This window comes from Pseudomonas sp. MF6396 (assembly GCF_002018915.1).
Taxonomy (GTDB): domain Bacteria; phylum Pseudomonadota; class Gammaproteobacteria; order Pseudomonadales; family Pseudomonadaceae; genus Aquipseudomonas; species Aquipseudomonas palmensis.
In genome coordinates this window covers 57,672-288,357 of the sequence record NZ_MVOK01000005.1, presented here as the reverse complement: position 1 = coordinate 288,357, position 230,686 = coordinate 57,672, and the positions used below count along the sequence as shown (strand labels likewise).

Genomic DNA, 230,686 nt, shown 5'->3' with positions numbered 1-230,686 from the left:
GCCACCAGGCCGGCATTGCTGTCGGCATGTTCCACCGGCACCCAGCGCTCGTCCGCCAGGCTGACCACCACCCTGGACCAGTCCAGCGGCTGCCTGGCCAGGCGCTGGAAGAACGCCACCGGGCTGCGCCCGCCCGACACCACCAGGGTGGCCTGGCCGTTTTCGTCCATCGCCGTGCGCAACCGCTGCGCCACATCCACAGCCAGGCCCTCGGCCAGGCGCGCCGCATCGGCAAACTCATGTGCCGTCACGCTCGCCGGCAGTTGCAGTTCAGATATCGCCATACCATGCCCTCCCATCGCGGGTAATCAGTGCTATCGAGCTCATCGGCCCCCAGGTGCCCGCCGCATACGGCTTGGGCGCATCACCGGCGTGTTTCCAGCCGGCGATCAACTGGTCGCACCATTTCCACGCATATTCGATTTCATCCTTGCGTACAAACAGGTTCTGGTTGCCGCGCATCACTTCCAGCAGCAGGCGCTCGTAGGCATCCGGAATGCGTGCGCTGTGCCAGGTATCGGAAAAATTCAGCTGCAACGGGCCGCTGCGCAGTTGCATGCCCTTGTCCAGGCCCTGCTCCTTGGTCATTACCCGCAACGAAATGCCTTCGTCCGGCTGCAGGCGGATGATCAGCTTGTTGCCGATCTGCAAACGTTGTTCCGCCGCGAAGATGTAGTGCTGCGGCTCCTTGAAATGGATGACGATCTGCGACAGTTTCTGCGGCATGCGCTTGCCGGTGCGCAGGTAGAACGGCACCCCGGCCCAGCGCCAGTTGCGGATATCGGCCCGCAGCGCGACGAAGGTTTCGGTGTCGCTCTGGGTATTGGAGTTGTCTTCCTCGAGGTAGCCGGGCACAGCCCGCCCCTCGCTGTAGCCCGCTATGTACTGGCCACGCACCACCTGGGTGCTCAGGCCCTCGCCGCTGATCGGTGCCAGTGCCTTGAGCACCTTGACCTTCTCGTCGCGAATGCTGTCGGCCGAGAGGTCGCTGGGCGGGTCCATGGCGATCAGGCACAGCAACTGCAGCAGGTGGTTCTGGATCATGTCGCGCAGTTGCCCGGCCTTGTCGAAGTAGCCCCAGCGGCCCTCGATGCCGACCTTCTCGGCCACGGTGATTTCCACGTGGGAGATGGAGTTCTGGTTCCACTGGGTTTCGAACAGGCTGTTGGCAAAGCGCAGGGCAATGAGGTTCTGCACCGTCTCCTTGCCCAGGTAATGGTCGATGCGATACACGCGGTTTTCGGGGAAGTACTGCGCCACCGCGTCATTGACCCTGCGCGACGACTCCAGGTCATGGCCGATGGGCTTTTCCAGCACCACGCGGGTGCGCTCGCTCAGGCCGACCTTGTCGAGGTTCTCGCAGATGCCGCCGTACACCGCCGCGGCGGTGGCGAAATAGGCGATCAGTGGCGCGTCGGGTTGTACCTGTTCGAGCAGCGCCGGGTAGTCCTGAGCCTGAAGAAAATCCACATGCAGGTAGCTCAGGCGCGCCATGAAGCGCTGCAGGGCCAGGGCCTCGATATCGCTGCCCACGTGCTTGTGCAGGTGCGCCTCGATCGTCGCCAGGTGCTCCTGCGGGCTGCCGGCTTCGCGGGCCAGTGCCAGCACGCGGGTCTGCTCATTCAGCAGGCCCGCGCGATCGAGCTGGTAAAGCGCCGGGAACAGCTTGCGCAACGCCAGGTCGCCCAGGGCGCCGAACAGGGCAAAGGTGCAGGGTTCAACGGTGATCGAAGCCATGATGTTGGTTCTTTTATCAAGTTGACGTAGAAATACCGGTTTCAATCGCAGTTTTCAAGGACTAATGTAGTAAAACTAACAACATATTGTCGTGTATACAGAATCAAGTGGTGCGCCAACCGTGCCATCAGTACGATAGGCCACCGCGTAAAAAGCCGTCTGCCCGTGGCAGCCGGCGGCCTCCCCGACCCAAGGACATACCCCCATGGACCGCGTGCGAAACCTCCTGGAGCAGATCCAGGGCCGCCTCGACGAGCTGAACAAGGCTGAGCGCAAAGTCGCCGAAGTCATCCTGGCCAACCCGCAGCAAGCCACGCGCTTCAGCATCGCGGCGCTGGCCCAGGCAGCCAAGGTCAGCGAACCCACCGTCAACCGCTTCTGCCGTTCGTTCGGCGTCAGCGGCTACCCCGAGCTCAAGCTGCAACTGGCGCAGAGCCTGGCCAGCGGCGCCGCCTATGTCAGCCGTGCGGTAGAAGCCGACGACGACCCTGCATCCTATACCCAGAAGATCTTCGGCAGCGCCATCGCCTCGCTCGACAGTGCCTGCCAGCAGCTCGACCCGCAACTGGTCAGCCGCGCCGTCGACATGCTGATCCAGGCGCGCCAGATCCACTTCTTCGGCCTGGGCGCCTCGGCCCCGGTGGCACTGGACGCACAGCACAAGTTCTTCCGCTTCAACCTCGCCGTGTCGGCGCATGCCGACGTGCTGATGCAGCGCATGCTGGCCTCGGTGGCCCATACCGGCGAGCTGTTCGTGATCATCTCCTACACCGGGCGCACCCGCGAACTGGTCGAAGTGGCGCGCCTGGCGCGGGAAAACGGCGCCTCGGTGCTCGGCCTCACCGCTGCCGACTCGCCACTGGCCAAGGCCAGCAGCCTGAGCCTGAATATCCCGCTGCCTGAAGACACCGACATCTACATGCCGATGACCTCGCGCATCATCCAGCTGACCGTGCTCGACGTGCTGGCCACCGGCATGACCCTGCGCCGTGGCGTGGACTTCCAGCCTCACCTGCGCAAGATCAAGGAAAGCCTCAACGCCAGCCGCTACCCGATCGACGACGAACTCAATTGAGCGAATGCGCCTGCAACTGCAGGTGCGCCCGCTCCCCCGGCGCCAGGCTGAGGCTGTCGCTGCTGCCACTGGCGGCCTCGACGCAGATGAAGCCCTGGGTCTCGCTGCCGCTCACGCCCATCAGCGGCCGGCTGCCCGGATGCCACACCACGGTGTCGTCGCTGTCGCCGGTATCGATGCACAGCTGACGCTGCCAGGCCGGGTCGTTGACCTGCAGGGTCGCAGCATTCTGGAACACCCGCTGACAGCCGCCCTGCACTTTCAAGGCGCCCTTCTGCTGGCATGCCTGACGCCTCAGATGATCGTACCCCCTCGCATTCTCTAGCCCAGATAGCGCTATCTCGGAAACGTCACTAATACGCCAGTAGGCCAGCAGAGCATGACTCAACTGGCACGGCAGGCTGTCCTGGTGCTCGGTGCTCAGTTGCAACTGCATGCGCTGGCCCAGCGTGGCCACCAGGTCGACCTGCCAGTCGCACAGTTGCAGGCGCCACGTGAGGGTCACACCCTCGTCGCTTTCGCTGCTGTCGATCAGTTTCCAGTCGAGCAGGCGCGCCCAGCCGTGGGCCGGCCACATGTCTTCACTGGGGTGACGGCCGTACCAGGGCCAGCACACCGGCACACCGCCACGAATGGCGCCGACCTGCGGCCACTGCGCCGCGCACCACAGCCACGGGCGTTCGCCACGGGGCTGGAAGTGCAGCAGTTGCGCGCCCTGGCGACTGAACACCGCCTGGCACTGGGGGTGATCGATGATCAGCACGTCGCGCTGCTGGTAACGCTCCCACTCGAAGGTCGGTCGCGGCCGCTGCGAGGTGAAGAAGCGTTGAAGCGGGTGCTCGGACATGTTTCGGGACTCTTGTTGTTAGGGGGGCCTGTTCGCCGGCAACGCCGGCTCCTACAGAAGTCGACCTTGCCGGCAAAACGCCGAATTGGCGTAAATTTACAACATATCCCCTCAGAACGACGACTGAATCTTCAGCCCGGCGACGACCGCGTTGTCCACCTCGCTCACCCCGCCCGGGTGACGGATGTACTGAAGGTTGGGGCGCACGGTCAGCCAGTTGGTCACGTGCACGCCGTAGTACAGCTCGGCGTTGTACTCGGTACGCTGGATCGGCACGAAGCCCATGTCGTTGTAGTCATCGATACCGCTGACCCCATTGAGCTGCTGCGCACGCTTCTTCACGTCATCGTTGACATGAATGCGCGCCACGCCGAAGCCGATGTCGTCCTTGGGCCGCGAATCGAAGGCGCCCTTGTACACCATGCCCACCTGCTGGTAGTTGTCGACCACGTTGGTGGCCTTGTCGTGCACGGTAAAGTTGGCGAACAGGCTCAGGCCGCGATTGGCATCGCCGTTGTGCGCAGTAACCTGCTGCTGCGCCACCACCCACCAGCCATGCTTGCTCGAATGCGACTTGGGGTCTGCGCCAGTCAGGCCCTGGGGTTGGCCATTGACGTCCTCGTAGATGTCATCGGCCTTGGCAGTGCTGTAGTAGTAACCCAGGCGGTACTCGCCGGGCAGGCCGTTGACCCTGGGGGCCCACACCAGCTCCACCGGCAGGATCATGCCCTTGGTGCCGCTGCCGCTGAGCTTGAAGCCATTGCCCGTCTCAAGGTTCGAAGGGTTCTGCTCGAACACCCCGACCTGGGCGAAGAACTCCGGCGTGAGGTTGTATTTGGCGCGCAACGCCCACTGGCTGACCGGCCAGTTGTACCAGATGCTGCCCACCCAGTTGCCCACCTGCGAGCCGCAGAAAGCCAGGTTCTGGAAATCGCAGGGGAAGCTGTTGAACTCCTCGCCCGGGCCGAAGCGCCCCGCCTTGAGGTCGAGCTTGCCGTCGAAGTAGGTCTGCTTGACCCACATCTGGGTCAGGCGCCAGGTCTGCCCGCGGCCCCACACCTCCTGCACCGAGCTGAACTGCCCGGCCCGAGGGTCGCTGATGCGGTCGTTGGACAGGTTGCGCCCGCTGCGCTCGGTGATCGCCAGCTTGAGCTCGGCGTCGTGCCAACCCAGGATCTTCTCCAGGTCCATCTTCACGCCCAGGGCGAACTGGTCGCTGTAGCGCGCCGTCTTGTCGTTGTTGTAGCCACCCTTCAGGTTGCCGGCAACCTCGCCCACGTAATCCAGCGAAAAATCGTAGCCCTTGTCCAGCAACTCGGTGCGTGTGCCGCCCCAGTCGCCGCTCATCCACTTCGACTCCGGGTCGAAGGCGCCGGCAGCGTGCGCCCCGCAACTGACCCCGAAGGCCGCCAGCAGGGTCATGCAGCCCCGCGGCAAAACACGTTTGAAATGATCCATCCCCTGTGTCCTCGTCTTATTGTTTTCGATGGTGTCCATGCTTTACAACGAATTCAGCGGCCCCTGAATTGGGCAATGTTGTCGGTGCCGACCGTATCGAGCGGTGCACGCCCGCGCCCCAGCCGTTCGCCCGTTTCTGCATCGAACAGCAGCACCCGCGCAGGATCGAACTGCAAGCTCAGGCTTTCACCGACCTGCGGCGCGAACTCCGGTGCCAGTCGGCAGCACACCTTGGTCTGGTTGAGGGTCACGAACACCAGGGTGTCCGGCCCGGTCGGCTCGGTGACCTGCACCTGGGCGCGAATGCTCGGCAGGCCATTGCCTTCGACCGCCGCCAGGCTGATCTGCTCCGGGCGAATGCCCAGGATCACCTCGCGCGCCTCCAGCCCCGCCTCGCCGATGCCCAGCGGCAGCTCGCAGCGCCCCTGGCCGCTGTCGAGCAGGGCCAGCAGGCGACCCTCCTGGCGTTGCAGGCGCAAGGGTATGAAGTTCATCGGCGGCGAGCCGATGAAGCTCGCCACGAACAGGTTGGCCGGGTCGTTGTAGATCTGCTGCGGGGTGCCGAACTGCTGGATCAGCCCATCCTTCATCACCGCCACCTTGTCGCCCAGGGTCATGGCCTCGATCTGGTCGTGGGTCACGTACACCGTGGTGGTCTTCAGGCGCTGGTGCATCAGCTTGATCTCGGTGCGCATCTCCACCCGCAGCTTGGCGTCGAGGTTGGACAGCGGTTCGTCGAACAGGTAGATCCTGGGCCGACGCGCCAGCGCCCGGCCCATGGCCACGCGCTGCTGCTGCCCACCGGACAGCTGGCCGGGCTTGCGCCCCAGCAGGTGCTCGATCTGCAGCAGCTTGGCCACCCGCGCCACCTCCTCGTCGATGGCCGCCGGGGTCATCTTGCGAATCTTCAGGCCGAAGGCGATGTTGTCGCGCACGTTCATGGTCGGGTACAGCGCATACGACTGGAACACCATGGCGATGTCGCGATCCTTGGGGCTCATGCCACTGATGTCGGCGTCGTCCACCAGAATCGCCCCGCCGCTGATCTGCTCCAGCCCCGCGATGCAGTTCATGAGGGTGGATTTGCCGCAGCCCGAAGGGCCCACCAGGATCAGGAACTCGCCCGAGCCGATCTTCAGCTCGATGTTCTTCAGCGTGTCCGGCAGGCCGCTGCCGTAGGTCTTGTTGACGTTGCGCAATTCAAGCGTTGCCATGTTCTACCCCTTGACCGCGCCGGCGGTGAGCCCACGCAGGAAATACTTGCCAGCCAGCACATAGACCAACAGGGTCGGTAACCCGGCGATCATCGCCGCCGCCATGTCGACGTTGTATTCCTTGGCCCCGGTGCTGGTGTTGACCAGGTTGTTGAGGGCCACGGTGATCGGTTGCGCGTCGCCACTGGCGAACACCACGCCGAACAGAAAGTCGTTCCAGATCTGGGTGAACTGCCAGATCAGGCACACCATGATGATCGGGATCGACATGGGCAGCAGGATGCGCCCGAAGATGGTGAAGAACCCCGCGCCATCCAGCCGCGCCGCCTGCACCAGGGCCTGGGGCACGCTGGTGTAGTAGTTGCGGAAAAACAGCGTGGTGAAGGCCAGGCCGTACACGATGTGCACCAGCACCAGGCCGGTGGTGGTACTGGCCAGGCCCAGCTTGCCGAGGGTGAACGAGGCCGGCAGCAGCACCGTCTGGAACGGCAGGAAGCAGCCGAACAGCAGCAGCCCGAAGAACAGCTGCGAGCCGCGAAAGCGCCACATCGACAGCACGTAGCCGTTGAGCGCTCCCACCAGGGTGGAGATCAGCACCGCCGGCACGGTGATCTTCATCGAGTTCCAGAAATAACCGCCCACCGCGTCCCAGGCCTTGACCCAGCCGATGCCGGTGATCACCTCGGGCCAGCTCAGCAGGTTGCCGGTGCGGATGTCGTCGGGGCTCTTGAAGCTGGTCAGCAGCATCACGATCAGCGGCACCAGGTACACCAGGCAGGCCGCGATCAGGGTGGCGTAGACCGCCAGGCGGCTCAGGCTCGGTCGACGAGCAGCAAGTGAATTACTCATGGCGCTTGCTCCTGAGTTCCGAATACAGGTACGGCACCAGGATCGCCAGGATCGCACCCAGCATCAGGATCGCGCTGGCCGAGCCCATGCCCATCTGGCCGCGGCTGAAGGTGAACGAATACATGAACATCGCCGGCAGGTCCGAAGCGTAGCCCGGGCCACCGGCGGTCATTGCCGCCACCAGGTCGAAGCTCTTGATCGCGATGTGCGCCAGGATCATCAATGCACTGAAGAACACCGGGCGCAGGCTGGGCAGCACGATGCGCAGGTAGATGGTCGGCAGGCTCGCGCCATCGACCTGGGCGGCGCGGATGATCGACGGGTCGACCCCGCGCAGCCCGGCCAGAAACAGCGCCATGACGAACCCCGAGGCCTGCCACACGGCAGCAATCACCAGGCAGTACACCACGCGATCGGGGTCGACCAGCCAGTCCAGGCGAAAGCCTTCCCAGCCCCAGTCGCGCAGCATCTTGTCCAGGCCAAGGCCGGGGTTGAGCAGCCATTTCCAGGCGGTGCCGGTGACGATCATCGACAGCGCCATGGGGTACAGGTAGACGGTGCGGATAAAGCCTTCGCGGCGGATACGCTGGTCGAGCAGCACCGCCAGCAGCACGCCGACCACCAGGCTGATGCCGATGAACATGCCGCCGAACAACAGCAGGTTCTTGCTGGCGACCCACCAGCGGTCGTTGTCCATCAGGCGGGCGTACTGGGCCAGGCCCACCCACTTGTAGCTGGGCATGAAGCTTGAATTGGTGAACGACAGGACGAAGGTCCACAGGATATAGCCGTAGAAGCCCACCAGCACGATCAGCATGCTCGGCGCCAGTACCAGTCGGGGCAGCCAGCGTTGCAATGCATCGAGGGGTGAGGCCTGGTTGAGGACGGCGATAGTGCTCATCGGAAGGTTCTCGGTTGGAAAGGCGGCGCGTTGCGCCGCATCGCGGGTCAAGCCCGCTCCCACAAAGTCATCGCAGTACCTGTGGGAGCGGGCTTGACCCGAGATGAGGCCCGAAAGATTCAGCGGATCATTTAGCCGACTTGATCGCCGAATCCAGCTGCTTGACCGCCTTGGCCGGGTCGGCCTTCGGGTCGTTGAGGAAGTTGGTCACCACATCGAAGATGGCGCCCTGCACCGCCAGGCTGGTGGCCATGTTGTGCGCCATGCTCGGTTGCAGGCCATCGCCCTGCTCGGCCGCCTTGAAGTCCGCGGCGGACTTTTGCGTGCAGGCATCGAACGGGCCCATGTCCATGTCCTGGCGTACCGGCAGCGACCCCTTGTTCTGGTTGAACACGGTCTGGAACGCCGGCTCCAGCGCCACCTTGGCCAGGTCGTTCTGGGCCTTGATGTCGTTCTCGTCCTTGAGCCTGAACATCACCAGCGAGTCGATGTTGTAGGCAAAGCTGCCCTGGGTACCGGGGAACGCTACGCACTCGTAGTCCTTGCCGGCGATCTTGCCCGCAGCGGTCCATTCGCTCTTGGCCCAGTCGCCCATGATCTGCATGCCGGCCTTGCCGTTGATGACCTCGGCGGCCGCAACGTTCCAGTCACGCCCGGCACGGTTGGGGTCCATGTAGGTGCCCAGGCGCTGCAAGGTGCTGAACGCCTCGATCATCTGCGCACCGGTCAGGGTCTTTTCATCCAGTTCGACAAAGGCGGCGTGGTAGCCCTTGGGCCCGAGAATGCTCAGCACCACGTCCTCGAACACGGTACTGTCCTGCCACGGCTGGCCGCCGTGGGCCAGGGGCACGAAGCCGGCAGCCTTGAGCTTGTCGGCGGCGGCGAACAGTTCGTCCAGGGTGGTGGGCACCTTGGCCCCGGCCTTGGCGAACACCTGCGGGTTGATCCACAGCCAGTTGACCCGGTGGATGTTCACCGGCACGGCCACGTAATGACCGTCGTACTTCATGATGTCGGCAACCTTTCTGGGCAGCAGCGCGTCCCAGTCGTTGGCCTTGGCCACATCGTCCAGGTTGGTCAGCAGGCCCAGCGCGCCCCAGTCCTGGATGTCCGGGCCCTTGACCTGGGCAGCGGCTGGCGGGTTGCCGGCCACCGCGCGGCTCTTGAGCACGGTCATGGCGGCCGCGCCGCCGCCCCCGGCCACGGCGTTGTCCTTCCACACAAAGCCGTCCTGTTCGATCTGCTTGCGCAGCGTGTCCACGGCCGCCTTCTCGCCACCGGACGTCCACCAGTGGGTCACCTCGACCGTGCCGGGTTCGGCAGCCAGGGCGCTCAATGGCAACAGGGAAGCAAGGGAAACAACGGCGGCGAGGCGATTGATCGCATTCATCAAGGGAAACCTTTCTTGTTGTTATGCCGGTGCAAGTCATGCTGCTTGCGCGTGAATCGAAGTCTAGCCACCCCCTGGGGCGGCAGAAGTAACGAAGGGATGCGCGAATGTCACCGACCTGTGACATTCACCCGCTGGCCCGCACTGCGCGGCAGGCTCAGGGTGACCCGCAGGCCGCCTTCGCGCAGGTTGCGCAGGCTCACCTCGCCGCCGTGGCTGTGGGCGATGTTGCGCGCGATGCCCAGCCCCAGCCCGTAGCCCTGCTGCTGGCCGGCCAGGCGCACATGTGGCTCGAACACCTGTTCCTGGCGCTGCTCCGGAACGCCGGGGCCCTCGTCGTCCACCTGCAGCACGAAACCGGTGGCACTGTCGATGATGCGCAGGTGCGCACGCTCGCCGTACTTGAGCGCGTTGTCGATCAGGTTGCCGATGCAGCGCTTGAGCGCCAGCGGCTTGCCCGGATACGCCGCCAGCGCCCTGCCCTGCACGGTGACGCGCGCACTGGCCAGGTAGGGCTCCACCAGGCAGTCGAGCACCTGGTTGAGGTCGATGGGTTCGATGTTCTCGTGGATGTCGGTGTCCTTCACGCACTGCAGGGCGCCCTTGACCAGCAGCTCCAGCTCGTCCAGGTCACGGCCGAACTTGTGTTGCAGCTGTTCATCCTCCAGCAGCTCGACGCGCAGGCGCAGGCGCGTGATGGGCGTGCGCAGGTCGTGGGAGATCGCGCTGAACAGTTGGCTGCGCTCGGTCAGGTAGCGGCTGATGCGTTCGCGCATGGCATTGAAGGCGCGCCCCACCTCCACCACTTCGCTGCCGCCGCCCTCCACCTCCGGCGGCGCGTCGGCGCCCAGCGACAGCTCCCGCGCCGCGCGTGCCAGGCGCTTGAGCGGACGGGTCTGCCAATGCACCAGCAGGCCGATGAACAGCAGCAGAAAGAAACTGGTCAGTGCGATGAACCCCACCTGCTGGCGCGGCAGGCCCTCGGCCTCGAGACTGGTGTAGGGCTCGGGCAGCAGCGAGGCGATGTACAGCCACTCGCCCTCGCCCAGGCGGATCTGGGTCACCAGCACCGGCGGGTTGACCGGCTCCAGGGTCAGCGAGTAGTGCGCCCAGGAGCGCGGCAGTTCATCGAGCTTGAGCCCGCTGTTGAACAGACGCAGTTGCTCGGGGCCGACGAACTCCACCGAGATTTCCATCTGCTCGCCCAGGCGCTCGTGCAGTACCTGCTCGAACGCCTCGATCACCGCCTGCTTGCGCGGGGTCACCGGCAGCACCTGCATGTCCAGCGGCCGGTCGTTGAGCGACACCACGAAGCGCGTGCCCCCCATGCTGCGCAGCTGGTCCAGCACCAGCGGCCGGTAGGCCAGCGGCAGCGAACGAAAGTAACTGACGCTGGCGGTCATCGAATGCGCCAGGCTGCGCGCGCTGGCCAGCAGCCCTTCGAGCTGGCTGGCGCGCAACTGCGACACCCAGATCACGCTGGACAACCCCTGGGCCGCCGTCACCACCAGCAGGGTCAGCAGCAGCATGCGCCCCAGCAGCGAGCGTGGCAGCGGCAGGCGCCAGCGCCGCTCAGTGCGCGGGCGCAACACTGGCCGCCAGCAGGTAGCCGCTGCCGCGCACGGTGCGGATCAGTCGCGGAGGTTTTTCGGTATCGCGCAGGCGCTGGCGCAGGCGGCTGACCGCCATGTCGACGATACGGTCCAGCGGCATCGGCTCGCGACCACGGGTGGCATTGCCGATGGTGTCGCGGTCGAGGATCTGTTGCGGGTGGTCGAGGAACAGCTTGAGCAGGGCGAAATCGGCGCCAGACAGGATCACCTCTTCGCCGTCGCGGTGGAACAGGCGGTGGCTGACCGTATCCAGGCGCCACTCGTCGAAGGTCAGCACGTCACCGCCGGGGCGTTCATGCATGAAGCCGGCGCGGCGCAGCAGGGCCTTGATGCGGGCTTGCAGCTCGCGGGGGCTGAAGGGTTTGCCCAGGTAATCGTCGGCGCCCAGTTCCAGGCCGATGACGCGATCGGTTTCGTCGGAACTGGCGGTGAGCATGATGATCGGCACACGGGCCTGACGCGGGTGCTGTCGCACCCAGCGGCACAGGCTGAAACCGTCTTCGTCGGGCAGCATCACATCGAGGATCACCAGGTCGGCGCCGTGTGTGTCCAGGGCCTGGCGAAAACCCTGGCCATCGGCCTGGGCCTGCACCTGGAAGCCGCATTTGCTCAGGTAGGCCTGCAGCAGTTCACGGATGTCCTGGTCGTCATCGACCAGCAGAATCGACTTGGTCACGGTTGTTGTCCTTGTCAGTGCATTCCTTGGCGGCCCCATTGCGGGTCAAGCCCGCTCCCACAGGTACGGCATCGAACCTGGCGGGAGCGGGCTTGACCCGCGACAGGGCCCGGCCAGTCACTCCAACTCAGGCGTGCTGGGCCAGTGCCTGCTGCAACGCCACTCCCGCCCCTTCCAACCCGGAATACTCCGCCGTCACCAGCCACACCGGCACCCCTTCAAGGTAGGCGCTCATGCAGCCCTTGTCGGCAAAACTCGCGGCAAAGCCGCTGCGCAGGAACAGCTCGGCAAAGCGCGGAATCACTCCGCCCACGATGAACACCCCGCCACGCCCGCCCAGGGTCAGCACATTGTTGCCGGCCACCCGCCCCAGAAAACGGCAGAACTGCTCGATCACCTCCAGCGCCACCGGGTCGTCGTGCAACGCCGCGTCGGTGATCTGGGCCGGCGTGCCCAGCGTGGGGGCATGCCCGTCCAGTGCACAGATGGCGTGGTACAGGCGCAGCAGCCCGCCGCCACTGAGCACGGTTTCGGCGCTGACGTGGCCGGTGTCCAGCGCGATCGCCTGGCGAATCGCCGCCTCGCGCGCACTGCCCACCGGCAGGTCGACATGCCCGCCCTCACCCGGCAGCGCCAGCCAGCGCTGCTCGCCCAGGCCAAGCAAGGTCCCGACACCCAGGCCGGTACCCGGCCCGATCACCACCGCCGGACGGGTAGTGTCCGGGGTGCCGGCGCACACATTGCGCACTTCATCCGGCTGCAGGCGGGTCATGCCCAGCGCCATGGCGGTGAAGTCGTTGATCAGCAGCAGGTGCTCGACCTGCAGGTTGGCGCAGAATGCCTTGCGGCCCAGACGCCAATGGCTGTTGGTGAAACGAAACTCATCGCCGCTGACCGGCCCGGCCACCGCCAGGCACACCGCCGCCACCTCGCCCTTGGCCAGGCCCTGCGCGGCCAGGTACACGCCGATGGCCTGCTCGGGGCTGGTGTAGTCAGCCGTGGGGAACACCTGCACCGCGTGCAGCGCGTTGTCGCGCCACAACGCGAAGCGGGCATTGGTGCCGCCTATGTCACCGACCAGTGCGACCTTCATTTGAAGTTCTCCAGGGCCGAGGTGAAGGCGCTGGCGCCCTGCTCGGCCGAGCTCAGCGCCACGCGCAGGAAGCCGAACAGCTCGCGCCCGCAGCCCAGGTCATTGCCCAGCGGCGCTGCCGGCAGCTCGCGAGCGGCCAGTTCGGCCGGCTCGACGCGCACCTGCAAGGTGCCGGCCACGCCGTCCACGCGCACGATGTCGCCATCGCGCACCCGCGCCAGCGGGCCGCCATCGAACGCTTCCGGGCACACATGAATGGCCGCCGGAATCTTGCCCGAAGCTCCCGACATGCGCCCGTCGGTCACCAACGCGACCTTGAAGCCGCGGTCCTGCAGCACACCCAGGAACGGGGTCATCTTGTGCAGTTCGGGCATGCCGTTGCAGCGCGGGCCCTGGAAGCGCACCACGGCGACGAAATCGCGCTCCAGCTCGCCGGCCTTGAACGCATCGGCCAGTTCCTGCTGATCGTGGAACACCCGCGCCGGGGCTTCGACCACCTGGTGCTCGGCCGCCACCGCAGACACCTTCATCACCCCACGGCCAAGGTTGCCTTGCATCACCCGCAGGCCGCCCTCGGCGGAGAACGGTTTGGCCACCGGACGCAGGATGCTTTCGTCAAGGCTGGCCTCGGGGCCTTCGCGCCACACCAGCCTGCCGTTGTCCAGGAACGGCTCCTGGGTATAACGGCGCAGGCCGGGGCCGGCCACGGTGTTCACGTCCTCGTGCAGCAACCCGGCATCGAGCAGCTCGCGGATCAGGAAGGCCATGCCGCCCGCCGCCTGGAAGTGGTTGATGTCGGCCTTGCCGTTGGGGTACACGTGCGACAGCGTTGGCACCACCTCGGACAGGTCGGCCATGTCCTGCCAGGTCAGCTGGATGCCGGCCGCCTGGGCAATCGCCGGCATGTGCAGGGTATGGTTGGTGGAGCCGCCGGTGGCGTGCAGCGCAACGATGGAGTTGACCAGCGACTTCTCGTCGACGATCTCGCCTAGCGGCATGAAGTTGCCACTGGCCCTGGTCAGGCGCGTGACCTGCTGCGCGGCCTCGACGGTGAGCGCATCGCGCAGCGGCGTGTACGGGTTGACGAACGAGGCACCGGGCAGGTGCAGGCCCATCACTTCCATCAGCAACTGGTTGGTATTGGCCGTGCCGTAGAAGGTGCAGGTGCCGGGGCTGTGGTAGGACTTCATTTCCGACTCCAGCAGCTCTTCGCGACTGGCCTTGCCCTCGGCGTAGCGCTGGCGCACGTCGGCCTTTTCCTTGTTGGAGATACCCGAGGGCATCGGCCCGCCCGGCACGAACAGCTGGGGTAGATGGCCAAAGCGCAGCGCCCCCATCAACAGGCCCGGCACGATCTTGTCGCAGATACCCAGCAGCAGCGCCGCGTCGAACATGTTGTGCGACAGCGCAATCGCGGTGGACATGGCGATCACTTCACGGCTGGCGATGCCCAGCTCCATGCCCGGTTCACCCTGGGTGACGCCGTCGCACATGGCCGGCACCCCGCCGGCAAACTGGCCCACCGAGCCGATTTCGCGCAGCGCCTGCTTGATCTGCTGGGGGAAGTGCTCGTAGGGCTGGTGCGCCGAGAGCATGTCGTTGTAGGCCGAGACGATGGCGACGTTGGCCGCGTTCATCATGCGCAGGCTGTGCTTGTCGTCGCTGCCGCAGCCGGCCACGCCATGGGCGAAGTTGGCGCATTGCAGCTTGGCGCGCATCGGGCCGTCGCTGGCCGCCCCGCGAATCAACTGAAGGTAGCGCTCGCGGGTAGGACGGCTACGGGCGATCAGCCGTTCGGTGACCTCAAGAATGCGCGGATGCATGTACTGGACTCCAGGCTAAGGGGCAGCAACCTCTGCGGCGGTTTCCCTTACAAACGATTGCGACCTAGGCTCAAGGCAGGGGCGCGAATGTCGGTGGGTAACGGCTTGGCCGGTCACTCGTTGTAGATTGAACAAAATACTGCCAGCAAAAAGGCTTGTTTTCTATTTTTTTACGAATAATCTTGTAATTCCAACAACAAAATCAGATTCAGGCTCTTTCCGGGGCTCAGACAGTCTGCCAGAGGTAGCTCCATGACATTACGTATCGCAATCAATGGTTTTGGCCGCATCGGCCGCAACATTCTTCGCGCACTGTATACCCAAGGCTACCGTCAGGACCTGCAGGTCGTCGCCATCAACGACCTGGGCGACAGCTCGATCAATGCGCACCTGCTCAAGTACGACAGCGTGCACGGGGCATTCGATGCACAGGTTCACAGCGATGGCGAGAGCATCACGGTCAACGGCGACCGAATTGCCGTCAGCGCGATTCGCAACCCCGCCGAGCTGCCGTGGCAGGCGCTGGGTGTGGACGTGGTGTTCGAATGCACGGGCCTGTTCACCGAGCGCACCCGGGCCGCGGCCCATCTTACTGCCGGGGCACGCAAAGTCATCATCTCGGCCCCCGGCAAGGGCGTGGACGCAACGGTGGTGTACGGGGTCAACCACGACATCCTGCGCCCCTCGCACCAGATCATCTCCAGTGCTTCGTGCACCACCAACTGCCTGGCGCCGGTGGCGCAGGTACTGCACCGCGAACTGGGCATCGAACAGGGCCTGATGACCACCATCCATGCCTACACCAACGACCAGAGCCTGACCGACGTGTACCACAGCGACCCGTACCGGGCGCGGGCGGCCACCCAGTCGATGATCCCGAGCAAGACCGGCGCAGCCGAGGCCGTGGGCCTGGTGTTGCCGGAACTGGCCGGCAAGCTGACCGGCATGGCCGTGCGGGTGCCGGTGATCAACGTGTCGCTGGTGGACCTGACCCTGAACGTGACACGCGAGGCCAGCGTGGAAGAGGTCAATGCGCTGATGAAAGAGGCCAGCCAGCACTCGAAGATCCTCGGTTACAACACCCTGCCGCTGGTGTCGTGCGACTTCAACCACAACCCGCTTTCGTCGATCTTCGACGCCAATCACACCAAGGTGGCCGGCAAGATGCTCAAGGTGATGGCCTGGTACGACAACGAATGGGGCTTTTCCAACCGCATGCTGGACAACTGCCTGGCGCTATGGGAGGCGCGATAGTCTCAAGCCGCAAGCTTCAGGCGGCAGGCAAGCCGGGGGGTAAGCCTGCTTTTCCTCCTGCCGCCTGGCGCTGAAAGCTTGCCGCTGCTTTTCCCCCTTGACCAACAGCATTGATGATAAGCATTATCATTCGCTGAAATCCCGGTCAGGTATCGCTGTGAGTCAGTCCCACTTCAACGCCGTCTTCCTCGCCCAGCGGGTCACCCTGCTACGCACCCTGCAGCGCATGGTCGACAACCCCAGCACCGCCGAAGACCTGCTTCAGGAAACCTACCTGCGCGTCACCCGCGCCCTGGGCGAACGCCCCATCGAGCACCTCGAACCCTTCGTGTTCCAGACCGCCCGCAACCTCGCCCTGGACCACCTGCGCGCCCGCCGCGTGCAAGCCCGCACCCTGCTCGACGATGTGCCCGAGGCGGTGCTGCACAACGTGGCCGCCAGCCACGGCAGCGCCGAGGACGCCACCCACGCGGAGCAGTTGCTGCGCCGCCTGAGCACCTCGCTGGGCGAGCTCAGCGCCCGCCAGCAGCGCATCTTCATCCTCAGCCGATTGCACGGCGCCAGCTATCTGGAAATCGCCGAACAACTGAAGGTGTCCGCCAGCACGGTTCAGAAGGAACTGAAACTGATCATGGCCATCTGTGTAGGCGTAGCCGATCGTCTCAATCGCGATTGAGCCTGCTTGCCTCACATGCCGATACACTTGATCATTACCTGATACACAAGCATGCCAAGGACCCTCCGTGACCGACAGTGCCCCTGACCGCCCTGCGCCGCCAGACCCGGCTGCCTGCGACAGCGCCATGGACCAGGCGCTGGACTGGCTGATACGCCTGCAATGCGCCACGCCCGAAGACACCCGGGCCTTCGAGGCCTGGCTCGAGGCCGACCCGGCCAATGCCCCGGCCTACGTGCAGGCCGAAGCCCTGTGGCACGGCGACAGCGTGCGCGCCGCCGCGCTGCAGCTGCAGCAACGTCAGCGCCCCTCACGCCTGGCCCGCCTGCGCCCGCACTGGAAGCCGCTGGCCACCGCCGCGGTGCTGCTGGTGGGTGTGTTCACGGTCGGCAACCTGCCCATGCGCCTGCAGGCCGATCACCTGACCGTGGTCGGCGAGCGCCAGCGCCTGGAACTGCAGGACGGCTCCAAGGTACTGCTCAATACCAATTCGGCGTTCTCCAGCAACATCAACGACCGCCAGCGCATCGCCCGGCTGTACCAGGGCGAAGCTTACTTCCAGGTCCCCGGCGGGCAGCAGCCCTTCGAGCTGCGCGCCGGGCCGTTGCGCGCCAGCGTGCGCGACACCGATTTCGCCGTGCGCTACCTCGACGGCCAGGCACAGGTGCGGGTGCAGCGCGGCGACGTCGACCTGCTGGGCAACAGCGACCAGCGCATCCGCCTGTCGGCCGGCGACAGCATCAGCCTCGGCCCCAACGGTTTCAGCCAGCGCGAGCGCCTGGACGGGCAAAAGGACCTGGCCTGGATCGAGGGCCGGCTGGTGTTCGAGAACTGCCCCCTGAGCCAGGTGCTGGCCGAGTTGGGGCGCTACTACCCGGGCTGGATCATCAACACCAGCGAGCGCCTGCAGAACGTCGCCGTCACCGGCAACTACCGCCTCGACCAACCCCTCGAAGCGGTGCGCTCGCTGGCCCACATCACCTCCGCACGCCTGCAGGAGTACCCGGCGCTGGTGATTCTGAACTGAATCGGAATCTTTTTTTACGCGATGCCCCGTGGTCACACGTCTCGTTATAGCCAATGCAACTGATTCTTATTTTTGAATCGGCCGCACCTATAACATTCGCGCGACAGGGAGCGCTTTCGATGTCCAGAGGTTTCACTCGCCGGTCTACCGTCTCCACCCGCACAGCGGGCCTGCAACGTTGCACGCTGTCGCTGCTGACCCTGGCCATGCTGGCCGGCGGCGTCTGCAGCCTGCCGGCGCTGGCCGCCGAGCCCGCCCAGGCAGCCAACCCGCGCATGGGTGACTACCGCTTCGCCATTGCCCAGCAGCCGCTGGTGTCGGCGCTCAACGCGTTTACCGCCGTCACCGGCTGGCAGGTGGGGTTGTCCGCCGAGCTGGCCGAAGGTGTCGCCTCGCCAGGCGTGCGCGGCTCGATGCCGCCCGAGCAGGCCCTGCGCCAGATGCTCGCCGGCACCCAGCTGAACTACCGCAAGCTCAGTGCCGGCAATGTGGTGATCGAGCGCGCCGCCTCCAACGCCATCACCCTGCAGCAGGTGACCGTCAGCGCCACCCGTACCGCGCAGGACGTGAACCAGGTGCCAAGCACGGTGAGCGTGCAGACCCGCGAGCAGCTGGACCGCAGCAACGTCAACACCATCAAGGACCTGGTGCGCTACGAGCCAGGTGTCTCGGTCAGCGGCGTCGGCCAGCGCAGCGGCCTCAACGGCTACAACATCCGCGGCATCGATGGCGAGCGCGTACTGACCCAGATCGATGGCGTGTCGATCCCCGACAGCTACTTCTACGGCCCCTACGCCCAGACCCAGCGCAACTACGTCGACCCCGAGATCGTCAAGCGCGTGGAGATCCTGCGCGGCCCGGCCTCGGTGCTGTACGGCAGCAACGCCATCGGCGGCGCGGTCAGCTACTTCACCCTCGACCCGGACGACATCATCAAGCCGGGCAAGGACGTGGGTGCACGCCTCAAGGCCGGCTACAGCTCGGCCGACGAGAGCTGGCTGACCTCGGCCACCGTGGCCGGGCGCGAGGGCGATTTCGACGGCCTGCTGCACCTGAGCCAGCGCAACGGCCACGAGACCGAGTCCTACGGCAGCCACAGCGGCGATGGCCTGGCGCGCACCGAGGCCAACCCGCAGGATGCGCGCACCACAAACGTGCTGGCCAAGCTGGGCTGGAACTACGCCGACGACGCGCGGCTGGGCCTGACCTACGAGCGCTACAAGGATGATCGCGATACCAACCAACTGAGCGCAGTGGGTGGGCCGTTCATTCCCGGCTTTGGTGCCTCCAACTCCTACCGCGTACGTACCGGCAACGACACCGTCACCCGCGAGCGATTTGCCATCAACCACGAATTTGCCCTGGGCAGCCTACTGGCCGACAACATGAAGTGGAGCCTGAACTACCAGATCGGCAAGACCGACCAGCGCACCGAAGAGGTGTATGCGGCCAGAGGGCGCGAGGTGTTCCGTGATCGCCAGACCCTCTACCAGGACCGTCAGTGGGTACTCGACGCCCAGCTCGACAAAGCCTTCAGCCTTGGCGATACCGAACACCTGCTGACCTACGGCACCACGCTCAAGCAGCAGAAGGTCACCGGTTCGCGCAGCGGCACGGCAACCTCTCTGAATGTGGGCGGTACCTGCCGCGCCGTTGGCGATGCCAGCCCTGGGGACGCCCAGGTCAAGGTCAGCGACTTCCCGGACCCGACCATCAACACATACAGCCTGTTCGCCCAGGACGAGATCCGCTGGAACGACTGGACTTTCCTGCCGGGTGCACGCTATGACTACACCCGCCTCAAGCCCGACATGACCGACGAGTACCTCGGTGCACTGGGCAGCGCCAACAGCGTCAATGACGCCGAGAAGAAATGGCACCGCGTCTCGCCCAAGCTGGGTGTGACCTACGCCTTCAACGACAACTACACCTGGTACGGGCAATACGCTGAAGGCTTCCGCACGCCGACGGCCAAGTCGCTGTATGGTCGCTTCGTGAACCTGGCAGGCGGGTATACCGTGGAGCCGAACCCGAACCTGGAGCCGGAAAAGAGCAAAAGCTACGAAACCGGCCTGCGCGGCAACTTCGATGCGGGGCACTTCGATGTGGCGGTGTTCTATAACAAGTACCGCGACTTCATCAACGAAGACGCCGTGCAGTCGTCCGACCTGGGCAACACCTTCGCCGCCAACAACATCAAGCACGCGACCATCAAGGGCGTCGAGTTCAAGGGCCGCCTGAGCCTGGCGCCTTTTGGCGCGCCAGAGGGCCTGTATGCTCAGACCTCCCTGGCCTATGCCAATGGCCGCAACGACGACACCGGCCAACCGCTCAACAGCGTCAACCCGCTGACCGGGGTGTTCGGCCTGGGCTACGAACAACGCGACTACGGCACCCTGCTCAGTTGGACCGTGGTCAAGCGCAAGAACCGCGTCGATGACACCAACTTCTTCGCCCCCGACGGCAGCAGCGGCCGCTTCCGCACCCCGGGCTACGGCACGCTGGATCTGAGCGGGTTCTACAAGGTTACAGACGACATCACCATCAATGCCGGGGTGTACAACCTTGCCGACAAGAAGTACTGGCAATGGGATGACGTGCGCAGCTACGCCACCGTGGGCAAGGATGGCCTGGGTGAAGCGGCGGTTACCCAGCCGGCCAATCTGGACCGCCTGACCGCACCGGGGCGCAACTTCGCCATCAACCTGGTGTGGGATATCTAGACGCTACGCCGGCAAGGCCGGCTCCCACAGGGAGCTGGCCTGCCGGCGAATGGCGCGCAACCTTTTTTACTATTTCCACGCCCCTCATTCGTCTAGTTACTAACGTCTAGTCACCCGCTCACCATTTCCCAAGGATGCCCCATGACCGCAACCGCCGAACGCCCTGCCCTGCGCTCGCAGCGCCTCAACCAGCTCACCCATGCGCCGCACAGCGAGCTCGATGCGCTGGTCAAGTCCCATGCCCCCTTCGACACCCGCGAAAGCTTCGCCCGTTTCGTGGTCGCCCAGTACCTGTTCCAGTCCGAACTCCAGGCGCTGTACAACGACCCGCAACTGATCGCCATCGTGCCCGACCTGGCCGAGCGCTGCCGCGCCGAACAGGCCCGCCTCGACCTCGCCGACCTCGACACCGCAGTACCGGCCGCCTTCCCCGGCGCCGTGCATAACCCAAGCCTGGGCGCCGCCATGGGCTGGATATTCGTCTCCGAAGGCTCCAAACTCGGCGCCGCGTTCCTGATCAAGCGCGCCGTCGGCCTGGGCCTGTCGGACAGCTTCGGTGCCCGTCACCTGGGCGAGCCGGCCGGTGGTCGCGCCGAGGGCTGGAAGCAGTTCACCCGCATCCTCGACGGTCTGGAGCTCAGCGCCGAAGAAGAAGCGGCCGCTGAACAAGGCGCCGTGGCTGCGTTCGAACGTTTTACCGAGTTGCTCAAACACGCCTACGCCACCGCGCCCAAGGCCGAGCTGGCCTGATGCGTGCCGGGCCGGCCAGCCGCGCTGGCAGCCGGCCCTCACCTGTGCAGTCAATGGACCCCATGACCCGCCCATCCACCTCCAAGCTGTCCCGCGTGCTGTTCGGCCTGCTTGCCTATGTAAGCCTGGGCATCGGCCTGGTGGCCATCGTGATCCCCGGCCTGCCGACCACCGAGTTCATCCTGCTCGCGGCCTGGGCTGCCACGCGCAGCTCGCCGCGCCTGAGCGCCTGGTTGGAAAACCACCGGTTGTTCGGGCCGATCCTGCACAACTGGCGCAACGGCAAGGTGATTCAGCGCCGGGCCAAGGTCAGCGCCACGCTCAGCATGCTGCTGTGCGCCGGCCTGATGCTGGTGTTCATCGGCCTGCGCTGGCCGGTAGGGCTCGCCATCGGCGGCATGGCCCTGGGCAACCTGTGGATCTGGTCGCGCCCCGAGCGCGTGCCTGCCGCCCCGCATTTGACCAATCAGCCCTGATGGTCTGCAATGGCCCACCAACGGGAGGGCCAACCATGAGTCATGTTCTCAACAGCATCGTCAGCGCCCTGGGGTTAGCCCAGGATGCGCTTGAGCACCTGCACCTGCACACTGCAGGAGCCCTGCCATCGACCTTCGAAGTCACCGAACTGGCCAGTGCCAGCATTGCCGCCACGGGCCTGGCCATCGCCGACCTGCTCGCCGGCCAGACCGGCACGCGCCCCGGGGTGCAGGTGGACCGACGTCTGAGCTCCCTGTGGTTCGCCACCAGCATTCGCCCCCAGGGCTGGAGCCTGCCGCCGCTGTGGGACGCCGTGGCAGGCGATTACCCGACCCGCGATGGCTGGATCCGCCTGCACACCAATGCCGCGCATCACCGCGCCGCTGCCGAACGGGTGCTGGGAGCGGTACACGACCGCGATCAGATGGCCCGGCGGGTTGTCGAGTGGGAGGCAGAGGCGCTGGAAACTGCCGTGGTGGCTGCGGGCGGATGTGCCGCGCAGATGCGCAGCTGGCAGCAATGGTCGGCGCACCCGCAGGGCATGGCGGTCAATGCCGAGCCGCTGATCGATCGCAAGGCTGGGCCGGCTGGCGTACTCAAGGGCTGGACCGGCACCGCGGCGCAGCCGCTCAAGGGCGTACGCGTGCTGGACCTGACGCGCATTCTTGCCGGGCCCGTTGCCAGCCGCCTGCTGGCGGGGTTCGGTGCCGACGTGTTGCGCATCGATCCGCCGGGCTGGGAGGAGCCCTCGGTGGTGGCCGAGGTGACCTTGGGCAAGCGCTGCGCGCGCCTGGACCTGCATGCTGCAGAGGACCGCGCGGTGTTCGAAGGCCTGCTGGCAGGTGCCGATATCCTCCTGCACGGCTACCGCGCCGACGCGCTGGAGCGCCTCGGCTATGGCGCCGAACAACGGCGCAGGCTCAACCCCGGGCTGATCGATGTCAGCCTCAATGCCTATGGCTGGAGCGGCCCGTGGCAGCATCGTCGCGGTTTCGACAGCCTGGTGCAGATGAGCAGCGGGATCGCTCGCGAGGGCATGCGCTGGCGTCAGGGCGAGCGGCCGGTGCCGTTGCCGGTGCAGGCCCTGGACCATGCCACCGGCTACCTGATGGCGGCTGCCGCGATCCGTGCACTGGATGAGCGGCTGCGCAGCGGCTGTGGCGGCTCGGCGCGTCTGTCGCTGGCGCGCACGGCCAAGCTGCTGGTGGACCAGGGCACGGTGATCGAGGACTTGCCGTTGGCCGGCGAAACCGAGGCAGACCTGGCCCCGGCCGTGGAGCAGACGCCGTGGGGGCCGGCCAGGCGCCTGCAGGCGCCGTTGCAGGTGCAAGGCGCGCCGCTGGTATGGGCGCGGCGGGCTTGCGAGCTGGGGTCGGCCGAGCCTCGCTGGTGACCGCCAGAGGCTCTTCGCCGGCAAGGCCGGCTCCTACAGAAGGTCGCACCAACCTGTAGGAGCCGGCCTTGCCGGCGAACACCTCGACACCGCTCTAAAGCGTCAACCACCCCGCATACAACGCATACGCCGCCACCCCCGCCCCCACCAGCACCGCCGCGAAAATCAGCTTCTCCCACCCGGTGAACAGCGGCTGCCCCTGCTCGTGCTTGGCGCGGTAGAACAGGATCACCCCCGGCGCGTACAGCAGCGCCGACAGCAGCAGGTACTTCAGCCCCCCGGCGTAAAGCAGCCAGATCGCATACACCAGCGCCACCCCGGCCACCAGCAGGTCCTTGCGCCGCGCCCCGGGGTGGCGCTCATAGGTTTCCCCGCGCAGTGCCAGCAGAAACGCATAGGCCGCCGACCACAGGTACGGCACCAGGATCATCGATGACGCCAGGTAGATCAGGCTGGTGTAGGTGCCCGCAGAGAACAGCGTGATCAGCAGGAACAGCTGGATCATGCAGTTGGTCATCCACAGCGCATTGACCGGCACATGGTTGGCATTCTCACGGGTCAGAAACCGCGGCATGGTCTTGTCGCGGGCGGTGGCGAACAGGATCTCGGCACACAGCAACGCCCACGACAGCAGCGCCCCCAGCAGCGACACCGCCAGCCCCAGGCTGATCAGCAGCCCGCCCCAGGGCCCGACGATATGCTCCATCACCGAGGCCAGTGACGGGTTCTGCAAGCCGGCAAGCTCCGGCTGGGTCATCACCCCCAGCGACAGCACGTTGACCAGCACCAGCAGCGCCAGCACCCCGAGAAAGCCGATCACCGTGGCCTTGCCCACGTCCGAACGCCTTTCGGCACGGGCCGAATACACGCTGGCGCCCTCGATGCCGATGAACACGAACACGGTCACCAGCATCATGTTGCGCACCTGGTCCAGCACCCCGCCGAACTTGGGGTTGCTCAGCCCCCAGATGTCGCGGGTGAAGATATCGGCACGAAACGCCACCGCCGCGATCACGATGAACATCACCAGCGGCACCACCTTGGCCACGGTGGTCACCAGGTTGATGAACGCCGCCTCCTTGATGCCGCGCAGTACCAGAAAGTGCACCGCCCACAGCAATAGCGAAGCGCAGGCGATGGCGATCGGCGTGTTGCCCTCCCCGAACACCGGAAAGTAGAAGCCCAGGGTGCTGAACAGCAGCACGAAGTAGCCCACGTTGCCCAGCCAGGCGCTGATCCAGTAGCCCCAGGCCGACGAAAAGCCCATGTACTCGCCAAACCCGGCCTTGGCATAGGCATATACACCCGAATCGAGCTCGGGCTTGCGGTTGGCCAGGGTCTGGAACACGAACGCCAGCGCCAGCATGCCCACGGCGGTGATGCCCCAGCCGATCAGCACGGCGCCGACATCGGCCCGGGCGGCCATGTTCTGCGGCAGCGAGAAGATACCGCCACCGATCATCGAGCCCACCACCAGCGCGACGAGCGCACCCAAGCGCAGTTTCTGTCCTGGTTCGGACATGCAGTTCCCCTTTTCGTCCCGCGTTGTCATGGTGCTGTTACACACTAGGCCTAAATATAAGCACAGCCCTGACGTTTATAGTGGATTGTCTTCAAAACTATAACCTTCATAACTAGTACGTCTATGCCGAGGCGAACTAAACAGTGAGTTTTGCGTACCCCATCTACTTCATCAAGCAAACAAGATCTTTTCTCGTCAAAAATTTGCTAAACCCGTAAAAGCGACTAGCTTCAAATCTCGCAGCCATTCAGAGCGAATGCTCTAGAAAAAGGCTGGAGGTGCCATTGCACAAGGCTTGCGGGGTGTCGGCGAGGCGCCGGCTGCAGCGCTTCAAGTCCTTCAACAACAATGGAATGTATCAATGAACTGACCTGAATCAGCTCTCGTCACGCTTGCTGGATTTATTCTGGCATCTCTCTTCTCCTGGAATGGAGTTATCCAATGTCAGACACTCCCGGAAAACTACGACTGGGTGCGTTAGTCGCACTTGTAGTGGGTTCCATGATCGGCGGCGGCATCTTCTCGCTGCCGCAGAACATGGCCGCCAGCGCCGATGTCGGCGCCGTGCTGATCGGCTGGGGCATCACCGCCATCGGCATGCTGACCCTGGCCTTCGTGTTCCAGACCCTGGCCAATCGCAAACCTGACCTGGACGGCGGCGTATACGCCTACGCCAAGGCCGGTTTTGGCGACTACATGGGCTTTTCGTCCGCCTGGGGCTACTGGATCAGTGCCTGGCTGGGCAACGTGGGCTACTTCGTACTGCTGTTCAGCACCCTGGGCTACTTCTTCCCGATCTTCGGCGAAGGCAACACCCCGGCGGCGATCATCGGTGCCTCGATCCTGCTGTGGGCAGTGCACTTTCTGGTGCTGCGCGGCATCAAGGAAGCGGCGTTCATCAACCTGGTCACCACCGTGGCCAAGGTCGTGCCACTGGCGCTGTTCATCCTGATTGCCCTGTTCGCGTTCAAGCTGGACATCTTCACCGCCGACATCTGGGGCACGATGAACCCGGACCTGGGCAGCGTGATGAACCAGGTGCGCAACATGATGCTGGTCACCGTGTGGGTGTTCATCGGCATCGAGGGCGCCAGCATCTTCTCGGCCCGCGCCGAAAAACGCTCCGACGTGGGCAAGGCCACCGTGATCGGCTTCATCACCGTGCTGCTGTTCCTGGTACTGGTGAACGTGCTGTCGCTGGGCATCATGACCCAACCGGAACTGGCCAAGCTGCAGAACCCGTCGATGGCCGCCGTGCTCGAGCACGTGGTCGGTCACTGGGGCGCGGTGCTGATCAGCGTCGGCCTGATCGTCTCGCTGCTGGGGGCCCTGCTCTCGTGGGTACTGCTGTGCGCCGAGATCATGTTCGCCGCAGCCAAGGACCACACGATGCCGGAGTTCCTGCGCCGCGAGAACGCCAACCACGTGCCGGCCAACGCCCTGTGGCTGACCAACGCCATGGTGCAGATCTTCCTGGTCATCACGCTGTTCTCGGCCAGTACCTACCTGTCGCTGATCTACCTCGCCACCTCGATGATCCTGGTGCCCTACCTGTGGTCGGCGGCCTATGCGTTCCTGCTGGCACTGCGCAGCGAAACCTATGAACAGGCCCTGGCCGAACGCAAGAAAGACCTGATCATCGGCGGTATCGCACTGCTCTATGCCATCTGGCTGCTGTACGCCGGTGGCGTCAAGTACCTGCTGCTCTCGGCCCTGCTGTATGCCCCTGGCGTGGTGCTGTTCGCCAAGGCCAAGCGCGAGGTGGGCCAACCGATCTTTACCAACGTGGAGAAGCTGATCTTCGCCGCCGTAGTCATTGGCGCCCTGGTGGCGGCCTATGGCCTGTACGACGGCTTCCTGACTCTGTAACCCCCCGTATTCGCAACTTGGAGGAAATGAACCATGTCCACGGAAAAAGCTAAGTACGGCGTACATTCCGAAGCCGGCAAACTGCGCAAAGTGATGGTTTGCTCCCCAGGCCTGGCTCACCAGCGCCTGACGCCGAACAACTGCGACGAACTGCTGTTCGACGACGTACTCTGGGTCGCCCAGGCCAAGCGCGACCACTTCGACTTCGTGACCAAGATGCGCGAGCGCGGCATCGAAGTGCTGGAAATGCACAACCTGCTGACCGACATCGTCGCCATGCCCGAAGCACTGGACTGGATTCTGGAGCGCAAGGTCACCGCCGACTCGGTGGGCCTGGGCCTGATCAACGAAGTGAAATCCTGGCTGCGCAGCCTGGAGCCGCGACACATCGCCGAGTACCTGATCGGCGGCGTCTCGGCCGATGACCTGCCCGACAGCTTCGGTGGCAAGACCATCCAGATGTTCCGCGACTTCCTGGGCCACTCCAGCTTCATCCTGCCGCCGCTGCCCAACACCCAGTTCACCCGCGACACCACCTGCTGGATCTACGGCGGCGTGACGCTGAACCCGATGTACTGGCCGGCGCGTCGCCAGGAGACCCTGCTGACCACCGCCATCTACAAGTTCCACCCGCAGTTCACCAACGCCGATTTCGAGATCTGGTACGGCGACCCGGACAAGGACCACGGCAACTCCACCCTCGAAGGCGGCGACGTGATGCCTATCGGCAACGGCGTGGTACTGATCGGCATGGGCGAACGCACGTCGCGTCAGGCCATCGGCCAACTGGCGCTGAACCTGTTCAAGAACAAGGCCGTGGAACGCGTGATCGTGGCCGGGCTGCCGAAGTCCCGCGCTGCGATGCACCTGGACACCGTGTTCAGCTTCTGCGACCGCGACCTGGTCACGATCTTCCCCGAAGTGGTGAACCAGATCGTCGCCTTCACCCTGCAACCCGACGAAAGCAAGCAGGGCGGCATCGACATCCGCCGCGAAGAAGCCAGCTTCCTCGATGTGGTGGCCAAGGCCCTCAAGCTGCCCAAGCTGCGCGTGGTTGAAACCGGTGGCAACAGCTTCGCCGCCGAACGCGAGCAGTGGGACGACGGCAACAACGTGGTGGCCGTGGAGCCGGGCGTGGTCATCGGCTACGACCGCAACACCTACACCAACACCCTGCTGCGCAAGGCCGGTGTCGAGGTCATCACCATCAGTGCCGGCGAACTGGGCCGCGGACGTGGGGGCGGCCACTGCATGACCTGCCCGATCGTGCGCGACCCAATCGACTACTAAAACGACCATCGTCCGGCCGCGCCCACAAGGCGCCGGCCGGGCCGATCAGCCCTTTGCGTTCTAAAAGAACAGGAGCAACATCATGGCGTTCAACATCCACAACCGCAGCCTGCTGAGCCTGGAACACCACACCCCGCGCGAGCTGCGCTACCTGCTGGACCTGTCCCGTGACCTCAAGCGTGCCAAGTACACCGGCACCGAGCAGCAGCACCTCAAGGGCAACAACATTGCGCTGATTTTCGAGAAGACCTCGACCCGCACCCGTTGCGCCTTCGAAGTGGCCGCCTATGACCAGGGCGCCAACGTCACCTACATCGACCCCAACTCCTCGCAGATCGGCCACAAGGAGAGCATGAAGGACACCGCCCGCGTGCTCGGGCGCATGTACGATGCCATCGAGTACCGTGGCTTCAAGCAGGAAGTGGTCGAGGAACTGGCCAAGTTCGCCGGCGTACCGGTGTTCAACGGCCTCACCGACGAATACCACCCCACCCAGATGATCGCCGACGTGCTGACCATGCGCGAGCATGCCGACAAGCCGATCCACGACATCAGCTACGCCTACCTGGGCGATGCGCGCAACAACATGGGCAACTCGCTGCTGCTGGTCGGCTCCAAGCTGGGCATGGACGTGCGTATCTGTGCGCCCAAGGCCCTGTGGCCGCATGACGACCTGGTGGCACGCTGCAAACAGTACGCAGAGGAAAGCGGTGCCCGCATCACCCTCACCGAAGACCCGAAAGCTGCGGTCAAGGGCGTGGACTTCATCCACACCGACGTGTGGGTATCGATGGGCGAGCCGGTCGAAGCCTGGGGCGAACGCATCAAGCAACTGCTGCCATACCAGGTCAACGCCGAGCTGATGAAGGCCACCGGCAACCCACGCACCAAGTTCATGCACTGCCTGCCGGCGTTCCACAACTCCGACACCAAGGTCGGCAAGCAGATCGCCGAGCAGTACCCGCACCTGGCCAACGGCATCGAAGTGACCGATGACGTGTTCGAGTCGCCGGCCTGCATCGCCTTCGAGCAGGCGGAAAACCGCATGCACACGATCAAGGCGATCCTGGTGTCGACCCTGGCCGACCTGTAACCCCGCCGGGAGCCGGCGCTGCCGGCTCCTGCACCCTAGAAAGGACATCATCATGCGTATCGTTGTTGCATTAGGCGGCAACGCCCTGCTGCGCCGCGGCGAGCCCCTTACCGCCGACAATCAGCGCGCCAACATCCGTATCGCCGCCGAACAGATCGCCAAGATCCACCCCGGCAACGAACTGGTCATCGCCCACGGCAACGGCCCGCAGGTCGGCCTGCTGTCGCTGCAGGCGCAATCCTACAAACCCGACGAAGCCTACCCGCTGGACGTGCTCGGTGCCGAAACCGAAGGCATGATCGGCTACATCATCGAACAGGAGCTGGGCAACCTGCTGGATTTCGAGGTGCCCTTCGCCACCCTGCTGACCCAGGTGGAAGTGGACGCAAACGACCCTGCCTTCAAGGACCCGACCAAGTTCATCGGCCCGGTCTACGGCAAGGAAGAAGCCGAGCGCCTGGCCAAGGAAAAAGGCTGGGTGGTCAAGGCCGACGGCGACAAGTTCCGCCGCGTGGTGGCCAGCCCCAAACCCAAGCGCATCTTCGAGATCCGCCCGATCAAGTGGCTGCTGGAAAAGAGCAGTATCGTGATCTGTGCCGGGGGTGGCGGCATCCCCACCATGTATGGTGAGAACGGCAAGCTGCAGGGCATCGAGGCGGTGATCGACAAGGACCTGTGCTCGTCGCTGCTGGCCGAACAGCTGGACGCCGACCTGCTGGTGATTGCCACGGACGTGAACGCGGCGTATGTCGACTTCAACAAGCCGACCCAGAAAGCCATCGCCCAGGCCCACCCGGACGAACTGGAGCGCCTGGGCTTTGCCGCAGGCTCCATGGGGCCGAAGGTGCAGGCCGCTTGCGACTTTGCCCGGCACACCGGCAAAGTAGCGGTTATCGGCTCGCTGGCCGATATCGAAGACATCGTCAAGGGCACTGCCGGCACTCGGGTGAGTACGTCCAAGCCGGGTATCGACTACCGTTGATGCAGTTGGGCGGATCTGCAGGTCCGCCCGTTTCAACCTTCCAGAGGAGCCGCCATGGCCATATTCGAACCCGGTCATCTGCACATCGAGCGCCATGCGCTGAACAAGGCCGATTACAGCTACAACCTGTGCATCGACTACAAGGTTGAGCAGGATCCCAAGGAAGGCAAAGGCATGAGTTTTCGCATGCATGGCACCATCGAGGACAAGCCGATGGACGAAACCTTCTTCATGCCCAAGGACCAGGCCTTCGACTTCGCGCGGCAGGCCTCGATCATCGCGCAGAAGTACGGCATGCCCAAAACCGCCAGCATCAGCTCGCTGCACAAGATCTACGACATGATGTTCGAGGATGTGCGCGCACAGCTCGATGTGAAATCGGGCGACCCGGTCAAGCCCGAGCACCTGGGCTAGCTCACCACGACCTCATCGAGGGTCAAGCCCGCTCCCACAAAAATCACCTGCGCCTGTGGGAGCGGGCTTGACCCGCGATTCGACCGCACCACGCCCGCCAAGGCATACTTGCCATCCCGGCAAGCCAGAACATCCCCCCATGCGTATCCACGTCAGCTTCATCGACCGCGTCGGCATCACCCAGGAAGTGCTGGCCCTGCTCGGTGCCCGCCACCTCAACCTGGACGCCGTGGAGATGGTGCCGCCCAACGTCTACATCGACGCCCCGACCCTGAGCCCCGACGTGCTCGAAGAGCTGCATGACGCGCTGTTCAACGTGCACGGCGTGCAAAGCGTGAAAGTGGTCGACATCCTCCCCGGACAGCGCCGCCACCTGCAGCTCGATGCCCTGCTCGCCGCCATGAGCGACCCGGTCCTGGCCCTGGACAGCGCCGGCCATGTGCTGCTGGCCAACCCCGCATTGATCGCCCTGTGCGGCCAGGACCCGGAGGGCCGCTCGGTGGGTGAGCTGTTCGGCGACCCGCAACTGCTCGATGCGCTGATCGAACAGGGTTTCCACCTGCCCCTGCGCGAAGTCACCCTCAACGGCCAGACCCTGCTGCTCGACGCCACCCCGATCACCAACGCCGGCGCCCTGCTGACGCTGTACCAGGCCAACCGCATCGGCGAACGCCTGTCGGCCCTGCACCACGACCATGCCGAAGGCTTCGACGCGCTGCTCGGCGACTCGCCGCCCATCCGTACCCTCAAGGCCCGCGCCCTGCGTGTGGCGGCGCTGGATGCGCCGCTGCTGATCCACGGCGAGACCGGCACCGGCAAGGAACTTGTAGCCCGTGCCTGCCACGCCATCAGCAGCCGCCACAGCGCACCCTTCCTGGCACTGAACTGTGCGGCGCTGCCGGAGAACCTGGCCGAGAGCGAGCTGTTCGGCTACGCCCCCGGTGCCTTCACCGGCGCGCAACGCGGCGGCAAGCCGGGGCTGATGGAGCTGGCCAACCAGGGCACGGTGTTTCTCGATGAAATCGGCGAGATGTCGCCTTACCTTCAGGCCAAGCTGCTGCGGTTTCTGAGCGATGGCAGCTTTCGCCGCGTGGGCGGTGATCGCGAGGTCAAGGTCAACGTGCGCATCCTCAGCGCCACCCACCGCGACCTGGAAAAGATGGTTGCCGAAGGCAGTTTTCGCGAAGACCTGTTCTACCGCCTGAACGTGCTCAACCTGGAAGTGCCGCCGCTGCGCGAGCGTGGCCAGGACATCCTGATGCTGGCCCGTGCCTTCATGCGCCAGGCCTGCACGCAGATCCAGCGTCCGCTGTGCCGGCTGGCGCCGGGCACCTACCCGGCGTTGCTGGGCAACCGCTGGCCGGGCAACGTGCGCCAGTTGCAGAACGTGATCTTTCGCGCTGCGGCCATCTGCGAGAGCAGCCTGGTGGATATTGGTGACCTGGACATTGCCGGCACCTCGGTGGCGCGCCAAAGCGATGGTGAAGTGGCCAGCCTGGAGCAGGCCGTGGAGAACTTCGAGCGTGGCCTGCTGGAAAAGCTCTACGCCACCTACCCCTCCACCCGCCAGTTGGCCGGTCGCTTGCAGACTTCGCACACGGCTATTGCGCATCGGCTGCGCAAGTATGGCATTCCCGGAAAGGAAACCCTTCCGTAGCGAATTCGATACACCGTATCGATTTCGCTACATCGCCCGTTTGCCACTGTAATGCAAGGTTTTGATCCCTCTGCGCTTTTTCAATACTCGAAAGGTGTAGCGATTTCGCTACGACCTGCATAACGAGCACCGCTGACAAATACATAACCAATTGATTTGTAAGCATTTTTTATAAATGGCCACGAACTTGCTAAGGAGATGTCAGTTCCGGGCTGGCCTGATGGTGAGCCCTACCGCACCCCTGAGGAGTTCCCATGAGCGAGTTGCGTTTTACCGAAGATCACGAATGGCTGCGCGCCGAAGCCGACGGCAGCGTCACGGTCGGGATCACCGCCTTTGCCCAGAACGCATTGGGTGACGTGGTCTATGTGCAACTGCCGGAACTGCAAACCTACGAAGCCGGGGCCGAAGCCTCCACCGTCGAATCGGTCAAAGCCGCCAGCGGCGTGTACATGCCGCTGACCGGTGAAGTGGTGGCAGTCAACGAACAGCTGCAGGACAGCCCCGAGCTGGTCAACGAAGATCCGCTGGGCGAAGGCTGGTTCTTCCGCTTCATCCCGGCCGATGCCGGCGCCGTCGCGCAACTGCTCGACCAGGACGCCTACGACCGTCTGATCAAAGCCAACGCCGACGCCTGAGGAAATCACCATGACCATCAACCTCGGCACCGCCAATCAGTTCATCGCCCGTCATATCGGCCCGCGCGACACCGACGAGCAGGCCATGCTCGCCACCCTGGGCTTCGACTCGCTGGAGGCCATGAGCGCCGCCGTGATCCCCGACAGCATCAAGGGCACCAGCGTGCTCGAGCTCGGTGACGGGCAGAGCGAAGCCGATGCCCTGGCCTCGCTCAAGGCCATCGCCGGCAAGAACCAGCTGTTCAAGAGCTTCATCGGCCAGGGCTACTACAACACCCACACCCCGGCACCGATCCTGCGCAACCTGCTGGAAAACCCGGCCTGGTACACCGCCTATACCCCCTATCAGCCCGAGATTTCCCAGGGCCGCCTGGAAGCGCTGCTGAACTTCCAGACCCTGATCAGCGACCTCACCGGCTTGCCGATCGCCAACGCCTCCCTGCTCGACGAAGCCACGGCCGCCGCCGAAGCCATGACGTTCTGCAAGCGCCTGAGCAAGAACAAGGGCAGCCACGCCTTCTTCGCCTCGGTGCATTGCCACCCGCAGACCCTCGACGTGCTGCGCACCCGTGCCGAGCCGCTGGGCATCGAGGTGGTGGTGGGCGACGAGCGCGAGCTGGGCGACGTGAGCGCCTTCTTCGGCGCCCTGCTGCAGTACCCGGCCAGCAACGGCGAGGTGTTCGACTACCGCGAACTGGTGGAGCGCCTGCATGCCGCCAACGCGCTGGTGGCGGTAGCCGCCGACCTGCTGGCGCTGACCCTGCTGACCCCGCCGGGTGAGTTCGGCGCCGACGTGGCCATCGGCAGCGCCCAGCGCTTCGGCGTGCCGCTGGGCTTCGGCGGCCCGCATGCGGCGTACTTCTCCACCCGCGATGCGTTCAAGCGCGACATGCCCGGGCGCCTGGTCGGCGTGTCCATCGACCGCTTCGGCAAGACCGCCCTGCGCCTGGCCATGCAGACCCGCGAGCAGCACATCCGCCGCGAGAAGGCCACCAGCAACATCTGCACCGCCCAGGTACTGCTGGCCAACATCGCCAGCATGTACGCCGTGTACCACGGCCCGCAGGGCCTCAAGCAGATCGCCCAGCGCACCCACCAGCTGACCGCGATCCTGGCCAGCGGCCTCAAGGCACTGGGCGTGAACGTTCAGAACGCCGCGTTCTTCGACACCCTGACCCTGGCCACCGGCGGCGCGACTGCCGCGCTGCATGAACAGGCGCGCGCTCGCCAGCTCAACCTGCGCCAGATCGATGCCGAGCACCTGGGCCTGTCGCTGGATGAAACCAGCACCCAGGCCGATGTCGAGGCCCTGTGGCAGCTGTTCGCCAATGGCCAGGCCGTACCGGACTTCGCCGCGCTGGCCGCTGCCACGCCAGCACGACTGCCGGCCGCCCTGCTGCGCCAGTCGGCCATCCTCGAACACCCGGTGTTCAACCGCTACCACAGCGAAACCGAACTGATGCGCTACCTGCGCAAGCTGGCCGACAAGGACCTGGCGCTGGACCGCACCATGATCCCGCTGGGCTCGTGCACCATGAAGCTCAACGCCGCCAGCGAAATGATCCCGGTGACCTGGGCCGAGTTCGGCAACCTGCACCCCTTTGCCCCCGCCGAGCAGAGCCAGGGCTACCAGCAACTGACCGACGAGCTGGAGGCCATGCTGTGCGCCGCCACTGGCTATGACGCCGTGTCGTTGCAGCCCAACGCCGGTTCGCAGGGCGAGTACGCCGGCCTGCTGGCGATCCGCGCCTACCACCAGAGCCGGGGCGATGCCCGCCGCGATATCTGCCTGATTCCCTCGTCGGCCCACGGCACCAACCCGGCCACCGCACACATGGCCGGCATGCGCGTGGTGGTCACTGCGTGCGATGCCCGTGGCAACGTCGACATCGACGACCTGCGCGCCAAGGCCATCGAGCACCGCGACCAGTTGGCCGCGCTGATGATCACCTACCCGTCCACCCACGGTGTGTTCGAGGAGGCCATCGGCGAGATCTGCGCGATCATCCACGACAACGGCGGCCAGGTGTACATCGACGGCGCCAACATGAACGCGATGGTCGGCCTGTGCGCCCCGGGCAAGTTCGGCGGCGACGTGTCCCACCTGAACCTGCACAAGACCTTCTGCATCCCCCACGGCGGTGGCGGCCCGGGCGTCGGCCCGATCGGCGTCAAGGCGCACCTGGCGCCGTTCCTGCCGGGCCATGCGCACCTGCACAACCCCCAGGGCGCGGTATGCGCGGCGCCGTTCGGCAGTGCCAGCATCCTGCCGATCACCTGGATGTACATCCGCATGATGGGCGGCGCCGGGCTCAAGCGTGCGTCGCAGATGGCGATCCTGAATGCCAACTACATCGCCCGCCGCCTGGAAGAGCACTATCCTGTGTTGTACACCGGCGGCAATGGCCTGGTGGCGCACGAGTGCATCCTGGACCTGCGCCCGCTCAAGGACAGCAGCGGCATCAGCGTCGACGACGTGGCCAAGCGCCTGATCGACTTCGGCTTCCATGCCCCGACCATGTCGTTCCCGGTGGCCGGCACGTTGATGATCGAGCCGACCGAGAGCGAGGCCAAGGAGGAACTGGACCGTTTCTGCAACGCCATGATCTGTATTCGCGAAGAGATTCGCGCAGTGGAGAACGGCAGCCTGGACAAGGACGACAACCCGCTGAAGAACGCCCCGCACACCGCGGCCGAGCTGGCCGGCGAATGGCCCCACGGCTATAGCCGCCAGCAGGCGGTGTACCCGCTGCCATCGCTGGTGGAGGCCAAGTACTGGCCACCCGTGGGGCGTGTCGACAACGTGTTCGGCGACCGCAACCTGATCTGCGCCTGCCCGTCGATCGAAAGCTATCAGGACGCCTGAGGGCCTCTTCGCCGGCAAGGCCGGCTCCTGCAGAGCCCGCGCGCATCTGTAGGGGCCGGCCTTGCCGGCGAAGCTTTTCAACCTGCACGAGGGTACGACCATGTCACTCAGCGTCTTCGACCTGTTCAAGATCGGCATCGGCCCCTCCAGCTCCCATACCGTCGGGCCGATGCGCGCAGCCGCGCGTTTTGCCGAGGGCCTGCGCCGCGACGACCTGCTGGCCAGTACCGCCAGCGTCAAGGTCGAGCTGTACGGCTCGCTCGGCGCCACCGGCAAGGGCCACGGCAGCGACAAGGCGGTGCTGCTGGGGCTTGAGGGCGAACACCCCGACAGCGTCGACACCGACACCATCGCAGCGCGCCTGCAGGCGATCCGCAGCAGCGGGCAGCTCTACCTGCTGGGCGAGCACGCCATCGAATTCAACGAAAAACAGCACCTGGCGATGATCCGCAAGCCGCTGGCCTTTCACCCCAACGGCATGATCTTTCGTGCCTTCGACGCCGCCGGCCTGCAGGTACGCAGCCGCGAGTACTACTCGGTGGGCGGCGGTTTCGTGGTCGACGAAGGCGCCGCCGGGGCCGATCGTATCGTCGAGGACAGCACCACACTGCCCTACCCGTTCAAGACTGCCCGGGAACTGCTTGGCCACTGCACCACGCATCACCTGAGCATCAGCCAGGTGATGCTGGCCAATGAATCGGCCTGGCGCCCCGAGGCCGAGACCCGCAGCGGCCTGCTGCACATCTGGCAAGTGATGCAGGACTGCGTGGCTGCCGGCTGTCGCAACGAGGGCATTCTGCCCGGCGGGCTCAAGGTCAAGCGCCGCGCTGCGGCCCTGCACCGCCAGCTGTGCGCCAACCCCGAGGCGAGCCTGCGCGATGCGCTGTCGGTACTCGACTGGGTCAACCTCTATGCCCTGGCGGTCAACGAAGAGAATGCCTCCGGCGGTCGCGTGGTCACCGCCCCCACCAATGGCGCTGCCGGCATCGTGCCGGCGGTGCTGCACTACTACATGCGCTTCATCGGGGGTGCCAGCGAAGACGGCGTGGTGCGCTTTCTGCTCACCGCCGCTGCCATCGGCATCCTGTACAAGGAAAACGCCTCGATCTCGGGGGCCGAGGTGGGCTGCCAGGGCGAGGTCGGGGTGGCCTGTTCGATGGCAGCCGGGGCCCTGTGCGAGGTGCTGGGCGGCAGCGTGCAACAGGTCGAGAACGCCGCCGAAATCGGCATGGAACACAACCTGGGCCTGACCTGCGACCCGATTGGCGGGCTGGTCCAGGTGCCCTGCATCGAACGCAATGCCATGGGCTCGGTCAAGGCGATCAACGCGGTGCGCATGGCCTTGCGCGGCGACGGGCAGCACTTCGTCTCGCTCGACAAGGTGATCCGCACCATGCGCCAGACCGGCGCCGACATGAAAAGCAAATACAAGGAGACCGCCCGCGGCGGTCTGGCCGTCAACATCATCGAGTGCTGACAACCTCAAGCCTCTAGAAGGAGTCATCAATGTCCACCGACACACTGCTGCAAACACCGCTTCATGCCCTGCATCTGGAACTGGGCGCGCGCATGGTGCCGTTCGCCGGCTACGACATGCCCGTGCAGTACCCGCTGGGGGTGCTCAAGGAGCACCTGCACACCCGCGAACAGGCCGGCCTGTTCGACGTGTCGCACATGGGCCAGATCCGCCTGGTGGGCGCCGATGCCGCCAAGGCCCTGGAAACCCTGGTGCCGGTCGACATCATCGATTTGCCGGTGGGCATGCAACGTTACGCGATGTTCACCAACGAACAGGGCGGCATCCTCGACGACCTGATGGTTGCCAACCTGGGCAACGACGAACTGTTCCTGGTGGTCAACGCCGCCTGCAAGGACCAGGACCTGGCCCACCTGCGCCAGCACATCGGCACGCTGTGCCAGGTGCAGCCGCTGTTCGAAGAGCGTGCCCTGCTGGCCCTGCAGGGCCCGGCGGCGGTCAAGGTGCTGCAGCGCCTGGCCCCCGAGGTGGCGGACATGACCTTCATGCAGTTCAAGCCCGTGGTGTTGCTGGGCGTGGACTGCTACGTGAGCCGTTCGGGCTACACCGGCGAAGACGGCTTCGAGATCAGTGTGCCCAGCGCCAGCGCCGAGGCCCTGGCCCGCCACCTGCTGGCCGAGCCGGAAGTGGCCGCCATCGGCCTGGGCGCGCGCGACTCGCTGCGCCTGGAAGCCGGCCTGTGCCTGTACGGGCATGACATGAATGCCGACACCACGCCGATCGAGGCAAGCCTGCTGTGGGCCATCTCCAAGGTACGCCGCGCCGATGGCTCGCGGGCGGGAGGCTTCCCCGGCGCTGCTGCGATCTTCGCCCAGCAGCACAGCGGCGTGGCGCGCAAGCGCGTCGGCCTGCTGCCGCAGGAGCGTACCCCGGTGCGCGAAGGGGCCGAGATCGTCGATGAGGCCGGCACGGTGGTCGGCAGCATCTGCAGCGGAGGCTTCGGGCCCACGCTGGGCGCGCCAGTGGCGATGGGATATGTGGACCAGGCCCATGCAGCGCTCGATACACCGCTGTGGGCCATCGTGCGCGGCAAACGGGTGGCGATGAAAGTCAGCAAGATGCCGTTCGTTGCCCAGCGCTACTATCGCGGCTGAAACAGCGCAATTGAAACAAGGTGTCATGGCGCGTTCGGGATATTCGTTTTCGAACGCGTTTTACAACTTTCGAACACGCCCGACAGCGGCCCGCAAACAGCCCCGGCAATTTCCCGCCAGGCCCCGTGGTGCGGCGCTCTGCGGGACTTGTTTTTGCAATCGAAATGAGTGTAGATTCACTGCACTGTGTTTGCATGGGTCGCTATGGTTCGTGACCTGGGCAGTAGCGCCGAGTTTTGCTACAACCCGTTCGACGTCTCTTACTTTCCTGCAACCCAGCCCAGTACTCTTTCAATGAAAGAAACTGTTACTAATTCTAAGTTTCAAAGGAAATAAGACAATGTCCCAACGTCAGAGCGGTACCGTCAAGTGGTTTAACGACGAGAAAGGTTTTGGTTTCATCACTCCAGAAAGCGGTCCGGATCTGTTCGTACACTTCCGCGCTATTCAGGGCAACGGCTTCAAGAGCCTGAAAGAAGGCCAGAAAGTGACCTTCGTTGCTGTGCAGGGCCAAAAAGGCATGCAAGCCGACGAAGTTCAAGCCGAAGCCTGATCTTCATCAACGAAAGAGCCCCTGCTGGCAACAGCAGGGGCTTTTTTGTGCGCGCAATTCCGTAGAATGGGCGCTTTGTCACCCGGAGCCTGAGCGCATGCCCAAGCAACTTCTTCAACCACAGGGCGAGTTCCCCGTGGTCGGCCTGGGCCGTCGCCTGGCCGCGATGTTCTATGACTTCCTGTTGTGCACCGCCCTGCTGATGGTGACCACGCTGGTGTACAAGATGGTGCAGATGGCGATCATCGGCGAGACGCGCATGCGTGCCCTGACCGAGGCGGGGGCGCTGGATGGCGATCCATTGCTGTCGACCGTTCTGCTGTTCATGCTGTTCGGCTTCTTCGCCAAGTTCTGGACCCACGGCGGCCAGACCCTTGGCATGCAGGTATGGGGCATCCGCGTGCAGAATGCCGACGGCAGTGCCATCAGCCTGTGGCAGGCACTGCTGCGCTTTGTGGTGTCGATTGCGTCGTGGCTGTGCCTGGGCCTGGGGTTTCTGTGGTCGCTGGTGGACAAGAAAAAACGCGCCTGGCATGACATGTACTCGGAAACCCAGCTGGTGCGGATTCCCAAGCGCAAGAAGTAGAACCGCAGCGCACCGTTCGCCGGCATAGGCAACCAATGAAAAAGCCGACCCTGAGGTCGGCTTTTTGTTGGCCAGGGTAATCGCTACCCCGCCCTGCGTAGCAACCACACCCCCGCCAGCGCACAGATTGCCGCCGGGATCACCACCGCCAGCAGCGGCGGGAAGCCGAACACCTGGCTCGAAGGGCCCAGCAGGTCCTGGGCGATGCGGAACACGAAGCCCACCAGCACCCCGGTGAACACCCGCTGGCCCAGCGTCACCGAACGCAGCGGGCCGAAGATGAACGACACCGCCATCAGTACCAGCGCCGCCGTGACCACCGGTTGCAGCACCTTGGTCCAGAACGCCAGCCAGTAGCGCGCGTTGTTCAGGCCCTGGTCGGAGAGGTAATGAATGTAGTCCCACAGCCCGCTGATCGACAGCGACTCGGGCGCCAGTACCACGGTGCTGAGCAGCTCGGGGGTCAGCGCGACGTCCCAGCGCTCCTCGGCATTGTGGATGACTTCGGTGTGGTCCCCACGGAAGTGCGTGGTGGTCACGTCGGTCAGTTCCCAGTGGCCCTGGGTGTATTGCGCCCTGCGCGCAAAGCTGGAGGTCTGCATGTGACGCTCGTTGTCGAAGCGATAACGCGTCACGCCCAGCAACAGCCCATTGGGCTGCACGGTGTTGATGTGCACGAACTCCTCGCCCTGGCGGTGCCACAGGCCGCGCTTGGAGCTTTGCGCCTCACCGCCACCCTGCGCCAGCGAACGGTCGGCCTGGGCCTTGTTCTCGGTCACGGGTGCCAGGTACTCGCCCATCAGCACGCCGATCAGCATCAGTACCAGCATCGGCTTCATGACCGCCCATACGATGCGCCCGATGGACACGCCGGCAGCGCGCATGATGGTCAGTTCGCTGCTGCTGGCCAGGCTGCCAAGGCCGATCAGGCAGCCGATCAGCGCGGCCATCGGCAGCATGTCGTACAGGCGCCGTGGCGCGGTCAGCAGCACGTAGTTGCCCGCGTCCCACAAGGTGTAGGTATCGCTGATGTCGCCCATCTCGTCGATGAAGGCGAACAGCGACGCCAGGCCGAGGATGATCCCCAGCACGGCGAGGATGGCCATGAACACGCTCTGGCCGATGTAGCGATCGAGTTTAGCCACGGGCCACCTCCGCACGACGGCTGGCGCGCTTGAGGCGCAGCGGTTCCCAGAACATCAGGCCCAGGCCGATCAGCAGGAACAGCCCATGCACCGGCCACAGGCCCAGGCCGATAGGCAACTTGCCTTTCTCCAGGGCGCCGCGGGCGGCAATCAGAATCGTCAGGTAAGCCATATACAGAAGGATCGCCGGCAGCAGCTTGAGGAAACGGCCCTGGCGCGGGTTGACCCGCGACAGCGGCACCGCCATCAGGGTCACGATGAACACCAGCAGCGGCAGCGACAGGCGCCACTGCAGTTCGGCACGCTCGCGCAGCCCGGTACTGCCGATCAGTTCGGACGTCGGGATGGCCTCGCGCTCGGTGACTTCCTGGCTGACCTCCGGCTTGGGCAGCAGCACACCGTAGGTGTCGTACTTGATGGCGCGGTAATCGGCCTGGCCCGGGTTGCCGTCGTAGCGGTAGCCGTTTTCAAGGATCAGGTAGCGGTTGCCGTCGGCCTGCACTTCCTGACGGCCCTTTTCGGCCACCAGCACGGAGATACCACGGTCCTTGCTCTTGTCCTGGGACAGTCGCTTCTCGGAAATGAACACGCCGGCCAGCTTTGAACGGTCATCCGACAGCTGCTCGGTGTAGGTGACCCGCGAACCGTCGCGCAGGTTCTGGAAGCGGCCCGGCACCAGGGTGTCGAACTCGGTCAGCGCATCCTGCTGGTTGATGATCTGCGATACCTGGGTCACGCCCTGGGGCGCCAGGCTCAGGCTCAGCCAGGCTACCAGCACCGCGACCAGTGCCGCCGGCATCAGGGTCATGCCCAGCAGGCGCTGCTGGCTCATGCCGGTTGCCGAGAGCACGGTCATCTCGCTTTCCAGGTACAGCCGGCCGTAGGCCAGCAGGATGCCCAGAAACAGGCCCAGCGGCAGGATCAGTTGCAGAAAGCCCGGCAGGCGGTAGCCCATGATCAGGAACAGTACGCCCGGATCGAGCATGCCCTGGGCCGCCTGGGCCAGGTATTTGATGAAGCGCCCGCTCATGATGATGACCAGCAGCACAGCGCTGACGGCACTCAAGGTCACCAGGACCTCGCGGGACAGATAACGGAAGACGATCAAACCAGACACTCCTGGGTTGTCAGGCTCGGACAGCCGAACAAGGGAAAACGTTGCAACCAAGATAGTCGCCCGCCCGCCAAAGGCGAACCCGGACAAAAGTGCGCGCATTATCCTGTGAATGGCCGTGCCTGTCACTTGGCGCCGTGCAAAGCTTCATCTCGGGGTTGTCAGCGCGCCCGCCGCAGGCTCAAACTGGGCGCTTTCTGACTGGCCCGCCACGGCGCGCCAGGCCGCTTCGAGCGCCTGCACCGCCAGCGCGCACTGACAGTTCATTCGGGGACCCTGACATGGAATTGGTTGTAAAAAGCGTAGCCGCAGCATCCTTGAAAACCGCCACCCTGGTACTGAGCGTGGGTGAAGGCCGCACACTGGGCGCTACCGCCAAGGCCGTGGACGACGCCAGCAACGGCGCCCTGAGCGCAGTGCTCAAGCGCGGCGACCTGGCCGGCAAGGTCGGCCAGACCCTGCTGCTGCAAGGCCTGGCCGGGGTCAAGGCCGAGCGCGTATTGCTGGTGGGGACCGGCAAGGACGCCCTTGCCGACCGCGCCTGGCGCAAGCTGGCGGGCAGCGTGCTCAATGTGCTCAAGGGCCTGGCTGGCAGCGATGCGGTGCTGGCACTGGACGACGTTGCCGTGACCGGCCGCGATGCCAACTACGGCAAGGTACGCCTGCTGGCCGAGAGCCTGCTCGATGGTCAATATGTATTCGATCATTACAAGAGCAAGAAGGCCGAGCCGATCGCCCTGAAGAAGATCACCCTGCTCAGCGACAAGGCCGGCCTGGCCGAGGTGGAGCGCGCCGTCAAGCACGCCACCGCGATCGCCAACGGCATGGGCTTCACCCGCGACCTGGGCAACCTGCCGCCGAACATCTGCCACCCAAGCTATCTGGCCGAACAGGCCAAGGCGCTGGGCAAGGAGTTCAAGGGCCTCAAGGTCGAGGTGCTGGACGAGAAGAAGATCAAGGACCTGGGCATGGGCGCGTTCTACGCCGTGGGCCAGGGCAGCGATCAGCCGCCACGCCTGATCGTGCTCAGCTACCAGGGCGCCGCCAAGAAGAGCGAGAAGCCTTACGTACTGGTGGGCAAGGGCATCACCTTCGACACCGGCGGCATCAGCCTCAAGCCCGGTGCCGGCATGGATGAAATGAAGTACGACATGGGCGGTGCAGCCAGCGTGTTCGGCACCCTGCGTGCCGTGCTCGAACTCAAGCTGCCGATCAACCTGGTGTGTGTACTGGCCTGTGCCGAGAACATGCCCAGCGGTGGCGCCAGCCGTCCGGGCGACATCGTCACCACCATGAGCGGGCAGACCGTCGAAATCCTCACCACCGACGCCGAAGGCCGCCTGGTGCTGTGCGACGCACTGACCTACGTGGAGCGCTTCAAGCCGCAGGCGGTGATCGACATCGCCACCCTGACCGGCGCCTGCATCGTCGCCCTGGGCAGCCATACCTCGGGCCTGATGGGCAACGACGACGAACTGATCGGCCAACTGCTGGACGCCGGCAAGCGTGCCGACGACCGCGCCTGGCAACTGCCGCTGTTCGACGAATACCAGGAGCAGCTCGACAGCCCGTTCGCCGACATCGCCAACATCGGCGGCCCGAAGGCGGGCAGCATCACCGCCGGCTGCTTCCTGTCGCGCTTTGCCAAGGCCTACCACTGGGCCCACCTGGACATCGCCGGCACGGCCTGGACCAGCGGCGGCAAGGACAAGGGCGCCACTGGCCGCCCGGTACCGCTGCTGACCCAGTACCTGCTCGACCGCGCCAACGCCTGAGGCGCCGTCCACCGGCCGCGCTGCAAGGCGTAGCCGGTGGGCCACCCCACCATGAGCAAAGTCGACTTCTATATCCTGCCCAGCCCCGCGCCTGCCGCGCGGCTGGATTTCGCCTGCAAGCTGTGCGAAAAGGCCTGGCGCCTTGGGCACCGCGTGTACCTCAACTGCAGCGATGCGGCCCAGCGCGACGAGCTGGATGCGCGGCTGTGGGCGTTCAAGGGCGAGGCCTTCGTGCCCCACAGCGCGCTCGAGGACGACCCGCACGGCGCGGTGGCGCTGGGGGTCGGTGACGACCCGGGCGATCATCAGGACCTGCTGGTCAATCTCGACCTGAAGGTACCCGGTTTTGCCGCACGCTTTGCCCGCATTGCCGAGATCGTGGTGGAGGAGCCGGCCATTCGTGCGGCGGCGCGGGAGAGTTTCCGTTTCTACCGTGAACAGGGCTATGCTCTGCAAGACCACCGTTTACAGCGACTCTGATGATGGACAAACCTGCCCCCATGCCAAAACCTGCGCATTTGCTGGACGATCTGGAGTCGATTCGCCAGTTGCTGGGTGACGATGCCCTGGAACCGCCACTGCTGACCGAGACCGTCGAGGAGCAGATACCGTTGCTGCTCGAGCCGGCCGAACCGGCAGCGCGGGCCCCGGTGGCTGCCGAGCCGGCTGCCGAGCCCGACCCGCAGGCGCGCCGCCAGGACACCCTGCTGCACCTGGACAGCGAACTGCGCGCGGCGGCGCAGTTGATCATGCAGGATGTGATCAAGGACTTTACCCCGCATATCGAGAACGAGATCAAGCGGCGCCTGGATGCCCGCCTGGAGCGGTTGTTGAACTCACGCTCGTAATCAAAAACGGGGGGCGAGCCTTTGGCTCGCTTCGCCGGCAAGGCCGGCTCCTACGCGAAGAATTCCCCACAGTTTTTTGCCCCACTCCAGCACCTCACGCTACGCCCCGGCCCTTATCCCCGCTATACTTCTCGGCTTTCCTGAATAAATGCCATAGGGTCCCGCCGCGCATGGATAAGACCTACCAGCCGCACGCCATTGAAACTTCCTGGTACAACACCTGGGAGTCAGAGAATTATTTCGCCCCGCAAGGCGCGGGCGATTCGTACACCATCATGATCCCGCCGCCGAACGTGACCGGCAGCCTGCACATGGGTCACGGCTTCAACAACGCGATCATGGACGCCCTGATCCGTTTTCGCCGCATGCAGGGTCGCAACACCCTGTGGCAACCAGGCACCGACCACGCCGGCATCGCCACGCAGATGCTGGTGGAGCGTCAACTGGAGGCCAAGGGCCAGAACCGTCACGACCTGGGCCGCGACAAATTCCTCGAGAAAGTCTGGGAATGGAAGGATCAGTCCGGTGGCAACATCAGCCGCCAGATCCGCCGCCTGGGCTCGTCGGTAGACTGGAGCCGCGAGCGCTTCACCATGGACGACGGCCTGTCCGAAGCGGTCAAGGAAGCCTTCGTGCGCCTGCATGAAGACGGCCTGATCTACCGCGGCAAGCGCCTGGTCAACTGGGACACCAAGCTGCACACGGCAATCTCCGACCTCGAAGTGGAAAGCCACGACGAGAAAGGCCATCTGTGGAACCTGCGCTACCCGCTGGCCGACGGTGCCACCACGGCCGACGGCAAGGACCACCTGGTGGTCGCCACCACCCGTCCGGAAACCCTGCTCGGCGACGCCGCCGTGGCCGTCAACCCGAACGACGAGCGCTACCAGGCGCTGATAGGCAAGTTCGTCAAGCTGCCGCTGGTCGGTCGCCTGATCCCGATCATCGCCGATGACTACTGCGACCCCGAATTCGGCACCGGCTGCGTGAAGATCACCCCGGCCCACGACTTCAACGACTACGAAGTCGGCAAGCGCCACAACCTGCCGCTGCTCAACAGCTTCGACAAGAACGCTGCGGTGCTGCCGGCAGCCCAGGTGTTCAACCTCGACGGCAGCCTGAACGAAAGCCTGGACGCCAGCCTGCCTGCCGCCTACGCCGGCCTCGACCGCTTCGTGGCGCGCAAGCAGATCGTTGCCGACCTGGATGCCGCAGGCCTGCTGGTCAGCGTCGACGACCACGCCTTGAAAGTGCCCAAGGGCGACCGCTCCGGCACCATCATCGAGCCATGGCTGACCGACCAGTGGTACGTGTCGACCAAGCCGCTGGCCGAGCCTGCGATCGCCGCTGTCGAAGACGGCCGCATCCAGTTCGTGCCCAAGCAGTACGAGAACATGGACTTCTCCTGGATGCGCGACATCCAGGACTGGTGCATCAGCCGCCAGCTGTGGTGGGGCCACCGCATTCCGGCCTGGTACGACGTGTCGGGCAAGGTCTATGTGGGGCGTAGCGAAGAAGAAGTGCGCGCCAAGCACCAGCTGGGCGACGACGTGGTCCTGAACCAGGACAACGACGTGCTCGACACCTGGTTCAGCTCGGGCCTGTGGACCTTCTCCACCCTGGGCTGGCCGCAGCAGACCGAATTCCTCAAGACCTTCCACTCCACCGACGTGCTGGTGACCGGTTTCGACATCATCTTCTTCTGGGTTGCCCGGATGATCATGTTGACCATGCACCTGGTGAAGAACGAGGACGGTACCCCGCAGGTGCCGTTCAAGACCGTGTACGTGCATGGTCTGGTTCGTGATGGCCAGGGCCAGAAGATGTCCAAGTCCAAGGGCAACGTGCTCGACCCGCTGGACATCGTCGACGGCATCACCCTGGACGCGCTGCTGGAGAAACGCACCAGCGGTCTGATGCAGCCCAAGCTGGCCGACAAGATCGCCAAGCAGACCAAGGCCGAGTTCCCCGAAGGCATCGCCAGCTACGGCACCGATGCCCTGCGCTTCACCTTCTGCTCGCTGGCGTCCACCGGTCGCGACATCAAGTTCGACATGGGCCGCGTCGAAGGCTATCGCAACTTCTGCAACAAGATCTGGAACGCCGCGCGCTACGTGCTGGACAAGGGCGAGGACTGCGGCCAGAACGGCGAGGCCTACGAGCTGTCGCTGGCCGACCGCTGGATCATCTCGCAGCTGCAGCGCACCGAAGCCGAAGTGACCCGCCAGCTGGACCAGTTCCGCTTCGACCTGGCCGCCCAGGCGCTGTACGAGTTCATCTGGAACCAGTACTGCGACTGGTACCTGGAGCTGTCCAAGCCGGTACTGTGGGACGAGAACGCACCGGTCGAACGCCAGCGCGGCACCCGCCGCACCCTGGTCCGCGTGCTGGAAGTGGCGCTGCGCCTGGCGCATCCGTTCATGCCGTTCATCACCGAGGAAATCTGGCAGCGCCTGGCGCCACTGGCCGGTATCGAAGGCAAGACCATCATGCTGCAGCCGTGGCCGGTGGCCAACGAAAGCCGCATCGATGAAGCGGCCGAAGGCGATATCGAGTGGCTCAAGGAACTGATGCTGGGCGTGCGCAACATCCGTGGCGAAATGAACATCGGCCCGGGCAAGCCATTGCAGCTGTTCCTCAAGAACGCCAGTGCCGAAGACGTGCGTCGCCTGCAGGAAAACGAGGCACTGCTCAAAAAGCTGGCCAAGATCGAATCCTTCACCGTGCTGGGCGAGCAGGACGAGGCGCCGCTGAGCGCCACCGCCCTGGTCGGTGACCTGCAGGTGCTGGTGCCGATGGCCGGGCTGATCGACAAGGATGCCGAGCTGGCGCGTCTGAACAAGGAAATCCAGCGCCTGCAAGGCGAAGTGCAGCGGGTGGGCGGCAAGCTGTCCAACCCGGCGTTCGTCGACAAGGCGCCGCCTGCGGTGATCGACAAGGAGCGCGCCAAGCTGGCCGAGGCCGAACAGGCCCTGGCCAACTTCACCGAGCAGCATGCGCGGATTGCCGCCTTGTAATACTCACTGACTGTAGGAGCCGGCCTTGCCGGCGAAGCAGGCGACACTGCCCTGCTACCTGCACTGGCAAGGCTGCGCCTTGCATCGCCGGCAAGGCCGGCTCCTACAGGGGGCCCGTCTTGCCGGCGTTTTTTATGGGACTTTCATGACCACACCCAACAAACCCACCCTGCACCCGCGCAACCGCCACCAGGGTCGCTACGACTTCCCGCAACTGATCAAGAGCAGCCCGGAGCTGGGCCGCTTCATGATCACCAACCCCCACGGCAAGCCGAGCATCGATTTCGCCGACCCCGAGGCAGTGCGCGTGTTCAACCGCGCCCTGCTCAAGGCCCAGTACGGCATCCAGCACTGGGACATCCCGGCCGACTACCTGTGCCCGCCCATACCCGGCCGCGCCGACTACCTGCATGGCCTGGCCGACCTGCTGGCCACCGACAACGGTGGCGAGATTCCGCGGGGTGCGATGATCCAGGCACTGGATGTGGGGGTCGGGGCCAACTGCATCTATCCGCTGCTGGGTCACGTCGACTACCGCTGGCGCTTCCTGGGCTCGGACATCGACCCGGTGGCCCTGGGCGCCGCCAAGGCCATCGTGCAGGCCAACGGGCTGGGCAAGGTCATCAGCCTGCGCCAGCAGGGCAATGCGCGGCAGATCCTCGCCGGCCTGCTCAAGAGCGACGAACGCTTCGACGTCACCCTGTGCAACCCGCCCTTCCACGCCTCGCGTGACGAAGCCACCCGTGGCAGCCAGCGCAAATGGCGGGCGCTGGGCAAGGCCGACCCCAAGCGCAAGCTGCCGGTACTGAACTTTGGGGGGCAGAACAACGAGCTGTGGTGCGAGGGCGGTGAAATCCGCTTTGTCAGCCAGCTGGTGAATGAAAGCGTGGCCCTGGGCCAACAGGTGCTGTGGTTTAGCAGCCTGGTGTCGAAGGCATCGAACCTGCCGGGTATCGAGGCGGCCCTGAACAAGGCCGGCGCAGTAGAGCACCGCGTGCTGGAGATGGGCCAGGGGCAGAAACAGAGCCGCCTGGTGGCCTGGACCTTCCAGACACCTCAGGCGCGCGCAGCGTGGCGCCAGCTGCGCTGGACGAAACCCGCCCCCTAGGGGCATGCGCAGCACCCACAAAAAAACCGCGCCTGGCTCGCACCGGACGCGGTTTTCAGAAGCTGTTTACAATTACTTGTTTACAGCGTCGGTCAGCACTTTGGCTGGAACGAACTTGACGACTTTCTTGGCAGCGATTTCGATGGCAGCGCCAGTCGAAGGGTTACGACCGGTACGGGCAGGACGCTCGGTGATCTTCAGCTTGCCGATACCCGGCAGGGTGATTTCGCTGCCATTTTCCAGTTGATCAGCAACGATCTGGCCCAGTTGCTCCAGAGCGTTACGCGCGGTGGTTTTCGGCGCGTCGATAGCTTCGGCGATATCGGCGATCAGTTGGTCTTTGGTCAATGCCATGGTGGTGTTCCTTCCCTATCAAATTCAGTTGGTTTGCAGAGTGCAGCGTCAGCCATCGGCCCAGACCCGCGAGTCTTCGGCGGTCCGGGGTATATCCATTGCCAATCGCGTATGTAGATACACAAAAATGCGTTTGGTTCGACGTGACATCAGCGGTCTGCCAGCAATGCGCCACACGCGGTGCGCAAGACCGGGCAAAACTACCACACGAAGCGATAAATATCCGCCTCCCACAGGCCAAATGTTCTGGTTTTTCGGGGGTTTGCAGCAAATTTCGCAAAAAATCGCACAAAAAATGAACAACCCTTGCGTCGACACACATCCATACCCTGCTCAAGCCCCCGGCTGGGTTACACTTGGCCGCTTTGCAGCGCCGTATGTCGCGCCCTATTTTCAGCCGAGAATCCCATGCCGATCCGTCATTGCATCGTCCACCTGATCGACAAGAAACCCGATGGCAGCCCTGCCGTGCTGCACGCACGCGACTCGGAACTGGCCGAGTCGACCGCCATCGAGAACCTGCTGGCCGACCTCAACGACAGCTACAACGCCAAACAGGGCAAAGCCTGGGGCCTGTTCCACGCCGAGTCCGGCGCCCATCCGTTCAGCGGCTGGCTGAAGGAATACCTGGATGAAGGCAAGACCTTCACCGCCTTCAGCCGCGTGGCCGTCGAGCACCTGCAGAAACTGATGGAAGAGTCGAACCTGTCCACCGGTGGCCACGTACTGTTCGCCCACTACCAGCAAGGCATGACCGACTACCTGGCCATCGCCCTGCTGCACCACAGCGAAGGTGTGGCGGTGAACGCCGACCTGGACGTGACCCCCTCGCGCCACCTGGACCTGGGCCAGCTGCACCTGGCTGCTCGCATCAACATCTCCGAGTGGCAGAACAACAAGCAGTCCAAGCAGTACATCTCGTTCATCAAGGGCAAGAACGGCAAGAAGGTCTCGGAGTACTTCCGCGACTTCATCGGCTGCCAGGAAGGCGTCGACGGCCCGGGAGAGACCCGCACCCTGCTCAAGGCCTTCAGCGACTTCGTCGAGAGCGAGGACCTGCCCGAGGAAGCCGCCCGCGAAAAGACCCAGACCCTGGTCGAGTACGCCACCAGCCAGACCAAGGCAGGCGAGCCGGTGACCCTGAGCGAGCTGTCGGAACTGATCGACGAGGACCGCCCGCGGGCCTTCTATGACCATATCCGCAACAAGGACTACGGCCTGTCGCCGGAGATCCCGGCCGACAAGCGCACCCTGAACCAGTTCCGCCGCTTCACCGGCCGCGCCGAGGGCCTGTCGATCAGCTTCGAGGCACACCTGCTGGGCTCGAAGATCGAGTACGACGAAGAGGCCGGCACCCTGATCATCAAGGGCCTGCCCACCCAGCTCACCGATCAGCTCAAGCGTCGCAAGGACTGAGCCCCGTCCAGGAGGCCACCAGTGCCTCCTTGGCCGACTTGCGCAGCTTCTTCACCAGGCGTTCCTGGCGCAGCGCCTCGGCCTTGTCCGGCCAGGCTTCCACATACACCAGCGCCACTGCCGGGCTGGTGCTGAAGTAACGCGCACCGCGGCCGCTCTGATGCGCATTGAAACGGCGCTCGGGGTTGTCGCTGATGCCGCAGTACAACGAACCGTTGGCGGTGCGTACCAGATAGACATACCAGGGTTTGCGAGAGGTGGGGGTTTCGGTCACGGGCATCTGCGTACAGGGGTGAAGGCGACAGCTTACCCCGTCAACGCCCGGCCTGAAATGCGCGCAGGCCTTTTGCCGCCTGTTGGCGAATCTTGCCCTGTACCAGCGGTGTCCAGCCCAGCAGCAGGCCCTTGGTACCCAGCGCCTGGCGGGCCCAGCGCCACAGGTCGAAATGATCGTGATGCTCGACGATCAACCCGTCGCGGATCACGAAACGTGCCTGAATGTCGTTGACCACCACGCGACCGGTCTGGCTGAACAGGTAGGTGGCCACCCAGTGCGCAGTGGCGCTGCGCTCGTCGGCGCGCACGCTGTCGAAGGTCAGGGAGAAATCCTTGGCGCGACTGGCGAGCATGCGCCACATGTCGGCGGCGTCCTTGCCACGCAGGGTACCGAAGGCCGGGTCGCTGAACACCACCTCGGGGCTGTAGCAGGCGACCATGGCCTCGGCGTCGAGGCGCTGGAAGGCCTGGTAGAAACGTGTGATCAGCGCGATGTTGGCGTCGCTCATGGGCGCGGTCCATTACAGGGGAACGGACGTGAACGATAGGCCGAGTGATGGCTGAAAGCTACGGGTATATACGGTGCGAATGATGTGCCCCATGGCAGGTCAGGCCCGCTCCCACAGGTGCAGTGCAGACCCGCGATGGCAGCCACGCGAAGTCAGACCCGTTCGCTGACCACACCCACCTGCAACGCCCGCCCGGCCTTGAGCCCGAAACCGATCGCACCCACGCCCAGCACCGCGAAGATCCAGCCCACTGCGTCCCAGCCACCGGTCACGTCATGCACCAGGCCCACCGCGAACGGCCCCATCGAGGCCAGGGTATAGCCGATGCCTTGGGCCATGCTCGACAGGTTGGCCGCCACATGCGAGTCCTTCGACCGCAACACGATCAGGGTCAGCGCCAGGGCAAAGGTGCCGCCCTGCCCGATACCCAGTACCACCGCCCAGCCCCACAGCCCGCCTAACGGGGCATACAGGCAGCCGAACAGGCCGGCCAGGGTCAGCAGCATCACCAGCACGATGGCCAGGCGCTGGTCCTTGCCACGGGTGGCCAGCCACGGCGCGGTCAGGGCACTGGCCAGTTGCACGATCACCGAACCGGACAGCACCAGCCCGGCCTCGGTCGGGCTCAGGCCACGGCCGATCAGAATCGAGGGCAGCCAGCCGAACACGATGTACGCCAGCGACGACTGCAGGCCCATGTACAGGGTCACCTGCCAGGCCAGCGGATCGCGCAGCAGCCCCCTCACCCGATAAGCCACCGCATGCTTGCCATGCCCGTGGCGCGCCTGGGGCAGCCAGAACAGCGCCGCCACCACCGCCGGAATCAGCCAGACACCCAGGCCCAGCGCCCAGCTGTCGTCGAAGTGCTGGCTCAACGGCACGGTGGCGCCGGCCGCCAGGGCCGCGCCCAGGCACAGGGCCATGGTGTACACGCCGGTCAGGGCGCCGGCATGCTTGGGGAAGTCGCGCTTGACGATGCCCGGCAGCAGCACGCCAATCACGCCGATGCTGGCCCCGGCCAGGATGCTGCCGGCAAACAGCCCCACACTGCCCAGCGAGCTGCGCAGCAAGATGCCGCACGCCAGCGTGAGCAGAATGCCCAGCACCACCCGCTCGCTGCCGAAGCGACGCGCCAGGATCGGTGCCAGCGGCGCGAACAGGCCCAGGCACAGTACCGGCAGCGTGGTCAGCAGGCCGGCCTGCGAAGCACTCAGCCCCAGGCTGTCGGACACCTGCCCGAGCAACGGCGCCATGCTCGACAGCGCCGGGCGCAGGTTCAGTGCCACCAGTACCAGCCCCAGCAGCAACAGCCACGGGCGCTGCAGCACGGCGGGCGGTTGCAGCTGGGCGTCGTCGGCTTCGGCGTCGATCAGGAGTTCTTCGAGCGGCGGGTTGGGTTTGGGCATGGCTGTCTCTGCGTCAGGCTTCATTGATAAGGGTTCTGCTCAGGGCCTTGGCCCGTTCCGGGTCGCGTTGCTCGACCGCCTGCAGGATGTCGCGGTGCAGGTCGAACACGCCCTGGCAACGCGATTCGCGCATGTTGTGGTGCACGGCGCACGCCACCACGGCGGAGAAGTAGCGGTACAGCTCGCTCAATGCCGGGTTGTGTGCGGCGTCCACCAGGCGCTGGTGAAACACCAGGTCGCAGGCCACGTAGCTGTCGAGGTCGTCGTGAAAGTGCTCGGCGCTGTGCTGCAGGGCTTCATGCAGCCCCTTGAGGTCGTCGTCGGTGCGGCGCAGCGCCGCCAGCCCGATGGCCTCGGCTTCGAGGATGTGCCGGGTTTCGCGGGCCTGCTCGAGGCTGCAACGCGACAGCACCTGCACGGTGGCCAGCGGGTCGACATTGGCGCGCAGGTAGGTACCGTCGCCCTGGCGCACTTCGACCAGGCCGCTGAAGGCGAGCACGCGCATCGCTTCACGCACGGTATTGCGGCTGATGCCCAGTTCCAGGGCCAGTTCGGGCTCGGTGGGCAGGCGCTGGCCGACGGTCCAGGCGCCATCGGCGACGCGCTGGCGCAGTTGTTCGACGGCCTGCTCGACAAGGGAGCGTTTGATGAGTTGAGTCATTGACGTGCTTACATCCAATCATCGGACGAATCTGAGGGGCGGAGAATAGCCTGTCGGGCCACGTCGATGCAATCGCCAGCTAGGCCGGCTCCCGCAGGAGCCCGCCTAGCTGGCGAAAGACAAGGCGCGATCAGTTCAAGGCGTCAAGCAGCGCCTGGTTCTGCTCGGGCGTACCGATGCTGATACGCAGGAACTGCGCGATGCGCTGCTGCTTGAAGTGGCGCACGATCACGCCCTGCTCGCGCAACTTGGCCGCCAGCGCAGCGGCATCCTGCTCGGGGTGACGGGCAAAGATGAAGTTGGCCGCCGACGGCAGCACCTGGAAACCGCGGTCGGTCAACTGCGCCACCAACTGCTCCCGGCTGTCGATCACCTGACGGCAGGTCTGTTCGAAATACGCCTGGTCCTCGAACGCCGCCGCCGCGCCGACGATGGCCAGGCGATCCAGCGGATAGGAGTTGAAGCTGTTCTTGATGCGCTCCAGCGCCTCGATCAGGTCCGGGTGGCCGACCGCCAGCCCGACCCGCAGGCCGGCCAGGGAACGCGACTTGGACAAGGTCTGGGTCACCAGCAGGTTCGGGTAGCGGTCCACCAGGCTGATGGCGGTCTGGCCGCCGAAGTCGATGTAGGCTTCGTCGACCACCACCACCGAATCCGGGTTGGCCTGCAGCATCTGCTCGACTGCCTCCAGCGCCAGCAGGCAGCCAGTGGGTGCGTTCGGGTTGGGGAAGATGATGCCGCCGTTGGCGCGCTGGTAATCCTCGACACGAATCTGGAACTGCTCGTCCAGCGTTACCGCCTCATACGGGATGCCGTACAGGCCGCAGTACACCGGGTAGAAGCTGTAGCTGATGTCGGGGAACAGCAGCGGCGCATCGTGCTGGAACAGGCCGTGGAAAATGTGCGCGAGCACTTCGTCCGAACCGTTGCCCAGGAACACCTGGCTGGCCTGCACGCCGTAGTAGCTGGCCACCGCCTGCTTGAGCCGGTCGCCATTGGGGTCCGGGTACAGGCGCAGGTTGTCGTTGAGCTCGCCGCGCATGGCCTCCAGCGCCTTTGGCGAAGGGCCATAGGGGTTTTCGTTGGTGTTGAGCTTGACCAGCTTGCTCAGCTTGGGCTGCTCGCCCGGCACGTAAGGCACCAGGTCCTTGACGAAGGGGCTCCAGAATTTGCTCATGCTCAGTTGCCCTCTTTATCGACAGGGGTGTGATCGCCAAGGATGCGGTATTCGGCGCTGCGTGCGTGCGCGCTCAGGGATTCGCCACGGGCCAGCACCGACGCGGTGCGACCCAGGTCCGAAGCGCCCTGCTCGGAACAGAAGATGATCGAGGAACGCTTCTGGAAGTCGTACACCCCCAGCGGCGAGGAGAACCGTGCGGTGCCGGAGGTAGGCAGCACGTGGTTGGGGCCAGCGCAGTAGTCGCCCAGCGCTTCGCTGGTGTGGCGGCCCATGAAGATCGCACCGGCATGGCGGATCTGCGGCAACCAGGCCTGCGGGTCGGCCACCGACAACTCCAGGTGCTCGGGGGCGATGCGGTTGGCCACCTCGATGGCCTGCTGCATGTCGCGCACGTGGATCAGTGCGCCACGGCCATTGATGGAGGTCTGGATGATCTCGGCGCGGTCCATGCCCGGCAGCAGCTTGTCGATGCTTGCGGCCACGCGGTCGAGGAACTCGGCATCGGGGCTGACCAGAATCGCCTGGGCGTCTTCGTCATGCTCGGCCTGGGAGAACAGGTCCATGGCGATCCAGTCCGGGTCGGTCTGGCCGTCGCACACCACGAGGATCTCCGACGGGCCGGCAATCATGTCGATGCCCACCTGGCCGAACACATGGCGCTTGGCGGTGGCCACGTAGATGTTGCCCGGGCCGACCACCTTGTCTACCTGCGGCACGCTCTCGGTGCCGTAGGCCAGTGCGGCAACCGCCTGGGCGCCACCGATGGTGAACACCCGGTCGACCCCGGCGATGCACGCCGCAGCCAGCACCAGCTCGTTGATTTCACCACGCGGGGTGGGTACCACCATGACCACTTCGGACACCCCGGCAACCTTGGCCGGAATCGCGTTCATCAGTACCGACGAGGGGTACGACGCCTTGCCACCCGGTACGTACAGCCCGGCGCGGTCCAGCGGCGTGACCTTCTGGCCCAGCACGGTGCCGTCGGCCTCGGTGTAGGTCCAGGAGTCCTGCTTCTGCCTTTCGTGGTAGCTGCGCACCCGGCGGGCGGCGGTTTCCAGCGCCTCGCGCTGCGCCGGGGTAATGCGGCTCAGGGCCAGCTCCAGGCGCTCGCGCCCCAGGATCAGGTCATCGATGGAGGTGGCCTGGACGCCGTCGAAACGCTGGGTGAATTCCACCAGCGCCGCGTCGCCGCGCTCGCGCACGGCCTTGATGATGTCCAGCACCCGCTGGTTGACCGCATCGTCAGACACGCTTTCCCAGCTCAGCAGATGATCCAGATGTCGGGCGAAATCCGGGTCAGCAGCGTTGAGTCGGCGAATTGCAGTGGACGTGGTCATGGCTAAGGCCTCGGTAAATGGCGGATGCTCAGGCGCCCTAAGCTACCAGTCCATCCGCGCGGGCACCCGAGCAAATTGGCTATGACGCGGATAGACGGGCGCGACAGCGAAGGTCGCGCGCAGGGGTCAGCCGCGGTGTCGCGATTCCACGGCCAGACGCAAGGCGTCGATCAGGCTCTGGATGCGTGCGTGCTGCATCTTCATCGAGGCCTTGTTGACCACCAGCCGGGAGCTGATGGTGGCGATCAGTTCCTGGGGTTCCAGGCCGTTGGCACGCAGGGTGTTGCCGGTGTCGACCACGTCGATGATCTTGTCGGCCAGGTTGATCAGCGGTGCCAGCTCCATCGAGCCGTACAGCTTGATGATGTCGACCTGACGGCCCTGCTCGGCGTAGTAGCGCTTGGCGACGTTGACGAACTTGGTGGCCACGCGCAGGCGCCCCTTGGGTTCGGCAGCGCCGATGGCACCGGCGGTCATCAGCTTGCATTGGGCAATCTGCAGGTCCAGCGGCTCGTACAGGCCCTGGCCGCCGTACTCCATCAGCACGTCCTTGCCGGCCACGCCCAGGTCGGCGGCGCCATGCTCGACGTAGGTCGGCACGTCGGTGGCACGCACGATCAGCAGGCGCACATCGTCCTGGGTGGTCGGGATGATCAGCTTGCGGCTTTTGTCCGGATTCTCGGTAGGCACGATGCCCGCCTCTGCCAGCAATGGCAGGGTGTCGTCGAGAATGCGGCCCTTGGACAGCGCGATGGTCAACATGGGAAACGTCAATCCTTAAGCGGCTTTAGCCGCCGGACCCGTGCAGGCGCCCGACGGCAATCGATTCTTGTGGCGCGTCCCTGCGCCGAGTGCAGGGCTAGCCCGGTACGCGACGGATCTTCGCGCCCAGCATCTGCAGTTTCTCTTCGATGCACTCGTAGCCACGGTCTATGTGGTAGATGCGATCGATCAGGGTGTCGCCCTCGGCGACCAGCGCCGAAATGACCAGGCTGGCCGAAGCCCGCAGGTCGGTGGCCATGACCGGAGCACCCTTGAGGGTCTTGGTGCCGGTGACGATGGCAGTGTTGCCTTCGACCTGGATCTGTGCGCCCATGCGGTGCATCTCGTACACGTGCATGAAGCGGTTTTCGAAGATCGTCTCGATCACCGCGCCGGTGCCTTCGGCAATGGCGTTGAGGGAGATGAACTGAGCCTGCATGTCGGTAGGGAACGCCGGGTACGGGGCGGTGCGCAGGTTCACGGCTTTCGGCCGCTTGCCGTGCATGTCCAGCTCGATCCAGTCTTCACCGGTGGTGATTTCGGCACCGGCTTCCTTGAGCTTCTCCAGTACCGCCTCGAGGATGGTCGGATCGGTGTCCTTGACCTTGACGCGACCGCCGGTCACGGCAGCGGCTACCAGGTAGGTGCCGGTCTCGATACGGTCGGGCATCACGCGGTATACCGCCGAACCCAGGCGCTCGACGCCGTCGATGGTGATGGTGTCGGTACCGGCACCCTGCACCTTGGCGCCCATGGCGTTGAGGAAGTTGGCCAGGTCGACCACTTCCGGCTCGCGCGCGGCGTTCTGCAGCACGCTGCGGCCCTTGGCCAGGGCAGCGGCCATCATGATGTTCTCGGTACCGGTCACGCTGACGGTGTCGAAGAAGAAGTGCGCACCGCGCAGGCCGCCTTCAGGCGCCTTGGCCTTGATGTAGCCGCCTTCGACTTCGATCTTCGCGCCCATCGCCTCGAGGCCGCGGATGTGCAGGTCGACCGGGCGCGAGCCAATGGCGCAGCCGCCAGGCAGGGCCACTTCGGCCTCGCCGAAACGGGCGACCATCGGGCCCAGCACCAGGATCGAGGCGCGCATGGTCTTCACCAGCTCATACGGCGCGACCAGGGTCTTGATGGTGCGTGGGTCGATCTCCACCGCGAGCTTCTCGTCGATCACAGGCTCGATGCCCATGCGACCGAACAGCTCGATCATGGTGGTGATGTCGTGCAGGTGCGGCAGGTTGCCGACGGTGACCGGGCCGTCGCACAGCAGGGTGGCCGCCAGAATCGGCAGCGCTGCGTTCTTTGCGCCGGAAATGCGGATTTCGCCATCGAGACGAACGCCGCCAGTGATAATCAGTTTGTCCATTGGAATCTCGCCGCCAAGTTGGCTCAGGTGCGCTCAGCCCAGGCTGCGCTGCTGAAAAATTTCATGGTTACCGCATGGATGCTGCCATCGGTGATCCACGGGTTCAGGTGAGCATAGATCTGCTGCTGACGCTTGACCGGGCTCAGGGCCGCCAATTCGTCACTGATTACGTTCAGCTGGAAGTTGCAGCCTTCGCCTTCAACTTCGACCCGGGTTCCCGGCAACTTTTCTTCAAGGAAGTTCTTAACTTCTACGGCCTGCATGCTCAACCTCAATCGGCGCCCTGTGCGCGCGGGTCGGCCATCATACAAAAAAGCCCCTCGCCTGCGAACCCCGTAAACGAGGACTCTGACAGAGGGGCCCGTCGCGCACCCGTATTTATTGACCGGCCAGCAGCTCGCCGAGCCCGTACACCTGAGCGATTTCGTGCATGCCATGGGGCATGCCGCGCACCTCGATGGTCTTGCCCGCCGCCTGCCCGTCACGGGTGAAGGCCAGCAGCAGGGACAGACCCACGCTGCTGGAAAGCTCCACCGCCGAACAGTCCAGCACCAGCGAAGGCTCGCGACTGGCAGCAATCAGGGCCCTGCCCTGCTTGCGCAGCACCGGGCCGGTGCGGTAATCCAGCACACCGGACAGGCTCAGCACGCCGGGTGCGGCAAGGGTGACTGCCGCACTCATTGGGCCTGCTTCTCGGCCGCTTGCTCGGTGGTTTCCTTGGCCTTGGCCACTTCGCCGGCCCAGCCGTCGATGGTCTTGTCCAGGTCGTTGCCGTTGCGCTGCATGGCGTCGGCGAACTGGTCACGGAACAACTTGCCGATGTTGATGCCGTTGACGATAACGTTACGCACCTTCCACTCGCCATTGAGCTTGGTCAGGGTGTAGGAAACCGGGTAGACGGCGCCGTTGTTGCCCTTGACCGTCATGTCGACGCTGGCACGGTCGTCGCCGTCCTTCTTCTCGGCGCCCACGGTGATGCCCTGGTTGTTGTATTCCAGCAGGGCGTTGCCATAGAACTGCATCAGGCTGCGCTTGAAGTTTTCCTGGAAGCGCTGCATCTGGGCCGGGGTAGCCTTGCGCGAGTACTTGACCGTCATGATGCTGCGGGAGATGCCATCGGCATCCACCACCGGTCCCAGGTTGGCGTTGAGCGCATCGTAGAACGCGCTGGGGTTGGCCTTGTACTGCTCCTTGTTCGCCTTGAGGTCGGACAGCAGTTGCGTGGTGGTGGTCTGGATCACTTCTTTGGGCGATTGCGTGGCCGCAACGGCCATCAACGGCAGGCTCGCCAGCAATACCAACAGGCCGCGTCGCAGGATGGAAATCATGGAAACTCCTTATTTAGCTTCTTTGCCAACGGTATTGAGCAAAAACTTGCCAATCAGATCTTCCAGTACCAGCGCCGACTGGGTGTCATGGATGGTTCCACCTTCCTTGAGCACCGCTTCCTCACCGCCCACGCTGATGCCGATGTACTTCTCGCCGAGCAACCCGGCGGTCAGGATCGAGGCGGTGGAATCGGTCGGCAGGTTGTCGACGCGTTTTTCCAGCTGCAACGTCACCCGACCGGTATAGGTATCGCGGTCCAGATCGATGGCCGTGACCTTGCCGATGGTTACACCGGCCATGGTCACTTTAGCTCTGACAGTCAAACCGGCGATATTGTCGAAGTAGGCGTAAAGTTTATAGGTATCGCTGCTCGGGCTGGCGGACAGGCCGCTGACGCGCAGGGCCAGCAGAAGCAGTGCCAGGATCCCGGCCAGGAGGAACAGGCCGACACCGATTTCCAGGGTGCGGTTTTGCATCAGAAATCTCCAAACATCAAGGCGGTCAGAATAAAGTCCAGACCCAGGACTGCCAGCGAGGCATAGACCACGGTCTTGGTAGTGGCACGGCTGATCCCCTCTGAAGTGGGCTCACAGTCATAGCCTTGGAATACGGCAATCCAGGTGACGACGAAGGCAAACACGAGGCTCTTGAGCACCCCGTTGAGTACATCGTCGACGAACGAAACGCTGTTCTGCATGTTCGACCAGAAGGAACCTTCATAGACTCCCAGCCAGTCCACCGCCACCCAGGACCCGCCCCAGATGCCGACCACGCTGAAGATCATCGCCAGCAGCGGCAGCGAGATGAAGCCGGCCCACAGGCGCGGTGCAACGATGTACTTGAGCGGGTCGACGCCGATCATCTCCAGGCTCGACAGCTGCTCGGTGGATTTCATGTTGCCGATTTCGGCCGTCAGCGCCGACCCGGCCCGCCCGGCGAACAGCAGCGCGGTCACCACCGGGCCCAGTTCACGCAGCAGGGTCAGGGCAACCATCTGCCCCACCGCCTGTTCCGAACCGTACTTGGTGAGGATGCTGAAGCCCTGCAGGGCCAGCACCATGCCGATGAACACGCCGGACACGACGATGATGGCCAGCGACATCACGCCGACCGAGTACAGCTGCTTGACCAGCAACTGGAACCCGCCGCCAATCCCGCCGCGCCCCACCAGGGCATGCAGCAGGAACAGGCAGGAGCGCCCCAGCACGGCCACCACGTCGATCGCGGAGCGACCAAACAGACGAATACGTTCGAGCAATGACTTTCTGCGCATCAACGCTTCCCCAACAGATCGGCGCGGTAATCAGGCGCAGGAAAATGAAAGGGCACCGGGCCATCCGGATCGCCTTTCATGAATTGGCGGATACGCGGGTTGTCCGACTCCATCAGCTCCTGCGGCGTACCCTGGCCCAGTACCTGGCCGTCCCCCACCACATACAGGTAGTCGGCAATGCTCGCGGTTTCTGCAAGATCGTGCGAAACCACGATGCTGGTGATGCCCAGCGCATCGTTGAGCAGGCGGATCAGGCGTACCAGCACGCCCATGGCGATCGGGTCCTGGCCGACGAAAGGTTCGTCGTACATGAGGATCTGCGGGTCCAGGGCAATCGCCCGGGCCAGCGCCACACGGCGCTTCATGCCGCCGGACAGTTCGTCGGGCATCAGTTCGATGGCACCGCGCAAGCCCACGGCCTGCAGCTTCATCAGCACGATGTCGCGGATCATTTCCTCGGGCAGCTGGGTATGCACCCGCAGCGGGAAGGCGACGTTCTCGAACACGTCGAGGTCGGTGAACAGTGCACCGCTCTGGAACAGCACGCCCATGTGCTTGCGCGCGTCGAACAGGTCGCTGCGCGACAGGGTCGGCAGGTTTTGCCCGGCCACCCACACCTCACCGCTGGCAGGGCGCAGTTGCGCGCCCATCAGACGCAGCAGCGTGGTCTTGCCGCACCCGGAAGGCCCCATGATGCCGGTAACCTTGCCGCGGGGAATGCGTATGTCGACATTATTGAAGATGCTGCGCGCGCCGCGCTTGAAGGTCACGCCCTTCAATTCGACCGCGTAGGCGTTATCAACGCTCATCTAAACTCCTTGCGATGCAGCCTTTTCACTCAGACGCCAACCTCCTTCATGGAGGCACGCACGCTCCGAGCGGGCCGAACAGGCGGCGAACTATAGCACCGCTGATAGAGCCACCCCAAGGCCATCACCGAGGCTGTTCAGCTCAAGTTAAGGCTCACTTAAGGTTTCTGGCAGAGCATCCTTGCAATCACAGGTGAGGCTTTGGCGCATTACCGCTATAATCCCCGCCTTTTCATCAGGCAATCCGATCTACGACATGAGCCAATCCACCGACCTGATCCAATCCGCACAGCGCACCATCCGTCTCGAGATCGAAGCGGTAGAGGGCCTGCTGGCCCATATCGACGCCGATTTCGTCAAGGCCTGCGAGCTGATCCTGGCCAGCAAGGGCCGGGTCGTGGTGGTGGGCATGGGCAAATCCGGGCACATCGGCAACAAGATTGCCGCCACCCTGGCCAGCACCGGCACCACGTCGTTCTTCGTTCACCCCGCCGAGGCCAGCCACGGCGACATGGGCATGATCACCCGGGACGACATCATCCTGGCACTGTCCAACTCGGGCACCACCAACGAAATCGTGACCCTGCTGCCACTGATCAAGCGCCTGGGCATCAAGCTCATCAGCCTCACCGGCAACCCCGACTCGCCGCTGGCCAAGGCCGCCGAGGTCAACCTGGACGCCCGCGTGGGCCAGGAGGCCTGCCCGCTGAACCTGGCCCCGACGTCCTCCACCACCGCTGCGCTGGTACTCGGCGACGCCCTGGCCATCGCCCTGCTCGAGGCGCGCGGCTTCACCGCCGAAGACTTCGCCTTCTCGCACCCGGGCGGCGCCTTGGGCCGACGCCTGCTGCTCAAGGTCGAGAACGTGATGCACGGCGGTGACGAACTGCCCCAGGTTCAGCGCGGCACGCTGCTCAAGGACGCCCTGCTTGAAATGTCTCGCAAAGGTTTGGGCATGACCGTGGTGCGCGAAAGCGACGGCCGCCTGGCCGGGGTGTTCACCGACGGCGACCTGCGCCGCAGCCTGGATCGCAACATCGACGTGCACACCACGCTGATCGACGAAGTGATGACCGTACACGGCAAGACCGCCCGCGCCGAGATGCTCGCGGCCGAGGCCTTGAAGATCATGGAAGACCACAAGATCAGCGCGCTGGTGGTGGTTGACACGCTCGACCAGCCGGTCGGCGCCCTGAACATGCACGACCTGCTGCGCGCCGGAGTGATGTAAATGAACGACGATCTGCTGCAACGCGGCAAGGCCATCAAGCTGGCGGTATTCGATGTGGACGGCGTGCTGACCGACGGTCGCCTGTACTTTCTCGAGGACGGCAGCGAATTCAAGACCTTCAACACCCTCGACGGCCAGGGCATCAAGATGCTCATGAACTCGGGCGTGACCACCGCGATCATCAGCGGGCGCAAGACGCCGGTGGTCGAACGTCGTGCGAAAAACCTCGGCATCCCGCACCTGTACCAGGGCCGCGAAGATAAACTGGTGGTGCTCGACGACCTTCTTGGTCAACTGGGCCTAAGCTATGAACAGGTTGCCTACCTGGGCGACGACCTGCCAGACCTGCCGGTGATTCGCCGGGTCGGCCTGGGCATGGCCGTAGCCAGTGCCGCTCCGTTCGTGCGCCAGCACGCCCATGGCGTGACCCTTGCGCGCGGTGGCGAAGGCGCAGCCCGCGAGTTCTGCGAACTGATCCTGCAAGCCCAGGGCAACCTGGACGCGGCGAATGCCAACTACCTGTAGAGCGATCCATGTTCAGTAAAAAGATCCGCAATATCGCGCTGTTCAGTGTGATCGCTGCCTTGTTTGCAGCGGTCGGCTACTGGAACATCAGCCCCGAGACGTTCCTCGACGAGCCCGCAGCGCAGGTCGACGAAAGCGCCATCGACTACTACGCCATCAATGCCCACAGCGTGCAGTTTCTGCCCGATGGCAAGCTGCAGTACGAGATGACCGCCGACAAGGTCGAACACCTCAAGGCCAGCGAAGTGACGCTGCTGACCACGCCGGACCTCAACATGTACCGCGGTACCGCCTACCCGTGGCACGTGCAGAGCACCCGCGGCGAGGTCAACCCGGACGGCACCGAAGTGGAACTGATCGACAACGTGCGGGTTGCCCGCACCGACGACCAGAACCGCGAAACCATCATTACCACCACCCGCATGACAGTCTTCCCGCAGAAGCAATATGCGCAGACCGAGCAAGCCGTTAGAATCGACGGCGCCGGTGGCACAACTACGGGCAAGGGAATGAAAGCGTATCTGAAAGACGGCAGGATGAACCTGCTGTCCAACGTAAGAGGACAGTATGAGGCTCGTTAAAACCCTCCCCTTTTTGCTCAGCCTGAGCGCAGCACTGGGAAGCGCGAGCGCCTGGGCCCTGCCGAACGACCGTGATCAGCCTATCCGTATCCAGGCTGACCAGGCTCAACTGGATGACAAGAAAGGCGTTGCCACCTATACCGGTGACGTGATCATCACCCAGGGCTCGATGATGATCAAAGGCAACACCGTGACCATCACCCGCACTGCCTCCGGCGATATCGACGTCGTGACCTCGGTGGGCAACCTGGCCTACTTCGAGCAGCAGCAGAGCGCAGCCAAGCCGGACAAGATGCAGGGCTACGGCAAGACCATTCAGTACAATGCGCCACAGAACCGCATCGTGCTGATCGACCGCGCCAAGGTCATCAATGAAGGCAACACCACCGAAGGCGAGAAAATCGTCTACGACACGGTGAAGCAGATCGCTACCGCTGGTCGCGGTGGCAAAGTCACCGAGTCGCGTCCGCGCATCGACATGGTGATCCAGCCGAAGAAGAAGGCCGAGTAGATGGCAACCCTCAAAGCCCAGCACCTGGCCAAGGCCTACAAAAGCCGGCAAGTCGTGCGTGATGTCAGCCTGTCCATCGACAGCGGCCAGATCGTCGGCCTGCTCGGCCCCAACGGCGCCGGCAAGACCACCTGCTTCTACATGATCGTCGGCCTGGTACAGGCCGACCAGGGCCGCGTGCTGATCGACGACCTGGACGTCAGCCACCAGCCCATGCATGGTCGCGCACGTGCCGGCATCGGCTACCTGCCGCAGGAAGCCTCGATCTTTCGCAAGCTGTCGGTGGCCGACAACATCATGGCGATCCTCGAGACCCGCAAGGAGCTCGACCGCGATGGTCGCCGCAAGGAGCTTGAAAGCCTGCTGCAGGAATTTCACATCAGCCACATCCGCGACAACCTGGGCATGAGCCTGTCCGGTGGTGAGCGGCGCAGGGTGGAGATTGCCCGGGCACTGGCCACCGCGCCCAAGTTCATCCTGCTCGACGAACCTTTCGCCGGTGTCGACCCGATCTCCGTGGGCGACATCAAGCAGATCATCCACCACCTCAAGGCCAAGGGCATCGGCGTGCTGATCACCGACCACAACGTCCGTGAAACCCTGGATATCTGCGAAACCGCCTACATCGTCAACGATGGCCAGTTGATCGCCGAAGGCGATGCACAGACCATCCTGGCCAACGACCTGGTGAAAGAGGTGTACCTCGGCCACGAGTTCCGCCTGTAAGCTGCGGCACATGGCTGAACATGGCGCTGCCTGGGCGCTGGCAAATGACTCCACCCGGGGTTAATTGTTCCAGCGCTCTAGGCAAACGCTTTGATTTCAGGCATATAATTTGCTTAAAGTTGGCGCCTCTCGCGCCCTTGTAGTAGATGGCGCCTGTGCGCCGGCGAATAAGGTGTTAAGCCCCAGCCATGAAACCATCGCTCGTCCTAAGAATGGGCCAGCAACTGACGATGACTCCTCAGTTGCAACAGGCTATCCGACTGCTCCAGCTCTCCACCCTGGACCTGCAACAGGAAATCCAGGAGGCGCTGGAGTCCAACCCGATGCTCGAACGCCAGGAAGAAGGCGAGGATTTCGACAACAGCGACCCGATGGCCGACAACGCCGAGACCAAGCCGGTTGCCGAACCTCAGGAGAGCAGCTTCCAGGAGTCCGCCCCCACGGTGGACAACCTCGAAGAAGGCGAATGGAACGAGCGCATCCCCAACGAACTGCCGGTCGACACGGCCTGGGAAGACATCTACCAGACCAGCGCCAGCAGCCTGCCCAGCAATGACGATGACGAGTGGGACTTCACCACCCGCACCTCCGCCGGCGAGAGCCTGCAGAGCCACCTGCTGTGGCAGCTCAACCTGGCACCGATGTCCGACACCGACCGGCTGATTGCCGTGACGCTGATCGACTGCATCAACAACCAGGGGTATCTCGAGGAAACCCTCGAAGAGGTGTGCGAGTCGTTCGACCCGGAACTGGACATCGAACTCGACGAAGTCGAGGCCGTGCTGCACCGCATCCAGCAGTTCGAGCCCGCCGGCATCGGTGCCCGCAACCTCAGCGAATGCCTGCTGCTGCAACTGCGCCAGCTGCCGCCGCGTACGCCGTGGATGGCCGAGGCGCAGCGCCTGGTCAGCGACTACATCGACCTGCTCGGCAGCCGCGACTACAGCCAGCTGATGCGTCGCATGAAGCTCAAGGAAGACGAACTGCGCCAGGTCATCGAACTGGTACAGAGCCTCAACCCGCGCCCCGGCTCGCAGATCGAGTCCAGCGAAGCCGAATACGTGGTGCCCGATGTCATCGTGCGCAAGGATTCCGACCGCTGGCTGGTCGAGCTGAACCAGGAAGCCGTGCCGCGCCTGCGGGTCAACCCGCAATACGCCGGTTTCGTGCGTCGCGCCGACACCAGCGCCGACAACACCTTCATGCGCAACCAGTTGCAGGAGGCGCGCTGGTTCATCAAGAGCCTGCAGAGCCGCAACGAGACGCTGATGAAGGTGGCCACGCAGATCGTCGAGCACCAGCGCGGCTTTCTCGACCACGGCGACGAGGCGATGAAACCGCTGGTACTGCACGATATCGCCGAGGCGGTGGGCATGCACGAGTCGACCATTTCGCGGGTGACCACGCAGAAATACATGCACACCCCGCGCGGCATCTACGAACTGAAATACTTTTTCTCGAGCCACGTGAGCACCTCCGAGGGCGGCGAATGCTCGTCCACGGCGATCCGCGCGATCATCAAGAAACTGGTCGCGGCTGAAAATCAGAAAAAGCCATTGAGTGACAGCAAGATCGCTGGTTTACTGGAGGCACAAGGCATCCAGGTAGCCCGTCGCACCGTCGCCAAGTACCGCGAGTCCCTTGGCATTGCACCGTCGAGCGAACGCAAGCGATTGATGTGACATCCCCTGAGATGTGCCACCGCAATTCAGTGGCAGGCGCAACACCTGCCTCTTATGCACCGGCAACAAAAGGAGAAGCTGTATGCAAGTCAATATCAGTGGACAGCATGTAGAAGTCACTCCGCCACTGCGCGAGTATGTCGAGCAGAAGCTGAAACGACTGGAGGGTCACTTCGACAAGATCACCAACGTGACGGTGATCATGAAGGTCGAAAAGCTTCAGCAGAAAATTGAGGCTACCTTGCAGATCCCGGGCGGCGAAGTGGTTGCCAACGCCGAACATCAAGACATGTATGCAGCGATCGACGCCCTTACCGACAAGCTCGACCGTCAACTGAAAAAACACAAGGAAAAACAGCAAAGCCTCCTGCAAGGTGCAGCGGCCCGCTGATCCCCCCCACCCATGATCCGACTAGAAGATATCCTGACCCCCGGCCGTTCCCTCGTGAACGTGCCGGGCGGCAGTAAAAAGCGTGCGCTCGAACAGATTGCCAATCTGATCGGCAAGGAAGTACCCGAGCTGGACACCCAAACCGTGTTCGAGAGCCTGATCGCCCGTGAAAAACTGGGCTCGACCGGCTTCGGCAATGGTATCGCCATCCCGCACTGCCGCTTGAAAGGTTGTGAAAAACCGGTAAGCGCCCTGCTGCACCTGGACGCTCCCATCGACTTCGACGCCATCGATGGCGCTCCCGTCGACCTGCTGTTTCTGCTGCTGGTCCCGGAAGCCGCCACCGATGCGCACCTTGAGCTGCTTCGCCAGATCGCCAGCATGCTCGACCGCAAGGACGTGCGCGACAAACTGCGCGCGGCCACCGATAGCCAATCCCTGTACCAGGTCGTACTGGACGTGCAAAACGGGCACTGAACATGCGCTTGATCATCGTCAGCGGTCGCTCCGGCTCCGGCAAGAGCACCGCGCTCGCGGTACTTGAGGACAACGGCTACTACTGCATCGACAACCTGCCTGCCGGGCTGTTGCCGCAACTGGCCGAAAACGCACTGATCAATACCGAGCTGCTGCAGCCGCTGGTGGCCGTTTCCATCGACGCGCGCAACCTGCCCAGCCACCTGAGCCGCTTCCCCGAGCTGCTGGAGGATGCCCGCAGCAAGCACATCCATTGCGATGTGGTGTACCTGGACGCCGACGAGGAAACCCTGCTCAAGCGCTTCTCGGAGACGCGCCGACGCCACCCGCTGACCAACACGCAACGCTCCCTGGCCGAAGCCATCCGGGTAGAGAGCGACCTGCTGGGGCCGATCGCCGACCTGGCCGACCTCAAGATCGACACCACCAACCTCAACCTGTACCAGCTGCGCGACTCGATCAAGCTGCGCCTGCTCAACCAGCCCGAGCCGGGCACGGCGTTTCTGGTGGAGTCGTTCGGCTTCAAGCGTGGCATGCCGGTCGACGCCGATCTGGTGTTCGATGTGCGCTGCCTGCCCAACCCCTATTGGAAGCCCGAGCTGCGGGATCATTCGGGGTTGGAGCAACCGGTCATCGACTACCTGGCCGCGCAACCGGACGTCGAGGAGATGTTCCAGGACATTTCGTCGTACCTGCTCAAGTGGCTGCCACGGTTCGCCGCCAGCAACCGGGCCTATGTCACCATCGCCATCGGCTGCACCGGCGGTCATCATCGCTCGGTGTACATCACCGAACGCCTGGGCCAGGTGCTGCAACAAACATTGAAGAACGTCCAGGTTCGCCACCGCGACCTCTAGCCCTCAGGATCCCGCCCGCGATGCCCGCAATTGAAATCGAGATTATCAACAAGCTGGGGCTGCACGCCCGGGCAGCGGCCAAGTTCGTTGGCGTGGCGGGCAAGTACCCGTGTTCGGTGCGTGTAGGCCGTACCCCGGAGTCGATGGTCGATGGCAAGAGCATCATGGCCGTGATGATGCTCGCCGCCGGCAAGGGCACGAGCATCCACCTCAAGACCGAAGGCGAACAGGAAGCCGAAGCGCTGCAAGGCCTGGTCGAACTGATCAACAACTATTTCGACGAAGGCGAGTAACCTCGCCTTCTCGCTTCAGGACAACGCGGTATCCATCACCATCATCAGGCAGAACCCGATGCACAGCCCCAGGCTGGCCAGGCGATGATTGCCGTTGCTGCGTGACTCGGGAATGATCTCCTGGGTCACCACCAGCAACATGGCCCCGGCAGCGAAAGCCAGGCCCAGCGGCAGCATCAGTTCGGCGACGCTCACCACCCACGCGCACAGCACCGCCGCTAGTGGCTCCACCAGCCCGGATGCCGCGCCGATCACAAACGCCTTGAAACGGCCCATCCCCGCTCCAGCCAGCACCAACGCGATCACCAACCCCTCTGGCACGTCCTGCAGGGCGATACCCATGGCCAGGCTGTCGGCATCCGGCATGCCGCCACCGGCCGACACCCCGATGGCCATGCCTTCGGGGATGTTGTGGGCAATGATGGCAATCACGAACACCCAGATGCGCGCCGGAATCACCGGCCTGCCGGGCACGGCGACCAGGTCGTCCGGTGTTGCGCCCGAGACCCTGCGGTCCACCAGGTAGATGCAGAACGCACCGAACAGCAGGCCGAAGCTGATCAGGCCACCTGCCCCCCATTTGCCGAAGCCGACCGCCTGTGCGGCGTCCAGCCCCGGGATGATCAACGAGAACGCCGTGGCGGCCAGCATCACGCCTGCACCGAACCCCATCAGGGTATCGGCCACGGCCACCGGCATGCTGCGAATCACCAACACCGGCACTGCGCCCAGGGCAGTGCCCAGCGCACACATGGCCCCACCCTCAAGCGCACGCAACATCCGCGGTTCCAGGTCCAGCCAGGCGAAGCCCTGTACCAGCAGCAACGCCGTCCCCACCAACAGCAGCAGTGTGCCCAGCGCCAACCTGAACAGGCGCACACCGCCAATGGCCATCACCTCCGAGCGCATGCCGCTAGGACTCACACCAGGGCAGCAACGTAGCGACGCTCTACTTCGGACCAGTTGATCACGTTGTAGAAGGCGCCGATGTATTCGGGGCGACGGTTCTGGTACAGCAGGTAGTAGGCATGCTCCCACACGTCCAGGCCAAGAATGGGCGTATTGCCATTCATCAGCGGGCTGTCCTGGTTGCCGCTGCTCTCTACCACCAGGGTTTTCTGCGGCGTTACGCTCAGCCACGCCCAGCCACTGCCGAAGCGGGTCAGCGCAGCCTTGGTGAACGCATCCTTGAATGCCTCGAAACCGCCCAGCTGGTCATCGATCGCCTCGCCCACCGCGCCGTGGGGCTGACCGCCGCCGCCGGGCGCCATCACCGTCCAGAACAGACTGTGGTTGGCGTGCCCGCCACCCTGGTTGATCACTGCGGCCTGCAGATTCTGCGGCAGGCTCTTGACGCTGGCGACCAGCTGCTCGATCGGCCACTCGGCGTATTCGGTGCCCTCGATGGCGGCATTGAGGTTGTTGATGTAGGTCTGGTGGTGCTTGCTGTGGTGAATCTGCATGGTCTGGGTGTCGATGTGCGGTTCCAGCGCATCGTAGGCGTACGGCAATGCAGGCAAGGTATGCGGCATATCAGTGGGTTCCATAATGAAGGGCTGGGGGCTGTAGTTGTTCCTGACCGGCAAACAGTGTCGGCTGCGCCCCCTGGCGGTAGAGCAGGCGTTCGGTACGGGGGTACTGGCCATACTCGCTGATGAAATTGAGCAGTTCGGTGTAGGTCTTGCTGCTCTGGCGCAGCGCCGCATCGCGCAGCAACGGCGAAAGGCGCTGATCCTGGCTGGCCTGCAACAGGCGCTGGTGGATGGCGCACAGGTACTCGGCGCTCTCCTGCGGCTGCTTGAGGCGCAAATGCAGGTCGGCCAGGTTGTGGTGCGAAATCACACAGGCGGCCACCGCCTCGTCGGCGTCCTGCCAGCGCTCGAACAACACCTGGGCCAAGGCCAGGGCCTGCAAGTACAACTCGCGGGCATCCACCAGATCGCCCTGTTGGAACAGGCGGTTGGCTATTTCAGTGGTGCGTTTCCAATGCTGCATGACAGAAACCTCCGAAGCGGTGGGCGGTGTCAGATACCGCCGGCCGTGAGTTTTTCAGGGTCGAGCAGGACTTCCAGCTGGCTGCGCGGCAGGTCGGTGTGTTCCAGCGCAACCTCGATGATCGGGCGCCCCTGCTTGTAGGCGGTCTTGGCGATTTCGGCAGCCTTCTGGTAGCCGATGATCGGGTTCAGCGCGGTCACCAGGATCGGGTTGCGCGCCAGGGCTTCCTTGAGCTTGGGTTCGTTGACCTTGAAGGTGGCGATAGCCTTGTCGGCCAGCAGACGGCTCACATTGGCCATCAGCTCGATGCTGCCCAGCAGGTTCTGCGCAATGATCGGCAGCATCACGTTCAGTTCGAAGTTGCCCGACTGGCCCGCCACGGCGATGGCCGCGTCGTTGCCGATGACCTGCGCGGCCACCATGGCGGTGGCTTCCGGAATCACCGGGTTGACCTTGCCCGGCATGATCGAGGAGCCGGGCTGCAGCCCTTCAAGCTCGATCTCGCCCAGCCCGGCAAGCGGGCCGGAGTTCATCCAGCGCAGGTCGTTGGCGATCTTCATCAGGGCCACGGCGGTGGCCTTGAGCTGGCCGGAAACAGCCACGGCGGTGTCTTGCGAGCCGATCAGGGCAAACAGGTTTTCCCCCGGCACGAACTGCACCCCGGTCAGGCCGCTCAGTTGCTGGCTGAAGCGCGCGGCGAACGCGGGGTGGGCGTTGATCCCGGTGCCCACCGCAGTGCCGCCCTGGGCCAGGGCCTGCAGGCTTGGCAGGGTGTCGTTCAGGTGACCGATGCCCGCCTTGACCTGTGCCGCCCAGCCGCCCAGCACCTGGCTCATGCGCACGGGCATGGCGTCCATCAGGTGGGTGCGACCGGTCTTGATGAACGGGTGCACTTGCTCGGCCTTGTGCTCGATCACCTGCACCAGGTGCTTGAGCGCTGGCAGCAGTTGTTCGTGCAGGGCCAGCGCGGCGCTCACGTGGATGGTGGTGGGGATGATGTCGTTGCTGCTCTGGCCGCAGTTGACATGGTCATTGGGGTTTACCGTGTCGCCCAGCACACGGCTGGCCAGGGTCGCGATCACCTCGTTGGCATTCATGTTGGAGCTGGTGCCGGAGCCGGTCTGGTACACGTCGACCGGGAAGTGCTGCATGAAATCGCCAGCCAGCAACTGTTCCACGGCGCTGACGATGGCAGCGCCCTGTGCCTGGCTGATCTGCTCCAGCTCGACGTTGGCCTTGGCGGCGGCGGCCTTGGCCAGCAGCAGGGCCCGGATGAACTGGGTCGGCATGCGCTGCTGGCTGATCGGGAAGTTGTTCACCGCGCGCTGGGTCTGGGCGCCATACAGGGCCTCGGCCGGCACCTGCAGCTCACCCATGCTGTCACGCTCGATACGGGTATTACTCATCATCAAGTCCTTGCATCAGTTCAGCGAAAGAAATCGAAGGCAGCAGCGTGCAGTTCGCCAGTTGCAGGGCGAAGGGCTGCCAGCGCTGGCCGTGCTCGCCGCCGTCGAGCTTGCGCAGCTGCAGCAGCGGCTTCCAGGCCTGGTCCAGGCACAAGCAGCGCCAATGCCACGGCAGCATGCGGTCGCACGCGGTGTCGAGCAGCAGGCGGAAGGAAGTCAAGGCGACGGTCCAGGCCGAGGTCTCGGTGCAGCAGACCAGGTAGCGACCTTCGGCCAGGTAGTGTTCGATCAGGCGCGGCTCGTCGGGCTCGAGGGCACAGCGAATTCGCCGGCTCAGCCAGCGCCAGTTTTCGAGGTAGGGCAATTCGTGAAGGACAGGTCTCATGAACATCATCGCCTAGATAATGATAGTCATTATTAAGTGATAATCAGAATCAGTTCAAGTGCGACCAAAGGCGAAAAGCAAAAAGCCCGGCACGGGGCCGGGCTTCGATGTGTAACCTGAGGTGGCCCCCTCGCCGGCAACGCCGGCGCCTACGGGGACCGCGCACAGGCCGGCGGTGTCAGCTGCCGGCGACCGTCATGCGCTCGATCAGCACCGAGCCTGTGTGAATATTGCTACGGGTTTCAAGATCGTTGCCGATAGCGACAATCTGCTGGAACATGTCCTTCATGTTGCCGGCAATCGTGACTTCCTGAACCGCAAACTGGATCTCGCCGTTCTCCACCCAGTACCCCGCTGCCCCGCGCGAATAGTCACCGGTCACCATGTTCAAGCCATGCCCCATCAGCTCGGTCACCAGTAACCCGCGCCCCATGCGGCGCAGCAATGCAGCCTGATCTTCGACCCCATGCGTCACGAACAGGTTGTGCACGCCACCGGCGTTGGCGGTGCTTGGCAGCCCCAGCTTGCGTCCGGAATAGGTGCTCAGCACATACGACACCAGCTCGCCATTTTCGACGAACGGCTTGGCATAGGTCGCCAGGCCGTCCCCATCGAACGAGGCACTGCCCAGGGCACGCTGCAGGTGCGGCCGCTCGTCCAGGGTCAGCCAGCTGGGGAACAGGCGCTGGCCCATGCAGCCTTCCAGAAACGACGACTTGCGGTACAGGTTGCCGCCGGAAATCGCCGACAGGAAACTGCCGAACAACCCGCCGGCAAGCTCCGCCGAGAACAGCACCGGTACCTCGCAGGTCGGCACCGGACGTGCGCCCAGGCGCGCCGCCGCACGCTGCGCAGCGCGACGTCCGATACTCTGCGGATCGGCCAGCAGCTCGCCCTGGCGGTTCACGTCATACCAGTAGTCACGCTGCATCTGCCCATCACCTTCGGCGATCATCACGCAGCTCAGGCTGTGGCGGGTGGAGGCGTAGCCACCGATGAAGCCGTGGCTGTTGCCGTACACCCGGCATCCCTGGTGGGTGCTGAGTGTGGTGCCATCGGCGTTCTTGATGCGGGCATCGGTGTCGAACGCCGCGGCTTCGCAGGCCAGGGCCTTTTCGATGGCCTGCTCGGGGGTGATGTCCCAGGCGTGATAGAGGTCGAAGTCCTGCAGGTCACGGGCCATCAGGGCCGGGTCGGCCAGGCCCGAGCATTCGTCCTCGGAGGTGTGCTTGGCAATGGCCAGGGCCGCCGCCACGGTTTCGCGGATGGCATCGCTGCCACTGGCCGAGGTGCTTGCCGAGCCCTTGCGCTGGCCCACATACAGGGTGATGCCGAAGCCCTGGTCGCGGTTGAACTCCACCGTCTCCACCTCGCGCTGGCGCACCGAGGTCGACAGCCCCTGCTCCAGCGATACGGCCACTTCGCAGGCGCTGGCGCCCTGGCGCCGGGCTTCGGCGATGATCTGTTCGACCTGTTCCTGCAACGCCGGCAGGGCCTGCGGACCTACGCTCTGGACTGCACTCATGGTTTTCTCCACTCAAATTCTGCGTTCGGCTCGGGTCAATCTACGACCGGACCGGACAAGCGGCCCCCGACTGGTTATCATGGCGGCGATTCTCAGCGGACTGCCCCCATGGTTGATTCTTACGACACCGCCTTCGACGGCGAAAAAAGCAAAACCCAAATCAAGCGCGAGATGCAGGCGCTGGTTGATATGGGCGAGCGCCTTACTACGCTCAAGCCCGATATCCTGGCCAAACTGCCCTTGACCGACGAACTGCGCGCGGCCCTGGAAGAGCACAAGCGGCACACCGCGAACGAAGCCAAGCGCCGTCACAAGTCGTTCATCGGCAAGCTGATGCGCGACCAGGACATCGACGCGATCCTCGCGCTGCTCGACCAGCTCGACGCCTCTTCGCGCCAGTACAACGAACGCTTCCACAACCTCGAACGCTGGCGCGACCGGCTGATCGGCGGCACCGACGACGTACTGGAGAAGTTCGTCCAGGAATACCCGGACGCCGATCGCCAGCAGCTGCGCTCGCTGATCCGCCAGGCCCAGCACGAGCTGGCGCGCAACAAGGCGCCCACCGCCAGCCGCAAGATCTTCAAGTACATCCGCGACCTCGACGAAATCCAGCGCGGCCTGCGCTGATTCTCGCCACCGGGCAGGCACCCTGCCCGCCCGGTTTCATGCTCATGCGCCCGTGCCACCCACGGTGATCGCATCGATCTTCAGGGTCGGCTGGCCAACGCCCACCGGCACCGACTGCCCATCCTTGCCACAGGTGCCCACACCACTGTCCAGCGACAGGTCGTTGCCGACCATCGACACCCGGCTCATGGCCTCGGGGCCGTTGCCGATCAGCGTCGCACCCTTGACCGGCGCGGTGATCTTGCCGTCTTCGATCAGGTACGCCTCGCTGGTGGAGAACACGAACTTGCCGCTGGTGATGTCCACCTGGCCACCGCCGAGGTTGGCGCAGTAGATGCCACGCTTGACCGAGGCGATGATCTCCGCCGGGTCGCTTTCGCCGGCGCGCATGTAGGTGTTGGTCATGCGTGGCATCGGCAGGTGCGCATACGACTCGCGCCGCCCGTTGCCGGTGACTGCCATGCCCATCAGGCGGGCATTGAGCTTGTCCTGCATGTAGCCCTTGAGAATGCCGTTCTCGATCAGTGTGGTGCATTCGGTCGGGGTGCCTTCGTCATCCACGCTCAACGAACCGCGGCGCCCTTCGAGGGTGCCGTCGTCGACGATGGTGCACAGGCTGGACGCGACCTTCTCGCCCAGGTGGCCACTGTAGGCCGAGCTGCCCTTGCGGTTGAAATCGCCCTCCAGGCCATGCCCGACCGCCTCGTGCAGCAGCACACCGGACCACCCGGCGCCCATCACCACCGGCAAGGTGCCGGCCGGTGCCGGAATGGCCTCGAGGTTGACCAGTGCCTGGCGCAGCGCCTCGCGGGCAAAACCCATCACCCGCTCGTCGGTGAAGTAGCGGTAGTCGGTGCGCCCGCCGCCGCCATGCCCGCCACGTTCGCGACGGCCATTCTGCTCGACGATCACACTGACGTTGAAGCGCACCAGCGGCCGCACGTCGGCCGCCAGGCTGCCATCGGCAGCGGCCACCAGAATGCGCTCCCACACCCCGGCCATGCTAACGCTGACCTGCTGGATACGCGGGTCCAGGGCACGCGTGGCCACGTCGACACGCTTGAGCAGCTCGACCTTCTCGGCGCGGCTGAGCACATCCAGCGGGTTGCCCGGCGCATACAGCGCGGTCACGTCCTGGCTCTTGAAGGCCTGCACGCTGCCATTCTGACCGGCGCGGGAAATGGAGCGCGCGGCGCGTGCAGCGGAAGTCAGGGCTTCGAGGTTGATCGCGTTGCTGTAGGCAAAGCCGGTCTTTTCACCAGACTGGGCGCGTACCCCGACCCCCTGGTCGAGGTTGAAGCTGCCTTCCTTGACGATGCCGTCTTCAAGCGCCCAGGACTCTGAAATCTGGCCCTGGAAGTACAGGTCGGCGGCGTCGATTCCCGGCCCGGCCAACTCGCCCAGCACCGATTGCAGGCTGTCGAGGGTCAGGCCGCCCGGCGCCAGCAGGTGATCGCTGACAGTGGATAACAACTCGCTCATAGTCACTCCGAGGTGTGCGCAGGCCGCAATGCGTCCTGCGAAAAAAAGCGCCGGTGCGAGGCCACCGGCATCCGCGCCCGAATGGACGCCTGTTCGCTGCTATCGCGGGGCGCCAGCAGCACCGCTTCACCGCTGGCCTGCTGGGCAACGATACGCCCCCAGGGGTCGACGATGGCGGCATGGCCATGGGTTTCCCGTGGCCCCGGATGCGTGCCGCCCTGGGCGGCCGCCAATACGTAACACTGTGTCTCTATGGCCCTGGCGCGAATCAGCACGTCCCAATGGGCCGCACCGGTTACTGCAGTAAAGGCTGCCGGTGCACTGATCAGTTCGGCTCCGGCCGCACGCAGCGCGCTGTACAGCTCGGGAAAGCGCAGGTCGTAGCACACGCTCAGGCCCAGGCGCCCCACCGGGGTATCGGCCACCACCACCCGCGCGCCGTGGGCATAATCGTCCGACTCGCGGTAGCGCCCACGGTTGTCGGCCACATCCACATCGAACAGATGCAATTTGTCGTAGCGGGCCACCTGCTCGCCGTGCTCGTCGACCAGCAGGGAGCAGGCATGGGCTTTGGCCTCGGGCCGGTCGAGCGGCGGCAGCGGCAAGGTGCCCGCTACAATCCATAACCTGAGGTCGCGGGCCGCCTGTTTCAACCATGGCAGGATCGGCCCCTCCCCCAGCGCCTCGGCCCGGCCGATGGCGGCACTGTCGCGCCGGCCCATGGCAGCGAAGTTTTCCGGCAGCACCGCCAGCCGCGCGCCCCCTTCGGCAGCCCGCTCCAGCAGGGCACGGGCCCGCGCCAGGTTGCCCGGCACATCGTCCTGGCTGACCATCTGAATAACCGCTGACGTCATGTCCATGTTCTAGCGCGACTTCTCGAAAGGTTTGATAAAGCTAATCTTAGGCTCTTTCCACGGGCCCTCGACGCGGTAATGCACACTGGCATAGCCCGCCACCCGATCCCCCAGCAGCCGGTCCACCAGGAACAGCGCCCCGCCCACCGCTGGCGCGCCCACGATCAGCGCCGCCAAGGGCAGGTTGTTGGTCACCGGCAAGGTCACCTGCAAGGTCGCATCGACCCGGTCCCGAACCATGTCCAGGGTACCATCGAGCTCGAGGTTGCTGGACGGGCCGGTCAGGGTGATCGGCTCGCGCGTCACATACACCCCCTCGCTTGCCACCAGCAGGCCCTTGACCCGGTCGTAGCTCAGGCCCTTGTCGAGCAGGTCGGAGAAGTCCAGGCGCAGGCGCCGGCCGATCGAGTTGAAATTGAGCAGACCGAACACGCGCAACGCCTGCGCCCCGCCTTCCACTTCGACGAACTGCCCCTTGCGCAGCAAGGCATCGAGGTTGCCGGAGAAGTGCTTGAGGCTGACCCAGGCCGGCGACCCCTGCCAGCGTCCGTCCACGTCCAGGCGGAAGTCGCGGCTGGTCACCGTCGGCGCGAAGCCCCAGGCGGTCAGCACATCGGCCAGGTTCTTGCCTTCCAGGCGCCCCTTGTACCAGCTGTCGCTGCGCCCCGGCGTGCCTTCCCAGGTGGCGGTGCCATCGATCGCCAGGCCCTTGAGGTTCAGGTCCAGGTCGTTCAGGGCCACGCCCTTGGAGGTGGGACGGGTTTTCAGCGCGACGCTGCCGAGCAGATCATCGCCAAGGAACAGCCTGCCGATGCTCAGGTCGATCGCCGGGATCTTGCGCGGGTCGACATCGGCCAGCGGGTCCGGTCCGTCCACTGCGCTGGCGTCGGCCGGGTCGGACGGCGGCAGGTGGAGGGTCGGCAGGTTGATCACGATCGGGGCGCCCTTGGCATCGGGCAGGCGGGCCGTGCCGATGACCTCCTTGCTGTCCAGGCGCAGGTTCCAGAAGTTGCTCCCGCGGTCCAGGCGTACCACTGCCTGGTTGAGGGTCTGGCCAAAGCCCTTGAGCTGGCCGATGCTCACGTCCACGCTGTTGAGCACCTGCCGGGCATTGCCGCCCGGATCGTCACCGGCCATCTGCTCGAACTGCTTCTGCCAGGGCTCAATGTCCAGCTGGGCGAGTCGGCCACGCACCCGCAGGCCCTGACCGGCCGGCAGTTGCGCCGTGCCGTTGCCCAGCAGCAGCTCACCGCGCCCCTGGCCGAGCTTGCCGGCAGGCGCGGCATAGGCCAGCCTGGCGACGTCGGCGTAGGCCACATCGAAGCGCTGTTGCGGCCCTTGCAGGTTCATCTTGAACTGCGTGGCCCGGGTTTCGCTGACCGCCTTGCCGAACGGCGCCGGCAGGTCCACTTTCAGGCCCTTGAGGGTAGAGTCGATGCTCAGCTGGTTTTCGCGGCTACCGACACTGACCTGCAACTGGTAGGGGATTTCTCCGGAGGCTGGCAAGGGCTGGGTGAATTTCAGCCAGTCGGTCAGCGCCTTCAAGGCGATCTGGCCCTTGGCGGCGATACGGGTCTGCAATTGCCCAGGCTGCCCCTCGGCAAAGATCTGTGCGCTGATGGGCTTGTCGAAGGCGCGCGCGGTGATGTTCTGGCCGCTGAGCCCCTTGTCGAAGTCGAAGCGGAAAGTGCCGTTCAACTGGCTCAGCTCCAGCGGCGGTTCACTCAGCTTCAGGCGCGCCTGTTCGGTGCTGAAATCCACCAGCACCTTGGGCTGCTGGCCGTGCTCCAGGGGGATATCGAGCTTGAGCTTGCCCTGCAGCGGGCCCTCGCCTTCCCAGCCGGCGAAGGTCGGGCCGGTACCGATCGGCGCGTCCTGCAGGATCTTCACCCCGTCGGCCAGGCGCCCGTCGAACTCTCCGTCCAGGTACAGGTGGGTATGCTCGCCTTCGTTCACATGGGGAATGTTCACGTCCACATTGCGCACCCGGGTGCCGAGCAACTGGCCGCTGCGCGCCTTGACCCGCACACCGGTGTCCTCGATGAACACGTCGCCATCGACCTTGCTCACGTGGGGCCAGCCGGGCTGGAAGTCCAGCTCGGCGTCATGCACCTTGAAGAACAGGCTGATGCTGCGCGACTCGGGGGTCGCGCCGTGGTGCAGCGAGCCCTGGTACTGGAAATAGCCTTCATCCACCGCGCCCTTGAGGATTGCGGTGCGCAACCAGTGATCCAGCGCAGGGCTGAGCACTTCGGGCAGGTACTTGGCGGTGTAGCGGCCATCGCCGTCGACCAGGCCCACACGCAGGTCCATGTAGTCTTCGCGTGCATCGTCGAACAGCAGCCGGATCAGGAAGTCGCCGGCAATCCTGCCCTCGTCACCCAGCACCTTCAGGTACGGCGCAACCAGGGTGAAACCCTCGGAGTCCAGTCGCCAGGTCAGGCGTGCATTGGCCTTCAGGTAATGCCAGGGGTCGGCGAAGATCGGCGTCAGGTGCAGCATGAACTTGTCGGTGTCCAGGCGCAGCTCGCCCTGGCCCAGGTCGCCGCTGATGCTGCCGCTGACATTCCCGGCAGCCGGGGCGCCGTGGTAGGCATTGAAGCCGACGCGGTCCAGGTTGGCTGCAAAGCTCAGGCGCTGATCGCCTTCGGCCCTGGGCCGCACGTCCAGGCGCACATTGCGCAGGCCGCCGGTGACCTTGAGGCCCTCGACCACGGCCATGCCCGCCTCCGGCAGCGGCGCGAGCGCCTGAATCAGCGGGGTCAGCGGGGTCAAATCGAGGCGGTCGGCCTGGATTGCCCACACTTCATCGGCCGGCTCGGTGGCGGCGCTCTGCCTGAGTTGAACGTGGGATTCCCAGCGGGTGTCGCCCAGGCTCATGGCCAGGGAATCGAGCACCACGTCAAAGCCCTTGTCGCTGCGCCTGAACCAGGCATTGAGCGCCAGGTTCTCGACCTTTACCGCCTTGCGACCGGCATGCGCACCCTTGAGCTGGGGCGCGTTGAGGCGCAGCGTCGCGGTCTGCAACTGGCCTTTGCCCCACCCTACCCAGGCCTCGCCACCGGCACGCAGTTCGCTGGCCGTGTACGGGCCCAGCAGCCGCGCCGGCACCCATTTGGCCCAGTCGCTCTGTGGCAGGCTGAGGTAGGCATCCACCGCACCGTCGCGCCACTGGTCGGCGCGCACGCGGCTGCGCAGGCTCAGGCTCATCGGCTGGCCGTCGGGCAGGGTCAGGCGCGCATCCAGGCGCTGGCGCACGCTGCCGGTCTGCAGCCCGAGGCTCACATAGGTCAGGGTCATCGGCTCATGCGCGAACGGCTCCAGAGTCACCTGGCTGTCGAGCACCGACACCTTCGCCACCACCTGGCTGCGTTCGAGCAACTGCTGTACATCCAGTGGCTGATCGTCCTGCACCGGCAGACCCTTGAGGCTCCAGTGACCGTTTTCATCTTCGTGCAGGTTCAGTTGCAGGCCGCCCAGTTCGACCTGGGCCAGGCGGACCTGGCGCTGCATCAGGCTGGCCCACAGGTCGGGCACCACCTTGACCTCGTCCAGGCGCAAGGCGCCGGCGCCTTCGCCCAGCTGCACGTCGCGCACGCGCAACACCGGCGCAAGGCCGCTCCAGCGGCCTTCCAGGGCACCGATATGCACCGGCATGCCCAGTGCGGCCTCGGCCTTCTGCTCCACCTCTGCGCGGTACTCGGCAACCAGTGGCACCAGCTCGCGGCCAAGGCTGACGTACAACGCCACCAGCACGGCAAGCAAGGCGCACAGGCCAAGCCCCCAACGGGTCAAGATGCCCAGAACGCGGATCAGACGCTCCATGGCAAGGGCTCCCCGTGTGGTCCGTTAACTATGGCCCGGTACGCGCAGTTTTCCAGCGCAGGGTAGGTTTCAACGCGAGTCAGAGCAGCACCACATCGTATTGTTCCTGGGAATACATGGACTCCACCTGGAAGCGGATGGTTCGCCCGATGAATGCCTCCAGCTCCGCCACGTTGCCCGATTCCTCGTCGAGCAGGCGGTCCACCACCTTCTGGTTGGCCAGCACCCGGTAGCCTTCGGCCTGGTAGGCGCGGGCCTCGCGCAGGATCTCGCGGAAAATTTCGTAACAGATGGTCTCAGGGGTCTTCAGCTTGCCGCGGCCCTGGCAACTGGCGCATGGTTCGCATAGCACCTGTTCAAGGCTTTCGCGGGTGCGCTTGCGGGTCATCTGCACCAGCCCAAGCTCGGTGATGCCGATGATGTTGGTCTTGGCGTGATCACGTTCCAGCTGTTTTTCCAGGGTACGCAGCACCTGGCGCTGGTGTTCTTCGTCTTCCATATCGATGAAGTCGATGATGATGATGCCGCCGATGTTGCGCAGGCGCAGCTGGCGGGCAATCGCCGTGGCAGCCTCCAGGTTGGTCTTGAAGATGGTCTCTTCGAGGTTGCGGTGGCCGACGAAGGCCCCGGTGTTGACGTCGATGGTGGTCATCGCCTCGGCCGGGTCGACCACCAGGTAGCCGCCGGACTTGAGCGGCACCTTGCGCTCCAGGGCGCGCTGGATCTCGTCCTCGACGCCATACAGGTCGAAGATCGGCCGCTCCCCCGGGTAATGCTCCAGGCGGTCGGCGATTTCCGGCATCAGCTCGGCGACGAACTGCGTGGTCTTCTGGAAGGTTTCCCGTGAATCGATGCGGATCTTCTCGATCTTGGGGTTGACCAGGTCGCGCAGGGTACGCAGGGCCAGGCCCAGGTCTTCGTAGATTTCGGTGGGTGCGCCAACGGTCTTGATCTGGGCCCCGATCTGGTCCCACAAGCGACGCAGGTAGCGGATGTCCATGACGATCTCGTCGGCGCCGGCGCCCTCGGCCGCGGTGCGCAGGATGAACCCGCCGGCGTCCTGGATGTTTTCCTGGGCGATGCAGTCGGTGACCACCTGCTTGAGCCGCTCGCGTTCGCCTTCGTCCTCGATCTTCAGCGAGATGCCCACATGGCTGGTACGCGGCATGTACACCAGATAGCGCGACGGGATCGACAGCTGGGTAGTCAGGCGTGCGCCCTTGGAGCCGATCGGGTCCTTGGTCACCTGCACCACCAGGCTCTGGCCTTCGTGCACCAGGGCACTGATGGTCTCGACACTGGCGCCTTCGCGCTGGGAGATTTCCGAGGCGTGGATGAACGCCGCGCGCTCCAGGCCGATGTCGACGAACGCCGCCTGCATGCCGGGCAGCACCCGCACCACCTTGCCCTTGTAGATGTTGCCGACGATGCCCCGCCGCTGGGTGCGCTCGACGTGCACCTCCTGAAGAACACCGTTCTCCACCACCGCCACGCGTGATTCCATCGGCGTGATATTGATCAGAATCTCTTCACTCATGGCAGGCTCTCGTCAAAGGTCTTCAGCTAATGATGGATTGCCCGGCGGTCGCTGGCGAGCAATTAAAGGGGTACGGGCAGTTCCTCGCTCAACGGGGCGGCAGGCCTTGCCAGCAGGGAATGGCAAATTGCTCCAGCAGCTCGGCGGTTTCGCTCAGCGGCAAGCCGACCACCGCCGAGTAGCTGCCCTGCAGCGCCTTGACGAAAATTGCCGCCAGGCCCTGGATCGCGTAGCTGCCGGCCTTGTCCTGCGGCTCGCCGCTGGCCCAGTAGGCCAGGGCCTGTTCGGGGCTGATGGGGCGCAGGCTGACGCGGCTGGCAACGTTCACGCTCAGGCAGCGCTCGCCATCGGTCACCGCCACTGCCGTCAGCACGTCGTGCTCGCGTCCGGACAATGCGGCCAGCATGGCCAGGGCGTCGGCCTGCCCCTGCGGCTTGCCGAGGATCTGCCCGTCGAGCACCACCGCAGTGTCGGCGCCCAGTACCGCCAGGTGCCCTTCCACGCCGCTGGCGCGCAACACCGCCAGGCCGGCAGCCGCCTTCTCGCGCGCCAGGCGCTCGACATAGGCGTCAGCCGGTTCGGCATCCAGAGGGGTTTCATCGATGCTGGCGGCCACCGGGGTGAACGGCACGCCGATCTGGGAGAGCAGCTCACGTCGGCGTGGCGAACCAGAGGCCAGGTACAGCGGGGTCATGTGACGTCTCCGTGTCAGCGTCGGTGGGCAACGCGAATCAGTTGATACTCAGGCGTCGGCGCAGGCCGCGCAAGGCGAAGCTGATCCAGGGCCACAGCAGCGCACTGATCACCGCCGGCCACACCAGCGCCAGGGTCGGCTGGCGGTTGCCGGTCAGGGCGCTGAGCCACAGCTGAACCAGCTGGGCCAGGCCGAAGATCACCAGAATCACCAGGCTCTGCTGCCACATGGGGAACATGCGCAGGCGCTGCTGCAGCGACAGCACCAGGAAGGTGATAAGCACCAGCACCAGGGCGTTCTGCCCCAGCAGCGTGCCGTACAGCACGTCCTCGGCAAGCCCCAGCACGAATGCGGTGGTCATGCCGACCTTGTGCGGCAGGTGCAGCGTCCAGAAGGCCAGCAGCAGGGCCAGCCACAGCGGACGGAAAATCTCCATGAACGGCAGCGTGGGCCACACGCTCAGCAGCAGGCCGATCAGGAAGGTCAACCAGACCACCCAACCGTTGCGGCTACGGGTACTGCTCATCAGTGTCTCTCCCGAGAAGTGGCCGGGGCGGCTGCAGGGGCAGCGGGCGCGGCGGCAGGAGCAGGTGCAGGGGTTGGCGCAGGCGTGCCCGGCGCAGCGGGTGTGGCAGGTGTGCCCGGCGCGGCAGCCGGCATGCTGCCATCGATCGGGCTCTGCGCCTGGCGATCAGCCGCTTCCTGAGCCTGCGCGGCATCGGCGGCGCGCTGTTCGGGGGTACGGCTGTCGGAAAACACCAGCAGCATGTAGCGGCTGCGGTTGAGCGCCGCGGTCGGCACCGCCCGCACGATGGCGAACGGCTGCCCGGAGTCGTGGATCACCTCGCGCACCGTGGCCACCGGGTAGCCGGCCGGGAAGCGCTGGCCCAGGCCGGAACTGACCAGCAGGTCGCCTTCCTTGATGTCGGCGGTGTCGGCCACGTGGCGCAGTTCCAGGCGTTCGGGATTGCCGGTGCCACTGGCAATCGCGCGCAGGCCGTTGCGGTTGACCTGCACCGGAATGCTGTGGGTGGTGTCGGTGAGCAGCAGCACCCGCGAGGTGTACGGCATCAGCTCGACCACCTGGCCCATCAGGCCACGGGCGTCGAGCACCGGCTGGCCCAGCACCACGCCGTCGCGTTCGCCCTTGTTGATCAGGATGCGGTGGGTAAATGGGTTGGGGTCGACGCCGATCAGCTCGGCCACCTCGACCTTCTCGTTGACCAGTGCCGAGGAGTTGAGCAACTCGCGCAGGCGCACGTTCTGCTCGGTCAGGGCCGCCAGCTTCTGCAGGCGACCTTGCAGCAGCAAGGCTTCGGTCTTGAGTTTCTCGTTCTCGGCGATCAGCTCGGTGCGGCTGCCGAACTGGCTGGCCACGCCCTGCCACATGCGTTGCGGGAAGTCGCTGATGGTATAGGAAGGCATCAGCACCAGCGCCATCTGGCTGCGCAGCGGCTTGAGCAAGGTAAAGCGGGCGTCCACCACCATCAGGGCGATAGACAGCACAACCAGCACAAGCAGGTGCACGCCCAGCGAAGGGCCTTTGGCGAAAAGCGGTTTAATAGGCCGCTCCTCGAAGATTCAGGGGGTCATTCATACGGCAACGCACCGGCCTGCTTGCAGGATGGATGGAAACGACGCCCACACGCGCCACCAGCACATACAGGTAGCACTGTGGGCGCTACCTGTAAACCGGGGGACGGGGTGGGCGGTCAGCAAATCACTCGCTGGAGAGCAGGTCCATGGTGTGTTTGTCCATCATCTCCAGCGCGCGACCGCCGCCACGGGCGACACAGGTCAGCGGGTCTTCGGCGACGATCACCGGCAGGCCGGTTTCCTGGGCCAGCAGCTTGTCCAGGTCGCGCAGTAGCGCACCACCACCGGTCAGCACCAGGCCGCGCTCGGCGATGTCCGAAGCCAGCTCCGGTGGCGATTGCTCCAGGGCGCTCTTGACCGCCTGCACGATGGTCGCCAGCGATTCCTGAAGGGCTTCGAGCACTTCGTTGGAGTTCAGGGTGAAGGCACGTGGCACGCCTTCGGCCAGGTTGCGGCCGCGTACGTCGACTTCACGCACTTCGCCGCCCGGGTAGGCAGTACCGATTTCCTGCTTGATACGCTCGGCAGTGGACTCGCCGATCAGGCTGCCGTAGTTGCGGCGCACGTAGGTGACGATGGCCTCGTCGAAACGGTCGCCACCCACACGCACGGATTCGGCGTACACCACACCATTGAGGGAGATCAGTGCGATTTCGGTGGTACCACCACCAATATCGACGACCATCGAACCACGGGCTTCCTCGACCGGCAGGCCGGCACCGATGGCGGCGGCCATTGGCTCTTCGATCAGGAACACTTCACGGGCACCGGCACCGAGGGCCGACTCGCGAATGGCGCGGCGCTCTACCTGGGTCGACTTGCACGGAACGCAGATCAGCACGCGAGGGCTGGGCTGCAGAAAACTGTTTTCGTGAACCTTGTTGATGAAGTACTGCAGCATTTTTTCGCAGACGCTGAAATCGGCGATCACGCCGTCCTTCATCGGACGAATGGCAGCGATATTGCCGGGCGTACGGCCGAGCATGCGCTTGGCCTCGGTGCCGACAGCGACGACACTTTTCTGGTTGCCGTGAGTACGAATGGCCACAACCGAAGGCTCATTCAGGACGATACCGCGCTCACGCACGTAAATAAGGGTGTTGGCAGTGCCCAGGTCGATGGAAAGATCGCTGGAAAACATGCCACGCAGTTTCTTGAACATGGGAAAGTGACCCTAGGCAACGCGTGGGTAAAAAAGTGCGGCAAACTCTAACAACGGCGGGGATTTTGGGCAAGGCGCCAATATGTTAAATTGGCAGTTTTTCCGAGCAAGCCAGCACACAATCGCGGCCTTATGACCGTAAATCTGCCAGCATGTTCCTCATTCGCGGACCAATTCCGTTTTTTGTTTTCCCCTGGAGATCCCCATGGCGCTTGAACGCTGCGACGTGGAAAAGATCGCTCACCTGGCCCGCCTGGGCCTCAATGAAGCCGATCTTCCGCGCACTACCGATGCCTTGAACAGTATTCTGGGTTTGGTCGACCAGATGCAAGCGGTCGACACCACTGGCATCGAGCCACTGGCCCACCCCCTTGAAGCCCGTCAGCGCCTGCGTGCCGACGTGGTAACAGAAAGTAACCAGAGAGACAGCTACCAGGCCATCGCCCCGGCGACCGAAAGCGGCCTGTACCTGGTTCCTAAAGTCATCGAGTAAGGGAATAGAGCCTGCCATGCATCAACTGACCCTGGCCGAGATCGCCCGCGGACTCGCCGACAAAGCCTTTTCTGCCGAAGAGCTGACCCGCACGCTGCTGGCGCGCATCCAGCAGCTCGACCCGCAAATCAACAGTTTCATCAGCGTCACCGAAGACCTGGCCCTGGACCAGGCGCGTGCCGCCGACGCCCGCCGTGCTGGCGGTGAAACCGGCGCCCTGCTGGGCGCCCCCATCGCCCACAAGGACCTGTTCTGCACCCAGGGCGTGCGCACCAGCTGCGGCTCGAAGATGCTCGACAACTTCGTCTCGCCGTATGACGCCACCGTGGTCAGCAAGCTGGCCGAGGCCGGCATGGTCACCCTGGGCAAGACCAACATGGACGAGTTCGCCATGGGTTCGGCCAACGAATCCAGCCACTACGGCGCGGTGAAGAACCCGTGGAACCTCGAACACGTGCCGGGCGGTTCGTCCGGCGGTTCGGCCGCTGCCGTGGCCGCGCGCCTGCTGCCGGCCACCACCGGCACCGACACCGGCGGTTCGATCCGCCAGCCGGCGGCGCTGACCAACCTCACCGGCCTCAAGCCGACCTACGGTCGCGTGTCGCGCTGGGGCATGATTGCCTACGCCTCCAGCCTCGACCAGGGTGGCCCGCTGGCGCGTACCGCCGAAGACTGCGCGCTGCTGCTGCAGGCCATGGCCGGTTTCGACGCCAAGGACTCCACCAGCATCGACGAACCGGTGCCCGATTACAGCGCCCCGCTCAACGCCTCGCTGCAGGGCCTGCGCATCGGCCTGCCGAAGGAATACTTCGGTGCCGGCCTGGACCCGCGCATCGCCGACCTGATCCAGGCCAGCGTCAAGGAGCTGGAAAAGCTCGGCGCGGTGGTCAAGCAGATCAGCCTGCCGAACATGCAGCACGCGATCCCTGCGTACTACGTCATCGCCCCGGCCGAAGCTTCGTCCAACCTCTCGCGTTTCGACGGCGTGCGCTTCGGCTACCGCTGCGAAGACCCCAAGGACCTCACCGACCTGTACAAGCGTTCGCGCGGTGAAGGCTTCGGCCCCGAGGTGCAGCGGCGCATCATGGTCGGCGCCTACGCGCTGTCGGCCGGCTACTACGATGCCTACTACCTGCAGGCGCAGAAGATTCGCCGCCTGATCAAGAACGACTTCATGGCCGCCTTCGAAGAGGTCGACGTGATTCTCGGCCCGACCACGCCCAACCCGGCCTGGAAGCTTGGCGCCAAGAACAGCGACCCGGTCGCCGCCTACCTGGAAGACGTCTACACCATCACCGCCAACCTCGCCGGCCTGCCAGGCCTGTCGATGCCGGCCGGTTTTGTCGACGGCCTGCCGGTCGGCGTGCAACTGCTGGCCCCGTATTTCCAGGAAGGCCGCCTGCTCAACGTCGCGCACCGCTATCAGCAAGTGACTGATTGGCACACCCGCGCACCTACCGGCTTCTGAGGGACAGACACATGCAATGGGAAGTTGTGATCGGGCTGGAAATTCATACCCAGCTCGCCACCCAGTCGAAGATTTTCTCCGGCAGCGCCACCACGTTCGGCTCCGAGCCGAACACCCAGGCCAGCCTGATCGACCTGGGCATGCCCGGCGTGCTGCCGGTGCTCAACGAAGAAGCCGTGCGCATGGCCTGCATGTTCGGCCTGGCGATCGACGCCGAAATCGGCGAGCACAACGTGTTCGCGCGCAAGAACTACTTCTACCCCGACCTGCCCAAGGGCTACCAGATCAGCCAGATGGAGCTGCCGATCGTCGGCAAGGGCTACCTGGACATCGCCCTTGAAGACGGCACCGTCAAGCGCATCGGCATCACCCGCGCACACTTGGAGGAAGACGCCGGCAAGAGCCTGCACGAAGACTTCAGCGGCGCCACCGGCATCGACCTGAACCGCGCCGGCACGCCGCTGCTGGAAATCGTCTCCGAGCCGGAAATGCGCAGCGCCAAGGAAGCCGTGGCCTACGTCAAGGCGATCCACGCACTGGTGCGCTACCTGGGCATCTGCGACGGCAACATGGCCGAGGGCTCGCTGCGCTGCGACTGCAACGTGTCGATCCGGCCCAAGGGCCAGGTCGAGTTCGGCACCCGCTGCGAGATCAAGAACGTCAACTCGTTCCGCTTCATCGAGAAGGCGATCAACACCGAGGTGCAGCGCCAGATCGAACTGATCGAGGATGGCGGCCGGGTGATCCAGGAAACCCGCCTGTACGACCCGAACAAGGACGAGACCCGCTCCATGCGCAGCAAGGAGGAGGCCAACGACTACCGTTACTTCCCCGACCCGGACCTGCTGCCGGTGGTCATCGAGCCGGCGTTCCTCGACGCCATCCGCGCCACCCTGCCCGAACTGCCGCCGCAGAAGCGCGAGCGCTTCCAGAGCCAGTTCGGCCTGTCGGCCTACGACGCCAACGTGCTGGCCTCCAGCCGCGAGCAGGCCGACTACTTCGAGCAGGTGGTCGGTGTGTGTGGCGATGCCAAGCTGGCGGCCAACTGGGTCATGGTCGAGCTGGGCAGCCTGCTGAACAAGCTGGGCCTGGAAATCGACCAGGCGCCGGTCAGCGCCGCGCAACTGGGCGGCATGCTGCAGCGCATTCTGGACAACACCATCAGCGGCAAGATCGCCAAGGTGGTGTTCGAGAAGATGGCCGCCGGTGAAGGCGATGCCGACCAGATCATCGAGGCAGAAGGCCTGAAACAGGTGACCGACACCGGCGCGATCGAGAAGGTGCTGGACGAAGTGCTGGCGGCCAACGCCGAGCAGGTCGAGCAGTACCGCGCGGCGGACGAGGCCAAGCGCGGCAAGATGTTCGGCTTCTTCGTCGGCCAGGCGATGAAGGCGTCCAAGGGCAAGGCCAACCCGCAACAGGTGAACCAATTGCTCAAGAGCAAGCTCGAAGGCTGAACCGCGTCGCCTGCATTCGCCGGCAACGCCGGCTCCTACAAGGACGCACCAATCCCTGCAGGAGCCGGCGCTGCCGACGAAGACCACACCACGGAGTAACCGGATACATGTGGCGTCCCCTCAGCGCACTGCTCGCGCTTTTCACCCTGCTCGCCGGCTGTGCCAGCCACACCCTCGACCCCCGCGGTTACGACCAGACCGGCACCGCCTCCTATTACGGTTCCCGCCATCACGGCAAACGCACCGCCAGTGGCGAACCCTTCGACCAGCACGGCCTGACCGCCGCCCATCGCAGCCTGCCCTTCGGCACCCGCGTGCAGGTCACCAACCTCGCCAACGACCGCCGCGTCGTGGTACGCATCAACGACCGCGGCCCGCATACCCGGGGTCGACTCATCGACCTGTCACGCGCCGCCGCCGACCAACTGGGCATGCTCCGTAGCGGAACCGCGCGGGTACGGGTACAAAGTCTCAGCAACTGACCCTGCTTCGGAGCACGACCATTTTCGACCTGGCCGCTTTACCCACCTTCAGCCTGCTGCAACTGGCCCTGGGCCTGCTGCTGCTGATCACCGGCGCCGAACTGCTGGTGCGCGCCGCCCTGCGCCTGGCCGCCAGCCTGCAGGTGCGTCCTCTCATCATCGGCCTGAGCCTGGTGGCCTTCGGCAGCAGCGCCCCGCAACTGACCGTGAGCCTGCAGGCGGCCTACACCGGCGCACCCGACGTGGCGGTGGGCAGCGTGATCGGCAGCAACATCTTCAACGTGCTGGTCACCCTGGGCCTGGCCGCTCTGATCATCCCCCTGCGCGTTTCGCGGCAACTGGTACGCCTGGACATCCCACTGATGATCGGCGCCAGCCTGCTGGTGTACCTGCTGGCCCTGGACGAACGCATCGGCCGCCTCGAAGGCGCCCTGCTGCTGCTCGGGCTGGTTGCCTACCTGGCCATCCTGTGGCACCAGTCACGCCACCACGCACGCACCTACCCCGCCCCCGGCCCGCGGCCGCAGCGTGGCGTCGGCTTCTGGTTCGGCACCCTGGCACTGATGCTCACCGGCCTGGGCCTGCTGAGCCTGGCCGGGCACCTGTTGCTGGAGGCAGCAGTGGAAGTGGCCGTCGACCTGGGCCTGTCGGAGCGGGTGATCGGCCTGACCGTGGTGGCGGTATGCACCTCGCTGCCGGAGCTGGCCACCTCGCTGATTGCCGCCTTGCGCGGCGAGCGTGAAATCGCCGTGGGCAACGTGATCGGCAGTAACCTGTTCAACCTGCTGGCGGTGCTCGGGCTGACCGCGCTGGTGGCCCCGGTGCCGCTGTCGATCTCGCCCAACGCGCTGGCCTTCGACCTGCCGGTGATGCTCGGCGTGGCCGTGCTGACCCTGCCGGTGTTCTATTCCGGCTACCGCGTCACCCGCGCCGAAGGTCTGGTGTTCCTGTGTCTTTACCTGGCCTATGGTTTGCACGTGGTGGCCTTCACCACCGGCATGCCGCTGGCCAACCGTCTGGAGCAGCTGATGCTGCTTTATGTCCTGCCGACGCTGGCGGTGGTGCTGATGTACACCACCGTGCGCGCCTGGCGCCGCCAACACTAAGGAAAACAACATGGGCGAGAGCAACAAAACCGGCGAACAGGTTCGCCGCCAGGTCATGGGCGATGCATTCGTGGACCGTGCACTGGGCAATGCCACCGAGTTCACCGAGCCGCTGCAGGCGTTCGTCAACGAGCACGCCTGGGGCAGCGTGTGGAGCCGCGAGGGCCTGCCGCTGAAAACCCGCAGCCTGATCACCCTGGCGGCGCTGACCGCGCTCAAGTGCCCGCAGGAGCTCAAGGGCCACGTGCGTGGCGCCCTGAACAACGGCTGTACGGTGGAAGAGATTCGCGAGGCGTTGCTGCATTGCGCCGTGTACGCGGGCGTACCGGCGGCGATCGATGCGTTTCGCGCCGCCCAGGAAGTGATCGACAGCTACCAGCAGGGCTGACCGATCACCCCGCAGGGTCGTCAGCCGGCGACGGCGGCGGCCTTCTGCCCCTTCTTCTTGAGCCAGAACGCCACGCCCAGGGTGGCGATCCAGGCCGGAATCAGCAGTACCGAGATGCGGATCGGCGGGGTCAGGTACATCACCACCAGAATCAGCACGATGAACGCCAGGCACAGGTAATTGGTCACCGGGTGCCCCCAGCTCTTGTAGAAGGTCGACTCGCCGGCAGCGATCTTGGCCTTGCGAAACTTCAGGTGGGTGATGCTGATGCTCGCCCAGTTGATCACCAGTGCCGACACCGCCAGCGCCATCAGCAGGCCGAAGGCTTCGCCCGGCATCAGATAGTTGATCAGCACGCACAGGCCGGTGGCCACCGCCGATACGCCCAGCGCCGCCAGCGGCACGCCACGACGGTTGATCTTGAGCAGTGCGCGCGGCGCATCACCCTGGCTGGCCAGGCCGAACAGCATGCGGCTGTTGCAGTACACGCAGCTGTTGTACACCGACAGCGCGGCAGTCAGCACCACCACGTTGAGAATGGTGGCCACCAGGTTGCTGTCCAGGTTGTGGAAGATCATCACGAACGGGCTGCCGCCCTGCACCACCTTCTGCCAGGGGTACAGCGACAGCAGCACCGCCAGTGCGCCGATGTAGAAGATCAGGATGCGGTACACCACCTGGTTGGTCGCGCGTGGAATGCTGTAGCGCGGGTTGTCCGCCTCGGCCGCGGTGATGCCGACCAGCTCCAGCCCGCCGAAGGAGAACATGATCACCGCCATCGCCATCACCAGCCCGGTGATGCCATTGGGGAAGAACCCGCCGTACTGCCACAGGTTGGCCACGCTGGCATCCGGCCCGCCGCTGCCGCTGGCCAGCAGCCAGGCGCCGAAACCGATCATGCTGACGATGGCGATCACCTTGACCAGCGCGAACCAGAATTCCAGCTCGCCGTACACCTTGACCTGGGTGAGGTTGATCAGGTTGATCGCCACGAAGAAGATCGCTGCAGTGGCCCAGGTGGGGAAGTCCGGCCACCAGTACTGCACGTAGATACCCACCGCCGTCAGCTCGGCCATGCCCACCAGCACATAGACCACCCAGTAGTTCCAGCCCGAGACGAAGCCGGCGAACTCGTTCCAGTAGCGGTGCGCAAAGTGGCTGAAGCTGCCCGCCACCGGTTCCTCGACCACCATCTCACCCAGCTGACGCATGATGAAAAAGGCCATCAGGCCGGCGATGGCGTAGCCCAGCAGCACGGCAGGGCCTGCCATCTGGATGGTCTGGGCGATGCCCAGGAACAACCCGGTGCCGATGGCGCCGCCCAGCGCGATCAACTGGATGTGACGGTTCTTCAGGCCGCGATGCAAACGCTCGGGCGTGATCTGGTCTTGCATGAAGTGTCCTCAGGCAGGGAGGCCGTTATTTTGAGTGTGGGCGACAGGATCTAGATCCAGCCGCCCCACTGCAAGATAAATATGCCGATATTCGTCGTAACTGCGGCCATCAGCGTGGTAATCACGATGATCGAGGCGGCCAGCTGGTGATTGCCGTTGGCCGCGCGCGCCATCACGTAGCTGGACGCGGCGGTGGGGCTGGCGATGTACAGGAACAGCACCCCCAGCTCCGCGCCGCGAAAGCCGCACAACCAGGCACCGAAGGTGGCCAGCAGCGGCAGCCACACCATCTTTACCAGGCTGGCACTCAGCGCCATGCGCCCGCTGGCGTGCAACGAGGCCATCGACAGCGTGCCGCCGATGCAGATCAGCGCCAGCGGCAGGGTCATCTGCGCCAGGTAGTCACCGGAGGTCAGCAGCCAGTTGGGCAGCCCCACCTTGGCATACGCCAGCACGCCGGCCACCAGCACACTGATGATCAGCGGGTTGCGCAGGATGCTCTTGAGGATGCTCCAGGGGTCGGACTTGATGGTCGGGCTGTACACCGCCAGCACCACGGCCGACAGCGAGTTGTAGAGCAGGATCACCAGCCCGGCCAGCACCGCGCCGATGGAGATGCCGTGATCGCCGTACATGCTCCCGGCCAGCGCCAGGCCGATGACCGCATTGTTGCCGCGAAAGCCGCCCTGGGCGTAGATGCCGCGATCTTCACGGGGGCAGCGCCAGATCGCGATCAGCCAGGCCAGGCCGAAACTGCCCAGGGTGGCGACGGTGAAGTACAGCAGCAGCGAGGGCTGGACCGCCGCCTCGAGATCGGCGTGGTAGATGCCCAGAAACAGCAGCGCCGGCATGCTCACGTTGAACACCAGGGCCGAGGCGGTCTGGATGAAGCTGTCGTTGATGGCGTTGATGCGGCGCAGCAGCACGCCCATGAACATCATCGCGAACACCGGCGCGGTGATGTTCAGGGTCTGGAGAAAAAGGGCGAGCATGCAGGTGGTCCCGTCGGCGTCGTTAGGGAGCTAATCATACGTCAACCTTGGGGCTGCCATGCAGCCTCTTCGCCGGCCTTGCCGGCGAAGAGGCCCTGAGGTTCAGCGCCGAACCGGGCGCTTCTGCAATTTGCGCTGCAGGGTACGCCGGTGCATGCCCAGCGCCCGCGCCGTGGCCGAGATATTGCCCTCATGCTCGGTCAGCACACGCTGGATGTGCTCCCACTGCAGGCGGTCCACCGACATCGGGTTTTCCGGTACCAGCGTGTCCAGGTCGGCGTGCTCGGACGCCAGCGCCGCCAGCACGTCGTCGGCATCGGCCGGCTTGCACAGGTAATTGCAGGCGCCGCGCTTGATCGCCTCCACCGCGGTGGCAATGCTCGAATAGCCGGTGAGGATCACCACGCGCATCTCCGGGTCCAGTTCCAGCAGCTTGGGCAGCAGCACCAGCCCGGAGTCGCCCTCCATCTTCAGGTCCAGCGTGGCGTAGTCCGGCACGTCCTGCTGGGCAATCTGCAGGCCCTCTTCGGCAGAACCCGCCGTGCTCACGCGAAACCCGCGCCGGCTCATGGCCCGGGCCATCACCCGGGTAAACGTGGCGTCGTCATCCACCAGCAGCAGGTGCGGCAGCTCTTCGCCTTCAGCCTGAATTTCATCACTCATCACACGTCTCCTCGCGCGTCACGCGGCAGGCGCAGCTCGGTGAGCGTACCGCCTTCCTCATGACTATAGAGTTTTACCGAGCCGCCAGCACGGGTCACGCTGGCCTTGCTCAAGAACAGGCCAAGGCCGAAGCCCTTGCCCTTGGTGGTAAAGAAGGGTTTGCCGATCTGCTCGGCGATCGCCACCGGCACGCCGGGGCCATGGTCGCGAATGCTGATCACGATGTCCTCGGCGTCCCAGTCCAGGTACACCTCCAGGTCATTGGGGCAGGCATCGGCTGCATTGTTCAACAGGTTCAGCAGGGCCTGGGTCAGGTCCGGCGGCGGCGCCAGGCGCGGCACCGTACCCTGGCCCAGGCGCTGGAAGCGATAGCTGGCCTCGGGGCGCATCAGGTGCCAGCGGTTGAGCGCCTCGTCCAGCCAGAAGCTCGCCTCCTGCTCTTGCACCGCCATGCGCCGGTTGGCCTCGGCGGCGCGCACCAGGTTCTGCAAGGTGTGCTTGCACTGCTTGACCTGCTCCTGCAGCGTCTCCAGGTCTTCCTGCAGCAGCGGGTCGGTGTGGTCCTGGCGCATCTCGTTGATCAGCACGCTCATGGTCGCCAGCGGCGTGCCCAGCTCATGGGCGGCACCGGCGGCCTGGGTGGCCACGGCCAGCAGTTGCTGGTCGCGCAGGCCTTCCTCGCGGCGCTGGGCCTGGAACTGCTGCTGGCGACGCAGCTCTTCGGCCATCTTGGCGGCAAAGAAGGTGATCACCCCGGCGGCCAGGGCAAAACTCAGCCACATGCCGTAGATCTGCATCTTCTCGCGGGCCATGGGGAAGGTTTCGAGCGGGAAGTACTGCACCAGCAGCAGGGTGTAGGCCACCAGCGCAATGCCCGACAGAATCAGCGAATACAGCCATGGCAGCGTCACCGCGGCAATCGCCAGGGGCACCAGGTAATAGGACACGAAGGGGTTGGTCGAGCCCCCGGAAAAATACAGCAGCGCACTGTGGATCAGCAGGTCGCAGGCCAGCTGAACCGCATACTCCAGCTCGGTGACCGGCAGCGAGGTGCGCAGCCGGATGGCCGTGAGCACGCACAGCACCATGGAGAACCCCAGGGTGATGCTCAGCGCCAGCCACGGCAGTGGCAGCAGTTCGGTCCAGTAGGCGACCGCCACCGAACCGGCCTGGGCGGCCAGCACCAGGGTGCGGATGAAGGTCAGGCGCCAGAGGTTCTGACGTGTGGCAGACAGCATGAGTACGGGGGCGAGCATGAGCTCTCCTGATGAGTGCTCCAGGTGAATCGTGGCGAGTATACCCAAGCTGCACCCCGCGCTGCAGCAATGCGGCAAAGCGCCACAGGCACACCGGCATCGATGATGGCTTTTTGAACCTCGTCGGTTTGTGCGAGTCTGATGGGGTCTGCGTGGTCGGGATCGACCGCCGCCACGCCTCAATTTCAAGGAGTTGCCCATGCACACTGTGTCTCGCGCCAGTACCACCCTCGTCCTCGCGACCGGCCTGTTTGCCAGCTTTGCGGCACTGGCCGACGAGCCTCGCTACAACCAGGTTTCACTGCGCGCCGAAGCCAGCAAGGAAGTCGCCCGCGACCTGATGGTCGTGACCCTGTATACCGAGGCGCAGAACTCCGACCCGGCCAAGCTGGCCAACGAGATCACCACCAGCATGAACAAGGCGCTGGAAAAGGCCCGTGCGGTCAAGGACGTCAAGCTCAGCCAGGACAGCCGCAACAGCTACCCGATCTACGACAACAAGAACCAGAAGATCACCGGCTGGCGCGAACGTGCCGAGCTGCGCCTGGAAAGCGCGAACTTCCCGGCGCTGTCCAAGCTCACCGGCGAGCTGCTGCAGGACCTGAAGATGGGCGGGATGGATTTCGCCATCGCCCCGGCCACCCGCAAGAGCAGCGAAGACGCCCTGCTCAAGGATGCCATCGACGCCTTCAAGGCCCGCGCCCAGCTGACCACCGAAGCCCTCGGCGGCAAGGGCTACAAGGTGGTCAACCTGAACCTCAACAGCAGCGGCTACCCGCACCCCTACGCCCGCGGCGCCATGATGATGAAGGCCAGCATGGACGCCGAAGCCGCGCCAAGCCCGGAAATCGAAGCCGGTACCAGCCAGGTCAGCCTCAGCGCCGACGGCACCATCGAAGTGCTGATGCCCTGATTCACCCGCGGGCAACGCCTGCATCGCTGTCAGCTATGGTTTGAGGGTCGCGCTGGTCAACAGGCCAGCCTCCCTGCCCGCCGAGCGGCCCCACTGGCCGCCCGGCGCACCAATGACATCGATGAGGCCAACAATGCTCAAACACGCGGTCCTTCCCTACCTGCTCGGCGCAGGCCTGCTGGCCGGCGCACCGCTGGCCCATGCGGCCAGCAACCTGGTGTTCTGCTCCGAGGGCAGCCCGGCGGGCTTCGACCCGGGCCAGTACACCACCAGCACCGACTTCGACGCCTCGGCCGAGACCGTCTTCAACCGCCTCAGCCAGTTCGAACGCGGCGGTACGGCGGTGATCCCCGGGCTTGCCACACGCTGGGACATCAGCGACGACGGCCTGAGTTACACCTTCCACCTGCGCGAAGGCGTGCAGTTCCACAGCACCGACTACTTCAAGCCCAGCCGCCCCTTCAACGCCGATGACGTGCTGTTCACCTTCAACCGCATGCTCGACAGGAACCTGCCGTTTCGCAAGGCCTACCCCACCGAGTTCCCCTACTTCACCGACATGGGCATGGACAAGAACATCGTCAAGCTCGAAAAACTCGACGAACACACGGTCAGGTTCACCCTGGCCAGCGTGGACGCCGCGTTCATCCAGAACATGGCCATGAGCTTCGCCTCGATCCAGTCCGCCGAATACGCCGAGCAACTGCTCAAGCAGGGCAAGCCGGCCGACATCAACCAGAAGCCGATCGGCACCGGCCCCTTCGTGTTCGCCAAGTACCAGAAAGACGCGCAGATCCGCTTCAAGGGCAACAAGACCTACTGGCAACCGCAGGACGTGAAGATCGACAACCTGATCTTCGCCATCACCACCGACCCGTCGGTGCGCATGCAGAAACTCAAGAAGAACGAATGCCAGATCACCCTGTTCCCGCGCCCGGCCGACCTCAAGTCGCTGGAAGCGGACCCCAACCTGAACCTGCCGCACCAGGCCGGCTTCAACCTGGGCTACATCGCCTACAACGTGACCGACCCGATCAAGGGCACCACCGCGCCCAACCCCATGGCCCAGCTCAAGGTGCGCCAGGCCCTGGACATGGCGGTGAACAAGCAGCAGATCATCGACGCGGTGTACCAGGGCGCGGGGCAACTGGCGGTCAATGCCATGCCGCCCACCCAGTGGAGCTACGACGACACCATCAAGGACGTGCCCTACGACCCGGCCAAAGCCAAGGCGCTGGTGCAGGAGGCCGGGGTCAGGGAGGGCACCGAGATCACCCTGTGGGCCATGCCGGTGCAACGCCCCTACAACCCCAACGCCCGGCTCATGGCCGAGATGATCCAGGCCGACTGGGCGAAGATCGGCATCAAGGCCAGCATCGTCAGCTACGAGTGGGGCGAATACATGAAGCGCGCCAAGGCCGGTGAGAACGGCGCCATGCTGATCGGCTGGAGCGGCGACAACGGCGACCCGGACAACTGGCTGGGCACCCTCTACGGCTGCGACGCGGTGAACGGCAACAACTTCTCCAAATGGTGCGACCCCGCCTACGACGCGCTGATCAAGCAGGCCAAGGCCACCCCCGACCAGGCCCGACGCACCGAGCTGTACAAGCAGGCGCAGCACATCATCAAGGCGCAGGTGCCGATCACCCCGATCGCCCATTCCACGGTGTACCAGCCGATGCGCAAGACCGTGCAGGACTTCAAGATCAGCCCCTTCGGCCTGAATGCCTTCTACGGCGTAAGCGTCAGCCAATAGACACGCAACGCGATGTTTAGCCTGTCCCTGCGGGCGCCGAGCTCATCGGTGCACGCGGGGCACTGATACCTGCTTGAAAATTACGACACCACACCAAGATTTTTCCCACGCCTCACACCCACTTCCTTACCTGCACGCCCGCCGCCTGCGTCCCTACCGTGGAGCGCGTGGTGGTGCTGGCACCCTGCTGTCGCCGCGCCCCCCACGCCTCGTACAACAACAAAGGAATGGGACCGCATGCGTATTTCTCCGGTTTTCGCCGCACTGCTGGGCCTGGGGGCACTGGCCTATGGCCCGACAGCCCTGGCCAAGGGCAACCTGGTGTTCTGCTCCGAGGGCAGCCCGGGCGGCTTCGATATCGCCCAGTACACCACCTCCATCGAAAACGACGCCGCCGAGCCGCTGTACAACGGCCTGGTGGAATTCGAACGCGGCGCCACCCGCGTCATCCCCTCGCTGGCGACCGGCTGGGACGTTTCCGATGACGGCCTGACCTATACCTTCCGCCTGCGCCAGGGCGTGAAGTTCCACGCCAACAAGGACTTCACCCCCACCCGCGACTTCAACGCCGACGACGTGTTGCTCACCTTCCAGCGCATGCTCGACCCGCAGCACCCGTTTCGCGTGGCCTACCCGGCCGAGTTCCCCTACTTCGTCAGCATGGACCTGGACAAGAACATCGCCCGGGTCGAAAAGCGCGACCCCTACACGGTGGTCTTCACCCTCAACAGCGTCGATGCCGCCTTCATCCAGAACCTGGCCATGGGCTTTGCCTCGATCGTCTCGGCCGAATACGCCACCCAGCTGATGGCCAGCGGGCGGCTCAGCGACTTCGACCAGAAGCCGATCGGCACCGGCCCCTTCGTGTTCCAGCGCTACCAGAAGGATGCGCAGATCCGCTACCGGGCCAACCCCGACTACTGGGACCCGCAACAGGTCAGGCTCGACCAGCTGATCTTCTCGATCAACACCGACGCCTCGGTGCGGGTGCAGAAGCTGCGCAAGGGGGAATGCCAGGTCACCGTCAACCCGCGCCCCGCCGACCTCAAGGCCCTGGCCGCCGACCCGAAGATCAACATGCTCGACCAGCCCGGCTTCAACCTGGGCTACATCGCCTACAACGTGCAGCACCCGCCGTTCGACCAGTTGCAGGTGCGCCAGGCCATGGACATGGCGGTGAACAAGGCGGCCATCGTCAAAGCGGTGTACCAGGATGCCGGCCAACTGGCCGTGAACTTCATGCCGCCCACCCAGTGGTCCTACGACCCGAGCATCCGCGATGCCGGCTACGACCCCGACAAGGCCCGCGCCCTGCTGGCGGCCGCCGGGGTCAAGCCCGGCACGCCCATCACCCTGTGGGCCATGCCGGTGCAACGCCCCTACAACCCCAACGCCAAGCTGATGGCCGAGATGCTCCAGGCCGACTGGGGCAAGGTCGGCCTGGACGTGAAGATCGTCAGCTACGAATGGGGCGAGTACATCAAGCGCACCAAGAACGGCGAGCACGACGTGATGCTGCTGGGCTGGACCGGTGACAACGGCGACCCCGACAACTGGATGGGCACCCTCTACAGCTGCGGTGCCATCGGCAGCAACAACGTGTCGATGTGGTGCGACCCCGAATACGACGCCCTGGTGCAGCAGGCCAAGCGCATCACCGACCCCGCCGCGCGCACCGCGCTTTACCAGCAGGCCCAGCAGCGCATGAAGCAGCAGGTGCCGATCACACCGGTCGCCCACTCCACCGTGCACCAACCGCTGAGCGTCCGGGTACAGGACTTCAAGGTCAGCCCGTTCGGGCGCAACAGTTTTTCGGGCGTCAGCGTCGACTGACCTCTGCCCGCCCCCTCCCAAGGTTCACCGCCGCACCCGCCGGGCTCACGAGGCCCGGCGGCTAATAAAAACATGCAAAGGAGCATCACCTTGAGACCTACCCGACACGCAGCACTTGCCCTGGCCCTTGGCGGCCTGAGCGCGCTGGCCCAGGCCGAGCCCGTCAGCCAGGATTTCGTTGCGCTTACCCTGCGCACCACCTCCGACCAGGCCCAGGCCAGCGGCTTTCTCGACGGCCAGCGCCTGTCCGGCTCGACCCGCAACTGGTACGCCCACGAGCACGCCACCCGCGGGCCACTGTGGTCGTACAGCAAGCGCGACGGCAGCCGCCACCCCACCAGCAGCCGCGACAACTGGGTCCAGGGCACCCTCCTCAACTACACCTCCGGCTTCACCGAGGGCACCGTGGGCCTGAGCACCGAAGTGGCGCTGTACAACGCGGTAGCCCTGCAGCGCGGTCGCGCCAGCGTGGCCGGGCCGAACAACCGCACCCTCACCCACCGCGACGGCGAGGTGCTCGACCAGTGGAGCAAGGTCGGCCTGGCCAACCTCAAGGCCCGGGTGTCAAACACCACCCTCACCGCCGGCCGCCAGTCCATCGACACCCCGGTGATCGCCTACATCGGCAACCGCGCACTGCCCTCCAGCTTCCAGGGCGTGAGCCTGCACAGCGCCGAGTTCGACAACCTGAGCTTCGACCTGGGCACCTTCGACCGCGTGTCGATGCGTACCGAGCAGGGCCAGAGCAAGTTTCGCTCCGAGTATGGCGATTCCCGCCAGTTCACCGACCGGGTCAGCATGGCCGGGGTCAACTACCAGCCGCTGCAGAGCCTGAGCACCAGCCTCTACGTATCCAAGGTCGAGGACCTCTGGAACCAGTACTACTTCGGCGCCAACCACCTGCTGGGCGACAACGCGGTGCTGGGCCTGAACACCGGGCTCAACTACTACAAGACCCGCGACGCCGGCCAGAGCAAGCTGGGCGCCATCGACAACGACACCTTCAGCCTGTCGCTGGCCCTGACCCACCAGGCGCACACCGTGTCGGTCGCCTACCAGCAGGTCAACGGCAACGAGTACTTCGACTACCTGCACGACACCAACGCGATCTTCCTGGCCAACTCGCTGTTGTCGGATTTCAACGGCCCCAACGAGAAATCACTACAGATCGGCTACGTGCTGAACATGGCCCCCTTCGGCGTGCCCGGCCTCAAGTTCAACCTGTACAACGCCCGCGGCTGGGGCATCGACGGCACCCACTACAAGGGCGGTGGCTACGACGTGAAGAACCTCGACGGCGAGCACCACGACGAATGGGGCATCGGCACCAGCTATGCCGTACAAGGCGGCGCGTTCAAGGACACCACCGTGCGCGCCACCTACACCACCCACCGCGCCAGCAAATTGCAGGGTGACGGGAGCCTGAACGAGGTGCGCGTGGTCACAACCATTCCGTTCAACATCCTCTAGGGCGGCAGGTCGCGGCCGATTCGCCGAATCGGCCGCGATGGCTACGCTGGTTTAATCGAATGCAGGGAAGTGTCATGAAACAGTCAACCCTACAGGCTGCCCTTGCAGCCATCCTGTTGAGCGCCGCAGCCCCGCTGATGGCCAAGCCGCTGGTGGTGTGCACCGAGGCCAGCCCCGAGGGCTTCGACATCGTGCAGTACACCACGGCCGTCACCGCCGATGCCGCCGCAGAAACCCTGTTCAACCGCCTGGTGGACTTCAAGCCCGGCACCACCGAGGTGCAGCCGGCCCTGGCCGAACGCTGGGAGGTCAGCCCCGACGGCCTGACCTACACCTTTCACCTGCGCAGCGGGGTCAGATTCCACACCACCGACTACTTCACCCCCACCCGCGACCTGAACGCCGACGACGTGCTGTGGAGCTTCCAGCGCCAGCTCGACCCCGCCCACCCCTGGCACGACAAGACCAGCATCGGCTTCCCCTATTTCGAGAGCATGGGTTTCCAGCACCTGCTCAAGTCGGTGGAAAAGCTCGACCCGCACACCGTGGCGTTTCACCTGACCCGCCCCGAGGCACCGTTTCTGCGCGACCTGGCCATGGCCTTCACCTCGATCTATTCCGCCGAATACGCCGACCAGTTGCTCAAGGCCGGCACCACCGCCGAACTCAACAGCAAGCCGGTCGGCACCGGACCGTTCATCTTCCAGCGCTACAACAAGGACGCGCAGGTGCGCTACAGGCCCAACCCGGACTACTTTCGCGGCAAGCCGCCGAGCGATGCGCTGATCTTCGCCATCACCCCCGACAACAACGTGCGCCTGCAGAAGCTGCGCGCCAACGAATGCCAGGTGGCGCTGTACCCCAAGCCCGACGACATACCCGGCATCAAGGCCGACGCGCGCCTGAAGGTGGCCGAAATGGAGGCCCTGACCACCGGCTACATCTCGCTCAACACCGAGCACAGGTACCTGAGCGACGTGCGCGTACGGCGCGCCATCAACCTGGCCTTCGATCGCGAACACCATGTCGAGCAACTGTTCGGCAAGGGCAACGCCCTGCTGGCGGTGAACCCCTACCCGCCGACCCTGATGGGCTACAACAGCCAGAACCGCAACCCGCCCCGCGACCTGGACCAGGCCCGCGCGCTGCTCAAGGAGGCCGGCGTACCCGAAGGCACCGTGCTCACCCTGTTCACCCGCAACGGCGGCGGGCCCACCAACCCCAACCCGCGCCTGAGCGCCGAGATGCTTCAGGCCGACCTCGCCCAGGTCGGCCTGAAGGTCGACATCCGCGTGATGGAATGGGCCGAGATGCTTCGCCGCGCCAAGGCCGGCGAAGCCGACATGGTGTCGGCCGGCTGGGCGGGCGACAACGGCGACCCGGACAACTTCCTGACCCCGCTGCTCAGCTGCGCCGCAGCGAAGAATGGGGAAAACTACGCACGCTGGTGCAACCCGCGATTCCAGGTGCTGATCGACCACGCCCGCGAAACCGCCGACCCCGATCAACGCGCCGCACTCTATGTCCAGGCACTGGCGGTGTACGATGAGGCCAAACCGTGGATCAACATGGCCCACCCGAAGGTGTTCACCGCCCTGCGCGAGAACGTCGAGGGCTACGTCATCAACCCGATGACCAACAACAACTTCGCCACCACGCGGGTGAAGTAGAACGATAACGCTTGCAGCGCCCGCCCCCGGGCGCTCGCAGGCATGCCTTAGGCTGATGAGGTACACCACACGATGTTTAGTTTTATTGCACGGCGTCTAGGCCTATTGATCCCGTCGTTCTTCGGCATCACCCTGCTCACGTTCGCGCTCATACGCCTGATCCCCGGTGACCCGGTGGAGGTGATGATGGGCGAACGCAGGGTCGACCCCGAGATGCACGCCCAGGCCATGGAACGGCTCGGCCTGAACAAGCCGCTGGCGCAGCAGTACCTGGACTACGTCGGCAAGCTGGCCCAGGGCGACCTGGGCGAGTCGCTGCGTACCCGCGAAAGCGTGTGGCACGAGTTTCTCGCGCTGTTCCCCGCCACCCTCGAACTGGCCATGGCCGCGCTGCTGTTCGCCGGCATCGTCGGGCTGCTGGCCGGGGTGATCGCCGCGCTCAAGCGCGGCTCGCTGTTCGATCACGGGGTCATGGGCATTTCCCTGGCCGGCTACTCGATGCCGATCTTCTGGTGGGGCCTGATCCTGATCATGTTCTTCTCGGTCGGGTTGGGCTGGACGCCGGTGTCCGGGCGCATCGACCTGCTCTACGACATCGAGCCGACCACCGGCTTCATGCTCATCGACACCCTGCTCAGCGACGAGGAAGGCGCATTCAAGGACGCGTTGATGCACCTGATCCTGCCGGCCATCGTGCTCGGCACCATCCCACTGGCGGTGATCGCACGCATGACCCGCTCCTCGATGCTCGAAGTGCTGCGCGAGGACTACATCCGCACCGCGCGGGCCAAGGGCCTGTCGCCGGCACGGGTGGTGTTCGTGCACGGCCTGCGCAACGCGCTGATCCCGGTGCTTACGGTGGTCGGCCTGCAGGTCGGCACGTTGCTCGGTGGCGCGGTGCTTACCGAAACCATCTTTTCCTGGCCGGGCATCGGCAAATGGCTGATCGAAGCCATCGGCGCCCGTGACTACCCCGTGGTACAGAACGGCATCCTGTTGATTGCCTGCCTGGTGATCCTGGTCAACTTCGTCGTGGACATCCTCTACGGCCTGGCCAACCCACGCATCCGACATCAGCGCTGAGGCCTTCGCTCATGACCAATCCGCTTGCAAAAACCGCTGCCGTCGACGCCGCGCCGCTCGACCAGAGCCTGCTCTACCCCTCCCCCTACAAGGAATTCTGGCACGCCTTCTCGCGCAACAAGGGCGCGGTGGCCGGCCTGCTGTTCATGTGCCTGATCGTGTTCTGCGCGCTGTTCGCCCCGTGGGTGGCGCCGCACAACCCCAGCGAGCAGTACCGCGACTTCCTGCTGACCCCGCCGGTATGGCTCGAAGGCGGCCAGTGGCAGTTTCTGCTGGGTACCGACGAGCTGGGCCGCGACCTGCTCTCGCGGCTGATCCAGGGTTCGCGCCTGTCGCTGCTGATCGGCCTGTCGTCGGTACTGATCTCGCTGATCCCCGGCGTGCTGCTGGGCCTGCTGGCCGGGTTTTTCCCACGCCTGCTTGGCCCGTCCATCATGCGCCTGATGGACGTGATGCTGGCGCTGCCCTCGCTGCTGCTGGCGGTGGCCATCGTGGCGATCCTGGGCCCTGGCCTGATCAACACCGTGATCGCCATCGCCATCGTCTCGCTGCCGGCCTACGTGCGCCTGACCCGCGCCGCGGTAATGGGCGAACTGAACCGCGACTACGTCACCGCCGCGCGCCTGGCCGGGGCACGCCTGCCGCGCCTGATGTTCGTGACCGTGCTGCCCAACTGCATGGCGCCGCTGATCGTGCAGGCCACCCTGAGTTTCAGTTCGGCGATTCTCGATGCCGCCGCGCTGGGCTTCCTGGGCCTGGGCGTGCAACCGCCGACCCCGGAGTGGGGCACCATGCTGGCCTCGGCCCGCGACTACATCGAACGCGCCTGGTGGGTGGTCAGCCTGCCGGGCCTGACCATCCTGCTCAGCGTGCTGGCAATCAACCTGATGGGCGACGGGCTGCGCGATGCGCTGGACCCGAAACTCAAGAATGCCGCCTGAGGAGAAGCCCATGTCACTTCTACACATCAAGAACCTGAGCGTGCGCTTCGGCGACGCCTCGGCGGTACCGGTGGTCGACGGCCTCGACCTGAGCGTGGAAAAGGGCGAGGTGCTGGCGATTGTCGGCGAGTCCGGCTCGGGCAAGTCGGTGACCATGATGGCGCTGATGGGCCTGATCGACGCCCCCGGGCGCATCACCGCTGACGCCTTGACCTTCAACGGCAGCGACATGCTCACCCTGAGCGGCCGGCAGCGGCGCAAGGTGGTCGGCAAGGACATGGCGATGGTCTTCCAGGACCCCATGACCGCACTCAACCCCAGCTACACCGTGGGTTTCCAGATCGAGGAGGTGCTGCGCCAGCACCTGGGGCTGCGCGGCAAGGCGGCGCGCCAGCGTGCGCTGGATCTGCTGAAGAAGGTCGAGATCCCGGCCCCGGAAAGCCGCCTGGATGCCTACCCCCACCAACTCTCCGGCGGCATGAGCCAGCGCGTGGCAATCGCCATGGCGATTGCCGGCGAACCCAAGCTGCTGATCGCCGACGAGCCCACCACGGCGCTGGACGTGACCATTCAGGCGCAGATCATGGAGCTGCTGCTCAACCTGCAGAAAGAGCAGGACATGGCGCTGATCCTGATTACCCACGACCTTGCCGTGGTGGCCGAAACCGCCCGCCGCGTGTGCGTGATGTATGCCGGCCAGGCAGTGGAAGTCGGCCAGGTGCCCGAGCTGTTCGAGGTGCCTGCGCACCCCTACAGCGAAGCCCTGCTGGCAGCGATCCCCGAGCACAGCGAAGGCGCCGAGCGCCTGGCGACCCTGCCCGGCATCGTGCCCGGACGCTACGACCGGCCCCACGGCTGCCTGCTGTCGCCGCGCTGCCCCTACGTGCAGGACCACTGCCGCCAGCAGCGTCCGAGCCTGGACCCCAAGGCCCACAGCCTGGCCCGCTGCTTCTACCCGCTCAACCAGGAGGTGGCGTGATGAGCGTCGTACTGACCGCCCGTGACCTCACCCGTCATTACGAAGTGTCCCTGGGCCTGTTCAAGGGCCATGCCCTGGTACGCGCCCTCAATGGGGTGTCGTTCGAACTGGAGGCCGGCAAGACCCTGGCCGTGGTCGGCGAATCCGGCTGCGGCAAGTCGACCCTGGCCCGCGCCCTGACCCTGATCGAGGAACCGTCGTCGGGCTCGTTGCAGATCGCCGGGCAGGAGGTGGCCGGTGCCAGCAAGCAGCAGCGCCGGCAACTGCGCCGCGATGTGCAGATGGTGTTCCAGAGCCCCTATGCCTCGCTCAACCCGCGCCAGAAGGTCGGTGACCAACTGGCCGAGCCGCTGCTGATCAACACCCGGCTGTCCAGGGCCGAACGCCGCGAAAAGGTGCAGGCGATGATGCAGCAGGTGGGCCTGCGGCCCGAGCACTACCAGCGCTACCCGCACATGTTCTCCGGTGGCCAGCGCCAGCGCATCGCCCTGGCGCGGGCCATGATGCTGCAACCCAAGGTGCTGGTGGCGGACGAGCCGACCTCGGCGCTGGACGTGTCGATCCAGGCGCAGGTGCTGAACCTGTTCATGGACCTGCAGAAGGAGTTCAACACCGCCTACGTGTTCATCTCGCATAACCTGGCGGTGGTGCGGCATGTGGCCGACCAGGTACTGGTGATGTACCTGGGGCGCCCGGCGGAAATGGGGCCCAAGGAGGATATCTATGCCAGGCCTTTGCACCCTTACACCCAGGCCCTGCTGTCGGCGACCCCGACCATTCACCCCGACCCGCTCAAGCCAAAGATCAGGATCGTGGGCGAGCTGCCCAACCCGTTGAACCCACCGCCGGGGTGCGCGTTCCACAAGCGTTGCCCGTATGCCACCGAGCGCTGTGCCAGTGAAGAGCCGGCGTTCCGGCCAGTGGATACACGGCAGGTGGCGTGCCACTATGCGGAGCAGTTTCTCTAGAACCGCTGCGCCAGCAATCGCGGGTCAAGCCCGCTCCCACACGGATCATTGCTGTCCTTGTGGGAGCGGGCTTGACCCGCGATAGGGCCCTGCAGGTATTCTGCTTTCCTACCTCCAATGAGCCAGCCCCATGGCCGCACACCCGATCCCCGACGGCCCCGAACACACCGCCGAAACCGCCGCCACCGTGCTGCGCTACCACCTGTGCTGGAAACACCGCGACCTCGACGGCGTGATGGCGCTCTATCACCCCGACATCCAGTACAACGACTTCTTCCAGAACCGCGTACTGCACCTGGCCGAGCTGCGCGAATACGTGGCCGCCAGCATGCCGCGCCAGGACGGCGAGGACATCGTGCACAGCGACCGCATCCGCACCGACGGCTGCACCGCCTTCATCCAGTACCAGGTAACGCTGCGCGGCGGCGACGGCATCACCGCGTTTCGTGCCAGCGAGGCCATCACCGTGCGCGACGGCCTGATCTGGCAGGTCAACGAATACGCCTCGCTGGTGCGCGAGCCTTCACGCCACACCGGCCACCCCAGCCTGCGCCCGGCCGCCAGCCGCCTGGGCCTGTCACCGCGCCAGCTGAGCTTCATGGCCCAGGACCTGCAGCACTACTTCACCCGTCGCCAACCCTATCTGGACCCGCAACTGGACCTGCAACAGGTCGCCCGCGAGTGCGGCTACAGCCGCAACCAGATCTCCTACCTGCTCAACCAGGTGCTGGGCCAGAGCTTCTACCGCTACGTCAACCAGGCCCGCCTGCAGCATCTGCTGGCTGAACTGGAGCGCGCAGGGCCGGCGCCCAAGGTCGATGACCTGGCCTTCGCCGCCGGCTTCAATTCACTGTCGGCGTTCTACAAGTGCTTTCGCCAGCACACCGGCCTGTCGCCCAAAGCCTACGTGCAACAGATTTCTCTGCGGACACGCACGCAAGACAATCCGCCCGCCCAGCCCTAGCATCGGCCCACACCGTTACGGATGTGGAGCCGAACACAATGCAGGCATGGCGCAGTATCAGCCTTTGGATGGACCAGCTTGACGAGCCGCTGATCGCGCGCCCGGCGTTGCGCCAGGACCTGGACGTGGATGTATGCATCATCGGCGCCGGCTACACGGGCCTGTGGAGCGCCTACTACCTCAAGCGCCAGGCACCGCACCTGAACATCGCCATCGTCGAGGCCAACATCGCAGGCTTCGGCGCCTCGGGGCGTAACGGCGGCTGGCTGATGGGCAACCTGCTGGGCGAAGACCGCCTGCTGGCCGATTGCTCCCCCGAACAGCGCCGCGACGCCTATGACCTGCTGCACGGCATCCCCGACGAAGTGGAAACGGTGCTCGAGCGCGATGGCATCCACTGCGACTACCGCAAGGGCGGCGCCCTTTATTGCGCGGCGCGCTACCCCGAGCAGGAAGCGAGCCTGCGCAGTTACCTGCAAAAGCTCTACCGGCAGGGCCTGAACGAGGCCGAGTATCGCTGGCTGAGCCCGGTCGAGCTGGCCGCGCAGCTGCGCATCGCCAAGCCCTATGGGGCGATCTACACGCCGAACGTGGCCACCGTGCACCCGGCCAAACTGGTGCGCGGCCTGGCCCGGGCCGTCGAGCGTCTGGGGGTGAAGCTCTACGAGAACAGCCCGGTCATCGACTGGCACAAGGGTCAGGTACGCACCGCCCAGGCACAGGTGCGCTGCCAGTGGGTGGTGCCGGCGGTGGAAGGCTATGCCGTCGGGCTGCCGCCGCTGGGTCGCTATCAGTTGCCGGTACAGAGCCTGCTGGTGGCCACCGAGCCGCTGCCTGAGCAGGTGTGGGAGCAGATCGGGCTGAACGCCGGTCAGGCCTTCAGCGAAAACAGCCGCCAGGTCACCTACGGCCAGCGCAGCGCCGACAACCGCCTGGTGTTCGGCGCCCGCGGCGGCTATCGCTTCGCCGGGCGCCTGCGCGAAGACTTCACCCTCAGCGACAGCGAAATCGGCCTGCGCCGCTACCTGTTCGGCGAGCTGTTTCCGCAGCTCAAGAACGTCGACATCACCCACGCCTGGGGCGGCAACCTGGGCATGGCGCGGCGCTTTCGCCCGCACATGCTGTGCGATGCCGAGCAGGGAATCGCCCTGGCCGGTGGCTATGGCGGCGAAGGCGTGGGCGCCAGCAACCTGGGCGGGCGCACCGTGGCGGCGCTGATCCTGGGCCAACGCAACGCACTCACCGCCCAGCCCTGGGTACACCCCGCGGCGCGCCTGAACAGCCTGGCGCGCTGGGAGCCCGAGCCGTGCCGCTGGCTCGGCTACAACGCGATCATCAAGAGCTTCGTCCACGAAGACCAGACCCTTGCCAACCCGGCCAGCGCCCCCTGGCGCCGGCGCCTGGCCAGCGGTGTGGCGGACTTCATGGAAAGCCTGATGCACTGACTTCCCCCTGCACAGGACCACCGGCATGCGCATTACCCAGTTCAAGCACACCCATAGCGTCGCTCTCGAACAGTCAAACCCGGTGGCCGTGCCCCTGGGCGAGCCGGTGGCGGTCACCTCGGTGACCTGCGTGGAGCGCAACGACGGCGTCGAAACCGGCATCTGGGAATGTACCCCGGGCCGCTGGCGGCGCCAGATCGAGCAGCAGGAGTTCTGCCACTTCATCAAGGGCCGCTGCACCTTCACCCCCGATGGCGGCGAGCCGCTGACCATAGAAGCCGGCGACGCACTGATGTTGCCGGCCAACAGCACCGGTATCTGGGATATCCACGAGACCGTGCGCAAGACCTACGTATTGATTTTCTGATCCTTTGATCGCCTGCCTCCTTCGACAAAAACAGACCAAGCAAGGAATCCGGACATGCGCCCATTGCTCTTCGCCCCGCTGTTGCTGGCCGCCTCCATCGCCCAGGCGGCCGACTCGGTAAAAATCTACAACTGGTCCAGCTACATCGCCCCCGACACCCTGAAGAACTTCCAGGCCGCCAGCGGCATCGTGCCCACCTATGACGTGTTCGACAGCAACGAGACCCTCGACGGCAAGCTGATGACCGGCAATTCGGGCTACGACGTGGTGTTCCCCTCCAACCACTTCATGGCCCGGCAGATCCAGGGCAAGGCGCTAAAGGCGCTGGACAAGCGCCAGTTGCCCAACTGGAAGAACCTCAACCCGGTGCTGCTCAAGGCGCTGGAAGTCAACGACCCGGGCAACCGCTACGGCTTCCCCTACCTGTGGGGCAGCACCGGCATCGGCTACAACATCGACAAGGTCAAGGCGGCGCTGGGCGAGAATGCCCCGGTGGACTCCTGGGACCTGATCTTCAAGCCCGAGAACATCAGCAAGCTCAAGAGCTGCGGCGTGGCGATCCTCGACAACGGCCCCGAACTGCTGCCGATCGCGCTCAACTACCTGGGCCTGCCGCACCACAGCCAGGACCCGGCCGACTACGAGAAGGCCAAGGCCCTGCTGATGAAGGTGCGCCCGTACATCAGCTACTTCCACTCCTCCAAGTACACCGGCGACCTGGCCAACGGCGATATCTGCGTGGTGGTGGGCTTCTCCGGCGACGTGCTGCAGGCCAGAAACCGTGCAGAAGAGGCCAGAAACGGGGTGAAGGTGGGCTATGAGATCCCCAGGGAAGGCGCGCCGATGTGGTTCGACATGGTCGCCATGCCCGCCGATGCCCCGGACGAAAAGGCCGGCTATGCCTACATGAACTACCTGTTGCAACCCGAGGTGATGGCCGACATCAGCAACCATGTGCAGTACGCCAACGGCAACCAGGCAGCCGACCGCCTGGTGGACCCGGCGCTCAAGGCCAACAGCATGATCTACCCGACCGATCCCATGCTCGGCAAGCTGTTCGCCCTGCAGGCCATGCCGGCCAAGATCGACCGCCTGCGCACCCGCATCTGGACCAGCATCAAGGCCGGCAACTGAGCCACCCTGCAATAGATACCACCCTCGGCCTGTGTGCCCCGGCAGCCTGAAGCCCTTGCCGGGGCAACAGCGCAGCCCGCCCGTTGCCCGGCGTCCATCCACTGCCGAGCACACACCATGCCCTTGAAGACCCTGCCGTACTTTCACCGCATTGCGCTGCGCCAGCGCTTTGCCGATCACCTGGCACAGGCCCGAGACAGCCTCGATGACGAGGAGCATCGCTGGCTGCAAGGCTGGCTGCAGGCGCCAGGGCCCGACGCGCCGCGAATCGACCGCCTGAGCGCGATCACCGCCAGCGCCCACGCCAGCGAACTGACCGCCAGCCTGCTGCTGAGCCGCAGCACGCACCCCCGTGTTTTTTTCTACCACCCGTTGCTGGGGCTGCTGCGCTTCGAAGACCGTACCCAGCTCAAGCACCACCTCGTTGAACTGCTGAGCAGCGGCCACCCGCACGTACTGCTGCACTACATCGCCCCCAGGGATCGCCTGCTGGCAGGCCAGGGCGGCATCGTGGATGTTCAGGTCGAACGGCTGGAGGACGAGGTGTTCGAGTACCTGATGCTGGTCATCGCCGCTCGCCAGGGCCAGGCGCTGGGCGAGCTGCAGCAGCAGGTACTGGGCCAGCCGCCAGCAGACTCGTTATGGGAGCAGGCCCTGGCCACCACCACCGCTACCGCTGCAGCGGCGCCGCAGCGCCTGGCGGCGGCACGCGACTGCCAACGGCAACTGCACCGGTACTGGCATACCGCCAAGGCCGGCAGCGACACGCCGGCCCGGCAACTGGCCCGCCTGATGGGCGCGCGCGTGCGCGAGGCGATCACGCGCCAGGCCTGGGCCAGCGCCCTTGCCGAAACCGACCACGCAGCGCTGCTGCAATGGCTGGACACCGAGGCCCTCTCGCCCCTGCAGGCGTTCAGCCTCAACGTCACCACCGCGCAAGGCCACAGCCAACTGCTCGAGGGCGTGCTCGCGCTCGGCACCCGTGCCGGCCCGGTGTTCACCTGGTGTGCTGCACGCGGGCTGGAGCGCCATGCCAGCAAGCGGGCGTTGTTATCGTCGCTGACCGACCCCCGGTTACGCGACAGCTGGCGCCCGGTGGTCAGCCCATCGCGGCAGAGCCAGCTGGGCGCCTTGCGCATCAGCGCCCTGCACCTGCAACCGCTGACCGCCCCTGCACTGGACAGCTGGGTTGGCCAGGTGCTGAGCGCCCAGCAACAGGACATCGAAACACAACTGCGCCATGACAGCGGCCAGGACGGTTATCAGGCATGCCGCCAGGCGCTGGACCTCGACAGTCGACTGGCCGGCGAACTCGCGCGTCTGGGCACCTCGCCCCACGCCCACGACAGCCCGGCCACCCTGGCCCGGCTGCAAGCGTCGGCACAGGCAGCCGGCGCTGACCTGGAGGAACTGAACCGGCTGGTGAGCGCACTGACCGGCCACGCGCAGGCACTGTTCGAAGAGGTACCAGGCCTGGAGGCGGTGACTGCGGCAGGGCTCGACCAGGCCCTTGCCGCAGTGCTGGACAAGGGCCCGCCAGTGACCCAGGTACGCCTGGGTCAGCCCGGCGCCGGGCGCACCTGGCTGAGCCTGGCCGAGCTGGTGTGGCAGCGGCTCGGCGGTATCGGTACCTCGCTGGATGAACGCTGGCTGGTCAGCGGCCCGGTGGTGGCCGAACAGCCTGTGGCCTTGCCTGCGCTCGACCTGGCGCTGGCCCGACAGGCTGTCGCACAGGTCGCCGATGCCACCGCCAGCCAACTGACGAGCGCCCTGACGCAGTATCAAGCGCAGCGACGCACGTACCTCAAGCACCTGTGGCAACTGGCCCTGACCCTCGAATACCGCCTGCTCGACCACGACAGCCTGCTGCCAGCCTCGGCACGCGCGCTGATTCACGCCGCCCTGTTTCCGGCGCCCTCGCCGGCAGCGCCGGCCTGGGCCTGGCAACTGGCCCTGGACCAGGCGCCCAGCAGCGAGGCCCTGCTGCTGACCCGCCAGCCGCTCGAGGCACAGCCCGATCTGTGGCTGCTGTGGACCCTCGACCAGGGCTTTGCCGCATTCACCTCGCGCCTTGCGCTGGAGCAGGCCGTCGCAGCGCGCTACCCCGCCGCGCAACGCTTTCAATGGCTGGCGCTGGCAGGCGCGCCTGCGCACCACCTGCAGAGCTGGCAGGCCGAACACGACGTGGCCGCAACGCGGCGCGCCTTCGACCGGCTCACCCGGCGCGGCCTGCCTGCCGCACACCTGCCCGACCTGCTGCGCAGCACGCTCGACCCGCCTGGCACGCTGCGCTACCTGCAGCGTCTGCAGCGCCTGGCCAGTGCCCGGCGCCTGCGTGGCCATCTGCCTGACTGGCTGGCGCAGGCCGCCCCCACCGAACAGTACGGCTACCTGCAGGTTCTGGGGCGCAACCTGCTGCAAAGCCCGTCACCACAGGACTACCTGTTCGACATCCCGGCGGTGACCGACTATGCCCGCCAACGGGTTCAGGCCCGCCTGGACCAGGACTTCGCGGCCGGCCGCTACCCTGCCGACCAGCTGTTGATCACCACCACGCGCTGGGTCACCGCGTTGCCGCCCACCGGTGAGGTCCCCACAGGCGAAGCGGCCGCCAGCATCCAGCATCGCCAGACGCTGGTCGACTACGCGCTCAACCATTACCGCGACTGGGACCACGCCATCACCGCAATCACGCTCGAGGGCGACATGACCGTGCCTGCGCGCATCGATGCCGCCTACCTGCGGGCGCTGGTGCGCGAACTGGACCTGGGTCAAGGCTATCGCCAGCTGCTGGCCGAGCAACTGGACCGCGACCATGCGAGCTACCCCAGGCGCCTGCGGCTGTTCTGCCGGCAATTGCCGGGGCAACTGCTGGAAGCGGCGTGGCGCGCCCGGCTCCAGGGGCAACTGGGCGCAGCCGACGTCGAGTGCATCCGCGCCGTCGTCGAGCAGCCCGACGCCACCGCCCGTGACCAGCTGCCAGCCCCCGCCGCACAACTGGTGCCCCTGGAACTGATCGCCGACAGCGGCCTGCCCCCCGATACCGTGCCCGGGGTGTACCTGTTCATGTACGCCAGCCCCGCGCCCGGCCCCGTGGTGATGTACACGCCGTACCAGGCCGGCGGTCTGTTCCAGGCCTTCAGCAGTTCGGCCGACCTGCTGCAGCAGCTTCGCAGCGTGCCGGCCCTGCAGGCCCGGATACTGGCCTGCATGCCCGACACGATGCGCCCGCGCTACGACCACGGTGGGTTCACCGAGGCCCACCTGCCCTACAGCGCCGAATTCGATTTCGAGCTGCCCCTGTATGCCCAGCAGCCGGTGACCCTGGCCTGGCGCCCGGTGCATGGCAACGCCCTGCAGTACCTGTTCGAGACCAATGCAGCTTTGCTGCAGGGCATGGCCCGTACCCAACTGGTGAGTACCGCCGAAGCCCGCTGGGCCACCCTGAAAGAGGTACTCGGGCTGCTCTGGAGCCAGCTGACCCTGTTCATCCCCGGCCGCATCGGCCTGCTGCTGGCCGCGTGGCAGGGCGAACTGTCGCTGCTGCAATTGGCCGAGCGCCCCTCGGGCGACTGGGCGCAGGCCTTGTCGGAACTGACCTGCACCCTGGTGCAGGGCCTGCTGGCCGGGCATGGCGTGCGCGAACAGGGCCCTGGCGCGCTGCCGGCCGACGAAGGCGAATTCTGGCGGCGCCTGGGGCAGGCGTCGCACCAGCGGCTGTCCGCCTACGAAGTACCGCAGCAGTCCCTCGATGGCCTGGCCAGCCGCGAGCAGATCTATACCGATGTCGATGGCCAGACGCAGTTCGCCTGCCTGGAGGGCAAGGTGTACGGCGTTCGCCAGCTGGACCAGCGCTGGCACCTGAGTGCGCCGGACATCGACGAACCAGGGCCACGCCTGCTCAGCGAAGGCAACGGCCGCTGGCAGATCGACCCGCAGCAGGCCATACCCGTGCTAAGTGGTGGCATCATCGGCAGGCTGGGCGGGTGGGCCTCGCGTCAGGTGATGGCCGGCAACGATATCGTCATCCGGGCCGTGGGCATGCGCCAGATCCAGCGACTCATGCCGGCCCGTGCGCGCATGCTGCGCCAGGCACACCGCACGGCGCTCGACTACCTGGGCATCTGCCTGGACAACCTGCAGCAGGCCAGCCCGGTGCAACGCATGCCGGCACAGACCCGCACGATCCTCAGCGGTTTCTTCGGCGTCGAACCCGACGAAGCGCTGCTGCAGCGCGTACGTGAACCGGTGGAAAAACTCTTCGAACTGATGACCTCGCAGGACTACTCGGTCGCCACGTCCAGGCGCTACATCCTGGCCAGCAATATCGGCAACTACACCGGCATTGCCTTCACCTCGCCCCATGACCCGCTCCGGCAACTGTTTCTGCTGGACGCTTATTTCGACGTCAGCTACCTGGGCAGGCTCCAGCTCAGGCCCGAGCTGTCCTGGCAGGAAGCCGATGCCATTGCGCGTGCCAACTGCCTGCTGCACGAGTTCTCGCATATCGCCTATGACACACGCGACATGCGCTACCTGGATGCCTCGCTGGCGTTTGCCGACCTGCTCATGCCCGGCGAGCAGCAGGATTGGCTCAGGCGCCAGCACGACGAGGCGTTCTCTCACCGTTCACCGGCCCGGCGCCTGTTCGTGGTGCGCTCACGCGACGGTACCCGACGCGACATCACCCGTGACGACAACAAGGGCCTGAGCCTGATCCTCAAGATCGCCGACACCCATGACCTGGCGGTCGCGCGCCAGCGCTTTCTGGACGATGCGGTGGTGCGCTCGCGAATCATGCTCAAGAACGCCGACTCGCTGACCCTGCTGGTCTACCGCCTGGGCCAGGCAAGCCATCGCCCACCGGCGGCGGGGGGCTGAAACGAAAACGCCCGCGCAGCCAGGGGGCTGCGCGGGCGTGGGGTGTGCGAAAACTCAGTGGTGTTCGCGGGTGGCGCGGAATTTCACGTCCGGCCAGCGTTCTTCCATCAGCGCCAGGTTGACCCGGGTCGGCGCCAGGTAGGTCAGGTGACCGCCACCGTCGATGGCCAGGTTTTCCACGGCCTTGTTGCTGAATTCCTCGAGTTTCTTCTTGTCGTCGCAGCTGATCCAGCGCGCCGACCACACGGTGATCGGCTCGTAGCCGCACTCGACCTTGTACTCTTCCTTCAGGCGGCTGGCGACCACGTCGAACTGCAGCACACCCACGGCGCCGAGGATGATGTCGTTGCTGCGCTCGGGGAAGAACACCTGGGTGGCGCCCTCTTCGGCCAGTTGCTGCAGGCCCTGGCGCAGCTGCTTGGACTTGAGCGGGTCCTTCAGGCGCACGCGGCGGAACAGCTCAGGGGCGAAGTGCGGGATACCGGTGAAGCCCAGGCTCTCGCCCTCGGTGAAGGTGTCGCCGATCTGGATGGTGCCGTGGTTGTGCAGGCCGATGATGTCGCCGGCGAACGCCTCTTCGAGCTGCTCGCGCTCGGACGAGAAGAACGTCAGGGCGTCGCCGATGCGCAGGTCCTTGCCGGTGCGCACGTGGCGCATCTTCATGCCCTTCTCGTACTTGCCCGAGCAGATGCGCATGAACGCGATGCGGTCGCGGTGCTTGGGGTCCATGTTCGCCTGGATCTTGAACACGAAGCCGCTGAACTTCTCTTCGGTCGGCTCCACGGTGCGCTCATGGGCCACACGTGGCAGCGGACGTGGCGCCCAGTCGACCACCGCGTCGAGCACATGGTCGACACCGAAGTTGCCCAGCGCGGTACCGAAGAACACCGGGGTCAGCTGGCCGTTGATGAACTCGTCCTGGTCGAACTCATGGCAGGCGCCCTGCACCAGTTCCAGTTGCTCGATGAAGCGCTCGTACTCGTCACCCAGGTGGGCGCGGGCTTCATCCGAGTCGAGCTTCTCGATGATCTTCACCTCGGTACGCTCGTGGCCGTGGCCCGGGGTGTACACGATGATGTAGTCACCGGCCAGGTGGTACACGCCCTTGAAGTCGCGGTAGCAGCCGATCGGCCAGGTGATCGGCGCGGCCTTGATCTTGAGAACCGCCTCGATCTCGTCGAGCAGCTCGATCGGGTCGCGGATATCGCGGTCGAGTTTGTTGATGAAGCTGACGATGGGCGTGTCACGCAGACGGCACACGTCCATCAGGGCGATGGTACGTGGCTCTACGCCCTTGCCGCCGTCGAGCACCATCAGCGCCGAGTCCACTGCGGTCAGGGTGCGGTAGGTGTCTTCGGAGAAGTCTTCGTGGCCGGGGGTATCGAGCAGGTTGACCATATGGTCGCGATACGGGAACTGCATCACCGAGGTGGTGATGGAGATGCCGCGCTGCTTTTCCATTTCCATCCAGTCGGAGGTGGCATGGCGGTCGGACTTTCGCGATTTCACCGTACCGGCGACGGCAATCGCCTTGCCCATCAGCAGCAGCTTCTCGGTGATGGTGGTCTTACCCGCATCGGGGTGGGAAATGATGGCGAAGGTGCGGCGTTTCGCGACTTCGGCGGCCTGGTTGGTCATGGGAAATCGCCTGACTGGAGATTCAAAAAAGGGCGGCGATTATAGCCCAAACTCACCCCCTAACTGAACCACTGGGTCGATCTGCGCTGGCCAAATGCCGCTTCGGATGGGAACCTTTGCGACTGCGGAGACGTCCACTGCCCTGTTACGAGATGTTACGTATACGGTTTTCAACAGTTCGTCAGGGTGGGTTTCATCGGCAACATGCGCCTGACGAGGCTGCGCTCATGGCGTGTTCCGCTCTACCGGAGCGACCCGCTGCTTATCGCGATCACACTGCCTGCTGCCTGGACCGGCAGCCGCCACGGGAGTGTGCCCGCCGACAAAAAAAGGAGTCCGCCTGTGGCTAAACGCTATGGCAAGGGGCTGATGGGATGGGCCGCCGCGCTCGTCATCCTGGCCCTGCTGATCCACTGGATCGGCATCGATACGATCGCGCACTACCGCGCCGATCTGTGGTTCTACCTGCAAGCGCACCTGATGCTGGTGGCGTGCTCGATGGTGGCGGCGCTGGCCGTGGGTATCCCCGCCGGCATTGCCTTGAGTCGACCGCACCGGGTCGACCGCGCCGAACGCTTCATGCAGATCTTCAACATTGGCAACACCGTTCCCCCCCTGGCCGTTCTGGCCATCGCCCTGAGCTTTCTGGGCATCGGCGCAGGCCCGGCAATCTTCGCGCTGTTCCTCGCCTCCCTGCTGCCCATCGTGCGCAACACCTACGAAGGCCTGAAAAACGTCCCCGCCTCGCTCAAGGAAGCCGCCACCGGCATCGGCATGACCCCGCGCCAGACGCTGTGGCGTGTCGAGCTGCCCAATGCGGTACCGATCATCGTCGGCGGCGTTCGAGTGGCACTGGCAATCAACGTGGGTACCGCGCCGCTGTCGTTCCTGATCGGCGCCAACAGCCTGGGCAGCCTGATCTTCCCCGGCATCGCCCTTAACAACCAGCCGCAACTGTTGCTGGGCGCCGCCACCACGGCCTTGCTCGCCCTGCTGCTCGATGCGCTGGTCAGCCAATGCAGTCGCCGCTGGCTCGAACGCGGCCTGGCCAACTAAGCGAAGGAACCCCCATGAAAAGAATCGCCTTGTTGCTGGGCGCGGCCCTGCTGTTCGCAGGATTCGCCCAGGCCGCCGACAAACCCCTGATCCGCCTCGGCGCGCGGGTGTTCACCGAACAGACGGTGCTGGCCGAAATCACCGCGCAGTACCTGCGCAGCCACGGCTTCGACGTGCGCATCACCGGCGGCCTGGGCAGCACCCTGGCGCGCAGCGCGCAGGAAAGCGGCCAACTGGACATGGTGTGGGAATACACCGGCGTGTCGCTGGTGTCCTACAACCATATCGACGAACGCATGGACAGCGCCGAGGCCACCTACGCCCGGGTCAAGCAGTTGGACGCGAAGAAGGGCCTGGTGTGGCTGGCACCCTCGAAGTTCAGCAACACCTATGCCCTGGCGCTGCCGCGCAACATCGCCGAGCAGTACCCGCAGGTCAACAGCATCAGCCAGCTCAATCAGGTGCTGCGCGACGAGCCCGACCGCAGCCATGTACTGGCGCTGGACACCGAGTTCGCCAACCGCCCCGACGGCCTGGTGGGCCTGACCCAGACCTACGACCTGCAGTTCACCCGCCGCGACATCCGCCAGATGGATGCCGGGCTGGTGTACACCGCGCTGCGCAACGGCCAGGTGTTCAGCGGGCTGGTGTACACCACCGACGGGCGCCTGAGCGCCTTCGACCTCAAGCTGCTGGACGACGACCTGCACTACTTCCCCGACTACACCGCCGCCCCGGTGGTGCGCCAGGCCGTGCTCGACGCTCATCCGCAACTGGCCGGGCTGCTCAAGCCGCTGGCCGAGCAACTGGATGACGAGACCATGCGCCAGCTCAATGCCAAGGTGGACGTCGAGCACCAGAGCCCGAGCAAAGTCGCCGCCACCTACCTGCGCCAGCATCCACCTGCCGAGGAGCAACCATGAGTCTGCTTGATACCTTCGCCCACCTGGACTGGGCCCAGGTGCTGCAACTGACCTGGGAGCACATCACCCTGGTCGGCATCGCGGTCACCCTGGCCATTCTGATCGGCGTACCGCTGGGCATCCTGATGACCCGCTTTCCGGTGCTTGCCGGGCCTCTGCAGGCCAGCGCCACGGTGCTGCTGACCGTGCCGTCGATCGCCCTGTTCGGCCTGCTGCTGCCGTTCTATTCCAAGTTCGGCCAGGGCCTGGGCCCGCTGCCGGCGATCACCGCGGTGTTTCTGTATTCACTGCTGCCGATCCTGCGCAACACCTACCTGGCGCTGACCAACGTCGAGCCCGGCATACGCGAAGCCGCCCGCGGCATCGGCATGACCTTCGGCCAGCGCCTGCGCATGGTCGAGCTGCCGATTGCGGTGCCGGTGATTCTGGCCGGTGTACGCACCGCCGTGGTGATGAACATCGGCGTGATGACCATTGCCGCGACCATCGGTGCCGGTGGCCTTGGCGTACTTATCCTGACCTCCATCAGCCGCAGCGACATGTCGATGCTGCTGGTCGGCGCCGTGCTGGTGAGCCTGCTGGCCATCTTCGCCGACCTGCTGCTGCAAGCCCTGCAACGCTCGCTGACTCCAAAAGGACTGCTCAAATGATCGAACTTCAGAACCTGTGCAAGACCTTCCACAGCAACGGCAAGGACGTAAAGGCCGTCGACTCGGTAAGCCTGACGGTCAACGAAGGCGAGATCTGCGTGTTCCTCGGCCCGTCCGGGTGCGGCAAGAGCACCACCCTCAAGATGATCAACCGCCTGATCGCGCCCACCTCGGGCAAGGTGCTGATCAATGGCGAAGACACCACCGACCTGGACGCGGTGACGCTGCGTCGCACCATCGGCTATGTGATCCAGCAGATCGGCCTGTTCCCCAACATGACCATCGAGGAGAACATCACCGTGGTGCCGCGCCTGCTCGGTTGGGACAAGCACAAGTGCCACGAGCGGGCCCGCGAGCTGATGAGCATGATCAAGCTCGAGCCCAAGCAGTACCTGCACCGCTACCCGCGTGAACTGTCCGGTGGCCAGCAGCAGCGTATCGGCGTGATCCGCGCGCTGGCGGCGGATGCGCCGCTGCTGCTGATGGACGAGCCGTTCGGTGCGGTCGACCCGATCAACCGCGAGATGATCCAGAACGAGTTCTTCGAGATGCAGCGTGCATTGAACAAGACCGTGATCATGGTCAGCCACGACATCGACGAGGCGATCAAGCTGGGCGACAAGATCGCCATCTTCCGCGCCGGCAAGCTGATCCAGATCGACCACCCCGACACCTTGCTGGCGCACCCGGCAGATGACTTCGTGAGCAACTTCGTGGGCCAGGACAGCACCCTCAAGCGCCTGCTGCTGGTGCGTGCCGAGGATGCGGCGGACAACGCGCCATCGGTGAGCCCCGAGACGTCGGTGGCCGATGCGCTGGAGCTGATGGACGAACATGACCGTCGCTACGTGGTGGTCACCGATGGCCAGAACAAGGCGATGGGCTATGTGCGCCGGCGCGACCTGCACCGTCAGCAGGGCACCTGCGCGGACTTCCTGCGCACGTTCAACGCCACCGCCGCGCATGACGAGCACCTGCGCATCCTGCTGTCGCGCATGTACGAGTTCAACCGTTCGTGGTTGCCGGTACTGGACGCCGAGAACGTGTTCCTGGGCGAGGTCACCCAGGAATCGATTGCCGCGTACCTGAGTTCGGGGCGTTCGCGGGGCATGAAGACCAGCATCGTGTCGCCGGCCGAAACGGTGGCCTGAATAGCTCCACCGCGATCTACTGCCGAACAGACAAGGCTGACAACGCCGGTCCGGCAGGCCATGGCCTGAGTGATCGGCGTAGCGAAGGCGTTGTCAGAACCCTACACTGGCCTGCACATAGAACGTGCGCGGCTCGCCCAGGTAGATCCCCGAATTGTTGTCGCTGGAACGGGTGAAGAACTGCTTGTCGAAGATGTTCTTCACCCCCGCCGCCAGCTTCAGGTTCGACAGCTGGGCACCAAAGTCATACCCGCCCCGCGCACTCCAGGTCACATACCCCGGAATGTCGCCATACTGCCCATCAGCCGTCGGTTCGGTGATGTAGTCGCCGGTGAAGGCACCTTTGCTGGTCATGCCGGTACCCGGAGCACGCTGTTTGGATTGCGCATAGGCGTCCACATTCCAGGTCCAGCGGTCCACCTGGTAACGCAGCCCGGCATTGGCGATCTGGCGTGAGTAGAACGGCAGGTCACGCCCTTCGAAGCCCGGGATCGCCCCTTCATAGGTGGCGCGGGTGTAGGTGAAGCCGGCGTTCGCACTCAAGCCCTGCAGACGCGGGTCCAGCCCTGCCAGGTCGTAGTGCATCGAGGCCTCGATGCCCTGGTGCTTGGTCGCGCCCAGGTTGGTCCAGCCCACGTCGTTGCTGATGTACTGCAGCTCGTCATCGAAGTCGATGTAGAACGCGGTCAGCTCGCCGCCCCAGTTGCCGTTGTCATAGCGCGTGCCGATCTCGTAGGTCTTGGCCTTCTCGGCCTGCAGGCCGTTGGCGGTCTGGTCGCCCTGCCCGCCCTGGCCCAGCTGGAAGTACTGCAGGCTGCCGAACGAGGTCTCGTAGTTGGCGAACAGCTTCCACGCATCGGACAGGTGATACATCACGCTCAATGCCGGCAGCGGTTCGTTGCTGGTCACGCTGCGGCTCTTGGCCACCACCGGCTTGTTGCCCAGGCCCATGACCGGGCGATCGTTCCAGTCGGTGTTGATGTGCTCGAAACGCACGCCCGGGGTGATGGTCCAGTTGCCCACGTCGATCTTGTTGTCGATGTAGTAGGCGCTGGCCTCTGTGCCGCCGGTACGGTCCTGGTACACGTGGCCGTCGGATTCCGGGGTTACGGTGGGCACGTTGTCGATCAGCGCCAGGCGCGTGGCCTGCTCGTGCATGGCTTCCTTGAGGTAGCGATAACCGACGCTGACCTCCTGGGTGGCCGGGCCGGTGACGAACACCCGCGACAGGCGCGGCTCGACGGCAAAGGTGTGGTAGCTGCGCGGGTACGACGACAGCGTCTGCTGGTCGCGCGCGGCAATGCTGCTGCCACGGAAGCTGTCGGTGTAGTAGGTCTGCACCTCGAACTGGGTCACGTCGTCGATCTGGCGCAGGTACTTGAGCGAGACATCCTTGCGCCGACCGGTGAAGTTGTCGTGGTCGCGGTCGGACTGGTAGGGGTTCTTGTCGAACTGGGCCTGGGTCAGGCCGCCGGGCATGTCGGCCTTGCCATCGTAGTAATGGAAGTTCAGCGACAGCTCGTCACGGTCGGTCAGCGCCCAGTGGGTCTTGAACAGCACGTCGTCGATGTCGTTGCTGTTGTTGCTGCTGCGGTAGCCATTGCCCTTGACCCCGGAGTACAGCAACGCCGCACCCAGGCCATTGTCGGCGGTGCCGCCAAGGAAGGCCGACTCGATGTGCTTCCAGCCGCCATGACGCGAGGTCTGGATCGTGGTGCCCAGCTCGCCGGTGGCCTTCTCGGGGATGGCTCGGGTGACGAAGTTGATCACCCCGCCGACGTTCTGCGGCCCATAGCGCACCGAGCCTGCGCCGCGCACCACGTCGATGCTGTCCAGGTTGCCCGAGGACCACGGTAAGCTATTTTCTAATAAAATGAGCTAGAACCTACCCGGAGCCGATTCAATGCCCAAGGCATACGCATACGTCAGATGGTCAACCGCCTCGCAAGGCGAAGAAGGCCGAGACAGCCACGACCGTCAGACCACCCCACTCCAAGCATTTACAGAGGTCACAGGCGTTCCCGTGGTTGAAACAGTCATCGACAAGGGGATCAGTGCGTTTCGTGGTGCAAACGCCCGTATCGGACAACTCAAAGGATTGTTGGACAGGATAGAGAGTGGAGAAATTGAGCATGGCGACTACATCATTGTCGAATCAATCGACCGTCTAACCCGCCAGAAACTCACCGACTCCGTTGATCTAATCCAGTCAATTCTCAAAAAAGGCGTGCGACTACACACCGTTTTCGACAACAAGACATATTCCTACGACGATCCAAGCCGCGACCTCGAAACGCTGATCCTTGTGGGCGTCATCGCCAAACGAGCACATGAAGAAAGCGACACCAAGAGCAAACGCTTGAAATCCGTGTGGGTAAAAAAGCGAGACACAGCAGAAACCAACGTTATAGGTAAGCGATGCCCCTACGGCTTTCGTTTCGATGAACAAAGCCAATCCTTTGTCATCGTAGAAGAAGAAGCCCAAGAAATTCGCCAGATTTTCGAACTACTCAAACACGTAGGAGTATTGGAGAGCGTTAAGCAAGTAAACAAAAATTCAAAACGCCGTTGGACGAGAACATCAGTTCTACATCTTATCAACAGTAAAAGCCCAATTGGCGTTCTACGCTTGCAACGACGAAACGAGAACGGCACCAAAGCGTTTGACCGTTATGTTCCCGATTATTTTCCAAAAATCATTGATGAAATAGAATTCAGTGCAGCCGTTGCAGCGATGAAAACCCGATTAAATGGACGAAAATACGGACGTAGGACACCCCACCACTACAATATTTTTCGGCACTGCATCCAATGTGAGGAACATAAATGCGGAATGATTTTCAACCTACAAATATTAGGAACCGAGAAAAAACGCTACGCCTACCTTGTTTGCTCTAACAGAGCCGAACGAGTATGCGAATGTAATAACAGAATTAGATTTGAGCTTGTCTTCGGCACATTCCTCGCTTTCGTTAGGCAGTTATCGGAAAATCGTTACATTGACGAGCGAACAGACAAGAAACGAAAAGACTTCACTTGGTTCAGCCAAGACCAATACAAGCAAATGGACACCGTAAACGACGCATTCAGCCGTTTCTTTTCCGTTCGTGATACTTCGGCACCAAAAGAAGAAATACGAGCCAAGAAAGCCAAGCTAACAACCGAAAAAACCACATTGGAGATGTTAGAGGCTTCGCTAGCTCAGTTTGACGGAATAATTCCAAATACATTTATCAGGCGTGTGGCCGATAGCGAAGCACGGATCACAGTGTTAGAAAGCGAGATCCAAAAACTTGAAGGCACGTTAGCAATCGAAGCGGAAACGCTCGAAATCACCACCTACGAAGACATAATAGCCCTATACGAAACAGAAGAAGGCCGATTGAAGCTCAATACATTTTTCATCACGCGAGGAATCACCTTCGACGTTAAAATTGACAAAGAAACAAACCTCGTCGGCATGGACATCCGTATAAAAGGTGAAAAAGACTTCAACCTTTACACACATCAATTTTTCAAACAAAAAGCTCCACTAACGCCATTTGGAATACCAGACCTTTCCCACATCATAAAATAAAAATAAGCCCCTCTAAAACCCGGCATTTTGGAGGGGTTACACATTAAATAACCAAGGCGTTACACGTTAAAACCCAGAGTAAAAATAAAAAATACGATGTTCTTAACCACCAGAATAGCTTTTGACCTTTTCTAAACCACCATCTTTTTTCACAAATCACCTCGCATAATGCACGCCCCTGCACACGCCTCATGTGTATACACGCACACGCTCGCGTCTTTAGTTATCAATATATAGATATCAAATATATTAGATAACAATAATAAAGATTACTACACCGCACGCACGCATACGCAAGCACAAACAGCCAACACATTTGATCAAAATTTAATCTATGGTAAATTATAAATAAGGGCAATGAGCAAAGCGATATGAAGCATTTATCAACCCTTTGGTTACAACTTCACACTTTTGCTTCGCAAAAGATGAGAAGTGGTAACGCCGGGCCAAAGGGTGCCCCTTTGGATACCCAAGAGCAAAGCAAAAGCATCTCGCTGAAATTTAGGAGTAAAAAATAACAACTACTGAGGGTTAAATGAGTAATGAAATCAAAAGCACAACCATGCTATATAAGAGACTTAATTTTTCCGTCTCCACACTTAAAAAATTAGGTAAATCCTTAAAGCATTCCTTGCGTGTTCACAGCAAAGAAGAAAAGAAAATACAATGGGATGAAGACTTATCCAATAAGAACATATTTATAGTCAATGGTAAGCCTGTACCAATGAATGAGGCGTCGGCCTTGTCATTCATTAAAGACACACTAACGCCTTTTCATCTGGTCAATAGAAGCAAAGAGCAGAGAAAAGAAGACGTAGAAACCAAAGGCAAATATAAATACAAAATTAAGAAAATCATTAAAGATGAGGCAGGCCAGCCCATAGCCGCCTACCTTGATAATCTGATAGACCGTGGCGATTACATTGACGGCGAACAGGTCAAAGAAGATTTTGAAGCCTTCGAGGTCAGCAGGAAGGCCCAGAAGCTCAAAAGCGTCCAAAACTATATAGACCTACACAACACCATCACCCAAGCAGAAAAGCCGCTGGATGGCCGTAAAACAGTCATCCAAGAGGCCTTCTTTAAATTCCCCATGCACAACCAAGTAGACCTACCGGCTGAATTTTACGTTTCTGCAATTCAGGACTTCTACGCCAAATATTTTCCCGACTATAACGTCCTATTGACGGTTTACCACGGCGATGAATTAGAGGGATGTAAAAAGAAGGTTGGCGACCACCCTCATATTTTTATCGACTGTAAAAACAAAAGAACAGGGGAATACGACCTGACAGAACAGCAAGCGGTGCTTGCCAACAAAGTCATTAAACATCTTGAATTTTTCAAGAGTTACACGCCTGTAAACACCAAGCAACAGACATATCAGGAGAGCCAAATAATAGGCGAAGCGTTGCAGGAGCTATTTTACAAGCACATCAATAAAAAATTCAAAACTGAGAACATCTCACTTGTAGCTAATAGATTGGAACAGACCCAAGAAAACCTTGAACTTAGAAAGAAAATCAGGCTTGAAAGTAAGAAAACCAAAGAAAATAGAGCATTTAACCTTTATACAATGCGACAAGAGCAACTTGAAGAGATAGAAAATAAACTTATGGAAGTCGCAGAGGAAGTCGAAAACAAGAAACAAATAAAAGGCACGATTGACCAAGAAATACACCAAGGCCAACAAGTCAGCTTTAATTTACAAATGAAAATTGAAAAGGCCGAAACATATTGGGGCAAAAGACTTGCCCAGTTTGACAGCAAACTCAAAGAAAACACGACAACCCTTAGCACCTTAACGCAAAAACGAATATATATTCAGCAAGACATTACACAGCTACAAAATAAAAAAGTAGAGCTACGAAAAAACTTCAAAACAGAAAAAGATAAATTACAAAAAAAACTAAATGATTTAAAAGGGAAAGTGACAGCAGAATCGACAAAACACAAAAGAATTAAGCAAGCTATAATGATACTTGATGAAAAACTAGAACCACTAATCCATAAATTTGACGTGAAGGTGGACAAGGTTCTTCATGCAAATAGAATGCATGAGAACACAGAAACCCTCTATCAAGAAATGAAAGAAAATATCTTACAGACCGCTAAATACATGGGAAAAGAAAAGCGACACGATTACCTATGGTCTGTGAAAGAACAGCTTGAAGAAAAAGGACTAGACCCTGATATGGTTAATTTTGGCTTTAAAGAAAAGGTCCAGCTCTTCATATCCGACACATTCACCAGCACCCAAATAATAGATTTTGATAAGCAGGAGGCGGTAGATGCAAAGGCAGCGAGAGCAAAAAGAAGTCTATACAAAAACAAATAAAACCCCGCGATTAAGCGGGCTTTTTACCATCCAAGTTTGACAAACCTCGAAAGTATGGCAACTTGAAAGGAGCAGAAAAAGAAAACCACCTTGGGGAAGGTGGCTAAGGATACTACAATAAAATTTTAAAAACTTTAATCAACACACTCATTTAATCATCAAAAAGCTTATTGTCAAGTCATCTCCCAAGGTTTTCTTTTTCTAAATAACTATTAGAAGAGGATAACAATGGGATGCGTAAAACTATTTGAGGACTACTTACCAAGAAGACCTTATCACACCGATGATTTAACCAGCGGTTTAAAAATAAACAAAAAAGAAAAAGCAAAGTTTGCAAGACTTATTCAGCCCAATGGGCCTACGCATAGATATTGGATGGTTTTTGACTTAGACCGAGCCGACGCCGGTATGCACTGGGATCACGTAGGGGCACCAGCTCCGAACCTAATAGCCCGAAATCCGGCCAATGGGCACGCCCATTTGCTCTACTTGCTACAAACCCCTATCCGAACTGCTATGGACGGTAAAACAGCCCCTTTACGATACGCTGCGGCCATCGAGGCAGGATTGCGTAACCGTCTAGGAGCAGACAGAGGCTATTCCGGGTTGATCTGCAAGAACCCGATCAACGCCCACTGGATGGTTCACCAATGGCAGGCCAATCCATACACCTTGGACGACTTAGCCGACTACATCGACCTAACCCCAGAAAAAGCCAGAGAGAAGCCTGTAGAGGATTATGGCCTTGGCCGTAACTGTATGCTTTTCGATGAGTTAAGGGCTTGGGCATACAAAGCTATCCGCAGCCAAGACTGGCCCGACTACAACCAATGGCTAAACGCTTGCTTTGATAGAGCCACGGGCTACAACGTCAACTTTACTACACCATTAGATATATCCGAGGTTAAACACACCGCCAAGAGCGTAGCGAAGTGGACGCATAGGAACTTTAACCGTCGAACCTTTGACGATTATGTCGCCAGAACCCACACCAGCGAGATACAGGCCATAAGAGGACGCAAAGGCGGATTAGTTGGTAAGGGTGGAAGACCTGCAATCATAACAGCTAACGGAAACCCGTGGGATGAGCTTGGTATTAGTCGTGCAACTTGGTACAGATTACAAAATCGAAAATAACATTATAGTGGTGAGACAAAATAGCCTATATCAGATAATAGCACCCGGTGAGGGTGTTTCTTCTTTCCACCCCGTCCCCCTTCCCTCCCATCCGAACCACATACCTACACCTAAGACCTATAAGACAATAGTCATAGAACGCACGGAAAGGGTTAAAATCGGCTTGTATTTACTCGATTGATACGAAGACACCACGAAGTTAAACGACCCACTTAAACACGTAATTACATGCCCAACCCTATCCCACAGCTTGCTATGCTTCGGAGATATATCCCCCAACCTATATGTATGTATACATACATATCAACTTTCTTTCCTGATGAAAATTTCACACTTTTTAAAATTCATCAAATTCGATGAAAACCATTCACTGGGCTGATGAGTCCATATATCCCGAAAGCGTCGAGGACCAGTAGGAAAAAACGAGCCTTTTTTGAAAAAACAACTTCTTTAAAAACACGCATTAAAAAATTCGCAAATTAATATCATATTTTTGATAATTCATTATTTTCAACCATTGAATTATGGCTTACAAACAGCAAAACACCTTGTCAATAGCAAAGCAAAAATAAATATAATATCCAACCTTAATCGCTAAATAGCGTTCAACCGTAAGTAAATCACTTAGTTTATTTTTGCCACAAAGAAGAACAAAAAACAGCACCCCAAAGAACTCAAAAAACGCTCTCAAATGAATTTCACAAAAAACCGTAGGGTATTGGTCACGTCAACAAATGAAAATATCGGATTTCCTACATATTATATCCCCGAAGCAATAACCAAGGTTCGGAGATATAACCTTGAAGCATTGACTTATCTAAAACCTATGGTAATTGTATTATAACAACATAGGAGTTCTATTATGAACAAGGCGGAATATGCAGGGAAAATAGGCGGGTTAGTTGGTGGCTTCAAAAGAAGGGAGCGTCAAAAATTTCTAATAGGCTTTATGAAAATATTAGAGATGGAGGAATATCCCGATTTAAGATTAACATCAAGCTTAGCCAAAAAACTGATAGCAGAGTTTTCGGGCTGTAAATCAATCTCAAACGATACGTTAGTGAAAGAATTTGGAAGGCCCGGAAACAAAGTAAAACAGCAGAACCTGAACGAAATTGTATTGATTATCGGGGAGAGATACAGAGACACCTACAAAGAACTATGGAGCGATACTAAAAAGAAAATTGACTCGGATGCAGAAGAATATAAGACGCGAAAAATCGAAGAACTCAAGGCCCAATAAAAAAATTGGCAATCGAAAGGGCCGATGCAAAGCCTCCCCCCTTTCGACAGCCTCAAATAAGCACTACTCTCTAACTATGCTTTTTTGATTATCCACCCATGCTTTAGTCGTAATGAAATCAAACAACGTATTATTAGCACTATTTATCATTCTAAAATTTCGGTCTGCCCAGCAGTCCCTAGCACCTTCAAAACTGTTATTTGCATGGGCACGGCAAGCATAGTTTGCCGACCCCTTCTTGTTATCGATGTCTCTAATGAATATTGCCGTATTGGCGTCGACAATTGTGTCAATACAATCATCCAAAAGCCCATAAGGCCCCATACTCCCCCAATTGGTCGTTTTTAATTTCCTATCCCAGCACTCTTTAAATTTTTCTTCTGGCGAATTTTTTGAGGCCAGAATAAAATCAACCACCTTATTAACGTCATTGATTATCTCGGGCTTTGTTCCATGCAATCCTGTCGTAGCCCCATAATATATAGCGTTTACCACCTTAAAACGTCTATTTTCTTCTTTCACTTGGTGTAGATTTTCTATCGCAGCACCCAGTTCTTCTTTTTTTGCTTCCAATTCTTTCTCTTGATTAAACGCAAAGAATGTAACACCAACAAGCCCGAACATTGATAGCAGTGCAAAAATTTTCATCATTAAATGTTAATCCCTTTGTTCTCGTCGGGAAGCAGGCAGACGTGCTTTAGCAGTACGCAGCTGCTTTTTACCACTTCTATTCCCTCGCACGACTACTTGGTTTTTTCTGTCCAAAGTTTCAATAGTTTCTTTTTTTATGTTTTTGTAGTCCCCATTCAACTCATATTCAAAAGAAACCGTATCGGTTTTATAAATCCACTGCTGGGAGCCGCAAGCCTTAAAGCTGTAATTTTCACCATCAATTTCTATTACGTGGGAGTGCAACGCGGAAGTATTACCACCACGACTTGGAGGTCGATATTCCTCAATCAGGTAGAGGTTGTACTCCGTGATTTTTTTGCTTTCAACTCTTAAAGGTTTCATCAAGCAGCCCTTGGAAATCGGACATCTGAGACTACTAAGGTGCCAGCACTCTGTCCACTCAACGAATTTTATTAGAAAACGCTAGACCGCTGGAAATCGGCGCCATCGACAACTGCGGCTGGCCATACGGGGCGAATGCGGCGGGAATGCCATCGATCAGCACCGTGGAACGCGGCGACAGGCGCGAGGTGAGCCCGCGCACGCCGACGTTCAGCGCGATGTCGCTGCCGCCGGTGCCGTTGGAGTCCTGCACCTGCACACCCGGCACCCCGCGCAGCACGTCGCGCACGCTCAGCGCGCCCTGCTCGACCATGGCTTCACGGCGTACCACGGTGCGCGCACCGGGGTGGTTCTGCACCACGCTTTCCTGAGCGTCGCCCAGCCAGTCGCCGACCATGCTTATGTCGGTAGGCGCCAGCTCCAGGGTGCCGGGCGCCGTGCTCACCGGCTGCGCCGCGTGCAGCACCACGGTGCCCTGGGAAATCTCGTAGGTCAGCCCGCTGCCCTGCAGCAGGGCCTGCAGCGCCTGTTCGGGGGCCAGGTTGCCGGACACCGCCGGGGCCTGCTTGCCGGCCACCAGGTCGGGGCTGAAGAACAGTTGCAGCGATGTCTGCCGGCCCAGCTGGCCCAGTGCCGCGGCCAGCGGCTGGGCCTGGATCTGGATGCTGGTGGGTGCCGAATCGGCGTAGCTGTTGGCGATGCCGCCGCTGACGGCCAATGCCAGTGCCAGCGGCAGCCAGCGTTTGGAAACCTTGTTGTTGTTCACGTCGTCGAGAAGTCCTGAGGGTCAGAAAATCGGCCACCGCCTGCGAATGAAAATGCTTGGCAGTTGCAGTTGGGCAGGAAGACGAACAACGGGAAAAAAACCTGAATCTATTTTGCGATTATTTCTTGCGAGCCATCGGCATGGGCCTTGATGGCCACCGGCAGGATGCTGGGCAAGGCGCGCAGCAGGGCGTCGGTGTCATCGGTGCTGAAGCTGCTGCTGAGGCGCAGCGCCGCCGTTTTGCCGGGAGCCACGCGCAGCGGGTGTTCGCGGTAGCGCGAGACCTCGCGCACCACCTCGCCCAGCGGCACATCGTTGAACACCAGTTTGCCGCCGCGCCAGGCGGTCAACGCGGCGGCGTCCACCGTATAGGGCGCTGCCACCGCGCCATGGGCATCGATGTGCGAGCCGAGGCCTGCGCTCAGCAGCGCCTGCCCCTGGCCGTCGCCCTGCACGCGCACCGAACCCTGCTCGACCGCCACACGGGTCTGCTCGCTGTCGCGGCGCACATCGAAGCGCGTACCGGTGACCGTGACCTTGCCATGGCCGGTGCTGACCACGAAGGGGCGGGCCGTATCATGGGCAACGCTGAACATCACCTCGCCCTGCTCCAGGCGAATGTCCCGCTGCCCGGCACTGAAACTCACCTGCACCCGCGTGCGGCCGTTGAGCTCCAGGCGCGAGCCATCGGGCAGGTCGAGCTGGCGACGCTCGCCCAGGCCGGTCTGCATCTGGCCCTGGTAATTGAGCTGGTCCTGCTGCCAGCCGAACCAGCCAAGCCCTGCCGCGACCGCCACCACACTGGCTGCCAGGGCCTGGCGCAACAGGCGTCGACGCGGCAGCTGGCGTACCGGGTCGGGCGCACACAAGGCCTGCAGGCGCTCGCGCGGCAGCAGGTCGGCCGCGCCCCACAGGCGCCCGAGCAGGTCGTACTCGTATTTATGCTGGGGGTGCTGCGCCAGCCAGGCATGCAGTTGCGCCTGCTGCTGGGGCGTCAGGGGCGCATCGCGGCCACGGGCGAACCATTCGGCGGCCTGGTCGCGCACGGCATCATCGCCGCAGGGGCATGTGCCCTGATTCATGAAAACATTTGCCTGACTCATCTCGTTGACACATCCAGGTGCTCACGCAGATGCCGGAGCGTGCGGATCATATACTTTTCGACCATGTTCTTGGTCAAGCCCATGCGCTCGGCGATCTCGGCCTGGGTCAGGCCTTCGAGCTTCTGCCAGATGAACACCTTGCGGCAGTTGAGCGGCAACTCGGCCAGGGCGCGTTCCACGCTGTCGGCCAGCTCCAGTGCATGCACATAGGCCTCGGGGTCATCGCCCGGGGTGGGCGACAGGTCCAGCCCTTCCTGCTCCAGGGCCTGGCGCCGGTCTTCGCGCCGGTAGCCGTCAACGGCAATGTTGCGTGCCGTCTGGTGCAGATAGGCGCGCGGCTGCTCGACTGGCAGGGCGGGGTTTTCCAGCACCCGCACAAAGGCATCGTGCGCGAGGTCCTCGGCCTGCTGACGACTGCGCAGCTTGCGTGTCCAGGTGCCGATCAGCTCATGGTAGTGGTCGAGGAAGCCTTTGTGTCGAGACACGGTGCGGGGGTCGTCGCTAGGCGGGAGGGAGGTTGCGAATAGTAATTTTTCTTATTAAACCCGGCAATCACCGCCGGGCGATTGCCCTGCAACAGCGCCCATGCGAGTGGCTAAAAATATGCACACACGCCCCGCTGTGAACGGTGCCCGTGCCCTGCCCGTTCAAGCTGTTTGCGTGCGCTTGCACAACCTTTTGGGGCCATCGTCGCCGAAGTTGACGCCATCGTTGTTTTAGCTGATTTGGCCTGCAAAAGCTGCGAACGTGCGGGTATTTTTAACGCTTCGCAAAACTTCGGGAACATCTGCCTGTCATCCGGGTCGGTTAAAACGAGGGGTGTCTGCAACGTGCGTCAGCGTAGCGAAAAAACGCGAGATTTTTTGTTGATCTTGAATCCTTCAGGTCCTAAAGTTCGCGCCGAGCGTCCATGCTGGAAACGATCCATCCGGCTCAAGTACTGACGACGAGACAGCAAGGTCACCCGCTGCGCAGCTTCTGCGACCCGGTTGACCTTTTTGCTTTCGGCGACATGCCTTGGGAAGTAGGCGAACCAAAGTGGGGATACGGAGGGCGCTCAGTTGCAGCCACTTATTCATTCAGTTTGCCCATGGAGTCCCCCAGCATGTCGATCCAGGTCGAAGACTACTTCGCACGCGATACCTTCAACAAAATGAAGGCGTTCGCCGACAAGCAAGAAACCCCGTTCGTGCTCATCGACACGGCCATGATCAGCAAGGCCTATGACGACCTGCGCGCCGGTTTCGAATTCGCCAAGGTGTACTACGCGGTCAAGGCCAACCCTGCGGTCGAAATCATCGACCTGCTCAAGGACAAGGGCTCGAACTTCGACATCGCCTCGATCTACGAGCTGGACAAGGTGATGGCCCGCGGCATCGGCCCGGAGCGCATCAGCTACGGCAACACCATCAAGAAATCCAAGGACATCCGCTACTTCTACGAGAAGGGCGTGCGCCTGTACGCCACCGACTCCGAAGCCGACCTGCGCAATATCGCCAAGGCCGCACCGGGCTCGAAAGTGTATGTACGCATCCTCACCGAAGGCTCCACCACCGCCGACTGGCCGCTGTCGCGCAAGTTCGGCTGCCAGACCGACATGGCCATGGACCTGCTGATCCTGGCCCGCGACCTGGGCCTGGTGCCTTACGGCATCTCCTTCCACGTGGGTTCGCAGCAGCGCGACATCAGCGTGTGGGATGCGGCCATCGCCAAGGTCAAGGTGATCTTCGAGCGCCTGAAGGAAGAAGACGGCATCGTGCTCAAGCTGATCAACATGGGTGGCGGCTTTCCGGCCAACTACATCACCCGTACCAACAGCCTGGAAACCTATGCCGAAGAGATCATTCGCTTTCTCAAGGAAGACTTCGGCGACGACCTGCCGGAAATCATCCTGGAGCCTGGCCGCTCGCTGATCGCCAACGCCGGCATCCTGGTCAGCGAAGTGGTGCTGGTGGCGCGCAAGTCGCGTACCGCCGTGGAGCGCTGGGTATACACCGACGTGGGCAAGTTCTCCGGCCTGATCGAAACCATGGACGAGTCGATCAAGTTCCCGATCTGGACCGAGAAGAAAGGCGAGATGGAAGAGGTGGTGATCGCCGGCCCGACCTGCGACAGCGCCGACATCATGTACGAACACTACAAGTACGGCCTGCCGCTGAACCTGGCCATCGGTGACCGCCTGTACTGGCTGTCGACCGGCGCCTACACCACCAGCTACAGCGCGGTGGAGTTCAACGGCTTCCCGCCGCTGAAGGCGTACTACCTGTAACCACGGGTCAGCTGCACACGAAAGGCGACGGTTGCAACCGTCGCCTTTTTTCATGGGCCCGCGCGGTCAGCTCAGCACACGCAGTACATGTGCCTCGAACTCGAGGTTCTCCCCGCTGATCACATTCAGGTAATCCATGCCGTCGGAGTGACGGTAGTTGCCGATGCTGCACTCGTAGGTGTCATAGAGCTTCAGTCGCAGCACGTCATGGTCGCCCCACTCCCCCAAGGGCTTGACCAGCCAGGGCTCGCTGGTACCCCCCGGGAACAGGCCCACATAGTGATTGAAGTTCTTGCCCACCGCCGCGCCCCGATAGAACCCGGTATCCGAAGAGCTGGAGATGTTGTAGGTAATGCGCCGGTCGGTGTGGGAGACGTAGTCGAAACGAAAATTGACCGGCTTGATGAGCCGGGTGTCGGTCATCACCTGCAACCAGCCATCGTTGTCGATGCCGCCTTCGACCAGGCTGATACCGATACGGCCCTTGTGGCCCGGCGTCACCGAGTAGAGGCTGGCGATGAATGAGAAATTCCAGGTGTCACTCATGGCGACCCCCTGCGCAGGCAAGGCCCGGGTGACTGGCAAGACGGTGGTTGCTGTTCATGGTCGATCTTCCTTGAGAAGCATGGGAGTGATCGAGCATAGAAAGGCGGCAGGCTAAACCCGAGAGTGAAGGCTTTCCGTGGCCTGCCGCGACACCTGCTCCAGACGCTGCCGATAGGCCCCCGCCATCGCCTGGATCTGCGGCTGCTCGGCCTGCTCCAGGCTGGCCACTGCAGCACGCAGGAAGTTGCCGTTACCCTGCTCCAGGGCCTTTTGCAGCCACACCAGCGACTGCTCCATGTGGCCTTGCTCGGCGAGGATCGCCGCATGGCTGAACTGGCCGCGAAAATCGCCGGCCTCGGCAGAAAGACGATACCAGTGCATGGCGGCGTGCCGGTCGGCCGCGCAGGCCAGCCCCTGCTCCAGGTAACGTCCCAGCAGGTTCATCGACTTGGCGTGGCCGGCGTGGGCGGCCTGCTGATACAGGTGCAGGGCCGCAGCATGGTCCTGGCCCACACCCCGCCCCGTGGCCAGCAGGTTGGCCAGGTTGTACTGACCCCAGTCCAGCCCTGCGGCAGCGGCCGCACGGTAGTGAGCGGCCGCCGCCGCCAGGTCGGCCTGCCCTCCCCACCCATGCTCCAGGCAGCGCCCGAGCATGTTGTGCCCCATCGCACTGCCCTGGCGGGCGGCAATGCCGAACCAGGTCCGCGCCAGTGCCGGGTCCTGCTCGATGCCACGCCCGTCGAGCAGGATCTGCCCCAGCAGCAGCTGTGCCTCGACAACGTTCTGCGCGGCAGCCGCCAGCAGGGCCTGGGCCGCCTTGCCCGGACTGTGATCGATGAGTTGATGCAACTGGTCGATATCGACCTGTTCTTCGCGACGCAGGCTGAAGGTCACGGCTCAGACCTCTGCCCAGCGGCGCAGCAGGTTGTGGTAGGTGCCGGTGAGCTGAATCAGCGACGGGTGGTCGGGCACATCCACCGTGAGCTGCTGGATGGCGTTGTCCATCTCGAACAGCAAGGCCCGCTGGCTGTCCTCGCGCACCATGCTCTGGGTCCAGAAAAACGCCGCATAGCGCGCCCCGCGGGTTACCGGGTTGACCTTGTGCAGGCTGGTGCCGGGGTACAGCACCATGTCGCCTGCCGCCAGCTTGACCTGCTGCAGGCCATAGGTGTCCTGGATCTCCAGCTCGCCACCGTCGTATTCGTCGGGGTCGCTGAAGAACAGTGTCGACGACAGGTCGGTACGTACCCGCTCATGGCTGCCGCGCGGCTGGCGGATGGCGTTGTCGATGTGAAAGCCGAAGCTGCCCCCGTCGCGGTAGCAGTTGACCAACGGTGGGAACACCTTGAACGGCAGCGCCGCCGACATGAAGCGCGGGTTGCTCCACAGGCGCTCGATCATCGCGCTGCCGATTTCCTTGGCCAGCGGATGCGCCTCGGGCAGCTGCAGGTTGTGCTTGGCCTTGGCCGACTGGTATCCCGCGGTGATCTTGCCGTCGGCCCAATCGGCCTGCTCCAGCGCCTGGCGAATACGCTGCACTTCTTCGCGGGTGAACAGGCCGGGAATGTGTAAAAGCATGGCGCAGGCACCAGGGGTCGGCTAAAGGGCGTCAATGGTATTGATTCTTATTGAACCAGTACAAGCCCCTTGCGAGGGGCGGGACGTTTCAGCAGGCATAAACCGCTACACAAAGGTGTAAAGAATGTAAATTCAGTACGAATAGCAATTGATCTCAATTGTTACTCATATTTGTTTACATTATATTTCGGCGCCTTCACACCTTGGGGACCTTCCGATGTCGCGCCATTACGTGCCTACCGCTGTCAGTTCACCACGCCTGCTTGCTTCTGCCATCGGGGTCGCGTTGAGCGCCACGTCCGCCGGCCACCTGGCCTATGCGGCCGACGCAGCCCCGGCCACAAGCGGCTCGATCGCGCTGGATGCCACCAGCATCAATGGCCAGGCCGATACCGCCAGCACCGACTACAAGGTCGAGAAGTCCTCATCGCAGAAGTACACGGCGCCGCTGGTGGACATCCCGCGCAGCGTGACCGTGGTGCCGCAACAGGTCATCAAGGACACCAACGCCCTGACCCTGCAGGATGCCCTGCGTACCGTGCCTGGCATCACCATGGGCGCCGGCGAAGGCGGCAACCCGTCGGGCGATCGCCCGTTCATTCGCGGCTTCGACTCGCAAGGCTCGATGTACCTGGACGGCGTGCGTGACGTGGGCTCGCAGACCCGCGAGATCTTCGCCATCGAATCGGTTGAAGTGGCCAAGGGCCCCAACTCGACCATCGGCGGGCGCGGTGCAGCCGGTGGCACCATCAACCTGGTGACCAAGAAGGCCCACCTGGGCAACAGCACCGACGGTGCCTTCACCTGGGGCTCGGACCAGACCAAGCGCTACACCTTCGATGGCAACTACCAGTTCCTCGACACCGCAGCGTTTCGCCTGAACCTGATGAGCCACGAAAGCAACGTGGCCGGTCGCGACGAGGTCAACTACGACCGCTGGGGCGTGGCCCCGTCCCTGGTATTCGGCCTGGGTACCCCGACCCGGCTGAGCCTGGACTACTACCACGTGGAGAGCGACGACCTGCCGGATTCGGGCATCCCCTACGGCCTGCGCTCGGGCAGCACCGCCGGGCGCACCTCGGCCAACCCGGACAAGCCTGACGATGGCGGCCGCAGCAGCAACTACTACGGCCTGGTCGATCGCGACTTCTACAAGACCCGTGCCGATATCGCGACCATCGCCGTCGAGCACGACCTGAACGATGCGCTGACCCTCAAGAACACCCTGCGCCACGGCAACACCCTGCAAGACTTCATCTACAGCCAGCCCGACGACAGCAAGGGCAACATCCTCAACGGTGAAGTCTGGCGCCGCCCGAACAACCGCGTGGCCAACACCCGCACCACCACCAACCAGACCGACCTGTTCGGCGAGGTGTACATCGGCGGGTTCAAGAACACCTTCTCCACCGGTATCGAGCTGAGCCGCGAGGCCTCCACCAAGGAAGGCTACGACATCACCGGCTTCCGTTCCGGCAACTGCTCTTCGGCCACCGGCCAGATCCCGGGTGTGTGCACCTCGTTCCCCAATCCCAACCCGAACGAGGCCTGGGGCGGCGACGTGACCCGTACCGATGCCGGCGCCGACACCACCAGCAGCACCCGCGCCATCTACCTGACCGATACCCTGGAGCTGAACCCGGCCTGGCTGCTGACCATGGGCCTGCGCTACGACCACTTCGACACCAAGGCCAAGACCAAGGTGGCGGGTGGTGCGACCAGCTTCAAGACCGAAGACACCAGCGAGTTCGTGACCGGCCAGTTGGGCCTGACCTGGAAGCCGACCGACAACGGCAGCGTGTACATCTCGTATGCGACCTCGGCCACCCCGGCCGGCGCTTCGCTGGGTGAAGGCAGCGACGGCAACCCGCTGCTGACGCCGACCACCACCAGCGACCTGAAGGCCGAAGAGACCACCAACTACGAAATCGGCACCAAGTGGGACCTTCTCGATCAGCGTCTGAACCTGACCGCCGCGATCTTCCGCACCGAGAAGGAAAACGCCCGCGTACTGGTCGATGCCAACACCTACCAGAACGCCGGCAAGAGCCGCGTCGATGGCCTGGAGCTGACCGCCACCGGCAAGCTGACCAATGACTGGCAGGTGTTCGCCGGCTACACCTACATGGACGCCAAGCTGGTCGACGGTGGCGCGCAGTCGGTCGGCGGTGTGCTGGTGGACGGCTACAACGACGGCAACCAGATGCCCAACACGCCGAACAACAGCCTGACCCTGTGGACCACCTACAACGTCACGCCAAAACTCACCCTCGGCGGTGGTGCCTTCTACGTCGACGACGTGTTCGGCAACGTGACCAACAGCGTGATGGTCGATTCGTACTGGCGCTACGACGCCATGGCCAGCTACAAGCTGACCAAGAACGTCGACCTGCAGCTGAACGTGCAGAACCTCACCAACGAGGTCTACTACGACAAGGCCTACGCGGCGCACTACGCCAACCAGGCGGCCGGTCGCACGGCGCTGCTGACCACCAGCTTCCACTTCTGACGGGAGCTGGCAGGCCCGGCCCCGTTCACTTCGGTGATCGGGGCCTTTGTGTATCAAGGCATAATGCGCGGCGCATTCACGCAACCCGCAACACAAGGTGGTCGATGTGGTGAAGAAAAGCCTGTTTCAACTGCACTGGTTCTTCGGCATCACCGCCGGGCTGGTGCTGGCGCTGATGGGAGTGACCGGGGCAACCTGGTCGTTCCAGGACGAATTGCTGCGCCTGTTCAACCCACAGGTGCTCAAGGTGCAGGTGCGCGACGAAGGCGTGCTGCCGCCGGCCGAACTGGTGCGCCGCGTCGAGGCCGAACAGGGCGACAAGGTGTCGATGCTGTGGGTGAACGTGCGCAGCGACGAAGCTGCGCGCATCTTCTTCACCCCACCGCCGGGCGAGCGCCGCGGCACCCTGCGCTATGCCGACCCCTACACCGGCAAGCTGCAGCCCCCGGTCAGTGGCCAGGGGTTCTTCGACCTGATGCTGCAGTTGCACCGCTTCCTCGCCATGGGCGACACCGGCCGGCAGATCACCGGCGCCTGTACCCTGATGCTGATCTTCTTCTGCCTGTCGGGGCTGTACCTGCGCTGGCCGCGTCAGGCGCTGAACTGGCGAACCTGGCTGACCCTGGACTGGGCGAAGAAAGGTCGTGTCTTCAACTGGGACCTGCACGCGGTGGCCGGTACCTGGTGCCTGCTGTTCTACCTGCTGTTTGCCCTGACCGGGTTGTTCTGGTCCTACGAGTGGTACCGCGAGGGGCTGAACCGGTTGCTGGGCGATGCACCGGCCGCTGGCGAACAGCGCAAGCGCGGCGAAGGCCGTGGCCGCCCGCCCGCACCCGGCAAGGATGCGGCGCCGCTGGTGGTGGACTACGACGCCATCTGGACCAGCCTGCAGGCAGCGGCCGGCCCGGGCCTGCGCACCTATAACCTGCGCCTGCCACCGGCCGGCGGCCAGCCCGCCACCCTGTTCTACCTGCTCGACAACGCCGAGCACGAGCGCGCGCTCAACACCCTGAGCCTGGACCCGGCCACCGGCGTGGTACGCCAGCACGATCGCTACGCCGACAAGTCGTTCAAGGCGCAGCTGCTGGCCAGCGTGTATGCCCTGCATGTGGGCAGCTACTTCGGGCTCACCGGGCGCATCCTGGTGACCATCGCCAGCCTGAGCATGCCGCTGTTCTTCATCACCGGCTGGCTGCTGTACCTGGACCGCAGGCGCAAGAAGCGCCAGGTACGCGAGGCGCGCAAGGGCCTGAACCCGGCCGGCGACACAGGCAACGGATGGCTGGTGGGGTTTGCCAGCCAGAGCGGCTTCGCCGAACAACTGGCCTGGCAGAGCGCCGGGCAACTGCAGGCGGCGGGCCTGGCGGTGCGCGTGCAGCCCCTGGCGACGCTGACCGAAACCGATCTGCAGCAGGCGCAACGCGCGCTGTTCGTGGTCAGCACCTTTGGCGACGGCGAGGCGCCGGACAGCGCCCGCGGCTTCGAGCGCAAGGTGCTTGGCCAGCCGTGGACGCTGGGTAACCTGAACTACGCCCTGCTCGCACTGGGAGACCGCCAGTACCCGCATTTCTGCGGGTTTGCGCGCAGCTTGCAGCACTGGCTGGAGGCTCGCGGTGCCACCGCCAGTTTCTCTGCCGTGGAAGTCGACAGTGCAGATCCTGCTGCCTTGCAGCAATGGCAGCAGCAATTGGCGGCATTGACCGGCGCAGCGCCGCTGTCTGCCTGGCAGCCGCCGCAGTTCAGCGCCTGGACCTTGACCCGGCGCGAGCTGCTCAACCCCGGCAGCCAGGGCGCACCGGTGTACTTGCTCGGTCTGCAACCGTCGCAGCCAGAGCGCTGGGATGCCGGGGACCTGGTCGATGTACTGCCGCGCAATGCCGGTTCGACGGTCAAGGCGTTGCTCGACGGGCTTGGCCTTGAGCCTCACACGCTTGTGCGTGTGGACGGCCTGGAGGAGCGCCTGGACCATGCACTGGGCGGGCGGCTGTTGCCGGCCAGCCGCGGCCACCTGATCGGCCTGCACGCGCAGGCGCTGGTGGATGCGTTGATCCCGGTGGCAGCGCGCGAATACTCCATCGCCTCGATTGCCAGTGACGGTGTGCTGGAGCTGATCGTGCGCCAGGAGCGTCATCCGGACGGCACGCTGGGCCTGGGCTCGGGCTGGTTGACCGAACACCTGGCGCTGGGCGCGAGCGTGAGCGTGCGGTTGCGCCGCAACAGCGGTTTCCATCTGCCGACGGCTCCGGCACCGATGATCCTGATCGGCAACGGTACCGGGCTGGCCGGGTTGCGCAGCCTGCTGAGGGCGCGAATCGTGGACGGCGAGCAACGCAACTGGCTGCTGTTTGGCGAACGTAACCGGGCGCATGACTTCCTGTGCGAGGAGGAACTGCAGGGCTGGCTGGCGAGTGGTGAACTGGCGCGGCTGGACCTGGCGTTCTCGCGGGACCAGGCGCAGAAGGTGTATGTGCAGGATCGGCTGCGCGAACAGGCTGATGAGCTGCGTCGATGGCTGGCGGAGGGAGCGTCGATCTATATCTGTGGCAGCCTTGAAGGCATGGCGGCGGGTGTGGATGCGGTGCTGGCCGAGGTGCTGGGGGCTGAAGAGCTTGAGCAGTTGATCGAGCTGGGGCGGTACCGGCGGGATGTGTATTGAGCGTCACTCTTCGCTGGCAAGGCCGGCGAAGGGGTCAGTGCAGGTCGAAGGTATCGGCATCCAGGTTGGCCGGGAACCGCGTGCGGTACGCAGCCAGGTCCGCCGCACTCAGCACCACGGTGAACACGCCGTCGGCCTCGCCGGCACTGAGCAGGCTCTCGCCCTGGAAGTCCAGCACCTGGCTGTCGCCGCTGTAACCAAAGCCCTTGCCATCGGTGCCCACGCGGTTCACCGCCGCCACGTAGCACAGGTTCTCGATGCCCCTTGCCTGCAACAGGCGGTTCCAGTGCAGTCGCCGCGCCGCCGGCCAGTTGGCGGTGTACAGCAGCAGGTCGGTGTCCTGCGCATCACGGCTCCACACCGGGAAGCGCAGGTCGTAGCAGATCAGCGGGCGCACCCGCCACCCCTTGAGCTCGAACTGCACCTGGCGCTCGCCGGGGGTGTAATGCTTGTGCTCGCCGGCCATGCGGAACAGGTGGCGCTTGTCGTAGAACAGGATCTCGCCGTCCGGGCGCGCCCACAGCAGGCGGTTGCGGTGGCTGCCGTCCTCGGCCTGGATGATCACGCTGCCGGTCACCACGGCATCGAGCTTCCTGGCCTGGCTCTTGAGCCATTTGTAGGTGGGGCCGTTTTCCGGCTCGGCCAGGCTTTCGGAGTCCATCGAAAAACCGGTGGTGAACATCTCCGGCAGGATGATCAGGTCCGCGCCGCGGGCCTGCTCCAGCAGCACCTCGAAATGCTCGTAGTTGGCCATGCGGTCCTGCCAGGCCAGGCTGGTCTGCACCAGCGCCACGGTCAGGTTGGGCAATGTACTCAGATCGCGCATAGTTTTTCCGCTGCCTGACGCAGCGTCTCCTCGCGTTTGGCGAAACACAGGCGCACCAGGCGCTGTTCGGGAAGGGGTTGCTGGTAGAACACCGACACCGGAATGGTCGCCACGCCGTGTTCGCGGGTCAGCCATACCGACATCTGCACGTCGTCGAGGTCCGGGCGAATCGCCGAATAGTCCACCAGCTGGAAATACGTACCGGCCACCGGCTTGAACTGGAAGCGAGAGCCTTGCAGCAGGCCACAGAACAGGTCGCGCTTGGCCTGGTAGAACGCCGGCAGCTCTTCGACATGTTCCGGGTGCTCGGCCATGAAATCGGCCAGCGCCCACTGCAGCGGCGTCACGCCGCAGAAGTTGACGTACTGATGCACCTTGCGCAACTCGGCACTCAGGGCTGGCGGCGCGATCACATAGCCGGTCTTCCAGCCGGTCACGTGGTAGGTCTTGCCGAACGAACTGACCACGAAGGCCCGCGCGTACAGGGCCTCGTGGGCCAGCACGCTGGCGTGGCGCGCGCCGTCGTACACCAGGTGCTCGTACACCTCGTCGCTGAGCACATAGATGTCACGGTCGGCGATCAGCGCCGCCAGCTGGTCCAGCTCGGCACGGGTAATCAGCGCGCCGCTGGGGTTGTGCGGCGAGTTGATGACGATCATGCGGGTACGCGGGCTCAGCGCATCGCTGAGTTTCTGCCAGTCGATGGCAAAGCTGTCGGCGCCCAGTTGCACGTGCACGCAACGGCCACCGGCCAGTTCCACGGCGGGTTCGTAGCTGTCGTAGCAGGGGTCGAAGACGATGACTTCGTCGCCGGGGCGGATCACCGCGTGGATGGCGCAGAAGATCGCGGCCGTGGCGCCGGGGGTGATGGTCACCTCGTGGTCGGCATCGACCGTCACGCCATACTGGCGAGCGACCTTGGCCGCTACCTGCTGACGCAGGGCCGGCAGGCCGGTCATGGGGGAATACTGGTTGTGGCCGGCACTGATGTGCCGCCCTACCGCGTCCAGCAGCGCTTGCGGGCCGTTGAAATCGGGAAAGCCCTGGGACAGGTTCAGGGCGCCGGTTTGCACGGCGAGCTGGGACATGGTGGTAAAGATGGTGGTGCCGACGTTCGGCAACTTGCTGCTGATCATGGAGCCCTCTTTCCTGCGCGGTCAGGCTCCGAGCATAGCGGATTGGACCGCCAGGTTGTAGGAGCCAGCGTTGCTGGCGAAAGGGTAAGCGCGGTTCAGTTGATCCGCGCTGCCCATTTCGCCGGCAAGGCCGGCTCCCGCACCATCAGCGCTTGTCCTTGCGCTTCTTGGCCGACTTCTTGTGGTGCGACATCAGGCGGCGCTTCTTGTTGACCTGGCGGTCGGTCAGGGTGTTCTTGTTGCCTTCGTACGGGTTCTCGCCACCCTTGTACTCGATGCGAATCGGCGTACCGACCAGCTTGAGCACACGGCGGTAGGTGTTTTCCAGGTAGCGCGAGTAGGACTTGGGCACCTTCTCCACCTGGTTGCCGTGGATCACGATGATCGGCGGGTTGGCACCCCCCAGGTGGGCATAGCGCAGCTTGATGCGACGGCTGTTGACCATCGGCGGCTGGTGCTCGCTGACCGCGTCTTCGAGGATCTGGGTCAGGCGGCTGGTCGGCCAGCGGGTGACCGCCGACTTGAACGAGTTCTGCACCGACTGGTACAGGTTGCCCACGCCAGTGCCGTGCAGTGCCGAAATGAAGTGAATGTCGGCAAAGTCGACGAAGAACAGCCGGCGTTCCAGCTCGGTCTTCACGTAGTCACGCTCGCCCGGCTGCATGCCGTCCCACTTGTTGAGCGCGATCACGATGGCGCGACCGGCTTCCAGGGCGAAGCCCAGCAGGTTCAGGTCGTGGTCCACCACGCCTTCGCGGGCATCCATGACGAAGATCACCACGTTGGCGTCCTTGATCGCCTGCAGGGTCTTGACCACCGAGAACTTTTCGACTTCCTCGTGGATCTTGCCGCGCTTGCGCACACCGGCGGTGTCGATCAGCGTGTACTTCTCGTCATTGCGCTCGAAGGGAATGTAGATGCTGTCGCGGGTAGTGCCGGGCTGGTCGTACACGATCACACGGTCTTCACCGAGCATGCGGTTGACCAGGGTCGACTTGCCGACGTTGGGGCGACCGATGATGGCGATCTTGATGCCATCCTTCTCGCTGGGGCCAGGAATGCGCACGGCTTCCTCGCCCTCGGCGACGTTCATGTCGATCTCTTCTTCTTCCTTGTCCCGCGGGAAGTCGCTGAGCACAGCCTCGAGCAGGTTGTTCACGCCACGGCCCTGGGCGCCGGCCACGCCGATGGCGTTGCCCATGCCCAGGGGGGCGAACTCGGCAATGGCGGTGTTCGGGTCGATGTTGTCGATCTTGTTGGCCACCAGGAACGAGCGCTTGTTGCGCTTGCGCAGGTGCTCGGAAATCATCTGGTCGGCAGCGGTCAGACCGGCACGGGCATCGACCAGGAACAGCACCACATCGGCTTCTTCGATGGCCAGCAGCGACTGCTCGGCCATTTTTTCGTCCATGCCATGTTCGTCACCGGAGATACCACCGGTGTCGACCAGGATGTAGGAGCGCCCTTGCCAGCGCGCCTCGCCATATTGACGGTCACGGGTCAGGCCAGACAGGTCGCCAACGATGGCATCGCGGGTCCTGGTCAGGCGGTTGAACATTGTAGATTTGCCGACGTTCGGTCGGCCCACCAGGGCGATTACGGGAACCATGCGGCTCTCCACTGCTTGAATTCAAAAAATACAAAGGCCGCTGCAGTGCAGCGGCCGGAGTTCGGGCGGCGCCCCGAAGGCGCCGCAGCCCGAGGCCCGCAGGCCTCAAGCATAGACTCAGCGAATGGTCAGCGCCTCGAGTTTGCCGCTGTTGCCAAACACATAAATCATGTCACCTACCACCAGCGGGCGTGCACGCAGGCCATCGCTGTCGATGCGCTCGCGACCCACGAAGCGGCCGTCCACCTGGCTCAGCAGGTGCAGGTAACCTTCCAGGTCACCCACGGCCACGTAGCTGGAGAACACTTCCGGTGCCGACAGCTGGCGACGGGCCAGCGAGTCGTTGCTCCACAGCGCCGACGAAGAACGCTCGTCGATGCCTTCGACCGTACCGGACGCCAGGCTCACGTAGACGTTGCCAAAGCCCTGGGCCACACCGGCATAGCTGGAGGCATCGCGCTGCCACAGCACGCGACCGCTTTCCAGCTCGAGGCCGGCGACGCGCCCCTGGTAGCTGGCCACGTACAGCACACCGCCCGACAGCAGCAGGCCGCCGTCGATATCCACCACGCGGTCCAGCTCGGAACGCCCTTGCGGAACGGCAACACGTTGCTCCCAGACCGGCACGCCGTTCTGGGTGTCCAGCGCCACGACCTTGCCGGTCGAGAGGCCGGCCACGGCCAGGCGGTTGGTCACGATCGGCGCACCGGTACCGCGCAGGGTCAGTACGGCCGGGGTGCTTTCGTAGATCCAGCGGCGGTCGCCGGTGCTGGCATCCAGGCCGATCACGCGATCGTCCTGGGTCTGCACCACCACCACGTCACCGTTGGTCGCCGGGGGCGCCAGTACTTCACTGGTGACCCGCGCACGCCACTTTTCTTCGCCGGTGCTGGCATCCATGGCGATCACTTCACCCTTGAGGGTGCCGAGCATGACCAGGCCGTAGCCGACACCCACCGCACCGGATACCGGCAGGTCGAGGTCTTTCTTCCAGATCACGTCGCCGTTCATGCGGTCCAGCGCCATCACCACGCCGGTCACATCGGCGGCGTAGATGCGGTCGTTCTCGATGGCCGGGACGAGCATGTTGAAGCTCTCGCCCTGGCCGTCACCGATCGAACGGCTCCACTGCTTCTTCAGTACCACCTCTTCGGTGAACTTGGTCAGCTCGGCCGGCGGCAGTTCCTTTTTGCTGTTGCTGCTGCAACCAACGGCCAGAAGGGCCACGGCCAGCACTGCTGCATGTTTCCAACCGATCACGTCACGCATCCCCTTTGGCAAGGTCGTCGAGCTTGAGTTGCAGGCCACCGATCGCGGCGTCATCCGACAGCGCGGCCTTGGCCTTCTGATACGCGGCGTGAGCATCATCGGCGCGACCCAGCTGTACCAGCAGGTCGCCCTTGAGTTCTTCACGGCTGGCCAGGAAGGCCTTGTCGGCATCGCCATCGAGCAGCTTCAGGGCGTCATCGACCTTGTTCTGCGCGGCCAGTACACGGGCCAGGCGCTGACGGGCAATTTCGCCCAGGGTGGCGTCGGCCGGCTTGTCGAGCACGCTTTTCAGTTCGCTGGCGGCGTCGTCGAGCTTGCCGCTCTCGACCGCGACCTTGGCCACGAACAGGCTGGCGTACTGCGCGTAGGCCGTGCCGCCGAACTCGCTCTTGAGCTTGCCCGACAGGTCCGCGACCTGGGCCATGTCCGGCTGGCCGGTCGGCGTCAGGGTGGTTTCAAGCAGGGCCTGATAAAGGTTCGAAGCACCTTGGGACTGGTTGCCCTGGTACTTTTGCCAGGTCTGCCAGCCCAACACTACCACCAGCGCCAACAGGCCACCGGTCAGCAGTGGTTTGCCGTTGCGCTGCCACCAATCCTTGAATGCGGCCAGTTGTTCATCATCGCTACTCGACACCCCAATACTCCTTTTCACCAAATCGGCTGTTGACCCGCTTCACGCCTGCGCGAGGGAAGCTTCCAGGTGCTCGGCCAGAGCATCCCAGGCAATGTTTTGTTGTTCGCCCTGACCACGCAGGGGTTTGAAACCTACCACTTGTTGCGCCAGTTCGTCGTCCCCCAGGATCAAGGCATACAGAGCGTTGCTCTTGTCGGCCTTCTTGAACTGGCTCTTGAAGCTGCCGCCACCGGCATTGACCTGCAGGCGCAAGCCCGGCAGGCGGTCACGCAGACGCTCGCTCAGGGCCAGCCCGGCGAGTTCGGCCTGTTCGCCAAAGGCGCACAGGTAGACGTCGATCTGACGCGAAATCGACTCGGGCACCTGGCCCAGGGTCTCGATCAGCAGCAGCAGACGCTCGATGCCCATGGCAAAACCCACGCCCGGGGTCGGCTTGCCGCCCATCTGCTCGACCAGGCCGTCGTAGCGGCCACCGGCACATACGGTGCCCTGGGAACCGAGCTTGTCGGTGACCCACTCGAACACGGTCTTGCTGTAGTAGTCCAGGCCACGCACCAGCTTGGTGTTGATCACGAACGGAATGCCGGCGGCGTCCAGACGAGCCTTGAGGCCCTCGAAGTGCACGCGCGATTCTTCGTCCAGGTAGTCTTCGAGCTTCGGTGCACCCACCAGCGCCGCCTGGGTGTTGGCGTCCTTGCTGTCGAGGATGCGCAGCGGGTTGGTCTTGAGGCGACGTTGGCTGTCTTCGTCCAGTTGCTCCAGGCGCGCCGAGAGGAACTCGACCAGCGCGTCACGGTAACGGCCGCGGGCTTCGCTGGTACCCAGGCTGTTGAGTTCGAGCTTGACCGCATCGCGGATGCCCAGCAGGCCCCACAGGCGCCAGGTGAGCACGATCAGCTCGGCGTCGATGTCCGGGCCATCGAGGTTGAACACCTCCAGGCCGATCTGGTGGAACTGGCGATAGCGGCCCTTCTGCGGGCGCTCGTGGCGGAACATCTGGCCGATGTACCAGAGCTTCTGCACCTGGCCACCACCGCTGATGCCGTGTTCGAGCACGGCGCGCACACAGGCGGCGGTGCCTTCGGGGCGCAGGGTCAGGGAGTCGCCGTTGCGGTCGGCGAAGGTGTACATCTCTTTTTCGACGATGTCGGTCACTTCACCGATGGAACGCTTGAACAGCTCGGTCGGCTCGACGATCGGGGTGCGGATCTGGCGATAGCCGTAGGTGTCCAGCAGGCCGGCCACGGTGCTCTCGAAATAGCGCCACAGCGGGGTCTGCTCGGGCAGGATGTCGTTCATGCCACGAATGGCTTGCAGCGATTTGCTCACGGTAAATCCTTAACGAAATCGGTGTCGGTCAACCGCGGGCAATCACTGCCGCGTCGGCCTCGGCCTTCTCGGCCGCTTTCTGGCGGATGAGTTTTTCCAGCTCATCCACCAGGTTGTCATTGGTCAGCTTCTGCGCCGGCTTGCCATCGATGTAGATCAGGTTCGGCGTGCCGCCGGTGAGCCCCACGTGGGCTTCCTTGGCTTCGCCGGGGCCGTTGACCACACAGCCGATCACCGCCACGTCCAGCGGTACCAGCAGGTCTTCGAGGCGCCCTTCGAGCTCGTTCATGGTCTTGACCACATCGAAGTTCTGCCGCGAGCAGCTCGGGCAGGCGATGAAGTTGATGCCACGCGAACGCAGGTGCAGCGACTTGAGGATGTCGTAGCCGACCTTCACTTCCTCGACCGGGTCGGCGGCAAGCGAGATGCGGATAGTATCGCCAATCCCTTCGGCAAGCAGCATACCGAGGCCCACGGCCGATTTCACCGTGCCCGAGCGCAGGCCGCCGGCTTCGGTGATGCCCAGGTGCAGCGGCTGCACGATCTGCTTGGCCAGCAGGCGATAGGCCTCGACGGCCATGAACACGTCGGAGGCCTTCACGCTGACCTTGAAGTCCTGGAAGTCCAGGCGATCGAGGTGCTCCACATGACGCATGGCCGACTCGACCAGCGCCGCCGGGGTGGGCTCGCCGTACTTCTTCTGCAGGTCCTTTTCCAGGGAGCCGGCGTTGACGCCGATACGGATAGGGATGCCGCGATCACGCGCGGCATCCACCACCGCACGCACGCGGTCTTCACGGCCGATGTTGCCGGGGTTGATGCGCAGGCAGTCCACACCCAGCTCGGCCACGCGCAAGGCGATGCGGTAGTCGAAGTGGATATCGGCCACCAGCGGCACGCTGACCCGCTGCTTGATGCGGCCGAAGGCTTCGGCCGCGTCCATGTCCGGTACCGAGACGCGCACGATGTCGACGCCGGCATCCACCAGGCGGGTGATCTGTGCGACGGTGGCATCGACGTCGTTGGTGTCGGTGTTGGTCATGCTCTGGACGGCGATGGGTGCATCGCCGCCGACAGGCACATTACCTACCCAGATTTTGCGCGATTCGCGACGTTTGATCGGAGATTCGCCGTGCATGACTTATTGTCCCAACTTCAGGCGAGCAGTCTCGCCACTGGTGAACGGCGCCACGTCGACGGGCTGGCCGTTGAAACTGATCTGTGCGCCACGGGCAAAGCCCAGGCGTACCGCGAACGGCGGCTTGCCGGTCAGCTCGAGGGTCTCGCCCTTGCGCTTGGTGGCATTGACCAGCACCTTGCCGTTGCCGTCGGTGACCGAAGTCCAGCAATCGGCAACGAACTGCATGTGCAACGAGGCGCTGCCGGCAGCCGGTGCAGCCGCTGGCGCAGCGGGGGTGGCAGGCGCAGGGGCGGCAGCCACAGCCGGGGCGCTGGCCGCAGGGGCCGGCGCTACGGGAGCCGGGGCTACGGGTGCGGCAGGCGCAGCTGGCGCCGGGTTGCTGGCGGCCGGGGCCTGTGCGGCAGCCTCGTCGGTGGCAGGCTGGGCCTGCTCGGCCGGTGCGCTGGCAGCCGGCGCTTCCTGGCTTTCGGCCACGGCCTGGTCTTCAGGCTCGTCCAGCGGGTGGATCTGGGTGGTACCGTCGGCGCTCTCGACCTCGACGTGTTCCATGGCCAGGCTGGCCAGGTCCTTGCCGCGCAGGCTGGTCTGGTCCTGCCACCAGAAGAAGCCACCGCCGATCACCAGGATCAGCAGCAACAGGCTGACGATGCGCAGGATGTTGTGCGACAGGCGTACCGGCTCTTCGATACGCCCCAGCGCATGCACGTCGCTGCCCTGGGAATTGCTGCCGGTGGCCTGGTCGAAGGCCAGCACCAGTTCGGCCTGGTCCATCTCGAACAGCTTGGCGTAGGCGCGGATATAGCCGCGGGCGAAGGTATGCCCTGGCAGCTTGTCGAACGCGCCGGTTTCAAGGTTGTTCAGGGAACTCACGGTCAGGTTGAGCTTGCGGGCCACTTCGGCCTGCGACAAGCCCTTGCTTTCACGGGCCTGACGCAAGGTCTCACCGGGATTCTGGCGAGTCGCTGCTGCTACTTCGGGATGCGCCGCTTTCATCATTGCTCCGACAGGTATTGCTGATATTCCGGCGTACCGGGATAAAGTCGTTGTAATTGCACGCCCAGTTCGGCGGCCTTGTCAGGTTCTTCGAATACAGTTGCCAGGCGCGAACCCAGCAGCAGGCTGCGGGGGCCGTGATCGCTCAGCTGGCTGAAACGATCGTAGTAGTCGCGCGCCGGCACATAATGCCTGTCTTCGTAAGACAACTCAGCCATTTCGAGCAACGCGCGCGGTTGCTGATGGTTGAGCCGTAAAGCCTTTTGCAGGTGTTCACGCGCCTGCTCGCGCTGACCCAGCTTGATGGCGGTCAGGCCAAGGTTCTCGAAAACCCGGGAGCGTTCAGGATACAGGGTATCGGCCGCCGCTTGGCGAAACATCTGCTGCGCCTGGGCATAGCGCCCCTGCGCATACAGGAAACTGCCGAAATTGTTGCGAATACGGGGGTCGTCGGGGTTGGCAGCCAGGGCCTTGCGGTAATACCCCTCGGCCAGCGCCGGCCCGTCCTCGCGCTGGAACACCAGGGCCAGCGCGGCATTGGCTGCCGGGTCGCGAGCGTCCAGTTCAAGGGCCTTTTTCAGCGGCACCTTGGCGCGTTCGGTCAAACCTTGTTGCAAATAACCCAGGCCCAGCTGCACATAGGCCTGGCGTGCCTCTTCGCGCCCCTTGCCGCTTTGCAGCGGGTCGGAACTGCCGCTGCCGACGCAGCCGGCAAGCAGCGTCAGCAACAGGGTTGGCAGCGCGGCGCGCAGGCCCATGTCGGCCTCAGTTGCCCGCCGCGCCGGTTTGCGGCATATCGGCGTCGGCATTGAGCTGCCGTACCGCGATATAGCGCTCACTGCGGCGCGTGCGGTCCATCACCTGCCCCACCAGCTGACCACAGGCCGCGTCGATGTCCTCGCCACGGGTGGTGCGCACGGTAACGTTGTAGCCGGCCTGGTGCAGGTGGTCCTGGAAGCGGCGGATCGCGTTGTTGCTCGGACGCTCGTAGCCGGAGTGCGGGAACGGGTTGAACGGAATCAGGTTGATCTTGCACGGGATGTTCTTGAGCAGCTCGACCATCTCGACCGCGTGCTCGAGCTTGTCGTTGACGTCCTTGAGCAGGGTGTACTCGATGGTCAGCACACGCTTCTCGCCGAGTTCGGCCATGTAGCGCATGCACGACTCGAGCAGCATCTTGAGCGGGTACTTCTTGTTGATCGGTACCAGCTCGTTGCGCAGGGCGTCGTTGGGTGCGTGCAGCGACAGCGCCAGGGACACGTCGATGTGCTTGGCCAGCTGGTCGATCATCGGCACCACGCCGGAGGTGGACAGGGTCACACGGCGCTTGGAAATGCCGTAGCCCAGGTCGTCCATCATCAGGTGCATGGCGGCGACCACGTTGTCGAAGTTGAGCAGCGGCTCACCCATGCCCATCATCACCACGTTGGTGATGGCGCGGTCGATGGTGGCTGGAATGCTGCCGAACGACTTGTTGGCAATCCACACCTGTCCGATCACTTCGGCGGCGGTGAGGTTGCTGTTGAATCCTTGCTTGCCGGTGGAGCAGAAACTGCAGTCCAGGGCGCAACCGGCCTGGGACGAGACACACAGGGTGCCACGCTTGCCCTGGGGGATGTACACGGTCTCGACGCAGCTGCCGGACGCCACGCGCACCACCCACTTGCGGGTGCCGTCGCTGGAGATGTCCTCGCTGACCACTTCGGGGCCGCGAATCTCGGCAACGGCCTTGAGCTTCTCGCGCAGGGCCTTGCCGACATTCGTCATGGCGTCGAAATCATCGACGCCAAAGTGGTGAATCCATTTCATTACCTGGCCGGCACGGAAACGCTTCTCCCCGATGGACTCGAAGAATTTTTCCATTTCCGGCTGGGTCAGGCCCAACAGGTTAGTTTTACCAGTCGATGTCGTCATGGATTCACCCTCACTCGTAAGCTGTCGCTTAGCGAGCGGTTACCTCGGTAGCTGCGAAGAAGTACGAGATTTCGCGAGCAGCAGCGGCTTCGGAGTCCGAACCGTGAACGGCGTTGGCGTCGATCGACTCGGCGAAGTCGGCACGGATGGTACCGGCAGCAGCTTCTTTAGGGTTGGTGGCGCCCATCAGCTCACGGTTCAGAGCGATGGCGTTTTCGCCTTCCAGAACCTGTACAACGACCGGGCCGGAGATCATGAAGGCAACCAGGTCACCGAAGAAGCCGCGCTCTTTGTGCTCGGCGTAGAAGCCTTCGGCTTCGGCTTTGGACAGTTGCTTGAGTTTCGAGGCAACGACGCGCAGGCCGGCTTTTTCGAAACGGGTGGTGATCTCGCCGATCACGTTCTTGGCAACGGCGTCAGGCTTGATGATGGAGAAAGTACGTTGAACAGCCATGGTGTAACTCCAGAAACAGTAAGTGAAGCGAAAAATTAAACCCGCGAATTATACGCGGGTTCCGGGGGATTGCCTAACCTGCCGAGTGCGCTCAGTCGGCTTCTTCGATCCAGGCGGCCTGAATGGCTTCAAGCACCTTCTCTCCGCCACGGTTCGGATCGTCGCTGAAGTCGGGCAGGGCCTGCACCCAGCGGCTCAGTTCGACGAAATTCACGTAGCGAGGATCGACTTGCGGCTTGCTTTCGGCAAGCTGAATTGCAATTTCAAGTACATCAACCCATTTCAGGCTCATGATGACTCCAACGGTCAGTGCGGCGCTTCGGCGGCGTGGTTGAGCGAGTATTTCGGGATCTCGACGGTCACGTCCTCGGTGCCGACCTTGGCCTGGCAGGTCAGGCGCGACGTGGGCTCCAGGCCCCAGGCGCGGTCGAGGTAGTCCTCTTCCAGCTCGTCGGCCTCGTTCAGCGAGTTGAAACCCTCGCGGATCACGCAGTGGCACGTGGTGCAGGCGCAGACGCCGCCGCAGGCGCTTTCGATCTCGATGTGGTTGTCATGGGCCACTTCAAGGATGGACTTACCGGTTTCGGCCTCCACCACCATTCCGTCCGGACAGAACTTCTCGTGGGGCAGAAAAATCACCTGCGGCATCAGTTATTCCTCGATCTCATTCAGGTTGCGCCCGGCCAAAGCGGCTTTTACCGTCGAATCAAGGCGACGGGCGGCAAAGGCATCGGTCACTTGCGACAGACGCTTGGTCTGCTGCTCGATGGCGGCGCCATCGGTACCGTTCATCAAATCACGCAAGTCTTGCATCTGTTGTTCGATCGCCAGGCGCTCTTCGGCGTCCAGCAGGCGCTCGCCATCGGCGTCCAGCGCGCCCTGCACCGCTTCGAGCAGACGCTCGGCGTCGACCTGGTGCTCGCGCAGCTGGCGCGCCACCTTGTCGTAGCCGGCATGTTCGAAGGAGTCCTTGAGCATGCGAGTGATCTCGCCGTCGGTCAGGCCGTAGGACGGCTTGACCTGAATGCTCGATTCCACACCCGAGCCCAGCTCGCGCGCCGAAACGCTGAGCAGGCCGTCGGCGTCGACCTGGAAGGTGACGCGAATCTTCGCCGCACCGGCCACCATGGCCGGGATGCCGCGCAGTTCGAAGCGCGCCAGGGAGCGGCAGTCGCTGATCAGCTCACGCTCGCCCTGCAGCACGTGGATCATCATGGCCGACTGGCCATCCTTGTACGTGGTGAATTCCTGGGCACGGGCAACCGGGATGGTGGTGTTGCGCGGGATCACCTTCTCCATCAACCCGCCCATGGTTTCCAGCCCCAGGGACAGCGGAATCACGTCGAGCAGCAGCAGTTCGCCGCCGTCGCGCTTGTTGCCGGCCAGGGTATCGGCCTGGATCGCGGCGCCGATGGCCACCACCTGATCGGGGTCGATCTCGGTCAGCGGGGTACGCCCGAACAGCGCGCCCACCGCCTCGCGCACACGCGGCACGCGAGTGGAACCACCGACCATGACCACGGCTTCGACTTCATCCAGCTCGATGCCACAGTCGCGCACGGCGCGGCGACAGGCCTTGAGGCTGCGCGCCACCATCGGTTCGATCAGCGCGTCGAAGCCGGCACGGGTCAGCTCGCCCTGCCAGGCGCCATGGCTCACGGACACGACATCGCTGTTGGTCAACGCTTCCTTGGCCGCACAGGCAGCTTGCAGCAGTTGACGCTGGGTGCCGGGGTCGAGGTCGGCAGACAGGCCCGCCTGCTCGATGATCCAGCCGGCCACCGCATGGTCGAAGTCATCGCCGCCCAGGGCGCTGTCGCCGCCGGTGGCCATCACTTCGAACACACCGCCGGTCAGGCGCAGGATGGAAATGTCGAAGGTGCCGCCGCCCAGGTCATAGATGGCCACCACGCCTTCGGCGTTCTGGTCCAGGCCATAGGCCACAGCCGCAGCGGTCGGTTCGTTGAGCAGGCGCAGCACGTTCAGCCCGGCCAGGCGCGCAGCGTCCTTGGTGGCCTGGCGCTGAGCGTCGTCGAAGTACGCCGGCACGGTGATCACCGCGCCGACCAGCTCGCCACCCAGGGTGGCTTCGGCGCGCTGGCGCAGCACCTTGAGAATGTCGGCCGAGACTTCCACCGGGCTTTTCGGGCCCTGCACCGTGTCGATGAACGGCATGTGCGACTCGCCGCCGACAAAGCGGTAGGGCAGTTGCTCCCCCAGTTGCTTGACGTCGGCCAGGCCGCGCCCCATCAGGCGCTTGACCGACAGCACGGTGTTCAGCGGGTCGCTGGAGGCCGCGTCACGGGCACTGTAGCCCACGTCGACATGGTTGGCGTGATAGCGCACCGCCGACGGCAGGATGACCCGGCCCTCGGCGTCTGGCAGCGGTTCGGAAATGCCGCTGCGCAATGCAGCGACCAGCGAATTGGTGGTGCCAAGGTCAATGCCCACGGCCAGGCGGCGCTGATGGGGCTGTGGCGTCTGACCGGGTTCGGCGATCTGCAGTAGGGCCATGCTTATCTGATACCAGGGGTGTCGCCAACGGCGCCACCGGGTTAATCGTCGAGGCGCTCTTCCAGCTGGCGCACTTCATAGGCGAGCTTGTCGAGGAACTGCATGCGGCGCATCAGGCGCTCGGCCTGTTCACGCTGCGCAGCATCCTCCCAGCAGGCGGCGAAGTCCTCGTTGAGTGCTTCCTGGGCGACCTTCAGGCGGCGCTTGAACGCGGCCACGCCATCGAGGTCGGCACTGTCCTGCAGGTCTTCGAGCTCTTCTCGCCATTGCATCTGCTGGAAGAGGAACTCGGGGTCGTGGACAGTGACTTCCTGCGGCACTTCGTGGCCCCCCATCGCCAACAGGTAGCGCGCCCGCTTGGGCGCACTCCTGAGGGTCTGGTAGGCGTCGTTGAGGCCGGCCGAGCGCTCCAGCGCCAGGCGCTGTTCACGCTCGGGGGCATCGGCGAAGCGGTCCGGGTGAACCTCGCGGGCCAGCTCGCGATAGCGTGCGGCCAGCTTGTCGAGGTCCAGGCGAAAGCCCGGCTGCAGGTCAAACAGGGCGAAATGACAAGGAGTACCCACGCGCAGCCTCAGACGTTGAAGCTTTCGCCGCAGCCACACTCACCGCGCACGTTGGGATTGTTGAACTTGAAGCCTTCGTTCAACCCTTCCTTGACGAAATCCAGTTCGGTTCCGTCCAGGTACACCAGGCTTTTCGGGTCGATGATCACCTTGACGCCGTGACTTTCGAACACCTGGTCCTCGCTGTCCGGCGCGTCGACGAACTCCAGCACATAGGCCAGGCCCGAGCAGCCGGTGGTGCGAACGCCCAGGCGAATGCCGTCACCCTTGCCGCGTCCTTCGAGGGAGCGCCGCACGTGGTTGGCGGCGGCTTCTGTCATGCTGATAGCCATCGAGACTCCTTACCTGCAACAGGCGAACTTAGAGCAAACCTTTCTTCTGCTTGTAATCGCGCACGGCCGCCTTGATGGCGTCCTCGGCGAGTACCGAGCAGTGGATCTTCACCGGCGGCAACGCCAGTTCTTCGGCCAGCTGGGTGTTCTTGATGGTTTCGGCTTCGTCCAGGGTCTTGCCCTTCATCCACTCGGTAGCGAGGGAGCTGGAAGCGATGGCCGAACCACAGCCGTAGGTCTTGAACTTGGCATCTTCGATGACGCCCTGCTCGTTGACCTTGATCTGCAGGCGCATCACGTCGCCGCACGCAGGCGCGCCGACCATGCCGGTACCGACATCCGGGTCCTCGGCATTCATCTTGCCGACGTTGCGTGGGTTTTCGTAGTGGTCGATGACCTTTTCACTGTAAGCCATGGTGCTATTCCTTCCTCATCAGAGAGCCGCTCTTGCTGGCGACTACTTAGTGCGCAGCCCACTCGATCTTGGAGATGTCGACGCCGTCTTTGTACATATCCCACAGCGGCGACAATTCGCGCAGCTTGGTCACGGCCTCGCAGACCTTCTGCGCGGCGTAGTCGATTTCTTCTTCGGTGGTGAAGCGACCGAAGGTGAAGCGGATCGAGCTGTGCGCCAGTTCGTCGTTGCGGCCCAGGGCGCGCAGCACGTAGGACGGCTCGAGCGATGCCGAGGTGCACGCCGAACCCGAAGACACTGCCAGGTCCTTGAGGGCCATGATCAGCGACTCGCCTTCGACGTAGTTGAAGCTCAGGTTCAGGTTGTGCGGAATACGCGCGGTCATGCTGCCGTTGATGTACAGCTCTTCAAGGTTCTCGACCTGCTTGTAGAAGCGGTCGCTCAGGGCCTTGATACGCAGGTTCTCGCTGGCCATCAGCTCCTTGGCGATGGCGAAGGCTTCGCCCATGCCGACGATCTGGTGGGTAGCCAGGGTACCCGAACGCATGCCGCGCTCGTGACCGCCGCCGTGCATGGTGGCTTCAAGACGCACGCGCGGCTTGCGGCTGACGTACAGCGCGCCAATGCCTTTGGGGCCGTAGGTCTTGTGCGCCGAGAACGACATCAGGTCGACCTTCAGCTTCTGCAGGTCGATCTCGACCTTGCCGGTGGACTGCGCGGCATCGACGTGGAACATGACGCCACGCGAGCGGGTCAGCTCGCCAATGGCGGCGATGTCGTTGATGGTGCCGATTTCGTTGTTCACGTGCATGATCGACACCAGGATGGTGTCTTCACGCAGGGCTGCCTCGACCATGGCCGGGGTGATCAGGCCATCGGCGCCCGGCTCGATGTAGGTGACTTCGAAGCCTTCACGTTCCAACTGACGGGTGCTGTCCAGAACGGCCTTGTGCTCGATCTTGGAGGTGATCAGGTGCTTGCCCTTGGTGCCGTAGAAGTGCGCGACGCCCTTGATTGCCAGGTTGTCGGACTCGGTGGCGCCACTGGTCCAGACAATTTCCCGCGGGTCGGCGTTGACCAGGTCGGCGACCTGGCGGCGAGCGTTCTCGACCGCTTCTTCGGCTTTCCAGCCAAAGACGTGGGAACGCGACGCCGGGTTACCGAAGTTCCCGTCGACCAGCAGGCAATCGCTCATCTTCTGGGCGACACGTGGGTCGACCGGGGTGGTCGCGGAGTAATCGAGGTAGATCGGCAACTTCATTGAATATCTCCTATCAGGCGGGCTCATCGCGCAGTCGAAACGGTCATTCGACGGCGGATGTCTCAATCTTGTCCAGATGCGGTGTCCGGCCCGCCATGCGGCGCAGGTCCTGACGCTGGGCGACTTCTTGCACCTCACGGCGAGTAACAAGGTCAGCCAGGCTGATACCGCTCAGAAATTCGTGAATCTGCTGGCTGAGATCACACCACAAGTGGTGGGTCAGGCAGGTATCGCCAGCGTGGCAATCACCCAGGCCCTGGCAGCGTGTAGCGTCGACCGATTCGTTGACCGCATCGATCACCTGGGCTACCTGGATGCTTTCCATCACGCGCGACAGCTGGTAGCCGCCGCCTGGACCGCGCACACTGGAAACCAGACTGCTGCGACGCAGCTTGGCAAACAGCTGCTCCAGATAGGAAAGGGAGATGCCTTGGCGCTCGGAAATGTCGGCCAGGGACACCGGCCCGTTTTGCGCGTGCAACGCCAGGTCAAGCATGGCAGTCACGGCGTATCGGCCTTTTGTAGTCAGTCGCATGGCTATTTGGTACCACGGGAGTTACGGGATGTGTGCGAGTATGCGATTCCCGAGCATTTAAGTCAACTATAAGACCTACTGCTTTAGTCGGGATTGCGCCTGAGAGGCGGCGCAGAGTGTAGCAAAGTCGGGCGCGCCAGCGCACGCCCTTCTGTCAATGCGTCGACGCGTCGCTGCGGGCGTCGACCTTCACATCCGCGAAGTCTTCGTCACGCAGGGCCGGCAGTTCCTTGGCGCAGTAGTCGCTGCCCAGGTTCTTGAGCGCCCCGCACATGTCTTCCAGGCGCCCGTCCACCGCTTGCAGGTGGTCGAGCAACTGGCCGATGGCGCGGGCCACCGGGTCGGGCATGTCTTCGCTCACGCCGTAGGCGTCGAAGCCGATCTTCTCGGCCATGGCCTTGCGCCGGGCCTCCTGCTCGGCATCGGACTTGACGATGATACGCCCCGGGATACCTACCGCCGTGGCGCCGGCCGGCACCGCCTTGGTGACCACCGCATTGGAGCCGATCTTGGCCCCCGCGCCCACGGTGAACGGGCCCAGCACCTTGGCGCCAGCCCCCACCACCACGCCGTCCTCCAGGGTCGGGTGGCGCTTGCCCTTGTTCCAGCTGGTGCCGCCCAGGGTCACGCCCTGGTACAGGGTCACGTCATCGCCGATCTCGGCGGTTTCGCCGATCACGATGCCCATGCCGTGGTCGATGAAGAAGCGCCGGCCTACCTTTGCACCGGGGTGAATCTCGATGCCGGTCATCCAGCGACCGAAGTTGGACACCAGCCGCGCCAGCCACTTCCAGTCCCGTACCCACAGGGCATGCGCCGCGCGGTGCAGCCAGATCGAATGCATGCCCGGGTAGCAGGTCAGCACTTCAAAGGCATTGCGCGCCGCCGGGTCACGGTGGAAAACGCTTTGGATATCTTCACGCAGACGCTCGAACATTTACTGATCCTTCCGCTTGTGCGCATCGCCCCGGGCCGCTTTCTGGGTTTCGGTGAGGATGCCGCGCAAAATGCTTATTTCCGATCGACTCACCGCGCTGCGCCCGTACAGGCGACGCAAACGCGGCATCAGGTGCTTGGGCTTGGTCGGGTCGAGAAAGCCGATGTCCACCAGCGCGGACTCCAGGTGCTGGTAGAACAGCTCCATTTCGTCCATGGTCGCCAGCTCTGCGCTGCGCACCGAGGCCACTTCGACCTTCTCGACTTTCGACGCCTGCCCGTCGGCTGCCAGCCAGGCCATGCGCACTTCATAGGCCAGGACCTGGACCGCAGCCGCCAGATTCAGCGAACTGAAATCCGGGTTGGACGGGATATGCACGTGATAATGACATCGCTGCAGCTCGTCGTTGGTCAGGCCGGCATGTTCACGGCCGAACACCAGCGCCACCTCGGCACCCTCGCCTGCCTGCTCGACGACCTTGGCGCCGCATTCGCGCGGATCGAGCAGGGGCCACGGGATGCGCCGGTCGCGGGCACTGGTGCCCACCACCAGGGTGCAGCCCACCAGCGCATCCTCGAGCGTGGCCACCACCTCGGCACCCGCCAGCACGTCATCAGCGCCGGAGGCACGGGCACTGGCCTCGTGGGAAGGAAAGTCGTTAGGCTCGACCAGCACCAGGCGCGACAGGCCCATGTTTTTCATGGCGCGCGCAGCCCCGCCGATATTGCCGGGGTGACTGGTATTGACCAGGACGACACGAATTCTTGGCAGCACGGGCACGGCTCACAGACGCGGAAGGAAGGGAGCAAATCTTACAGAAGCGACCGGCATTACGCTATGAAAGCAAATGTCGCCCTTCTTCGTTCAAAGTTTTCTGCTAGAATGTTCGGCTTTCTTTAACGACCCAGGTGAAACGTCCATGCAGCCCATGCTGAATATCGCGCTGCGCGCCGCCCGCAGCGCCAGTGAATTGATTTTCCGCTCCATCGAGCGCCTGGATACCATCAAGGTAGATGAGAAAGACGCCAAGGATTACGTCTCCGAAGTCGACCGCGCGGCGGAAAAAGTCATCGTCGACGCCCTGCGCAAGGCGTACCCGAACCACTCCATCTACGGTGAAGAAACCGGCCTGCACGCTGGCAACGGCGAAGAAGGCAAGGACTACCTGTGGGTCATCGACCCGCTCGACGGTACCACCAACTTCCTGCGTGGCGTCCCTCACTTTGCCGTGAGCATCGCGTGCAAGTACCGCGGCCGCCTGGAACACGCCGCGGTCCTCGACCCGGTACGCCAGGAAGAATTCACCGCCAGCCGTGGCCGTGGCGCCCAGCTCAATGGTCGCCGCCTGCGCGTCAGCGGTCGCACCAGCCTGGACGGCGCCCTGCTGGGTACCGGCTTCCCGTTCCGTGACAACCAGATGGATGGCCTGGACAACTACCTGGGCATGTTCCGTGCCCTGGTCGGCCAGACCGCCGGCATCCGCCGCGCCGGCGCCGCGAGCCTGGACCTGGCCTACGTGGCCGCCGGCCGCTTCGATGCGTTCTGGGAGTCGGGCCTGAGCGAGTGGGACATGGCGGCAGGCGCACTGCTGATCCAGGAAGCGGGCGGCCTGGTGAGCGACTTCACCGGTGGTCATGACTTCCTCGAGAAGGGCCACATCGTTGCCGGCAACATCAAGTGCTTCAAGGCGGTGTTGACGGCGATCCAGCCGCACCTGCCGGCCTCGCTGAAGCGCTGAGTTTCAGCCGGGCAATAAAAAAGCACCCTTCGGGGTGCTTTTTTGTGGCTGGCTTTCGGGCCTCTTCGCCGGCAAGGCCGGCGCCTACAGGTTGCGCATGGCTTTGTAGGAGCCCGCCTTGCTGACGAAAGGGCCATCACTGCCCAGGCTGTGCCTGCGTCAGTACCAGCTTGCCATTCTCGTCCAGCGGGATCTGCGAACCCGGGTCGCGCTCCATGCGCACCTGCCCGGCCTTGTCGCCAATCGAATACTTCACGTCGTACCCCACCACCTTCTCGCTCAGGTCATTGACCGTGTTGCAGCGGGTTTGCGTGGTGGTGTAGGTATCGCGGTTCTGCATGCCTTCCTGCACCTTGTTGCCGGCATAGCCACCACCGACGGCACCGGCCACGGTCGCGATCTTCTTGCCATTGCCGCCGCCGATCTGGTTACCCAGCAACCCACCTGCCACGGCGCCCAGCACGGTACCGGCGATCTGGTGCTGATCCTTCACCGGCGCCTGACGGGTCACCGTGACATCCTTGCAGACTTCCCGTGGCGTCTTGACGGTCTGCTTGACCGGCTGCACCGACGTCACCTGCGCGTATTGCGGCCCGCCCTTGACCAAGCTGTAGGTAGCCACGGCACCTCCGGCAGTGACACCGACAGCACCCAGCACCGCACCCACCAGCATTGACTTGTTCACGTGAACCTCCTGATTTACCTGCGGGAACACGCCCGCGCTTCTCCCAGCCTTGGAGCATAAAAAAAGGCGCGAGTTCAATACTCGCGCCTTCTTGTACCGCTCAGGACAGTGGCAAAAAGCCTTATGGACGCTCGTCCACACCCTCGGTTTTCACCGGCGGGATCAGGTCTTCACTGTTCAGGTTCAGCCAGATCAGCACCACGTTGGCGATGTAGATCGACGAGTAGGTACCGGCCATTACACCGATGAACAGTGCCAGCGAGAAGCCCCACAGGTTGTCACCACCGAAGAACAGCAGTGCCGCGATCGCCAGCAAGGTGGACACCGAGGTGGCCACGGTACGCAGCAGGGTCTGGGTGGTCGAGACGTTGATGTTCTCGATCAGCGAAGCCTTGCGCATCACGCGGAAGTTTTCCCGTACCCGGTCGAACACCACGATGGTGTCGTTGAGCGAGTAGCCGATGATCGCCAGCACCGCCGCCAGCACCGTCAGGTCGAAGGTGATCTGGAAGAACGACAGGATGCCCATGGTCACGATCACGTCGTGCACCAGCGACAGGATGGCGCCCACCGCAAACTTCCACTGGAAGCGGAAGGCCAGGTAGACCAGGATGCCGCCCAGCGCCAGCAGCATGCCCAGGCCGCCCTGGTCACGCAGTTCCTCGCCCACCTGCGGGCCGACGAACTCGACACGCTTGACCGTGGCCGGGTTGTCGGTGCTGATCTTCTGCAGCGCCTCGGCCACCTTGTTGCCCAGCATCGGGTCGTCGCCCGGCATGCGCACCAGCAGGTCGGTCGTAGCACCGAAGCTCTGCACCACGGCATCGTGGAAGCCGGACCTGACCAGCTCTTCACGAACCTCGCCAAGGTTGGCCGGGCGCTCGTAGGTCAGCTCGATGAGCGTACCGCCGGTGAAGTCCAGGCCGAAGTTGAGCCCTTTGTAGAACCAGCTGAACAGTGCCAGCACAGTCAGCAGCAGGGTGACGCCGAACGCGACGTTCCGCACACCCATGAAGTTAATGGTACGTAACATGGCAGCCCCTTATACCCACAACTTCTTGATATCCCGCCCACCGCAGGTCAGGTTGACCATTGCGCGGGTGACCATGACGGCCGTGAACATCGAGGTGAAAATCCCGAGGGACATGGTAACCGCGAAGCCCTTGACCGGACCGGTACCCATGGCGAACAGGATGCCGCCCACCAGCAGGGTGGTCAGGTTGGCATCGACGATCGCGGTGTAGGCACGGTTGAAGCCTTCGTGGATGGCGCGCTGCACCGACATGCCATTGGCCAGCTCTTCACGTATGCGCGAGAAGATCAGTACGTTGGCGTCGACCGCCATACCCATGGTCAGCACGATACCGGCAATGCCCGGCAGGGTCAGCGTAGCCCCCAGCAGCGACATCAGCGCCAGCAGCAGCACCATGTTGCCCGCCAGGGCGATGGTGGCGATCAGGCCGAAGGCACGGTAGATGGCCATGATGAACAGCGACACGAACAGCATGCCCCACAGCGATGCATCGATACCCTTGGTGATGTTGTCGGCACCCAGGCTCGGGCCAATGGTACGTTCTTCGGCGAAGTACATCGGCGCCGCCAGACCACCGGCACGCAGCAGCAGGGCCAGTTCGGACGACTCACCCTGGCCGTTCAGGCCGGTGATGCGGAACTGGCTGCCCAGCGGCGACTGGATGGTCGCCAGGCTGATGATGCGCTTCTCTTCCACGAACGACTGCACCGGCACGTCTTTCTCGACACCGTCGACCATCTGCTTGACGTAGCGGGTAACCGGACGCTGTTCGATGAAGATCACCGCCATGCTGCGCCCGACGTTGCTGCGCGTGGCGCGGCTCATCAGTTCGCCGCCGTGGCCATCCAGGCGGATGTTCACCTGCGGGCGACCCTGCTCGTCGAAGCTGGCCTGGGCGTCGGTGACCTGGTCACCGGTGATGATCAGGCCACGCTCGACCGCTGCCGGTGGGCGACCGCCCTCACGGAACTCGAAGGTCTCGGTAGTGGCCTTGGACGCACCCGGCTCGGCACCCAGACGGAACTCCAGGTTCGCGGTCTTGCCCAGGATACGCTTGGCTTCGGCGGTGTCCTGCACGCCTGGCAGCTCGACCACGATGCGGTTGGCACCCTGGCGCTGAACCAGTGGCTCGGCCACACCCAGTTCGTTGACGCGGTTACGTACCGTGGTCAGGTTCTGCTTGATCGAGTATTCACGGATTTCCGCGACCTTGGCCGGGGTAATCGCCAGACGCAGCACCGACAGGCCGTTACGCTCGGTGGTGGTCAGCTCGAAATCGTTGAAATTCTTGCGGATCAGGCTGCGAACCTGTTCGCGGGACTGGTCATCGGAGAAGCCCAGTTGAATGCCGCCATCTTGCTGCGGCAGGCTGCGGTAGCGCACACGCTCCTTGCGCAGCAGGCTTTTGACTTCGCCTTCGTACACCTTCAGACGTGCCGCCATGGCCTTGTCCATGTCCACTTCAAGCAGGAAGTGCACACCACCGGACAGGTCCAGGCCCAGCTTCATCGGGCTTGCACCCAGGTTGCGCAGCCATTGCGGAGTGGTCGGGGCCAGGTTCAGTGCAACGACGTAGTCGTCACCCAGTGCCTTGCGCACAACGTCCTTGGCAGGCAGTTGGTCGTCCTGTTTGGCCAGACGCACCAGTGCGCCCTTGCCCTTCTCGCCCAGGCTTGCACCCTTGACCGCGATACCGGCGTCGGCCAGTGCCTTGGTGGCACGGTCCAGGTCGGCCTGGCTGACCTGCAGCGCCGTGCTGGCACCGCTGACCTGAATAGCCGCATCGTCAGGGTAGAGGTTGGGAGCGGAATAAATAAAACCGATCGCCAGTACCGCCAGGATCAGTGCGTATTTCCATAGAGGATATTTGTTCAGCATCACGCCGCCCGTTCAAGACGCGGGGCGCCTTGCGCGCCCCGTCGATTGTAGAAAATCTGAAACTTAGATCGCTTTGAGCGTGCCCTTGGGCAGGGTCGCGGCAATAGCACCCTTCTGGAACTTCAGTTCCACGGTGTCGGACACTTCCAGCACCACGAAGTCATCGGCCACTTTGACGATCTTGCCGGCAATACCGCCGTTGGTGACAACTTCGTCACCTTTCTGCAGGTTGCTCAGCAGGTTCTTCTGCTCTTTGGCGCGCTTGGCCTGTGGACGCCAGATCATCAGGTAGAAGATGACCAGGAAGCCGACCAGGAAAATCCACTCGAAGCCGGTACCGGCTGGGCCGGCGGCAGCTGCCGGGGCTGCTGCGTCCGCGTAAGCGGCAGGAATCAGAAAGCTCATTTAGCACTCCAAGTTGCAAGTTGTTGTACGTGTGTCAGGTTCGACAGAACATCAATCCAAGGGCGGCACAGGCAGCCCGCGCTTGGCGTAAAAGGCATCGACAAAGGCGGCCAATGTACCCTGTTGAATAGCCTCGCGCAAACCAGCCATCAGGCGCTGGTAATGACGCAAGTTGTGGATGGTATTCAACATGCTGCCCAACATTTCGCCGCATTTATCCAGGTGATGCAGATAAGCGCGGGAGAAGTTCTGGCAGGTGTAGCAGTCACAGGTCGGATCCAGTGGCGAATCATCATGGCGATGGAACGCGTTACGGATTTTAAGCACGCCGGTATCGACAAACAGATGACCGTTGCGCGCATTGCGCGTGGGCATCACGCAATCGAACATGTCGACGCCGCGGCGCACACCCTCAACGAGATCTTCCGGCTTGCCTACCCCCATAAGGTAACGAGGTTTGTCAGCCGGCATCATGCCCGGCAGGTAGTCCAGCACCTTGATCATCTCGTGCTTGGGCTCGCCCACCGACAGCCCGCCAATGGCCAGGCCGTCGAAGCCGATCTTGTCCAGGCCCTCGAGCGAACGCTCGCGCAGGTTGCGGTGCATGCCGCCCTGCACGATGCCGAACAGCGCCGCAGTGCTGTCGCCGTGGGCGTTCTTGGAGCGCTGGGCCCAGCGCAGCGACAGCTCCATGGAGATGCGCGCCACATCTTCATCGGCCGGGTACGGGGTGCACTCGTCGAAAATCATCACCACGTCCGAGCCCAGGTCGCGCTGCACCTGCATCGACTCTTCCGGGCCCATGAACACCTTGGAGCCGTCCACCGGGGAGGCGAAGGTCACGCCCTCCTCCTTGATCTTGCGCATCGCGCCCAGGCTGAATACCTGGAAGCCGCCGGAGTCGGTGAGGATCGGGCCCTGCCACTTCATGAAGTCGTGCAGGTCGCCGTGGGCCTTGATCACCTCGGTGCCCGGGCGCAGCCACAGGTGGAAGGTGTTGCCCAGGATCATCTGCGCGCCGATGGCCTCGATGTCGCGCGGCAGCATGCCCTTGACCGTGCCATAGGTGCCCACCGGCATGAAGGCCGGGGTTTCGACCACGCCACGGGGGAATGTCAGGCGGCCGCGACGGGCCTTGCCGTCGGTGGCCAGCAACTCGAAGGACATACGACAGGTGCGACTCATGCTTGATCCTCGGGCCCGCGTGGCGCCGGATTGCGGGTGATGAACATGGCATCACCGTAACTGAAGAAGCGGTAGCCGTTTTCCACCGCTGCGGCGTAGGCAGCCATGGTCTCGGGGTAACCGGCGAAGGCCGAAACCAGCATCAGCAGCGTGGATTCGGGCAAATGGAAGTTGGTCACCAGGGCGTCGACCACGTGGAACGGGCGGCCCGGGAAAATAAAGATGTCGGTATCGCCGCTGAACGGCTTGAGCGTACCGTCGCGCGCCGCGCTTTCCAGCGAGCGCACGCTGGTGGTGCCGACCGCGACCACCCGCCCGCCGCGCGCCCGGCATTCGGCCACGGCGTCCACCACGTCCTGGCCCACTTCGAGCCACTCTTTATGCATGTGGTGATCTTCGATGCGCTCCACGCGCACCGGCTGGAAGGTGCCGGCGCCCACGTGCAGGGTGACGAAGGCGGTGCTCACGCCCTTTTCGGCGATCTTGCCCATCAGCTCTTCATCGAAGTGCAGGCCGGCGGTGGGCGCGGCCACGGCGCCGGAGCGCTGCGCATAGACCGTCTGATAGCGCTCGCGGTCGGCGCCTTCGTCGGGGCGGTCTATATAAGGAGGCAACGGCATGTGCCCGACGCGGTCGAGCAGTGGCAGCACCTCTTCGGTGAAGCGCAGCTCGAACAGCGCGTCGTGGCGCGCGACCATCTCGGCTTCGCCGCCGCCGTCGATCAGCAGCTGGGTGCCTGGCTTGGGCGACTTGCTCGAGCGCACGTGGGCGAGCACGCGATGGCTGTCGAGCACGCGCTCGATGAGGATCTCCAGCTTGCCACCGGAGGCCTTCTGGCCGAACAGTCGGGCCGGGATCACCCGGGTGTTGTTGAACACCATCAGATCGCCCGGGCGCAGGTGCTCGAGCAGGTCGGTGAACTGGCGATGCGCGAGCGTGCCGGTAGGCCCGTCGAGGGTCAACAGCCGGCTGCTGCGCCGTTCAGCCAGTGGATGGCGGGCGATCAGGGAATCTGGAAGCTCAAAGGAGAAATCGGCGACGCGCATGATGGTGATCGGTTTGACAGGGCCGCAAAGTTTAGCGGAAAGCGGCAAAATTGACCATGAAAGCTGATTGACCAACGGTAGGCGCCTCACTATACTTCGCCGCCACAAGCCCTGATGGCGGAATTGGTAGACGCGGCGGATTCAAAATCCGTTTTCGAAAGGAGTGGGAGTTCGAGTCTCCCTCGGGGCACCATACAAATCCTTGTAAATCAAGGACTTAGAGAAGGGGTAGAAAGAAATTTCTACCCCTTTTTCTATCCAGAAAATCTGTTCTTCTCAAACCCATTTCCCTCGGAAAATGCGGCCCCAAAGCGTTACACCACGCGAAGCCAAGATCATACAAACCCACAAAAGGCAATAGATTTTATGGGTATTCAAGAACCTTCGCGTCTCCGGCAAGGTCGTTTTTTGCGGTTGAACGTGTTCAAGCATGAAAATTGAGCACGGGTCTAACCCTAACTTTTAATTTTTGACAGCTACCATCCAACCCTACATATATTTTCAATCTACCATTGACACAATATTTCGTTGCATTAAGCCATTATTTGACTGTCATCGAAATTAAAAGACCGAACAAATCAAGCATTCAACAATGCTTGGCAACTGTATAGCAGGCATTGAAAAGGCCACCTTGAAAGGCAGCCTGATAGTTATCGACCATTATACGAACGCGGTCTATCTTCTCTTCATCGACCTCAAATCAACAAAAACACTGATGTGCTTTATTGTCGTTTACACATTTCAAAAAACAGTGCCATCATCCAAGGCAGACTTCAACTCGCTCTTGTAATTACTCTTATTGAAACTGTCGACTTTCTTGTAAGTATTCAGCTTTTCAGGAGAGCGATATTGCGTATCACTTGCGAACGATTGAAAGGTGTCATCGTCAACCATTCTTATATGCATTTGAAGCTCCCTTGAATCATAGCCATAAAACTCAACAAAACCGGGAATTTGACTTTGACGTGCAACCATCAACGCTTCTTTGACTGGCTTGTCATAGAGATAGAATGTAGCAGTCACCATAATGGCACCCCCGGATTCAGTATTGTTCTTACCGAATTGGGGATTCACATAAGGGGTGAACACGACCCCACCATCCATAGCCTTGGTTTGTCCTAGCCATTTACGTTCTTTAATCGCACTGATTGTCTTATTGATAGGTCCAGAATACTCAACGCTTCTTCTGTCTTTATCAAGCTCGACGTGTTCAAAGGTTTCTGCTGATGCTGTGCACGCAAAAGCGGCAACCAACGATGCCAGCACAAAGCTTTTAATTTTTTCCATCTTTTCCTTATCCATTCAGTTGAATCGCGAGAGCCAAGCCTTGCTGGTAAGGCAAAATGCTATCACCATTTGAGCAATAGTTAAACGCCAGCATTCCAACATCGCGGGGATGCAATATATTTAAGACTGGAACTTTTATGCGAGTTCTTCAAGTGCTTTCCTTCGGAATACCTGTCAACAGTCATCCGCAACAAACCCTCTGCTTTATGACCTACCCATGAAATGATGACAAGGTTTTTTACATCTGCACGCTCTAATGTAGCAATTACGGTTTTTCGTATGCGGTGGAAAACACATCGCTTATCACAGCCCAACTCTGTTTTGGATGTTCTTACCGAATGGCTTCCAAACCCATTACTATTTCGATGTACATAGCCGTCCAACGACGACTACGCAACACCCATAAAGCCCGCTGACTGCGGGCTTTTTAGTCTCTGGGGTTTCATCCCCTTCCCTGGCAAGTCAACGCTTCAGCGCCAACAATCCAATTGCCCCTGCGCACGAGTGCTGAAGATCGTCAGCAGCTCGCCCAGTGTATGCGGTGGCGGTTCGGCAGCGCGGGTCACCGCGTACAGGGTGATCGGCAACGCTGGAGCCAGGGGGCGAATGGCGGTGGCCCCAGGCGACGCGCTGAGGGCGGTGAAGGGATCGATCACCGCCAGCCCTGCACCGGATTCGACCATCGCCCTGGCCAGTGAATAGGTTTGCACCGCGATGCTCACCCGTGGCGGCGGCTCTACCGCCTCGAGATAGCTGTCGAGGCGGGCCGACAGCGGATCGGCACTGGACAGCCCGATCAGCGGCGCGTCGGCCAGGGCCTGCAGCGGCAGCGGCTGGCCTTCTTCCTCCTGGGGCCAGTAACCGGCCGGCGCCAACGCCACCAACACCCCACTGGCCAGCGCCTGGGCCTTGAGCCCCGGGTGATCGGGTAGTTGCAGGGTCAGGGCGACATCGATTTCGCGCATCAGCAGGTTCTGCACCAGCTCGCGGCTATGGGCACTGGACAGCTCGCAGGCGATCTCCGGATAGCGTTGCGTCCATTCATGAATGGCCGGCGGCAACAACGACAGGGCCAGTGCCGGGGTCGCGCCGATCCGCAGGCTGTGGCCCGGCTCGCGGCGCAGGCTCTGGGCCAGGCGTCGCACCCCTTGCAGGCTTTCGGTGACCTTGTCGACCTCACGCTCCAGCTCCAGCGCTTCCGGGGTGGCCTGGAGTTTGCCACGCACCCGTAGAAACAACGGGAAACCCAGATGCTGCTCAGCGTGTTGCAGCACTTTGGTCACGGCGGGTTGGGAGACGTGCAGTAACTGCGCGGCAGCGCTGACCGACCCGGTCTGACGGATGGCCTGGAAGATCTCGATGTGGCGAAGGCGCATGGCGAGTCCATAACCTTTGTTTATGGGATGACCATCTTTATTCATTGTTCGGCGCCTGTCACCTGGCTCTAACCTCGGTCTCGTCTCAACCACGGCTAAGGAATGACATGGCTCAGCGTGTATGCATCATCGGCGGCGGCGTCATTGGCCTGGCAACGGCTTACGCACTGGTGCGCGATGGCGTTGAGGTGACCCTGGTCGAGGCGCGGGATTCGCTGGGCAGTGAAACCAGCTTTGCCAATGGCGGCCAGTTGTCCTATCGCTACGTGGCGCCCCTGGCCGATGCCGGCGTGCCATTGCATGCCATCGGCTGGATGCTGCGCGGTGATTCACCGTTGAAGCTGCGCCCCCGCCTGGACCCGGCGCAGTGGCGCTGGATGGCGTCCTTTCTGGGGGCCTGTCGCTCCTCCGTTAACCGCACCAATGCAGCCCACCTGCTGCGCCTGGCGTTGTTCAGCCAGGCCACCCTGCAGGCCTGGCGCGAGGACGATGCCCTGGACGGTTTCCACTGGCGGCGCAATGGCAAGCTGGTGACCTTTCGCAACACCGCGAGCTTCGAGCACGCCCGCCACAGGCTGGCTGCCCCCCAGCAACAGCAGGTGCTGTCGTCTGCCGACTGCGCCCGCCTGGACCCGGCGCTGGCCGATGCCCCCTTTGTTGGCGCGATCTACACCCCCGATGAAGAGGTCGGTGACTGCCACGGCTTCTGCCAGCTACTGGCGGCGCGTTTGCGGGCCTCGGGCCGTTGCGAGTTCCGCCTGGGCCAGGCCGTGACCGGTATTCGCCAGGCCAATGGCATGGTGAGCGCAATCGAACTGGGGGATGAAGTGCTGCCAGTGGAGCATCTGGTGATTGCCGCCGGCCATCGCAGCCCACTGCTGACGTTGCCAGGGGGGCACCTGCCCCTGTACCCGCTCAAGGGCTATAGCCTCACCGTGCCGATCGGCGCCCACCACCGGGCCCCGGACCTGAGCATCACTGACTATGACCGCAAGATCGTCTACGCCCGCATCGGCGAGCAACTGCGGGTAGCGGCCATGGTCGACATCGTCGGCTTTGAACCGGCGCTGGACCCCAAGCGGCTGGCCCTGATCAAGCGCCAGGCGCGTGACACCTTCGCCAATGCCGGCGACTACGAGCAGGCCATCGAGTGGGCCGGTATGCGCCCGGCGACCCCTAGCGGCGTGCCGCTGCTGGGCGCAACCGCGTATCGCAACCTGTGGCTCAACCTCGGCCATGGTGCCCTGGGCTTCACCCTGGCCTGCGGCAGTGCGCAGTTGCTCGGCGAGCTGATCGGCCAGCGCCGCCCCTCCATTGATCTGCAGGGCTTTGCGCCCCGTGTGGCCTGAAATTACCCAAGAGAAGGACTATCCGATGACCATCAGCCGCATCCAGACCAATCCACGCTTGTCCGCTGCCGTGACCTTTGGCGACCTGGTGTTTCTCTCCGGCCAAGTACCGGGTGATGCCACCGACGCCGCTGGCCAGACTCGCCAGGTGCTGGCAAAAATCGACGCGCTGTTGGCCGAGGCGGGCAGCGACAAGGATCACCTGCTCAGCGCGACCATTTACCTGAAGGACATAGGTGAGGATTTCGCGGCGATGAACTACGTATGGTCGGACTGGTTGTCGCCTGGCCAGGCACCGAGTCGCACGACCTTGCAGGCCGAGCTGGCCCGCCCGCAGGTGCGAGTCGAAATCAGCGTTATCGCGGCCCGCCGCTAAGCAATCCATCACCCACAACGGAGAATAACAATGCAAAAAATCACGTTGCTCGGCTGCACCCTGGGCGTATTGCTCGGCACTCAAGTGCAGGCTGAAGAAACCTCGCTGGGGCCGACCCTGAGCAAGATTGCCAGTACCAACAGCATTACCCTGGGTTATCGCGATGCGTCGGTACCCTTCTCCTACGTGGGCGATCACTCGGGTCAACCGATGGGTTACTCGGTGGACCTGGCGAACAAGATCGTCGAGCGCGTGCAGCAAAAGCTCGCGGCGCCCCAGCTCAAGGTCAAGTACAACCTGGTGACTTCGCAAACCCGCATTCCGCTGGTGCAGAACGGCACGGTCGACCTGGAATGTGGCTCGACCGGCGTGACCGCTGAGCGGCAAAAACAGGTGGCGTTTTCCTACGGCTTCATCTACGTCAAAGGCCAGTTGCTGACCGCCAACGACAGTGGGATCAAGAGCTTCGCCGACCTGCGCGGCAAGAACGTGGTGACCACCGCCGGCACCACCAACGAGCGCTATCTGAAGAGCTACAACATCGATAACAAGATCGACATGTTCGTGATCAGCGCCAAGGACCACGGCGAAGCCTTCCAGCTGTTGCAGTCCGGTCGGGCAGCGGCGTTCTACATGGACGATGCGTTGCTCTACGGCGAGCGCGCCAAGGCTCGCGATCCGCACAAGTGGGTAGTGGTTGGGGAGGAGCAGTCTCGGGAAATCTACAGCTGCATGGTGCGCAAGGACGATCCGCAATTCCTCGCACTGGTGAATTCGACACTGGGCGAGCTGTACAGCTCGGGGGAGATCAACGGGATCTACCAGCGCTGGTTTGAGCAGCCGATCCCGCCAAAAGGCTTGAACCTCGAGTTCCCGATGACCAGTGAACTCAAGGCGATCATTGCCAAGCCGGTGAGTGATCCGGTGCAGTAGCGATCAGTGCCCTCACCGGTTGGCGCGGGCTACCCGCCACCAGGGCTTGGGGATTGCTATCCCCCAAACGGTAGGTCGAGCAGCAGTGTTCCGCTGAGTTCTTCAGCGTTCACTCTGAGGCGATTCACTGAGGACACGGTGATTTTTCTGGGCTGCCATACAGGCAGCTCAGAAGTTGTTTCCAGACAAAAAAGTCGCTGAAGCATTCCAGAATCAACCTACACCGAAGCCCCTCGATGCGAGCGCGCACAGAGTTCGATTCCCAGCGCATGCATCACCTTCAGCACCGTATCGAAACGAGGCTTGGCGCCTGGCGCGAAGGCCTTGTAAAGGCTCTCTCTTCCCAATCCAGTCTCTTTGGCAACCAGCGACATTCCGCGCGCTTTGGCCACGTACCCTATTGCACGTAAAAGCTCGTCGCTGTCGCCCTCTGCCAGCACCTGAGACAAGTACTCGCTGATGGCTTCATCACTATCAAGCAGTGCCGCCATGTCGAATGGAATCAATGTAACGCTCATGGTCAAACCTCTTTGGCCAACCGCTTGGCCATCCGGATATCTGCTGCTTGAAAAGACTTGTCCCCGCCTGTCAGCAACAAGATTGCTACGCTGCTACGCACGGTGAAGTACACCCGATAGCCTGGGCCGGAATCGATGCGCATCTCTGAAACACCATCACCAACCGCCTTCGTATCCCCCAAGTTGCCCGCAAGCGCACGTTCGATGCGTCGACCAATGGCGATCCTCGCTCGTACATCGCGTAGCGCCAGAAGCCAGCCGCTGAATGCCAAAGTCTGTTCTATGGAATAGATCACATCAGGCCCTGAATGTATCCCTACGGATACAGGCTGGCAAGCAAGATCACGTTTGGATGCTTACCAGACTGCCGGTGAATCGCTCGCCTTTCGAGCGAGCAACTGGAATACGATGGGCGCTTGCGCATGCCTCTGGAACAAGACAATTCCTGATTTGAAGCGGTACATTTCCCAAGGTTAAAAACCTGCCAGCTGCTGCAGTTGCAAGAGCATGTCACCTCACTTCGCCAGCAACGCTGGCGCCTACACCGTCTCGCGCTCCCCTGTAAGCGCCAGCCTTGCTGGCGAATGCGCCCGCCCAGGCCACTTCACGAACCCCGCCCCCAGCGCCGCCAGAATCAACCCGATCGAAACCGCCTCGTGCGCATCCACCCGGTGACCCAGCAGCACCATCGACCCTGCCACCCCGAATACCGGGATCAGCAACGACAACGGCGCCACCTTCGACACCGGATACTCACGCAGCAGCAGGTTCCACCCCCAGTAACAGAAGTGCGTCGCCGCATACACCTGGAACATCAGCGAAAACACCGCCACCCACCCCACCTGCGCAACCACCCCGGTGAACGGCGCGGTGCCATGCATCAGCCAGGTGAGCAACACCAGCGGCAGCGGTGCGAACATACTCGCCCACACCACAAAGGCAAACATCTCGCGCACCTTCGAGCGCTTGATGATGACGTTGCCCACACTCCAGCTGAACGCACTCACCAGCAACAAGCCATAACCCACCACCGAGCCATCGCCGGGCCTGCCACCGATGATGGACACCAGCCCCAGCACTGCCAGCACCACCCCGACGCCCTGCCCCACGCCAAGGCGTTCGCGAAACAGCAACACGCCCCAGCCCAGGGTGAAAAACGCACTGAACTGCACCAGCAACGCCGCCGTGCCCGGCGGCACGCCCAGCTCGATACCCAGGTTGATCAACGCCCACATCGCCACGCCAAAGATCAACCCGTATGCCGCCACCCAGCCCAGGCCGACCGCCGGGCGCCGGATGAAGAACACCCACGGCAACGCCGCCAGGGTGAATCGAAACGCCGTCAACAGCAGCGGGTCAATCGCGGCCAGGCCGAGCTTGGTGATGGGAAAGTTGAACCCCCACACCGCCGTCACCAGCACGGCCAGGGCCAGATGTTTCTTTTGCATGGCGTACCTATCCCGAAAGTCAGGGCGCCACTATGCGCAATGAGCACACTGGCTCGCTTGCACTATCAGGTCATAGATCATTAAATTCGGGCCATGCGCGAAATCGACATCGACCCCTATGAACACACCCCCCGCGACGCCGTGGTCACGGCCAACGACTATGGCGACGGGCAGCACTTTGCCTTGCATACCCATCAGCGTGGGCAGTTCGCCTATGCGGCCTGCGGGGTGATCACGGTGTTCACCCGCCAGGGCAACTGGGTGGTGCCGCCGCAGCGGGCCATCTGGGTGCCCGCAGGCGTGCCCCACGAGATGAGCATGAACGGCCCGGTGACGATGCTGAACACCTATGTGCGCCAGCCTGCCGCCACCCGCCTCGGCCTGCCCGAACACTGCCAGGTGTTCGGTGTGTCGACGCTGCTGCGCCAACTGCTGCTGGGCGCCCGGGATGTGCCGGCGCTGTATGCCGAAGGCAGCCGCGAGGGCTACCTGATGAACCTGCTGCTGCACGAGATTGCCGACATGCCGGCGCTGTCGCTGAATGCACCGCTGCCCAGCGAACCCAGGCTCGCCCGGGCCTGCCAGCACTTGCTGGCACAGCCCTCGCTGGATACAGGGATCGATGACATGGCCCGCCAGGTGGGCATGAGCCGGCGCACCTTCACCCGGCTGTTTCGCCAGCACACCGGCATCAGCTTCGTGGCATGGCGACAGCAGGCATGCCTGATGGCGGCGGTGGTGCGCCTGGGCAATGGCGAGGCGATCACGCGGGTGGCGACGGACCTTGGCTACAGCAGCCCCAGTGCGTTCACCAGTGTGTTCCGGCGCGTGCTGGGCGCGGCGCCCAGCCAGTACTTCGCCAACGCGGCAAGTTGATGCACCACGATTCGCTGCAACCCAAGCAGTAGCGCGCCAGGCCTACACAGATAGCCAACTGTCTGCCCAGCAACTGTTGCCCCAGCAACAGCCAGCCAACAAAAACCTCCCGCACCAACACCATTGCCACCTCACTACCGCGCCAGGCCCAGCAAAAACGGGGCCTGCGACTGTGGTACGGCTCTTGCTCAAGCCTGGGTAACGCTCTGAGCGCAGGGCCACACCACAGGACGCACACATGACCGCAGCACTCAAGGTCGTCGCCGTTTCCGGCGGCGCCTATCGCCCCTCACGCACCCTGGCACTGACCGAGGCGATCGTCGCCGAGCTGGGCAAGCACCTGCACATCGACGCCCAGCTCATCGAGCTGAGCGAGATCGCCCGCCCGGTAGGCGGCGCCCTGTCGCGCGCCGAACTGCCGGCCACGGTCGAACAGCAGCTGCAGGCCATCGAGCATGCCGACCTGCTGATCGTTGCCTCGCCGGTTTACCGGGGCTCCTACCCCGGCCTGCTCAAGCACCTGTTCGACCTGGTGGGCCAGGACAGCCTGATCGACACCCCGGTGCTGCTGGCCCCCACCGGTGGCAGCCCGCTACATGCGCTGGTGATCGACCACCAGCTGCGCCCGCTGTTCAGCTTCTTCCAGGCCCTGACCCTGCCCATCGGCGTGTATGGCAGCGAAGGCGACCTGCAGAACTACCAGGTCAGCAGCCCGGTGCTGCAAGCCCGTGTCAGCCTGGCCGCCGAGCGTGCCGCACCGTTCTTCGCCGCACACGCCCACAGCCAGCGCAAGCTCGCCAGCGGGGCCGAACGGTGAACGTGTTCTGGTTCCTGCCCACCCACGGCGACGGTCATTTCCTCGGCACCAGCGACGGCGCGCGCCCGGTCACCCTCAACTACCTCAAGCAGATCGCCCAGGCCGCCGATGGCCTGGGCTACCACGGCGTGCTGATCCCCACCGGCCGCTCGTGCGAGGACTCCTGGGTGGTCGCCTCGGCCCTGGCGCCGCTGACCGAACGCCTGCGCTACCTGGTGGCGATACGCCCCGGCATCATCTCGCCCACCGTGTCGGCGCGCATGACCGCCACCCTGGACCGCCTGTCCGGCGGGCGCCTGCTGATCAACGTGGTCACCGGCGGCGACCCCGACGAGAACCGCGGCGACGGCATCCACCTCAGCCACAGCGAACGCTACGAGGTCACCGACGAGTTCCTGCGTATCTGGCGCCGCGTACTGCAAGGCGAGTCGGTGGATTTCGAGGGCAAGCACTTCAAGGTCGAGAACGCCAAGGCGCTCTACCCACCGGTACAAAAGCCCTACCCGCCGCTGTACTTCGGTGGCTCGTCCGACGCCGCCCATGACCTGGCCGCCGAACAGCTGGACGTCTACCTCACCTGGGGCGAACCGCCCGCCGCCGTCGCCGAGAAGATCGCCGATGTGCGCGCCCGCGCCGCCAGGCACGGGCGCACGGTGAAGTTCGGCATCCGCCTGCACGTGATCGTGCGCGAAACCGCCGAAGAGGCCTGGCAGGCCGCCGACCGCCTGATCGCGCACATCAGCGACGACACCATCGCCGCGGCGCAACAGTCCTTCGCGCGCTTCGACCCCGAAGGCCAACGGCGCATGGCTGCCCTGCACGGCGGTCGCCGCGACCAGCTGGAGATCGCCCCCAACCTGTGGGCCGGTGTGGGCCTGGTACGGGGCGGCGCCGGCACCGCGCTGGTGGGCGACCCGCAACAGGTGGCCGCGCGCATCAAGGAGTACGCCGACCTGGGCATCGAAAGCTTCATCTTCTCCGGCTACCCGCACCTGGAGGAGGCCTACCGCTTCGCCGAGCTGGTGTTCCCGCTGCTGCCAGAACCCTACGCCAGCCTGGCCGGGCGCGGCGTCACCAACCTGACCGGGCCGTTCGGCGAAATGATCGCCAACGATGTGCTGCCCAAGGCGCAGACCGCATGAGTGCCAAGCAACCGGAACCCACCCTGCTCAGCCCGCTGCAGACCGCGCGCGCGCTGGCCGCCGAGTTCGCACTGACCGCCGCCGAACGCGACGAGCGCGGCGGCACACCCAAGGCCGAGCGTGACGCCATTCGCCACAGCGGCCTCTTGGCCCTGAGCATTCCCACGCAGTTCGGCGGCATGGGCGCCAGCTGGGGCGAAACCCTGAACATCGTGCGCGAGTTCGCCCGGGTCGACAGCTCCATCGCCCACGTGTTCGGCTTCCAGCACCTGATGCTGGCCACCGTGCGCCTGTTCTCCAGCCCCGACCAGTGGCAGCCCTGGTTCGAACAGACCGCCCGCAAGAACTGGTTCTGGGGCAATGCCCTGAACCCGCTCGACACCCGCACCGTGGTCAAGAAGTACGACGGCTGGCGCGAATTCTCGGGCAAGAAGAGCTTCTGCTCCGGCGCCAGCGACTCGGAAATGCTGATCGCCTCGGCGGTGGATGAAAGCGCCGGCGGCAAGTTGCTGATCGCTGCCATCCCCACGGCACGTACCGGCATCACCCTGCATGGCGACTGGAACAACATGGGGCAGCGCCAGACCGACAGCGGCAGCGCCACCTTCGAGCGCGTGCGCGTCGAGGAATCCGAACTGCTGCTCGACCCCGGCCCGCTGAGCACCCCGTTCGCCTGCCTGCGCCCGCTGATCGCGCAACTGCACTTTGCGCACATCTTCCTCGGCATCGCCGAAGGGGCGCTGGAAGAGGCGCGCCAGTACACGCTCAAGGAAGGGCGACCGTGGTTCAAGTCCAATGCCCGGCACGTCAGCGAAGACCCGTACATCCTGCGCCACTACGGCGACTTCTGGGTGGGCCTGGAAGGCGTTCGGCTGCTGGCCGAACGCGCCTGCAACCAGCTCGACGAAGCCTGGCACAAGGGCCCCACGCTGAGCAGCGACGAGCGCGGGCAACTGGCGCTGTCCATCGCGGCGGCCAAGGTGGCGGCCACCCGCACCGGCCTGGACCTGTGCAACCGCCTGTTCGAAGTGACCGGCGCGCGCGCCACGCATGCCTCGCTGCGCTTCGATCGCTACTGGCGCAACCTGCGCACCCAGACCCTGCACGACCCGGTGGACTACAAGGTCCACGAGCTGGGTGACTGGGCCCTGAACCGGACGGTGCCCGCCCCGTCCTTCTACTCCTGAGGGCTGCCCATGCACCTGTTGACGCTCCCGCCATCGCCAACCCTGGCCACCTCGATCAGGGCCACCGCACAGGTGTTCGAAGACCCGAGGTCGCAGGCGCTGCTCGCCCACCTGCAGCAGGTCGCGCCGAGTGAGGCCAGCGTGCTGATCATTGGCGAAACCGGTACGGGCAAGGAGCTGGTGGCGCGACATATCCACAACCTCAGCCGGCGCCACCACGGGCCGTTCGTGGCGGTCAACTGCGGGGCGTTCTCCGAGTCGCTGGTCGAGGCCGAACTGTTCGGCCACGAAAAGGGCGCCTTCACCGGCGCCCTGGCGTCCAAGGCCGGCTGGTTCGAGGAAGCCGACGGCGGCACGCTGTTTCTCGACGAGATCGGCGACCTGCCGATGGCCATCCAGGTCAAGCTGCTGCGTGTGCTGCAGGAGCGCGAAGTGGTGCGCCTGGGGTCGCGCAAGAGCATCCCGATCAACGTGCGCGTGCTGGCCGCCACCAACGTGCAGCTGGAAAAGGCGATCAACGCCGGGCACTTTCGCGAAGACCTGTTCTACCGCCTCAACGTGGTCAGCCTGCAGTTGTACCCGCTGCGCGAGCGCCCCGGCGATATCCTGCCGCTGACCCGCCACTTCATGGCCAGCTACAGCGCCCGCCTGGGCTATGGCGATGTGCAGTTGAGCAGCGAGGCCGAGCACAAGCTGGCCAGCTACGACTGGCCGGGCAACATCCGCGAGCTGGAAAACGTCATCCACCACACCCTGCTGATCTGCCATGACGGCGTGATCCAGCAGGACGACCTGCGCCTGTCCAACCTGCGCATCGAGCGGCCCGAGGGCACACCCGCCCCGGACACATCCGCCAACGCCCTGTTGCAGCGCGCGTTTCAGAAGCTGTTCGAAGAAGAGCACGGCGCGCTGCATGAAAAGGTCGAGGAGGCGCTGCTGCGCAGTGCCTACCGCTTCTGCCACTACAACCAGGTGCACACCGCACGCCTGCTCGGCCTGAGCCGCAACGTCACCCGTGCCCTGCTGATCCGCGTCGGCGAACTGGTGGTGAACAAGCGCCAGCCGCCACCGGAGCCGAACGCCACACGCGTCATCAACCTGTCGATCTGACCCAGACTTGCCCAAGCAAGCAGCGACTTCACCCACCTTGCGTTGCACGCCGTCCCGGCCGGGGCGGTGGCCCATTCTTCCTGCAACGAGCACCCCACCATGAGCCTCGATATCTTCTGGTTTCTGCCCACCTCCGGCGACACCCGCTACCTCGGCCACTCCGCCAGCGGGCGCCCGGCCACCAACGCCTACATGCGCCAGATTGCCGTGGCCGCCGAGAACCTCGGCTATGACGGCATTCTCATCCCCACCGGCAGTAGCTGCCTCGACCCCTGGGTCACCGCCGCCAGCCTGGTGCCGGTGACCCACCGCCTCAAGCTGCTGGTGGCCCTGCGCACCTCGCTGGGCAACCCCACCGCGTCGGCGCGCCAGGCCGCCACCCTCGACCAGGCCAGCGGCGGACGCCTGCTGCTCAACGTGGTGCCCGGCGGCGATGCCACCGAGCTGGCCGCCGATGGCGTGTTTCTCGCGCACGACCAGCGCTACGACGCCGCCGACGAATTCCTCACCGTGTGGCGTCAACTGCTCAGTGGCGAACGGGTCGACTTTCACGGCGAGCACCTGCGGGTGGAGGGCGCGCAGAACTTCTTCGCGCCGGTGCAGACGCCCTACCCGCCGCTGTACTTCGGTGGCTCGTCAGCCGCCGCGCACGAGCTGGCGGCCAGGCATGTGGACGCCTACCTGACCTGGGGCGAGCCACCCGCCGCGGTGGCCGAAAAGATCGCCGACGTGCGCGCCCGTGCCGCCCGCCACGGGCGCACGGTGCAGTTTGGCGTGCGCCTGCATGTGATCGTGCGTGAAACCAGTGAACAGGCCTGGGCGGCGGCCGAGGAACTGATCAGCCACCTGGACGAGGCCACCATCGCCGCCGCACAGGCCAACTACGCCAGCATGGATTCCGAAGGCCAGCGGCGCATGGCCGCGCTGCACGGCGGGCGCCGCGACCGACTGGAAGTCTCGCCCAACCTGTGGGCCGGGGTCGGCCTGGTGCGTGGCGGCGCCGGCACCGCACTGGTCGGCGACCCGGCCACGGTGGCGGCACGGCTGCAGGAGTACGTCGCCCTGGGCGTGGACCGCTTCGTGCTGTCGGGCTACCCGCACCTGGAGGAAGCCTACCGCTTCGCCGAACTGGTGTTCCCGCTGCTGCCCGGCAAAAGCAAGGTGACGGTGGATGGCGCCTTCACCGGGGGCGCCTTCGACGTGCGTGCCGGCCAGGCCAGGCCCGCCGCCAGCCAGTAACGGGCAGGGCCCGGGCTACCCGGTGCAGGCGGGTCGGCTCAGGCCCGTGCGGCCACCCGCTCGACGCTGTCGGCCACTGTGCGGGCCTGCTGCAGCACCTGCGCACACACCTGTTCAGGGGCCTCCACGCGCACGCGCAGACGGCCAAGGATACGCCCCTGGATACGCTCGATATTGGCCTGCACCAGGTGGGTCGGGTAACCCAGTGCCGCGCTGATCGCGCTCAGCTCCGGCGCCTGGCCACGGGCCCCGGTGTAATGCAGGTCGAGCAGCCAGTCGCCGGCGCTGGCTGAGGCCAGGTCATGGGCGCCGCCAGGGTGCAGGGTGCGCAGCAGGGTGCGGGTCACCTCGTGGCACGGGCAGCCGAACACCCGCCACACCTCGCCCTGCTCCACCACCTCGCCCGCCTCCAGCACCACCACGCGGTCGCACAGCTCGCGGATCACTTCCATCTCGTGGGTAATCAGCACGATGGTCAGGTTCAGGCGCCGGTTGATATCGCGTAGCAACGCCAGAATCGACTGGGTGCTTTGCGGGTCCAGCGCCGAGGTCGCCTCGTCGCACAGCAGCAGATCGGGCTGCAGCACCAGCGCCCGGGCGATGCCGACGCGCTGCTTCTGGCCACCGGACAGCTGTGCAGGGAAGGCATCGCGCTTGTCCTCCAGGCCCACCAGTTGCAGCATCTCGCTCACCCGCCGCTCGCGCTCGGCGCGGCCAATGCCGGCCAGCTTGAGCGGCAGGCCGATGTTCTCGCCGACGGTTTTCACCGACATCAGGTTGAAGTGCTGGAAGATCATGCCGGTGCGCTGGCGCTGACGGGCCAGTTGCGCGGTGTCGTAGCCGGCGATGTCCTCGCCGTCGATCAGCACCTGGCCGTTGCTGGGTTGCTCCAGGCGGTTGAGCGAACGCAGCAGCGACGACTTGCCCGCGCCGCTGCGCCCGATGATGCCGAACACCTCGCCCCGGCGTATCTCCAGGTTGATGTCGCGCAGCGCATGCACAGTGCGCTCGCGCCCCGGGTACTGCTTGCCGAGCCCCACCAGGCGGATATGCACGGCGCCTGCCAGCGGCTGTTGATTGAAACTGACCATGGATCAAGGCCTGCCCTGCGAAGGATGCGATTCGACCAAGGCCCGCGCTGTCGCCAGCGCAGGCCACCGGGGCTCAGAAGCCGGGCACTATCTGGCCCTTGTAGCGGGTCAGGATGAAGTCGCGCACCTGTGGCGAGTTCAGCGCCTTGGCCAGCTTCTGGATGCGCGGGTCATCGATGTTGTCGGGGCGTGCGACCAGGTACTCCACGTACAGGTCCTTGCCCTTCTCCACGATCAGCGCGCTGCTGGTATCGATGCCCGCCTCCAGCGCGTAGTTGGCGAAGACGAACGCCAGGTCCACCTGGTTCACCGCACGGGCCAGCAGCGCGCCTTCGAGTTCGCGAATCTTCAGGTGCCTTGGGTTGGCCGCGATGTCGCGCTGGGTCGCCAGGGTGTTGCTCGGGTCCTTGAGGGTTATCAGCCCGGCTTCGTGCAGCAGCACCAGGGCCCGCCCGGCGTTGACCGGGTCGTTGGGGATGGCGACGCTGGCGCCGTCCTTGAGCTCGGCGATGCTCCTGATGCGGGTGGAGTACGCACCGAAAGGCTCGATGTGCACGCCCACCACCGGCACCAGGTCGGTCTTGCGGGTGGCGTTGAATTCGTCGAGGAACGGCCGGTACTGGTAGTAGTTGGCGTCCAGGTTCTTCTCGGCCAGTTGCAGGTTGGGCTGGATGAAATCGCTGAACACCTTGATGTCCAGGTCCACGCCTTCGGCCGCCAGCGCCGGTTTGACGAACTCGAGGATCTCGGCATGCGGCACCGGGGTGGCACCCACCACCAGTTTCTCGTTGGCGTGCGCCGACAGCGACAGCACGGCGGCCAGTACGGCCAGGGTCTTCTTCATGGGCTTGCTCCTGAACAGGTAGAACATTGGCCGCCGTGGGATACGTGGGCCGGCGGCAGCGAAACCCGGCTGCCGCTGACGGGAAACACAATTCAACGCCGGGTGAAGCGCCGCACCAGCCGGTCGCCACTCACCTGCAGCACCTGTACCAGCACGATCAGCAGCAGCACGGTCACCACCATCACGTCGGTCTGAAAGCGCTGGTAGCCGAAGCGGATCGCCAGGTCGCCCAGGCCGCCGCCGCCGACCACCCCGGCCATCGCCGTGTAGTCCACCAGCACGATGGCGGTCACCGTCACCGCCGCAATCAGGCCGGTGCGCGCCTCGGGCAGCACGGTGTGCCACACGATCTGCCAGGTGCTGCCACCCATCGACTGGGTGGCCTCCACCAGGCCGCGGTCGACCTCGCGCAGGGCGATTTCCACCAGCCGCGCAAAGAACGGCGTACAGCCGATCACCAGCGGCGGTATGGCGCCGGGCACGCCCAGCGAAGTACCGGCCACCACCTGGGTGAGCGGGATCAGCACAATCAGCAGGATGATGAACGGCATCGAACGCAGCACGTTCACCACCACCGACAGCACGCGGTACACCAGCGGCGAGGCCAGCAACTGGCGCTGGCCGGTGAGGTACAGCAGCACCCCCAGCGGCAGCCCCATCAGCACCGTGAAACCCAGCGCGACGCCGAGCATGTTCAAGGTGTCGAGGCAGGCCTGGCCCACCTCGGGCCAGTTGACATGGGTCAGCAGCTCGCTCATTGCCCAGCGCCCCTGCGCAGCGCGGCGGCCGGGTGCGGCGCGCCCAGCCGGTCACCTGCGTCGAACAGCTTGTTGCGCAGCGTGCCCGGGGCGTAATCGCGCTTGAACAGGCCACGGGCCTGCAGCTCGGGCACCAGCAGGTCGACCACCGCCTCGAAGGTTTCCGGGGCCACCACGCTGGCCAGGTTGAAACCGTCCACGTCGGTGTCTTGCACCCATTCCTGCAACTGGTCGGCCACCGTCTGCGCCGAGCCCACCAGTACCGGGCCGTCACCACCGATGGCGCAATAGTCGGCAATTTCGGCGGTGGTCCAGGTGCGGCTGGGGTCGGCACGGGTGAAGGCTTCCACCGCCGACTGGATCGCATCGCTCTGCACTTCGCGCAGCACCTGGTCGCTCTGGTACTGGGCGAAGTCGATGCCGGTCCAGCCCGACATCAGCGTCAGCGCACCGCTGGCGCTGGCGTACTCGCGGTACTCGCGCAGGCGCGCCAGGGCCTGTTCATCAGTGGGGGCGACAATCACCGTAAGCTGCTCCAGCACCAGGATATCGCCCGGTGCGCGGCCGGCCGCCACCGCCGCAGCGCGCACCTGCGCCACCTGGTTCTTGAGCACCGTCTTGCTCGGCGCAGCAACGAACACGCACTCGGCGTTGGCCGCCGCAAACGCCCTGCCGCGCGTCGAGGCACCGGCCTGGTACAGCACCGGGGTGCGCTGGGGCGAAGGCTCGCACAGGTGAAAGCCCGGCACCTGGAAGAACTCGCCCTGGTGGCCGATGCCGTGCACCTTGGCCGGGTCGGCATACACCCCGCTGGCGCGGTCGGCGCGCACGGCGTCGTCTTCCCAGCTGGCCTCCCACAGCTTGTAGCAGACCTGCAGGTACTCCTCGGCCAGGGCGTAGCGCTGGTCATGCGACAGCTGTTCGCGCTGGCCAAGGTTGCGCGCCCCGCTGGACAGGTACGAGGTGACGATGTTCCAGCCGGCGCGGCCACGGGTCAGGTGGTCGAGCGTGGACATGCGCCGGGCAAACGGGTACGGGTGCTCGAACGACACCGAGGCGGTCACGCCAAACCCCAGGTGCTCGGTGACGGCGGCCATGGCCGGCACCAGCTGCAGCGGGTCGTTGACCGGCACCTGCGCTGCCGTGCGCAGCGCCTCGTCGGCGTTGCCGCCGTACACGTCGTAGGCGCCCAGCACATCGGCGATGAACAACCCGTCGATCTTGCCGCGCTCCAGGGTCCTGGCCAGCTCGGTCCAGTAATGGATGTCGGTGTAGCGCGTGGCCTGGTCACGCGGATGGCGCCACAAGCCCGGCGACAGGTGGCCGACGGTGTTCATGGCAAAGGCATTGAGGCGTATCTGCTTGGGCATGGTGGCGGCCTAGTTCCAGTCGTGACGCTGTGGCTTGGCCCCGTTCAAGGCCCAGTTGCCCACCAGGTGGTACTTCCAGCGCACGGGGTCGTGCAGGGTGTGCACGCGGGCGTTGCGCCAGTGCCGGTCGAGGTTGTGGCGCACCTGGGTGGAGCGCGTGCCGCCCAGCTCGAACAGGCGGTTGCTGGCCTCGATCGCCGCTTCGGTGGTCAGCACCTTGGCCTTGGCCACGGCCACCGAGGCCTGGGCCACCGAGTCCTCGTCGGGGGCCAGGCTGGCCCGGTCGAGCACCTTGCCGGCGCGCTCCAGCAGGGCCTCGGCGGCTTCCTGGCGAATCTCCAGCGCGCCGATCTGCACGATGGTCAGCGGGTCCTGGCTGGCCTGCTCCACGCCCGCATCGATCCACGGGCGGGCCTGCTCGCGGATGAAGGTGATGGCGTCGTCCAGCGCCGCACGGCCGATGCCGGCGTCGATGGCGGCGGTGGTCAGTTGCGCGAAGGGGCCGGCCAGGGTCGGGGTTTCGTACGAGCGGTAGGTGGGAAACAGGTTGAAGGCCGGCACGATCAGTTGCTGCGCCAGCACCGTGCCGCTGGAGGTGGTGCGCTGGCCGATGTTGTCCCAGTCATCGACGATCACCAGGCCCGGGGTATCGCGACGCACGAAGGCCAGTTGCGAGCGGTCCTGCGAGTCCAGCGCCAGCACCCCCAGCCAGTGCGCGTACAACGAGCCGGTGCAGTAGCCCTTGCGCCCGTCGATGCGGTAGCCATCGGCATGGGGCACGATGCGGGTCTGGATCTCCTTGACGTTCTTGCCGCCGGTTTCCGACAGCGCATTGGCAAAGCGGTGCCCGGTCAGCACCAGGTCGAAGAAGAAGCGCTTCTGCTCTTCGCTACCCTGCAGGCGGATGTCTTCGAGCAGGCAGTAGTGGTTCTGCGGTATCTGCCCCAGCGAAGGGTCGGCGGCGGAGATGATCGCGATCACTTCGGCCAGGGTGGCGAAGGACACCTGCGCCCCGCCGTATTGTTTCGGTACGGTGATGCCCCACAGGCCGCTGTTGGAGAACGCATCCACCACGTCGGCCGGGACCTGGCGGCTGCGGTCGCGCTCGGACGCGCCTTCGCGCAGCAGCGCGGCAACCCGATGGGCAATGGCGATGGCTTCGGCATCGTCACGGATGACGTGGGCATCCGGCTGGCGGATGTCGTAATGGGCAGAAACAGGGGTGGCAGTCATGGTCTATCTCGATGAGTACACAGAGTCACCCGTGAGATAGCACAACCCATGCCACTTGAATTTCACATATAAATCAATGAGTTACGTACAAAAGAAAGTGACATGGCTGGATGCACGGCAACAAAGTGTTGGCCAACTGTTCGCAGTGCAACAGTACGACAGCGGTCAGTTGCTACCCGTACACCGCGCGCCTATTCGCAGTAAAGGGCGGGCATGAAAAAACCGGCTACTGCGAGCCGGTTCCCATGCAGTACCGCCAGCCTCAGCCGCCGCTGGCTGCCACGCTCTTGCGTTCAGCCACGAAGAACAGCGGGCGAATCCGCACCCCCACCACGTTGCCGGCATACGCCGCCACCAGCCACAGCCAGCCATGCACGCTGCCCGAGGCGATGCCGCTGAAGTACGCGCCGATGTTGCAGCCATACGCCAGCCGCGAGCCGTAGCCCAGCAGCAGGCCGCCGATCACCGCGGCCAGCAGCGAGCGCATCGGAATCCTCAGGCTCGGCGCAAAGCGCCCGGCCAGGCCTGCTGCCAGCAGCGCCCCCAGCACGATGCCGATGTCCATCACCGTGGTCACGTCCTCCCACAGCGGTGCAGCCAGGGCCTTGGCGTTGCCCGGCATCTGCCAGAACGCCCAGCTGCCCACGTCCACGCCCAGCCCGCTCAGGGTCTTGGCGCCCCACAGGGCGAACGCCGAGGTGATGCCCCAAGGCCGGCCCGCCAGTGCCAGGGTCGCGTAGTTCAGCAGCGCCAGGCCGATCGCGCCCCACACCAGCGGCCACGGGCCACGCAGGAAGCGACGCAGGCCCTCATGCTGGCTGCCTGCCGGGGCCTCGAGGGCGCCGTGGCGACGCTTCTCCAGCACCACCGTGCCCCAGGCGATCAGCCCGAACACCACCAGGTTAAGCACCAGCGCGGGGGCCACGCCAAAGGTCTGCACCACGGAGGTGGCCGGGAACGACGGCAGCGCGAACCACCAGTCGGCGTGGTGGGTTGCGGTTACCGAACCGATGATGAAGAACAGCAGCGTCACCAGCATGCGCGCGTTGCCACCGCCCACGGTGAACAGTGTGCCCGACGCACAGCCGCCGCCCATCTGCATGCCGATGCCGAAGATGAACGCACCGAACACCACCGACACCCCGGCCGGCGCCACCAGCCCGGTCACCGGCTGGCCGAACAGCGTGCCGGTGCCCAGGGCCGGAAAGAACAGCAGCACGGCGATGGCCAGCATCACCATCTGCGCGCGCAGGCCGGCGCCACGGCGCTCATTGATGAACACCCGCCAGGCGGACGTGAAGCCGAACGCGGCGTGGTACAGCGTGAGGCCCAGGGCGGCGCCGACGATCAGCAGCAGCACCTGTTTGATGCCCACGCTGGCATTCAGAAAGACGGCGCCGACCACCAGCAATGACAGCGCAACCAGTGGCGCGCCGAGACGGCGCTCAGGCGCCGCGGAGAGAGAAAGACCCATGACGATACTCGGATATAGACGGAACAGGCCGCGAGTATACCGTCACCAGCCACCGTGCGGGCTCACGGATAGAACAGCGGGTACATCGCCAGTGCCAGGGTCGAGGCGCAGGCATGCATCGCCATGGGCACCAGCAGGCCGCCGGTTCGGATCCGCGCATAGGCCAGCATCAGGGCGAGGATGAACAACAGCACCACGGTCGACCTGAAGGTGTACTGCAGGTGGATGGCGGCAAACGCCAGGGCGCTGACCACGATCGCCACCACCGCCCACAGCGGCTTGCGGAACGGGAACAGGTTGAGCAGAAAATGCCGGAATGCCAGCTCTTCGCCCAGGGGGGCGAGCACGATGACCATGCTGGTCAGCAGCACGCGATCGGCCAGCGAACCGGCACCGAGCAGGGTCATGAACTGCAGCATGAACGGCTCGGCGGGCTGGTCGACCAGGGCGGCGTAGTTGTAGGCCAGCAGGTAGACCACCACCACGCTGGTCAGGCCAAGCCAGAGGGCCTTGTAGCTGAAGTTGGCCCCCCTGAAGGCATGCCCGGCCAGCGGGTTGCGCCGCAGCAACAGGTACAGCCCGCCGATGGCTGCACACGCCACCAGGTGGGCGCCGAACAAAGCCAGGGTGAAGTCCAGGCCACTGCCGAACAGAAAGGCGCCGGCGAACTGCGCGGTGAAGTACAGCAGCAGACCCAGCAGCGCGAGGCCGATGCGCTTGCCGGCGGTGCTGGCGATGTAAGGGGTGGTCACGGGACTTCCTTGTACGGGGTTGTTCACAGCGTTCTCCTTGGCGGGGGGCGCATTATGGCGAGTTTCGCGGCTGCTGCGCAGCCCATCGCCGGCAGCCGGCTGCTACAGGCTAAGCGCTCAAGTAGATTCACATCTGGATACATCCGGCCATTTGCCATTCCCCTCGCCCTCTGTTTGCATCCGCGCTCTCTCCCCGTGCAGACAAGGAAATCACCCCATGAAAACCCTGGTAGTCGGTGCCAGCAAAGGGCTGGGCAAGGCCCTGATCGAAGGCCTCGGCGAGGCGGGCGACACGCTGGTCGGCGTGTCGCGCACGCGCCCCGACGGCATCGCCGCCAAGGCCGGCGTGCAGTTGAACTGGGTCGAAGCCAACCTGGCCGAGCCGGCCAGCGCCGCGCACGCCATCGCCCAGGCTGTGGCAGAGCACGGCCTCGACACGCTGATCTACAACCTCGGCATCTGGGAAGAGCTGGCCTTCGACCCGGCCTACGACTTTCTCGGCGACAGCGACGCGCAGGTACAGGCCATCGTCAGTTGCAACATCACCGCCACCCTGCTGCTGATCAAGCGCCTGCTGCCCACCCTGCTGCGCAGCGCCACCCCGCGCATCATCCTCACCGGTTCCACCTCCGGCCTGCCCCAGAGCGGGCGCCCCGAGGTGGCCTTCGGCGCCTCCAAGTTCGCCCTGCGTGGCATCGCCGATGCGCTGCGCGAAGGCTACCGCGAGCAACGCCTGGCCGTGACCTGCCTGAACCTGGGTTACCTCAACACCGAAGACCCGCTCAGCACGCCCCGCGACGTGGCCGAGCAACGCGGCGAAGGCCAGCTGATCCCCGTGCACGACGTGGTGCAGGTGGTGCGCATGGCACTGAGCCTGTCGTCGGCCAGCTACGTCAAGGAGCTGACCTTGCCGGCCCTGCTCGACGAGCGCTTCTGAGCGCTGATCAGCACGCTGGATAAAAACCGGCGAAAGCGCCATCCTTCCCGCCTTTGACGCGCAGCCTGGCTGCGCCCACCGTTATGTGAAGGACCTTTTTCATGCAGACGCTCAACGACACCGACTTCGAGTTCATCGAAGACATCCTGCTGCAGTATGGCGATGACCATTCGGTGCTCAACGCCTCGGAACTGGACGGCTACCTCACCGCGCTGGTGTCCGGCCCGGCGCCTGTGGCTATCGACGACTGGTTCCCGGGGATCTTCGGTGGTCGCCAGCCGGAATGGGAAAGCGCTGCAGACTGCCAGCGCTTCGTCGAGCTGGTGACCCTGCACGCGAACAACCTGGCCCAGCGTTTCTCGCCGCGCTTCGAGGAGACCGAGCACAACGGCCAGCCGCTGACGCTGGCCGAAGAGTGGTGCTTTGGCTACCTGCGCGGTGCAGGCCTGGCCAACTGGCCGGCCTTGCCGGCGGCGCAGCAGGTGGCACTGGATGTGATCGAGACCTGTGCCGCACAGGACAACTTCGAACTGCCCGCCGACCTGGATGTGGCGCTGCATCGCCAGCGCGTGGCCGCCATCGAGCCCGCGGCGCGGGCGTTGCAGGGGTATTGGGCGACGCAGCGCTGAAGCGGGCGGCGGCGCCGCCCATCGCGGGTCGAGCCCGCTCCCACAGGTTCGGCGCAGTTCCTTGTGGGAGCGGGCTTGACCCGCGATGACGCCAGCACATACCCCAACAATCCGGAGCAGTGCATGCCCACCACCCTCACCGCCGCCTTCCCCCACCACCTGGCCCGCGAAGTCCAGGACCTGGCCCGGCAACTCGACCTGCCCAACGGTGACCAGGGCATCGCCGTCACCCTCGACGGCGAACCCCTGACCCTGCCCTACCGCCTTCACCTGCCGGCTGCCGATACAGCCCGGTCACTGATCCACGCCTGCCTGCTCACCCGCCACCCCGACGGCCACGTGCGCGAGCGTTACCTGCAGCAGATCATTCGGGCACCAGAAGCGTGGGTCATCCCGTTCGTGTTCCAGCTCACCGGCGAATACGTGATCGAGCTGCTGGCGCTGTGCGAGGCCAACCTGCCGACCCTGGACGCCAGCGCCTACGGCCGCTTCTTCAACGACAACCCCGCCTACTTCAGCCTGACCCGCGCACGCATGGTCAGCTACTGGGATTGCTACCACCGCAGCCGCCACCCGCACCTGCGCAGCTACGTGGGCACCCGCCTGTTCCGCGCCTTCAGCGACTTCACAACGACCACTTCACGGTGAACATCACATTGCGCGGCTCGCCGAAGATGTTGGCCCCGGCCGGGTTGCTGATGCTCTGGTAGTAACGCTTGTCCGCCACGTTGTTGAGGTTGGTCTGCAACGTCACCGCCGGCGTCACGCGGTACTGGGCCATCAGGTCGACCACGCTGTACCCGCCCTGCTTCACGCTGTAGCTGGTATAGGTGCGGCTCTGGGTGCGAAAGGCCCCGCCCACGCTCCATTGATCGAGGTCGCCCGGCAACTGGTAGCTGGTCGCCAGCTTGAACAGGTTGTACGGCGAATCACTGTCGAAGCGGTCACCCTTCTGCGCCGAGCCGGTGGCCTTCACATACTCGGCCGCCGCATAGGTATAGCCGGCCGACGCCTGCCAACCCGGCGCCAGTTCGCCGCCCAGCTCCAGTTCCAGGCCGCGGGTACGAATTTCGCCGGCCGCCTCGTAGCAGGCATCCATGGTCGGGCAATCACCTGCCGGCAACGACTTGGCCAGGTTCTCCTGGTCGAGCTGGAACAGCGCGAAACTGGCGTTCAACGCACCACCGAAGTACTCGGCCTTGAGCCCGGCCTCGTAGTTGGTGCCGGTTACCGGCGCCAGCAGGCCACCGCTGCTGTTCTGGTATTCCTGCGGCTTGAAGATGCGCGTCCAGCTGGTGTAGACCGAGTAGGTGTCGTTCAGGTCATAGATCAGCCCCGCATACGGGGTGACCTCGCGGGTGGCCTTGTAGTCGGCGCCGAAGGCGTAGGCCCCGACCTCGGTGTGCTGCTGGTACTCATACCAGTCCAGGCGCGAGCCGAGGATCAGCTTCAGGTCATCGCGCAGGTTGAAACGCACGGCGGTGTAGGCACTGGACTGATCCACCTTGCCCTTGCGCGACCAGTTGTAGTCGATGGCCGGCCGGGGCACGTCCTTGTAGTGGAAGTTGTTGGGGTCCACGACATAGTTGAAGCTCGCATCCGGGCCGCCGCCAGGGCCGTCGTCGGTATCGTCGCGGCGGTAGCTCGCCCCCACCACCAGTTCATGGGTACGCCCGAACAGGCTGAACGGCCCGCTGGCATAACCATCGATACTCTTCTGCGTATGTTCGTAGGAGTAGCGCCCCACGTTCAGTTGCAGCTCGTCGGCGGTCGGGTCCAGCCGGTAGTAGCTGCTACCCAGCATCTCCAGGTTGGCCTTCAGCCAGCTGGCGCTCAGGCGCAGGCGCCAGTCGTTGTCCAGGCGATGTTCCACCTCGGCGAACACGCTCTTGTTGGTCTTGTCCCAGTAGGTCCAGTCGGGGCTGAAGCGCGACGAGCGGGAAATGTCGAGGAAGCTGCCATCGGCATGGGTCGGGCTGCCATTCCAGTCCGCGCCGGGGTTGTCCTCGCGGTTGTAGTAGCCGCCCAGGGTCAGCGTGGTGGCGTCCGACAGGTCGAATTCGGTGATCCCGTACAGCAACTGACGCTGGTTGCTGTAGGCATCGGTAAAGCTGTTCTTGTCCTGGTAGCTGCCCACCACTCGCCCGCGTACGGTACCGGCATCATTGAGGCTGCTGCTGGCGTCGATTTCGGTACGGTAGTTGTCCCAGCTGCCGGCTGCCGCCGTGAGGGTGATCTGCGGCGCCAGCGTGGGGCGCTTGCGCACCAGGTTGAGGGTACCCGACGGGTTGCCCGAGCCGACCATCAGGCCGGAAGCCCCGCGTACCACCTCCACCCGGTCGAACATCGCCAGGGTCGCGGTGCCCAGGGTGTCGCTGTCGTAGGCGATGGGCAGGCCGTCGACCATGATGTTGTCGATGGCCGCACCGCGCGAGTAGAACTGCGGGCGCTCACCGCCGGTCTTGCGCAGGGTCAGCCCCGGCGTGTAGCTGGCGATGTCGTCCAGGGTCTGCATGTTCTGGTCGTCCATGCGCTGGCGGGTGACCACGGTCACCGACTGCGGGGTTTCCCGGGCCGAGGCCTTGAACTTGGTGGCCGTGGCCATGCTGGCGGTGGTGTAGGAGCCAGTGTTTTCCGTGACCTCGCCCAGCGTACTGCCGGTGATGCTGGTGGCACCCAGTTGCAGCGCATCACTGCTGTCGGCCTTCTCCAGGGTCAGGGTGCCGTTGTCGGTCACGCGCAGTTGCAGGCCGCTGCCCGCCACTGCCTGGCGCACCGCTGCCTCGGCGCTCAGTTGCCCGTTCACCGCCGCGCTCTGGCGCCCGCGCAGCAGCGCCGGGTCCACCACCAGGGTGCTGGCGCTTTGCCGGGCGATCTGGCGCAGGGCCTGGTCCAGCGGTTGCGCCGGTAACGCATAGCGCTGCATGGCTGGGTCCGCCCAGGCGCGGTTCAGGTCGAGGGAGCAGGCAGAAACGGCAACCGCGACAGCCAGTGCCAGGCGCGCGGGGCTCAGGAGTTGGGGACGCATGTGAAGGGCTTTCCTCGCAGGAAGTGAATGGGCGTTTCCTGCTATGTCCAGCGAGCCGAAAAAAGCCTTCACCCTGGCGGAACGTTTTTTTCAGCGCAGGTCGATCAGCGTGATCGGCCCAAACGCCTCGACACTGATCGGCAGCACCTGCGCCAGCGATTGCAGGGCGCGGTCGCTGTCGTCCAGCGGGAACACCCCGAACACGCGCAGTTGCGCCGCCGCCGGGGAAACCCGCAGCACGCCGTAGCGGTAAGGGCGCAAGGCATCGATCACGCTGCCCAGCGACGCGTCGTCCACCTCCAGGCGACCTTCCATCCAGGCATCCAGGCGGCCTTGCTCATTGCCCAGGGGCGAGAGTGCATCGTCGGCAAAGCGCAGGGTCTGCCCGCTGTCCACCACGATGCTCTGCCCGGCGCGATTGCGCACCTGCACGCTGTGCTGCTGCACGCTGACGGCACTGCGCTGATCCAGCGTGGCGACACTGAAGCGCGTGCCCAGGGCCCGCACCCGGCCTTGCGCAGTGACCACCTCGAGAGGGCGGTGCGGGTCGCGGGCCACCTGGATGTTCAGCTCGCCGTGGCGCAGATGGATCACCCGGGCTTCGGCACTGAACGCCACCTCCACGGTGGTGCGCGCATTGAGCAGCAGCACGCTGCCGTCGGCCAGTTGAATGCGCCTGCGCTCGCCGGTGCCGCTGTAGTGGTCGCTGAACACGGCGTCCAGCGGCATGCGCCGTTGTACCGTCAACAACGCCGGCAGGCCCAGCATCAGCAGCAAGACGCTGCCGCCGCGCAGCAACCGGCGCCGCTGCAGCGACAACCCGCTGCTGCGCAGGGCGCGCGTGGCCGCACTGGCGCTGCCGGGCACTTCCAGCAAGGGGTTCAAGGGTGTGTGGGTGGCCTGGGTAACCGCCTGCCAGGCCTGGCGATGGCTTGCGTCCAGCGCCTGCCACTGCTCGAAGGCGTCGCGGTCGGCTGCCGTCGCCGCCCCCGAGCCCAGGCGCACGCTCCATTCGATGGCTTCGCGCACCGCCGGGGTCAGCGCTGCCAGGCTGCGGCCGCTCACGTGCCCGCGCCCAGTTTCGCCAGGTAGCAATGGGTCACGGCGCGCCGCACCCAGCGCTCGACGCTGCTCAGCGACACCTGCATCTGGTCGGCGATCTGCTGGTGGGTCAGGCCCTCCAGGCGGTTGAGCAGAAAGGCATGGCGCACCTTGGCCGGCAACCCGGCCAGCAAGGCATCCACCGCCTCCAGCGCCTCGCGCAGCACCGCCAGGGTTTCCTCGCACGGCGCCACCGGCTCGGGCAGGTTGGCCAGCGCTTCAAGGTAGGCGCGCTCCAGTTCGCCGCGACGCCAGAAGGTGTACAGCACCCGCTTGGCGACCATGCACAGGAACGCCCGCGGCTCGTCCAGCTGGCCCAGGTGCGGCGAAGTCAGGGTACGCAGGAAGGTGTCGTGGGTGAGGTCCGCGGCATCGGCGTGGGAATTGAGCCGACGGGCCAGCCAGCCGCGCAACCAGTGATGGTGTTGGGCGTACAGCAGGTGCAACGGGTGCTGGGCGGACGGGCGCGGGTTGGACATGCGAGAGGCACACTAATGGTAATTGTTCGCATTCTTATCCCTCGCCCTGGGATTTGCAAGCCGTGCTCTACTCGCGGCAACTGGGCGAGCCGCCCCAGCGCATGTTGCGAATGCAGAAGTAGCGGTTCTTTTTCAGGGTCACGGGGGCGATCGTGCAAGGCAGCACCGCCGGGTCGATCTCGATCGACATCTCATCGGCCGCGTAGCGATCGTCATCGAATTCGATCACGCAGGTGCCGTCCTCCTGCGCCCGCTCGGGAAAGCGCAGGCCCTGTACCACCTGATCGCCCATCTTCACCCGCAGCGGGCTCGGTGCCGATGAGCTGCACGCCTTGAGGGCCGGATGGTTGACGGTTATCCACAGGGGGTACTCGCCGCCTGTGCGGTCAGGGAACAACGGAATGAACAACAGCGACTGGTAGGTCGACTGACCGTGATTCACCACCTTGAGCCACAACGGGCTGGCGTTGCAGGTGGCGCCCAGCGACGCGCCGTAGCGCAGCTTGGGGTCGGTGTGGTCCTGCCAGCCGCCCAGGCGGTCGGGCTTCCAGTCATGGCCCCATTTGTATTCGGTACAGCCGCCCAGGGTGAGCAGCAAGCACAACAGCGTGGCGATACGGTGCACGGTGAAGTCCTTCCTTGGTGGAGCATCCATCGGGAACACATTGTCGGGGCCAGGCGCCTCGCCGGCAAGGCCGGCTCCTGCACGCCGGCTCCTGCACGAGTCAGCCGCGCTGGAAGCAGCCCGGGGTGATGCCGACCACTTTCTTGAAGGCCCGGGTCATGTGGCTCTGGTCGAAGAACCCGCAACGCAGCGACGCCTCGGCGATGCCCACGCCACTGCGCAGCAACTGCTGCACCCGCGCCACCCGCGTCTGGATCTGATAGCTGTGCGGCGATACGCCCACGCTCTTCTTGAACACCCGTATCAGGTACAGCGGATCGAGCCCCACCCACTGCGCCAGGTCGTTCAGCGCGATGTTCTGCGCGTACTGCTCGTCGAGCATCTGCCGCACCCGTCGCACCACTTCGCGTTCGTCGGCCACCGCCCGGGGCTGCGGCCCGCCGCACCGCTCGAACAGCTGGCTGACCAGGTGCAGCAGCACGCTCTCGCGCTCAAGGCTCGAACACGACTGCTCGATCACCTGATGCTGGTGCAGGAAGGCCTGGGCAAAGCCCATGTCGTGGGTCAGCGCCTGCTGGAACAGGTGGATATGCTCGTCGCCGAAACGCCCCTCGAATACCGCACGGTTGAGCCACTGCGGGTCGAGGTAGAGCATGCGGTAGCTCCAACCCTCGGCGCTGCCCGGCACGCCGTCGTGCATCTCGCCCGGGGTCAGGGTGACGATGCTGCCGGCGGTGCCCAGGTGCTGGGTGCCACGGTAGAAGAGCTTCTCCACACCCGCACCGATCACCCCCACCGCGTAGCGCTCATGGGAATGGCGGCCGAAGGCCCGTGCGCTGTAGCGCGCCGCCAGCAATTCACAGCCCCCTTCGGGGACGCGCCAGAAGCGCGAGAAGTCCTGTTGCTCCATGGCCTGTCCAGTTTTGTGCAATACGCGCGCAAGGCGGGTGGATAAATTTGCCCGACTTCTTCGCAACAGACCAGAGAAAACCATGCAGTCATCCAACGGGGTCACCCTCTCCAGCAACCGGGCCATCGTCGAACTGACACTGGGCGGGCTGATGCTCAGCCTGTCGGCGCTGGCGGTGGCCTTCGCCCATATCGGCGCCGGGGGCGCGGGTTTCTACCGGATGCTGATCGCCTCGGTGCTGTTCTACCTGCTGCTGCGGGTGAGAAGGCAACCTGCTCGCCTGGCCCACCCCAGGGCTCGACGCTACACCGCCCTGGCCGGCGTGTTCCTGGCCATCGACCTGATCCTGTGGCACCACAGCATCTACATCGTCGGGCCGGGCATCGGCTCGATCCTGACCAACTGCCAGGTGTTCTTCATGACATTGCTCGGGCTGTGCCTGCTCAAAGAGAAACCGTCGCTGTACTTCGTCGCCTCGATCAGCCTGGCCTTCGTCGGCCTGTACCTGTTGCTGCTGCCGGAGATGGGCAGCGCGCTGGGTATCCAGGGCGTGGTCTACGGCGTGCTGTCGGGGCTGGCCTATGCCGTGTGCGTGTACTACCTGAAAGTCACCACCCAACTGCCCCAGGGCGGCGGCGACAAGATCGCACAGATGCTGCACCTGAGCCTGTGGGCGGCCGGGGTGATGCTGGGGTACGCGCTGTTGCGGGGCGAGAGCCTGGCCATCGCCGACCAGCAGACCTTCTACATGCTGGTGATCTATGGCGTGCTGGTGCAGTTCGTCGGCTGGTTGCTGGTCAACCGCTCGATTGGTGCCATCAGCCTCGGGCTGGCAGGGCTGATCCTGCTGCTGGAGCCGGTGATCACCTACTTCATCGACGTGGCGTTTCTGGACAAGGCCAGTTCGGCCATACAGATCACCGGGGCGCTGGTGACGGTGCTGGCGGTGTACATTGGCTCGATAAAGCCGCCGAGCAAGGCCCCGGCGCTGAGCGAGCCGGCCTGACACGGCGCTCGCGCAGCTGCTGCCTGAGCACATGCAGGGGCGGTGCGTAGAGGAAGCCGAACGACACGCTGTGCCTGCGCCCCTTCACCGCGTGGTGCATCAGGTGTGCGTGATACAGCCGACGCAGATAGGGGTGGCGCGGCCTGGGGCGCGCGGGCCAGTGGCGGTGCACGATGCCGTCGTGCACCAACACGTAGATCAGCCCGAACCCCGCCACCCCGGCGCCCACCCACTGCAACGGGTCGTGGCCGGCATTGCCCAGCACGATCAGGGTGATCGCGGCCAGGGCCAGGATCAGCAGGTAGATATCGTTGGTTTCAAGCGTGCCCAGGTGCGGTTCGTGGTGCGAGCGATGCAGAAACCAGCCCCAGCCGTGCATCACGTACCTGTGCGCCAGATAACCGACACCTTCCATGGCGACCAGGGTGCAGAGAAAAATCGCGAAGTGGGCAATCATGGTCGGTACGGGGTTGGGAAATGACGGTGTCAGGGTATTTGATCGGCGGCCGATGGTCCATGCCCACCGGTAGCCAGGGCCAGCATCTGCATGGCCGGCGCCACTGCCTTGAGCAGGCGCTCACGCGCGATCCCGTCGCGGGCCTGCACCGACAACCCATGCAGCAGCGTGGCAAAAAAATCGCCCAGCGATTGCACATCGACCTCGGGTTTCAACTCGCCCGCCTCGGCCGCCTGCTGCAAGCGCTGAATGATCGACAAGGTTTTTTCGCGGCGGTGGTCGGCCAGCCATTCGCGCACGGCGTCGTTGTCGGCCGAGCAGTTGGTGGCTGCCGACACCACCATGCAGCCCAGTGGACCCGCTGGGCGGGTGTACAGGTCGACGGCATCGAGCAACAGCCGCTCGATGGCCTGGTAGGCCGTGGGTTGCTCGCTCAGCGCCTGGGTCGAAAATGCGCCCTCTTCGCGCTCATACAGCTCGATGGCCTCCTTGAACAAGCGCTCCTTGGAGCCGAACGCGGCATAGATGCGCGCCGAAGCGATACCCAGCGCAGCCACCAGGTCGCTCATGGACGTGGCTTCGAACCCTCGTGCCCAGAACACATCCCGGGCGGTGCGCAACGCGGCTTCACGGTCGAACTGGCGTGGTCGGCCTGCCATCTCGATAGTCTCCAACCAGGAATGAAGGCGGCATTATCCGTAATTGTTTGTCGAAAGACAAATAATACTTGACGACGCGCAAGCTGCATCCTTATTGTTTGTCGATCAACAAACAATAGGAGTTCCACATGATCACGTTGAAAGGCCCCAGCCTGCATCTGGCGCAATTCAGTGCCGACCAGCCACCGTTCGACTCACTGCCCAACATCGCCCGGTGGGCTGCGCACATGGGCTTCAAGGCGTTGCAGATACCGGCCTGGGACAAGCGTCTGTTCGATGTCGAGCTAGCCGCAAGCAGCCAGGCCTACTGCGACGACATCACTGCCATGCTGGCCGAACACGGGCTGGTGATCAGTGAGCTGACCACGCATCTCTTTGGCCAGCTGGTGGCGGTACACCCGGCATACGACGCCTTGTGCGACAGTTTTGCACCGGCCCACCTGCAGGGCGACGCGGCTGCCCGCAGTGCCTGGGCGGTGCACCAGCTCACCTGCGCGGCCATCGCGTCGCGGCGCCTGGGCCTGAGCGACATGGGGACTTTTTCCGGCGCACTGGCATGGCCGTACGTCTTTCCCTTCCCGCAACGACCCGACGGCCTTGTTGAAACAGCCTTCGCCGAGTTGGCCAGGCGCTGGCTGCCGGTGCTCGATACCTGCGCCGAACAGGGCATCAACCTGTGCTTCGAAATTCACCCCGCCGAAGACCTGCACGACGGCGCAAGCTTCGAGCTGTTTCTCGAACACGTCGGCCACCACCCGCGCTGCAAGATGCTGTTCGATCCCAGCCACCTGATCCTGCAGCAACTCGACTACCTGGCGTTCATCGACCACTACCGGGACTACATCCGCATGTTCCACGTCAAGGACGCCGAGTTCCTGCCCACCGGCAAGCAGGGCCTGTTCGGCGGTTATCAACCCTGGCTCAAGCGCGCCGCACGCTTCCGTTCGCTGGGGGACGGGCAGGTCGACTTCAAGGGCATCTTCAGCAAGCTGGCCGAGTACGACTACAGCGGCTGGGCCACGCTGGAGTGGGAGTGCTGCCTGAAAAACCAGCACGATGGGGCACGTGAAGGCGTGGCGTTCATCAACCGGCACATCATCCAGGTCACCGACACGGTGTTCGACGACTTCGCCGGTACCCCGGTGGCGCCGGCGGTCATCGCCAGGATGCTCGGCCTTGAAGGCAACCCTGTCGGGGAGCTGCAACGATGAGCACGCACACTCACCATTACGCCCATGTGCACGGCCTGCGCCTGCACTACGTCACCCAGGGCGAAGGGGCACCGGTACTGCTGATCCCCGGCTGGCCACAGACCTGGTACACCTGGCGGCACGTCATGGCGGCCCTGGCCGACAACGGTTACCAGGCGATTGCCGTGGACCTTCCCGGCATGGGGCTTTCCGACAAGCCGCTGGACGGCTACGACACCGGCACCTGCGCCGCCCGCCTGCACGCGCTGATGGGGCACCTGGGGCACGAACGCTATGCCGTGGTGGGCCACGATGTGGGCATGTGGGTGGGGTATGCCCTGGCCAGCGATTTTCCGGGGGTGGTGAACCGGCTGTGCCTGAGCGAAGCGGTGATTCCGGGCCTGGCGCCGGCGCCGTCGATCTTCGCGCCGCCGGAGCAGAACATCTTCCTGTGGCACTTCATGTTCAACCAGTTGCAAGACCTGCCCGAGGCGCTGATTACCGAGCGCGAAGCGCAGTACCTGAGGTTCATGTTCGAGAAATGGGCTGTGCGCCTGGATCGGGTGGCGGTGGATACCTATGTGCAGGCGTATTCGGCGCCGGGGGGCTTGCGTGGCGGGTTTGCCTACTACCGCGCGATACCCGAAACGATTCGCCAGAACCAGCAGCGCGGGCAGGTGCCACTGGGCATGCCGGTGCTGGCGATCGGGGCGCAACTGGCAACCAATGATGCGCCGCGGGTAACCCTGGAGGGGCGCGCCACCACGTTGCAGGGCGCGATCATCGAGGGCTGCGGGCACTTTGTGACCGAAGAGGCGCCCGAGGCGTTTGTCGGGCACCTGCTGCCGTTTCTGCGCTGAGGGTTGCGGCGCGGCCTTCGCCAGCAAGGCGCGCGCCTGTCATCTAGCGCGTGCCATTGCCCGCGAAGGGCGTTCAAGGCGCCTGCAATGCCTCCAGCTCATCCGCGCGTTCGGAGGTCATGCGCAGGCGGCAGCCACCGCCATTGAGGATGTCCATGGTACCGCCGGTCTGCGTGAAGTAGAAATCGCAGTTGCTGTCGATGTACTTGATCCACGCCCGCTGCGCATCCCGGAGCTTGCCCTGCTGCACCGGCCCAAACGCGGCCATGGCCTTCTTGTAGACCTGGTTCAGGCGTTTGTCCTGACGGGCGATCTCGGCGTTGTTGCATTCGTTCATGCTCACCGTGGTGTTCGCGGTGTCCATGCAGGCCTTGTACGCCACCGAAGTCTTGTCCTGCGCCAGCGCCAGCGGCGCAACTGCCGCCAGCGACAGCACCGCAACCCCCATCATCCGCTTGATACTCATGGCTTGCCTCTCCTGTTCTGACTGCCTAGGGCGCACAGGCTCGCATGACCTGCTCGCGCAACCAATGGTGCGCCGCTTCCTTTTTGCGTCGCTCGTGCCACACCTGCTGAAAGGCGAACGCGCGAATCGCCAGCGGCGGCTCGAAACAGCGCAACCCACGCAGCGCCTTGATGTTCTGCACGCTGCGCCGCGCCACGGTCAGCACCAGGTCGGTACCCACCAGCACGTCGCTGGCCGCGGCCCAGTGCGGCAACGCCAGCACCACCCGGCGCTGCTGCCCCTGTGCCGCCAGGGCCTGGTCGATCTCGTTGTCGGCCCCGGGCCGCATCGCCACCAGCACATGGGGGCGCGCCAGCCAGGCGGGCAGTGTCAGCCCGCCACGGGCCGGCAGCGTGGCGCGGTCGGCCACACACACGAACCCCTCCTCGAACAGCGTGGCGGCCTGCAACGGCTCGGCCAGGGTGGGGAATACGCCCAGCGCCAGGTCCACCTCGCCATCGAGCAACTGGCCGAGCATCGCCTCGCGGCTGCCCTGGCTGACCACCAGGTCGATGCCCGGTGCGGTCTCGCGCAGGCAGCGCATCAGGCCCGGCAGCACCACCCGCGCGCCATAGTCCGACATCGCCAGGCGAAAGCTGCGCCGCGCCCGCGCCGGCTCGAAACCGGGGCTGCCCAGCAGCGCATCCAGTTGCTGCAGGGCATCCTGCAACGGCGCCGCCAGTTCCAGCGCACGCAACGTGGGCTGCAGGCGGCCCGCACGGCGCACCAGCAGCGGATCCTGGAAGATCTCGCGCAACTGCGCCAGCGCATGGCTCACCGCCGGCTGGCTGCGGTGCAGGCGCAAGGCCGCGCGCGAGACGTGCTGCTCGGCCAGCAGCGCATGCAGGGTCAGCAGCAGGTTGAGGTCGATACGGCGCAGATCATCCATGTGGCGAATAGCCCCTGTGCACAATTCGAATTTCCATCAGTGAAACAGATAACCAAGACTGTACCAAGCCCTCCATAGCCAGAAGGAAACCACCATGAACCTCAACCTCGCTGTCGCCATACCGCTGCTTGTCGCCCTGCTGGCCGGTGCCGCCGTGCCGTTCCAGGCCGGCGCCAACGCCGCGCTCGGGCGCCTGCTCGGGCACCCGCTGTGGGCCACGCTGATCTCGCTGGCGGTGAGCGTGCTGATGGTGCTGCCGGCCCTGCTGCTGATGCGCGCACCGCTGCCGCAACTGGCCAACCTCGGCCAGGCGCCGTGGTGGGCGTGGCTGGGTGGCGTGGCCGGGGTGGCCTACATCACCGCGGCGCTGATCCTCACCCCGCGCCTGGGCGCGGCCGGTTTCATCGTGTGCGTGATCGCCGGCCAGGTACTCTCGTCGCTGATCATCGACCAGTGGGGGCTGATGGGCCTGCCATCGCGCCCGGTCAACGGCCTGCGCATCGCCGGGGTGGCGCTGATCATCGTCGGCATGCTGGTGGTGCAATGGGGCACCCGCACCAACCGTTGAGGGCTCACCAGGGGTGGGTGCGCTCGAACACGTAGCCGTGCTGGGGGAACGCATTGAACAGGATCACCCCCAGCACCACCAGCAACAGCAGCCAGTCGACAACGCGCAGACGCGGCACCTGGCGCACCTCGCGCCGGTCACGACAGTGCAGCGCCTGCCCCAGGGTCATCAGTACGAAGGCGCCGATCCACAGGTAGTACCCCACGCCCAGCGCGGTGAGTTGCACGAAATCGTAGGACTGCGGCGTGTTGTCCGGCACCGTGCTCACCACCAGGAACGACAGCCCCAGCAGCAGCGCCAGCACCGACAGGCCCAACCCCACCCGCGGCCACCAGCGGTGGGCCAGCAGCGCCAGGCCGAAGACCGGGTTGGCAAACCAGCCATAGATCTGGAACGGGATGCCCCACAGCCCGTACACCAGCAACCATACCGAACTCATGTGGGCACCGTTGTCGGTGTAGTAGGCATTGAAATACAGGCAGGCCACGTACAGCACCAGGCTGAGCGTGAGGTAATGACGTTTCACAGGAGTGTCCGCAGGTCAGATGGAATTGGAGGGTATTGCCGGGGCCGGGGGCGTGACATTGGCGCCGCTGCCCACGCTGAACGAGAACGCCGCCGTGGCATAGATCGCCGCCACCAGCACCCAGGCCAGCCAGCCCTGGCCCGGCCCGCCCGGCGCCTGCCGGCGGTTGAGAAACTGGCCGGCCACGTATGCCGCCAACGCCAGCAACCACAGGTAGTAGGCGCCGAGCAGGTTGGCCTGGCCATTGGCCTTGCGCGGCACCAGCGCGCTGTCGCCCCAGCCGATCACTGGCAGCCACTGCGCCGCCAGCACCAGTGCCGCGACCGCCGCCAACAGCGACAGCAGCGGCCGGTTGCGCCGCAGCATCAGTGCCAGGCACAGCAGCGGGTTGGCCCACCAGGCGCTGCCACCCAGCCAGCCGAGGGTCAGCACATGCATGCCGCGCATGGTCACCTCGCTGACCGGCACGGCATCCAGAAACAGGCTGCCCAGGTACAGCGCCAGGCTCAGTACCACGTAATGCCGCTTGAACAGTGCCAGCATCTAGTTGACCCCGAGTTCGCAGTCGTCGCAGGCCGCTGGCGGCTCGCCGAGGTTCATGTAGACCGGTCGCGCCGGCGCGACGGTGGCCTTGACGAACGACAGTGGAATGGTCAGCACGATACCCGCCACCAGCACCCAGTGCAGCCAGCCCAGCGCTGGCTGGGTGAGCCTGGGCTGGCGCCGGTAGCGGTGCTGGCCGATCACGAACGCCAGCATCGAAGCCAGCCACAGGTAGTAGCCGGTGCGCACGTCAGGCCCGCCGTGGGGCGCCGGCGGGATCGGCGACCAGTCGGTCCAGCCCAGCGCCAGGGCCGAGCCCGCCAGCAGCAGTGCGCACCAGCCCAGGCGGTAAGCGGTTTTGGGGTCTTTGCGGTGGGTTGCGAAGGCGCCCAGCAGCAGCGGGTTGGCGAACCACAGGCCGCCGGCCAGCCAGCCCATCGACAGCGCGTGCATGCCGCGCAGCACCGAATCGTGCCCCCAGGCGCAGGCCTCCGGGTACAGGCAGGCGAGGTACAGCAGCAGGCTCAGCAAGCGGAAATCGAAGCGCACCAGTAAGTCCATTCAGCCGGGTGGGAAGCGGGGCGCGACGATAGCCCATCGCCTGCCCCGCTGTCCAAGTCATTCAGGCCGATTCGAGCAGCAGCCCGTACAACGCCGAATCCGACACCTCGCCGGCGATGCACCAGCGCTCGCGCAGCAGCCCTTCACGCTCGAAGCCCATGCGTTCGAGGGTGCGCGCCGAGGCACCGTTGCGCGGGTCGATCTCGGCCTCGAGGCGGCGCATGTTCAGGCCGATGGCAAGGTACTCGACGAACAGCTCCAGCGCCTCGCCCATGTAGCCCTGGCCCTGGGCGCTGCTGGCCAGGCAGTAGCCGATTTCGCCGCGGCGCGACTCGGCGTCGATGTTGAAGAACTGGCACATGCCCAGCAGCAGGTCGCTGCCCTGGGGGTAGATACCCAGCTTGAGGCTGCGCCCGGCCAGGTAGGCGGCGCGGTCGGCCAGCAAGGCCACTTCGGCTTCGTCCAGGGTCTGCCACGGCCCGTGGTGCCAGTAACGCATCACCTCGGGGTCGGCCATGATCCCCAGCCACTGCTCGGCATCGCGGGCCTGCATGGGCCGCAGTTGCAGGCGCGGCCCGTTCAGGCACAGCGCGGTGTCGAAAGCTTCAGGCAAACTCATGAAATTACTCCTGGTGGGTGAACCTGCCACCACGCCACCACGCCCACCGTTACCAGCAGGACCGCGGCCTGGGCCAGGTTGAATTCGTAGAGCCGGTGCAGCGTCACCCACGGCTGGCGCCACGCCGGGCCGCCTTCCTGTGGTGGCTGATACGGCAACAGGCCAAGCAGCCCGACAGCGAAGTAGCCCGTCAGCGCGACGATACCGGTCCACGGGTGGGTACCGGCCAGCATCGGGTAGATCGGCAGTGCCAGCAGCAGGCGCGGCACGCCATGGCGCAGCAGCAGACGCTCGCCATCGGGGTTGAACCGACGCGGGATCAGCCATTCGCTCAGGCGCAGGTCCAGCGCCAGCAGGTTCGGCGCGGTCCACAGCCAGAAACGCATGAACACCGCCGACAGTTGCACCGTCAGCAGCGAGCCCACCACGGCGGCAATCAGTACATTGGAGGGGTGTGCGAAGAAATCCGGCCCCGCCAGCCACAGCACGATCACCAGCACCATGCAGCTCATCACCCGCAGGTAGCTGCGCGGGTGCAGCGGGCGCGGCGCCAGCCTGCGCCAGAAGTACAGGTCGCGGTGCGGCACCTGGTCAAGCAGTTCGGGGTAGTGGTAGAGCAGGGTTTGCGTCAGATGCTCACAGGCTTCCCAGTCGGCCTCGCTGAAGCCCTGGGCCAGCGCCACCTGCTGCTTGAACTCGAGGTTGCGCAGCAGCAGGTAGGCCGCATTGCCCTCGGGGTTGGTGTGCCAGTGCCACTGCTCGGCCAGGGCCTGCTGGCGGGCGAACCAGGTATCGCGACGGCAGCGCTCGTTCAGGCCCTGCCACAGGTGCGCGGGCCGGGGTCCACCGTCATCGTCGCTCCAGTTGAAGTAGCCGCACACGCGTTCGAACAGCGCGGTGCTGCTGCCGGGGTGATCGTGCAGCAGCTCCAGCAGCATGGCCTGGAACTGCTCGCGGCGGTCGAAGGGCTCCAGCCAGGCCTGCCCGCCCCAGTGCTGCAGGCTGGCGAAAAACGCCTGTTCGTCGCCCGCCTGCAAGTAGTGCTGCAACTGCGCGTGGCAGGCTTGCCAGAGGCTGCCCAGCAGTTCGTCGCCCTGGTACGCGCCGATCGGCACCGCCTGCCAGGGGGTGAACCAGCCACGCCTCGGCACCGCCCAGTGCAGGATGGGCAGGCGCAGGGTTTCGTCATCCAGGCTGCGCTGCAGCAACTGCTGCTCGAAGGCCGCCTCGCACCCCAGTTCGCCGGCCTGGCGCCACAGGTTGTCGAGCTGCGCAGGGTCCAGCCCTTCGAGCAGCGCGCGGGCCTGTTGCTCCCTGGCGGGTGCGGGTTCGACGTCGACGTGCACCGCCGCGGCCTGCGGGGCTGGCACATCGGCCGATTCCAGCGCTGGCGCTGCATCGTCCTCGTGTGCCCAGCGGCTGCGCGCCAGCGCCTGTTCATAGGCCTCGCGCAGGCGCTGGAAGGCCTCGGGGTCCTCGTCGGGGCGGTGCACCTTGAGCAGGCGCGCATACTGGCGCCTGATACTGCGTTCATCAGCGCCCGGGGCCAGGGCCAGCACGCTCCAGCAGTCTTCGATCACGTCACTCATTGCCGCTCCTTCAGCGCCAGCTGTCCTGGCCCAGTTCATTCACGCGCTGTTCGAGCTCGTGGCGCACCTCGCGGATCTGGCGCTCGTCCTGGGTTTCCAGCACGCGCTGGAACTGAGCGGCCCAGGCCCCGATCAGCTCACGTACCTCGCCCAGGCTTTCCTGATACAGGCGCTCCAGGCGCGCCAGCAACAGGGTGTTGGGTTGCTGGTCACGCGGGTGGGTCTTGAGCTCGGCCAGCGCCGCCAGGCGTTCGCGTACCTCTTCGGGGCTGAGTACGCCGGGGTTGTTCTCGATCACCAGGGCATGCTGCTCGCCGGTCAGCGGGATGCTCACCTGGGCTTCGAGAATGCCGTTGATGTCGTAGGTGAAGCGCACGTCCAGGGCCACCTCGCCGGCCTTGCGCCGTGGCACCGGAATCTCCAGCACGCCCAGCAGCACGTTGTCGCGCACCAGGCGGCTCTCGCCCTGGAACACCTTGACCAGCACCTGCTCCTGCTGGTCGCCGACGGTGTACACCGTCTGCACCCGGCTCACCGGCACCACGCTGTTGCGCTCGATGATCGGCAGGTAGTGCCCGCTCTCGTGGCGGTCACCGACCTGGCGCACGGTTTCCATGCCCAGGGTGTAGGAGCACACGTCGGTCAGCACCACCTCTTCGAGCGCGGCATCCCGGGCCTTGAGCGCGGCCTGCACGGCGGCGCCGTGGGCCACCACTTCATCAGGGTTGAGGCTGATCGAAGGGAAGCGCCCGAACAGCCCGGCCGCCAGCTTGCGCACCAGCGGCATGCGCGTGGTACCGCCCACCAGCAGTACTTCGTCCAGGTCCGAGGCGCGGATGCGCGCATCGCGCAGGGCGCGTTCGATGGGGGTGCGCAGGCGTGCCAGCAGCGGTGCGAACAGGTCGGCCAGGGCGTCCTGGGTGTACACGTGGCGCCATTCGCGGCCCTCCACGCGCACCACGAAGTCGGCCTGCTGGGCCTGACCCAGCTGCCGGCGTACACGCTCGGCCTCGCGGCGCAGCGGCTGCAGCAGCGTGGTCGCGCCGGGGAAGTCGTTGCCCTGCTGGGCCTGCACGAAATGCTCCAGCAGCAACTGGTCGAAGTCTTCACCGCCCAGGTAGTTGTCGCCGGCGCTGGCACGCACCTCCATCACCCCTTCGAACAGCTCCAGAATCGACACGTCGAAGGTGCCGCCGCCCAGGTCGAAGACCAGAAACGAGGTTTCCTTGTCGCGCTGGTGCAGGCCGTAGGCGAGTGCGGCGGCGGTGGGTTCGTTGATCAGTTTGTCGACGCGCAGCCCGGCCAGTTCGCCGGCCACGCGGGTGGCCTTGCGCTGGGCATCGCTGAAGTAGGCCGGCACGCTGATGACCGCCTCGGTGACCGGCTCGCCATAGGCACGCTCGACGTCTTCCTTGAGGCTCTTGAGCACCAGTGCCGAGAGTTCTTCGGGGCGGTAGGCACGCCCACCCAGGGTGACCTGCTGGTTGCTGCCCATGTAGCGCTTGAACAATGCGGTGGTCAGGTGCGGATGGGTGTGCAGGCGCTCGCGCGCCGCCTGCCCGACCAGCACCCGGCCCTGGTCGTCGAGCCCCACCACGCTGGGGGTGAGCGTGTGGCCGAGTGCGTTGGCCACCAGTTCAGTGGCGCCATCGCGCCACACCGCCACCAGGCTGTGGGTCGTGCCCAGGTCGATACCGACGATCATCAGCGACTTCCCTCTCATCAAATCAGAGGGCGATGGTACTTGAGGTACCTGCGCTCAAGCCACCGCCTTCACGCGCCGTGATCGTCGTTCGCCGCCTAGAACCCCATGCTGAAACTCACCGTTACCGCATGGTCGCGGGTGTCGCTGGACAGCTGCCCCGAATAGCCCAGGCCCAGTTTGCCGGCCTGCCCGATCGACAGGTCCAGCCCCGCCTCGACCACCGCCGCATCGCGGGCGATCGGCACGCCCTGGGTGGTGAAGCCGGCGCCGCCCTCGATGAAGCGCAGGTCGGCATCGGGCTTGGTGTCGCCGTAGGCATGCCGCCAGCCCAGGCTGCCACGCGGGGTCAGGGTGCTGCCGTTGGCCAGCTTGAACGCCTTGCCCGCCCGCAGGCCCACGGTGGAGAAGGTGATGTCCTGGTCGGCACTGGCCTTGAGCCGCGCCGCGCCGCCCTTCTCGCGTGCAGTGTCGCTGTCATAGTTGACGTAGGCCAGGCCCGCGAACGGTTCCAGCGCCACACCGCCTGCCTCGATGGCGTAGCTCACCTCGCCGAACACCTGCGCGGTGCGCGCCTTGTACTTGGCCTTGAGGCGGTCGTCGTAGCTGCCGATGGCGACGTCACGCTTGCTCTCGATGTCGTGCCAGCTGTACGCCGCACCCACGCGGGCCGAGAAGGCATCGAGCTGGTAGCCCAGATAGGTGGCCAGGTGGTAGCTGTCGATGCTCGCATCGGAACGGCGGCCGCTGGCATCCAGGTCGCTGCGGGTATAGCCGGCGGCCACGCCCACGCGCCAGTCGCTGTTCAGGCTGCGGTCCACCCCGAGCAGGAAGCCCTGCACGTTGCGGTCGATGCTGGCGCTGTTGCTGTTGCCGTCCATCTTGCCCCAGGTGCCCAGTGCCTGCGCCCAGCCCACGGCCTCGTCGTGGCAACCATCGCTGGTGAGCTGGTTGGCATTCGGTGCCAGGGCCCGACGCGGATCCTCCTCGCGCATGCAGCCTGGCTGGCGCAGGCGGTCGTTGACCGCTTCGCGCACGTAGCGCGAGTCTTCGATCAGCGCACTGGCGGTACTGGCATGGATCTCGCCCGACAGGCTGTCCAGCGCCGCCTGAACGCCACCACGGTTCTGCGCCATGACCGCGCCCAGTACCGCCGCCGGTGCCCCGCTGCTGCCCAGTGCGCCGGCCACGGCCTGCTGGTTGGGGGTCGAAGCCACATCGCCGAGGCTGGTGCCGTTGCGGCTGATGGTGACGCCGACCTGGTTGCTGCCGTAGTTGAGGGTGGTGTCGTAGAACGGCGTATCCGGCAACTGCACGGTGGTGAAGGTGCCGTTCACCCCGCCGCCGGCAGTCACCACGGTGTACTGCGCGTTGCCCGAGGCCGGTGCCGAGTTCAGCACCACCAGGCTGCCGCCCAGGTTGGCCGTGCCGCCCACGGTCAGGCCGCTGCTGGCGGGGTTGCCGACCACCACCTGCAGGGTGCCGCCCGGGGCGTTGGTGAAGTTGCCGCCGACCTTGAGCCCACTGGCCGGGTCAGGCTGCACCACACCGTTGTTGACCAGCGAGCCCACGCTGCCGTTGCCGCTCAGTGCGGCACCGGCCCCCACCGTGACCTTGGCCCCGAGCATCGTGCCCGGGTTGGCCGCATTGCCCACCAGCAGCAGGCCCTGGTTGACCGCCAGGTTGCCGCTGAACGGCTGGTTGCCGGTCAGCAGCAGGCTGCCGCTACCTTGCTTGACGGTGTTGCCGGTGCCGCTGAGTACACCGTTGAAGCGGCCGTCGGTGTCCTGCTGGAACACCAGGCTGGCGTTGTCGACGATGTTGCCCTGCAGGCTGGTGGTGTTGCCCACCAGCGTACCGCCGCTGACCCTGGTGCCGCCGGTGTAGGTGTTGGCGCCGCTCAGGATCAGCGTGCCTGCGTCGAGTTTTTCGATACCGCCCGCGCCCACCAGCGGCGCGGAGATCTGCGTGCTGTCGCCGGTGTTCACGCGCACGGCGGCCAGGTCGCCATTGGCTGCATTGACCGGTGTCAGGCTGCCGCCGCTGCCGGCCACCAATTGGTAGCCGCCGCTGAGGAACTGCAGGCCGGTGAAGGACTGGTTGCCAGCCACGGTGACGGTCCCCGCCTGACCACCGAACACGCCGAACTGCGCATCCCAGGTTTCGCTCAGGTTGCCGTTGACGTCGGTCCAGTTGGTGCCGTTGCCCCAGGTACCGCTGCCGCCACCGATGGTGCCGTCGGCATTGGTCTTGCCGCCGTTCCAGAACTGCAGTGCGCCACCGGCGCCCTGCACCACCAGGTTGATCTGCTGGGCGATGGCCGTCTGCAGGGTCAGTTGGCCTGGCAAGGTGCCGCCTGGCAGCAGGCCGAACAGCAGGCCGTTGTCGGTCAGGTTGCCACCGTAGCTGAACAGCTGGTAAACGCCGCTGCCGAAGCCACCGGCATTGCTGATGTTGAGCGTGCCATCAAGGGTCAGGTCGCCCGCCACCTTGACCACGGTGGTCGAGGCCGATGCCTGCCCGAGCGCCAGGTCGACATTGCTGCCGGCATCCAGGTTGAGCGCACCGACCTTGAGTGGCGTGGCGCTGCCTGCCGCCAGGGTCGCACCGCTGGCCAGGTTGACCGTGCCGGCGTAGTTGCCGCTGCCGCCCAGGGTCGCCCCGTTGTTGACCTGCACCGTGGCACTGGCCAGGCTGCCGTTGACCAGCAGGCTGCCGGCGTTGACCGTGGTGGCGCCGGTGAAGCCGCTGTTGCCGGTCATCAGCAGTTGCCCGCTGCCGTTCTTGATCAACGTGCCGCTGCCGGTGAGGTTGCCGGTATAGGTACCGTTGCTGGCCTGTTCGAAGGTCAGCGCGGCGTTGTTGAGGATCGCGCCCTGCAGGCTGCTGGTATTGCCCTGCACGCTGCCGGCGTTGAAGGTGCTGCCGCCGCTGTAGGTGTTGGCACCGCTCAGCAGCAGTGCACCATTGCCGTTTTTCACCAGGCTGCCGTTGCCGCTGATCACCCCGTTCAGGGTCAGGTCGTGGCTGCCGCCCAGGGTCAGTTGCGAGGCCAGGCTGACGGCGTTGCCCAGTTGCAGGTCAAGCGTGCCGTCGAGCTGCGCAGTGCCACCCACCGTGAGCGCGCCGCTGCCCAGTGCAGCGTTGTCGCCCAGGGTCAGGCTGCCGGCATTGAGACGCGTGCCGCCCTGGTAGGTGTTGGCGCCGGCCAGGGTCAGGTCGGCCGTACCGTTCTTCACCAGGCTGCCGCTGCCGCTGACGAGGTTGGTGAGATCAAGGTCATTGCTGCCCGCGATGGTCAGCGCACCGCCGAGCGTCACGGCGTTGCCCAGGGTCACGGCCTGGTTGGCATCCAGCGTGGTGCCGTCGGCAGCCGTCAGCGCGCCGCTGCCCAGGGCGGTGTTGCTGCCCACCACCAACGTGCCGCCGTTGAGCTGGGTGCCGCCGGTATAGCCGTTGTTGCCGTTGAGCACCAGGGTGCCGCCTTCGAGCTTGGCCAGGGTGCCGCTGCCGTTGATGTCCACGTTCAGCGTGGCGCTCACGCCGTTGCCGATACGCACGTTGCCGGTGCCCTGGGCACCGTTGGTGAGGTTCAGCGCGTCACCGCTCAGCACGTAGCCGTTGTCGAGGAACTGCAGGCCGTTGACGGTCTGCACACCATCGACGGTCACCGCGCCGCCCGTGCCCTGGAACACCGCGAAGGTGCCGTTCCAGGCCTGGTTGAGCGCTCCGTTGGCATCGGTCCAGTTGGTGCCGCCAACGCTCCAGACACCGGCGCCGCCGTCGACCGATCCATTTCCGACGGTCTGGCTGCCGTCCCAGAACAGCACATTGTTGTTGCTGCCGCCCACCACCAGGTTGACCTGGTTGTTGACGGCGGTCTGCACATCCAGATCGCCCGCGATGACCCCATTGGGCACGCTGCCGATGGCCAGGCCGTTGTTGGTCAGCGCGCCGCTGTAGTCGATCAGGCGATACACGCCCGCACCGAACCCGCCCAGGTCGGTGACATTGAGCTTGCCGTCCAGGGTCAGGTTGCCGCCCACGTTGATCAGCGCCGGGGTACCCACCACAGGGGCGCCCAGGGCCGCATCCAGGTTGGCGTCCGCGCCCAGTACCAGCGAGCCGACGCTCAGGGTATCGCCGCTGCGCAGCGACAGGTGCCCGCCGTCGGCGACGGTCAGCGCGCCGCCGAGGCTGCCGGTGCCGCCCAGGGTGCTGCCGCTGTTCACCGTGACCGTGCTGCTGGCCAGGCTGCCATTGACGATGAGGCTGCCGCCGCTGACGGTGGTGGCCCCGCTCAGGGTATTGCCACCGCCCAGGGTCAGCGTGCCGGTGCCGGTCTTGTCCAGCGTACCGGTGCCGCTGAGCACCCCGCCGAACGTGCCCTCGCCCACTTGCAGGCCGGTACCGGCGCCCACGTTCACGGTGCCGCTGCCGCTGAGCTCGCCCAGGTTGGTGGTGCCGCCCAGGTTGAGGCTGGCGCCGTTGCCCAGGTTGAGCTCGGCAGGGTTGCCGAGTGCACCGCTGCCCACCGTGCTGAGGCTGCCGGAGAGAATATTGAGGATGCCGCTGAAGCTGTTGTTGCCGCTGAGGGTGAGGTTGGCCGCACCGTTCTTGTTCAGGGTGCCCGCACCGCTGAGCACGCCGGCCAGGGTCAGGTTGTTGGTACCCGCCACGTTGAGCGTGCCGCCCACATCCACCGCGTTGGCCAGGGTCATGGCGCTGGTGGTGGTCAGGGTGGAGGTGCCGCTGACACTCAGGGCACCGCTGCCCAGCGCCGAGCCGTTGCCCAGCGTCAGGTTGCCGGCACCCAGCTGGGTGCCGCCGCTGTAGGTGTTCACCCCGGTGAGGGTCAGGCCGCCGCTGCCGGTGTGGTTCAGGCTGCCCGTGCCACTGATGACGCCGCCCAGGGTGAGGTTGTTGCTGCCCGGCAGGGTCAGGCCGGCGTTGAGCACGATGGCATTGGCCAGCGACAGCGCACTGCCATTGACCAGGCTGGAGGCGCCACTGACGGTGAGCGCACCACTGCCCAGCGCCCCGGCGTTGCCGACATTCAGGGTGCCGCTCTGCAGTACGGTACCGCCCGTGAAACCGTTGGCACCATTGAGCGTGAGGCTGCCGCTGCCCTGCTTGGTGAGGCTGCCGGCGCCGTTGACCAGGCCATTGAGGGTCAGGTCGTTGCTGCCGAGCAGCGTCAGGTTGCCGCTCAGGTTGAAGGTGTTGGCCAGCGACAGTGCGCTGCTGCTGTCCAGTTGCGTGCCCGCGGCCGCGTTGAGGGCGCCGACGCCCAGTGCGGTGTCACTGCCCAGTACCAGCGTGCCGGCATTCAGGGCGGTAGGGCCGGTGTAGCTGTTGTCGCCGTTGAGCGTCAGGCTGGCGCCGCCCGCCTTGAGCAGGCCGCCGTTGCCGCTGATGTCACCGTCCAGCGTCAGTGCGTTGCTGCCGGCAATGCTCAGTTGGCCGAGCAGGCCAATGGTGTTGGCCAGGCTCACCGCCTTGTTGCTGTCCAGGGTGGTGCCATTGGCCGCAGTCAGCGTGCCACTGCCCAGCGCGCCGTCATTGCCGACCACCAGGGTGCCGCCATTGAGCTGCGTGCCGCCGGTGTAGCCGTTGGCGCCGTTGAGCACCAGCGTGCCGCTGTCGAGCTTGGCCAGGGTCGCGCTGCCATTGACCGGCAGGCCCAGGGTGGCGGTCACGTTCGGGTCGACACGTACCGCAAAGCTGCCACTGTTGCCGTTGACGGCGTTGAGCACCCCGCCGCTGCCGGCGACCAGCTGGTAGCCATCGGTGATGAACTGCAGGGCATTGACGGCCTGGCCACCTTCGACCGTGACCACGCCGCCCGCAGCGCCCTGGAACACCGCGAACTGCCCCTGCCAGACGTCGTTGACGGTGCCGTTGAGGTCGGTCCAGTTGGTGGTGGTGGTGTTCCAGGTGCCGCTGCCGCCCTGCACCACGCCATCGGGGACAGTGCCCGCCCCATCCCAGAACTGCACGATCAGGTTGGGCGAGTTGACCAGCACGTTGACCTGGCCGGTAATCGCGGTTTGCAGTTGCAGCTCGCCGGGCGTGACGCTGCCCGGCAGGCTGCCCAGCACCAACCCGTTGTTGGTCAGCGAGCCGTAATCGAACAGGCGATAGATACCATTGCCGAAGCCGCCGTCATCGCTGATGTTGAGCGTGCCACCCAGGGTCAGGTTGCCGGCAACACTGAACAACGAGGTACCGCCGGTGACGGGCGAGCCGAGTGCGACGTCGATGCTGGCGTTGGGCGCCAGCGCCAGCGAGCCGAAGCTGAGCTGGGTGCCGCTGGTGCCGGCCAGGTGGCCGCCGTTGACGATGGTGGTCAGCCCGCCCACGCTGCCGCTGCCGGTCAGGGTCGCGCCGGAATTGACCGTCAGGTTCCCCCCGTTCAGGGCGCCCGACACGTTCAAGGTACCGCCGCTGACCTGGCTGGCGCCGCCCAGGTTGCTGATGCCGGCAAGTTCCAGCACGCCGGTGCCGACCTTGTTCAAGCCGCCGCTGCCGACCAGGGCACCGGCGAAGACGCTGTCCAGGTTGGTACTGCCCAGGCTCAGCGTGCTGCCCAGGCCGATATTGGTGGTGCCGCTGCCGGTGAGTGCACCGATGCTGGTGTTGCCGTTCAGGTTCAGGTCGGTGCCGCTGCCCAGGTTGACACTGGCGACATTGCCCAGGGCGTTGCTATTCAAGGTGGTCAGCATGCCCTGGGTGATATCGAGTGTGCCGCTGAAGGTGTTGTTGCCGAACACCACCAGTTCCTGGGCGCCGCTCTTGATCAGGTTGCCCGAGCCACTGATAACCCCACCCAGGGTCAGGTTGGCGGCCGTGTCCAGGGTCAGGTCGCCATTGACCGCGATGGCATTCAGCAGCGTGACAGCCTGGGTATTGCCCAGGGTGCTGGTGCCCGTCGCGCTCAGTGCGCCGCTGCCCAGCGCAGCGCCATTGGTGACGGTCAGGGTGCCGCCGCCCAGGCTGGTACCACCGGAGTAGGTGTTGGTGCCGCTCAGGGTCAGGTTGCCGCTACCGGTCTTGATCAGTTGGCCGTTGCCGCTGATCACGCCGCCCAGGCCGAAGTCGTTGCTGCCGTTGACGGTGAGGTTGGCATTGAGGCCGATGCCGTTGTTCACCACCACGGCGCTGTTGCCGCTGCTCAGGGTCGAGTTGCCGGTGACCGACAGCACCCCGGTGCCCAGCGCATTGTTATTGCCCAGCACCAGGGTGCCGGCGGTGAGGATGGTCTCGCCGCTGTAGGTGTTGCTGCCGTTGAGGGTGAGGGTCGCAGCGCCGTTCTTGGTCAGGTCGCCGGGGCCGTCGATCACGCCGTTCAGGGTCAGGTCGTTGCTGCCGCCGACGTTCAGGTTGCCGACGATGTTCAGCGCATTGCCCAGCGTCACCGCCGTGCTGGCATCGAGGATGGTGTTGTTGCTGGTGCGCAGGGTACCGACGCCCAGTGCGCTGTCGCTGCCCACGATCAAGCGGCCGGCGCCCAGCAGGGTGTCGCCGCTGTAGGTGTTGGCGCCGCTCAGGGTCAGGTCGCTGGCGCCGGTCTTGACCAGGCCGCCCGCGCCGCTGATCGCGCCCGTCAGGGCCAGGTTCTGCGCGCCGAGCAGGGTCAGGTTGCCGGTCAGTACCAGGGCATTGTCCAGGGTCAGCGCGGTGCTGGTGTCCAGCGTGGTGGCGTCGGCGGCGGTCAGGGTGCCACTGCCCAGCGCCGTGGCCGAGGTCAGCAGCAAGCCGCCGGCATTGAGCGCGGTACCGCCCTGGTAGGTATTGTTGCCGCCCAGGGTCAGCACCCCGGTGCCGGTCTTGATCAGGCCGCCCGCACCGCTGATGTCGCCGCCCAGGGTCAGGCCGGCGCTGTTGGCGACGGTCAGGTCGGCATTCAGGCCGATGGCGTTGCCCAGGTTCAGCGCGGTGTTGCTGGCCAGGGTGGAGGCGCCGCCGACCGTCAGCGCGCCGCTGCCCAGTGCGGTGGCGTTGCCTACGGTGAGGGTGCCGGCATTCAGGGTGGTGCCGCCGCTGTAGGTGTTGGCACCGGGGAGGGCGAGGTAGCCGCCACCGGTCTTGATCAGCCCGCCAGTGCCGCTGACCACGCCCGTCAGACCCAGGTCGGTGTTGCCGGCGACCGTCAGGTTGGCGCCCAGGTTGACCGCGTTGGCCAGGTTCACCGCAGCGCTGCTGGCCAGGGTGGACGCCCCGCCCACGCTGAGGCTGCCGTTGCCCAGCGCCAGCGCATTGCCCACGGTAAGGGTGCCGGCGTTCAGGGTGGTGCCGCCCTGCCAGGCGTTGGCACCGGTCAGGGTCAGGTTGCCCGCGCCATTCTTGGTGAGGCTGCCGGCACCGTTGACCTGGCCGCCCAGGGTGATGTCGTGGGTGCCGCCAACGGTCAGGTTGCCGGCCAGCGATACGGCGTTGAGCACGGTGACATCCAGGCTGCTGTCCAGCGTGGTGCCGCCTGCTGCCACCAGGTTACCCAGGCCCAGCGCCTGGTCACTACCCAGGACCAGGCGGCCGCCATTGAGCAAGGTGTTGCCCAGGTGGGTGTTGCTGCCCGACAGGGTAAGCGTCGCGCCACCATTCTTGCTCAACCCGCCGCTGCCGGTGAGGTTGCCGGCAAGGGTCAGGTCGTTGCTGCCGACCACCGTCAGGCCGCCGAGCAGGCCGATGGCATTGCCCAGGGTCACGGCGCTGCTGGCGTCCAGTGACGTGCCGGCCTGTGCAGTGAGCGTGCTGGTGCCCAGTGCGGTGTTGCTGCCGACGATCAGGGTGCCGCCGGCGAGGCTGGTGCTGCCCTGATAGGTGTTGTTGCCATTGAGGGTCAGGCTGGCCGAACCGTTCTTGACCAGCCCGCTGCTGCCGCCGATCACGCCATTGAGCACCAGGTTGCTGGTGCCCGGCAGGGTCAGGTCGGCGCCCAGGTTGATCACGTTGGCCAGGCTCAGCGGGGTGCTGGTCGCCAGGCTGGACGCGCCGGTGACGTTCAGCGCACCACTGCCCAGTGCCGCACCATTGCCCAGGGTGAGGGTGCCGCCGCCGACGCTGGTGCCGCCCTGGTAGGTGTTGGCACCATTGAGGGTCAGGTTGCCCGTGCCGGTCTTGTTCAGGGCACCGCTGCCGCTGACGATGCCGTTGAGGGTCATGGCGTTGAGGCCGTCGAGGGTCAGGTTGGCGCCCAGGTCGATAGCGTTGGCCAGGCTGGTCGTGGTAGTGCCTGCCAGGCTGCTGGCAGCGGTCACGTGCAGCGCGCCCGTGCCCAGGGCCAGGTCATTGCCCAGCAGCAGCCGGCCAGCGGCCAGGGTGGTGCCGCCGGTGTAGCTGTTGGCGCCGCCCAGGGTGAGCGTGGCAGCGCCGTTCTTGGTCAGGTTGCCGGCGCCGTTGATGCTGCCGTTCAGGGCCAGATCGTTGCTGCCGGCCACCGTCAGGCCGCCGAGCAGGTTGACGCTGTTGCCCAGGGCGATGCTGGCGTTGCTGTCCAGCGTGGTGCCGTTGGCAGCAGTCAGCGCACCGCTGCCCAGCGCCAGGTTGTTGCCTACCACCAGGGTGCCGCCATGGAGGGCGGTGCCGCCGCTGTAGCCGTTGCTGGCGTTTAGCACCAGCGTGCCGCTGTCGACCTTGCTCAGCAGGCCGCTGCCGCCCAGGGCGACACCAACCGTGGCGGTCACACCCGGATCGACACGCACCGTAGTGGCGCCATTGCTGCCATTGACCAGGTTCAGCTGGCCGGTCACGCCATTGAGCAGGCGGTAGCCATCGGTGACGAACTGCAGGCCGGTGATCGACTGCGCGCCATTGACCAGCACGTCGCCTGCGGCGCCCTGGAATACCGCGAAGTTGCTGCTCCAGTCACGGTTGCCGGTGCCGTTGACCGTGGTCCAGTTGGTACTCAGGGCATCCCAGGTGCCGTTGCCGCCCTGGATCACGCCGTTGCCGACCAGGCCGGTGCCGTCCCAGAACAGCACGCTGCCATTGGCGCCACCGACCAGCAGGTTGACCTGGCTGCCGATCTAGGTCTGTACCTGCAGGTCGCCCAACTGCACGCTGCCGGGAATGCTGCCGATCACCAGGCCGTTGTCGGTGAGCTGGCCGGTGTAGTTGATCAGGCTGTAGATACCGGTGCCAAAACCGCCGAAGTCGCTGACATTGAGGGTGCCGTCCAGGGTCAGGTTGCCGTTGACCTTGATCAGCGCATTGCCGCCGGTAGCCGGCGAACCAAGGCCCACGTCCAGGTTGGAGTTGGCGTTGAGCACCAGCGAGCCCAGGGTCAGGCTGCTGCCGCTGTTGGCCGCCAGGTGGCCGCCATCGGCGATGGTCACCGCGCCCAGCACGCTGCCGGTGCCAGTACTGGTGAGAGTGGCGCCGGTATTGACCTGCACCAGGTTGCTGCCCAGCGAACCGGTGACGTTCAGGGTGCCGCCATTGACCTGGGTGGTGCCAGTGAGCAGGCCGTTGTTGCCGGCCAGTTCCAGGCTGCCGCCGCCGACCTTGATCAGGCCACCGGCCCCGGCCAGGCCGCCGGTGAATACGCTGCTGGCATCCCCCGCGCCCACGCTCAGGTTGGTACCGGCCCCCAGGTTCACGCTGCCGCTGCCGGTGAGGCTGGCAAGGCTGCTGCTGTTACCCAGGTTGAGGCTGGCGCCCAGCCCCACGTTCACCGCCGAGGCATTGCCCAGTGCGCCGGCACCAACCGTGGTCAGGCTGCCATTGAGCACGTTGACCGCGCCGCTGAAAGTGTTGTTGCCACTCAGGGTCAGGTCGGCCAGGCCATTCTTGATCAGGCCACCGGTGCCGCTGATCACCCCGCCCAGGCTCAGGTCGTTGTTGCCCGCCAGGCTCAGGTCGGCATTGAGTATCAGGTTGTTGCCCAGTGCGAAGCTGGCGCTGTTGTCCAGGCTGGCGTTGCCGGCCACGGTCAACGCGCCGGTGCCCAGGGCATTGGCATTGCCCAGGGTCAGGCCGCCGGCATTGAGCACGGTGCCGCCCTGGAAGGTGTTGACGCCATTGAGGGTCAGGTTGCTCGCCCCGTTCTTGACCAGCCCGGCGGCGCCGCTGATCACGCCGCCCAGGGTCAGGTCGTTGCTGCCGGCCAGGGTCAGGTTGGCACCCAGGTTGATCGCGTTGGCCAAGGCGAAGCTGGCGCTGTTGTCGAGGCTGGCCGCACCGGTCACGTTCAGTGCGCCATTGCCCAGCGCCGAGGCATTGCCCAGCACCAGCGCGCCGGCATTGAGCAAGGTCCCGCCGGTGAAGGTGTTGAGGCCATTGAGGGTCAGGGTGGCGGCACCATTCTTGATCAATTGGCCGGCCCCGGCGATCACACCGCCCAGGGTCAGGTCATTGCTGCCGACAACGCCCAGGTTGGCGTTCAGGTTCACCTGGTTGGCCAGGTTGAGCGCCACGCTGTTGTCGAGCGTGGCAGCGCCGCCCACGTTCAGTGCGCCGCTGCCCAGTGCCTGGTTGTTGCCCAGGCTGAGGCCGCCGCCATTGAGGTTGGTACCGCCTTGATAGGTATTGGCCGCGTTCAGGCCGAGGGTGGCCGTGCCCGTCTTGGTCAGGCTGCCGGTGCCGCCCACCACGCCGTTGAGCGTCAGGTTCGCGGCCCCGCCGATGCCCAGGTTGCCGGCCAGGTTGACCAGGTTGGCCAGGCTGACCGCCGTGCTGGCCTCCAGTTGGGTGTTGCCGGCTGCGTTCAGCACGCCGGTGCCCAGCGCGGTGTTGCTGCCGACGATCAATTTGCCGGCGTTCAGGTTGGTGGCGCCGCTGAAGGTGTTGGCACCACTCAGGGTCAGGTCGGCACCGCCGGCCTTGGTCAGGCCGCCTGCGCCGCTGATCACGCCGCCGAGGTTGAGGGTGTTGCTGCCCAGCAGGTTGAGGTTGCCGGCCAGGGTCACGGCATTGCCCACCGTCAGGGCTTTGGTGGCGTCCAGCGAGGTGTTGCCGGCAGCAGCCAGCGTACCGGTGCCCAGTGCGGTGTTGTTGCCCAGGTTCAGCGTGCCGGCATTGAGCGCCACGCCGCCACCGAAGGTATTGGCAGCGCCCAGCGTCAGGTTGGCCGCGCCGTTCTTGCTCAGGCCCGAGGCGCCGCTGATGACGCCGTTCAGGGTCAGGTTGCTGGTGCCCGGCAGGGTCAGCACGCCATTGAGGACCACGGCATTGGCCAGTACCAGCGGTGAACTGTTGGCAAGGCTCGCCGCGCCGCCGACAGTCAGGGCGCCGGTGCCCAGCGCTGCGGCACTGGCCAGGGTCAGGGTACCGGCGTTCAGGGTGGTACCGCCGAGGAAGGTGTTGTTGCCGCTGAGGGTCAGGTTGGTGGTGCCGTTCTTGATCAGGCTGCCATTGCCGCTGATCAGGCCTTGCAAGGCCAGGTCGTTGCTGCCGTCGAGGGTCAGCGCGCCGTTGAGCGTGAGGGCGTTGCCCAGGGTCACGCCCGGGGCGGCGTCAAGGCGGGTACCGTCCGCCGCGATCAGTGCGCCCTGCCCCAGCGCCGTGCTGCTGCCGAGCACCAGCTTGCCGGCGTTGAGCCGGGTGTTGCCCACGTAGGTGTGGTTGCCGGCAAGGGTCAGGTCGGCTGCGCCGTTCTTGATCACGCCGCCCGCGCCACTGATCGGGCCGCCCAGGCCAAGATTGGCCGTGCCGCCGACGGTCAGGTCGGCGCCAAGGTTGACCGCGTTGGCCAGGCTGAGTGCCACGCTCGCATCCAGGCTGGCGGTGCCCGTGGTGTTCAGGGCGCCGCTGCCCAGGGCGTTGGCCGCGCCCACCATCAGGCCGCCGGCATTGAGCGTCACACCGCCCTGGAAGCTGTTGTTGCCGTTGAGCGTGAGCAACGCGGCGCCGTTCTTGACCAGCCCGCCGCTGCCCGACACCACGCCGCCGAGCGTCAGGGCATTGCTGCCGGCCAGGGTCAGGTTGCCGCCCAGGCTGATGGCATTGGCCAGTGCAACCGAGGTGGTGCTGTCCAGCGTGGTGCCATCGGCCACGGCCAGCGTGCCGGTACCCAGCGCCGTGTTGTTGCCGACGATCAGCTTGCCGGCCTGCAACTGCACGCCGCCGCCGAAGGTATTGGCCGCGCCCAGGGTGAGGTCGGCCGCACCGCTCTTGATCAGCCCGCCGGTACCGCTGACCACGCCCCCCAGGGTGGTCGCGCTGGTGCCCAGCAGGCTCAGCGTGTTGGCGCCGAGCACCACGGCGTTGTTGAGGTTGACTGCGCTGCTGGCGTCCAGGCTGGCATTGGCGCCCAGGGTCAGCGCGCCGGTACCCAGCGCCGCGCCGTTGCCCACGGTCAGGCTGCCGCCGTTGAGCAGCAGGCCGCCGGTGAAGGTGTTGGTGCCCGTGAGGTTGAGGTTGGTGGTGCCGTTCTTGACCAGGCTGCCATTGCCGCCGATGACGCCGCCGAGGGTCAGGTTGTTGCTGCCGGTGAGGGTCAGCGCACCGCCCAGGCTGATGGCGTTGGCCAGGGTCAGCGCACTGCTGGTGTCCAGGCTGGTGCCGGCGGCCGCAGTCAATGTACCGCCCCCCAGCGCGGCGGCATTGCCGAGGATCAGCTTGCCGGCGCCCAGCGTGGTACCGCCGCTGTAGGTGTTGCTGGCGGCCAGGGTCAGGTCGCCGCTGCCGGTCTTGTTCAGCGAGCCGGTGCCGCTGACCACACCGCCCAGGGTCAGCGCATTGCTGCCGGGCAGGCTCAGCGCTGCCGACAGCTGCACGGCGTTGCTCAGCACCAGCGGTACCGAGCCCTGCAGGCTGCCGGCCCCGGTAACGCTCAGGCTGCCGGTGCCCAGGGCCGCGGCGTTGGCGAGCGACAGTACGCCAGCATTGAGGAAGGTGCCGCCGGTATAGGTATTGGCCCCGCTCAGGCCCAGGGTGCCGGCGCCTGTCTTGGTCAAGGGGCCGCTACCGCTGACGATGCCGGTGAGGGTCAGGTTGTTGTCGCCGATGATGCCGAGCCCGCCGGCACCGAGGGTGACGGCGTTGGCCAGCGACAGGTTGGCCGCGCCCGCACCCAGCGCGCCACCGTTGGCCGCGATGGTGCCGGTGCCGAAGGTCGAGGCGTCGTCGAACACCAGCGAGCCGCCGTTGAGGCTGGTGCTGGTGACCCCGAGCAACGCGCCGGAGAGTGTCCAGGTGCCGCTCTGCACGAGCAGGTTGTTGAAGTTGATGTAGTTGCTGGCCGAAAGCGTGCCCGTGCCGCCGGTACCGGTGCCCCCGCCGATGGCGTTCTGCAGGGCAAGGGTGTTGCTGCCGCCGGCACCGCCGTCGACCTTGCCGCTAGGCGCATACAGCAGGTTGATGCCGGCGATGCCCAGGTCGACGCCTACACCTCCCCCGCTACTGACACTGGAACCTGTGATTGCGTTGAAGCGGTTGGTGGAGTTCGCCCCCATCGACACGCCGCCACTGATCGCGCCACTGTTGGTAAAGGTATTGCCGGTGGCAGTGCCTGATGCCTGGAACGCCACGCGACCGATGATGGTGCCGGTGTTGGTCATGTTCACGCTGCCGCCGCCATACACCGCCACCACCGGGGCGTCTGGGGCCAGCACGCTGACGCCGACAATGTTCGATGAACCGATGGTGCCGTCGTTGACCAGCGTGGTAACGCCACCGTTGCCGTTCTGCACGCTCAGGGCCAGGCCGTTGAGGTTGAGCAGGCTGGCACTGAGCACACCGGTGGTGCCCTTGATAACGCCACCGCTGAAGTTGGTGATGCTGACCGTGCTGGCCGCCGAGTTGCCGACCTTGATCCCGGAGCTGAGCCCGCTCAGGATCCCGAGGAATGCGGGGTCGATGGTGCCCGAGTTGTTCAGGGTGACGTTGTTGCCGCTCAGGTTGACTGCCGTGCCGAGCAACGGCGCGTTGATCTGCGAGCCATTGCTCAGGTTAAGGGTCAGGTTGTTGGCGGAGGAACTGACGTTGCCGTTCAACCCCGGGGTGCAGGTGACCGTCGCGCCCGCACCGGGGATCAGCGGGGTACAGGCGGCACTGGCCGTTGCACTGAACAGGCCGAAAGCGATTCCCGCGGTGGCCAGGCTCACGGCCAGCGACAAGGGGCGAACACGGGTGGGGGCAAGCTTGACGGCACGTCTGTCCACGGGCGACTCCTTCGTGGATCAGGCAGTTCGTTCCTTGAATGCGTGCGACGGGTAAGCCGTGGAAACTACACACACTAACGTCGAAATGCCTGACCTTGGCGACTACGATTCCAGTGCTGGAATATGTAGCCGCTTTCCCGGAGCCCTTGCGCAAAGGCGTTACGTCAAATGGTGTTAATACTTTGGCAATGGGCCCCGTGAATACAGGGCCTCGTCAAACTTACAGCGTCAGCCAACCGACGAACGGTCAGGCCACCTCCGGGTCTTCGGCGGGCCAGAACGGCTCGTTGGCTTCCAGAGGGGGCAGGCCGTGGGCGGCCCGCGCCGCGTTGCAGTCGTCGTTGGGCTGGCCATTGACCCAGGCGGCATCGAACTCGCGGCAGGGGCTGGAGCGCTGGGCATAGAGCGAACAGCTGACGCTCTTGCCGATCTCGCCTTCAAGCCCTATGCAGCGACACGGCTTGGCGTCGGTGCCGATCATCGCCACCCGGGTCGGGTTGATCTGCACCACCAATTCATCAGGCACGACACCCCCGGCCGAGGTGCATTCACCCCAGAAAAAGGACACACGGAAATACGCGCAGCAGGCACCGCAAGTCAAACAAGGATTGTTTTCGGACATGATTTGGGAGGGGGGGGAGAAGTATCGTTGGAGGGAGAAACCCGACGATCATTCTATGCTTCGGCGTGGCGTTGAAAAGGGGGGCAGTGAAAGAAATATGGGCGGCCGACGGAAGGCGGTGTCGCGCCCTTCGCCGGCAAGGCCGGCTCCTACGGGAGCAGGCCTTGCCGGCGAGGTGCATCACGACGTGCGTGAAGCCCTGGCCGCCTTCGGCGCCTCGATGCCATCGGCACGGAACATCTGGCGGATGCCGCGCACCGCCTGGCGAATGCGGTCCTGGTTCTCGATCAGGGCAAAGCGCACATGGTCATCGCCATAGTCGCCAAAGCCGATGCCCGGCGACACGCATACCTTGGCTTCGGCCAGCAGCTTCTTGGCGAACTCCAGCGAACCCAGGTGCGCGTACTGCTCGGGGATCTTGGCCCACACGTACATCGAGGCCTTGGGGTTCTCGACCATCCAGCCGGTCTCGTGCAGCCCCTTGACCAGCACGTTGCGCCGCTGGCGGTACTGCTCGGCGATGTCGCGCACGCACTGCTGGTCGCCTTCGAGCGCCGCGATCGCCGCCACCTGCAACGGCGTGAAGGTGCCGTAGTCGTGGTAGCTCTTGATTCGCGCCAGGGCGTTGACCAGCTCCGGGTTGCCGACCATGAAGCCGATCCGCCAGCCGGCCATGTTGTAGCTCTTGGACAGCGTGAAGAACTCCACGGCGATGTCCTTGGCACCCGGCACCTGCATGATCGACGGGGCCTTCCAGCCGTCGTAGACGATGTCGGCATAGGCCAGGTCGTGGATCACCAGCACGTCGTACTGCTTGGCCAGTGCCACCACACGCTCGAAGAAGTCCAGCTCCACGCACTGCGCGGTGGGGTTGGAGGGGAACCCCAGGATCATCATCTTGGGCTTGGGGATCGACTCGCGGATCGCCCGCTCCAGCTCGTTGAAGAAGTCCACGCCGGGCACCAGCGGCACCGAACGCACCTGGGCCCCGGCGATCACCGCGCCGTAGATGTGGATCGGGTAGCTGGGGTTGGGCACCAGCACGGTATCGCCGTGGTCCAGGGTGGCCAGCATCAGGTGGGCCAGGCCCTCCTTGGAGCCGATGGTGACAATGGCTTCGGACTCGGGGTCGATCTCGACGTCGTAGCGGTCCTTGTACCAGTGCGAGATGGCCCGGCGCAGGCGCGGGATACCGCGCGAGGTGGAGTAACCGTGGGTGTCTTCGCGCTGGGCGACCTGTACCAGCTTCTCGACGATGTGCGGCGGCGTGGCCCCGTCGGGGTTGCCCATGCTCAGGTCGATGATGTCTTCGCCACGACGGCGCGCGGCCATCTTGAGTTCGGCGGTGATGTTGAATACGTAGGGGGGGAGACGATCTATGCGCGCAAAGCGGCGCGGCGAACCTTGGTCAGCCATGGTTACCTCGAGGACGTAAGCGCCCGGAACCGTCCGAGCGACGTTGGCCACTGCGGTGGCCGAGGCAGAAGATAGTGCCTGCAGGCAATGCCTGTAAAGTGGATTCGATCGCGGGCCGCGCAGCGCGGCCGCGACCGGTGCCGGGGTGTCAGCACAGACGCTCGAACGACAGCGAGCGCCAGCTCCCCACATCCAGGCCCTCCTCCGGCGCCATGTGGGCCCCGCGCACGAAGCTGAAAGCCTTGCGCATATCGCCCTGGTGGACCAGCCGATGCTCCCCTTCGGACTCGCTCAGCAGCGTGTAGGAGTGCTTGCGCATGGCCCTGTAGCGGGCATCGTCGCGGTCCATGGCATCCAGGTAGTCGGCCACCTGCCCTTCGCTCAGCTCAAGGCGTTTTTGCAGCGTCACGCCCCAGCGGGTCAGGCAGGTTTCGGCAAAATGGCGCACGATCAGGCCCGGGTCGGGCAGCTCGTTGCCGGCACTGGCGCCATCGGCCGAGGCATTGCCCACCAGCGTGGCGTGGCGTCCTGGCAGCGGAAAGATGTGGACACGGGTATCGGGGTAGGTGGACGGGATGACGCAGGCGAAGCCCTTGGAGCGCTCGTCGCGAGAAAAGAAACCCACGTACTCCTTCACGTTGGGGCGCAGGTGCAGGCGGTGTGGCTGCAGGTTGTTGATCCCGGGCACGGGGTCGATGGCAAAGATGTTCACCGGCACGTGGGCCAGTTGCGGGTCGTCGGCCATGGCGTTGGCGAGCATGTGGGCACTGATGCCGCCGCGGCTCCAGCCCACGATATTGACCTGATCGGGAATCAGGCCGTCCTTGCGGTGCATGCGGATGATGCCTTCCTGGAGTTGCTGCGGGGTCACGCCGCGGTCGCCATAGTCGTACTGGCGCCAGAACCAGGAACCCTCCTTCTTCACGTCCTCGATCGGCACGCCGGCTGACTTCAGGCGGTTGTAGTCCTGCTCGGTGAGTTTTTCGCGCTGCCAGGTACACGAGCCCTTGATGACCTGCAGGGCGTGGGCCACGTTCTGCTCCCAGCCGGCGCCGAACAGGGTGCCGGTGAGGCCGTATTCCTTGTTTTCGATGAACAGGTCATCGGCCTGCATGTTGCCACTGCCCGGGCCGTCGATGGCGATCCAGTTGGCGAACTCGCGGCTCTGGTCGTTGGAAGCAAGGGTGGCGACCAGTTCGCCGTTCCAGAAATTGGGGTTCTGGTCATCGAAACGGTGCGATCCGGTGCCGCAGAAGTAAACGGTCAGAATGCTCATGGCGGTGTGCTCCTTGGGGTGGGGAGCCGTCACGCTAGCAATGCCGGGGGTTGCGTGTTCAGCGGGGAGTGGTGCCCGGGTGGGAGGGATTGCCGGCCGTTGGCACGCACCGATCCAGAGGCCTTGCTCCGGCTGGTGATCTTGCTCTGGTTTTTGATCTGCTTTTGATCTGCTTTTGATCTGCTTTTGATCTTCTGGCCCTTCAGGAGGCCGAGTGGAGCGCCTGCGTAGTGGGGTGTAGGGCCATGGATGGCCCGGAAAGTGCCGACGGGCAGGGACGCCCGTGCGGCGCGGCCCCCGGAGCAGGTGCGGAGCGAGGGGACCCGGAGCGAAGCGTAGGGCCGTATGCAGGGCCCAGCCTTTTTGGTTACTTTTGGGGCGTTTGCCAAAAGTGACCCGCTGTAAGAGCGGAAGGCGCCGCTCGCAGCGCTATCCATGTCGGATAATCACAACCACATGAAAATCGACAATCATGTGCTTATCCAGCATGGATATCGACATTTAGGGCCCCTTCCGCTCTTACAGCGGCTTACTTTTTTCTTGGAAAAAGTAAGCAAAACCGCTCCGTCCAGCATCCGGCCCTACGCTTCGCTACGGGTCCCCTCACTCCACCCACGCTCCGTGGGGCCGCGCCGCACGGGCGTCCCTGCCCGTCGGCACTTTCCGGGCCATCCATGGCCCTACACCCCACTACACGCGGGCTCCATTCGGCCTCCTGAAGGACGGAAAGATCAAAAGCAAAAGCAAGAGCAAGAGCAAGAGCAAGAGCAAGAGCAAGAGCAAGAGCAAGAGCAAGAGCAAGAGCAAGAGCAAGAGCAAGAGCAAGAGCAAGAGCAAGAGCAAGAGCAAGAGCAAGAGCGGGAGCGGGAGCAAGAGCGAAGCCGTTTCTGAAGGGCAAAAAAAACCCCGGCACCTTTCGGCCCGGGGTCTCTTTCAACACATCAGATCAATGCGCGTAGGTCAGCAGCAGTTCGGTCGGCACCTTGGTGTCCAACGACATCATCACGCTCAACGCGGTGATGGTGAAGATGGAAAACACGAACAGCTTGCGCGCCCACAGGCGATCATCCACAGCCTTGTAGCCGGTCCAGGCCATGTACAACCAGTACATGCCCATCGCCGCCGCAACAGCCATGTAGCTCATGCCGGCATAACCACCGATGGTCAGCATCAGGGTCGCTGCCAGGAACGCCACGATGTACCAGAGGATGTGTTTCTTGGCCACCAGGATGCCACGCTTGACCGGCAGTACCGGAATCGAGGCCGCCAGGTAGTCGTTGAAGCGGAAGATCGCGATCGCATAGGAATGCGGCATCTGCCACAGGCTGAACATCACCAGCAGGGTCAACGCAGCCAGGTCGAAGCTGTTGCTCACGGCGCAGTAGCCGATCACCGGAGGCATGGCACCGGACAGGCTGCCTACCAGGGTGCCGTGCACCGATTTGCGCTTCAGGTACAGGCTGTAGAAACCCACGTAGATGATGAACCCGATCAGGCCGAACAACGCTGCCAGGGCATTGGCCTGCACGTACAGCAGGCCAAGCCCGGCCACCCCGAGCAGGGTGGCGTAGGCCAGCGCGATCTTCAGCGAGACCTGCCCTTGAACCATCACACGGTTCTTGGTGCGCTCCATCTTGATGTCGATGTCACGGTCGATGCAGTTGTTGAACACGCAACCGGACGCCACCACCAGCGAAGTGCCGATCACCGTGGCCAGGAACAGCATGAAGTCCACATGCCCTTGCGCGGCAAGGAAGAAACCGCCTGCCACAGAAAGCACGTTACCGAAAATGATCCCCGGTTTGGTGATTTGGATAAAGTGCTTAAAGGACATGCCGTCTTACCTCACTTCGCCATCATGCTGGTGTGGATGCTGAACATGATCCACAGCGACAGGCCGACCAACAGTGCAATGACCAACCCGGTGAACAGGAAGGCGCTGACGTTCTCACGCTGCTCTGGCGAACGGTCCAGGTGCAGGAAGTAGTACAGGTGCACGACGATCTGGATGACCGCGAAGGCCACCACGATCAGTACGGTCATGTCTTTGGGCAAGGTCGGGTACATCACCAGACCGAACGGGATCAGCGTCAGGATCACCGACAGTACGAAGCCGATTGCGTACGACTTCACGCTGCCGTGGCTGCCCTCGGCGTGCTCGTTATGTGCGTTAGCCATTTACAGAACCCCCAGCAGATAGACAACGGTGAATACGCAGATCCAGACCACGTCCAGGAAGTGCCAGAACAGGCTCAGGCAACCCATGCGGGTCTTGGCCGAACCGGTGATGCCCTTCTTCTGGATCTGGTACATCATCACGGCCATCCAGATCAGACCACCGGTCACGTGCAGACCGTGGGTGCCGACCAGGGCGAAGAAGCCCGACAGGAAGCCGCTGCGCTGCGGGCCGAAGCCTTCGCTGATCAGCAGGTGGAACTCGTTGACTTCCATGACGATGAAGCCAAGGCCGAGCAGGAAGGTGACTGCCAGCCAGGCCAGTACACCGTTCTTGTTGCCCTTGTACATCTGCAGCATGGCGAAGCCGAAGGTGATACTGGAGAACAGCAGCAGCGCGGTTTCAGCCAGTACATACGGCAGTTCGAAGATGTCGTGACCCGACGGGCCGCCGGCAAAGTTGCCGGACAGCACCGCGTAGGCTGCGAAGATCGACGCAAACAGGATGCAGTCGGTCATCAGGTACAGCCAGAAACCGAATACGGTCATCTGGCCCGAGTCGTGGTGTTCTTCGTGCCCATGGTCGTGACCATGAGCAGCATCAGCATTGATTACATGACTGGACATTGATTAAACCCGTTCAAACGATTCGACAGGCGCACCGACTGGCGAGCCGGTAGCCAGACCGAGGTGCTTCAGACGCTCACCTTCGATACGTGCCACTTCCTCGGCAGGAACCATGTAGCCCTGGTCGTCACGCGCAGCGTGAGCAACGAAGACAGCGATGGTGCCGATCAGGCCGACCGCGGCCAACCACCAGATGTGCCAGATGGTGGCGAAACCGAAGACGGTCAACAGCGCGCCCATGTACAGACCGGTAGCGGTGTTGTTCGGCATGTGGATCGGTGCGTACTGGGCCGGAGCCTTGTAGGCGATACCGGCGCGCTTGGCTTCGGTCCATGCGTCCAGGCCGACTTTTTCCGGCATGGTGGCGAAGTTGTAGAACGGCGGTGGCGACGAGGTCGACCATTCCAGGGTGTGCGCATTCCATGGGTCGCCAGTGACGTCCATGTTGTCCTTGCGATCGCGGATCGACACGTACAGCTGGATCAGCTGGCAGGCGATACCGAACAGGATCAGCACGGCACCGACCACGGCCACGTACAGGTACGGTTCCCAGGCAGGGTTGTCCGAGTGGTTCAGACGACGGGTCATGCCCATGAAGCCCAGTGCGTACAGCGGCATGAAAGCCACGTAGAAACCGGAGATCCAGAACCAGAAGGCAGCCTTGCCCCACTTCTCGTTCAGGGTGAAACCGAAGGCTTTCGGGAACCAGAAAGCGAAGCCGGCAATGTAGCCGAACACCGCACCACCGATGATCACGTTGTGGAAGTGAGCGATCACGAACAGGCTGTTGTGCAGCACGAAGTCAGCACCAGGTACGGCCAGCAGTACGCCGGTCATGCCGCCGATCGAGAAGGTCACCATGAAGCCCAGGGTCCACAGCACTGGCGCGGTGAAGCGCAGACGGCCCTGGTAGATCGTGAACAGCCAGTTGAACAGCTTGACCCCGGTCGGGATCGAAATGAGCATGGTCGCCAGACCGAAGAAGGTGTTGACGCTGGCGCCCGAACCCATGGTGAAGAAGTGGTGCAGCCATACGCCGAAGCCCAGAACCGAGATCGCACCCGAGGCGTAGATCATCGACTTGTGGCCGAACAGGCGCTTGCCGGTAAAGGTCGAGATGACTTCCGAGAACACGCCGAACGCCGGCAGGATCAGGATGTACACCTCAGGGTGACCCCATGCCCAGAACAGGTTGACGTACATCATCGGGTTCCCACCAAGCTCGTTGGTGAAAATGTGGAAGTCCAGATAACGGTCAACGGTCAGCAGTGCCAGGGTCGCGGTCAGGATCGGGAACGAAGCCACGATCAGGATGTTGGCCCAGGTGCAGGTCCAGGTGAAGATCGGCATGTCCATCAGCTTCATGCCAGGGGCGCGCATTTTCAGCACGGTGGCCAGGAAGTTGACACCGGTCAGCGTTGTCCCCAATCCGGATATCTGTAGCGCCCAGATGTAGTAGTCGACACCGACCCCAGGGCTGTACTGGATACCCGCCAGCGGTGGATAGGCCACCCAGCCGGTCTTGGCGAACTCGCCCACGCCCAGGGAGATGTTGACCAGCGCAACGCCGGACACCAGCAGCCAGAAGCTCAGGGAGTTGAGGAACGGGAAGGCAACGTCACGTGCACCGATCTGCAGAGGCAGGGCCAGGTTCATCAGGCCGGTGAAGAATGGCATCGCCATG

At 64.2% G+C, this 230,686-nt stretch carries 204 protein-coding genes, 1 tRNA gene and 2 pseudogenes (2 of these 207 only partly in view); 86 read left to right on the top strand and 121 right to left on the bottom strand.

Annotated features, from left to right (window positions below; translation table 11 throughout):
• Window positions 1–284, bottom strand: the start of a protein-coding gene (pgl, locus tag MF6396_RS07435) for a 6-phosphogluconolactonase (protein ID WP_054915075.1). It extends 430 nt beyond the left edge of the window; only the first 284 of its 714 coding nucleotides appear in the window; it begins with the start codon at window positions 282–284; the stop codon falls past the left edge of the window.
• Window positions 271–1,737 carry a glucose-6-phosphate dehydrogenase gene (zwf, locus tag MF6396_RS07430; protein ID WP_043860395.1) on the bottom strand — a complete coding sequence of 489 codons (1,467 nt, stop codon included), beginning with the start codon at window positions 1,735–1,737 and terminating at the stop codon, window positions 271–273. Before zwf ends, pgl begins: the two co-directional genes overlap by 14 nt.
• Before the next feature lie 214 nt (window positions 1,738–1,951).
• Between zwf and hexR the strand changes: the two genes are divergently transcribed.
• The gene (gene hexR / locus MF6396_RS07425; protein ID WP_173925072.1) at window positions 1,952–2,812 is read left to right on the top strand and encodes a DNA-binding transcriptional regulator HexR; all 861 of its coding nucleotides are present in this window, start codon (window positions 1,952–1,954) and stop codon (window positions 2,810–2,812) included.
• On the opposite strand, the gene MF6396_RS07420 is transcribed toward hexR, so the two are convergent.
• The 10 genes from MF6396_RS07420 to edd form a co-directional block, all read right to left on the bottom strand.
• Window positions 2,805–3,659 (bottom strand): D-hexose-6-phosphate mutarotase, encoded by an 855-nt coding sequence (locus MF6396_RS07420; protein WP_078479986.1) that lies wholly within the window; start codon window positions 3,657–3,659, stop codon window positions 2,805–2,807. The genes hexR and MF6396_RS07420 overlap by 8 nt on opposite strands.
• A gap of 111 nt (window positions 3,660–3,770) precedes the next feature.
• Entirely contained in the window at window positions 3,771–5,081 is a 1,311-nt protein-coding gene (locus MF6396_RS07415; RefSeq protein ID WP_443217202.1) for a carbohydrate porin, read from the bottom strand.
• A gap of 89 nt (window positions 5,082–5,170) precedes the next feature.
• On the bottom strand, window positions 5,171–6,331 hold the full coding sequence (locus MF6396_RS07410; RefSeq protein ID WP_058541443.1) for an ABC transporter ATP-binding protein: 1,161 nt from the start codon (window positions 6,329–6,331) through the stop codon (window positions 5,171–5,173).
• A 3-nt stretch (window positions 6,332–6,334) separates the two neighbouring features.
• Entirely contained in the window at window positions 6,335–7,180 is an 846-nt protein-coding gene (locus tag MF6396_RS07405) for a carbohydrate ABC transporter permease (protein WP_078479984.1), read from the bottom strand.
• Complete coding sequence (locus MF6396_RS07400; protein WP_078479983.1) at window positions 7,173–8,081, bottom strand: carbohydrate ABC transporter permease; 909 nt, start codon at window positions 8,079–8,081, stop codon at window positions 7,173–7,175. Before MF6396_RS07400 ends, MF6396_RS07405 begins: the two co-directional genes overlap by 8 nt.
• Window positions 8,082–8,208: 127 nt before the next feature.
• Window positions 8,209–9,471, bottom strand: a complete 1,263-nt coding sequence (locus MF6396_RS07395; protein ID WP_054915078.1) for an ABC transporter substrate-binding protein — start codon at window positions 9,469–9,471, stop codon at window positions 8,209–8,211.
• A 110-nt stretch (window positions 9,472–9,581) separates the two neighbouring features.
• Window positions 9,582–11,024 (bottom strand): ATP-binding protein, encoded by a 1,443-nt coding sequence (locus tag MF6396_RS07390; protein WP_196933097.1) that lies wholly within the window; start codon window positions 11,022–11,024, stop codon window positions 9,582–9,584.
• A 19-nt stretch (window positions 11,025–11,043) separates the two neighbouring features.
• The gene (locus tag MF6396_RS07385; protein ID WP_054915080.1) at window positions 11,044–11,799 is read right to left on the bottom strand and encodes a response regulator; all 756 of its coding nucleotides are present in this window, start codon (window positions 11,797–11,799) and stop codon (window positions 11,044–11,046) included.
• Between the two features lie 88 nt (window positions 11,800–11,887).
• Window positions 11,888–12,853, bottom strand: a complete 966-nt coding sequence (locus MF6396_RS07380) for a glucokinase (RefSeq protein WP_078479982.1) — start codon at window positions 12,851–12,853, stop codon at window positions 11,888–11,890.
• A complete protein-coding gene (gene edd, locus MF6396_RS07375; RefSeq protein ID WP_058541439.1) occupies window positions 12,850–14,676 on the bottom strand; it encodes a phosphogluconate dehydratase in 1,827 nt (608 codons plus the stop codon). Before edd ends, MF6396_RS07380 begins: the two co-directional genes overlap by 4 nt.
• Before the next feature lie 252 nt (window positions 14,677–14,928).
• On the opposite strand from edd, the gene gap reads away from it, so the two are divergent.
• From gap to MF6396_RS07340, 7 genes are all read left to right on the top strand, one after another.
• Window positions 14,929–15,930, top strand: a complete 1,002-nt coding sequence (gap, locus tag MF6396_RS07370) for a type I glyceraldehyde-3-phosphate dehydrogenase (protein WP_043860383.1) — start codon at window positions 14,929–14,931, stop codon at window positions 15,928–15,930.
• A gap of 157 nt (window positions 15,931–16,087) precedes the next feature.
• Window positions 16,088–16,606: an RNA polymerase sigma factor gene (locus tag MF6396_RS07365; RefSeq protein ID WP_043860382.1), complete on the top strand. Its 519-nt coding sequence runs from the start codon at window positions 16,088–16,090 to the stop codon at window positions 16,604–16,606.
• Between the two features lie 67 nt (window positions 16,607–16,673).
• Window positions 16,674–17,633, top strand: a complete 960-nt coding sequence (locus MF6396_RS07360; protein ID WP_054915084.1) for a FecR family protein — start codon at window positions 16,674–16,676, stop codon at window positions 17,631–17,633.
• A 119-nt stretch (window positions 17,634–17,752) separates the two neighbouring features.
• The gene (locus MF6396_RS07355; protein ID WP_078479981.1) at window positions 17,753–20,356 is read left to right on the top strand and encodes a TonB-dependent receptor; all 2,604 of its coding nucleotides are present in this window, start codon (window positions 17,753–17,755) and stop codon (window positions 20,354–20,356) included.
• Between the two features lie 141 nt (window positions 20,357–20,497).
• Window positions 20,498–21,106, top strand: coding sequence for a biliverdin-producing heme oxygenase (locus tag MF6396_RS07350; protein WP_043860379.1), 609 nt, complete (start codon window positions 20,498–20,500; stop codon window positions 21,104–21,106).
• Window positions 21,107–21,168: 62 nt separating this feature from the next.
• Complete coding sequence (locus tag MF6396_RS07345; protein WP_043860378.1) at window positions 21,169–21,582, top strand: YbaN family protein; 414 nt, start codon at window positions 21,169–21,171, stop codon at window positions 21,580–21,582.
• A 35-nt stretch (window positions 21,583–21,617) separates the two neighbouring features.
• On the top strand, window positions 21,618–22,976 hold the full coding sequence (locus tag MF6396_RS07340) for a CoA transferase (RefSeq protein WP_058541436.1): 1,359 nt from the start codon (window positions 21,618–21,620) through the stop codon (window positions 22,974–22,976).
• A gap of 94 nt (window positions 22,977–23,070) precedes the next feature.
• On the opposite strand, the gene arcD (MF6396_RS07335) is transcribed toward MF6396_RS07340, so the two are convergent.
• Window positions 23,071–24,498, bottom strand: a complete 1,428-nt coding sequence (gene arcD / locus MF6396_RS07335) for an arginine-ornithine antiporter (protein WP_054915087.1) — start codon at window positions 24,496–24,498, stop codon at window positions 23,071–23,073.
• 441 nt (window positions 24,499–24,939) lie between these two features.
• Here arcD (MF6396_RS07335) and arcD (MF6396_RS07330) point away from each other — a divergent pair, with 441 nt between their 5' ends.
• From arcD (MF6396_RS07330) to MF6396_RS07275, 12 genes are all read left to right on the top strand, one after another.
• Window positions 24,940–26,367 (top strand): arginine-ornithine antiporter, encoded by a 1,428-nt coding sequence (gene arcD, locus MF6396_RS07330; RefSeq protein WP_054915088.1) that lies wholly within the window; start codon window positions 24,940–24,942, stop codon window positions 26,365–26,367.
• 33 nt (window positions 26,368–26,400) lie between these two features.
• Complete coding sequence (arcA, locus tag MF6396_RS07325; RefSeq protein ID WP_043862423.1) at window positions 26,401–27,657, top strand: arginine deiminase; 1,257 nt, start codon at window positions 26,401–26,403, stop codon at window positions 27,655–27,657.
• An 82-nt stretch (window positions 27,658–27,739) separates the two neighbouring features.
• Window positions 27,740–28,750: an ornithine carbamoyltransferase gene (locus tag MF6396_RS07320; protein ID WP_043862424.1), complete on the top strand. Its 1,011-nt coding sequence runs from the start codon at window positions 27,740–27,742 to the stop codon at window positions 28,748–28,750.
• A 52-nt stretch (window positions 28,751–28,802) separates the two neighbouring features.
• Window positions 28,803–29,732: a carbamate kinase gene (gene arcC, locus MF6396_RS07315; protein ID WP_043862425.1), complete on the top strand. Its 930-nt coding sequence runs from the start codon at window positions 28,803–28,805 to the stop codon at window positions 29,730–29,732.
• Window positions 29,733–29,786: 54 nt separating this feature from the next.
• Window positions 29,787–30,146: a DUF5064 family protein gene (locus MF6396_RS07310; protein WP_043862426.1), complete on the top strand. Its 360-nt coding sequence runs from the start codon at window positions 29,787–29,789 to the stop codon at window positions 30,144–30,146.
• Window positions 30,147–30,285: 139 nt separating this feature from the next.
• On the top strand, window positions 30,286–31,803 hold the full coding sequence (locus MF6396_RS07305; protein WP_078479980.1) for a sigma-54-dependent transcriptional regulator: 1,518 nt from the start codon (window positions 30,286–30,288) through the stop codon (window positions 31,801–31,803).
• A gap of 254 nt (window positions 31,804–32,057) precedes the next feature.
• The gene (gcvH, locus tag MF6396_RS07300; protein WP_043862428.1) at window positions 32,058–32,441 is read left to right on the top strand and encodes a glycine cleavage system protein GcvH; all 384 of its coding nucleotides are present in this window, start codon (window positions 32,058–32,060) and stop codon (window positions 32,439–32,441) included.
• A gap of 10 nt (window positions 32,442–32,451) precedes the next feature.
• The gene (gene gcvP / locus MF6396_RS07295; RefSeq protein ID WP_078479979.1) at window positions 32,452–35,307 is read left to right on the top strand and encodes an aminomethyl-transferring glycine dehydrogenase; all 2,856 of its coding nucleotides are present in this window, start codon (window positions 32,452–32,454) and stop codon (window positions 35,305–35,307) included.
• Between the two features lie 100 nt (window positions 35,308–35,407).
• The gene (locus tag MF6396_RS07290) at window positions 35,408–36,784 is read left to right on the top strand and encodes an L-serine ammonia-lyase (protein WP_078479978.1); all 1,377 of its coding nucleotides are present in this window, start codon (window positions 35,408–35,410) and stop codon (window positions 36,782–36,784) included.
• Window positions 36,785–36,813: 29 nt separating this feature from the next.
• Window positions 36,814–37,938 (top strand): glycine cleavage system aminomethyltransferase GcvT, encoded by a 1,125-nt coding sequence (gcvT, locus tag MF6396_RS07285; protein WP_058541434.1) that lies wholly within the window; start codon window positions 36,814–36,816, stop codon window positions 37,936–37,938.
• A 340-nt stretch (window positions 37,939–38,278) separates the two neighbouring features.
• Entirely contained in the window at window positions 38,279–38,491 is a 213-nt protein-coding gene (locus MF6396_RS07280) for a cold-shock protein (protein WP_003175786.1), read from the top strand.
• Between the two features lie 97 nt (window positions 38,492–38,588).
• Entirely contained in the window at window positions 38,589–39,077 is a 489-nt protein-coding gene (locus tag MF6396_RS07275; protein WP_043862432.1) for an RDD family protein, read from the top strand.
• Window positions 39,078–39,160: 83 nt separating this feature from the next.
• Here MF6396_RS07275 and lptG read toward each other — a convergent pair whose 3' ends face one another.
• The gene (gene lptG / locus MF6396_RS07270) at window positions 39,161–40,222 is read right to left on the bottom strand and encodes an LPS export ABC transporter permease LptG (RefSeq protein WP_043862433.1); all 1,062 of its coding nucleotides are present in this window, start codon (window positions 40,220–40,222) and stop codon (window positions 39,161–39,163) included.
• Window positions 40,215–41,330 (bottom strand): LPS export ABC transporter permease LptF, encoded by a 1,116-nt coding sequence (lptF, locus tag MF6396_RS07265; protein WP_078479977.1) that lies wholly within the window; start codon window positions 41,328–41,330, stop codon window positions 40,215–40,217. Before lptF ends, lptG begins: the two co-directional genes overlap by 8 nt.
• Window positions 41,331–41,617: 287 nt before the next feature.
• Here lptF and MF6396_RS07260 point away from each other — a divergent pair, with 287 nt between their 5' ends.
• The 5 genes from MF6396_RS07260 to rlmF all read left to right on the top strand — a co-directional run bounded on the left by MF6396_RS07260 (window position 41,618) and on the right by rlmF (window position 48,084).
• Window positions 41,618–43,111, top strand: coding sequence for a leucyl aminopeptidase (locus tag MF6396_RS07260; RefSeq protein WP_078479976.1), 1,494 nt, complete (start codon window positions 41,618–41,620; stop codon window positions 43,109–43,111).
• A 51-nt stretch (window positions 43,112–43,162) separates the two neighbouring features.
• Complete coding sequence (locus MF6396_RS07255; RefSeq protein ID WP_043862523.1) at window positions 43,163–43,591, top strand: DNA polymerase III subunit chi; 429 nt, start codon at window positions 43,163–43,165, stop codon at window positions 43,589–43,591.
• Window positions 43,592–43,593: 2 nt separating this feature from the next.
• The gene (locus MF6396_RS07250; RefSeq protein ID WP_043862436.1) at window positions 43,594–43,959 is read left to right on the top strand and encodes a hypothetical protein; all 366 of its coding nucleotides are present in this window, start codon (window positions 43,594–43,596) and stop codon (window positions 43,957–43,959) included.
• A 170-nt stretch (window positions 43,960–44,129) separates the two neighbouring features.
• Entirely contained in the window at window positions 44,130–46,976 is a 2,847-nt protein-coding gene (locus MF6396_RS07245) for a valine--tRNA ligase (RefSeq protein WP_078479975.1), read from the top strand.
• 145 nt (window positions 46,977–47,121) lie between these two features.
• Window positions 47,122–48,084 carry a 23S rRNA (adenine(1618)-N(6))-methyltransferase RlmF gene (gene rlmF / locus MF6396_RS07240; RefSeq protein ID WP_043862438.1) on the top strand — a complete coding sequence of 321 codons (963 nt, stop codon included), beginning with the start codon at window positions 47,122–47,124 and terminating at the stop codon, window positions 48,082–48,084.
• A 72-nt stretch (window positions 48,085–48,156) separates the two neighbouring features.
• On the opposite strand, the gene MF6396_RS07235 is transcribed toward rlmF, so the two are convergent.
• Window positions 48,157–48,438: an HU family DNA-binding protein gene (locus MF6396_RS07235; protein ID WP_009398256.1), complete on the bottom strand. Its 282-nt coding sequence runs from the start codon at window positions 48,436–48,438 to the stop codon at window positions 48,157–48,159.
• A gap of 408 nt (window positions 48,439–48,846) precedes the next feature.
• Between MF6396_RS07235 and yejK the strand changes: the two genes are divergently transcribed.
• Window positions 48,847–49,854: a nucleoid-associated protein YejK gene (gene yejK / locus MF6396_RS07230; RefSeq protein WP_043862439.1), complete on the top strand. Its 1,008-nt coding sequence runs from the start codon at window positions 48,847–48,849 to the stop codon at window positions 49,852–49,854.
• Here the strand turns inward: yejK and MF6396_RS07225 are convergent.
• From MF6396_RS07225 to MF6396_RS07160, 14 genes are all read right to left on the bottom strand, one after another.
• Window positions 49,835–50,128 carry a GIY-YIG nuclease family protein gene (locus tag MF6396_RS07225; protein ID WP_229589547.1) on the bottom strand — a complete coding sequence of 98 codons (294 nt, stop codon included), beginning with the start codon at window positions 50,126–50,128 and terminating at the stop codon, window positions 49,835–49,837. The genes yejK and MF6396_RS07225 overlap by 20 nt on opposite strands.
• 40 nt (window positions 50,129–50,168) lie before the next feature.
• Window positions 50,169–50,639, bottom strand: a complete 471-nt coding sequence (locus MF6396_RS07220) for a nuclear transport factor 2 family protein (protein ID WP_043862441.1) — start codon at window positions 50,637–50,639, stop codon at window positions 50,169–50,171.
• 152 nt (window positions 50,640–50,791) lie between these two features.
• On the bottom strand, window positions 50,792–52,069 hold the full coding sequence (locus MF6396_RS07215) for a CynX/NimT family MFS transporter (protein ID WP_100633030.1): 1,278 nt from the start codon (window positions 52,067–52,069) through the stop codon (window positions 50,792–50,794).
• A complete protein-coding gene (locus tag MF6396_RS07210; protein WP_058541432.1) occupies window positions 52,059–52,706 on the bottom strand; it encodes a FadR/GntR family transcriptional regulator in 648 nt (215 codons plus the stop codon). The genes MF6396_RS07215 and MF6396_RS07210 overlap by 11 nt, the downstream gene beginning before the upstream one ends.
• Before the next feature lie 130 nt (window positions 52,707–52,836).
• Window positions 52,837–53,883, bottom strand: a complete 1,047-nt coding sequence (gene hisC / locus MF6396_RS07205; protein WP_078479974.1) for a histidinol-phosphate transaminase — start codon at window positions 53,881–53,883, stop codon at window positions 52,837–52,839.
• 2 nt (window positions 53,884–53,885) lie between these two features.
• Window positions 53,886–55,226 carry a histidinol dehydrogenase gene (hisD, locus tag MF6396_RS07200; RefSeq protein ID WP_043862445.1) on the bottom strand — a complete coding sequence of 447 codons (1,341 nt, stop codon included), beginning with the start codon at window positions 55,224–55,226 and terminating at the stop codon, window positions 53,886–53,888.
• Between the two features lie 126 nt (window positions 55,227–55,352).
• Window positions 55,353–55,988 carry an ATP phosphoribosyltransferase gene (gene hisG, locus MF6396_RS07195; RefSeq protein WP_043862446.1) on the bottom strand — a complete coding sequence of 212 codons (636 nt, stop codon included), beginning with the start codon at window positions 55,986–55,988 and terminating at the stop codon, window positions 55,353–55,355.
• A gap of 97 nt (window positions 55,989–56,085) precedes the next feature.
• On the bottom strand, window positions 56,086–57,351 hold the full coding sequence (gene murA, locus MF6396_RS07190; RefSeq protein WP_043862447.1) for a UDP-N-acetylglucosamine 1-carboxyvinyltransferase: 1,266 nt from the start codon (window positions 57,349–57,351) through the stop codon (window positions 56,086–56,088).
• Window positions 57,352–57,374: 23 nt separating this feature from the next.
• Window positions 57,375–57,614 carry a BolA family protein gene (locus tag MF6396_RS07185; protein ID WP_010223373.1) on the bottom strand — a complete coding sequence of 80 codons (240 nt, stop codon included), beginning with the start codon at window positions 57,612–57,614 and terminating at the stop codon, window positions 57,375–57,377.
• A 115-nt stretch (window positions 57,615–57,729) separates the two neighbouring features.
• On the bottom strand, window positions 57,730–58,032 hold the full coding sequence (locus MF6396_RS07180) for an STAS domain-containing protein (RefSeq protein WP_054916378.1): 303 nt from the start codon (window positions 58,030–58,032) through the stop codon (window positions 57,730–57,732).
• Entirely contained in the window at window positions 58,029–58,679 is a 651-nt protein-coding gene (locus MF6396_RS07175) for an MlaC/ttg2D family ABC transporter substrate-binding protein (protein WP_043862449.1), read from the bottom strand. The genes MF6396_RS07180 and MF6396_RS07175 overlap by 4 nt, the downstream gene beginning before the upstream one ends.
• A 9-nt stretch (window positions 58,680–58,688) precedes the next feature.
• Window positions 58,689–59,156: an outer membrane lipid asymmetry maintenance protein MlaD gene (gene mlaD, locus MF6396_RS07170; protein ID WP_043862450.1), complete on the bottom strand. Its 468-nt coding sequence runs from the start codon at window positions 59,154–59,156 to the stop codon at window positions 58,689–58,691.
• Window positions 59,156–59,953: a lipid asymmetry maintenance ABC transporter permease subunit MlaE gene (gene mlaE, locus MF6396_RS07165; RefSeq protein ID WP_043862451.1), complete on the bottom strand. Its 798-nt coding sequence runs from the start codon at window positions 59,951–59,953 to the stop codon at window positions 59,156–59,158. Before mlaE ends, mlaD begins: the two co-directional genes overlap by 1 nt.
• Window positions 59,953–60,762, bottom strand: coding sequence for an ATP-binding cassette domain-containing protein (locus tag MF6396_RS07160; protein ID WP_043862452.1), 810 nt, complete (start codon window positions 60,760–60,762; stop codon window positions 59,953–59,955). The genes mlaE and MF6396_RS07160 overlap by 1 nt, the downstream gene beginning before the upstream one ends.
• Before the next feature lie 256 nt (window positions 60,763–61,018).
• On the opposite strand from MF6396_RS07160, the gene MF6396_RS07155 reads away from it, so the two are divergent.
• The 10 genes from MF6396_RS07155 (at window position 61,019) to MF6396_RS07110 (ending at window position 68,036) form a co-directional block, all read left to right on the top strand.
• Window positions 61,019–61,993, top strand: coding sequence for a KpsF/GutQ family sugar-phosphate isomerase (locus tag MF6396_RS07155; protein ID WP_043862453.1), 975 nt, complete (start codon window positions 61,019–61,021; stop codon window positions 61,991–61,993).
• Window positions 61,994–62,518 carry a KdsC family phosphatase gene (locus tag MF6396_RS07150; RefSeq protein WP_043862454.1) on the top strand — a complete coding sequence of 175 codons (525 nt, stop codon included), beginning with the start codon at window positions 61,994–61,996 and terminating at the stop codon, window positions 62,516–62,518.
• An 8-nt stretch (window positions 62,519–62,526) separates the two neighbouring features.
• On the top strand, window positions 62,527–63,099 hold the full coding sequence (lptC, locus tag MF6396_RS07145; protein ID WP_043862455.1) for an LPS export ABC transporter periplasmic protein LptC: 573 nt from the start codon (window positions 62,527–62,529) through the stop codon (window positions 63,097–63,099).
• The gene (gene lptA / locus MF6396_RS07140) at window positions 63,086–63,610 is read left to right on the top strand and encodes a lipopolysaccharide transport periplasmic protein LptA (protein ID WP_054916380.1); all 525 of its coding nucleotides are present in this window, start codon (window positions 63,086–63,088) and stop codon (window positions 63,608–63,610) included. The genes lptC and lptA overlap by 14 nt, the downstream gene beginning before the upstream one ends.
• Window positions 63,611–64,336 carry an LPS export ABC transporter ATP-binding protein gene (gene lptB, locus MF6396_RS07135; protein WP_043862457.1) on the top strand — a complete coding sequence of 242 codons (726 nt, stop codon included), beginning with the start codon at window positions 63,611–63,613 and terminating at the stop codon, window positions 64,334–64,336.
• A 188-nt stretch (window positions 64,337–64,524) separates the two neighbouring features.
• A complete protein-coding gene (locus MF6396_RS07130; protein WP_043862458.1) occupies window positions 64,525–66,018 on the top strand; it encodes an RNA polymerase factor sigma-54 in 1,494 nt (497 codons plus the stop codon).
• A gap of 82 nt (window positions 66,019–66,100) precedes the next feature.
• The gene (gene hpf, locus MF6396_RS07125; RefSeq protein ID WP_043862459.1) at window positions 66,101–66,409 is read left to right on the top strand and encodes a ribosome hibernation-promoting factor, HPF/YfiA family; all 309 of its coding nucleotides are present in this window, start codon (window positions 66,101–66,103) and stop codon (window positions 66,407–66,409) included.
• A gap of 12 nt (window positions 66,410–66,421) precedes the next feature.
• Entirely contained in the window at window positions 66,422–66,886 is a 465-nt protein-coding gene (gene ptsN / locus MF6396_RS07120) for a PTS IIA-like nitrogen regulatory protein PtsN (RefSeq protein ID WP_043862460.1), read from the top strand.
• A 2-nt stretch (window positions 66,887–66,888) separates the two neighbouring features.
• Entirely contained in the window at window positions 66,889–67,743 is an 855-nt protein-coding gene (gene rapZ, locus MF6396_RS07115) for an RNase adapter RapZ (RefSeq protein ID WP_043862461.1), read from the top strand.
• 20 nt (window positions 67,744–67,763) lie between these two features.
• Window positions 67,764–68,036: an HPr family phosphocarrier protein gene (locus MF6396_RS07110; protein ID WP_043862462.1), complete on the top strand. Its 273-nt coding sequence runs from the start codon at window positions 67,764–67,766 to the stop codon at window positions 68,034–68,036.
• 15 nt (window positions 68,037–68,051) lie between these two features.
• On the opposite strand, the gene MF6396_RS07105 is transcribed toward MF6396_RS07110, so the two are convergent.
• From MF6396_RS07105 to pmbA, 6 genes are all read right to left on the bottom strand, one after another.
• On the bottom strand, window positions 68,052–68,945 hold the full coding sequence (locus tag MF6396_RS07105) for a ZIP family metal transporter (protein WP_078479973.1): 894 nt from the start codon (window positions 68,943–68,945) through the stop codon (window positions 68,052–68,054).
• An 11-nt stretch (window positions 68,946–68,956) separates the two neighbouring features.
• Window positions 68,957–69,568, bottom strand: a complete 612-nt coding sequence (locus tag MF6396_RS07100) for a superoxide dismutase (RefSeq protein ID WP_043862464.1) — start codon at window positions 69,566–69,568, stop codon at window positions 68,957–68,959.
• Window position 69,569: 1 nt separating this feature from the next.
• Entirely contained in the window at window positions 69,570–70,031 is a 462-nt protein-coding gene (locus tag MF6396_RS07095; RefSeq protein WP_078479972.1) for a tetratricopeptide repeat protein, read from the bottom strand.
• 29 nt (window positions 70,032–70,060) lie between these two features.
• Window positions 70,061–71,437 (bottom strand): class II fumarate hydratase, encoded by a 1,377-nt coding sequence (locus MF6396_RS07090; protein ID WP_078479971.1) that lies wholly within the window; start codon window positions 71,435–71,437, stop codon window positions 70,061–70,063.
• On the bottom strand, window positions 71,430–71,831 hold the full coding sequence (locus MF6396_RS07085; RefSeq protein WP_043862467.1) for a hypothetical protein: 402 nt from the start codon (window positions 71,829–71,831) through the stop codon (window positions 71,430–71,432). Before MF6396_RS07085 ends, MF6396_RS07090 begins: the two co-directional genes overlap by 8 nt.
• Before the next feature lie 169 nt (window positions 71,832–72,000).
• A complete protein-coding gene (gene pmbA, locus MF6396_RS07080) occupies window positions 72,001–73,347 on the bottom strand; it encodes a metalloprotease PmbA (RefSeq protein ID WP_043862468.1) in 1,347 nt (448 codons plus the stop codon).
• Between the two features lie 108 nt (window positions 73,348–73,455).
• Here pmbA and yjgA point away from each other — a divergent pair, with 108 nt between their 5' ends.
• Window positions 73,456–73,977 carry a ribosome biogenesis factor YjgA gene (gene yjgA, locus MF6396_RS07075; protein WP_043862469.1) on the top strand — a complete coding sequence of 174 codons (522 nt, stop codon included), beginning with the start codon at window positions 73,456–73,458 and terminating at the stop codon, window positions 73,975–73,977.
• A gap of 42 nt (window positions 73,978–74,019) precedes the next feature.
• On the opposite strand, the gene tldD is transcribed toward yjgA, so the two are convergent.
• From tldD to mreB, 8 genes are all read right to left on the bottom strand, one after another.
• Complete coding sequence (gene tldD, locus MF6396_RS07070; RefSeq protein WP_043862470.1) at window positions 74,020–75,459, bottom strand: metalloprotease TldD; 1,440 nt, start codon at window positions 75,457–75,459, stop codon at window positions 74,020–74,022.
• 2 nt (window positions 75,460–75,461) lie between these two features.
• Window positions 75,462–76,313 (bottom strand): carbon-nitrogen hydrolase family protein, encoded by an 852-nt coding sequence (locus tag MF6396_RS07065; RefSeq protein ID WP_054916383.1) that lies wholly within the window; start codon window positions 76,311–76,313, stop codon window positions 75,462–75,464.
• A 9-nt stretch (window positions 76,314–76,322) separates the two neighbouring features.
• Window positions 76,323–80,138, bottom strand: coding sequence for a YhdP family protein (locus MF6396_RS07060; protein ID WP_078479970.1), 3,816 nt, complete (start codon window positions 80,136–80,138; stop codon window positions 76,323–76,325).
• 79 nt (window positions 80,139–80,217) lie between these two features.
• Window positions 80,218–81,675, bottom strand: a complete 1,458-nt coding sequence (gene rng, locus MF6396_RS07055; protein WP_043862473.1) for a ribonuclease G — start codon at window positions 81,673–81,675, stop codon at window positions 80,218–80,220.
• Between the two features lie 88 nt (window positions 81,676–81,763).
• Window positions 81,764–82,369 carry a Maf family protein gene (locus MF6396_RS07050; protein ID WP_043862474.1) on the bottom strand — a complete coding sequence of 202 codons (606 nt, stop codon included), beginning with the start codon at window positions 82,367–82,369 and terminating at the stop codon, window positions 81,764–81,766.
• A 37-nt stretch (window positions 82,370–82,406) separates the two neighbouring features.
• Window positions 82,407–82,895, bottom strand: coding sequence for a rod shape-determining protein MreD (gene mreD / locus MF6396_RS07045; RefSeq protein ID WP_043862475.1), 489 nt, complete (start codon window positions 82,893–82,895; stop codon window positions 82,407–82,409).
• A complete protein-coding gene (gene mreC / locus MF6396_RS07040; protein ID WP_235593716.1) occupies window positions 82,895–83,884 on the bottom strand; it encodes a rod shape-determining protein MreC in 990 nt (329 codons plus the stop codon). The genes mreD and mreC overlap by 1 nt, the downstream gene beginning before the upstream one ends.
• 205 nt (window positions 83,885–84,089) lie before the next feature.
• A complete protein-coding gene (mreB, locus tag MF6396_RS07035; RefSeq protein WP_008371426.1) occupies window positions 84,090–85,127 on the bottom strand; it encodes a rod shape-determining protein MreB in 1,038 nt (345 codons plus the stop codon).
• 205 nt (window positions 85,128–85,332) lie between these two features.
• Here mreB and gatC point away from each other — a divergent pair, with 205 nt between their 5' ends.
• The 6 genes from gatC to MF6396_RS07005 all read left to right on the top strand — a co-directional run bounded on the left by gatC (window position 85,333) and on the right by MF6396_RS07005 (window position 90,521).
• A complete protein-coding gene (gene gatC, locus MF6396_RS07030) occupies window positions 85,333–85,620 on the top strand; it encodes an Asp-tRNA(Asn)/Glu-tRNA(Gln) amidotransferase subunit GatC (RefSeq protein WP_043862477.1) in 288 nt (95 codons plus the stop codon).
• 16 nt (window positions 85,621–85,636) lie between these two features.
• The gene (gene gatA, locus MF6396_RS07025; protein WP_043862478.1) at window positions 85,637–87,088 is read left to right on the top strand and encodes an Asp-tRNA(Asn)/Glu-tRNA(Gln) amidotransferase subunit GatA; all 1,452 of its coding nucleotides are present in this window, start codon (window positions 85,637–85,639) and stop codon (window positions 87,086–87,088) included.
• Between the two features lie 11 nt (window positions 87,089–87,099).
• Window positions 87,100–88,545 (top strand): Asp-tRNA(Asn)/Glu-tRNA(Gln) amidotransferase subunit GatB, encoded by a 1,446-nt coding sequence (gatB, locus tag MF6396_RS07020; protein ID WP_054916385.1) that lies wholly within the window; start codon window positions 87,100–87,102, stop codon window positions 88,543–88,545.
• 107 nt (window positions 88,546–88,652) lie between these two features.
• On the top strand, window positions 88,653–89,027 hold the full coding sequence (locus MF6396_RS07015) for a septal ring lytic transglycosylase RlpA family protein (protein ID WP_043862480.1): 375 nt from the start codon (window positions 88,653–88,655) through the stop codon (window positions 89,025–89,027).
• 62 nt (window positions 89,028–89,089) lie between these two features.
• On the top strand, window positions 89,090–90,133 hold the full coding sequence (locus MF6396_RS07010) for a calcium/sodium antiporter (protein WP_043862481.1): 1,044 nt from the start codon (window positions 89,090–89,092) through the stop codon (window positions 90,131–90,133).
• A 10-nt stretch (window positions 90,134–90,143) separates the two neighbouring features.
• Entirely contained in the window at window positions 90,144–90,521 is a 378-nt protein-coding gene (locus MF6396_RS07005; protein WP_043862482.1) for a carboxymuconolactone decarboxylase family protein, read from the top strand.
• Between the two features lie 20 nt (window positions 90,522–90,541).
• Here the strand turns inward: MF6396_RS07005 and MF6396_RS07000 are convergent, their stop codons facing one another.
• The 4 genes from MF6396_RS07000 to MF6396_RS06985 form a co-directional block, all read right to left on the bottom strand.
• A complete protein-coding gene (locus MF6396_RS07000; protein ID WP_043862483.1) occupies window positions 90,542–91,915 on the bottom strand; it encodes an amino acid permease in 1,374 nt (457 codons plus the stop codon).
• Between the two features lie 50 nt (window positions 91,916–91,965).
• Entirely contained in the window at window positions 91,966–92,907 is a 942-nt protein-coding gene (locus MF6396_RS06995) for an AEC family transporter (protein WP_054916387.1), read from the bottom strand.
• Window positions 92,908–93,009: 102 nt separating this feature from the next.
• A complete protein-coding gene (locus tag MF6396_RS06990) occupies window positions 93,010–93,570 on the bottom strand; it encodes a response regulator transcription factor (RefSeq protein ID WP_043862485.1) in 561 nt (186 codons plus the stop codon).
• On the bottom strand, window positions 93,570–94,826 hold the full coding sequence (locus MF6396_RS06985; protein ID WP_054916388.1) for an ATP-binding protein: 1,257 nt from the start codon (window positions 94,824–94,826) through the stop codon (window positions 93,570–93,572). The genes MF6396_RS06990 and MF6396_RS06985 overlap by 1 nt, the downstream gene beginning before the upstream one ends.
• A gap of 199 nt (window positions 94,827–95,025) precedes the next feature.
• Between MF6396_RS06985 and MF6396_RS06980 the strand changes: the two genes are divergently transcribed.
• The 14 genes from MF6396_RS06980 to MF6396_RS06915 all read left to right on the top strand — a co-directional run bounded on the left by MF6396_RS06980 (window position 95,026) and on the right by MF6396_RS06915 (window position 115,233).
• A complete protein-coding gene (locus MF6396_RS06980) occupies window positions 95,026–95,739 on the top strand; it encodes an SIMPL domain-containing protein (protein WP_078479968.1) in 714 nt (237 codons plus the stop codon).
• 133 nt (window positions 95,740–95,872) lie between these two features.
• Complete coding sequence (locus MF6396_RS06975; protein ID WP_054916389.1) at window positions 95,873–97,498, top strand: ABC transporter substrate-binding protein; 1,626 nt, start codon at window positions 95,873–95,875, stop codon at window positions 97,496–97,498.
• Between the two features lie 237 nt (window positions 97,499–97,735).
• Window positions 97,736–99,331 (top strand): ABC transporter substrate-binding protein, encoded by a 1,596-nt coding sequence (locus tag MF6396_RS06970; RefSeq protein WP_043862489.1) that lies wholly within the window; start codon window positions 97,736–97,738, stop codon window positions 99,329–99,331.
• Window positions 99,332–99,403: 72 nt separating this feature from the next.
• Complete coding sequence (locus MF6396_RS06965) at window positions 99,404–100,801, top strand: OprD family porin (RefSeq protein WP_078479967.1); 1,398 nt, start codon at window positions 99,404–99,406, stop codon at window positions 100,799–100,801.
• 74 nt (window positions 100,802–100,875) lie between these two features.
• A complete protein-coding gene (locus MF6396_RS06960; RefSeq protein ID WP_054916391.1) occupies window positions 100,876–102,471 on the top strand; it encodes an ABC transporter substrate-binding protein in 1,596 nt (531 codons plus the stop codon).
• Window positions 102,472–102,543: 72 nt separating this feature from the next.
• Entirely contained in the window at window positions 102,544–103,554 is a 1,011-nt protein-coding gene (locus MF6396_RS06955; protein WP_043862492.1) for an ABC transporter permease subunit, read from the top strand.
• A gap of 11 nt (window positions 103,555–103,565) precedes the next feature.
• Window positions 103,566–104,495, top strand: a complete 930-nt coding sequence (locus MF6396_RS06950) for an ABC transporter permease subunit (RefSeq protein WP_078479966.1) — start codon at window positions 103,566–103,568, stop codon at window positions 104,493–104,495.
• 10 nt (window positions 104,496–104,505) lie between these two features.
• On the top strand, window positions 104,506–105,474 hold the full coding sequence (locus MF6396_RS06945; RefSeq protein ID WP_078479965.1) for an ABC transporter ATP-binding protein: 969 nt from the start codon (window positions 104,506–104,508) through the stop codon (window positions 105,472–105,474).
• On the top strand, window positions 105,474–106,442 hold the full coding sequence (locus MF6396_RS06940) for a peptide ABC transporter ATP-binding protein (protein ID WP_078479964.1): 969 nt from the start codon (window positions 105,474–105,476) through the stop codon (window positions 106,440–106,442). Before MF6396_RS06945 ends, MF6396_RS06940 begins: the two co-directional genes overlap by 1 nt.
• Window positions 106,443–106,572: 130 nt before the next feature.
• Window positions 106,573–107,406 (top strand): AraC family transcriptional regulator, encoded by an 834-nt coding sequence (locus tag MF6396_RS06935; protein ID WP_078479963.1) that lies wholly within the window; start codon window positions 106,573–106,575, stop codon window positions 107,404–107,406.
• Window positions 107,407–107,444: 38 nt separating this feature from the next.
• The gene (locus MF6396_RS06930) at window positions 107,445–108,851 is read left to right on the top strand and encodes an NAD(P)/FAD-dependent oxidoreductase (protein ID WP_078479962.1); all 1,407 of its coding nucleotides are present in this window, start codon (window positions 107,445–107,447) and stop codon (window positions 108,849–108,851) included.
• Window positions 108,852–108,876: 25 nt separating this feature from the next.
• Entirely contained in the window at window positions 108,877–109,218 is a 342-nt protein-coding gene (locus tag MF6396_RS06925; RefSeq protein WP_043862498.1) for a cupin domain-containing protein, read from the top strand.
• Between the two features lie 54 nt (window positions 109,219–109,272).
• The gene (locus MF6396_RS06920; protein WP_078479961.1) at window positions 109,273–110,352 is read left to right on the top strand and encodes a polyamine ABC transporter substrate-binding protein; all 1,080 of its coding nucleotides are present in this window, start codon (window positions 109,273–109,275) and stop codon (window positions 110,350–110,352) included.
• 117 nt (window positions 110,353–110,469) lie between these two features.
• Window positions 110,470–115,233, top strand: a complete 4,764-nt coding sequence (locus tag MF6396_RS06915; protein WP_078479960.1) for a dermonecrotic toxin domain-containing protein — start codon at window positions 110,470–110,472, stop codon at window positions 115,231–115,233.
• 54 nt (window positions 115,234–115,287) lie between these two features.
• Here MF6396_RS06915 and MF6396_RS06910 read toward each other — a convergent pair whose 3' ends face one another.
• The gene (locus MF6396_RS06910) at window positions 115,288–116,871 is read right to left on the bottom strand and encodes a peptide chain release factor 3 (RefSeq protein ID WP_043862501.1); all 1,584 of its coding nucleotides are present in this window, start codon (window positions 116,869–116,871) and stop codon (window positions 115,288–115,290) included.
• A gap of 342 nt (window positions 116,872–117,213) precedes the next feature.
• Here MF6396_RS06910 and MF6396_RS06905 point away from each other — a divergent pair, with 342 nt between their 5' ends.
• The 4 genes from MF6396_RS06905 to MF6396_RS06890 are packed head-to-tail and all read left to right on the top strand — an operon-like array spanning window position 117,214 to window position 120,651.
• Window positions 117,214–117,927 (top strand): ABC transporter permease, encoded by a 714-nt coding sequence (locus tag MF6396_RS06905; protein ID WP_054916398.1) that lies wholly within the window; start codon window positions 117,214–117,216, stop codon window positions 117,925–117,927.
• A gap of 14 nt (window positions 117,928–117,941) precedes the next feature.
• Window positions 117,942–118,850, top strand: a complete 909-nt coding sequence (locus MF6396_RS06900; RefSeq protein ID WP_078479959.1) for a glycine betaine ABC transporter substrate-binding protein — start codon at window positions 117,942–117,944, stop codon at window positions 118,848–118,850.
• Window positions 118,847–119,500 carry an ABC transporter permease gene (locus MF6396_RS06895; RefSeq protein WP_043862504.1) on the top strand — a complete coding sequence of 218 codons (654 nt, stop codon included), beginning with the start codon at window positions 118,847–118,849 and terminating at the stop codon, window positions 119,498–119,500. The genes MF6396_RS06900 and MF6396_RS06895 overlap by 4 nt, the downstream gene beginning before the upstream one ends.
• Window positions 119,497–120,651: an osmoprotectant ABC transporter ATP-binding protein OsmV gene (locus MF6396_RS06890; RefSeq protein ID WP_043862505.1), complete on the top strand. Its 1,155-nt coding sequence runs from the start codon at window positions 119,497–119,499 to the stop codon at window positions 120,649–120,651. The genes MF6396_RS06895 and MF6396_RS06890 overlap by 4 nt, the downstream gene beginning before the upstream one ends.
• A gap of 93 nt (window positions 120,652–120,744) precedes the next feature.
• On the opposite strand, the pseudogene MF6396_RS06885 reads toward MF6396_RS06890, so the two are convergent.
• Window positions 120,745–122,508 (bottom strand): annotated as a pseudogene (locus MF6396_RS06885) (TonB-dependent receptor family protein); the annotation flags it as partial.
• 46 nt (window positions 122,509–122,554) lie between these two features.
• On the opposite strand from MF6396_RS06885, the gene MF6396_RS06880 reads away from it, so the two are divergent.
• The 4 genes from MF6396_RS06880 to MF6396_RS06865 all read left to right on the top strand — a co-directional run bounded on the left by MF6396_RS06880 (window position 122,555) and on the right by MF6396_RS06865 (window position 128,946).
• Window positions 122,555–124,228, top strand: a complete 1,674-nt coding sequence (locus tag MF6396_RS06880) for a recombinase family protein (protein WP_078479958.1) — start codon at window positions 122,555–122,557, stop codon at window positions 124,226–124,228.
• A 535-nt stretch (window positions 124,229–124,763) separates the two neighbouring features.
• Window positions 124,764–126,566: a hypothetical protein gene (locus tag MF6396_RS06875; RefSeq protein ID WP_153046067.1), complete on the top strand. Its 1,803-nt coding sequence runs from the start codon at window positions 124,764–124,766 to the stop codon at window positions 126,564–126,566.
• Window positions 126,567–126,794: 228 nt separating this feature from the next.
• Window positions 126,795–127,703, top strand: coding sequence for a replication initiation protein (locus MF6396_RS06870; protein WP_078479956.1), 909 nt, complete (start codon window positions 126,795–126,797; stop codon window positions 127,701–127,703).
• Window positions 127,704–128,565: 862 nt separating this feature from the next.
• Entirely contained in the window at window positions 128,566–128,946 is a 381-nt protein-coding gene (locus MF6396_RS06865) for a hypothetical protein (RefSeq protein ID WP_078479955.1), read from the top strand.
• 63 nt (window positions 128,947–129,009) lie between these two features.
• On the opposite strand, the gene MF6396_RS28420 is transcribed toward MF6396_RS06865, so the two are convergent.
• From MF6396_RS28420 to MF6396_RS06845, 5 genes and pseudogenes are all read right to left on the bottom strand, one after another.
• A complete protein-coding gene (locus MF6396_RS28420; protein ID WP_153046066.1) occupies window positions 129,010–129,597 on the bottom strand; it encodes a hypothetical protein in 588 nt (195 codons plus the stop codon).
• 6 nt (window positions 129,598–129,603) lie between these two features.
• The gene (locus MF6396_RS06860) at window positions 129,604–129,960 is read right to left on the bottom strand and encodes a hypothetical protein (RefSeq protein WP_078479954.1); all 357 of its coding nucleotides are present in this window, start codon (window positions 129,958–129,960) and stop codon (window positions 129,604–129,606) included.
• Between the two features lie 85 nt (window positions 129,961–130,045).
• Window positions 130,046–130,726: pseudogene (locus MF6396_RS06855) on the bottom strand (secretin and TonB N-terminal domain-containing protein); the annotation flags it as partial.
• A gap of 107 nt (window positions 130,727–130,833) precedes the next feature.
• Window positions 130,834–131,808, bottom strand: coding sequence for a FecR family protein (locus MF6396_RS06850; RefSeq protein ID WP_078479952.1), 975 nt, complete (start codon window positions 131,806–131,808; stop codon window positions 130,834–130,836).
• A gap of 17 nt (window positions 131,809–131,825) precedes the next feature.
• Complete coding sequence (locus tag MF6396_RS06845) at window positions 131,826–132,314, bottom strand: RNA polymerase sigma factor (RefSeq protein WP_043862508.1); 489 nt, start codon at window positions 132,312–132,314, stop codon at window positions 131,826–131,828.
• 620 nt (window positions 132,315–132,934) lie between these two features.
• Here MF6396_RS06845 and MF6396_RS06840 point away from each other — a divergent pair.
• The gene (locus tag MF6396_RS06840; RefSeq protein ID WP_043862509.1) at window positions 132,935–134,098 is read left to right on the top strand and encodes a type III PLP-dependent enzyme; all 1,164 of its coding nucleotides are present in this window, start codon (window positions 132,935–132,937) and stop codon (window positions 134,096–134,098) included.
• 66 nt (window positions 134,099–134,164) lie between these two features.
• Here the strand turns inward: MF6396_RS06840 and MF6396_RS06835 are convergent, their stop codons facing one another.
• The 3 genes from MF6396_RS06835 to MF6396_RS06825 form a co-directional block, all read right to left on the bottom strand.
• Window positions 134,165–134,644, bottom strand: coding sequence for a hypothetical protein (locus MF6396_RS06835; protein ID WP_043862510.1), 480 nt, complete (start codon window positions 134,642–134,644; stop codon window positions 134,165–134,167).
• Window positions 134,645–134,755: 111 nt separating this feature from the next.
• On the bottom strand, window positions 134,756–135,538 hold the full coding sequence (locus tag MF6396_RS06830) for a tetratricopeptide repeat protein (RefSeq protein WP_078479951.1): 783 nt from the start codon (window positions 135,536–135,538) through the stop codon (window positions 134,756–134,758).
• A 3-nt stretch (window positions 135,539–135,541) separates the two neighbouring features.
• Window positions 135,542–136,222, bottom strand: coding sequence for a Fe2+-dependent dioxygenase (locus MF6396_RS06825; protein WP_078479950.1), 681 nt, complete (start codon window positions 136,220–136,222; stop codon window positions 135,542–135,544).
• A gap of 217 nt (window positions 136,223–136,439) precedes the next feature.
• Here MF6396_RS06825 and MF6396_RS06820 point away from each other — a divergent pair, with 217 nt between their 5' ends.
• Both MF6396_RS06820 and MF6396_RS06815 read left to right on the top strand, forming a co-directional pair.
• Window positions 136,440–138,731 (top strand): TonB-dependent receptor, encoded by a 2,292-nt coding sequence (locus MF6396_RS06820; protein WP_078479949.1) that lies wholly within the window; start codon window positions 136,440–136,442, stop codon window positions 138,729–138,731.
• A gap of 106 nt (window positions 138,732–138,837) precedes the next feature.
• The gene (locus MF6396_RS06815) at window positions 138,838–141,387 is read left to right on the top strand and encodes a PepSY domain-containing protein (protein WP_078479948.1); all 2,550 of its coding nucleotides are present in this window, start codon (window positions 138,838–138,840) and stop codon (window positions 141,385–141,387) included.
• Between the two features lie 34 nt (window positions 141,388–141,421).
• Here the strand turns inward: MF6396_RS06815 and MF6396_RS06810 are convergent, their stop codons facing one another.
• The 21 genes from MF6396_RS06810 to trmJ form a co-directional block, all read right to left on the bottom strand.
• Window positions 141,422–142,213, bottom strand: a complete 792-nt coding sequence (locus MF6396_RS06810; RefSeq protein ID WP_078479947.1) for an amidohydrolase — start codon at window positions 142,211–142,213, stop codon at window positions 141,422–141,424.
• A complete protein-coding gene (locus MF6396_RS06805) occupies window positions 142,201–143,349 on the bottom strand; it encodes a pyridoxal phosphate-dependent aminotransferase (protein ID WP_078479946.1) in 1,149 nt (382 codons plus the stop codon). Before MF6396_RS06805 ends, MF6396_RS06810 begins: the two co-directional genes overlap by 13 nt.
• A gap of 145 nt (window positions 143,350–143,494) precedes the next feature.
• On the bottom strand, window positions 143,495–144,958 hold the full coding sequence (der, locus tag MF6396_RS06800; protein WP_043862517.1) for a ribosome biogenesis GTPase Der: 1,464 nt from the start codon (window positions 144,956–144,958) through the stop codon (window positions 143,495–143,497).
• A gap of 117 nt (window positions 144,959–145,075) precedes the next feature.
• Entirely contained in the window at window positions 145,076–146,227 is a 1,152-nt protein-coding gene (bamB, locus tag MF6396_RS06795) for an outer membrane protein assembly factor BamB (protein ID WP_054916600.1), read from the bottom strand.
• Entirely contained in the window at window positions 146,220–146,861 is a 642-nt protein-coding gene (locus tag MF6396_RS06790; RefSeq protein ID WP_043862519.1) for a YfgM family protein, read from the bottom strand. The genes bamB and MF6396_RS06790 overlap by 8 nt, the downstream gene beginning before the upstream one ends.
• 39 nt (window positions 146,862–146,900) lie before the next feature.
• A complete protein-coding gene (hisS, locus tag MF6396_RS06785) occupies window positions 146,901–148,190 on the bottom strand; it encodes a histidine--tRNA ligase (RefSeq protein WP_054916601.1) in 1,290 nt (429 codons plus the stop codon).
• Between the two features lie 28 nt (window positions 148,191–148,218).
• On the bottom strand, window positions 148,219–149,328 hold the full coding sequence (ispG, locus tag MF6396_RS06780; RefSeq protein ID WP_043862521.1) for a flavodoxin-dependent (E)-4-hydroxy-3-methylbut-2-enyl-diphosphate synthase: 1,110 nt from the start codon (window positions 149,326–149,328) through the stop codon (window positions 148,219–148,221).
• Window positions 149,329–149,331: 3 nt separating this feature from the next.
• Window positions 149,332–150,324, bottom strand: a complete 993-nt coding sequence (locus MF6396_RS06775) for a RodZ domain-containing protein (protein WP_078479945.1) — start codon at window positions 150,322–150,324, stop codon at window positions 149,332–149,334.
• A complete protein-coding gene (pilW, locus tag MF6396_RS06770) occupies window positions 150,324–151,082 on the bottom strand; it encodes a type IV pilus biogenesis/stability protein PilW (RefSeq protein WP_078479944.1) in 759 nt (252 codons plus the stop codon). The genes MF6396_RS06775 and pilW overlap by 1 nt, the downstream gene beginning before the upstream one ends.
• Window positions 151,083–151,089: 7 nt before the next feature.
• The gene (gene rlmN / locus MF6396_RS06765) at window positions 151,090–152,238 is read right to left on the bottom strand and encodes a 23S rRNA (adenine(2503)-C(2))-methyltransferase RlmN (RefSeq protein WP_054916603.1); all 1,149 of its coding nucleotides are present in this window, start codon (window positions 152,236–152,238) and stop codon (window positions 151,090–151,092) included.
• Between the two features lie 28 nt (window positions 152,239–152,266).
• Window positions 152,267–152,692 (bottom strand): nucleoside-diphosphate kinase, encoded by a 426-nt coding sequence (gene ndk / locus MF6396_RS06760; protein WP_043864469.1) that lies wholly within the window; start codon window positions 152,690–152,692, stop codon window positions 152,267–152,269.
• 91 nt (window positions 152,693–152,783) lie between these two features.
• Window positions 152,784–152,984: a Fe-S cluster assembly protein IscX gene (gene iscX, locus MF6396_RS06755; protein WP_054916604.1), complete on the bottom strand. Its 201-nt coding sequence runs from the start codon at window positions 152,982–152,984 to the stop codon at window positions 152,784–152,786.
• 14 nt (window positions 152,985–152,998) lie between these two features.
• Entirely contained in the window at window positions 152,999–153,340 is a 342-nt protein-coding gene (fdx, locus tag MF6396_RS06750; RefSeq protein WP_043864467.1) for an ISC system 2Fe-2S type ferredoxin, read from the bottom strand.
• A 3-nt stretch (window positions 153,341–153,343) separates the two neighbouring features.
• Window positions 153,344–155,206 (bottom strand): Fe-S protein assembly chaperone HscA, encoded by a 1,863-nt coding sequence (gene hscA / locus MF6396_RS06745; protein WP_078479943.1) that lies wholly within the window; start codon window positions 155,204–155,206, stop codon window positions 153,344–153,346.
• A 41-nt stretch (window positions 155,207–155,247) separates the two neighbouring features.
• Entirely contained in the window at window positions 155,248–155,769 is a 522-nt protein-coding gene (gene hscB, locus MF6396_RS06740; RefSeq protein ID WP_043864465.1) for a co-chaperone HscB, read from the bottom strand.
• A gap of 8 nt (window positions 155,770–155,777) precedes the next feature.
• Window positions 155,778–156,101: an iron-sulfur cluster assembly protein IscA gene (gene iscA, locus MF6396_RS06735; RefSeq protein ID WP_043864464.1), complete on the bottom strand. Its 324-nt coding sequence runs from the start codon at window positions 156,099–156,101 to the stop codon at window positions 155,778–155,780.
• A 28-nt stretch (window positions 156,102–156,129) separates the two neighbouring features.
• On the bottom strand, window positions 156,130–156,516 hold the full coding sequence (iscU, locus tag MF6396_RS06730) for a Fe-S cluster assembly scaffold IscU (protein WP_002552476.1): 387 nt from the start codon (window positions 156,514–156,516) through the stop codon (window positions 156,130–156,132).
• Window positions 156,517–156,562: 46 nt separating this feature from the next.
• The gene (locus MF6396_RS06725) at window positions 156,563–157,777 is read right to left on the bottom strand and encodes an IscS subfamily cysteine desulfurase (RefSeq protein ID WP_043864463.1); all 1,215 of its coding nucleotides are present in this window, start codon (window positions 157,775–157,777) and stop codon (window positions 156,563–156,565) included.
• Between the two features lie 43 nt (window positions 157,778–157,820).
• Window positions 157,821–158,312 carry a Fe-S cluster assembly transcriptional regulator IscR gene (gene iscR / locus MF6396_RS06720; RefSeq protein ID WP_043864462.1) on the bottom strand — a complete coding sequence of 164 codons (492 nt, stop codon included), beginning with the start codon at window positions 158,310–158,312 and terminating at the stop codon, window positions 157,821–157,823.
• 154 nt (window positions 158,313–158,466) lie between these two features.
• Entirely contained in the window at window positions 158,467–159,249 is a 783-nt protein-coding gene (gene cysE, locus MF6396_RS06715; RefSeq protein WP_078479942.1) for a serine O-acetyltransferase, read from the bottom strand.
• Window positions 159,250–160,023, bottom strand: coding sequence for a tRNA (cytosine(32)/uridine(32)-2'-O)-methyltransferase TrmJ (trmJ, locus tag MF6396_RS06710; protein WP_043864460.1), 774 nt, complete (start codon window positions 160,021–160,023; stop codon window positions 159,250–159,252). It lies immediately after the preceding gene.
• Window positions 160,024–160,168: 145 nt separating this feature from the next.
• Between trmJ and suhB the strand changes: the two genes are divergently transcribed.
• Window positions 160,169–160,987 carry a type III secretion system regulator SuhB gene (suhB, locus tag MF6396_RS06705; RefSeq protein ID WP_078479941.1) on the top strand — a complete coding sequence of 273 codons (819 nt, stop codon included), beginning with the start codon at window positions 160,169–160,171 and terminating at the stop codon, window positions 160,985–160,987.
• Window positions 160,988–161,123: 136 nt separating this feature from the next.
• On the opposite strand, the gene MF6396_RS06700 is transcribed toward suhB, so the two are convergent.
• The 6 genes from MF6396_RS06700 to queA all read right to left on the bottom strand — a co-directional run bounded on the left by MF6396_RS06700 (window position 161,124) and on the right by queA (window position 167,219).
• Complete coding sequence (locus MF6396_RS06700; RefSeq protein ID WP_043864458.1) at window positions 161,124–161,672, bottom strand: glycine zipper 2TM domain-containing protein; 549 nt, start codon at window positions 161,670–161,672, stop codon at window positions 161,124–161,126.
• Window positions 161,673–161,793: 121 nt separating this feature from the next.
• On the bottom strand, window positions 161,794–162,705 hold the full coding sequence (gene secF / locus MF6396_RS06695; protein WP_043864457.1) for a protein translocase subunit SecF: 912 nt from the start codon (window positions 162,703–162,705) through the stop codon (window positions 161,794–161,796).
• A 9-nt stretch (window positions 162,706–162,714) separates the two neighbouring features.
• Entirely contained in the window at window positions 162,715–164,583 is a 1,869-nt protein-coding gene (secD, locus tag MF6396_RS06690) for a protein translocase subunit SecD (RefSeq protein WP_078479940.1), read from the bottom strand.
• A gap of 63 nt (window positions 164,584–164,646) precedes the next feature.
• Window positions 164,647–164,988: a preprotein translocase subunit YajC gene (yajC, locus tag MF6396_RS06685; RefSeq protein WP_043864455.1), complete on the bottom strand. Its 342-nt coding sequence runs from the start codon at window positions 164,986–164,988 to the stop codon at window positions 164,647–164,649.
• 51 nt (window positions 164,989–165,039) lie between these two features.
• Window positions 165,040–166,155 (bottom strand): tRNA guanosine(34) transglycosylase Tgt, encoded by a 1,116-nt coding sequence (tgt, locus tag MF6396_RS06680; RefSeq protein ID WP_162484886.1) that lies wholly within the window; start codon window positions 166,153–166,155, stop codon window positions 165,040–165,042.
• A 14-nt stretch (window positions 166,156–166,169) separates the two neighbouring features.
• Window positions 166,170–167,219: a tRNA preQ1(34) S-adenosylmethionine ribosyltransferase-isomerase QueA gene (queA, locus tag MF6396_RS06675; protein WP_078479939.1), complete on the bottom strand. Its 1,050-nt coding sequence runs from the start codon at window positions 167,217–167,219 to the stop codon at window positions 166,170–166,172.
• 108 nt (window positions 167,220–167,327) lie between these two features.
• On the opposite strand from queA, the gene MF6396_RS06670 reads away from it, so the two are divergent.
• Window positions 167,328–167,412: transfer RNA gene (locus MF6396_RS06670), tRNA-Leu, on the top strand.
• 548 nt (window positions 167,413–167,960) lie between these two features.
• Here the strand turns inward: MF6396_RS06670 and MF6396_RS28415 are convergent.
• Together MF6396_RS28415 and MF6396_RS06660 are read right to left on the bottom strand one after the other, a co-directional pair.
• Entirely contained in the window at window positions 167,961–168,521 is a 561-nt protein-coding gene (locus MF6396_RS28415) for a hypothetical protein (protein WP_143516664.1), read from the bottom strand.
• Window positions 168,522–168,976: 455 nt separating this feature from the next.
• Window positions 168,977–169,882, bottom strand: a complete 906-nt coding sequence (locus tag MF6396_RS06660) for a LysR family transcriptional regulator (RefSeq protein WP_058541407.1) — start codon at window positions 169,880–169,882, stop codon at window positions 168,977–168,979.
• A gap of 107 nt (window positions 169,883–169,989) precedes the next feature.
• Here MF6396_RS06660 and MF6396_RS06655 point away from each other — a divergent pair, with 107 nt between their 5' ends.
• The 3 genes from MF6396_RS06655 to MF6396_RS06645 are packed head-to-tail and all read left to right on the top strand — an operon-like array spanning window position 169,990 to window position 172,540.
• On the top strand, window positions 169,990–171,231 hold the full coding sequence (locus MF6396_RS06655; protein WP_078479938.1) for a D-amino acid dehydrogenase: 1,242 nt from the start codon (window positions 169,990–169,992) through the stop codon (window positions 171,229–171,231).
• A gap of 25 nt (window positions 171,232–171,256) precedes the next feature.
• The gene (locus MF6396_RS06650; protein WP_043864449.1) at window positions 171,257–171,607 is read left to right on the top strand and encodes a RidA family protein; all 351 of its coding nucleotides are present in this window, start codon (window positions 171,257–171,259) and stop codon (window positions 171,605–171,607) included.
• A 30-nt stretch (window positions 171,608–171,637) separates the two neighbouring features.
• Entirely contained in the window at window positions 171,638–172,540 is a 903-nt protein-coding gene (locus tag MF6396_RS06645; protein ID WP_043864448.1) for a transporter substrate-binding domain-containing protein, read from the top strand.
• 218 nt (window positions 172,541–172,758) lie between these two features.
• Here MF6396_RS06645 and MF6396_RS06640 read toward each other — a convergent pair whose 3' ends face one another.
• The 3 genes from MF6396_RS06640 to MF6396_RS06630 form a co-directional block, all read right to left on the bottom strand.
• Window positions 172,759–173,058, bottom strand: a complete 300-nt coding sequence (locus MF6396_RS06640; RefSeq protein WP_043864447.1) for an addiction module antidote protein — start codon at window positions 173,056–173,058, stop codon at window positions 172,759–172,761.
• Window positions 173,059–173,060: 2 nt separating this feature from the next.
• Entirely contained in the window at window positions 173,061–173,351 is a 291-nt protein-coding gene (locus MF6396_RS06635; RefSeq protein WP_443217201.1) for a type II toxin-antitoxin system RelE/ParE family toxin, read from the bottom strand.
• Between the two features lie 246 nt (window positions 173,352–173,597).
• A complete protein-coding gene (locus MF6396_RS06630; protein WP_078479936.1) occupies window positions 173,598–174,506 on the bottom strand; it encodes an EamA family transporter in 909 nt (302 codons plus the stop codon).
• A 93-nt stretch (window positions 174,507–174,599) separates the two neighbouring features.
• Between MF6396_RS06630 and MF6396_RS06625 the strand changes: the two genes are divergently transcribed.
• From MF6396_RS06625 to ssuD (MF6396_RS06600), 6 genes are all read left to right on the top strand, one after another.
• Window positions 174,600–175,382, top strand: a complete 783-nt coding sequence (locus MF6396_RS06625) for an AraC family transcriptional regulator (protein WP_058541403.1) — start codon at window positions 174,600–174,602, stop codon at window positions 175,380–175,382.
• 238 nt (window positions 175,383–175,620) lie between these two features.
• Entirely contained in the window at window positions 175,621–176,199 is a 579-nt protein-coding gene (gene msuE / locus MF6396_RS06620; protein ID WP_078479935.1) for an FMN reductase, read from the top strand.
• Window positions 176,196–177,341, top strand: coding sequence for an FMNH2-dependent alkanesulfonate monooxygenase (gene ssuD, locus MF6396_RS06615; protein ID WP_078479934.1), 1,146 nt, complete (start codon window positions 176,196–176,198; stop codon window positions 177,339–177,341). Before msuE ends, ssuD (MF6396_RS06615) begins: the two co-directional genes overlap by 4 nt.
• A complete protein-coding gene (locus tag MF6396_RS06610) occupies window positions 177,338–178,528 on the top strand; it encodes an acyl-CoA dehydrogenase family protein (RefSeq protein WP_043864441.1) in 1,191 nt (396 codons plus the stop codon). The genes ssuD (MF6396_RS06615) and MF6396_RS06610 overlap by 4 nt, the downstream gene beginning before the upstream one ends.
• Window positions 178,529–178,537: 9 nt before the next feature.
• A complete protein-coding gene (locus MF6396_RS06605) occupies window positions 178,538–179,638 on the top strand; it encodes a sigma-54 interaction domain-containing protein (protein WP_078479933.1) in 1,101 nt (366 codons plus the stop codon).
• A gap of 99 nt (window positions 179,639–179,737) precedes the next feature.
• Window positions 179,738–180,877 (top strand): FMNH2-dependent alkanesulfonate monooxygenase, encoded by a 1,140-nt coding sequence (gene ssuD / locus MF6396_RS06600; RefSeq protein WP_043864439.1) that lies wholly within the window; start codon window positions 179,738–179,740, stop codon window positions 180,875–180,877.
• A gap of 38 nt (window positions 180,878–180,915) precedes the next feature.
• Here ssuD (MF6396_RS06600) and MF6396_RS06595 read toward each other — a convergent pair whose 3' ends face one another.
• The 7 genes from MF6396_RS06595 to MF6396_RS06565 all read right to left on the bottom strand — a co-directional run bounded on the left by MF6396_RS06595 (window position 180,916) and on the right by MF6396_RS06565 (window position 188,399).
• The gene (locus MF6396_RS06595) at window positions 180,916–181,968 is read right to left on the bottom strand and encodes a methionine ABC transporter ATP-binding protein (RefSeq protein ID WP_078479932.1); all 1,053 of its coding nucleotides are present in this window, start codon (window positions 181,966–181,968) and stop codon (window positions 180,916–180,918) included.
• A 73-nt stretch (window positions 181,969–182,041) separates the two neighbouring features.
• On the bottom strand, window positions 182,042–182,812 hold the full coding sequence (locus MF6396_RS06590; protein WP_078479931.1) for a MetQ/NlpA family ABC transporter substrate-binding protein: 771 nt from the start codon (window positions 182,810–182,812) through the stop codon (window positions 182,042–182,044).
• Between the two features lie 92 nt (window positions 182,813–182,904).
• Window positions 182,905–183,570, bottom strand: a complete 666-nt coding sequence (locus MF6396_RS06585) for a methionine ABC transporter permease (RefSeq protein WP_078479930.1) — start codon at window positions 183,568–183,570, stop codon at window positions 182,905–182,907.
• The gene (locus tag MF6396_RS06580) at window positions 183,567–184,940 is read right to left on the bottom strand and encodes an LLM class flavin-dependent oxidoreductase (RefSeq protein WP_078479929.1); all 1,374 of its coding nucleotides are present in this window, start codon (window positions 184,938–184,940) and stop codon (window positions 183,567–183,569) included. The genes MF6396_RS06585 and MF6396_RS06580 overlap by 4 nt, the downstream gene beginning before the upstream one ends.
• A 9-nt stretch (window positions 184,941–184,949) precedes the next feature.
• Window positions 184,950–186,173, bottom strand: coding sequence for an SfnB family sulfur acquisition oxidoreductase (locus MF6396_RS06575; protein ID WP_078479928.1), 1,224 nt, complete (start codon window positions 186,171–186,173; stop codon window positions 184,950–184,952).
• Between the two features lie 262 nt (window positions 186,174–186,435).
• Window positions 186,436–187,647 (bottom strand): YeeE/YedE family protein, encoded by a 1,212-nt coding sequence (locus MF6396_RS06570; RefSeq protein WP_078479927.1) that lies wholly within the window; start codon window positions 187,645–187,647, stop codon window positions 186,436–186,438.
• Window positions 187,648–187,709: 62 nt separating this feature from the next.
• Complete coding sequence (locus MF6396_RS06565) at window positions 187,710–188,399, bottom strand: CPBP family intramembrane glutamic endopeptidase (protein ID WP_052504326.1); 690 nt, start codon at window positions 188,397–188,399, stop codon at window positions 187,710–187,712.
• 217 nt (window positions 188,400–188,616) lie between these two features.
• On the opposite strand from MF6396_RS06565, the gene MF6396_RS06560 reads away from it, so the two are divergent.
• The 3 genes from MF6396_RS06560 (at window position 188,617) to MF6396_RS06550 (ending at window position 190,613) form a co-directional block, all read left to right on the top strand.
• Window positions 188,617–189,336 (top strand): SDR family oxidoreductase, encoded by a 720-nt coding sequence (locus tag MF6396_RS06560; protein WP_043864432.1) that lies wholly within the window; start codon window positions 188,617–188,619, stop codon window positions 189,334–189,336.
• Window positions 189,337–189,437: 101 nt separating this feature from the next.
• Window positions 189,438–189,965 carry a UPF0149 family protein gene (locus tag MF6396_RS06555; RefSeq protein ID WP_054916311.1) on the top strand — a complete coding sequence of 176 codons (528 nt, stop codon included), beginning with the start codon at window positions 189,438–189,440 and terminating at the stop codon, window positions 189,963–189,965.
• Between the two features lie 123 nt (window positions 189,966–190,088).
• Window positions 190,089–190,613 (top strand): hypothetical protein, encoded by a 525-nt coding sequence (locus MF6396_RS06550; RefSeq protein WP_043864430.1) that lies wholly within the window; start codon window positions 190,089–190,091, stop codon window positions 190,611–190,613.
• Here MF6396_RS06550 and MF6396_RS06545 read toward each other — a convergent pair.
• The 5 genes from MF6396_RS06545 to MF6396_RS06520 all read right to left on the bottom strand — a co-directional run bounded on the left by MF6396_RS06545 (window position 190,591) and on the right by MF6396_RS06520 (window position 196,108).
• The gene (locus MF6396_RS06545; RefSeq protein WP_078479926.1) at window positions 190,591–192,993 is read right to left on the bottom strand and encodes a TonB-dependent siderophore receptor; all 2,403 of its coding nucleotides are present in this window, start codon (window positions 192,991–192,993) and stop codon (window positions 190,591–190,593) included. The genes MF6396_RS06550 and MF6396_RS06545 overlap by 23 nt on opposite strands.
• A 90-nt stretch (window positions 192,994–193,083) precedes the next feature.
• Window positions 193,084–194,058, bottom strand: a complete 975-nt coding sequence (locus tag MF6396_RS28410; RefSeq protein WP_158255602.1) for a FecR domain-containing protein — start codon at window positions 194,056–194,058, stop codon at window positions 193,084–193,086.
• On the bottom strand, window positions 194,055–194,573 hold the full coding sequence (locus tag MF6396_RS06530) for a sigma-70 family RNA polymerase sigma factor (RefSeq protein ID WP_078479925.1): 519 nt from the start codon (window positions 194,571–194,573) through the stop codon (window positions 194,055–194,057). Before MF6396_RS06530 ends, MF6396_RS28410 begins: the two co-directional genes overlap by 4 nt.
• Window positions 194,574–194,640: 67 nt before the next feature.
• Complete coding sequence (locus tag MF6396_RS06525; protein ID WP_153046064.1) at window positions 194,641–195,228, bottom strand: hypothetical protein; 588 nt, start codon at window positions 195,226–195,228, stop codon at window positions 194,641–194,643.
• A 70-nt stretch (window positions 195,229–195,298) separates the two neighbouring features.
• A complete protein-coding gene (locus MF6396_RS06520; protein ID WP_043864426.1) occupies window positions 195,299–196,108 on the bottom strand; it encodes an AraC family transcriptional regulator in 810 nt (269 codons plus the stop codon).
• A gap of 82 nt (window positions 196,109–196,190) precedes the next feature.
• Between MF6396_RS06520 and MF6396_RS06515 the strand changes: the two genes are divergently transcribed.
• Entirely contained in the window at window positions 196,191–197,114 is a 924-nt protein-coding gene (locus tag MF6396_RS06515; protein ID WP_078479922.1) for a DMT family transporter, read from the top strand.
• On the opposite strand, the gene MF6396_RS06510 is transcribed toward MF6396_RS06515, so the two are convergent.
• Window positions 197,026–197,571 carry a sterol desaturase family protein gene (locus MF6396_RS06510; protein WP_054916305.1) on the bottom strand — a complete coding sequence of 182 codons (546 nt, stop codon included), beginning with the start codon at window positions 197,569–197,571 and terminating at the stop codon, window positions 197,026–197,028. The genes MF6396_RS06515 and MF6396_RS06510 overlap by 89 nt on opposite strands.
• A gap of 29 nt (window positions 197,572–197,600) precedes the next feature.
• Window positions 197,601–198,230, bottom strand: coding sequence for a TetR/AcrR family transcriptional regulator (locus MF6396_RS06505; protein ID WP_043864423.1), 630 nt, complete (start codon window positions 198,228–198,230; stop codon window positions 197,601–197,603).
• A gap of 128 nt (window positions 198,231–198,358) precedes the next feature.
• On the opposite strand from MF6396_RS06505, the gene MF6396_RS06500 reads away from it, so the two are divergent.
• Window positions 198,359–199,441 (top strand): sugar phosphate isomerase/epimerase family protein, encoded by a 1,083-nt coding sequence (locus MF6396_RS06500; RefSeq protein ID WP_078479921.1) that lies wholly within the window; start codon window positions 198,359–198,361, stop codon window positions 199,439–199,441.
• A complete protein-coding gene (locus MF6396_RS06495; protein ID WP_078479920.1) occupies window positions 199,438–200,280 on the top strand; it encodes an alpha/beta fold hydrolase in 843 nt (280 codons plus the stop codon). Before MF6396_RS06500 ends, MF6396_RS06495 begins: the two co-directional genes overlap by 4 nt.
• Before the next feature lie 73 nt (window positions 200,281–200,353).
• Here MF6396_RS06495 and MF6396_RS06490 read toward each other — a convergent pair whose 3' ends face one another.
• Complete coding sequence (locus MF6396_RS06490) at window positions 200,354–200,746, bottom strand: lysozyme inhibitor LprI family protein (protein ID WP_078479919.1); 393 nt, start codon at window positions 200,744–200,746, stop codon at window positions 200,354–200,356.
• A 25-nt stretch (window positions 200,747–200,771) separates the two neighbouring features.
• The gene (locus tag MF6396_RS06485) at window positions 200,772–201,674 is read right to left on the bottom strand and encodes a LysR family transcriptional regulator (protein ID WP_078479918.1); all 903 of its coding nucleotides are present in this window, start codon (window positions 201,672–201,674) and stop codon (window positions 200,772–200,774) included.
• 94 nt (window positions 201,675–201,768) lie between these two features.
• On the opposite strand from MF6396_RS06485, the gene MF6396_RS06480 reads away from it, so the two are divergent.
• Window positions 201,769–202,242: a DMT family transporter gene (locus MF6396_RS06480; RefSeq protein ID WP_078479917.1), complete on the top strand. Its 474-nt coding sequence runs from the start codon at window positions 201,769–201,771 to the stop codon at window positions 202,240–202,242.
• 4 nt (window positions 202,243–202,246) lie between these two features.
• Here MF6396_RS06480 and MF6396_RS06475 read toward each other — a convergent pair whose 3' ends face one another.
• The 15 genes from MF6396_RS06475 to cyoB form a co-directional block, all read right to left on the bottom strand.
• Window positions 202,247–202,768, bottom strand: a complete 522-nt coding sequence (locus MF6396_RS06475) for a hypothetical protein (RefSeq protein WP_043864417.1) — start codon at window positions 202,766–202,768, stop codon at window positions 202,247–202,249.
• Between the two features lie 15 nt (window positions 202,769–202,783).
• Window positions 202,784–203,311 carry a hypothetical protein gene (locus tag MF6396_RS06470; protein ID WP_078479916.1) on the bottom strand — a complete coding sequence of 176 codons (528 nt, stop codon included), beginning with the start codon at window positions 203,309–203,311 and terminating at the stop codon, window positions 202,784–202,786.
• Window positions 203,312–203,860, bottom strand: coding sequence for a hypothetical protein (locus MF6396_RS06465; RefSeq protein WP_054916297.1), 549 nt, complete (start codon window positions 203,858–203,860; stop codon window positions 203,312–203,314).
• Between the two features lie 73 nt (window positions 203,861–203,933).
• On the bottom strand, window positions 203,934–204,491 hold the full coding sequence (locus MF6396_RS06460; protein WP_043864414.1) for a GNAT family N-acetyltransferase: 558 nt from the start codon (window positions 204,489–204,491) through the stop codon (window positions 203,934–203,936).
• The gene (locus MF6396_RS06455; RefSeq protein WP_078479915.1) at window positions 204,488–206,080 is read right to left on the bottom strand and encodes a J domain-containing protein; all 1,593 of its coding nucleotides are present in this window, start codon (window positions 206,078–206,080) and stop codon (window positions 204,488–204,490) included. Before MF6396_RS06455 ends, MF6396_RS06460 begins: the two co-directional genes overlap by 4 nt.
• A gap of 10 nt (window positions 206,081–206,090) precedes the next feature.
• Entirely contained in the window at window positions 206,091–207,785 is a 1,695-nt protein-coding gene (locus MF6396_RS06450) for a molecular chaperone HscC (RefSeq protein ID WP_043864413.1), read from the bottom strand.
• Between the two features lie 95 nt (window positions 207,786–207,880).
• Window positions 207,881–217,765, bottom strand: coding sequence for an autotransporter-associated beta strand repeat-containing protein (locus MF6396_RS06445; RefSeq protein ID WP_238596416.1), 9,885 nt, complete (start codon window positions 217,763–217,765; stop codon window positions 207,881–207,883).
• A gap of 45 nt (window positions 217,766–217,810) precedes the next feature.
• Complete coding sequence (locus tag MF6396_RS28960; RefSeq protein ID WP_238596415.1) at window positions 217,811–222,886, bottom strand: beta strand repeat-containing protein; 5,076 nt, start codon at window positions 222,884–222,886, stop codon at window positions 217,811–217,813.
• Window positions 222,887–223,133: 247 nt separating this feature from the next.
• Complete coding sequence (locus tag MF6396_RS06440; protein ID WP_043864412.1) at window positions 223,134–223,508, bottom strand: YkgJ family cysteine cluster protein; 375 nt, start codon at window positions 223,506–223,508, stop codon at window positions 223,134–223,136.
• A 180-nt stretch (window positions 223,509–223,688) separates the two neighbouring features.
• Window positions 223,689–224,924 carry an alanine transaminase gene (alaC, locus tag MF6396_RS06435; RefSeq protein ID WP_043864411.1) on the bottom strand — a complete coding sequence of 412 codons (1,236 nt, stop codon included), beginning with the start codon at window positions 224,922–224,924 and terminating at the stop codon, window positions 223,689–223,691.
• 148 nt (window positions 224,925–225,072) lie between these two features.
• The gene (locus MF6396_RS06430) at window positions 225,073–226,200 is read right to left on the bottom strand and encodes a hypothetical protein (protein WP_078479914.1); all 1,128 of its coding nucleotides are present in this window, start codon (window positions 226,198–226,200) and stop codon (window positions 225,073–225,075) included.
• A 946-nt stretch (window positions 226,201–227,146) separates the two neighbouring features.
• On the bottom strand, window positions 227,147–228,034 hold the full coding sequence (cyoE, locus tag MF6396_RS06420; RefSeq protein ID WP_043864408.1) for a heme o synthase: 888 nt from the start codon (window positions 228,032–228,034) through the stop codon (window positions 227,147–227,149).
• A gap of 11 nt (window positions 228,035–228,045) precedes the next feature.
• The gene (cyoD, locus tag MF6396_RS06415; RefSeq protein WP_043864407.1) at window positions 228,046–228,378 is read right to left on the bottom strand and encodes a cytochrome o ubiquinol oxidase subunit IV; all 333 of its coding nucleotides are present in this window, start codon (window positions 228,376–228,378) and stop codon (window positions 228,046–228,048) included.
• Window positions 228,379–229,002, bottom strand: a complete 624-nt coding sequence (gene cyoC, locus MF6396_RS06410) for a cytochrome o ubiquinol oxidase subunit III (RefSeq protein WP_043864406.1) — start codon at window positions 229,000–229,002, stop codon at window positions 228,379–228,381.
• 3 nt (window positions 229,003–229,005) lie between these two features.
• Window positions 229,006–230,686, bottom strand: the 3' portion of a protein-coding gene (cyoB, locus tag MF6396_RS06405; RefSeq protein WP_043864405.1) for a cytochrome o ubiquinol oxidase subunit I. It continues 338 nt past the right edge of the window; 1,681 of the gene's 2,019 nt are visible here — the last part of the coding sequence; its start codon lies beyond the right edge, outside the window; its stop codon occupies window positions 229,006–229,008.

Bases quoted from the DNA above. Each gene is read 5' to 3' on its own strand.
- MF6396_RS06925 (WP_043862498.1), top strand. From the start codon at position 108,877: ATGCGCATTACCCAGTTCAAGCACACCCATAGCGTCGCTCTCGAACAG.
- MF6396_RS07215 (WP_100633030.1), bottom strand. From the start codon at position 52,069: ATGAAGCCTGACGCAGAGACAGCCATGCCCAAACCCAACCCGCCGCTC.
- MF6396_RS06940 (WP_078479964.1), top strand. From the start codon at position 105,474: ATGAGCGTCGTACTGACCGCCCGTGACCTCACCCGTCATTACGAAGTG.
- gatC (WP_043862477.1), top strand. From the start codon at position 85,333: ATGGCGCTTGAACGCTGCGACGTGGAAAAGATCGCTCACCTGGCCCGC.
- MF6396_RS07275 (WP_043862432.1), top strand. From the start codon at position 38,589: ATGCCCAAGCAACTTCTTCAACCACAGGGCGAGTTCCCCGTGGTCGGC.
- MF6396_RS07130 (WP_043862458.1), top strand. From the start codon at position 64,525: ATGAAACCATCGCTCGTCCTAAGAATGGGCCAGCAACTGACGATGACT.
- fdx (WP_043864467.1), bottom strand. From the start codon at position 153,340: ATGCCGCAGGTGATTTTTCTGCCCCACGAGAAGTTCTGTCCGGACGGA.
- cyoC (WP_043864406.1), bottom strand. From the start codon at position 229,002: ATGTCCAGTCATGTAATCAATGCTGATGCTGCTCATGGTCACGACCAT.
- iscX (WP_054916604.1), bottom strand. From the start codon at position 152,984: ATGAGCCTGAAATGGGTTGATGTACTTGAAATTGCAATTCAGCTTGCC.
- MF6396_RS06580 (WP_078479929.1), bottom strand. From the start codon at position 184,940: ATGCCCAAGCAGATACGCCTCAATGCCTTTGCCATGAACACCGTCGGC.
- MF6396_RS07385 (WP_054915080.1), bottom strand. From the start codon at position 11,799: ATGGGGCCGCCAAGGAATGCACTGACAAGGACAACAACCGTGACCAAG.
- MF6396_RS07400 (WP_078479983.1), bottom strand. From the start codon at position 8,081: ATGAGCACTATCGCCGTCCTCAACCAGGCCTCACCCCTCGATGCATTG.
- MF6396_RS07380 (WP_078479982.1), bottom strand. From the start codon at position 12,853: ATGAAGGTCGCACTGGTCGGTGACATAGGCGGCACCAATGCCCGCTTC.
- MF6396_RS07415 (WP_443217202.1), bottom strand. From the start codon at position 5,081: ATGACCCTGCTGGCGGCCTTCGGGGTCAGTTGCGGGGCGCACGCTGCC.
- MF6396_RS07110 (WP_043862462.1), top strand. From the start codon at position 67,764: ATGCCCGCAATTGAAATCGAGATTATCAACAAGCTGGGGCTGCACGCC.
- MF6396_RS06460 (WP_043864414.1), bottom strand. From the start codon at position 204,491: ATGAGTTTGCCTGAAGCTTTCGACACCGCGCTGTGCCTGAACGGGCCG.
- MF6396_RS06490 (WP_078479919.1), bottom strand. From the start codon at position 200,746: ATGAGTATCAAGCGGATGATGGGGGTTGCGGTGCTGTCGCTGGCGGCA.
- MF6396_RS06935 (WP_078479963.1), top strand. From the start codon at position 106,573: ATGGCCGCACACCCGATCCCCGACGGCCCCGAACACACCGCCGAAACC.
- yjgA (WP_043862469.1), top strand. From the start codon at position 73,456: ATGGTTGATTCTTACGACACCGCCTTCGACGGCGAAAAAAGCAAAACC.
- yajC (WP_043864455.1), bottom strand. From the start codon at position 164,988: ATGAGCTTTCTGATTCCTGCCGCTTACGCGGACGCAGCAGCCCCGGCA.
- MF6396_RS06900 (WP_078479959.1), top strand. From the start codon at position 117,942: ATGAAAAGAATCGCCTTGTTGCTGGGCGCGGCCCTGCTGTTCGCAGGA.
- MF6396_RS07410 (WP_058541443.1), bottom strand. From the start codon at position 6,331: ATGGCAACGCTTGAATTGCGCAACGTCAACAAGACCTACGGCAGCGGC.
- MF6396_RS06810 (WP_078479947.1), bottom strand. From the start codon at position 142,213: ATGCGCGATCTGAGTACATTGCCCAACCTGACCGTGGCGCTGGTGCAG.
- MF6396_RS06930 (WP_078479962.1), top strand. From the start codon at position 107,445: ATGCAGGCATGGCGCAGTATCAGCCTTTGGATGGACCAGCTTGACGAG.
- MF6396_RS06630 (WP_078479936.1), bottom strand. From the start codon at position 174,506: ATGCAAAAGAAACATCTGGCCCTGGCCGTGCTGGTGACGGCGGTGTGG.
- MF6396_RS07185 (WP_010223373.1), bottom strand. From the start codon at position 57,614: ATGCAGGCCGTAGAAGTTAAGAACTTCCTTGAAGAAAAGTTGCCGGGA.
- pmbA (WP_043862468.1), bottom strand. From the start codon at position 73,347: ATGAGTGCAGTCCAGAGCGTAGGTCCGCAGGCCCTGCCGGCGTTGCAG.
- MF6396_RS06520 (WP_043864426.1), bottom strand. From the start codon at position 196,108: ATGGAGCAACAGGACTTCTCGCGCTTCTGGCGCGTCCCCGAAGGGGGC.
- MF6396_RS07065 (WP_054916383.1), bottom strand. From the start codon at position 76,313: ATGACGTCAGCGGTTATTCAGATGGTCAGCCAGGACGATGTGCCGGGC.
- ispG (WP_043862521.1), bottom strand. From the start codon at position 149,328: ATGCACGGCGAATCTCCGATCAAACGTCGCGAATCGCGCAAAATCTGG.
- arcD (WP_054915088.1), top strand. From the start codon at position 24,940: ATGTCAGACACTCCCGGAAAACTACGACTGGGTGCGTTAGTCGCACTT.
- MF6396_RS06645 (WP_043864448.1), top strand. From the start codon at position 171,638: ATGCAAAAAATCACGTTGCTCGGCTGCACCCTGGGCGTATTGCTCGGC.
- MF6396_RS06555 (WP_054916311.1), top strand. From the start codon at position 189,438: ATGCAGACGCTCAACGACACCGACTTCGAGTTCATCGAAGACATCCTG.
- pilW (WP_078479944.1), bottom strand. From the start codon at position 151,082: ATGGGCCTGCGCGCCGCGCTGCCAACCCTGTTGCTGACGCTGCTTGCC.
- MF6396_RS06495 (WP_078479920.1), top strand. From the start codon at position 199,438: ATGAGCACGCACACTCACCATTACGCCCATGTGCACGGCCTGCGCCTG.
- MF6396_RS07175 (WP_043862449.1), bottom strand. From the start codon at position 58,679: ATGATTTCCATCCTGCGACGCGGCCTGTTGGTATTGCTGGCGAGCCTG.
- MF6396_RS06980 (WP_078479968.1), top strand. From the start codon at position 95,026: ATGCACACTGTGTCTCGCGCCAGTACCACCCTCGTCCTCGCGACCGGC.
- der (WP_043862517.1), bottom strand. From the start codon at position 144,958: ATGGTTCCCGTAATCGCCCTGGTGGGCCGACCGAACGTCGGCAAATCT.
- mreD (WP_043862475.1), bottom strand. From the start codon at position 82,895: ATGAGCAGTACCCGTAGCCGCAACGGTTGGGTGGTCTGGTTGACCTTC.
- MF6396_RS06970 (WP_043862489.1), top strand. From the start codon at position 97,736: ATGCGTATTTCTCCGGTTTTCGCCGCACTGCTGGGCCTGGGGGCACTG.
- MF6396_RS06825 (WP_078479950.1), bottom strand. From the start codon at position 136,222: ATGCTTTTACACATTCCCGGCCTGTTCACCCGCGAAGAAGTGCAGCGT.
- msuE (WP_078479935.1), top strand. From the start codon at position 175,621: ATGACCGCAGCACTCAAGGTCGTCGCCGTTTCCGGCGGCGCCTATCGC.
- MF6396_RS06585 (WP_078479930.1), bottom strand. From the start codon at position 183,570: ATGAGCGAGCTGCTGACCCATGTCAACTGGCCCGAGGTGGGCCAGGCC.
- rapZ (WP_043862461.1), top strand. From the start codon at position 66,889: ATGCGCTTGATCATCGTCAGCGGTCGCTCCGGCTCCGGCAAGAGCACC.
- MF6396_RS06860 (WP_078479954.1), bottom strand. From the start codon at position 129,960: ATGAAACCTTTAAGAGTTGAAAGCAAAAAAATCACGGAGTACAACCTC.
- MF6396_RS06430 (WP_078479914.1), bottom strand. From the start codon at position 226,200: ATGAGCATTCTGACCGTTTACTTCTGCGGCACCGGATCGCACCGTTTC.
- MF6396_RS07235 (WP_009398256.1), bottom strand. From the start codon at position 48,438: ATGGCATTGACCAAAGACCAACTGATCGCCGATATCGCCGAAGCTATC.
- gcvP (WP_078479979.1), top strand. From the start codon at position 32,452: ATGACCATCAACCTCGGCACCGCCAATCAGTTCATCGCCCGTCATATC.
- edd (WP_058541439.1), bottom strand. From the start codon at position 14,676: ATGCATCCGCGCATTCTTGAGGTCACCGAACGGCTGATCGCCCGTAGC.
- lptA (WP_054916380.1), top strand. From the start codon at position 63,086: ATGAGGCTCGTTAAAACCCTCCCCTTTTTGCTCAGCCTGAGCGCAGCA.
- MF6396_RS07060 (WP_078479970.1), bottom strand. From the start codon at position 80,138: ATGGAGCGTCTGATCCGCGTTCTGGGCATCTTGACCCGTTGGGGGCTT.
- iscU (WP_002552476.1), bottom strand. From the start codon at position 156,516: ATGGCTTACAGTGAAAAGGTCATCGACCACTACGAAAACCCACGCAAC.
- MF6396_RS06870 (WP_078479956.1), top strand. From the start codon at position 126,795: ATGGGATGCGTAAAACTATTTGAGGACTACTTACCAAGAAGACCTTAT.
- MF6396_RS06625 (WP_058541403.1), top strand. From the start codon at position 174,600: ATGCGCGAAATCGACATCGACCCCTATGAACACACCCCCCGCGACGCC.
- MF6396_RS06450 (WP_043864413.1), bottom strand. From the start codon at position 207,785: ATGATCGTCGGTATCGACCTGGGCACGACCCACAGCCTGGTGGCGGTG.
- arcC (WP_043862425.1), top strand. From the start codon at position 28,803: ATGCGTATCGTTGTTGCATTAGGCGGCAACGCCCTGCTGCGCCGCGGC.
- MF6396_RS06560 (WP_043864432.1), top strand. From the start codon at position 188,617: ATGAAAACCCTGGTAGTCGGTGCCAGCAAAGGGCTGGGCAAGGCCCTG.
- MF6396_RS07405 (WP_078479984.1), bottom strand. From the start codon at position 7,180: ATGAGTAATTCACTTGCTGCTCGTCGACCGAGCCTGAGCCGCCTGGCG.
- hisC (WP_078479974.1), bottom strand. From the start codon at position 53,883: ATGAGCAAATTCTGGAGCCCCTTCGTCAAGGACCTGGTGCCTTACGTG.
- MF6396_RS06865 (WP_078479955.1), top strand. From the start codon at position 128,566: ATGAACAAGGCGGAATATGCAGGGAAAATAGGCGGGTTAGTTGGTGGC.
- MF6396_RS06840 (WP_043862509.1), top strand. From the start codon at position 132,935: ATGTCGATCCAGGTCGAAGACTACTTCGCACGCGATACCTTCAACAAA.
- gap (WP_043860383.1), top strand. From the start codon at position 14,929: ATGACATTACGTATCGCAATCAATGGTTTTGGCCGCATCGGCCGCAAC.
- MF6396_RS07280 (WP_003175786.1), top strand. From the start codon at position 38,279: ATGTCCCAACGTCAGAGCGGTACCGTCAAGTGGTTTAACGACGAGAAA.
- MF6396_RS06655 (WP_078479938.1), top strand. From the start codon at position 169,990: ATGGCTCAGCGTGTATGCATCATCGGCGGCGGCGTCATTGGCCTGGCA.
- mlaE (WP_043862451.1), bottom strand. From the start codon at position 59,953: ATGCGCAGAAAGTCATTGCTCGAACGTATTCGTCTGTTTGGTCGCTCC.
- MF6396_RS07340 (WP_058541436.1), top strand. From the start codon at position 21,618: ATGAGTCATGTTCTCAACAGCATCGTCAGCGCCCTGGGGTTAGCCCAG.
- MF6396_RS07260 (WP_078479976.1), top strand. From the start codon at position 41,618: ATGGAATTGGTTGTAAAAAGCGTAGCCGCAGCATCCTTGAAAACCGCC.
- MF6396_RS06515 (WP_078479922.1), top strand. From the start codon at position 196,191: ATGCAGTCATCCAACGGGGTCACCCTCTCCAGCAACCGGGCCATCGTC.
- MF6396_RS06505 (WP_043864423.1), bottom strand. From the start codon at position 198,230: ATGGCAGGCCGACCACGCCAGTTCGACCGTGAAGCCGCGTTGCGCACC.
- MF6396_RS07050 (WP_043862474.1), bottom strand. From the start codon at position 82,369: ATGACCCCGCTGTACCTGGCCTCTGGTTCGCCACGCCGACGTGAGCTG.
- MF6396_RS07100 (WP_043862464.1), bottom strand. From the start codon at position 69,568: ATGCCGCATACCTTGCCTGCATTGCCGTACGCCTACGATGCGCTGGAA.
- rlmN (WP_054916603.1), bottom strand. From the start codon at position 152,238: ATGACGACATCGACTGGTAAAACTAACCTGTTGGGCCTGACCCAGCCG.
- MF6396_RS07395 (WP_054915078.1), bottom strand. From the start codon at position 9,471: ATGAATGCGATCAATCGCCTCGCCGCCGTTGTTTCCCTTGCTTCCCTG.
- MF6396_RS06960 (WP_054916391.1), top strand. From the start codon at position 100,876: ATGAAACAGTCAACCCTACAGGCTGCCCTTGCAGCCATCCTGTTGAGC.
- MF6396_RS06610 (WP_043864441.1), top strand. From the start codon at position 177,338: ATGAGTGCCAAGCAACCGGAACCCACCCTGCTCAGCCCGCTGCAGACC.
- zwf (WP_043860395.1), bottom strand. From the start codon at position 1,737: ATGGCTTCGATCACCGTTGAACCCTGCACCTTTGCCCTGTTCGGCGCC.
- MF6396_RS06570 (WP_078479927.1), bottom strand. From the start codon at position 187,647: ATGGGTCTTTCTCTCTCCGCGGCGCCTGAGCGCCGTCTCGGCGCGCCA.
- MF6396_RS06455 (WP_078479915.1), bottom strand. From the start codon at position 206,080: ATGAGTGACGTGATCGAAGACTGCTGGAGCGTGCTGGCCCTGGCCCCG.
- MF6396_RS06775 (WP_078479945.1), bottom strand. From the start codon at position 150,324: ATGAAAGCGGCGCATCCCGAAGTAGCAGCAGCGACTCGCCAGAATCCC.
- gatB (WP_054916385.1), top strand. From the start codon at position 87,100: ATGCAATGGGAAGTTGTGATCGGGCTGGAAATTCATACCCAGCTCGCC.
- MF6396_RS07000 (WP_043862483.1), bottom strand. From the start codon at position 91,915: ATGCAAGACCAGATCACGCCCGAGCGTTTGCATCGCGGCCTGAAGAAC.
- cysE (WP_078479942.1), bottom strand. From the start codon at position 159,249: ATGTTCGAGCGTCTGCGTGAAGATATCCAAAGCGTTTTCCACCGTGAC.
- MF6396_RS06965 (WP_078479967.1), top strand. From the start codon at position 99,404: ATGCAAAGGAGCATCACCTTGAGACCTACCCGACACGCAGCACTTGCC.
- MF6396_RS06850 (WP_078479952.1), bottom strand. From the start codon at position 131,808: ATGAATCAGGGCACATGCCCCTGCGGCGATGATGCCGTGCGCGACCAG.
- iscR (WP_043864462.1), bottom strand. From the start codon at position 158,312: ATGCGACTGACTACAAAAGGCCGATACGCCGTGACTGCCATGCTTGAC.
- MF6396_RS06590 (WP_078479931.1), bottom strand. From the start codon at position 182,812: ATGAAGAAGACCCTGGCCGTACTGGCCGCCGTGCTGTCGCTGTCGGCG.
- MF6396_RS06550 (WP_043864430.1), top strand. From the start codon at position 190,089: ATGCCCACCACCCTCACCGCCGCCTTCCCCCACCACCTGGCCCGCGAA.
- MF6396_RS06650 (WP_043864449.1), top strand. From the start codon at position 171,257: ATGACCATCAGCCGCATCCAGACCAATCCACGCTTGTCCGCTGCCGTG.
- MF6396_RS06640 (WP_043864447.1), bottom strand. From the start codon at position 173,058: ATGAGCGTTACATTGATTCCATTCGACATGGCGGCACTGCTTGATAGT.
- cyoD (WP_043864407.1), bottom strand. From the start codon at position 228,378: ATGGCTAACGCACATAACGAGCACGCCGAGGGCAGCCACGGCAGCGTG.
- MF6396_RS06990 (WP_043862485.1), bottom strand. From the start codon at position 93,570: ATGAGTGATGAAATTCAGGCTGAAGGCGAAGAGCTGCCGCACCTGCTG.
- iscA (WP_043864464.1), bottom strand. From the start codon at position 156,101: ATGGCTATCAGCATGACAGAAGCCGCCGCCAACCACGTGCGGCGCTCC.
- MF6396_RS07420 (WP_078479986.1), bottom strand. From the start codon at position 3,659: ATGTCCGAGCACCCGCTTCAACGCTTCTTCACCTCGCAGCGGCCGCGA.
- MF6396_RS06955 (WP_043862492.1), top strand. From the start codon at position 102,544: ATGTTTAGTTTTATTGCACGGCGTCTAGGCCTATTGATCCCGTCGTTC.
- MF6396_RS07290 (WP_078479978.1), top strand. From the start codon at position 35,408: ATGTCACTCAGCGTCTTCGACCTGTTCAAGATCGGCATCGGCCCCTCC.
- MF6396_RS06595 (WP_078479932.1), bottom strand. From the start codon at position 181,968: ATGGTCAGTTTCAATCAACAGCCGCTGGCAGGCGCCGTGCATATCCGC.
- MF6396_RS06805 (WP_078479946.1), bottom strand. From the start codon at position 143,349: ATGATCAGCAGCAAGTTGCCGAACGTCGGCACCACCATCTTTACCACC.
- MF6396_RS06995 (WP_054916387.1), bottom strand. From the start codon at position 92,907: ATGCTCGCCCTTTTTCTCCAGACCCTGAACATCACCGCGCCGGTGTTC.
- lptB (WP_043862457.1), top strand. From the start codon at position 63,611: ATGGCAACCCTCAAAGCCCAGCACCTGGCCAAGGCCTACAAAAGCCGG.
- MF6396_RS06820 (WP_078479949.1), top strand. From the start codon at position 136,440: ATGTCGCGCCATTACGTGCCTACCGCTGTCAGTTCACCACGCCTGCTT.
- MF6396_RS07350 (WP_043860379.1), top strand. From the start codon at position 20,498: ATGACCGCAACCGCCGAACGCCCTGCCCTGCGCTCGCAGCGCCTCAAC.
- ndk (WP_043864469.1), bottom strand. From the start codon at position 152,692: ATGGCTGTTCAACGTACTTTCTCCATCATCAAGCCTGACGCCGTTGCC.
- MF6396_RS06500 (WP_078479921.1), top strand. From the start codon at position 198,359: ATGATCACGTTGAAAGGCCCCAGCCTGCATCTGGCGCAATTCAGTGCC.
- queA (WP_078479939.1), bottom strand. From the start codon at position 167,219: ATGCGCGTCGCCGATTTCTCCTTTGAGCTTCCAGATTCCCTGATCGCC.
- ptsN (WP_043862460.1), top strand. From the start codon at position 66,422: ATGATCCGACTAGAAGATATCCTGACCCCCGGCCGTTCCCTCGTGAAC.
- MF6396_RS06470 (WP_078479916.1), bottom strand. From the start codon at position 203,311: ATGCTGGCACTGTTCAAGCGGCATTACGTGGTACTGAGCCTGGCGCTG.
- secF (WP_043864457.1), bottom strand. From the start codon at position 162,705: ATGTTACGTACCATTAACTTCATGGGTGTGCGGAACGTCGCGTTCGGC.
- MF6396_RS07250 (WP_043862436.1), top strand. From the start codon at position 43,594: ATGGACAAACCTGCCCCCATGCCAAAACCTGCGCATTTGCTGGACGAT.
- MF6396_RS06440 (WP_043864412.1), bottom strand. From the start codon at position 223,508: ATGTCCGAAAACAATCCTTGTTTGACTTGCGGTGCCTGCTGCGCGTAT.
- bamB (WP_054916600.1), bottom strand. From the start codon at position 146,227: ATGCGTGACGTGATCGGTTGGAAACATGCAGCAGTGCTGGCCGTGGCC.
- hpf (WP_043862459.1), top strand. From the start codon at position 66,101: ATGCAAGTCAATATCAGTGGACAGCATGTAGAAGTCACTCCGCCACTG.
- MF6396_RS07320 (WP_043862424.1), top strand. From the start codon at position 27,740: ATGGCGTTCAACATCCACAACCGCAGCCTGCTGAGCCTGGAACACCAC.
- MF6396_RS06480 (WP_078479917.1), top strand. From the start codon at position 201,769: ATGAACCTCAACCTCGCTGTCGCCATACCGCTGCTTGTCGCCCTGCTG.
- cyoE (WP_043864408.1), bottom strand. From the start codon at position 228,034: ATGTCCTTTAAGCACTTTATCCAAATCACCAAACCGGGGATCATTTTC.
- MF6396_RS06880 (WP_078479958.1), top strand. From the start codon at position 122,555: ATGCCCAAGGCATACGCATACGTCAGATGGTCAACCGCCTCGCAAGGC.
- MF6396_RS06725 (WP_043864463.1), bottom strand. From the start codon at position 157,777: ATGAAGTTGCCGATCTACCTCGATTACTCCGCGACCACCCCGGTCGAC.
- MF6396_RS06575 (WP_078479928.1), bottom strand. From the start codon at position 186,173: ATGACTGCCACCCCTGTTTCTGCCCATTACGACATCCGCCAGCCGGAT.
- rlmF (WP_043862438.1), top strand. From the start codon at position 47,122: ATGACCACACCCAACAAACCCACCCTGCACCCGCGCAACCGCCACCAG.
- secD (WP_078479940.1), bottom strand. From the start codon at position 164,583: ATGCTGAACAAATATCCTCTATGGAAATACGCACTGATCCTGGCGGTA.
- mlaD (WP_043862450.1), bottom strand. From the start codon at position 59,156: ATGCAAAACCGCACCCTGGAAATCGGTGTCGGCCTGTTCCTCCTGGCC.
- MF6396_RS06920 (WP_078479961.1), top strand. From the start codon at position 109,273: ATGCGCCCATTGCTCTTCGCCCCGCTGTTGCTGGCCGCCTCCATCGCC.
- arcD (WP_054915087.1), bottom strand. From the start codon at position 24,498: ATGTCCGAACCAGGACAGAAACTGCGCTTGGGTGCGCTCGTCGCGCTG.
- MF6396_RS07090 (WP_078479971.1), bottom strand. From the start codon at position 71,437: ATGAGTAATACCCGTATCGAGCGTGACAGCATGGGTGAGCTGCAGGTG.
- murA (WP_043862447.1), bottom strand. From the start codon at position 57,351: ATGGACAAACTGATTATCACTGGCGGCGTTCGTCTCGATGGCGAAATC.
- gcvH (WP_043862428.1), top strand. From the start codon at position 32,058: ATGAGCGAGTTGCGTTTTACCGAAGATCACGAATGGCTGCGCGCCGAA.
- hisD (WP_043862445.1), bottom strand. From the start codon at position 55,226: ATGACCACGTCCACTGCAATTCGCCGACTCAACGCTGCTGACCCGGAT.
- yejK (WP_043862439.1), top strand. From the start codon at position 48,847: ATGCCGATCCGTCATTGCATCGTCCACCTGATCGACAAGAAACCCGAT.
- MF6396_RS06890 (WP_043862505.1), top strand. From the start codon at position 119,497: ATGATCGAACTTCAGAACCTGTGCAAGACCTTCCACAGCAACGGCAAG.
- MF6396_RS07095 (WP_078479972.1), bottom strand. From the start codon at position 70,031: ATGCAGCATTGGAAACGCACCACTGAAATAGCCAACCGCCTGTTCCAA.
- lptC (WP_043862455.1), top strand. From the start codon at position 62,527: ATGTTCAGTAAAAAGATCCGCAATATCGCGCTGTTCAGTGTGATCGCT.
- MF6396_RS07005 (WP_043862482.1), top strand. From the start codon at position 90,144: ATGGGCGAGAGCAACAAAACCGGCGAACAGGTTCGCCGCCAGGTCATG.
- MF6396_RS07310 (WP_043862426.1), top strand. From the start codon at position 29,787: ATGGCCATATTCGAACCCGGTCATCTGCACATCGAGCGCCATGCGCTG.
- MF6396_RS07305 (WP_078479980.1), top strand. From the start codon at position 30,286: ATGCGTATCCACGTCAGCTTCATCGACCGCGTCGGCATCACCCAGGAA.
- arcA (WP_043862423.1), top strand. From the start codon at position 26,401: ATGTCCACGGAAAAAGCTAAGTACGGCGTACATTCCGAAGCCGGCAAA.
- MF6396_RS06875 (WP_153046067.1), top strand. From the start codon at position 124,764: ATGAGTAATGAAATCAAAAGCACAACCATGCTATATAAGAGACTTAAT.
- ssuD (WP_043864439.1), top strand. From the start codon at position 179,738: ATGAGCCTCGATATCTTCTGGTTTCTGCCCACCTCCGGCGACACCCGC.
- MF6396_RS06510 (WP_054916305.1), bottom strand. From the start codon at position 197,571: ATGATTGCCCACTTCGCGATTTTTCTCTGCACCCTGGTCGCCATGGAA.
- gatA (WP_043862478.1), top strand. From the start codon at position 85,637: ATGCATCAACTGACCCTGGCCGAGATCGCCCGCGGACTCGCCGACAAA.
- gcvT (WP_058541434.1), top strand. From the start codon at position 36,814: ATGTCCACCGACACACTGCTGCAAACACCGCTTCATGCCCTGCATCTG.
- MF6396_RS07255 (WP_043862523.1), top strand. From the start codon at position 43,163: ATGAGCAAAGTCGACTTCTATATCCTGCCCAGCCCCGCGCCTGCCGCG.
- MF6396_RS07015 (WP_043862480.1), top strand. From the start codon at position 88,653: ATGTGGCGTCCCCTCAGCGCACTGCTCGCGCTTTTCACCCTGCTCGCC.
- MF6396_RS06985 (WP_054916388.1), bottom strand. From the start codon at position 94,826: ATGCTCGCCCCCGTACTCATGCTGTCTGCCACACGTCAGAACCTCTGG.
- MF6396_RS06660 (WP_058541407.1), bottom strand. From the start codon at position 169,882: ATGCGCCTTCGCCACATCGAGATCTTCCAGGCCATCCGTCAGACCGGG.
- MF6396_RS06835 (WP_043862510.1), bottom strand. From the start codon at position 134,644: ATGAGTGACACCTGGAATTTCTCATTCATCGCCAGCCTCTACTCGGTG.
- MF6396_RS06910 (WP_043862501.1), bottom strand. From the start codon at position 116,871: ATGACCAACCAGGCCGCCGAAGTCGCGAAACGCCGCACCTTCGCCATC.
- MF6396_RS06605 (WP_078479933.1), top strand. From the start codon at position 178,538: ATGCACCTGTTGACGCTCCCGCCATCGCCAACCCTGGCCACCTCGATC.
- MF6396_RS28415 (WP_143516664.1), bottom strand. From the start codon at position 168,521: ATGGATAAGGAAAAGATGGAAAAAATTAAAAGCTTTGTGCTGGCATCG.
- mreB (WP_008371426.1), bottom strand. From the start codon at position 85,127: ATGTTCAAGAAACTGCGTGGCATGTTTTCCAGCGATCTTTCCATCGAC.
- MF6396_RS07245 (WP_078479975.1), top strand. From the start codon at position 44,130: ATGGATAAGACCTACCAGCCGCACGCCATTGAAACTTCCTGGTACAAC.
- MF6396_RS06545 (WP_078479926.1), bottom strand. From the start codon at position 192,993: ATGCGTCCCCAACTCCTGAGCCCCGCGCGCCTGGCACTGGCTGTCGCG.
- MF6396_RS06525 (WP_153046064.1), bottom strand. From the start codon at position 195,228: ATGGATGCTCCACCAAGGAAGGACTTCACCGTGCACCGTATCGCCACG.
- MF6396_RS07210 (WP_058541432.1), bottom strand. From the start codon at position 52,706: ATGACTCAACTCATCAAACGCTCCCTTGTCGAGCAGGCCGTCGAACAA.
- MF6396_RS07155 (WP_043862453.1), top strand. From the start codon at position 61,019: ATGAGCCAATCCACCGACCTGATCCAATCCGCACAGCGCACCATCCGT.
- MF6396_RS07355 (WP_078479981.1), top strand. From the start codon at position 17,753: ATGTCCAGAGGTTTCACTCGCCGGTCTACCGTCTCCACCCGCACAGCG.
- suhB (WP_078479941.1), top strand. From the start codon at position 160,169: ATGCAGCCCATGCTGAATATCGCGCTGCGCGCCGCCCGCAGCGCCAGT.
- MF6396_RS06485 (WP_078479918.1), bottom strand. From the start codon at position 201,674: ATGGATGATCTGCGCCGTATCGACCTCAACCTGCTGCTGACCCTGCAT.
- MF6396_RS07180 (WP_054916378.1), bottom strand. From the start codon at position 58,032: ATGAGTGCGGCAGTCACCCTTGCCGCACCCGGCGTGCTGAGCCTGTCC.
- MF6396_RS07160 (WP_043862452.1), bottom strand. From the start codon at position 60,762: ATGAGCGTTGATAACGCCTACGCGGTCGAATTGAAGGGCGTGACCTTC.
- MF6396_RS06915 (WP_078479960.1), top strand. From the start codon at position 110,470: ATGCCCTTGAAGACCCTGCCGTACTTTCACCGCATTGCGCTGCGCCAG.
- MF6396_RS28420 (WP_153046066.1), bottom strand. From the start codon at position 129,597: ATGATGAAAATTTTTGCACTGCTATCAATGTTCGGGCTTGTTGGTGTT.
- tldD (WP_043862470.1), bottom strand. From the start codon at position 75,459: ATGAGCGAGTTGTTATCCACTGTCAGCGATCACCTGCTGGCGCCGGGC.
- tgt (WP_162484886.1), bottom strand. From the start codon at position 166,155: ATGTCCTTCGAGTTGCTGGCCACCGACGGCAAGGCCCGTCGCGGCCGC.
- MF6396_RS06945 (WP_078479965.1), top strand. From the start codon at position 104,506: ATGTCACTTCTACACATCAAGAACCTGAGCGTGCGCTTCGGCGACGCC.
- MF6396_RS07345 (WP_043860378.1), top strand. From the start codon at position 21,169: ATGACCCGCCCATCCACCTCCAAGCTGTCCCGCGTGCTGTTCGGCCTG.
- hscA (WP_078479943.1), bottom strand. From the start codon at position 155,206: ATGGCCCTACTGCAGATCGCCGAACCCGGTCAGACGCCACAGCCCCAT.
- alaC (WP_043864411.1), bottom strand. From the start codon at position 224,924: ATGGCTGACCAAGGTTCGCCGCGCCGCTTTGCGCGCATAGATCGTCTC.
- MF6396_RS07105 (WP_078479973.1), bottom strand. From the start codon at position 68,945: ATGCGCTCGGAGGTGATGGCCATTGGCGGTGTGCGCCTGTTCAGGTTG.
- MF6396_RS06950 (WP_078479966.1), top strand. From the start codon at position 103,566: ATGACCAATCCGCTTGCAAAAACCGCTGCCGTCGACGCCGCGCCGCTC.
- rng (WP_043862473.1), bottom strand. From the start codon at position 81,675: ATGAGTGAAGAGATTCTGATCAATATCACGCCGATGGAATCACGCGTG.
- MF6396_RS06530 (WP_078479925.1), bottom strand. From the start codon at position 194,573: ATGTCCAACCCGCGCCCGTCCGCCCAGCACCCGTTGCACCTGCTGTAC.
- MF6396_RS07150 (WP_043862454.1), top strand. From the start codon at position 61,994: ATGAACGACGATCTGCTGCAACGCGGCAAGGCCATCAAGCTGGCGGTA.
- MF6396_RS06895 (WP_043862504.1), top strand. From the start codon at position 118,847: ATGAGTCTGCTTGATACCTTCGCCCACCTGGACTGGGCCCAGGTGCTG.
- MF6396_RS07085 (WP_043862467.1), bottom strand. From the start codon at position 71,831: ATGATGTTCATGAGACCTGTCCTTCACGAATTGCCCTACCTCGAAAAC.
- hisG (WP_043862446.1), bottom strand. From the start codon at position 55,988: ATGTTGACCATCGCGCTGTCCAAGGGCCGCATTCTCGACGACACCCTG.
- MF6396_RS07220 (WP_043862441.1), bottom strand. From the start codon at position 50,639: ATGAGCGACGCCAACATCGCGCTGATCACACGTTTCTACCAGGCCTTC.
- MF6396_RS06975 (WP_054916389.1), top strand. From the start codon at position 95,873: ATGCTCAAACACGCGGTCCTTCCCTACCTGCTCGGCGCAGGCCTGCTG.